This window comes from Pseudomonas sp. c313 (assembly GCF_055407145.1).
In genome coordinates, this window is sequence record NZ_JBUZRD010000004.1 from 225,848 (window position 1) to 445,184 (window position 219,337).

A 219,337-nucleotide genomic window follows, 5' to 3' on the forward strand; every position below is an offset into this window, starting at 1 on the left:
AGCGTGAGTAGACACTTTTCGAGGTTCCCACAATGAGTTTGACCGAAGCCCGTTTTCACGATCTGGTGGATGCCACCCAGCAAGCGCTGGAAGATATTTTCGACGAGAGTGGCCTGGACGTGGATCTGGAGAACTCGGCGGGTGTACTGACCGTCAAGTTCGAGAACGGTAGCCAGTTGATCTTCAGTCGTCAGGAGCCTCTGCGTCAGTTATGGCTGGCTGCGCGCTCCGGTGGCTTTCACTTTGACTACGATGAAGAGGAAAAGCGCTGGGCGCATGACACCAGCGATGAGCTGCTCAGCGAAATGCTCGCGCGCATCACCCTGGAACAAGCCGGCGTCGAGCTGGACTTCGACGAGATCTGATCGTGACACAGCCTGTTTCGGTACGCCCGCCCAAGCCGCTGTTCAGCAATGCCAGCCCGGCGGTGCCGTCACCTTGTATCAGTTTATGTCGGCTAGATGAGCAGAAAGTCTGCCTCGGCTGCTTCCGGCATGTGGAAGACATCCGTGAATGGCGCTCTGCTGACGATCAGCGCCGACGGGTAATCGTCGCCCAGGCCGAGCAGCGCAAGGCTGGCGCCTGACCCTCAGGTCAGCCTGTCTTGTTTATTTATTGTGCTGTGGTAGTGTCCGGATACACCTCAACTCATCGAGGTCCGTGAGAACCCCGCCTTTTCCTGGCGGGGTTTTGCTTTTTTGTGCAGAAAAAAGGAGTCTGCCTGAATCATGACCGCACCTTCCATCATCCTCACCCGTCTTGACGTGCAGCGTCTTGAGCAACTGATCGACCGCGTAGGCGAAGCCTCGCCGGGCGTCGAGGCCCTGCAACATGAGCTCGACCGCGCCGAAGAAGTGGTTGGCCACGATGAAGTGCCTGCCGGTGTTGTCACCATGAACTCCAGCGTGCATTGCCGTGAGCAAGGCAGTGGCAAGGACTATCACCTGACCCTGGTGTACCCCAAGGACGCGAATGCCGACGAAGGCAAAATCTCGATCCTGGCTCCGGTCGGCAGCGCCTTGCTGGGCTTGCAAGTCGGCCAGCACATCGATTGGCCTGCACCGGGCGGCAAGACCCTCAAGCTTGAATTGCTCAGTGTCGAAGTTCAGCCCAAAGACGGCGGCGCCTTTTCTCTCTAAACCTGGCCCAGTGCCTCGTTGAGCGCCTGTTCCAACTCGGCCTTGTAGCGCAGGTACAGATTGCTCGGGCTTTGAACATCACCGAGCAGGCCGGACAGGTCCAGATCGGTGATGTAGCAACGGTAACGCTCGGTCTCCCGGCGTTGCCCGACGATTTCCTGGGCGACCACTGCAAACAGTTGGTCGCCAAATTCCAGCTCGGAAAACTCCCGTTGATTGCAGTACAAGGTGATGCCGACCTGGCCGGGTGCGGCTTTGCCGATAATCGCCTGCACGTCGTAGAACGGCTTGTTGGTCGGATTTTGCGGCGCCGGACGAGGCTCGGCCCTGCGTGCGCGGCCGCTGCCCGAAGGTGATAGCTGATAATACAGCGTCTGCACCGCGCCCAGCGGTTGCTGGAGGTCCAGCGGTGACAGCGCGTCACGGCGATAGATGACCGATTGCAGGAACCGCTGCAAGGGCACCAACAGGCTTTGCTCGTCGTGAAACGGCAGGCGTTGCTGCCAGAGCGCGTTGAACTCGTCGAGCACGTACAGCTCGGCGAAGGTGTCGTTGATCCGGTAGAACACCTGGACACAGTCCGGCAGGCCCATGGGCAGCAGCAGCGCCAGGTCGTGGTCTTCCAAGGCCATGGCGTCCAGGTGCAGCGGGCTGTAGCTGGCCAACTCCTCGCTAAGGTAGTCGACCAGCGCCTGCTGGCTAGCCAGTGACACATGGTTGGCCTGGCCTGGCGCCAACTCCATCACGTGATAGTGCTGTTGTACCTGAATCAAGTAGCGATGGTTGAGCTGGCCGAGCAGCAGGTTTTGCGCGGTGTTGAAAATCTCTTCCACCCGCTGGGCAATGAATTGCGCGCGGTTGTGACAGAAACAGCGCACCCGCAGCCGCGGCAGATGATTGCGCGGCAGTTGGTTGAGGTAGTCGCGCAGGCAATCGAGTAGGGCGTGGGGGCCGTCGTAGCGGCTGACCATCACCTCGCTCCAGCTGTTGAGCGTGACCTGATCCAGGGTCAGCACCAGGTTTTCCCGCACTCCTGCGTAGCTCAGGGAGTCGGTACGCTCGGTGGTCATCAGGATATTCAGGTCGCGGTGATGCTTGAGCGGATCGACGCCGACATTGACCAGCAACAGCACTTCATCGGGTATCGCCGTACGCAGCAGCTGATCCTCATCAACGCTGACCAGAGGCAGGGTTATGGTCTGCTGCAGGCTGCCCAGCAGGTTGAATAGCTCGAACTCGGTCAGGTCGCTGGTGCCTGGATGTAGCGCCAGGCGGGTGCTGCTGTCGATCACCCCGTTGCGGTGGCACCAGGTGAGCATTTCCAGCAGGTCACGGCTGCGCTTGATTGGCGCAAAGTGTTCCCACTCCAGAGCTGTCAGGTTGCCGTTGTACAGGCCCCAATGGTGCAGGCCCGGCTCCTTGCGGTTGGGCGACTGCACCAGCGTCAGGGTGTCTTCGGCCAAGTCGGGGGCAATACCAGGGTTGATGAACTCGACCTTGCCGGCCTTGCGCTCGAAGGCGGCATACAGGCGCCGGCCGAGCACATTGAGGTCGCGCTTGTTGATCAGGCTGACGGTCTGTTCGGTGCGGGCGAACTGGGTCAGGAAGCGATAGCTGTAATTGAGTTCGTTGACCAGGGCCCGGCGTTCGGACGCAACCTGGCGGACTTTCCACTGGCTGCGGCTATCGAGCAAGGCCAGTTGCCGTTGATCCCAGCCCCATTCGTTGGCCAGCCGCTCCAGCAGCAATCGTTGCCAGCCAGAGGTACGCTGCCCACTGCTGAGTTTGCGATTGACCTTCAGGTACAGGCTGCGCCGCACCAGTTCCAGGCGCTCCGGTTCGTTGCGGCCCTGGAGGTATTCCTCGATGCGGCGATAGACCACGATGTACGGGTCCAGCTCATCCAGATCGACCTGGTTGGCGAACACCGCACGTTTGAAGCGAAGGCTCAGGCATTGCACCTTGGGGTGTTCGCTGGCGTAGACCTCGGTCAACAGCAGCTTGAGCACCGATTTGTAGGGTGACTCAATGCCCTTGAACAGCTGCCACAGGCCTGCACCGATAAACTCACCGGGCGGGATGTGCGCCAGGTGGCCGAGGTCGAGGGTTTCATCGGCGCGTATAAAGCGTTTTGAGATCAGCGCGTGAGTGAATTGGGCATAGCGGGTTTCTTCGTAGACCGGCACCAGCCACCAGATGGGCGTACGTCCGGCCAGCCAGATGGCGGTGCGGTAGAACTCGTCCAGCAACAGATAGTGCTGGGTCGTCCCGCAATCGTCGGAACTGAGCTGGGTGTCGCGCTCACCCTGGACAAAGCGGTTCGGTTCGATCAGGAAGAAGTGCGCTTCGGCGCCCATGGTCAAGGCCCAGGCTTCCAGCAACTGGCATTTCTTGCGCAGTTCGGTCAGCTCGCTCTCGCTTAAATCAGCGGCGTGGCAGACCCAAACGTCCATATCGCTTTGATCTGCCTGAGCCAGGGTGCCGAGGCTGCCCATCAGAAACAGACCATGAATAGGGCGCGGAGGGTTGCCGTGACGGGGCTTGTAGGAAAAAGAGCGGGTCAGGCGCTGGGCTTCGGCCAATGCCTGGTCGTCAGGTTCGAAGTTCGACAGCCCGGCCGGAGTGCTGCCCGAGACATAGCCGGGCAACAGCGGGTGATTGACGTGAAAAAACAGCGGTAGCAGGGTTAGTACGCTTTGCTGGCGCGGCGTCAAACCTTCCATGGCCCTGGTCATGCGCCCTTCATTGAGGGTCAGAAATCGTGTGCGCAACTGGGCCAGCACCTTGCGGTCGATGCCTTCGTCCAGGTTGGGGCGGATTTCGTGGGTGCGGGTCATGTCGAACTCGGTGGCTCGCAGGGCCCGGCGTGGGCAGCCGTATAGGAGTTTACAGACAGAAGCGTAGGAGGTTTAAGGGGAATTTGTTTTTGGCGTCAGAATTTTATCCCGGGCGCAGAAGTGCCCGCGGAATCCGTCAGGAGGGATTCCGTGGGCGATACGAGGTGTCAGGCTGCTTCTGTGGCGGTGGTCAGTATGGTCAGAAGGCTTTGGGCATGTTGAGCCGCGTCCCGGCCGAGGCTAGTCAGATAGCCGCCGTCTGGCTGGTCGATCAAGTCTTTTTCAAACAGTCGCCGGGCAGCAGCGATAGCAGCAGGTGCTGCAGTTTGATGAACTTTCAGACCTTCCTGGGAGCTGTCCAGGTTGAAGAGTGCAAGGATTTCCAGTTCGGCAACCAACTCAGGGGTATACGACATAAGGACTCCAGACTTTCTAGGAATTTTTAGGCGTTAGCAGTCCATAAGGTGAACGTACTTTGCCGAGCTGTCCAGTCAGAAGTCGTGAGGTCTTGATATGGGACAGGATTGTGGCCAGCAAGAGTTTGCTGGCCAGGAAAATGTTCTGCTTACTGCTTCTCTGGCGGCAACTCTGGCAGCGCGCGCAAGGCAGTTTCATACCATTCGGTATTGAAGGCGCGGTCTTCTTCGAGCAAGGCGTCGATTTCGATGGCGAGTACATGGGCCATCATTTGCAGGATATCTTCGCGCTCGTAGCCCACCAGGGTCAGCTTGTTGAACGTGGCTTTGGCGGCAGGCGGGTTGTCGCTTTCGATCTGGTTTTCGATCGCTTCAATTAAGGTGGTCTCGGCGAACTCTTCTTCGTCGTTGTCGATATCGGTTGGCTCGCTCATGGCAGGCTCCTGAAGGAAAGGGCGCCAGTCTACCCCCATTCAGGGAGGTGATGCTGCTGGTCAGATCAGACATGACGTTCTATAACCAACGCAGCCAACCCCCTGCATGGCCTGGAGGCTTTGTGATGCTCAAGCTTTACGGATTTTCGGTCAGCAACTACTACAACATGGTCAAACTGGCGCTCCTGGAAAAAGGATTACCCTTTGACGAGGTGCCTTTCTATGCCGGGCAAACCGTGCAAGCCCTTGAGGTAAGCCCGAGGGGCAAGGTGCCGGTACTGGGTGTCGAACAAGGGTTTATCAACGAAACCAGCGTCATCCTCGAATACATCGAACAGACCCAGGGTGGGCCTTCGCTGCTGCCCAGCGACCCGTTCCAGCGTGCCCAGGTGCTGGCGTTGTGCAGGGAAATCGAGTTGTACATCGAGCTGCCGGCTCGTGCCTGCTTTGCCGAAGCCTTCTTTGGCATGCCGGTAGCGGAGGCGATCAAGGAAAAATCCAAGGCAGAGTTGTTGCTGGGAATCGCCGCGTTGGGGCGGCACGCAAAGTTCGCGCCCTATGTGGCGGGCGATAGTTTCAGCATTGCGGATTTGTACTTCATGTACAGCGTGAACCTCGCCTGCGCGGTGGGCGAGAAGCTGTTTGGCCTGGACTTGTTGGCTGAGTTGCCCACGGCCAAGGCGTTGCTGGAGCGTTTGCACGCATTGCCCAATGCCCAGCGGGTGGCGGCGGACAGGGAAGCGGCGATGCCGGCTTTCATGGCGATGATTGCTGCCAAGAAGTAGCGGATCAGTCTGTTGAGTAACTTTGTGGTGAGTGGGCTGTTGTGGCGAGGGGACAAGCCCTCTCGCCACAACTAGCGCCTTGCCACAGTTTCGGGTTAGCGGCTGGCGAGCAATGCTTGACCGCGTACCACCGCTGCCTTCACCTGCGCCGGTGCAGTACCGCCGATATGGTTACGGGCATTCACCGAACCTTCCAGGGTCAATACCGCAAACACGTCCTGCTCGATCTGGTCACTGAACCGGCGCAGCTCTTCCAGGCTCATTTCCGCCAGGTCCTTGCTGTTTTCCACGCCGTATTTCACGGCATGGCCAACGATCTCGTGGCAGTCGCGAAACGGCAGGCCACGGCGTACCAGATAGTCCGCCAGGTCAGTGGCGGTGGAGAAACCGCGCAGCGCCGCTTCACGCATGATGGCGTGCTTGGGCTTGATCGCCGGGATCATGTCGGCAAAGGCCCGCAGAGAGTCGCGCAAGGTGTCGGCGGCGTCGAACAGCGGTTCCTTGTCTTCCTGGTTGTCCTTGTTGTAGGCCAACGGCTGGCCTTTCATCAGGGTCAGCAGGCCCATCAGCGCGCCGAATACACGGCCGCTCTTGCCACGCACCAGTTCCGGAACGTCAGGGTTTTTCTTTTGCGGCATGATCGAACTGCCGGTGCAGAAGCGATCCGGCAGGTCGATGAACTGAAATTGCGCGCTGGTCCACAGCACCAGTTCTTCGGAGAAACGCGACAGGTGCATCATCGCGATGCTGGCCGCGGCGCAGAATTCGATGGCGAAGTCACGGTCTGACACGCCGTCCAGGGAGTTGCCGCCGACGGCATCGAAACCCAGCAGTTGTGCAGTGTATTCGCGGTCGATCGGGTAGGTGGTGCCGGCCAGCGCGGCACTGCCCAGGGGCATGCGGTTGGCGCGCTTGCGGCAGTCCACCAGGCGCTCGTAATCGCGGCTGAGCATTTCGAACCAGGCCAGCAAGTGGTGACCGAATGTCACAGGCTGCGCGGTCTGCAAGTGGGTGAAGCCGGGCATGATGGTGTCGGACTCACGCTCGGCCTGCTCCAGCAGGCCTTTTTGCAGGCGGGTGATTTCAGCGAGAATCAGGTCGATCTCGTCCCGCAGCCACAGGCGAATATCGGTGGCCACCTGGTCGTTACGGCTGCGACCGGTGTGCAGTTTCTTGCCGGTCACACCGATGCGGTCGGTGAGGCGGGCCTCGATATTCATGTGCACGTCTTCTAGATCGACGCGCCAGTCAAAGGTGCCGGCTTCGATTTCACCACGGATGATGTTCAGGCCATCGATGATGCTGTCGCGCTCGGCGTCGGTCAGCACGCCGACCTTGGCCAGCATGGTGGCGTGGGCGATGGAACCCATGATGTCGTGGCGGTAGAGGCGCTGGTCGAACGTGACGGAGGCGGTGAAGCGCGCGACGAAGGCGTCGACGGGTTCACTGAAGCGGCCGCCCCAGGACTGGTTGGTCTTGTCGGTGCTCATGGATTCGCTCGTGATCTGCTGAAAGAGGGCATGAAGTGTTCCGCCGATAATAACAGGGTTGCTCTAGAGGCGTTGATACAGCGCGGCGGCATTTTTATTTGCGAGGAGGATGGCTAAGTGCCTTGCCCCCGGCCTCGTCCGGGAAGAGACTGGAGGCAGGATTGAATCAAGGGTTTAAAGCCGCCCGCACCTTGAGGTAAACAAAGGGTGTTTATTGAGACGATATTTGACGATTGAGCAATATCGTCTCTGCGAACGTCTACAGTTGGACTGTGAAGAAGCAAGTATTCGTATCCGTGGCGCTCAGGGCCCGGGGCGTCGCCTATGCGTTGATTTGATCCATCTTGCACCAATGACGGTCGGCGGGGTCGAAGTTCAAGCTATCCATAATGAGAGGGGGGTGTTCGTATTGTGTATCAGCAAACCCTACGACGATGCCCGAAGGCAGCAGGCTTTGGGCGCGATTGAACAGGACCGGGTAAATATTGGTGCCGCTCTTGGGGCACTTTTTGCCGCTCCCGCTAGTCTTAGCGTGGATCGCCGTGACGGAAGTCACCGCACCTGTCTACGCTATCCTTGTGCGAGACTCACGCAGGAATCCAGCGCAATATGAATGTCCTGATCGTTGATGACGAACCCCAAGCCCGCGAGCGACTGAGCCGTATGGTCAGTGAGATCGAGGGATACAGTGTCCTTGAGCCGAGCGCCTCCAACGGCGACGAAGCATTGGTCTTGATCGACAGCCTGAAACCGGATGTCGTCTTGCTTGATATCCGCATGCCGGGCCTTGATGGCCTGCAGGTTGCGGCCCGATTGAGCGAGCGCGAGTCAGCGCCCAATGTGGTGTTTTGTGCGGCCGAGGATGAGTTTCCCCTTGAGGCCCTACAAACCAGCGAGGTGAGTTTTCTGGCCAAGCCGGTGCGCGCCGAAGACCTGCTCAAAGCCTTGAAAAAGGCAGAGCGCCCCAATCGCGTCCAGCTCGCCGCCCTGACCCAGCCCGCAGCGCAAAGCGGCAACGGGCCACGCAGCCATATCAGTGCACGGACCCGCAAGGGCATAGAACTGATCCCCCTTGACCAGGTGGTCTACTTCATCGCCGATCATAAGTACGTGACCTTGCGTCACGAGGCCGGGGAAGTGCTGCTCGATGAGCCGCTCAAGGCCCTGGAAGACGAGTTTGGTGAGCGCTTCGTGCGTATCCACCGCAATGCGCTGGTAGCCCGCGAACGCATCGAGCGCCTGCAACGCACGCCGCTGGGACACTTTCAGTTATTTCTGAAGGGGCTTAACGGCGACGCCTTGATCGTCAGCCGGCGCCACGTCGCGGGTGTGCGCAAGATGATGCAGCAGCTTTAACCCGAGGGTTGCGGCGACCTTCACATCCTCTATCCCGGTGCGTTGAGGCCAGGGAGGCCCCGCTCCTGCTGATTCAAATCAAGGCGAATCTGCCTGAGCTGTTATTATCTGCCGTATCTATTCAGTACGGATTGATCCATGTCCTCTCGCGAAATCCGCATCGCCACCCGTAAAAGCGCCCTGGCCTTGTGGCAGGCCGAATACGTCAAAGCACGCCTTGAGCAGGCCCATCCCGACCTGAAGGTATCCCTGGTGCCCATGGTCAGTCGCGGCGACAAGCTGCTTGACTCGCCGCTGTCGAAAATCGGTGGCAAGGGGCTGTTCGTCAAGGAGCTGGAAACTGCTCTGCTGGAGAACGAGGCCGACATCGCCGTGCACTCGATGAAAGACGTGCCGATGGACTTCCCCGAAGGCCTGGGCCTGTTCTGCATCTGCGAGCGCGAAGATCCTCGCGACGCTTTTGTTTCCAATACCTACGCCTCCCTTGATGAATTGCCATTGGGCAGCATCGTCGGCACCTCTAGCCTGCGCCGCCAGGCCCAGTTGCTGACCCGCCGTCCAGACCTGCAAATCCGCTTCCTGCGTGGCAACGTCAACACCCGTCTGGCCAAGCTGGATGCTGGTGAATATGACGCAATCATCCTGGCCGCCGCCGGCCTGATTCGCTTGGGCTTCGAAGACCGCATCACCTCGGCCATCAGCGTTGAAGACAGCTTGCCAGCCGGCGGGCAGGGCGCCGTGGGCATTGAATGCCGCACGGCTGACAGCGAAATTCACGCGCTGCTCAAGCCCCTGGATCACCGCGATACCGAGATCCGGGTGACTGCAGAGCGTGCCCTGAACAAGCACCTTAACGGCGGCTGCCAAGTGCCGATTGCCTGCTACGCCGTTCTGGAAGGTGAAAACCTCTGGTTGCGAGGCCTGGTGGGTGATCCGAGTGGCGGCTTGCTGCTGACTGCCCAGATTCGTGGGCCGCAAAGTGAGGCTGCCAGCCTGGGGGTAAAAGTGGCCGAGGAACTGCTGGAAAAAGGTGCCGGCGCCATTCTGCAAGCAGTCTATGGCGAGGCCGGTCCGCAGTGACAGCTTGGCGTGTGCTGCTGACCCGGCCGGCAGATGAGTCTGTCGCCCTCGCTGCAACACTGTCCGAGCAGGGGATCTTCAGCAGCAGCTTGCCCTTGCTGGAAATCGAAGGCCTACCCACCACGGCCGAACAACAGACAGTTTTTCGCAACCTTGACCGCTATTGTGCGGTGATCGTTGTCAGCAAGCCGGCTGCACGGTTCGCACTGGGATTACTGGCCCAATACGGGCCACGGACACCGGCTCAACCCTGGTTCAGCGTCGGTGCTGCGACGGCGCAAGTATTGGCCGGCCATGGCCTGGACGTCAGCTACCCCGAGAGCGGCGATGACAGCGAGGCCTTGCTTGAATTGCCCAGGTTGCGCGAGGCTATTGCAGGGCCCGATCCGCGCGTGTTGATCCTGCGGGGCGAGGGTGGGCGCGAGCTACTGGCTGAGCGTTTACGTGACCAAGGTGCTAGTGTCGATTATCTGGAGTTGTATCGCCGTTTCCTTGCGGCTTACGACACTGGCGTGCTGACGCAACGCATCGGCGCGGAACGCTTGAACGGCCTGGTGGTCAGCAGTGGGCAGGGTTTTTTACATCTGCAAGCTCTGGCGGGCGCCGACTGGCCGCGCGTGGCACAGATGCCGTTGTTCGTGCCCAGCCCGCGCGTCGCCGAAATGGCCCGTGCCGCTGGTGCAGAAAAAGTTGTGGATTGTCGCGGTGCGAGTGCCGCGGCTTTGCTAGTGGCGCTACGGAGCCAACCCGTTCCCACTCTCTAAACGCAAAGGATGGATACGTGAGCGAAACAGCCTTGCCTAAAGATGAAGCTCAGCCCGCGCTTGATGCGCCTGTTGAGACCCCAGTCACTGCGCCCCGCCATGGTAACGGCCTGGCGATCCTGGCCTTGTTGCTCGGTGCCGCAGGCGTTGCGGCCGGTGGCTGGGGGATCTGGCAGGTCCGGGCCCTGCAAGCGAGCAGCCAGCAACAGCTGGGTCAGGTGCAAACCCTGGATGAACAATCCCAAGGCCTTAAGCAGAGCCAGCAGCAGTTGGCCGCACGCTTGGCGCAGTTGCCGGGAGCTGATGAGCTGGAAGATCGTCGCCGTCTGGTAGCGCAATTGCAGGGTGATCAACAGCGCTTGAGCCAGCGCCTGGAAACCGTGCTGGGCGCGAGCCGCAAGGACTGGCGCCTGGCCGAGGCCGAGCATCTGTTGCGCCTGGCCAGCCTGCGGCTGTCCGCCTTGCAAGATATCAACAGTGCCCAGGCGCTGGTCCAGGGCGCTGATGAAATCCTTCGAGAACAGAGCGATCCGGGCTCCTATGCTGCCCGTGAGCAGTTGGCCAAGAGCCTGGCGGCCCTGCGCAGCGTCGAGCAGCCGGATCGCACCGGGCTCTATCTGCAACTGGCGGCCCTGCGTGACCAAGTAGTGCAACTGGCCGCCACTTCTCCGGAATATCAGCTTCAGGACGCCCCCCAAGGACGCCCAACCACCGATGATGAAAACCGTTGGAGCCAATGGTGGGAGCAGATATCCCGCTATTTCCGTATCGACTTCAACCCTGATGACAACATTCGTCCACTGCTCGCCGGCCAAGGCCTGAACCAGGTTCGCCTGGCCCTTAGCCTGGCGCTGGAGCAGGCGCAATGGGCTGCCTTGAATGGCGAGCCGGCGGTCTACACCCGTTCGTTGGGCGAGGCCCGAAGCGTCTTGCAGGACAACTTCAATCAGAACAACCCGCAAAGCCAGGCAATGCTGGCACGCCTTGCCGAGCTTGAGCCCAAAGCTGTTTCGGTAGTGACGCCGGACTTGGCCGCGAGCCTGTCTGCGGTGCAGGCTTACCTTGAACGTCGTCATCTGTCTGCCGATGAAGCCAAGGCTTCCGCTGGCACGCCGGCGACCCAGGAGTAAAGCCGATGAAGCGTTTCTACGTGATCCTGGTGCTTGCGATTGCAGTTGCCCTGGCGCTGGCTGTGGGCATTTCGAAACACACCGGTTATGTGCTGATTACTTATCCCCACGTGCTGCATTACGAGTCCGGGCTGTGGTCGACGTTAGTGGCGGTGTTCGTCATCGGTTTGGCGATCTATTTGATCAGGGTGCTCCTGAGCCTGATGACCACCTCCGGTGGGGTGGTCAACCCGTGGTCGCGGCGTAACCGCAGTCGTCGGGTTCAGATCGCCATCGAGCAGGGGCAGATGGACTTGGCAGAAGGGCGCTGGGCCAGCGCCGAACGTCATTTGCAGCGTGCCGCCGAGGCCGAGCGCCAACCTCTGCTTTACTACCTCGGCGCCGCGCGGGCGGCCAATGAGCAGGGCCGCTACGAAGAGTCGGATGGCTTGCTGGAGCGTGCGCTTGAGCGTCAGCCCCAGGCCGAGCTGGCAGTGGCCTTGAGTCACGCGCAATTGCAGGTGGACCGTGGCGACACCGAAGCTGCCCTGGTGACTCTGCAGGCCATGCATGAACGCCATCCCCACAATGCTCAGGTGTTGCGTCAGTTGCAGCGGCTTTACCAGCAGCGTGGTGAATGGTCGTCGGTGATTCGGTTGTTGCCGCAGTTGCGCAAGGACAAGGTGTTGCCGTCGGCTGAACTGGCAGACCTGGAGCGTCGGGCATGGGGCGAGAACCTGACCCTGGCAGCCCAGCGTGAAGAACAAGGCGAGGCCAGTCTGCAATCCCTCGAACGTGCCTGGCAGCAGTTGACCTCGGCGCAGCGCCAGGAACCGCAACTGGTGCTGGCCTATGCCGAGCAACTGCGCCAGCTGGGCGCTGACGCAAAGGCCGAAGAGGTGCTGCGTGGGACGCTCAAGCGCGCCTATGACAGCCATCTGATCAGGCTTTATGGTTTGTTGCGCGGCGGTGATCCGGCGCGGCAATTGAAGTTTGCCGAAGGCTGGCTCAAGGACCATCCAGGAGATGCCAGCTTGTTACTGACCCTGGGTCGCCTGTGCTTGCAAAACAGCCTGTGGGGCAAGGCTCGGGACTATCTGGAAAGCAGTTTGCAGGTTCAGCGCAATCCCGAGGCCTGCGCCGAATTGGCACGGTTGTTAGCGCAGCTGGGCGACACCGAGCGCAGCAACCAATTATTTCAGGAAGGCCTGGGCCTGTTGGACAATCGCCTGCTGGCGTCACCGATACCGGTGCCCGCGCGGGTTTGAAGTAGGAAGTAGCGCAGGGTTGGCTCAGAACTGTCTGGTGACCAACCCTCAATACCGCCTGATAGGCGTGAATAAAACGGCTTCCAGGTAAATACCTACGCAGGCTTACGTTTAATCACCCTGATGTTGATGGGATATCCCTACGTTCTCGCGGAATCGTCTGCTCCAGCGCGTATTGAAAGGGGTAAGGCCTTTCCTCTACCGTAACTACCTATCTCTTGCGTTGCGGATAAACAATGTCTTTGGCCCCCTCACGCTCCTTGTTCTTCCTGGCGTTTTTGGCTAGTGCGCTGACCTTGGGCGCGTCCTTTTACCTGGAATACGGTGCTCTTTTGCGCCCTTGTTTCTTGTGCATGGTCCAACGAATTTCGCTGGCAGCTTTCACGCTGATCAACCTTGTGGCTGCGATTCATGGCCCCAAGCGCTCCGGCATCTATCTGTATTGGTTGGCGAGCATGGGGTGTGCATTGCTGGGTGCCATCACGGCGGTGCGTCAGGTGCTGTTGCAAAACACCCCTCCAGAGCAATTGCCCAACTGCTGGCCCAGCCTGCAATACATGATTGAAAGCCTGTCGCTCTGGCAGGCGCTGAAGCTGACATTCAAGGGCACCGTCGATTGCGTGGAAATCAACTGGACGCTGTTCGACTTGAGCATTGCGGAGTGGAGCCTGTTGTTCTTCGTCGCGATGCTGATTCTGGGCAGTACGCAGTTTTTCCGGTTGGTATTCAGTCTGCGTCTAAGGATGGCGCAGCACTGATTGAGCACCATAGGTCTGTAGGCGGGATTAAACACTTGTATGAACTTTCTCTCCTGCGTACCTTGAAGCCATAGTCTTGCGGGCATAATCTGGCCCGCACGCGTTATTGAAACAGTTTGTTCGATGCGGCTTTGTCCGGTTGCCGCTTTAATCTTGAAGTGTTGCGCGGGCAAAGGACGGCACCGCCCATAAGGGAAGAGAGATCATCATGCTGGAAAGTTGTCAGAATGCTCAGGAACGTTGGGGTGGTGTGCACAAACTGATCGATGGTTGGTTGAAGGCGCGTCACGAACTGGTTCGGGCCTATGATGCTCTCGGTGCCAAGCCCGAAGCGCTAGCTGAGAATCGCAAGCTTTTGCAGGAGTTTTGTGGTGTCTTGGTGGATTACGTGTCTGCTGGCCACTTCGGTGTTTATGAGCAGTTGACCAAGGAAGCAGAAGCTTTCGACGATCAGCGAGGTCTTGACTTGGCTGAGACGATTTACCCACGCATCGACGTCATCACCGAAAAGCTCCTGGCCTTCAACGACCTTTGCGACAAGGGCGAGTGCGTTGCGGCGAAATTCAAAGAGTTGGGCGGTCTGCTCCATGAGCGCTTTGAGCTGGAAGATTGCCTGATCGAGGTGCTGCACAACGCCCACAAGGAAGAGCCGGTAGCACAGGCTTGATAGGTCGCTGCAGGATCAAAAAACGGTGCGCATTGCGCACCGTTTTTCGTTGAGTTCAGGCACTTGTGCCGAGCAGCTCAATTTCGAATACCAGCGGCGTGTAGGGCGCGATCAACTCGCCTGCACCGTCAGTGCCATAGGCTTGTGCTGATGGGATCACCAGGCGCCATTTCGCCCCGACCGGCATCTGTTGCAACGCGTTGCGCCAGCCAGTGATCACACTGTCCAGGCGAAACCATTGGGGCTGTGCGCTCTGATCGAAGATCGTCCCATCGGGCAGCCGCCCCACATACTTCACTTGAACCCGATCGTTGGGCCCCGGTTTTTTTCCGGCGCCGGGGGTCAGTTCGGTTAGCAAGATTCCGTCTGCCAATTCGCGCACACCGGTTTTGGTTTTTTCCGTGGCTAAAAAACGCTGTTCGGCGTCGAGTGCTTTTTCGCTTTGCGGAACTTGCGCCTCTGCTGTGCTCTGGGCTTCATGCTGAGCCAGGATCTGTTCGATGCGCGCGTCATCCAGAGCCAGAGGCTTGCCTTGATAGGCCTGCTTGAGTCCGTCGATCAAGGCCTGGATTTGCAGGTTGGGGACTTCCTGGCGCAAGCGTTCACCCAGGCTGGCGCCTAGGCTGTAGGCGAGATCATGGCTGTCGTTAGACGGGGCTTGGTCATTTGCCTGGGCTGCGTAAATCGACAAACTCAACACTAAAAAAAGGTAACGCGACATGGGCGTTCTCCAGCCGAAAGTGCGTTGGATTATGCCAGTGTGAGTGCCCAAAAAGTGGAGCGGCTTTTTGTTATATCGATAAGAATTTTGACGCTGTGCAACGCAAGGCATTCGATACTGTCAACATGCCCTAGCGGCGGCAAGAGCAGAGAGCTAGTATGAGCCGCACCCACGTCAGCCAGGAGGTAAACCATGTCGGCCAAACAGAAGCCTGTAAATACCCCATTGCACTTGCTCCAACAGCTATCGAGCAGCCTGCTCGAACATTTGGAAAGTGCGTGTTCCCAAGCCTTGGCTGATGCTGAGAAGTTGCTCGCCAAGTTGGAAAAACAACGCGGCAAGGCTCAGGAAAAACTGCACAAATCCCGCACCAAACTGCAAGACGCCGCAACCGCCGGCAAAGCCAAGGCACAAGCCAAAGCCAAGGGCGCAGTCAAAGAACTTGAGGACTTGCTCGACGCCCTCAAAGGTCGTCAGTCCGAAACCCGCACCTACATTCTGCAACTCAAGCGCGATGCTCAAGAGAGCCTGAAATTGGCTCAGGGTATTGGTCGTGTGAAAGAAGCCGTTGGTAAGGTCTTGGGCTCCCGCGCACCGGCCAAACCGGCTGCGGCGAGCGCATCGAAAAAGCCTGCGAGCAAAGCAGTTGCTGCCAAGGCGCCTGTAAAAGCTGTAGCCAAGCCTGCGGTTAAAGCACCAGCTAAAGCTGCTGCGAAACCAGCCGCCAAGCCAGCTGCTAAAACCGCTGCTGCGAAACCAGCCGCCAAGACAGTTGCTAAAGCCGCTGCTGCGAAACCAGCCGCCAAGCCAGCTGCTAAAGCCGCTGCTGCAAAACCAGCTGCTAAAACTGCTGCTGCAAAACCGGCCGTCAAGCCAGTTGCTAAAACCGCTGCTGCGAAACCAGCCGCCAAGCCGGCTGCTAAAACCGCTGCTGCAAAACCGGCCGCCAAGCCAGCTGCTAAACCTGCTGCTGCAAAGCCGGCCGTCAAGCCAGCCGCCGCTAAACCTGCTGTAGCAAAACCAGCCGCTATCGCTGCCAAGCCAGCTACCCCGGCCGCACCGGCTGCCAGCGTCGCGCCGGCCAGCAGCACCCCTGCACCGGCAAGCACCACCCCAACCAGCGCTTCCTAAGTGCCGGTGATCGCGACGCGCAGCTGATGCAGCGCGTCGCGGTCAAGGTTGGCGGCTTCGGTCGCCAGTCCTTCAAGCCAGGTACCTTGATCGGTCGCCTCGCCCAATGGCCATATCTGCGCCAGGGTTTCCAGGCGCGACAGCAATTGCCGTTCGGCATCCAGCTCCAGGGCCTTGACCCGCTCCCGTAACACTCCCAACTCGGCATCCTGCTGCGCCATGGCGCGCCATTGCTTGCGCACGTGTCGTAGGGGTTCGACCACCTCGGCCTGCCAGGGATCTGCGATCTGTCGCAGCGCCTGCAAGCGCCGCTGTTCGAACGCCACGCCACGCTGATCCAGCCACAACCCACACAGTAACAGGCATACATCGGCCCCTTGACCCTGCAGGCGCAGGCAAGCGTCCTCGATACCCGGGCGGGCGTAGGTCAATAGGGCAAAGCTCCACAGGTCAGCGCACATATTCCCCCCAAGCCAGCGGTCAACGAAGCTGGTAGACTCCGCCGCCATTATGATCCGACTTCAAAGCCTAACATTACAGCGTGGCCCGCAACGTCTTCTTGAAGACGCCGAGCTGATCCTGCACGCCGGTCACAAAGCCGGCCTGATCGGTGCCAACGGCGCCGGCAAATCCACGTTGTTTGCCTTGTTGCTGGGCGAGATGACTCCCGATTCCGGGGATTGTCTGCTGCCGGCCGACTGGCGAATCGCCCATATGCGCCAGGAGATCGACACCCTGGACCGCATCGCGATCGACTACGTGCTCGATGGCGACCTGCGCCTGCGCCAGGTTCAACACGACCTGGCTGAGGCCGAGAAGTCCCAGGACGGCGCCGCACAGGCCCGCCTGCATGCCGAGTTGGACAGCGCCGATGGTTACACCGCCGACGCCCGCGCCCGCAAGATGCTGGCTGGCCTCGGATTCACCAACGAACAAATGGATCGCCCGGTCGCGGACTTCTCCGGTGGCTGGCGCATGCGCCTTAACCTGGCCCAAGCGCTGATGTGCCCCTCGGACTTGCTGCTGCTCGATGAACCGACCAACCACTTGGATCTTGATGCGATCCTGTGGCTGGAAGACTTTCTGAAAGCTTACACGGGCACCCTGTTGCTGATTTCCCACGACCGGGACTTCCTCGACGCCGTGGTCGACAACATTGCCCACATCGAACAGAAAAAAATCACCCTCTATCGCGGTGGTTACAGCGCGTTCGAGCGTGCCCGTGCCGAACGCCTGGCCCAACAGCAACAAGCCTACGAGAAGCAACAGGTGCAACGGGCGCACATGGAAAGCTACATCGCCCGGTTCAAGGCCCAGGCTACCAAGGCCCGTCAGGCCCAGAGCCGGATCAAGGCCCTGGAACGCATGGAAGAACTGTCGGCGGCCCACGTCGATTCACCGTTCGACTTTGTGTTCCGCGAGTCGCTGAAAATCTCCAGCCCCCTGCTCGACCTGTCCGATGCTCGCCTGGGCTACGGTGATAAAACCATCCTGGAGAAGGTCAAGCTGCAACTCGCGCCGGGCGCGCGGATCGGTTTGCTCGGCCCCAACGGTGCGGGCAAGTCCACGCTGATCAAAAACCTTTCCGGCGATCTGCAACCCCTGGCCGGTCGCCTGGTGCGTGGCGAGAACCTGGTGGTGGGCTACTTCGCCCAGCATCAGTTGGACTCTCTCGACTCCAAGGCCAGCCCGTTGTTGCACTTGCAGCGCCTGGCGCCTACCGAACGGGAGCAGGTCCTGCGCGACTTCCTCGGCGGGTTTGACTTCCGTGGCGCGCGCATCGACGAGCCGGTGCTGAATTTTTCCGGCGGCGAAAAAGCTCGTCTGGCCCTGGCGTTGATCGCCTGGGGTCGGCCGAACCTGTTGCTGCTCGATGAGCCGACTAACCACCTGGACCTGGAAATGCGCCTGGCGCTGACCATGGCTCTGCAGGAGTTCACCGGCGCCGTGCTGGTGGTGTCTCACGATCGGCACTTGCTCAAGAGCACCACCGATAATTTCCTGCTGGTGGCTGATGGCAAGGTTGAAGAGTTCGACGGAGACCTGGAAGACTACGCCCGCTGGCTGACGGACTATCGTCTACGCCACGCGCCGGCCAGCAACACTCCGATCAATCCCGACAAAACCGATAAGAAGGCCCAGCGCCAGGCCGCCGCCGCGCTGCGTCAGCAACTGGCACCCCACAAGCGCGAAGCCGACAAGCTGGAAGCCGAGTTGGGCAAGGTCCACGAGAAGCTGGCGAAGATCGAAACCAGTCTGGGTGACAGCGCCGTGTACGAACCTGCGCGCAAGGACGAGTTGCGCGACCTGCTGGCCGAGCAGGCCAAGCTCAAGGTGCGTGAAGCGCAATTGGAAGAAACCTGGATGGAATCCCTCGAACTGCTGGAAAGCCTGCAAGCAGAGCTGGAGGCGCTGTCCTGATGGAAGCGTTGCACCTACCGCTGCCGCCGCAATGGGTTGAGCCTATATGGGTCGGCGTGCAAATCCTGCTGATCCTGCTGGCCGGCTACCTTACCCAGCGTTTTGTCGCCAGGTGCCTGACCCGTCTGGGCGAGCATTATCCGTTCCCGCCGCAACTGTTGATGCCCCTGCGCGGCGGCCTGCGCTGGCTGATCATGGGCAGTGCGCTGATCTTTGTACTGGAGCGCCTCGGCGTTTCTGCCACGGTGCTGTGGACTGCGCTGTCGGGTTTTGTCGCCGTGGCAGCGGTAGCGTTCTTCGCCATATGGTCGGTGCTGTCCAACCTGCTCTGCGCCATTTTGATCTTCACCGTTGGGCCGTTTCGCCTCGGAGATGTGGTCGAGTTGGTGGACACCGTCGACAAGCCGGGCGTCAAAGGCCGAGTGGTGGCGATCAACCTGCTCTACACCACGCTGATTGAAGTGGAGGAGGCGGGGACCGGCAGCGTCATGGTGCAAGTGCCCAACAGCCTGTTCTTCCAGCGCTCGGTGCGCCGTTGGCGCGGCACTGATGTAACACCTTTGTAGGCGCGAGCGCTCCTACAGAAAAATCTGTAGCCATTGTTCGGGTGCCGGGGTTAGTTTAAGAAATATTCAGCAAACTCTCCCCGAGGTGTGTAATGGCGCTCGACACATGGCTGGCCTTTTTCCTGGCCAGTTGGATCATCAGTCTCTCTCCTGGCGCGGGCGCCATCGCCTCGATGTCCAGTGGCCTGCAATACGGTTTCCTGCGCGGCTACTGGAACGCCCTGGGCCTGCAACTGGGCCTGGCAATGCAGATTGCCGTGGTTGCCGGCGGCCTGGGCGCGATTCTCGCCACATCGTCCACTGCCTTCTACGCAATCAAATGGTTTGGCGTGGCCTACCTCGTATACCTGGCCATCAAGCAATGGCGCGCACTGCCGGCCGACCTGACCGATGACGCAGCGGTTCGCCCCATCGGCAAGCCGTTGGCGATGATGTTTCGTGGCTTCCTGGTAAATGCCAGCAACCCTAAGGCTCTGGTGTTCATGCTGGCGGTGCTGCCGCAGTTCGTGAACCCGCAGGCTCCGCTGCTGATTCAGTACCTGATCTTGGGCGCGACGATGATCTGCGTGGATATGATTGTAATGGCGGGCTACACGGGGCTGGCGTCGAAAGTGTTGCGGTTGTTGCGCACGCCCAAACAACAGAAACGTATGAACCGTACGTTTGCCGGGTTGTTTGTGGGCGCGGCGGGTTTCCTCGCCAGCCTGCATCGCACAACGGCCTGACGGAAGAAGCCGAATAAAAATGTGGGAGCTGGCTTGCCTGCGATGCAAACGCCTCGGTGTATCAGTTACACCGTGGTGACGCTATCGCAGGCAAGCCAGCTCCCACATTTGATTTGTGTATCAGCGCAGAATTTTCGGCGCTTCATCTCGTGGCAAGTTATTGCGCAATGCAGGCTGGCCAGGTTGCTCCTGATAGCCGCTACCCAGTTGCTCCTGCAACTGGCGCGCTACATCTTCCCCCAACGCCTTCGACACTTCGCGCACTACCCGTGGCCGGCTCAGGCTGACTTTTACGTCGCGACTGCTCACCAGCTTGGTGTCCTGTCCCTCGCCCATGGCGGTAAACGCCGAGGTGATCTCAAGGGTGCGGGTGTTGATCAGGCTGAAATCGGCCACCAGGGTCAGGCCCAGGATCGCCGAGTAGCTGTTGGTGTTGTCCAGGGCGTTGATGTCCTGGGTGAAGTCGATGTCCGACAAGGTGCCGAACAGCACGTAGTCGGCGCCCTTGAAGTTGCCCGCCTTGATGCGCTTGATCACGTCGTAGACGTCGCCCTTGGCATCAGCGGTATAGGGCGTGCCCTGCACCAACTGAAACTGCCGCGACTTGAGGATCTCGCCCTTGATGTCGCCCGTGAATTTACGCAACTCGGTCTGTTCGATGTAGCTGTTGCGGCTTTCGAACTCGCTGTAGCTCGACGAACCACTGGCGTTGTAGGCGCTGGCCTGGAAGTTGTTGTTGGCCGAGACCGCGTGGATGTACTCCTCCACTCGTGCCTCGTAGGCCAGGTCAGTGACTGCGATCTTGGGTGCGGCCGAGGCGCCAAAGGCGCACAGCAGGCCGATTATGCCGATCCATGCACGCATTGCTTAGCGCTCCGTGGTCTTGCGGATTTCTTTTTCGTCCATCCATTCGGCCAGGCCGCTTTCGACGTCGATCAGCTGCAGGCTGAACTTGTAGAACACGTCCTTGTAGTCAGCGCTGCGCTTGACGATGGAGCTGATGGAGCCTTCCAGCCGGTACTTGGCGGCGATCATGTTGCCGGTCTTGCTGACCGTGGCCTTCTTGTACAGGCCGCTCTGGTTTTGCAGCTTGAGCTGGTCGACCTGGCTTTGCATGTCGGTGTTGTCGCTGGCAAAACGCGCGGTGCCGGTCTTCATCAACTGGGTCTTGATTGAGGTGGTGATTTCGCGCGTGTCGATGTACTCGCTGGTCTTGTTCTTCACGTCGTACACCTGCACCACCGGGCGACCGTGGAGGATGCCGGACTGGGCCAGGGAGCGGGTCATGCTTTCGGCGATCATCTGCAGGTCGGTGGAACCGAACTCGTTGGTCACCAGTTCCACGGCCTTGGTGTCGCCGTAACTGATGTTTTTCCCGCCGATGACCGGCGAGGTGTTGGCGCAACCGCTGGCCAAAACGGCGACCACGGCGAGGAACGAAAAGCGTGCAAACATGGGGATGTCTCTCTGAAGCTTAATAGGGGGGTGGATCACGGCGTTTTTACTTCAAGGCGGAAGTCGGCAGCCTGGGGCAGGTTGGCGATAGCCGGCAGGAAGGTGGCCTGGTTGGCGTAGAGCGTCAGCACTTTCCAGGTCTCTTCATCGCCCACCGGGAAACCATCGGCACCTAACCAGGTGAAGCGGTAATACATCATCTGGTTGCTGCTGGTGATGTTGCTCAGTTGCACCTTGGCAGTCATGAAGCCGTTTTCCCGGGCGACGCGGATTGCGCCCACGGCGATGCCCTTGAACTTGCCCATCACCACGATTTTGCTTGCAGCGCTGCCCGGTTCCGGTGGCAGCGTGGCGCAGCCGGCGAGCAGGACCAGCGCCAGGGCGCCGAAAATGAAATGACGCATAGCGTGCTCCTTAAGGTTGTTTGAGGCTGGCGACAGCCTGGGAAGGGTTGCTCGGTACCACATGGGCCGCCAGACCGCTGGCGAACACCTGGTTGCCGACCACGCGCAAGGTGATCACTTGATAACGCTGGTCGGCTTTAACCGTCACCAGGCTGCCGCCCAGGGCATTGGGCAGGCTGACCTGATGCTCGCCGTGCTTGAGGCGCAGGCGCGTCACCAGGGTCAGGTCTGGCAGGGTGCGCCAGGTGCGGGTGTCGGCGCCTTCGGTGATCGCTGAGGCGATACCCAGCACCAGGCCGGCCATGGGGTTAACATCGTTGAGGTTTTTTTGCGTTATGCCTCGGGTAATTGCCCGCACGGTGGTGCGCAGGATGATTCCCGGCATGTCATCGCGCAGGGCACGACGGGACATGGCGGTGGTGCTGTTGAGGGCGGTGAGGTTCTGCTGCCGACCGTCGACGCCGATCTGGTTGAATGTCGCGGTGGAGGTGTCGGGCTTGATCACCGGGAACGACAGCGGAGTGATCACCAGATTGCCGTTGATGGGGATCGGCAGCGGCAGGCGAATCGAATCCCGGGCCGGCGCCAAACCGCTTTGCACGACGATCAGCACGTCGCTTTCATCGGCGCTGGAAGCTGATTTATCCAGATCCAGCAGCGCCTGTTCCAGCAACGGCGTATTGGGGCGCAGTTCAGCAGCCTTGCGATAGCCCGGCGCGGCCAGGTCTTTCTCGCCCAGAGCCTCGTAGACGAAGCCAGCCAGGTAATGACTGAAGGCGCTCTGGTAGCTGTTCTTCAAGCCGACCACTTCCGGTGCATTCAGGCTTTCCACCGGGTAGCCGCGCAGATCCTTGAATTGGGTGCTCACGCCCTGGCGTTCAGCCTCGTCTTCGCGCTTGAGGTATTCCTTATCCCGCAGATCCGCGATCACTGCTTCGCGTTCGTGGGTTTTCTTGATTTCGGTGCGGGCGCCGTCGAAGTCATTCACGGCCAGCAGGTTCAGCGCCATCTGCGTGGTCAGCATGACTTTCTCGTAGTCATAGCCTTCGTAGCGGCGGACTTTATCGTTGACCAGGAAGCTGCCGAACTGCGACAGGTAGCGCTCGGTGTCGAACTTCACCGACTCTTCCCATTTGTAGACCGCCAAATCCGCACCGCGCCAGGCTGTCTGGCTGCCGGTCAAGTCACCCTTGGCCCGAAGCAGCTCGCCTTTTTCAAAGTAGTAGAGAAGGTCCTTGTCTTCGCCGCTGTTGTTCTTCTCCAGCAACGTCAATGCGCCGTCGACATTACCGGTGGCCAACTGCTGATTGGTAGCCTGCAACTCCGAATCGTAACTGCGAAACATAGAACAGCCCGACAGCAAGATGACCGCGCTGAGCGCAAGCGAAGTAAAGAGGCGAGATACCATTGGAGTGCTGCTTCCCTGAGCGTAATCGGCCTAATGTGCTGGTCGGGCCGAATAACCAATCGCAGGAGAAGCCTCTATCCCACAAATCCCTCATAAAAGAGGAGCAAAAATGCCATTTCGCGATAACGAAGGCGCCGCATTATAGGCCCCGTCACTGGCAAAACAATGGCTTTTCAGTGCTATTGCTTAACGAAAATGCCACTACCTACATCGACCCAATGACGGGTTATTGCACCCGACAAATCACTAACGTCTTGAGTCAAACCTTCTAACACTCGACAATGTGTTACTTCTTATTTCCATTTGGTAATCATTCATGACTGCCCCTTCCCGTTTTCTCGCCTGGCTGCTCCTGCCTGCGTTGGTGTCGTGCAGCTTCAACCTGCTGGCTGCAACCGCAGAGGGTGCCACTCAGGCTCTGCATCTACTGGACTATATCGGCGCCGATTACCCGCCGACGGTGGAGGCGGGCAAGGTTATCGATGATTCTGAATACCGTGAACAGGTGGAATTCCTTGGCGTTTTGCAGGGGCTTGTCGCTGAACTACCGGACAAGCCCGAGCGCGCTGAACTGGTGAAAGGCGTTGATCAACTGGTTGCTGCCGTGAACGGGCATCAGGATGGTGAGGCGGTAGCCCATCAGGCTCGCCAATTGGGCGCGAAGCTGGCGGTGGCCTATGAAGTCAGCCAGGCCCCGGCCATCACTCCAGACCCGACGCGTGGCGCGCCGTTGTACGCCCAGCAGTGCTCGGTGTGCCACGGCGATGCAGGCGCCGGCGACGGTCCTGCGGGCGTTGGCATGACGCCGCCACCGGCCAACCTGCGCGATACCGCGAGGCTGGACCGTTTGAGTCTTTACGGGATCTACAACACCCTTGGTCTCGGGGTCGAAGGCACTGACATGCCGTCTTTCGCCGATCAACTGGACGACCGCCAGCGCTGGGACCTGGCCACCTACATCGCCGGCTTCACCGCCAACCCGGCTGCGGCGAAAAGCGAAAAATCCTTCAACCTTGCCGAGCTGGCTCGTCAGACCCCCAACGAAGTATTGGCCGCCGAAGGCCCGGACGCGGCTGGCACCTTCCGTGCGCAACGGGCGCAGCCGCCTCAGGTCAAGCGAGGCCCGGCGCAGTTGCTTGATTACACCGCGACCACCCTAGACAAGAGCCTTGCCGCCTTTCGCAACGGTGAACACGAACAGGCCTATGACCTGTCGGTGGCTGCCTACCTGGAAGGGTTCGAGCTGGTTGAAAGCTCTCTGGACAACGTCGCCGCCAACGTGCGCAAGGACACCGAAAAAGCCTTGATGGCCTATCGGCAGTCGTTGCAGGATGGGTTGCCGATCGAGCAAGTCCAGCAGCGCCTGGATGTGGCCAAGGGCAAGCTCACGGAATCTGCCGGCCTGTTGGGCAGCGATGGCTTGAGCTGGTCGTTGAGCTATATCTCCGGCTTGTTGATTCTGCTGCGTGAAGGGTTGGAAGCGATTCTGGTGCTGGCAGCGATCCTCGCGTTCCTGCGTAACACCGGCCAGCAATCGGCGGTGCGCAGCGTCAACGTTGGTTGGGGCCTGGCGCTGGTGGCTGGCTTGGCGACCTGGGCGTTGGCGGCGTATGTGATTGATGTCAGCGGCGCCCAGCGCGAGTTGCTGGAAGGCTGCACGGCGCTGTTTGCCAGCGTCATGGTGCTATGGCTTGGGGTGTGGATGCATGACCGGCGCCACGCGGCGGCCTGGCAGGACTACATCAAAAGCAGCCTGGTGGGCGGTGGCGGGCGTTTTGGCTTTGCGGTGCTGGCATTCTTCTCGGTCTACCGTGAGTTGTTTGAAGTGATTCTGTTCTATGAAACCCTGTGGCTGCAGGCAGGCCCCGCCGGGCACAACGCAGTACTGGCAGGCGGCGCCACGGCGCTGGTGCTGTTAATGGGCCTGGCATGGGTGATTTTGCGCGGTTCGGCAAAACTGCCGCTGGCGTTGTTTTTCGGCATCAACGCAGCTCTGCTGTGTGCACTGTCGGTGGTGTTCGCCGGGCATGGCGTCAAGGCGTTGCAGGAAGCCGGTGTCTTTGGCACGCGGCCGGTGGCGTTCTTTGACTTCGACTGGCTGGGCATCCACGCTGATGCCTATTCGTTGAGTGCCCAGGCGGTGGCAATTCTGGCGATTGTGGTGCTGTATGGCCGCAGTCGGCTGGCCGATAAGCGCCGGGCTACGGCCTGATCAAAAGGAAATACCCATGCGAGTCTGGATCGATGCCGACGCTTGCCCTCGGGCAGCCAAGGATCAGGTGGTGAAGTTCGCCCTCAAACGCCAGTTTGAAGTGGTGCTGGTGGCCGGACAGAGCCAGATCAAGCCGAGTTTTTCGTGCGTGAAGCTGATCGTCGTGCCCAGCGGCCCGGACGCCGCCGATGATTACCTGGTGGAACACGCGGTGCCTGGCGAACTGGTGATTTGCAGCGATGTGCCGTTGGCGGATCGCCTGGTGAAAAACGGCGTGACTGCTCTCGACCCCCGCGGCAAGGAGTTCAGCCCGCAGAACATGAGCGAGCGGCTGGCAGTGCGCAACCTGTTCACCGATCTGCGGGAGCAGGGTCAGATGGGCGGCGGTCCGCCGCCTCACGGTGAACGGGAGAAGCAAGCCTTCGCCAATGCCCTGGACCGGATCTTGATCCGGTTGATGCGCACCGATTAATCGTTCTCGTGGGTCAGCTCCAGCACGCGGTCCACCAGCTTATTAATCCCTGAGGCCACTTCACTGATGTTCTGCCCCAGCATGTAAGCCGGTGTGCTTACCAGTTTGCGGGCCTTGTCTTCGACAATCTCATCCACGGTACATTCCTGGTGAGTCGCACCCATCTTGTCCATGGCCGCCGCTGTGTCGGCGTCGTTGCCGATGGTGCAGATCACGCCAGGGCCGTAGATCTTCGCCGCCAAGGCCGGCGAGATGCAGATCAGCCCCACCGGCTTGCCCGCTTCAGCAAAGGCTTCAGCCAGTTCCAGCACCTGCGGATTGACGCTGCACCCGGCGCCTTCAATGGCGAAGTTCGACAGGTTTTTCGCCGCGCCAAAACCGCCGGGCACGATCAGCGCGTCAAACTCTTCGGCGCGGGCTTCGCGAATATCCTTCACCTGGCCCCGGGCAATGCGCGCCGACTCCACCAGCACGTTGCGTGATTCGGGCATTTCTTCGCCAGTCAGATGGTTGATCACATGCAACTGCGCAATATTGGGTGCAAAGCACTGCACCTGAGCGCCGCGTTGGTCCAGGCGCAGCAGGGTGATCACGCTTTCATGGATTTCAGCACCGTCGTACACGCCACAGCCGGAAAGGATCACTGCAATCTTTTTGCTCATGGGCATTTCTCCTGATTCATGGCGTTAAATGTCTACTAATTTGTCACTCGTTGCCAATGGGATCTCAAGCCGTTACACCTAATCTTGATGTAACAATAATTGACCGGACTTGCCCATGGACTTCGTTCCTTACGCGGTACCGTTTTTCATTGCGCTGATCGTGGTCGAGCTGCTGGCCGACCGTTGGCGCGGTGAGCGCAACTATCGGGTGGCGGACGCCATTAATAGTCTCAGCACCGGCGTGCTTTCCACCACCACGGGGTTGCTGACCAAAGGTGTGGGGCTGTTGACCTATGCGTTTGCCCTCAAGCACCTGGCAGTCATCGAACTCTCGGCCCAAAGCGTCTGGACGTGGGTATTCGCCTTTGTCTTCTATGACTTCTGTTACTACTGGCTGCATCGCTGCGGCCACGAGCGCAACATCCTCTGGGCCGCGCATTCGGTGCATCACCAGAGCGAGGATTACAACCTCACCACCGCCTTGCGCCAGACTAGCACCGGCTTTCTGCTGAGCTGGATATTCTACCTGCCGCTGACCGTGCTCGGCGTGCCGCTGGTGGTGTTTATCAGCGTAGCGTCCCTCAACCTGCTGTATCAATTCTGGGTCCACACCCGCCATGTGCCCAAGCTTGGCTGGTTCGAGTGGTTTTTCGTCACGCCGTCCAATCATCGGGCTCACCATGCGCAGAACGCTCTCTACATGGATCGCAACTACGGCGGTGTGTTCATTATTTGGGACCGGCTGTTTGGTTCCTTCCAGGAAGAAGACGAAAACGAGCCGGTCATCTTTGGCGTGACCACGCCGCTGGCCAGTTGGAACCCGCTGTGGGCTAACCTGCAGTTTTATGCACAGCTGTGGAGCGATGCCCGGCGCACCGAAAGTAGGTGGGATAAGCTACGCATCTGGTTTATGCGCACCGGTTGGCGCCCGGCGGACGTGAAGGCCAAGTACCCGCTGGCCAAGCCGGACCTGAGCCAGTTCCGCAAATTCGAGGTGCCGTTGGATGCGCGCCAGCAGGTTTATGTCGCCCTGCAATTCGCCGTTTATGTAGGATTTGGCAGCTATCTGATGAATTTTGGCGAAGCCATGCCGACTGCGGCCCTGGTATTGGGCTGGAGCGCGATGGCATTGGGGTTGTTTACGCTGGGCGTGGCTTTGGAGAATCGCCCATGGGCATTGAAGGCTGAGCTTGTGCGACTGGCGCTGAACGTGCCTTTGGTGTGGCTGGCGCCGCTGGTCGGGTTATGGCCGGCCAGTTCGCTGGGCTGGCTGGGGTTGCTCAGCTACAGCTTGCTTAGCGTCATCGGCCTCTACTGTTGCAGAGACCGGCTTACTCGACTGGCGTCTTAGGCGTGTTGGATGTTTGCGGTTCGCTCAACTGTTCTTCTGCCAGGCGCACCTTTTCGGCCGCGCAGGCTTCCCGGATCAGGCGGGCGTTCTTGATGCGGCGGCGGATCCACAGGCCCAGGCCCAGTACCAGCAAGGCGCCCAGTACCCACAGTTCGTATTTCTTGACGCTGCCCAGCATGCCTTCAAGTACCGCGCCGAAGTGGTAGGCCGCAGCGCCCAGCGCAGTCGCCCAGATCGCCGCACCGATGCCGTTAAGCAGCAGGTAACGTCCCGGCGGATAGCCCGACAGGCCGATGGCCACTGGCATGACAGTGCGCAGGCCGTAGACAAAACGGAAACTCAACACCCAAATGTCCGGATGCTTGCGGATATGCTCCAGCGCCTTGTCACCCAGCAGTTGCCAGCGCGGTTTGCGTGCCAGGAGTTTGCGGCCATGCTTGCGCCCCAGGAAATACCACAGCTGGTCGCCGGCGTAGCTGCCGCAAAAGGCAACGACCACCACCAGGTTGATATCCATGTATCCGCGGAACGCTAGGAAGCCTGCGAGCACCAAGATGGTTTCGCCTTCGAAGAACGTGCCTAGGAAGAGGGCAAAATAGCCGAAGTCATGCAGAAATTGTTGGAGCATTGTCTGGGTGCTAGCGAAATGAACGCGCAGCCTACGCCTTCGTGAACATTCATGAAAGTATCGAGATGTGTCACGAAGTGAACAATTCCTACAAAAGCTGCGAATGCGACTACAGGTCGCATGGCTAAGCACAACTGTCATTCCTTCGTCATAATGGCCGCCTATAACTGTCACGCTCGCCCGTCAACATGGGCTCAGGAGTCTGCCGTGAGCTTCACTCCCGCCAATCGCTTGTTCCCTGCCACGCGTCTGCGCCGCAACCGCCGTGATGATTTTTCCCGCCGTCTGGTTCGTGAAAACGTCCTGACGGTGGATGATCTGATCCTGCCGGTATTTGTGCTGGACGGTGAAAACCGTCGGGAAGCGGTGGCGTCGATGCCGGGTGTCGAGCGCTTGACCATTGATCTGTTGCTTGAAGAAGCGGTGCACTGGGTCGAGTTGGGAATTGTGGCGCTGGCGCTATTCCCGGTGACGCCATCCGAACTCAAGTCACTGGACGCCGCCGAAGCCTGGAACCCCGAAGGCATCGCCCAGCGCGCCACTCGTGCCCTGCGCGAGCGTTTCCCGGAGCTTGGGGTGATTACCGACGTGGCCCTGGACCCGTTCACCACACATGGGCAGGATGGCATCCTGGACGAAGGCGGTTATGTGCAGAACGACATCACCGTCGACGCACTGGTCAAGCAAGCGCTGTCCCATGCTGCGGCGGGCGCTCAGGTGGTTGCTCCATCGGACATGATGGACGGTCGAATCCAGGCGATCCGCGAAGCCCTGGAGCTGGCCGACCACGTCAACGTGCGGATCATGGCCTACTCGGCCAAGTACGCCAGCGCCTATTACGGCCCGTTCCGCGATGCGGTCGGCTCGGCGCTTAACCTAGGCAAGGCCAACAAGGCCTCGTACCAGATGGACCCAGCCAACAGCCACGAAGCCCTGCACGAAGTGGCGGCGGACTTGGCCGAAGGCGCCGATATGGTTATGGTCAAGCCTGGCATGGCGTACCTGGATATCCTTTACCGCGTCAAAGATGAATTCAAGGTGCCGACCTTTGTCTATCAGGTCAGCGGTGAGTACGCCATGCACATGGCCGCGATCCAGAATGGTTGGTTGAGTGAAGGGGTGATTCTTGAATCCTTGACTGCCTTTTAACGTGCGGGTGCTGATGGCATCCTGACTTACTTTGCCGTCCGTGCCGCCCAATTGCTTAGAGAGCAAAAATAGCCCTCACAGGAACACTCGATGAATACCGAAGGACTCACAGAAGTTGCCGTAAAAGACGCTCACCCGGTGGTCGAACAAGTTGCCGAAACCCCGTCGGTACAAGAGCCCGCGCCGCCTGCCGTGATCGCGGAACCGCCGGTGGTGGTGGCGCCTGCGATCGTGATTCCGAACCTGGATGACAGCAGCCTGTACATCCATCGCGAGCTGTCGCAACTGCAATTCAACATTCGCGTGCTGGAACAGGCGCTGGATGAGTCCTACCCGCTGCTGGAACGACTGAAGTTCCTGCTGATTTTCTCCAGCAACCTGGACGAGTTCTTCGAGATTCGTGTCGCTGGCCTCAAGAAACAGATCACCTTCGCCCGCGAACAGGCCGGTGCCGATGGCCTGCAACCGCACCAGGCCTTGGCCCGCATCAGCGAGTTGGTGCACGGTCATGTTGATCGTCAATACGCCATCCTCAACGACATCCTGTTGCCGGAACTGGAAAAACATCAGGTCCGCTTCATTCGTCGCCGCAACTGGACCGTCAAGCTCAAGACTTGGGTGCGTCGCTATTTCCGTGACGAGATCTCACCGATCATCACCCCGATCGGCCTGGACCCGACGCACCCGTTCCCGCTGCTGGTGAACAAGAGCCTGAACTTCATTGTTGAGCTGGAAGGTATCGACGCCTTCGGTCGCGATTCGGGCCTGGCGATCATTCCGGCCCCGCGTCTGTTGCCGCGCATCATCAAGGTACCCGAAGAGGTTGGGGGCGCTGGCGATAACTATGTATTCCTTTCGTCGATGATCCACGCTCACGCCGATGACCTGTTCCAGGGCATGAAGGTCAAGGGCTGCTACCAGTTCCGCCTGACCCGTAACGCTGACCTTGCGGTAGACACCGAAGACGTCGAAGACCTGGCCCGCGCCTTGCGCGGCGAATTGTTCTCCCGTCGCTACGGCGATGCAGTGCGCCTGGAAGTGGTGGACACCTGCCCCAAGCCCCTGTCCGACTATTTGCTCAAGCAGTTCAACCTCGCCGAGACCGAGTTGTATCAGGTCAACGGCCCGGTGAACCTGACGCGCCTGTTCAGCATCACCAGCCTGGACAGCCATCCGGAGCTGCAATACATCCCCTTTACCCCGCAGATCCCGAAACTGCTGCAAAACAGCGAGAACATTTTCAGCATGGTCAGCAAGCAAGACATCTTGCTGCTGCACCCCTTTGAGTCGTTCACCCCGGTGGTCGACTTGCTGCGCCAGGCTGCCAAGGACCCGCATGTGTTGGCGGTGCGCCAGACCCTGTATCGCAGCGGCGCCAACTCGGAAATCGTCGATGCGCTGGTGGACGCCGCGCGTAACGGCAAGGAAGTCACTGTGGTGATCGAATTGCGCGCGCGCTTCGATGAAGAATCCAACCTGCAACTGGCCAGCCGTCTGCAAGCGGCCGGTGCGGTGGTGATCTACGGCGTGGTCGGCTTCAAGACCCACGCCAAGATGATGCTGATCCTGCGCCGTGAAGCCGGCGAAATCGTGCGTTACGCCCACTTGGGCACCGGTAACTACCACGCCGGTAACGCCAAGCTCTACACCGACTACAGCCTGCTGACCTCCGACGATGCATTGTGCGAAGACGTCGGCAAACTGTTTAGCCAGTTGATCGGCATGGGCAAGACGTTGCGCATGAAGAAGCTGCTGCACGCGCCGTTCACCCTGAAAAAGGGCATGCTCGACATGATTGCCCGGGAAACCCAGTTCGCCCTCGACGGCAAGTCGGCACACATCATCGCCAAGTTCAACTCGCTGACGGATCCGAAGATCATCCGCGCGCTGTACAAGGCAAGCCAGTCTGGCGTGCGCATCGACTTGGTGGTGCGTGGCATGTGCTGCCTGCGGCCGGGCATCGCCGGGGTCTCCCATAACATCCATGTGCGTTCGATCATCGGCCGCTTCCTGGAGCACACGCGGGTGTTCTACTTTCTCAACGGTGGCGAGGAGCAGATGTTCCTCTCCAGTGCCGACTGGATGGAGCGCAACCTCGACAAACGTGTGGAGACTTGCTTCCCGGTGGAAGGCAAGAAGCTGATCATGCGGGTCAAGAAGGAACTGGAGAGTTATCTCACCGATAACACCCACAGCTGGAGCCTGCAGTCGGACGGTCGCTACGTGCGCAACACGCCAACCGGCAACCAGAACCCACGCAGTGCCCAGGCGACGTTGCTGGAGCGGTTGGGCAGCCCGGTGTTGAACGTTCGTTGAGACTCTTTTAAACCTGACAAAAAAACGGCCCTTTCGAGGGCCGTTTTTGATTGGGGCGGGTAACTTTCAATGTGGCGAGGGAGCAAGCCCCTCGCCACAGATCAACGCACGTTCAGGCTAAACCCAACTCGCGTCAGCCATTCCGCTTCCTGGGCGAAATCCGCCTGGGTCAGTTGGTTTTCGTTCAGCCAGTTTTTCGGGAACACCACATCGAGGCTGTCACCGTGCGCGCGCAGGGTGACCTGAGGCATTTCCTGGGTGCCACGAATGTGGTGGAACAAAATTGCAAACCGCAGCAGGGCGCACAGGCGAATCAGCTTGATGCCCTCGGCACCGAACTCGGCGAACTTGTCCTTGGGGATATTACGGCGATGGCCGCGTACCAGGAGCGCAAGCATTTGCTGGTCTTCCCGGGAGAAACCGGCCAGGTCCGAGTGTTCGATCAGGTAGGCGCCGTGCTTGTGGTAATGATAGTGGGCGATGTCCAGGCCCACTTCATGAACCTTGGCCGCCCAGCCCAGTAACTCACGCCAGACGCCGTCTGCCAGGTCCCAATCCTCGGCCACCTGGTCGAAGGCATGCAGCGCCTTGCGCTCGACTCGCTCCGCTTGTTTGAGGTCGACGTGGTAACGCTCCATCAGGGAGCCCAGGGTACGTTCACGGACGTCTTCGTGGTGATGGCGGCCCAGCAGGTCGTAGAGCACACCTTCGCGCAGGGCGCCATCACAGTGATCCATGCGTTGCAGTTCAAGGGCGTCGAAAATCGCTTCGAGGATCGCCAGGCCTGCGGGGAAAATCGCCCGGCGGTCAGGCTTGATGCCGTCGAAGTCGATTTTTTCGGCGTCGCCCAATTTGAAAATCTTGCGCTTGAGCCAGGCCAGGCCTTCGGCATTGACCTCGCCGGTGCCGTGGCCGCCGGCCTTCAGGGCCAGGCCAATGGCGCGGACGGTGCCGGATGAGCCGATGGCTTCATCCCAGGTCAGGCGATGCAGGGCATGCTCGATGCTCATGATCTCCAGCCGCGCCGCCGTATACGCCTGGGCATAGCGGGCCGGGGTGATCTTGCCGTCCTTGAAATAACGCTGGGTGTAGCTGACGCAACCCATCTGCAGGCTTTCGCGCAGCAAGGGTTCAAAGCGTTGGCCGATGATGAACTCGGTACTGCCGCCGCCGATGTCCGCCACCAGGCGCTTGCCAGGGGTGTCGGCCAGGGTGTGGGATACACCGAGGTAAATCAGGCGTGCTTCTTCACGACCGGAAATGACTTCTACCGGATGCCCCAGGATTTCTTCGGCGCGACGGATGAATTCGCCACGGTTACGGGCTTCCCTGAGGGCGTTGGTGCCGACAATTCGCACGGCGCCCTGAGGCATGCCGTTGATCAGTTGGGCAAAGCGTTTGAGGCAATCGAGCCCGCGCTGCATGGATTCTTCGTTGAGCTTGCGCTCTTCGTCGATCCCTGCAGCCAGTTGCACCTTTTCACCGAGCCGCTCAAGGATACGGATCTCGCCGTTCTGGGCCTTGGCCACGACCATGTGAAAGCTGTTGGAGCCCAGGTCGATGGCGGCGATCAGGGACAGATTCTTGGCTTGGGATTGCGGCATGGGTAGGGGATCTCGGTCGATAACCTCGCCATCGTGCCACGATCAAACGCTGACGCCAACGCGTAGTGCCTTGGGAATTTTGAGCTGGTCAGCCCGGCTGTTCCACCGAACCGATGAAGTTGGCCAGTTCAGCTGTCTGCGGGTTAGCAAACAGCACCCTCGGGTCGCCGACTTCGTGCACCTTGCCCTGGTGCATGAACACCAATTTGTCACCCACCTCCCGGGCAAAACGCATCTCGTGGGTGACCATGATCAGGGTCATGCCGTCCTTGGCCAGTTGGCGGACCACGCTGAGCACTTCGTTGACCAGCTCCGGGTCCAGCGCCGAGGTGATTTCGTCGCACAGCAACACCTTGGGCGACATTGCCAGCGCACGGGCGATGGCCACACGCTGTTGCTGGCCGCCGGACAGGCGATCGGGGAAAGCATCGAACTTCTCCCCCAACCCAACCCGTTCCAGCATCTGCCTCGCCAGCTGTGCGGCCTTGGCCTTGGGCACTTTCTGCACCACCTGCGGCGCGAGCATGACGTTTTCACCCACCGTCAGATGGGGGAACAGGTTGAACTGCTGGAATACCATGCCGACTTTCTGTCGCAGGCTGCGCAGGTCGGCACGGGCGGCGTCGAGGTATTCGCCATCGACCTCGATCACACCATCGTTGATCGACTCCAGGCCGTTGAGGGTGCGCAGCAAAGTGGATTTTCCCGAGCCGCTGCGGCCGATGATCGCGACCACCTGGCCTTCTTCGATCGTCAGGTCGATGCCCTTGAGCACATGGTGATCGCCGTAATACTTATGCAGGGCAGAAATTCTAAGCAGAGGCATGCAGTCTCCTTTCCAGGTAGCGCGCACTAAGGGACAAGGGGTAGCAGAGCAGGAAGTAACCCAGCGCCACCAGGCCATAGACCATGAAGGGTTCGAAGGTGGCATTGGCGAGCATGCCGCCGGTCTTGGTCAGTTCGGTGAAGCCGATGATCGAGGTCACGGCGGTGCCTTTGACCACCTGCACCGAGAAACCTACGGTGGGCGCCACGGCGATGCGCAGGGCTTGGGGCAGGATCACGTAGCGCAGTTGCTCATACGGGTTGAGGGCCAGGCTCGCCGACGCTTCCCATTGCCCGTGGACGATGGATTCGACGCAGCCACGCCAGATCTCCGCCAGGTAGGCGCTGGTAAACAGGGTCAAGGCAATCGCGGCCGCCAGCCAGGGTGAGATATCAATCCCCAGCAGGGCCACGCCGAAGAACACCAAAAACAGCTGCATCAACAGCGGCGTGCCCTGGAACAGTTCGATGTAAGTCCGCGCGACGTTGCGTGGGAACGCCTTGGTGCTGATGCGCATCGTCATCACCAGCAAACCGATCAGGCCGCCACCGATAAACGCTACCAGCGACAGCAGCAAGGTCCATTGCAGGCCGGTGAGCAGGTTGCGCACGATGTCCCAGAAGGAAAAATCACTCATCGACTGTTTCTCATCACATAGCGGCGGCCGATCCAATTGAGCAACTGACGGATCATCAACGCCATGCACAGGTAGACCAGGGTGGTCAGGGCATAGGTTTCAAAAGCGCGGAAGTTGCGCGACTGGATAAAGTTGGCGGCAAAGCTCAACTCCTCAGTGGCGATTTGTGAACAGACTGCCGAGCCGAGCATCACGATAATGATCTGGCTGCTCAGGGCGGGCCAGACCTTGCCCAGCGCCGGCAGCAGCACCACATGGCGGAACGCCTCGAAGCGGGTCATCGCCAGCGCCGCCGCGGCTTCCAGCTGTCCGCGAGGAATGGCCTGGATGCCGGCACGGATAATCTCCGTGGAGTAGGCCCCCAGGTTGATCACCATCGCCAGCACAGCCGCCTGCCATTCGGAAATCTGCAGGCCGAGGGAGGGCAAACCGAAGAAGATGAAAAACAACTGCACCAGGAACGGCGTGTTGCGGATCAACTCGACATACACCCCGAAGATCCAGCAAAACGGCTGGATCTTCCACGCCCTCACCACCGCCCCGACGATCCCCAGGGCCACGCCCAGCACCGCGCCGATGGCGGTCAGCTCAAGTGTGAACAGCGCACCGCGCAGCAACAGATCGGTATTGGCCAGGACTGGCACAAAGTCGAATTGATAGGCCATATCTAACCCTCTTCGCAGCGATTAGAGATCAGCTGGCAGCGGCTCTTTGAGCCACAGTTTTGCGTTCTTTTCCAGGCTGCCGTCGGCCTTGGCCGCGACCAGGATCTGGTTGACCTTGTCCAGCAGCGCTGGCTCGTTCTTGTTCACGCCCACGTAGACCGGCGAGTCCTTGAGCTTCACTTTCAGTGCCGGCACGCGCTTGGGATTGCGCGCGCTGATGGCCACCATGACCACGTTGCCGCTGGCGATCAGGTCCACCTGGCCTGCGAGGTAGGCGGCGATGGTTGAATTGTTGTCTTCAAAGCGCTTGATGGTGGCTTCTTTGGGCGCGACGGCGGTCAGCTCGATGTCTTCGATGGCGCCACGGGTCACGCTGATGGTTTTGCCCTTGAGGTCGTCCAGGGTGTTGATCGCAGCGTCAGGCGGACCGAAAACCGCCAGGTAGAACGGCGCATAAGCCTTGGAGAAGTCGATGACTTTTTCCCGCTCCGGATTCTTGCCCAGGCTGGAAATCACTAGGTCGACCTTGCCGGTGGTCAGGAACGGAATGCGATTGGTGCTGTTGACTGGGGTCAGTTCCAGCTTGACCTTGAGCTGGTCGGCCAACAGTTTTGCGGTGTCGATATCCAGGCCGCGAGGCTTCATGTCGGATCCTACCGAACCAAACGGCGGGAAGTCCTGAGGCACGGCGACCTTGAGGGTGCCACGGGCAACGATATCGTCCAGGCTGTCAGCCTGTGCGGGCGCCTGGCTCAGCATCAGGCTGGCAAACAGGGCAGTGAGCAGGACGCTGCAACGCTTGGTCATGGCAACTCTCCGAAAAGGGCGAAGGGGTTTTCTGGTTTCTGCCAGTGCACAGCCCATGCCATCACTGCCTGGATCGGCTGCAAGACCGGTATCTGTTGAGCTACGGCGGTCTTACTGGTCTGAACAGTTGCTGCGCTTTTTGCACCCTTTTCGAGCGTCGCCAAAAACCCGCGAGCCCCTTTAGGGCGTGGCTTGCCGGCTGGCGCGAATAGCTTTACAACTAGCCGATCAGTTGACTGGAAACTTGAGTTTTTATGAATTCCATCGCGCAGGCCGTACCGGAGGTGGCGTTGCAAGCCATCCGCAAACTGATCGCTGAAGAGGGTTTCGGGCCGGGCGATGTGCTGCCCTCCCAGCGCGACCTGGCGCTGCAATTGGGCGTGAGTCGCGCCTCGTTGCGCGAAGCCTTGTCTTCCCTCAGCGCCTTGGGCGTGGTCAGTGTGCAGCCAGGTAAAGGCGTGTTCGTACAAGCGCCCGAGGAAACCCCAGAGCTGGCCTGGCCTTTTGCTGCGCAGGCCACGCCGCTGGACATCTTTCAACTGCGCTACGCCCTGGAAGGGTTCGCGGCGGGGCTGGCGGCGGTGACGTTGACCACCGATGAGCTGGATATCCTGGAAGATAATGTCGAGGCGATGCGCAAGGAGCTCAAGGCCGGCGACTTTGAAGCGTCGGCCCGGCTGGACTTCGAATTCCACCAGCACATCCTTCAGGCCAGCGGCAATCAGGCAATGCTCAGCATTCTCAGTGCCAGTGCCGAGGTGTTTCTGGAGAGCCAGAAGCTACCGTTCATCCGGCCGGAGCGGGCCATGGAAACTTGGCAGGAGCACCGCAAGATTCTCCGGGCGCTGGCCCGGCGCGCTAGCGGGGTGGCGCAGAAAACCATGCAGGAACATGTACGCAATGCGGCGTTGCGTACAGGAATTGCCTTCACTACTCCCGTCGCGCCTTAAGTTGGGCTATACCCAAACTCATGCACCACCATAGCAAGAGTCAATCAGAGGCGGCTTCCTGAACGAGGGAAGGGCAGCTATGATGGGCAACGTTTTTTTTGCTTACAACCCGGAGACATCCATGAGCAACGATCTTATCAAGCACGTCACCGACGCGACCTTTGAGGCAGAAGTACTTCAGGCCCAAGGCCCGGTGCTGGTTGACTACTGGGCTGAATGGTGTGGTCCTTGCAAAATGATCGCTCCGGTCCTGGACGACATTGCTACCACTTACGCAGGCAAACTGACCATTGCCAAGCTGAACATCGACGACAACCAGGAAACCCCGGCCAAGCATGGCGTGCGTGGTATCCCGACGCTGATGCTGTTCAAGAACGGCAACGTCGAAGCCACCAAGGTCGGCGCACTGTCCAAGTCCCAGTTGCAAGCATTCCTCGACGCCAACATCTAAGCGTCGTAAAAAAGCCCCGCAAATTGCGGGGCTTTTTCGTAAGTCAGGGCTAGACGCTCTGAAACTCAGGTGGTACATTCGGCCCCGCACTGGTTTCTCCACTGCCCCCTGCAAGCCGTCGCCGACGCTCTTCTTTTCGATTAGTACGCGATTCTGTCGCCTTCTCTGCGGCGCGGCCTCATTAAGCCCAAAGCTTAATTCCCCCCCTCCATAAATGATTACGTCATTCCTATATGAATCTGACTGAACTCAAGCAAAAGCCGATTACCGAACTGCTCGAATTGGCCGAACAGATGGGCATAGAAAATATGGCCCGTTCGCGCAAGCAGGACGTGATTTTCTCCTTGTTGAAAAAGCACGCGAAAAGCGGCGAGGAAATCTCCGGTGATGGCGTGCTGGAGATCCTCCAGGACGGCTTCGGCTTCCTCCGCTCTGCAGACGCTTCCTATCTTGCCGGTCCAGACGATATCTACGTCTCGCCGAGCCAGATCCGTCGCTTCAACTTGCGCACCGGTGACACCATCGTTGGCAAGATCCGTCCTCCGAAGGAAGGCGAGCGTTATTTCGCCCTGCTCAAGGTCGACACGATCAACTACGATCGTCCCGAGAACGCGAAAAACAAGATTCTCTTCGAGAACTTGACGCCGCTGTTCCCGACCGTGCGCATGAAGATGGAAGCTGGCAACGGTTCCACCGAAGACTTGACCGGTCGTGTCATCGACCTGTGCGCCCCGATCGGCAAAGGCCAGCGTGGCCTGATCGTCGCGCCGCCGAAAGCTGGCAAGACCATCATGCTGCAGAACATCGCAGCGAACATCGCCCGTAACAATCCTGAAGTTCACCTGATCGTATTGTTGATCGATGAGCGTCCGGAAGAAGTGACCGAAATGCAGCGCACCGTGCGCGGCGAAGTGGTTGCCTCGACGTTCGATGAGCCGCCAACCCGCCACGTGCAGGTTGCCGAAATGGTGATCGAGAAGGCCAAGCGCCTGGTCGAGCACAAGAAGGACGTGGTGATTCTGCTCGACTCCATCACCCGTCTGGCCCGTGCCTATAACACCGTGATCCCGAGCTCCGGCAAGGTCCTCACCGGTGGTGTCGATGCCCACGCCCTGGAGAAACCGAAACGTTTCTTCGGCGCCGCACGGAACATCGAAGAAGGCGGTTCGCTGACCATCATCGCCACCGCGCTGGTTGAAACCGGCTCGAAGATGGATGAAGTGATCTACGAAGAATTCAAAGGTACCGGCAACATGGAATTGCCTTTGGATCGCAAGATCGCTGAAAAGCGCGTCTTCCCGGCCATCAACATCAACCGCTCCGGCACCCGCCGCGAAGAGTTGCTGACTGCCGACGACGAACTGCAACGCATGTGGATTCTGCGCAAGCTGCTGCACCCGATGGACGAAGTAGCCGCCATCGAGTTCCTGATCGACAAGTTGAAACAAACCAAGACCAACGACGAGTTCTTCTTGTCGATGAAGCGCAAGTAACGCGACTTTTCAGGTCGAAAAAAGATGGCGCCCTACGGGGCGCCATTTTTTTTGTGTCGAGAGTGGGAGGTTTAGGCGCTATGCATGTCTGTTAAGAAACAAAAAAGGCGAGCACGTCTACGCTCACCCCATTCGAATCTGACTGACAATAAGAATTTATGACCACACTTGCTTACCGAAGGGATATCGACGGCCTGCGCGCAATAGCTGTAATCGCTGTAGTGTTATTCCATTTTGGCGTTCCAGGTTTCACCGGCGGCTTTATTGGCGTCGACGTGTTCTTTGTGATTTCTGGCTATTTGATCACTTCCATCATCTGGCGCGAGCGCCAATCCAATCGTTTCAGTTTCGTGGATTTCTGGGCCCGTCGTGCCCGGCGCATCCTGCCTGCGCTGTTCGTGATGATGATCGCGGCGCTGCTGATGGGCTGGTTTCTGCTGGCGCCCAAGGACTATGAAGAGCTGGGGCGTTCGGTGCGCTATCAGGTGCTGTTCACCTCCAACCTGCTGTTTATGCGTCAGGACGGCTATTTTGACGTGGCGTCCGACCTCAAACCCTTGCTGCACACCTGGTCGCTGGCGGTGGAGGAGCAGTTCTACATCCTGTTCCCGCTATTACTGGCGCTGCTGTCTCGTTACTTGAAACACTGGCGCACGGCGTTGTTCGCGGTGTTACTGGTGTCGTTCGGGCTCAGTGTCTGGGCCGTGGCTTATCACCCGGAAAAAGCCTTTTTCCTGCTGCCGATGCGTGGCTGGGAACTCCTTGCCGGTGCCATGCTGGCGGTACAGCCCAAGCGCGACTGGCGCGCATCACCGGCCCTGGCTCAAGGCGTCAGCCTGGTGTCCATGGTGCTGATCCTGCTGGCGGTGTTCTGTTTTGATCCCCGCACGCCATTTCCAGGTGTGGCGGCGTTACTGCCGGTGCTGGGCGTGGTCGGGCTGATATGGGCCAACGGACATCAGCAAACGCTGATCGGACGGCTGCTGGGCACGCGAGTGCTGGTGGGGTTGGGTCTGATTTCCTATTCCTGGTACCTGTGGCATTGGCCAGTGTTTGTTTTTGCCAGTTATGCCAGCGTCGATGGTCTGGGGCCGTTCGAGCTAGCTGGGCTGATTCTGCTGACCCTGGGGCTGGGTTACCTGTCCTGGCGGCTGGTGGAAAGCCCGTTCCGGGAACAGCGTTTGTTGGCGGGACGCAAGGCGATATTGGCTGCCGCGGGCGTCGGTATTCTTTGTATCGGCCTGGCCGGGCAAGCGTTGCGCTGGACCGATGGCTTGCCCTGGCGGCTGTCCGAGGAGGCGTTGCGTTATGCCCAGGCCAAAGAGTGGAGCCCGGAACTGTTGGCGTGCCTGGCCGAGAAGGACACCCCTGATGACCGGCTTTTCTGCCATTTCGGCCCCAGGAGTCGCTCGGTTTCCGCCCTGGTCTGGGGCGACAGCCATGCCACGGCGTTGATCCCGGCCCTTGAGGATGGGGCGCAGAAACACGATATCAGCCTGGTTCAGGCTAGTTTTGCCGGCTGCGTGCCCCTTTCAGGCCTGGAAAATATTCCCCGTTGTGCGCATTTCAACCAGCGCGTGCAAGCGGTCCTGGTCCAGCAAACCTTCAGCGATGTGATGCTGGTGGCCCGTTGGAGCCTATACGTTTATGGGCAGGCGTCTGGTGACAAAGAGCATGCGCTCAAGGACCCGGCCACCGGCCACTACGTGCAGGCTATTGCCGAACAGCGTTTCGCCGAGGGCATGCGTGAGCGCGTCGCCGGGTTGCGCGCCGCAGGGCATCGGGTCTGGCTGGTCAAGGAAGTGCCGCTGCAGGAGTTTAGCGTGCCGTACCGTCTGAGCCGTCTGGCGATGCTCCATCGGTCGGTGGAAGGCCAAGGATTGCCGCTGGCTCATCACTTGCAGCGCCAGGGGTTCATCAACCAGTTGTTCGATCAGATGGCCGCCGCCGACCCAGGCGTCGTAGCGTTGGACCCTGCGTCCCGGTTGTGTGCTATCGACAGCCTGTGCCGGGTCGAACTCAATGGCCAGGCGCTGTATACCGACGACAACCACATTTCCGAGGTGGGCGCGCGTTACATTGAGGGTTTCCTGGAGCCGTTGTTCAGTTCGCTGCAATCGCGAGGGCTGACGGCCAATTAAGCGTGCGCGGCGCTCAATTACACCGCGATAAGCTGCCAGCCGCCCTCAGAGCAGGTAGGATGTACGCCTATTTTACGGGTGGCATGGTTAATGAAATTCAAGGATCTTCGGGATTTCGTGCAGCAACTTGAGCAGCGCGGAGAGTTGAAACGTATCCAGGTGCCGATTTCCCCGGTCCTGGAAATGACTGAGATTTGCGACCGCACCTTGCGTAACAAGGGCCCGGCGTTGCTGTTCGAAAAACCGGTGGGCTTTGATATTCCGGTGCTCGGCAACCTGTTCGGGACCCCCGAGCGAGTGGCCTTTGGCATGGGCGCCGAAGCGGTCAGCGAGCTGCGTGAGATTGGCAAGTTGCTGGCCTTCCTCAAGGAGCCCGAGCCACCCAAGGGCCTGAAAGACGCCTGGTCGAAGCTGCCGATCTTCCGCAAGATCATTGCCATGGCCCCCAAGGTGGTCAAGGATGCGGTATGCCAGGAAGTCGTCATCGAAGGCGATGACGTCGACCTTGGCATGCTTCCGGTGCAAACCTGCTGGCCCGGCGACGTTGGCCCGCTGATCACCTGGGGCCTGACCGTCACCAAGGGCCCGAACAAGGACCGCCAGAACCTCGGCATTTACCGTCAGCAAGTGATCGGCCGCAACAAGGTCATCATGCGTTGGCTGAGTCACCGAGGTGGTGCGCTGGATTATCGCGAGTGGTGCGAGAAGCATCCCGGCAAACCGTTCCCGGTCGCCGTGGCTCTGGGCGCAGACCCGGCGACCATCCTTGGCGCGGTGACACCGGTGCCCGACAGTCTGTCCGAATACGCCTTCGCCGGACTGCTGCGCGGTAATCGCACCGAGCTGGTGAAGTGCCGTGGCAACGACCTGCAAGTGCCGGCCACTGCCGAAATCATCCTCGAAGGCGTGATACATCCCGGCGAAATGGCTGCTGAAGGTCCGTATGGCGACCACACCGGCTACTACAACGAAGTCGACAGCTTCCCGGTGTTCACCGTCGAGCGCATCACCCACCGGATCAAACCGATCTACCACAGCACCTACACGGGCCGTCCGCCGGATGAGCCGGCGATTCTCGGCGTGGCGCTGAACGAAGTGTTCGTGCCTATCCTGCAGAAGCAGTTTCCGGAAATCACCGACTTCTACCTGCCGCCCGAAGGTTGCTCGTACCGCATGGCCATCGTGACCATGAAGAAGTCGTATCCGGGCCACGCCAAGCGGGTAATGCTCGGTGTCTGGTCGTTTTTGCGACAGTTCATGTACACCAAGTTCGTTATTGTGACCGACGACGACATCAACGCCCGGGACTGGAATGACGTGATCTGGGCCATTACCACGCGCATGGACCCCAAGCGCGACACGGTGATGATCGACAACACGCCAATCGACTACCTCGACTTCGCCTCGCCGGTATCAGGCCTGGGATCAAAAATGGGCCTGGATGCCACCCATAAATGGCCGGGTGAAACCACCCGCGAGTGGGGCCGGGTGATCGTCAAGGACGAGGCGGTGACTGCTCGTATCGATGCGCTCTGGAAAGAATTAGGAATAGATTGATGCGTGTAACCCTGCAGCCTTCTGGTGCGGTACTTGAGCTTGTGCCCGGTGAGCGGATTCTCGATGGCGCGCGGCGCCTGGGCTACGATTGCCCCCAGGCCTGTCGCAACGGCGTGTGCCACGTGTGCGCGGCACTGCTGGTCGAGGGCCGCGTGCAGCAGGCCGGCGAGGTGCGTGACCATGGCGAATTCTATACCTGCATTGCCGAGCCGCTGGAAGATTGCATCGTTCTATGGGATGGCGTGTTGGCGCCGGGAGAGTTGCCCGTGCGCAAGCTGTCGTGCCAACTGAGCGAGTGCGTGGACATCGGCGGTGATGTCTGGCGCGTCCGCTTGCGGGCGCCGGCCGGCAAGTCGGTGCGTTATCACGCCGGGCAGTACTTGATGATTGAGCGGGAAAACGGCGAGAAGTCGGCATTTTCACTGGCCTCGGCCCCCCACGGTGGACGTGAGCTTGAGCTGCATGTGCTGGTCCGCGAAGACAGTGCCCGTAGCCTGATCGAGCAGTTGCAACGCAACCAGATGGCGCGGGTCGAATTGCCGTTTGGTGATACTCACCTGGCGGAATTGCCCGACGGGCCGCTGGTGTTGATCGCCGCCGGTACCGGCATGGCGCAGATGCACAGCCTGATCGAACATTGCCGGGCCAGCGGTTTCAAACACCCGGTGCACCTGTATTGGGGCGTGCGTCGTCCCGACGACTTTTATCAGATCGAGCATTGGGAGCATTGGGAGCAATGGAAGCAACTGCCCAACCTGTTCTTGCACAAAGTGGTCAGCGACCTCTGCGGGTGGGAAGGGCGCTGCGGGATGTTGCATGAAGCGGTGTGCGAAGACATCAGCGAGCTCAAGTCCGTGCATGTCTACGCCAGCGGTTCCCCAGCGATGATCTATGCCACGCTGGATGCGTTGGTGACGGCCGGCATGGATGCGCACCAGATGCGTGCCGATGTGTTTGCCTATGCCCCAAGGTCCTAACCTCAAAAACTGCCGGGTATCCTGTGGCGAGCGGGCTTGTTGTGGAAAGCCCGCTCGCCACAGCAATCAAAACCGCAGCCCCGTTGTCACCATCGCCGCATTAAACCCCAGCAACACAAATTCCCCGGCCACAGGCCCATAGTGAACGCCCACTGACGGAATGATCACCGGCGCCACGCCAAAACGGTTCAGCGGGATCTTGTCGCGATACTTGCCGCGATAGCCCTGGATCACCCCGCCGGTCAGCTTCAGGTACACCGGATAGTCGGTCATGTCATAGCGCTTGCCGGCATAGGCGTAGTAGGACCGTTGGCTGAACGAGTTGCGAAACGTCGCCCCGCCATACACCAGCCCCGAAGCTTCATTGCGCTCCAGGCCAATCAGGTCCTGGTTGTTGTTGTGCTCGGGGTCCGGGGCAAAGTGCCGGGTGTAGACGCTGGTCTGGGCGTACCAGAAGCCTTTGTCATCCTCGGTCGGTGGTGTTTCGACCGCCAGGGCAGTGGTGGCCTGTGCAATAAGCAGCAGGCCGCAAAGTCGGTATTTCATGGTGCGACCTCGATAGTCGATTGAGTGACGGCTAAGTGGGTCGTGACGTACGCCTATTTTGAAGGCTCGGGGTGCACAAAGGCTGAACGGATGCTGAAAGTACCGGGATTGAGTCGCTGAATCCTGACGGCCGAGTTCTACACCTTCGGTGGCGACAACGTCACCGACAAATACCCGGAAAAGCTCAATGCCTACGCGAGTAGCGGTGGTAACTTGGCCTATAGCACTTTTTCGCCGTACGGTTACAGCGGCGCGTTCTATTACGGTAAAGTTGCATACAATTGGTAATTAAGAAGGGAGACCTAAGCGATTCGCCATGACCGCCATTGAATCTGATCTTTTGCAATTGGCTTACCCTCCGCGGCTCGATCTTGGGCCGCAACTCACTCACGAACAGTTGATGAGCTCGATGCAGGCCACCATGGGCCGGCACAAGGGGGGGCCGGTCTGGCTATTCGCGTATGGCTCGCTGATCTGGCGGCCTGAATGCTCAGCCGTAGAGCGGGTGCGGGGACGGGTGCATGGTTATCATCGCGGCTTGTACCTGTGGTCCCACGAGCATCGGGGCACGCCGGAGTTACCGGGGCTGGTGTTTGGCCTGGACCGTGGCGGCTCCTGCAGCGGGTTTGCCTACCGCTTGCCGGAAGAGCAACTAGAAGCGTCGCTCTACGCCCTGTGGCGCCGCGAGATGCCGTTTCCATCCTACCGCCCGCACTGGCTCAACTGCCGTCTTGCCGATGGCAGCCAGGTGCAGGCGTTGGGATTTGTCCTGGAACGGCACCTGCCCAGCTACGCCGGCAACTTGCCGGACAGCGTGCTGAACCAGGTATTTGAAAGCGCTTGCGGGCGTTATGGCACTACGCGCGATTATGTCGAGCAGACCGTCAACGCCCTGCGTAGCCACGCCATGCCAGATAAAAACCTGGAGGCGCGGCTCAAGCGTTGTTCGAAGGATTGCTCCGTCGACTAGCGCGCGTTGCTGACGTTATTGGTGTGCCACAAGGTGGGGATCAGGAAGGCAATCGCCAACAGACACGCACCGATCAGCAACACAAAACCGCCATCCCAGCCGAAGTGGTCAACGGTGTAGCCCATGGCCGCACTGGCTGCCACGGAACCGCCCAGGTAACCGAACAGGCCGGTAAAGCCTGCCGCCGTACCAGCGGCTTTCTTCGGTACCAATTCCAGCGCCTGCAGGCCGATCAGCATCACCGGGCCGTAGATCAGGAAACCGATGGAGAACAGCGCGATCATGTCGACCATCGGGTTGCCTGGTGGGTTGAGCCAATAAACAAGGGTCGCGACCGTCACCAATGCCATAAACACAATGCCGGTCAGGCCACGGTTGCCACGGAAGATCTTGTCTGACATCCAGCCGCACAACAGCGTGCCTGGAATCCCTGCCCACTCGTAGAGGAAATAGGCCCAGGACGTTTTATCGACGTCGAAGTGCTTGGCTTCTTTCAAATAAGTTGGCGCCCAGTCCAGTACGCCATAGCGCAGCAGATAGACGAAGACGTTGGCGAAGGCGATGTACCAGAGCATTTTGTTGCGCAGCACGTACTTGACGAAGATTTCCTTGGCGCTGAATTCCTCTTCGTGGCTGGCGTCATAGCCTTCCGGGTAATCGTTTTTGTACTGCTCGATCGGCGGCAGGCCTACCGATTGCGGGGTGTCGCGCATGGTGATGAAGGCAAAGGCCGCCACCAGCAAAGCCACGGTGGCCGGGACGTAGAATGCCGCGTGCCAGTCGTTGAACAAGGCCATGCCCAGCAGGAACAGCGGGCCGATCAGGCCGCCGCCGACGTTATGCGCCACGTTCCACACAGACACCACGCCGCCGCGTTCCTTCTGCGACCACCAGTGCACCATGGTCCGCCCACTTGGCGGCCAACCCATGCCCTGGGCCCAGCCGTTAATGAACAGCAAAATGAACATCATGGTGACGCTGGACGTCGCCCAAGGTGCGAAACCGAAAATGAACATCACCCCGGCGGAAACCAGCAGGCCGAAGGGCAGGAAGTAACGTGGGTTGGAGCGGTCGGAAACCAGGCCCATGAGGAACTTGGACAAGCCGTAGGAAATTGCAATCGCCGACATCGCCAGGCCTAACTGGCCGCGGGTGTAACCCTCGTCGATCAGATACGGCATGGCCAGGGAGAAGTTTTTGCGCAGCAGGTAGTACCCGGCGTAACCGACGAAAATACCGGCGAAGATCTGCCAGCGCAGGCGTCGGTAGGTGCTGTCTATTTTTTCTTCAGGCAAGGGTGCCAGGTGTGCGGCAGGTCGAAAGAAAGCAAACATTCAAGAGCTCCAAGTTTCTTGTTTTGACTGCGGATGCGAATGTTACAGTTTCGTTACCGAAAATAGCATCGCCTCTTATCTGGGAGCACAGGAATTGGGAGCTATTGCATGTTCTTTTACGAACATGTCGCTAATAGATAAGTGAGGGGCGTAATAGGTAGGAGCGAGCTTGCTCGCGAAAAACGTTAACGATGACACGTTCGGCCTGGATGAACGCGACGCTCTCGGGTTTTTCGCGAGCAGGAACTAGGCGTCCCTCGCTCCTACAGAAAGGCAGGGTTAGCGGACTTGAACCACGACTTTGCCCACCGCCTTGCGCTGGCCGAGGTCATTGATCGCCTGGGCGGCGTTGTCGAGCGGATACACCTGCGACACCAACGGCTTCAACTTGCCCTCGGCATACCAGCCAAACAACTGCGCAAAGTTCGCCGCATTATCCTGGGGCTGGCGCTGGGCAAACGAACCCCAGAACACCCCGACCACTGCCGCGCCCTTGAGCAGTGCCAGGTTCACCGGCAGCTCGGGGATGCGCCCGCTGGCAAAACCCACCACCAGCAGCCGGCCGTTCCAGGCGATGGCGCGGATGGCCTGGTCAAACAGATCGCCACCCACCGGGTCGTAGATCACATCGGCGCCGTTGCCGTCGGTCAGGCGTTTGATTTCATCCTTGAGGCTGGTTTCGCTGTAGTTGATTAACTCATCAGCGCCGGCCGCCTTGGCCACCGCGAGCTTTTGCGCACTGCTGGCGGCAGCGATCACCCGGGCGCCCATGGCCTTGCCGATTTCCACAGCAGCCAGACCAACGCCGCCAGACGCGCCCAGTACCAACAGGGTTTCCCCTGCTTGCAGGTTGGCGCGCTGTTTCAAGGCATGCATCGAAGTGCCGTAGGTCATGCTAAAGGCGGCGGCGGTGTTGAAGTCCATGCTCGGCGGGATTGGCAGCACGTTGTAGCCCGGTACCGCGACCTGTTCGGCAAAGCTGCCCCAGCCGGTCAAGGCCATGACCCGGTCGCCGACTTTCAGGTGGCTGACCTTTTCCCCGACTTCGCTGACCACGCCCGCCGCTTCACCACCCGGCGAAAACGGGAAGGGCGGCTTGAACTGATATTTGCCTTCGATGATCAAGGTGTCCGGGAAATTCACCCCGGCGGCGTGCACATCCAGCAGGATTTCGTTCTTCTTGATTGCCGGGCTTTCGACGTCTTCCAGCACCAGGGTTTCGGCGGGGCCGAAGGCTTTGCACAGCACGGCTTTCATCGGACTCTTCCTTTTGGCGTATTGGCCGATAAGTGTAGGTGGGTAAGTCGAGGGGTCAACGAGCATACCTTGGCCTGATAAGTCGCCATAAGCTTGTGCTCAGCCTTGCTAGCGTTATGCTACTGAGCAACCGAATTGAGGAATGAACTGTGAAAGCGTGGACCCTGTTGATGCTGGCCCTGACGTTGCCGATGGCAGCCCATGCCGAAGAAGCCAAGGAAGGCGAAGCGCCGAAGGTCAGCTATATCAGCCTGACGCCGCCCTTCGTTGGCAACTATGGCCTGGACGGCACTGCGAAGCTCAAGGTGTACAAGGCTGACATCGCCCTGCGTGTGACCGGGCCGGAGGCTGCCGCGGCGGTCAAAGCCAACGATCCGTTGATTCGTAATCAGTTGGTGGCCCTGTTCACCCAGCAAACCGCCGAGGCCATGGGCAGCGTCGAGGGGAAGGAAAAACTGCGTCAGGAAGCCTTGAAGCAGACCCAGCAAGTGATGAACGACGAGACCGGTAAACCGATGGTTGATGATTTGTTGTTCAACAACCTGATCATCCAGTAATCGCACCCTATTGCTGTGTGCGGCGGGCCCTTTGTGGCAAGCCCGCTCGCCACAGAAATCGGCAATACCTTAAGAGGCAAGGCTCTTTCTGAACCGCGCCAACGCCACCGCAAAAAACAGCAAGCCAATCCCCGCCAGCGCCAGCAAGTCTGGCCACACCACGCTCACACCCGCATCCCTGAACAGGATCGCCGCACTCAGGCTGACAAAGTGCGTCGACGGCGAGCCCTGCATCACCCATTGCAACCATTGCGGCATGCTGTCCAGCGGTGTGCTGCCGCCTGACAGCAACAGCATCGGAATGATCACCGGGATCGCCAGCAAGCCGAACTGTGGCGTCGAGCGGGCGAGGGTGGCGAGGAAGATTCCCAGGGCAGTACTGGCAAACAGATACAGTGCCGTGACCAGCAGAAACAACGTCAGGGATCCTGCCAGCGGTACCCCGAGCAAGCCCTTGACCACCACTTCCAGCGACAGCCAGGTACAGAGCACCACCACCAGCATGTTGCTCCAGATTTTCGCCAGCATGATTTCCAGCGCCGTCAGCGGTAGCACCAGCAAGTGGTCGAGGGTGCCGTGTTCGCGCTCGCGCAGCAATGCGGTGCCGGTCAGCACAATGGCGAGGATGGTGATGTTGTTGACGATCTGGATCACCGCCAGGAACCAGCCGCCTTCCAGGTTGGTATTGAACAACGCCCGCGTGGTGAGTAACGCCGGCGCCTTGTTGGCCGCATCGGCCTGACCGCTATAGGTGAGCAGTTCGCGCTGGAAAATCCGCCCGATGTACCCGGCGCCCATAAAGGCCTGGCTCATGGCTGTGGCGTCGACATTGACCTGCACACTCGGCTGGCGCCCGGCCAACAGGTCGGCCTGGAAATTTGCCGGCACGTTGATCACGAAGGTGTACTGGCCGCTGTCCATGACCTTGTCCAGCTGGTCATAGGGCAACGGCACCGCGGGCTGGAACTCTGGCGGTTGCAAGGCTTCGGCCAACTGGCGGGACAAGTGACTGTGGTCTTCATCCACCAGGGCAACGCTGGCGTTATGTACGCCGATGACCGAACCGGCCGCGGGCATATAGATCGCCACCGTGAAGGCGTAGAACAAAAACAACAGCAACACGCTGTCGTGGCGCAGGCTGGTCAGTTCTTTAATGCCCAGGCGCAGGATATGAGCGAGCTTGTGCATCAGGCCTCCTGCTTCTTGAGCATGATCAGGCTAAGTCCGGTAAACCCCAGGAAAAACCCGAACAGCGCCAGGCACTGCGGCCACAGCTGGCGCAGGTCCAGGGCCTTGGTGAAGGTGCCGACGGCAATATCGAGAAAGTAACCGGCCGGGAACAGCATGCCCATCAGCGCGGCCGCGCCTTCCAGGGACGAGCGCGGCACGATCAACCCGGAAAACTGAATGGTCGGCAGACTGGTGATAATCATGGTACCGAGGATCGCGGCGATCTGGGTGCGGGTGAACGCCGAAATCAACAGGCCCATGCTGGTGGTCGCCAGCACGTAAAGCAGGCCGCCGAAGGCCAGGGTCACGCCACTGCCCTTGAATGGCACGCCGAACAGCCAGCGGTTCATCGCCACCAGCAAAGCCAGGTTGATCAGGCTGACGGCCAGGTACGGCGCCTGTTTACCCAGCAGGAACTCCAGGCGGGTCAGCGGCGTGGCATAGAAGTTGGTGATGGAGCCCAACTCCTTTTCACGTACGATTCCGAGGGCGGTGAGCATCGCCGGGATAAACGCCAGGATCAGCGCCATGACGCCGGGGCCGATGGCGTTTACGCTGACCACGTCTTGATTGTAGCGAAAGCGGGTTTCCAGTTTGGCGGCGGCGCGGTTGTTCAGTGGTGGGCTGTGGAGTTCGGCCAGTTGCTGGAGATTGGCCTGATGTACTGCTTCCACGTAGTTGCGGCTGGTCTCGGCCCGAAACGGCATGCCGCCGTCGAGCCAGGCGGCAACCGCCGGTTGGCGCCCGGCGTACAGGTCGCGGCCGAAACCGGGTGGGATTTCCAGGGCCAGCTTGATTTCCGAGCGTTGCAGGCGCTTGTGCAGCTCGTTCGAGTCCTGGATCGGCGGTTGTTCGGCGAAGTAGCGCGAACTGCGAAAGGCTTCCAGGTAGGCGCGGCTTTGTGGAGTTTGGTCCTGGTCGTAGACGGCGAAGGCGAGCTTTTCCACATCGAGGGAAATGCCGTAGCCAAAGATCACCATCATGAAAATCGCCCCGAGCAGGGCGAAGGCCATGCGCACTTTGTCGCGCAATAACTCCTTGCCTTCGCGGCTGGCGACAGCCAACAGGCGGGCCACGCTGAAGCCGCGTTTGCTGCTGGGCACCGTAGCGGGTGTTTCAGCAGTGGCGGTCTCGACGGTTGTCGGCGCGTCAGGCGCACCCTGGGCTTGTTCCAGGCAAGTAACAAACGCCGCTTCCAGGGTCTCGCCGTGGAATTGCTGTTGCAGTGCATCGGGCGTATCGCAAGCCAGCACCTTGCCAGCGTGCATCAGCGAGATGCGGTCGCAGCGCTGAGCTTCGTTCATGAAGTGGGTGGACAGAAAGATCGTCACCCCTTGCTCGCGGGACAACTCCACCAACAGCCGCCAGAAATCATCCCGCGCCGCCGGGTCGACGCCGGAAGTCGGTTCGTCGAGGATCAGCACTTCCGGACGATGCAGCACCGCCACCGCCAATGACAGGCGCTGACGCAAGCCCAATGGCAACTCGCCGGAAGGCTGCTCGGCAACGCCGCCCAGGTCAAAGCGCTGGATCAACTCGTCGATGCGCTGCTCGCTGTCAGCCTTGGGCAGGTCGAACAGTTGCGCATGCAGCACCAGGTTCTGCCGCACGCTGAGTTCGCCGTACAGCGAGAAGCTCTGTGACATAAAGCCCACGCGCTTGCGGGTGGCCAGGTCCTTGGCGTTCACCGGGTTGCCCAGCAAGGTGGCGCTGCCTTCACTGGCCGGCATCAGCCCGGTGAGGACTTTCATGGTAGTGGTCTTGCCGCAGCCGTTGGAGCCGAGGAAGCCGAAGATTTCGCCCCGGCCGATAGCGAAGCTGACCTTGTCCACCGCCGTGAAGTCGCCGAAACGCAGGGTCAAGTCATGGGCTTCGATGGCGATGTCAGTGTTGTCGCTCGCCCTGGGTGGAATTACCAACGGTTGGTTGTTGTGGGCGCTGTCGCCCTGGAAGTGGGTAAAGGCTTCATCCAGTTTGCCGCTGGGGGTGATGGCCGCCAGTTCGCTGCTCAGGCCATCGGCGATCAATTTGCCGCGGTCGAGCATCAGGCAATGTTCGAACTGCTCGGCCTCTTCCATATAAGCGGTGGCCACCAGCAGGGTCAGTTGCGGCCGCTCGCTGCGTACGTTTTCTACCAGCTCCCAGAAGCGCCGGCGGGAGAGCGGGTCTACGCCAGTGGTGGGTTCGTCGAGGATCAACAGGTCCGGGTCGTGGATCAGCGCGCAGCACAGGCCGAGCTTCTGTTTCATCCCGCCGGAGAGCTTGCCCGCTGGGCGCTCGGCGAAACGAGCCAGGTCGGTGGCCAGCAGCAGGTTGTGCATGCGCTGGTCGCAATCAGCTTTCGACAGGCCGAACAGGGTCGCGAAGAAACGGATGTTTTCGCTGATGGACAGCTCGGGGTAAAGGTTGCCGCCCAGGCCTTGGGGCATGAAGGCGATGCGCGGGTACAGGCTGTTGCGGTGGCGGCGGTCTTCGATGGAGCCGCCGAGCACCTCAAGTTGACCGTCCTGGAGCTTTTTAACCCCGGCGATCAATCCCAGGAGGCTCGACTTGCCGGCACCATCCGGGCCGATCAGCCCGCAACGGGTGCCGGCCGGCAAGCTGAAGGCTATGTCGATCAAGGCCTGTTGCTTGCCGTAGCGATGGTTGATGCCTGTGGCGTGCAGCGCCGGACCGGTCATTGCAGGTTAGCCGGCCAGTCCAGTTCGGCGGTGCGCACGTAGCCGGCACCGGGCATGCCGGGCTTGGCTTGCGGCACGGCGCTGGGTTGGGTCAGGCGTAACTTTACCCGGAACACCAGTTTCTGGCGCTCGTCTCGGGTTTCAACTTCTTTGGGGGTGAACTGGGATTTGGCGGCGACGAAGCTGATTTTTGCCGGCAGCGGTTGTTGTGGCAGGGCGTCGAGGACGATCCGCGCTTCGCTGCCTACGGTCAGGCGACCGGTAACGGAGGCGGGCAAATAGAGGTTCATGTATTGGTCGTTGGGATCGATCAGCAACAACACCCGGCCACCGGCGCCGAGCACTTCACCGGGCTCGGCCAGGCGCAACTGGATGATGCCGTCGATGGGCGCCCGCAGGCTGCTGTCTTCGATTTCACTGGTAAGCTGTTCGACGCTGGCCTGGGCGGCGCCGATGGCGGCCTTGACTGCGTTGACCTGAGCGCGGGCAGCAAGCACGGCGGCGTTACCGGTGTTCTGGCGGGCCTGTTGCTGGTCGATCAGTTGGCCGCTGGCGAAGCCGCGCTTGTACAGTTCCTGGGTGCGCTTGAGTTCCTGGTTGGCCAGCAGCTGTTCGCTCTGGCGCAGTTGCACGTTGGCCTCGGCTGCCGCGAAGTTTTCCTTGGCTCGCAGCACTTCAGCCTCGGCCTGGGCACGCTGGGCTTCCAGGGTGCGGGTGTCGATGCGCGCCAGCAGTTGGCCCTTGAGCACCTTGTCGCCTTCATCGACCCGCACCTCGGCCAGGCGCCCGGGGATTTTGGTGGCGATCTGCACTTCGGTGGATTCGAGCCGGCCGTTGCCCATGCTCAAGCCTTCGGGCAGGCGGTCCTGGGTGGACTTCCAGTAACCGAAGCCGCCAGCGGCCACCAGCAGAAGTATCAGGAGCGTGGCGAAAAGATGGGAGCTGCGATGGGTCGTCGACATGGGTGCATCCTGCGGCGTTAGCGTCCTAGTTTGACAGATACTGCCCTAGGGCCCTTGATACCGGTCAAATGAAGCGCAAGCCTAACCCGGTTGACGCGCAGATGCATGCGCCGGTGGCGTGACCGCAGGGTTCTGCTATCTAGCGCAAGCCCAGCACGGCGGCCCATTGGTCGGCGGTTACCGGCATCACCGACAGTCGGCTGCCTTTTTGCACCAGGGGCAATTCGGTAAGGGCGCTCTGTTGTTTCAAATACCCCAGGCCCAGCACCTTGGGGAAAGTCTCGACATGGGCGACGTTGATCGCGCTCCACGGATTCTTTTCGGACGTAGCCTTGGCATCGAAATAATGACTCTCGGGCTCCAGCGCGGTCGGGTCGGGATAGGCCGCCTCGATGATTTTTCCTATCCCGGCAATCCCCGGCTCCGGGCAGCTGGAGTGGTAGAAGAAAAACTCATCGCCCACCGCCATGGCCCGCAGGAAGTTGCGCGCCTGGTAATTGCGCACGCCATCCCAACGGGCTTTACCGAGTTTCCCCAGGTCCTTGATGGACAGCTCGTCGGGCTCGGATTTCATCAGCCAATAGGCCATGTTTTTGCTCCTTTTGGGGTATTGGGCAAGTTGTTCGGCAATTGCATGACAAACCGACGGTCGGTTGACGTCAAGGTTTGCGTGTTGGATCACGTTAACGCAGAATGCCGGGATTTTAAGCTTGACGCAGCCAGAACGGACTACTTATGGAACGTTGCTGTCATCGTGTGTGATATGCCTGAAGGGGGGCAATCGATGAAACGCAAACCGGATTTACTATGGATTTTGGTTATTTTGTTCGGTCTGGGCGTCGTGACCACTGGCTACGCGCAAAGCCTGTGGACGAACAAGACCGAAGCACCGATTGAACTTGCACAACAGACGCCACAACTCTTCAAGCGTTGAAGCTACTTCGGCGCCGCTGACTCCAGTTGCGTCCTCTCTGCGACATACCATTGCCTATCGGTGACCGTGCCTTCAAGCGGCACATCCCAACTCGCCTGCGCCAGTCGTTCGACTTTCTGACATTCATGGGCCAGGCCCAATAGCGTCGGCTTGCACCAGGTCGTTCGCCGCACCAAGTAGGCAAGACTGCGGTCATAAAAGCCGCCGCCCATGCCAAGGCGTCCACCCACATCATCGAAACCCACCAGCGGTAACAGCACCAGATCCAGGGCCCAGACCTTGCGCTGGCGGCCAACGTTGACCCGTGGTTCAAGAATGCGAAAACGGTTAGGCGACAGCTTTTCCCCCGGGCGCACCCGTTGAAACACCATCTTGGTTCGCGGCCACGCACTGAGTACCGGCAGGTAGGTAGCCTTGCCCCGGCGCTGAGCGGCGCGCAGCAGCAGGCGCGGATCGATTTCACCGTCCATCGGTAGATATAAAGAGATATGTTTGGCCCGGCGAAACAGCGGGTGCTGTGCCAGTTGCCGATACAGGCCGTGGGCGGCCTGGCGTTGCTCGCTCGGCGTCAGGGCGCGACGGGCTTTGCGCAGCATGCGTCGAAGTTGCGGGCGGGAAAGCGGCGCAGGTTCGGTCATGGGATTCTGCTTTTTTTGGGTCATAAAACAATGCCAGTCACAAGACTGGCATTGGATTTGGGAATCAGGCTCCCCGACAGAACCGCTGTCGACTAAGCCCTTGAACCCGAAAGTTCAAGGTGGAAGAAGCAGTAGGCTTTAAGGCTTTCCGTCTAGCGGACATGCACACCAGCCAAACGTGCAACTTCCAGGGTAGTGCGAATCGGCTCCGGGACATCGCCGACTGGCAAGCACGCCAGGGAGTGGGGCAAGTATACCCGAAACAGACACTGCAATCAGCCCTTGGGTTGCTCCAGGTCGGTAGAAAGCACCAGATCAACGCGCTCCAGCAGGTCGCGTACCTGCTCGCGCGTCGAGCCGCCGGCCTGCACGTCAGGGCGTTCCTGCTTATGCAGCAAATCGTGGGTGATATTCAACGCGGCCATCACGGCGATGCGATCGGCGCCAATCACTTTGCCGCTGCTGCGGATTTCACGCATCTTGCCATCCAGGTAGCGAGCAGCGCTCACCAGGTTGCTGCGTTCTTCCTGGGGGCAGCTGATCGAATATTCTTTATCGAGAATCTGCACGGTGACGCTATTGCTTGAACTCATGAGTCTTGCTCCAGGGCCTTCAGGCGCGAAATCATCGACTCGACCTTACGCCGGGCGATTTCGTTTTTTTCAATGAGGTGAGCGCGCTCCTCGCGCCAGGTCTTTTCCTGAGCTAATAGGAGTCCATTCTGGCTCTTTAGTTGCTCGACCCGGTTAATTAGCAATTCGAGTCTGGCCATCAGCGCTTGCAGGTCGGTGTCTTCCATTGGGTTCCACTGGATTTGTCTGATGAATGGCAACTGCTGGATAAACGATCTGACGCCCTCGATAGTCTTGGTACGTCTGCCGATGCTAGGATACAGCGCTTCATTCTAGACATTGCGCCGCTTGGCGCCTAGCTCACCATGCCTATTCAGAATTCCCCGTACGACGCTTTTTCCAAACTGCTGAGCATCAGCGGTCATCCTTGCTCGCCTGCCGAGCTTCACGGCGTGCTGCTGGGTCGCAGTTGCACCGGTGTCGGGTTTGATGCCGACAACTGGTTGGCTGACGTTGCCGAGCTGCTTGAAACCGAGCCGCAAGAGAACGTTCGCAACGCTCTGATCGGCTTGCAAGAGATGGTCAAGGGCGAGCTGACCGGCGACGACGTGACTGTCGTCCTGCTGTTGCCAACCGATGATGCGCCGCTCGCTGACCGTGCCGCGGCACTGGGCCAATGGTGCCAGGGCTTCCTCCATGGTTTTGGGGTGAACGCCGCCGGCCTGGAGTTGAGCACCGACGCCAAGGAAGTGCTGCAAGATCTCGCCGCCATCTCCCAGGTGCAAGAAGCCCTGGAAGAATCCGAAGACGGCGAAAGCGACTATATGGAAGTGATGGAATACTTGCGTGTCGCGCCGCTGCTGCTGTTCACCGAGACCAAGAAACCGGATGAGCCGGCAGCAATCAAGCCTTCGCTGCACTAAGAAAGGAAGCCCTCCTGCCCATGATTCATATCCCCAAAGCGGAATACACCCGGCGCCGCAAGGCGCTCATGGCGCAGATGGAACCCAACAGCATCGCGATCCTGCCTGCCGCCGCCGTGGCGATCCGCAATCGCGATGTCGAACACGTCTATCGCCAGGACAGCGACTTCCAGTACCTGAGTGGCTTCCCCGAGCCTGAAGCGGTGATCGTGTTGATGCCCGGTCGCCAGCATGGCGAGTACGTGCTGTTCTGCCGCGAACGCAATGCCGAGCGCGAATTGTGGGACGGCCTGCGTGCCGGCACCGAAGGCGCAATCCGTGAGTTTGGTGCCGATGATGCTTTTCCCATCACCGATATCGACGACATCCTCCCTGGCCTGATCGAAGGCCGCGACCGGGTGTATTCGGCCATGGGCAGCCACGCCGAATTCGACCGGCACCTGATGGAGTGGATCAATGTGATTCGCTCCAAGGCGCACCTGGGCGCCCAGCCACCGAACGAATTTGTTGCCCTGGATCATTTGCTCCACGACATGCGTCTGTATAAAACCGCCGCGGAAGTGAAGGTGATGCGTGAGGCGGCGCGGATTTCCTGCGCGGCCCATGTACGGGCGATGCAGGCCTGCCGTGTCGGGCTGCATGAATTCAGCCTGGAAGCGGAGCTTGATTACGAATTTCGCAAGGGCGGGGCAAAGATGCCGGCCTATGGCTCCATCGTCGCGTCAGGACGCAACAGTTGCATCCTGCATTACCAGCAGAATGACGCGGTGCTCAGGGACGGCGACCTGGTGCTGATCGACGCCGGTTGCGAGATCGACTGCTACGCCAGCGACATCACGCGTACCTGGCCGGTCAACGGTAAGTTTTCTGCTGAGCAGAAAGCGATTTACGAAATAGTACTGGCGTCCCAGGAAGCCGCGTTTGCTCAGATCGCGCCGAACAAGCACTGGAACCAGGCCCACGAAGCGACGGTTCGCGTCATCACCGCCGGGCTGGTGAAGTTGGGCTTGTTGCAGGGCGATGTGGACGAGTTGATCGCCAGCGAAGCCTACAAGGCTTTTTACATGCACCGCGCCGGCCACTGGCTGGGGATGGATGTGCACGACGTCGGCGAGTACAAGGTCGGCGGTGAGTGGCGGGTGCTGGAAGTCGGCATGGCCCTGACCGTGGAGCCGGGGATTTATATCTCGTCGGACAACCAGAACGTGGCGAAGAAATGGCGTGGCATTGGCGTACGTATCGAGGACGACGTGGTGGTGACCAAGCAAGGTTGTGAAATTCTGACCGGTGGCGTGCCCAGGACGGTCGCCGAGATCGAAGCCCTGATGGCGGATGCACGATGAGTCGGGTCAATCTGGCAATCATTGGTGGCGGCCTGGTGGGCGCCAGCCTGGCGTTGGCGCTGCAGGCCGGGGCCAAGGCGCGCGGCTGGAAGATCGTGCTGATCGAGCCCTTTGCCCCCGGCGACAGTTTCCAGCCGAGCTACGATGCCCGCTCTTCGGCACTGTCCTTCGGTGCGCGGCAGATTTATCAGCGCCTGGGCGTGTGGCAGGAGATCTCCCGCCGCGCCGAGCCAATCAAGCAGATTCATGTGTCGGACCGTGGACGTTTCTCTACCGCGCGCTTGTCGGCCATGGAAGAGGGCGTTCCGGCTCTCGGCTACGTGGTGGAAAACGCCTGGCTCGGCCAATGCCTGTGGCAAGGCCTGGACAAGGACGTAATCAGTTGGCGCTGCCCGGCCGAAGTCACCCGCATGGAGCCGCTGGCCGACGGCTATCGCCTGACGCTGAACGATGAAACCGTCCTCGAATGTGACCTCGCGGTACTGGCTGATGGTGGCCGTTCCGGGCTGCGGGAGCAGTTAGGCATCGGCGTTAAACAACGCCCGTACAACCAGAGCGCGTTGATTGCCAACATCACCCCGAGTGAAGTCCATAACGGCGAGGCGTTCGAACGTTTCACCGATGACGGCCCGATGGCCTTGCTGCCGCTGCCGGACAACCGTTGCGCGCTGGTCTGGACCCGTGTCGGCATGGACGCCCAGCGTCTTGCCAATCTCGACGAACGTAGTTTTCTCAGTGAGTTACAAGGCGTGTTCGGCTATCGCCTTGGCACCCTGAAACAGGTGGGCGCTCGGCATTTGTATCCGTTGACCCTGGTGGAAGCCGAGGAGCAGGTGCGCTCCCATCTGGCGATACTGGGTAACGCCGCCCATAGCCTGCACCCGATTGCGGGGCAGGGTTTCAACTTGTCCCTGCGCGATGCCTACGCCCTGGCCGAGGCCTTGTTGGCCGGGCCGGCGGTGCCGGGTGACCTGGCGACCTTGCAGGGGTACCGCGAACGCCAGCGCATGGATCAGAAATTGACCGTGGGTTTCTCCGATCAGGTCACCCGCCTGTTTGGCAGTGCCCAGCCGTTGGTCGCGTTGGGCCGCAACATGGGCTTGCTCGGTCTGGACTTGTTGCCACCGGCCAAGCGCTGGTTCGCCCGTCAGGCCATGGGCCTGGGCACCCGTCCCGATGCGTAGGTGGCTGATCGAGCGCCTGGGCAAGGCGCGGCTGTTGCGCTGGATCATGACCCTGTACCCGCCGTACCTCGGCGCCGGGGTTCGCGTGCAGCACATCAGCAGCGACTTTCGTCAGGTCAAGGTGCGCATGGGCCTGGGCTGGTACAACCGTAATTACGTAGGCACGCAGTTTGGCGGCAGCCTGTACTCGATGGTCGACCCGTTTTTCATGCTGATGCTGATGGAGAACCTGGGCCGTGACTACATCGTATGGGACAAGGCTGCGGCCATCGACTTTATCTCGCCGGGTAAAGGCCCGGTGTTTGCCGAGTTTTCCATCGACGAAGCCTTGCTGGATGAGATTCGCCGACAGACCGATAGCGGCGACAAGTATTTGCCGCACCTCAAGGTCCTGATTCATGACGGCTCCGGCACCCTGGTGGCGCGGGTCGACAAAACCCTTTACGTGCGGCGCAAGCCGCCAGCGAGACAGGCTTAAAGCATGGACATGCGCGCAGATGTGCTGATTGTCGGGGCCGGAATGGTCGGAAGCGCCCTGGCGCTGGCGTTGCAGGGCAGTGGCCTGCAAGTGCTGCTGCTCGATGGCAGCCCGCTGAGCGTCAAGCCCTTCGACGTGGATGCGCCGTTCGAACCGCGGGTGAGCGCCTTGTCGGCTGCCAGCCAGCGGATTCTGGAGCGACTCGGCGTCTGGGACGGCATCGTTGAGCGCCGCGCGAGCCCTTATGGCGAGATGCAGGTGTGGGACGGCAGTGGCACTGGGCAGATCCACTTTTCGGCGGCCAGCGTGCATGCCGAGGTGCTCGGGCATATCGTCGAAAACCGCGTGGTCCAGGACGCCTTGCTCGACCGCCTGCACGACTGCGACCTGGGCCTGCTGGCCAATGCGCGGCTGGAGCAGATGCGCCGTTCCGGCGACGACTGGCTGCTGACCCTGGCCGATGGCCGCACCTTGCGCGCGCCGCTGGTGATCGCCGCTGACGGCGCCAATTCGGCGGTGCGGCGTCTGACCGGTACCGCGACACGTGAATGGGATTACTTGCATAACGCCATCGTCACCAGCGTGCGCAGCAGCCTGCCGCATCAGCGTACCGCCTGGCAGCGCTTTACCGACCATGGCCCGCTGGCGTTCCTGCCGCTGGTACGGGACGGCCAGGAAGATTGGTGTTCGATCGTCTGGTCGACCACGCCGAGCGAGTCCGAACGCCTGATGGCGCTGGATGATGAAAGCTTCTGTCGTGAGCTGGAGCGTGCCTTTGAAGGCCGTCTTGGCACCGTGGTAAGCGCCGACCCGCGACTGTGCGTGCCGCTGCGTCAACGCCATGCCAAGCGCTATGTGGCCGAAGGCCTGGCGCTGATCGGCGATGCGGCTCATGTCATTCACCCGCTGGCGGGGCAGGGTGTGAACCTGGGTTTCCTGGATGCAGCCGTGTTGGCCGAGGTGTTGTTGCAGGCATCGGAGCGCGGCGAGCGGCTGGCGGATGTGAAAGTGCTCAGCCGTTATGAGCGCCGGCGCATGCCCCATAATCTGGCGCTGATGGCGGCAATGGAAGGCTTTGAGCGGTTGTTCCAGGCCGATCAACTACCGTTGCGCTGGTTGCGCAATGCCGGCTTGAAAGTGGTGGACCAGATGCCTGAGGCCAAGGCGGTGTTTGTGCGTCAGGCGTTGGGGTTGACCGGGGATTTACCGGAACTGGCCAAGGCGTGAAGGAGAGGGTGCGGCTGATGGCCTCACCCGAAATTCCGGTTGCGCAACATCTCGTAACTCCTTCGCCAAGTGTTCAGTTGAGAAGCTAAATGTGAGTCCTTATCATTTACGCTCATTTCGCTACGAGAGACCGCACTCATGTTGGTACCCAAGCGCCTCCTGACTGCCCTGGCACTCACCCTAATTGGCAGCACCACCGTCCAGGCGGCTGACGAGGTGGTGGTCTACTCCTCGCGTATCGACGAACTGATCAAGCCAGTCTTCGATGCCTACACCAAAAAAACCGGCGTGCAGATCAAGTTCATCACTGACAAGGAAGCGCCGCTGATGCAGCGCATCAAGGCCGAAGGCGAAAACGCCACCGCCGACCTGTTGCTCACCGTCGACGCCGGCAACCTCTGGCAAGCCGAGCAAATGGGCATCCTGCAACCGCTCACCTCCAAGGTGATCGACGCCAACATCCCGCTGCAATACCGCTCATCGACCCATGCCTGGACTGGCTTGAGCCTGCGGGCGCGGACCATCGCCTATTCCACCGATCGCGTAAAACCGGGCGACTTGACCACTTACGAAGCCCTCGCCGACAAGCAATGGGAAGGCCGCCTGTGCCTGCGCACGTCGAAAAAGGTCTACAACCAGTCGCTGACCGCCACCCTGATCGAAACCCACGGCGCGGCCAAGACTGAAGAAATCGTCAAGGGCTGGGTCAACAACCTGTCCACCGACGTGTTCTCCGATGACATCGCGGTACTGGAAGCCATCAACGCCGGCCAGTGTGATGTCGGCATCGTCAACACCTACTACTTCGGCCGCTTGCACAAGCAGAAGCCGAGCCTGGCGGTGAAACTGTTCTGGCCGAACCAGGGCGACCGTGGTGTGCACGTCAACCTGTCGGGTATTGGCCTGACCAAGCACGCGCCTCACCCGGAAGCGGCCAAGGCGCTGGTGGAGTGGATGACTACACCTGAGGCCCAGAGAATTTTTGCAGACGTGAACCAGGAGTTCCCGGCCAACCCGGCTGTGCCGCCGTCGGCCGAAGTGGCCGCCTGGGGCAAGTTTGTCGCCGACACCCTGCCGGTTGAAGTGGCTGGCAAGCGCCAGGCCGAAGCCATTCGCCTGATGGATCGCGCTGGTTGGAACTAAGCCAAACGCTATACTGCGCCCCGCATTTGCGGGGCGTTTTGCTTAACGGGCTTTGCTTTGTGTAGGAGCGAGCTTGCTCGCGAAAAGCCTGAGAGCGCCGCATTCTTCCAGGTAAGTCCGATTTGTCGTTGACGTTTTTCGCGTGCAAGCTCGCTCCTACAGTAGAGCAACGGCGTGTTCTGCAAAGCGCACATATTCCTACCTTGATCGAGAGTTTTCCTTGGCCCACCCCGCTCAACGCCGCTGGTACCTGCCGGTCTTCACCGTCGCCGCCCTGGTGCTGTTGCCGCTGAGCGTCCTGTTGCTGTCGTGGCAAAGCATCGACCAGCAAATCTGGTCCCATTTATGGGAAACCCAGATGACGCGCCTGCTGGGTAACACCCTGACCCTGGTGCTGGGCGTGGGCGTGGGCGTTACGGTGCTGGGTGTCAGCCTGGCCTGGCTGACCAGCCTCTGCGAGTTCCCTGGCCGCCGCTGGCTGGACTGGGCGCTGATGCTGCCGTTTGCCATTCCCGCCTATGTTCTGGCATTTGTCTTCGTCGGCCTGCTGGACTTCTCCGGCCCCGTGCAAACCCTGCTGCGCGAATGGTTCGGCAGCGGCCTGCGCCTGCCGAGGGTGCGCTCCACCAGTGGCGTCATCATCGTGCTGGTGCTGGTGTTCTACCCCTACGTCTACCTGCTGGCGCGCACCGCATTCCTGGCCCAGGGCAAGGGCCTGATGGAAGCGGCGCGGGTGCTGGGGCAATCGCCGTGGCAGGCGTTCTGGCGCGTGGCCTTGCCCATGGCCCGGCCTGCCATCGGGGCTGGTGTGGCGCTGGCGCTGATGGAAACCCTGGCGGATTTCGGCGCGGTCTCGGTGTTCAACTTCGACACCTTCACTACCGCCATCTACAAGACGTGGTACGGTTTTTTCAGCCTTTCCAGCGCCGCGCAACTGGCAAGCCTGTTGCTGCTGGTGGTGATGCTGGTGCTGTACGGCGAGCGTCGTGCCCGGGGTTCCAGCCGGCCGAGCAATGAACGGCCGCGTGGCAAGGCGCTCTATCACCTGCGCGGGTTCAAGGCGGCAGCGGCCAGCGGCTGGTGCGGATTGGTTTTCGCCTGCGCTTTCGTCATCCCCATGGTGCAGCTGGTGGCCTGGTTCTGGCAGCGCGGCCGGTTCGACCTCGACGAGCGTTACGCCGGGCTGATCGTCCATACCTTGTACCTGGGCGCCATGGCGGCGTTGATCACCGTTAGCGTGGCGTTGGTGCTGGCGTTTGCCCATCGCTTGGCGCCGACCCGGGCTATTCGTTCGGGTATCAGCCTGGCCAACCTCGGTTACGCCTTGCCGGGTTCGGTGCTGGCGGTGTCGATTATGTTGGCATTCAGTTACCTGGACCGTGAACTGGTGATCCCGGTGTCGGACTGGCTGGGTGGTGCGGGTAAGCCGTTGCTGCTGGGCAGCCTGTCGGCATTGCTGTTGGCTTATCTGGTGCGGTTCATGGCGGTGGCCTACGGGCCGCTGGAAAACAGCCTGGCGCGAATCCGGCCCTCGCTGCCTGAAGCCGCCCGCAGTTTGGGGGTAAGTGGTCCGCGACTGTTTTGCAAAGTGTATCTGCCGTTATTGCTGCCGGGGACCTTGAGCGCGGCGCTGCTGGTGTTTGTCGATGTGCTCAAGGAGATGCCTGCGACCCTGCTGATGCGCCCGTTCGGTTGGGACACGTTGGCGGTACGAATCTTCGAAATGACCAGTGAAGGCGAGTGGGCGCGCGCGTCTCTGCCAGCGTTGACCCTGGTGCTGGTGGGCCTATTACCGGTCATCGGATTGATCCGGCGTTCAGCGCGACGAATCGGTTAGGTGTCAGTCCTACGGCTTGAGGCTACAATGCGCGGCATTCGGTGCGGTCCATCTTTTAGATCGGGTGACTGAACGTGGCTGCAGGCCTTGTATTGCAAGGTGTGTGGCCCGAACGGCAACCGTCCGCACCTTCGCCACGCCCGGAAGGAGAAACCCATGGGACAGCGTACGCCTCTGTATGACCTGCATCTCGCCCTTGGCGCGAAAATGGTCGATTTTGGCGGTTGGGATATGCCTCTGCATTACGGCTCGCAGGTCGAAGAGCACCATCAGGTGCGACGTGACTGCGGAGTATTTGATGTTTCCCACATGACCGTGATCGACGTCACCGGCCTTCAGGCCACGCAATGGCTCAAGTATTTATTGGCCAATGATGTTGATCGTTTGCATGGCTGCGGCCGTGCCTTGTACAGCGCCATGCTCAACGAGCAAGGCGGCGTGGTGGACGACATGATTGTCTACCGCACTGAAGCCGGCTATCGGCTAGTGGTCAACGCTGCCACCCACGACCAGGACATCGCCTGGATGCAGGCTCATTTGGGCAGCTACCAGGTGCAACTGCACGAGCGCGCGGACTTGGCCATGCTCGCCATTCAGGGCCCCCATGCTCGGCACAAAATCGCCGAACTGGTGACACAGTCCCGTGGCGTCCTGATTCACCAGCTCAAACCTTTTGAAGGTCAGGCCGACGGCGACTGGTTTATTGCGCGTACCGGTTATACCGGCGAAGATGGCCTGGAAATTATCCTGCCTGCCGATCAGGCCCCGGCGTTTTTCAACGACCTGGTAGGTGCGGGTATCTCGCCCATCGGCCTCGGCGCCCGTGACACCCTGCGCCTTGAGGCCGGGATGAACCTCTACGGACAGGATATTCACCTGAATGTATCGCCGCTTGCCGCCAATATGGCCTGGAGCATCGCCTGGGAACCTGCCGGCCGCGACTTCATCGGCCGCGCTGCGCTGGAAGCCGAGCGGGCTGGCGGTGTGAAGTTCAAGCTGGTGGGCCTGGTGCTGGAAGAGCGCGGGGTTTTACGTGCTCATCAGGTGGTCCGTATCGCCAATGTTGGCGAAGGAGAGATCACCAGTGGTAGTTTCTCTCCTACGCTAAGCAAATCCATTGCCCTGGCGCGTGTACCGATGGCGACCGCTGACCGTGCCGAAGTGGAAATTCGCGGTAAGTGGTACCCGGTCCGGGTGGTCAAACCGACCTTTGTGCGCCATGGTAAAACATTGATTTAAATTTTCTGGCGGGCCAATGGCCGCTGACATTTCTTCTTGAGGACACAGATTATGAGCGATATCCCTGCCGACCTGCGTTTTGCCGAAAGTCACGAATGGGCCCGACTGGAAGCTGACGGCACCGTAACCGTCGGAATCTCCGACCATGCCCAGGAAGCTCTGGGGGATGTGGTGTTCGTCGAGTTGGCTGAAGTGGGCAAGGTGTTTGGCAAGGGCGATCAGGCTGGCGTAGTTGAGTCGGTAAAAGCGGCCTCGGACATCTATGCACCGATTGCCGGTGAAGTGATTGCAGTCAACGAAGACTTGGGTGGCAGCCCCGAGTCGCTGAACACCGACCCGTACGGCGCCTGGATCTTCAAGCTCAAGCCAGGCAATGCCGCTGAACTGGACAAACTGCTGGATGCTGCCGGCTACAAGGCTGCCATCGGCGAATAAGCCCGAGAGCTGCAACGGCGCAAATCAGTGCGGGGGCTGGCAAGCCAGCTCCTGCATTTGATTGGGGGGGCTAAAAATCGTTATTTAGCTTGCCTTCAACACTGCTTTGACCGCCGCCACCGAACGCTCTACATCCGCTTTCGTCATCGCCGTAAACATCGGCAACGAAATAATCAAACGCCCGACTTTTTCCGCCACCGGGAACATGCCTTCCTTGAATCCTTGTGCCCGATACAGGCTCAGCAGGTGGATCGGCGGGTAGTGATAGCCAATGCCGACGCCGTGGGCCTGCATCTGCTCCATGAACGTGGCGCGTGCCGGCAGGCCGTCCTGGCGCTCCGGTAGCACCAGCTGGAACAGGTGCCAGTTGCTGTTCTCGAAGTCTGCCGGCGGCAGTTGCGCGCCGTACTCCTCTTCAAAATCACTGCCAAAACATTCGAAATAGTGCTGGGCCAGTGCTTGGCGATGGGCGGTGATGTTCTCTATATGGGCAAACTGACCCAGGCCGATGGCCGCCGCAATATCGGTCATGTTGAACTTGCCGCCCAGCACATCCACGTCCAGGCCGTCGAAGCCGCTGCGGGTAACGCCTTGCAGGCGATATTTCTCTGCCAGTCGGGCTTCTTCTGCGTTGTTCAACACCAGGCAGCCGCCTTCGGAGGACGTAATGTTTTTGTTCGCCTGGAAGCTGAACGACACAAAATCTCCGGTGGCACCAATACGCTGGCCATCCCAGCTGGAGCCCAGTGCCTGCGCGGCATCTTCGACGATGCGCAGGCCGTACTTATTGGCCAGCGTGTAGAGCATTGGCATGTCCAGCGGTAGGCCCGCCAGGTACACCGGAATGATTGCCTTGGTGCGCGGCGTGATGGCCGCTTCCACCTGGGCCAGGTCGATGTTGCGGGTGACCGGGTCGATATCGGCAAACACCGGTGTGGCGCCCACTTCAAGAATCACGTTGGCCGTGGCCACCCAGGAGATCGGCGTGGTGATGACTTCATCCCCAGGCCCAACGCCAGCGATGCGTAAGGCAATCTCCATCGTGCAGGTGCCTGAGTTGAAGGTGCGTACCGGCCGGCCGCCAAAATATTCCGATAACTGCGCCTCGAACGCCTGCACCTTGGGCCCGCTGGTGATCCAGCCAGAGCGCAACACATCACCAACCGCCGAGATGGTGGCTTCATCAATGGTGGGCTTTGAAAACGGCAGGAAGGGCAACTGGCTCATGACGTGGCAGGTATCCGTTTAAGAGAGGCAATGGGTAAGAACATATCAACATGGTTACATGCAGAGACTGAATATAGCCTGTCATCTGTGAACGAATTGTCACCCTCCAGGCAAAAAAAAGCCGCTTCAAAAGCGGCTTTTTCATGAGGCGGTTTTACTCGGAAGCGATGGCGTTTTTCGCCAGGATAGCGTTGGCCAGCTCCATGTCCGTGGCTTTCAGGCCAGGGTTGTCAGCGCGGACCTTCTGCATTGCGGCTTCCAGGTACGGGCCACGGATGCCGCCGTCGCTGGCGACGAAACTGCCGGCGTCGTCCTGGGCTGCGACCACGAGCTTGTGGTCCTTGAAGGTCAGGTACGTCGAGCCGGTTGTGGCGCCCGAGGAGATGACATTACGCCAGAAGCTGTCGGCCATGGCTGAACCGACAGGAAGGGATAGCACGGCGAGGGTTGCGACAGCATATTTGAGACGCATGATGGGTGACTCCAACTGGGTTATCTAAATCGTTGGATTATAGATAGCCCAGCCTAGTTCCCTGGCTGACTAAACAGTTTCAACCCGCAGAACCACGCCATCCTGGCCAATCACTCGGACTTGAGCCCCCACCGGCGCATCTTCACCGGTGGCCATCCACACGCCATCGCCGACTTTGATCTTGCCCCGGCCGTCGATAATCGCTTGATGCACCACGAAGGTGCGACCGATCAGCTCCGAACCACGCATGTTCAGCCCCGGTTGGTCACTGACCTTGGCGCTGCTGCGTTGGCGTTTCCACCAATACACCGCCGTCAATATGGACAGCACGGCAAACAGCAGCAGCTGCAGTTCCAGCCCAAGCCCTGGGATCAGGAACTTGAGCACGCCGACGGCCGCCGCCGCGATACCCATCCACAACAGATAGCCACCGGCACCGAACACCTCAAGGATCAATAGCACGGTGCCCAGTGCCAGCCAGTCCCAAAAAGACAGGTTCTGCAAGAATTCCCACATGGCGTGTGCCTCAGGCTTTCTTGTTGTCGAAGGTGGCTTTGACGATCTCGCCGATGCCGCCCACCGCACCGATCACCTGGCTGGCTTCCAGAGGCATCAGGATCACTTTACTGTTGTTGGCCGAGGCCAGCTTGCCGAGGGCTTCGATGTACTTCTGTGCAACAAAATAATTGATGGCTTGCACGTTACCGGTGGCAATTGCCTCCGACACCACTTTGGTGGCGCGGGCTTCTGCCTCGGCCTGACGCTCACGGGCTTCGGATTCCAGGAATGCGGCCTGGCGACCACCCTCGGCTTCAAGAATCTGTGCCTGCTTCTTGCCTTCAGCCGTCAAGATCGCCGCCGCCCGCAGGCCTTCGGCTTCAAGGATCTGGGCACGCTTGATCCGCTCGGCCTTCATCTGGCCGGACATGGCGGCCATCAGGTCGGCAGGCGGGCTGATGTCCTTGATTTCGATCCGGGTGATCTTGATGCCCCACGGCGCGGTCGCTTCGTCGACGGTGCGCAACAGTTTTTCGTTGATACCGTCACGCTGGCTGAGCATCGCGTCCAGTTCCATGGAACCGAGCACGGTACGGATGTTGGTTTGCAGCAGGTTGCGGATGGCGTGTTCGAGGTTGTTCACCTCGTAGGCCGCCTGGGCGGTGTTGACCACCTGGAAGAAGCACACAGCATCGATCTGTACCGTGGCGTTGTCGGCGGTGATGACTTCCTGGGGCGGAATATCCAGCACGCTTTCCATTACGTTGATCTTGCGACCGATGCGGTCCATGACCGGAATGATGATGTTCAGGCCGGGTGTGAGCGTGTTGGTGTAGCGCCCGAAGCGTTCGACCGTCCACTGATAGCCCTGTGGCACGACCTTGAAACCCATGAAGAGGATGGCGATAGCCAAGCCTACAAAAAGAAGCAATACGGTACCGATCTGCATAACGAGTCCCTGTCTGGATGGTGGCGGTAAAGCGAGGTTTGGTTGATTGTAACGGGCTTGTCAGAGATAAGAACGGTTTACTCGGTGAACAATCAAGGGATTGCATCACTCGTGGTGACGTGGCGGACCTTAAGGGCAAACCGTGCCCCCTCTACGGCGTGCTTTCATGATCTTTGGCCCCGCCCCGTTGGTCATTTTGTTAAATAAGTGTGCTGATGTTACTGGCATCTTTGGCGGCGTAATCTTTATCGCACTTCGTTCTGGGGCGTTACCCGCAACACTTCTTCAAGGGTTGTGAGCCCTTCGGCCACCTTGAGCGCGCCCGATAACCGCAGGCTGTGCATACCGTCCTTGAGCGCCTCGCGCCGCAGGGCCTGCACATCGGTGTCCGGACTGATCAGTGCCTTGACGTCATCGCTCATCCGCATGATTTCGTAAACGCCCGCCCGCCCGCGATAACCGCTTTCCCGGCATTCCGGACAGCCGACGGCCTGATAAACCTGCTCTGGGTGCGGGACCGGCCAAGGCTGGGTCAGGCTTTGCCAATCCTCTTGCGTCAGGGCGGTGGCCTGTTTGCTGTGCGGGCACAGCAGGCGCACCAGACGCTGAGCCATGACACCCAGCAAGGTTGCCTTGATCAAATAATGAGCAATTCCCAGTTCCAGCAGGCGACTGATGGCGCTCGGCGCGTCGTTGGTGTGCAGCGTCGACAGCACCAGGTGCCCGGTCAGCGCGGCCTGGATCGCCATTTCGGCGGTTTCCAGGTCGCGGATCTCACCGATCATGATGATGTCCGGGTCCTGGCGCATCAGCGCGCGTATGCCACTGGCGAAGGTCAGGTCGATGTTGTGCTGGACCTGCATCTGGTTGAAGGCCGGCTCTACCATCTCGATCGGGTCCTCCACGGTGCACAGGTTGACCTCGCGGGTCGCCAGCTGTTTGAGGGTGGTGTACAGCGTACTGGTCTTGCCCGAGCCGGTGGGACCGGTGACCAGAATGATGCCGTTGGTCTGGCCGGTCATACTTTTCCAGCGTTGCAGGTCGTTACTTAAGAGCCCCAGTTGGTGGAAGTCCTTGAGCAGCACCAGGGGATCGAAAATCCGCATGACCAGCTTTTCGCCAAAGGCTGTGGGCAAGGTCGAGAGGCGCAGTTCCATTTCTGTTCCGGTCGGACTTTTGGTCTTCACACGGCCGTCCTGGGGTTTGCGCTTTTCCGCCACGTTCATCCGCCCGAGGCTTTTCAGGCGGCTGACCACGGCCGTCGTCACCTGGGATGGGAATTGATAGACATCGTGCAGCAGCCCGTCGATGCGAAAGCGCACGTGGCCCTGATCGCGACAGGGTTCGACATGAATATCGCTGGCGCGCTGATCAAAGGCGTATTGCAGCAGCCAATCGACGATGTTGACGATGTGCGCATCGTTGGCGTCGGGCTCCTGGTCACTGGCGCCGAGGTTGAGCAACTGTTCGGGATTGAACGCGCTGAGCGTTTTTTGATCAGCGCCGCTGACGGACTTGGCCAGCCTGAAAAACTCCACGCTACAGCGCTGGATGGTCTGGGGATTGGCCAGCACGCGTTTGATCGAGCGTTTCAGTACATGGGCCAGACCTATTTCCCAACTGCACAGATAAGGCTCGGCGCTGGCGACCGTCACGCTTTGGGAGTCGAGGGCGATGGCGAGGATTTTATGCCGCTGGGCAAAGGCGTAGGACATCAGTGGCACCACCGTCGCCACGTCAATCTTCAACGGGTCGATGCGCAGGTAGGGTTGGCCAAGGTGACAGGCGAGCCATTGCGTCAGGGTTTCCAGGGACAGCGACTGGCCAGGGTGGGCGGGATTGGCGAGCTGCCGGCTGGCGAGAAACTCCAGGGGATGTAGTCCGTTGTTCGTCTCGTTCGACAACAGCTTGGCCATGTCTTCGCTGATCAGTCCTTGTGTGATCAACGCGGGTAGCAGCTCATCAAGCGTCAGCCTGCGATCCTGAGGGGTTGGCGCAACGGGCATGGTGAATTTCCTGGACGATATCGAGAGGTGCCACAAGGCTAGTTGCGCCTTGGACCTTGTCGTCCAGCAGGGTATTGCAGGCTTTTACTGAGCCACCGCCTGTACCGCCTGTACCGCTTGTAGCCGCGTGGATTCAAGCGGTTGCAGCTCCAGCGAACAGACGCTGATCAGGTTACGAAGTTTTTCACCGATCACCTGGGCCCGATGCCAGCTCAAACCGTCCATGACCACGTCGATGGTCAACAGGTCATCGTCGCGCATCACACTCACCTGCTGCGGCACCAGAAACTGCAGGGCGAAGTAGTTGAGCACCCGGCACAACACGTCGGGTTCCGCCTCGGCGAGGATTTGATAGTGGGCCCGGCAATGGCTGTTGTTGACTGCCCAGGCATCGACGCGGGTGGCTGGGCGAGTAGCTTCGACTGAGTGCATGGCAATTCTCCGGATTCGACTGGAGAAATTTTTACATTCGGCAGCGGGTATTTCTTATCTATGTTTGGACATATTGGCTTATAAATGAATAAATCAATTCGTAGGTATGACGCTGACGGGTATTTTTATGCACAGTGAGTTGGACATATACGACCGCCGGATTCTGGCGCTGCTACAGGAAGACGCTTCGCTTTCCAGCGCGCAGATTGCCGAACAGGTCGGCCTCTCGCAGTCGCCGTGCTGGCGGCGGATTCAGCGGCTCAAGGAGGAAGGGGTGATCCGTGGACAGGTGACCTTGCTCGACCGCAAGAAAATCGGCCTGAACACGCAAATTTTCGCCGAGGTCAAACTCAATGCGCACGGGCGCTCCAACTTCACCGAATTCACCGAGGCGATTCGCGGTTTCCCGGAAGTTCTGGAGTGTTATGTGCTGATGGGGGCGGTGGATTTTCTGCTGCGGATCGTCACGTCGGACATCGAGGCGTATGAGCGGTTTTTCTTCGAAAAACTGTCGATGGTGCCGGGGATTCAGGAGGTCAATTCGATTGTGGCCCTGTCGGAGATCAAATCAACGACGAGCTTACCGGTGTTGCGCTAGGTGGCCCTTGTGGCGAGCGGGGCAAGCCCACTCGCCACAGATTTTTCACAGGCGCAGTAAAGTCTTCCACGCCCGATTCTGATACACCGCAATCGCTTGGTGCATCCGCGCATCCAACGATTCATCGGTGATCGGCTGATTGGCCAGGTGCGCCAATTTATTCAGCTCACCGTACAAGCGATCCATTTCCGGGATTTCCAGTACCTGACGCGCATGGTGCAACCAGGCCAGGATGCGTTCGATGCGTGGCAGTTGCTCTGCCAAGTCTTCCGGCTGTTGCTGGTAGCGCTGCAGTTGCAGGGCGACGGCTTCGTCGGCCAGCAGGCGCGGTAGCCAGTTGGCGACTTGTGCCGCGCCCTGACGGTTGCCGCGTACGTTGCGATCAGTAGCCCAGGTACGGGCCAGCAGCCAGCGGGAAGTGTTCAGTGAGAACAGGCCCCAGCGCACGTCTTCCAATTCATCGGCGAACTGTTCCGGCGCAGCTTTGCGCACGTCTTCATCTTCGTCGCCGGCCTGGACCAACGGGCGCCAGTCTTCCAGCAAGGCGTCCAGCGCACTGCGCAGTTCACTGGTGGATTGGCGTGGCGCGGCTTGGCCGAGGCTGCCGATCAAGGCGCGCAGTTCGCCGAGGTTTTCCACCCAGTCTTGCAACAGGCGCCAGTGACCGTTGAAACGATACTGCTCGGCCAGGCGCTGGCTGCTGCCCAGCAAATGCCACATCACGGCGGCGAAAGCGTCGTCCAGCGGCGTTTCGGCGTGCAGCACCGGCGCTGGCAGGCTCAGGGAATAGCTGTTGGCGTCGAACAGGCGATAACCACGCTCGGCCTTGCTGATATCGCAGGGCATCAGCGCCAGGGTCGCCGCCAATTCCGCAGCCAGTTCCAGCAGCGCGGCGGGTTCGCCTTCGCGCAGTTCCAGTTCCAGTTCGCAGATTTCTTCTTTCTGTTTGCCGGCAATCACGTGGCCCAGGTCCAGGGCGGCTTCGATTACCACCTTGGCCTTGCCACGGCCCCAGGCAATTTCGGCGCGTTCGCGGACGAAATCGGTGGTGAAGATCGGCTTGAGGGTCTTCTTGTCCAGATCGGCCAGTTGCTCGGGCCAGCATTCGCCGTCGAGCTTCTTCACGTCGAGCTTGGCTTTGGCCAGTTTCCAGTCGTATTCGTTACGTTCCGACAAGCCGGCGACGCTCTGGCCACGGGTCTTGAGGGTCTGGATCACTTCGTCGCCATCCTTGCGCAGGCGCAGCGCCACCTTGGCCTGGGCCAGGTCACGCTCAGGCGTGTCGAAGTACTGGTTCATCAGCTCACGGCGTTCCCAGCCACTTTTGTTGCGTTTTTTCAGTAACGGGTGCTCACGCAGCGCGGCGAGGGTTTCGCGGCTGACGCGGAGCTTGATTTCGGTTTCTTTCTGCATGGCCGGAAAATCCAGGATCGGGAGCGCAGCCGGGGAAATGTGTGGCTGCCAAAGTCGTGCAGTGTACAGGACTGAGCCCGGCAACGTGCCGCAACGGTTTATTCCTCGGCGCAGATAGCTCTATGATGGGTTTCATCTGTGTAAGTTGAGAGACAGCGCATGCCTTTACCACCCATGAAAGATCAATTTGCCGCGCTGATTGCCGCACCTTCGGTCAGTTGTACCCAGGCGTCTCTCGATCAAACTAACCGGCCGGTGATCGACTTGCTGGCGACCTGGCTCGGCGACCTGGGTTTTGCCTGCGACATCCAGCAGGTCAGCCCCGGCAAATTTAACCTGCTGGCCAGCTTCGGTACCGGACCTGGTGGCCTGGTACTGGCGGGGCACAGCGATACGGTGCCTTACGACGGCGCGCTGTGGCAGACCGATCCGCTCAAGCTGACGGAAGTGGACGGTCGCTGGGTAGGCTTGGGCAGCTGCGACATGAAGGGTTTTTTCGCCCTGGTGATCGAAGCCGTGCAACCGCTGTTGGATCAACCGTTCAAGCAACCGCTGCTGATTCTCGCCACCTGTGATGAAGAAAGTTCCATGGCCGGTGCCCGGGCGTTGGCTGAGGCGGGGCGCCCGCTGGGCCGCGCGGCGGTGATTGGCGAGCCGACGGGCCTCAAGCCAATCCGCCTGCACAAGGGTGTGATGATGGAGCGCATTGATATTCTCGGACGCAGCGGCCATTCGTCGGACCCAAGCCTGGGCCACAGCGCCCTGGAAGCCATGCACGATGCCATCGGCGAACTGCGCGGCCTGCGCCTGGCCTGGCAGCGTGAATACCGCAACCCGCAGTTCAGCGTGCCGCAACCGACCATGAACTTTGGCTGCATTCATGGCGGCGACAACCCCAACCGCATCTGCGGCCAGTGCTCCCTGGAGTTTGATCTGCGGCCCTTGCCGGGCATGGACCCGCAAGTCTTGCGCGCCGCCATCCGACAGAAACTGGAACCCTTGGCCGAGCGCCATCAGGTGAAGATCGACTATGCGCCGCTGTTCCCCGAAGTGCCGCCGTTCGAGCAGGCTGAGGACGCTGAATTGGTGCGCGTTGCAGAGCGACTGACCGGCCATCGTGCCGAAGCAGTAGCGTTCGGCACCGAAGCGCCTTATCTTCAGCGCCTTGGTTGCGAAACCATTGTGCTTGGCCCTGGCGACATCGCCTGCGCCCACCAGCCGGGCGAGTACCTCGAAATGTCACGCTTGACGCCTACAGTGCGTCTATTGCGGGAACTGATTGAACATTACTGCCTGAAACCTGCATAAATTAACCACTGACCATCCCGTACATAAAGGAGAGTGAGCGTGTCGCCAAGCCTGTTCCGACGATAAGCAACAGCCCGCTGTGTGTTTTCACGATTCATCCTTTTTCGGCTGCTTTTTATTACAGGCCCAGGTTTTATGCCCGAATACGTCAATTGGCTTCGTCATGCTTCGCCCTACATCAACGCCCACCGCGACTGCACTTTTGTGGTCATGCTGCCGGGCGATGGTGTGGACCATCCGAACTTCGGCAACATCGTTCATGACCTGGTACTGCTCCACAGCCTTGGCGTGCGACTGGTGCTGGTTCACGGTTCGCGCCCGCAAATCGAAACCCGCCTCATCGCTCGTGGCTTGACCCCGCATTACCACGAAGGCTTGCGCATCACCGATGCTACGACCCTGGAGTGTGTGATCGACGCGGTTGGCCACTTGCGCATCGCCATCGAAGCACGCCTGTCCATGGACATGGCCTCTTCGCCGATGCAGGGCTCGCGCCTGCGGGTGGCCAGTGGCAACCTGGTGACAGCGCGTCCCATCGGCGTGCTGAATGGCATCGATTACCAGCACACCGGCGAAGTGCGCCGGGTCGACCGCAAGGGCATCAACCGCCTGCTGGACGAGCGTTCCATCGTGCTGTTGTCGCCGTTGGGCTACTCGCCTACCGGGGAAATTTTCAATCTGGCCTGCGAAGACGTCGCCACCCGTGCGGCCATCGACCTGGGTGCTGACAAATTGCTGCTGTTTGGCGCCGACTTGGGCCTGATCGATGAAAACGGTTGCCTGGTGCGTGAACTGCGGCCGCAACAAGTGCCCGCGCACTTGCAGCGCCTGGGCAGCGACTACCAGGGCGAATTGCTGGATGCCGCCGCCCAGGCGTGTAGTGGCGGAGTTGGGCGCAGCCATATCGTCAGCTACGTCGAAGACGGCGCCTTGCTCACCGAACTGTTTACCCGTGACGGCGGCGGTACGCTGGTGGCCCAGGAGCAGTTCGAACTGGTGCGCGAGGCGGCGATTGAAGACGTCGGCGGCTTGCTGGACCTGATCAGCCCACTGGAAGAGCAGGGGATTCTGGTGCGTCGCTCGCGCGAAGTGCTGGAGCGGGAGATCGAGCAGTTCAGCGTGGTCGAGCGGGAAGGCATGATCATCGCCTGTGCGGCGCTGTATCAAATCGCCGAGTCGGATGCCGGCGAGCTGGCGTGCCTGGCGGTCAACCCGGAGTACCGTCATGGTGGTCGGGGTGATGAACTGCTGGAACGCATCGAGACCCGCGCCCGGGCCCAGGGGTTGAAGACGCTATTCGTGCTGACGACCCGCACCGCCCACTGGTTCCGCGAGCGGGGCTTTGTGCCCAGCAGCGTAGATCGCCTGCCGTCGGCGCGGGCTTCGCTGTACAACTTCCAGCGTAATTCGAAGATCTTCGAAAAAACGCTGTAACCCCCTTTCTTGCTAGGAGCGAGCACGCTCGCTCCATTTGGCTTTTCTTTAATCGCTGACAAACTCCCCCGTCACAAACGCCGAATAATCCGGCAGCACCGTCTCCACCTTTCCTTGTTCCTTGAGAAACTTCGCCGTTTCCCCAAGCGCCTTGGCCGTTCCGCCATTAAGCAAGGCGTCGGTTTGCTGCGCCCTGGCATCGGGGAACGTCGAGCCGGTCAGCAACTCAGGGATGTCAGCAGCATTGGCACTGGTTGCAGGTTCACCACTTTGACTTTCGAGGTGTCCAGCCCCCAATGCTTCAAGGCGCCAAGCAGGCTGTAATGGGAGGTTGAGACGAACGGCGTGGCAATGGTTTTGCCGATCAGGTCCTGGGGTGTGTCAATGCCGCTGCCGTTACGCACGACTAAAGCTTCAGAACTATTGATCTGGGCCGATACGATGAACGCCACGATGGGTAGATTGCGCGAAGTGGCTGCTGCCAATGGGCTTGAGCCGAGGTTGCCGATCTGCACATCGCCGGAGGCAATCGCGGTGATTACGTCCGGGCCGCTGTTGAGGCGACGCCAGTCGATCTTTTCGCCGATGGCTTTTTCGTACAAGCCGTCTGCCTGGGGCACTTTGCTGGGGTCGATGCCGGTTTGATAACCAATGGTGAGGTTGGCCGCCTGCACGCTAAAAGAAAGCGCTAGCGATACAAAAACTGTAACAAATTGACGAGAGGATGTGCGTTTGGCCATGATGGCGTCGCCTTTTTGATCGTGAGTGACGTATGCAACTGTACGTTCACACTAAGCGATCTAAAAAATGGCCAACAAATACCCTTTAGGAATTAGCTTATGGAGCGGTGCCCCCGTTGTCGGGTCTATCGCCCCATGGAAAATCTTATTCCTGAATCGTATGAAAAAGGATGAAATAATTCTTTTTGGGTGTATGAAAAACTCATTACCCTGCAGGGACCAAATAACTGCGGTTAGACCAAGGTCGTAGACACGCAAGGTTACGTTGACTTGTCAGTCACGATCTGGCGCTAATCGCGCATCTGTGGATCAAGGGCGTCAGACCCGAGACCAAGAACTACAAAAATTAGAAATGAGAGGAGCGGTACATGAAGAAGTACACATTGGCGATCGCCGTCGCGGCTGGGGTTCTGGCTCAACAAGCAGGCGCCGCAGGTTTCGTTGAGGACAGCAAGGCATCCGTCAGTTCCCGGACCCTTTATTTTGATAACGACCAGCGTGAAGGCGGGTCGGACCAGCGCGAAACGGCTACAGGCTTGAAGTTCAACTACCAGTCTGGTTTCACTCAAGGCACCGTTGGCTTTGGTATTGATGCTCAGGCGTTGGTCGGTCTTCACCTTGACGGTGGCCGGGGCCATCACCCAGATAGCAACTCCTTCGTTCCAAGCGACACTGACGGCTCTGCCGTGAGTAGCTGGAGTAGCGCGAGTGCCAACGTTAAGGCCCGCTTCTCCAAGACCGAAGCTCACCTGGGTGGCGCTCTGGCGCCAAACCTGCCGATTCTGATTGCAAGCGACGGTCGTCTGCTGCCACAGACCTTTGAAGGCGGCACTGTCACCTCCAAAGAAATCGACAATGTGACCTTCAACGCCGGTCAACTTGAGCACGCCACCGGGCGTGCTTCGACCAACAGCACGGGCCTGTCTATCGCCGGCGCTAGTCAGGAAAGCAACCAGTTCCGCTTTGGCGGTGCTGATTGGAAAGTCACCAAAGACCTGACATTGCAGTACTACTACGCCAACCTGGAAGACTTCTATAAGCAGCACTTCCTGGGTCTGGTCCACGTCTACCCGATCACCGAGGGTCAGTCGTTCAAAACCGATCTGCGCTACTTTGACAGCAGCTCCGACGGCAAGAATGGCCAGGCTGGCTACCAGTTCAACAACAACGGTGGTTACGCGAAGGATACTGGCGAGGTTAATAACAAAACCTGGAGCGCCATGTTCACCTACTCCCTGGGTGGCAGTGCGTTCATGGTCGGGCATCAGCGTGTCAATGATGACGGTGGTTTCGTCTGGTTGAACCAGGGCGGCGTTGTCGACGGCAATGGTCGTAACGAAGGTGCCGGTGGTTCCAGCTTCTACCTCTTCACCGATAGCATGATCAACTCTTTCGTGCGTGCGGGTGAAAACACCACCTTCGGTCAGTACTCCTATGACTTCGCTGCATTGGGCGTTCCAGGTTTGAAAACCTCGATTGCTTACCTGTATGGCGACAACATCAAAGCCAAGAACGGTGGCAGTGACCAGTCTGAGTGGGAGCGCGATATGCGCATCGACTACACCATTCAGCAGGGCGCACTGAAAGGCTTTGGCACCACGCTGCGTCACGGTGCCTATCGCGGCAGCGGTACCGGCATTCAGGACCAGGATCAGACTCGTCTGATCTTTAACTACACTTACAGCTTCCTGTAAGCCAAGTTAAGAAAAAAACCTCGCGATAAACGCGAGGTTTTTTTTTGCTCGTTTTGCACAAGTCGGGCTCAACCCCCGCAAGCCCTTCCTGAACCCTCTTTTTTACAGCGTCTCAAGGCCTTCTCGAACCTTGGGTGCATGTTGGTCTGCGCCTTTGTCGCGGTCCAGTGAACAGATTTTTAATATTCCTTTATCGTCTAGATAAATCGATATTTATTCTTTTTAAATAACCCCTAACGCAGGCACAGTGGGCTCCATAAGCACTCATCAGGAGCCACACCATGAGCCTCAGACTGGGCGATATCGCCCCCGACTTCGAACAGGATTCCAGTGCCGGCAAGATCCGCTTTCACGAGTGGTTGGGCGATAGCTGGGGCGTGCTCTTTCCCCACCCGGCGGACTTCACCCCGGTATGCACCACCGAGTTGGGTTTCACCGCCAAGCTCAAGGACGAATTTGCCCAGCGCGGTGTCAAGGCCATTGCCCTGTCGGTAGACCCGGTGGATTCGCACCACAAGTGGATCGAAGACATCAACGAAACCCAGAACACCGTCGTCAACTTCCCGATCCTGGCCGACCCCGACCGCAAGGTCTCTGACCTGTATGACCTGATCCACCCGAACGCCAACGACACCCTCACTGTGCGTTCATTGTTCGTGATCGACCCGAACAAAAAGATTCGCCTGACCATCACCTACCCGGCCAGCACCGGCCGTAACTTCCACGAAATCCTGCGGGTTATTGACTCGTTGCAGCTGACCGACAACTACAAAGTCGCCACCCCGGCCAACTGGCAGGACGGTGATGAAGTGGTGATCGTGCCTTCGCTCAAGGATGAGGAAGAGATCAAGAAACGCTTTCCGAAGGGCTATCGCGCGGTAAAGCCGTACCTGCGACTGACACCTCAACCCAACCGTTGAGATCAGCCGAATCAATTGGATCAACTGTAGGAGCGAGCTTGCTCGCGAAGAACGTCAACGATAACGCAGCGTGTCGGGTTGCCCGCGGTGCCTGTGCGTTCTTCGCGAGCAAGCTCGCTCCTACAGGAAAGCAGGGGTTTTCAGGCCGTTTTTACGGCCTTTTTTTCGTTTGGCGATTGAATATCCTCATATTCATTTAAAGAATAAACAAATGAAAAAATGAGATTTATAGATATATGAATCTGCTGATAAGGTCTGTCCCATCTTGGCGCCATCGCCACACAGCGAACCGCCGACACTTGCTCAAGGAATTCTCTAGATGCTGGTCGTAACACTTGGTGGCAGTCCCAGCCCGCGCTCCCGCTCTGGGGTCTTGCTGGATCATTCCCGGCGCTGGTTGCAGCAGCAAGGCGTGGAAGTGGTGAGTTATCAGGTACGGGACTTCCCGGCCGAAGACTTGCTGCATGCGCGTTTCGACAGCCCCAAGGTTATCGACCTGCTGGCGCAAGTGGCAAACGCGGATGGCCTGGTGATCGCCACGCCGGTGTACAAGGCTTCGTTTTCGGGCGCGTTGAAAACCATTCTTGATCTGCTGCCCGAGCGCGCCCTGGCCCACAAAGTGGTATTGCCGATGGCTACCGGCGGCAGCATCGCCCACATGCTCGCGGTGGACTACGCCTTGAAGCCGGTGCTGTCAGCCCTGAAAGCCCAGGAATTGCTCCACGGGATCTTCGCCGAAGACAGCCAGATCGCGTACGGCGAAGGCAGTGCCCAGGCGCAATTGGTGCCGATTCTCGAAAAACGCTTGAGCGAGGCCCTGGATCAGTTCTACAGCGCCATGGCCCGCCGCCCCAAGCCCCTTGACCCACATGTGTTGAATGAACGTTTGTTGAGTGCTCGCTGGAGTATCTGAGCTTCACCCTGATCTAGAAACCCTCACCTTACTCAGCCGCCAACGGCCAAGCAGGTGCCGCCAAAATCCTAATCGCATAATTGGAGAGAGCGCCATGCGCACTGTCATCTTGCGTCGTGGTCTGGTCGCACTGTTTGCTGCGGCTGTGTCCTTCGGCGCCATTGTTCAAGCTCAAGCGGCCGAAACCTTGCGTATCGGCTATCAAAAATACGGCACTCTGGTAGTACTCAAGGCCAAGGGCTCGCTGGAAAAGCGCCTGGCTGAGCAGGGCGTGCAGGTGCAATGGACGGAGTTTCCCGGCGGCCCGCAGCTTCTGGAAGGGCTAAACGTCGGTTCCATCGATTTCGGCGTCACCGGTGAAACCCCACCGGTGTTCGCCCAGGCCGCCGGTGCCGATCTGCTCTACGTCGCCTACGAACCGCCGGCCCCCACCAGTGAAGCGATCCTGGTGCCCAAGGACTCACCGATCAAATCGGTGCAGGACCTCAAGGGCAAGAAAATCGTGCTCAACAAAGGCTCCAATGTGCACTACCTGCTGGTGCGTGCCCTGGAAGATGCTGGCCTGAAATACACCGACGTGCAGACCGTATTCCTGCCGCCCGCCGACGCCCGCGCCGCATTCGAGCGTGGCAGCGTCGACGCCTGGGTGATCTGGGACCCATATCAGGCCGCCGCCGAGAAACAACTGCAAGCCCGCACCCTGCGTGACGGCTCCGGCATCGCCGACAACCATCAGTTCTACCTGGCGACCCAGCCTTACGCCGAAAAACACCCTGAAGTGATCAAGGCGTTGGTGGAAGAAGTGCGCGCCGTGGGCGAGTGGTCCAAGGCCAACCCTGAAGAAGTCACCACTCAAGTCGCGCCGCTGCTCGGCCTGCCCGCCGACATCACCCTGACCTCAGTGAAACGCCAGGGCTACGGCGCGCTGTTCCTGACGCCGGAAGTGGTCGCCGCCCAACAGAAAATCGCCGACACCTTCTACCAACTCAAACTGATCCCGAAACACTTGAGCATCAAGGACGTGATCTGGACGCCGCCTGCGACCGTTGCCAAAGCGCCGTAATCCGACTTCTTCAGGAGACAACTCCATGGGCCTCAATATTTTTTGGTTCCTGCCTACCCACGGCGTTGCCAACGATATCCTCCCCAAAGCTGCGTCCCAGAGCTGAGGCGCTGCCATGAATATTGAAAAGTTAGGCCATCGACTGGCGCCCTGGGCACTACCGATTTTGTTGCTGGCGGTGTGGCAGTTGTCGGTCTCGGCAGGCTGGTTATCGACACGCATCCTGCCGGCCCCTAGCGCGGTGATCGAAGCGGGTATCAACCTGGTACGCAGCGGCGAAATCTGGACGCACCTGGCCATCAGTGGTTGGCGTGCGGGCCTTGGTTTTATCATCGGTGGCGGTATCGGTCTGGCCCTGGGCTTTATCACCGGCCTGTCGACGTGGGGTGAACGCCTGCTGGACAGCTCGGTGCAGATGATCCGCAACGTGCCGCACCTGGCGCTGATCCCACTGGTGATCCTGTGGTTCGGCATTGATGAGACGGCAAAGATTTTCCTGGTCGCCCTCGGCACGTTGTTCCCGATCTACCTCAACACTTACCACGGCATTCGCAACGTCGACCCGGCGCTGGTGGAGATGGCCCGCAGTTATGGCCTGTCTGGTTTCAGTCTGTTTCGCCAGGTGATTCTGCCGGGTGCCTTGCCTTCGATTTTGGTGGGCGTGCGTTTTGCCCTGGGCTTTATGTGGCTGACCTTGATCGTCGCAGAAACCATTTCCGCCAGTTCCGGTATTGGTTACCTGGCAATGAATGCCCGCGAGTTCCTGCAAACCGACGTCGTGGTGCTGGCGATTGTGCTGTACGCCGTGCTCGGCAAGCTCGCCGACCTGGCAGCTCGTGGCCTGGAGCGTGTCTGGTTGCGCTGGCACCCGGCTTATCAAGTGGCCAAGGGAGGTGCAGCATGACCGCTCAACAACCTCCACGCCTGCTGCGCGGTATTCCGTTGGCAGTGCGCAAGCTACGTAAATCCTTTGGCGCGCGGGAAGTACTGCGTGAGATTGATCTGCACATTCCGGCAGGCCAATTCGTCGCAGTGGTCGGCCGTAGTGGTTGCGGTAAAAGCACCTTGCTACGCCTGCTTGCCGGTCTGGATAAAGCCAGCAGCGGTGAATTGCTGGCAGGTTCTGCGCCGCTGAGCGAAGCCATTGAAGACACGCGGTTGATGTTCCAGGAAGCGCGTCTGCTGCCGTGGAAAAAAGTCATCGACAACGTGGGCCTTGGGCTCAAGGGCAACTGGCGCGCCAAGGCATTGGAAGCGTTGGAAGCCGTCGGCCTGGCCGAACGTGCCGATGAATGGCCGGCGGCCTTGTCCGGTGGCCAGAAGCAGCGCGTCGCCCTCGCTCGTGCCTTGATTCATCAGCCGCGCTTGCTGCTGCTCGATGAGCCGCTGGGTGCGTTGGATGCCCTGACCCGGATCGAGATGCAGCAACTGATCGAGAACCTTTGGCAGAAGCACGGTTTTACTGTGTTGCTGGTGACCCACGACGTCAGCGAAGCCGTGGCCATTGCCGACCGGGTGATCCTGATTGAAGACGGCGAAATCGGCCTCGACCTGCTCGTCGACCTGCCACGCCCACGGGCCCGTGGTTCGCACCGCCTGGCAGCACTGGAAGCCGAAGTGCTCAACCGGGTGCTGTTACTACCTGGTACTGCGCCGGAACCCGAACCTGTTGCACCGCTGCCTACGCAATTGCGTTGGGCGCAATAACTCACTTGCCCCATGAAGGAAGAACAACATGACTATTAAAGCCATTAACGTGCGTAACCAGTTCAAAGGCACCATCAAGGAAATCGTCGAAGGCGACGTACTGTCGGAAATCGACGTGCAGACCGCTTCGGGCATCGTTACTTCGGTGATCACTACTCGCTCGGTAAAAGAGCTGGAGTTGGTGATTGGCAGTGAAGTGATTGCGTTCGTTAAGTCCACCGAGGTGTCGATCGCCAAGTTGTGATCGATGGGCGACAGACGACCCCGGACGGCATGAGCCCTTCGGGGTTTTCAGCGTTTTGGGGAGGGATCTGAAGCGAGTTTCCAACCGTTGGTTGGGGCGAAATAACCCATGGCATGGCTGAACAGATCGTCGGCTAACGGTTCCACGCTGGCCGGCAGTAGCCGCTGGCCGATCTGCGCGGGCAGGGTGGAGTAGTCGATGTGCCAGGGCATGGCGCCAGCACGATGTTGGCCGAAGGACAGTTCACAGGCCAGCAGTGCTTGCGGATTCTCACTGTTGATACGTTCACGCAAGTGGCCGTTGGGTGTCAGTGGTGCAGGCCGGTCGGCGGCGAACAAAAAATAGTCGCCCGCGAGCACCAGGCACGCGCTGCGGGTCGGGTTGTCGTTGGCTTGTAGCCATTGGCTGCGACACAGACCTTTAGAGTCGGCAAGCCGCTCCCAGATTTCGTAATAATCATCGTCCAGGGCGGTTTCGATCAGGCGGTCGCGGGTTTCAAAATGCATCCGGCCGATATCGGCCTCATCGCTGGCGGGCTGAAAGTCGATGTGTCGATGCCACTGGCAGATATCGCCGTCGACCTGGGTCACGCCGGCAAAGCCTTTTTGTTCGCACAGGGCCAGGTGGTCGGCATGACTGATGGAGTGAGCAGGCGTGTCTGTCGGGATGCGCAGGTCGGCGAACAGGCGCGGTGTTTGCAGCCAGTACACCGAGGTGTGTTGATCGATTTCGCCGTTCTGATAGCTGATCAGGCGTCGTTTCCACACGCCCAGATAGTGTTCAGGGACTTGCTGCATAAACCCATCCTGGAATTTCAGTGGCTGCGCTTGGGCAGGTAGGGCGGCAGGTAAAGCCCTAAGTACGCATCAAATACGCGCATCCCTTCCTCGGCCATACGCAGCGTAATGTGGTCATTTTGTTGCACCGAGCGGGCGTAGACCCGGTCGCTCAGTTCCATGGCCAGGGCGAACACGTCGACGTCTGTGGGCAGGGCCGGCAGTTGGAAGTGCTGGTCGAACACGGTGAGCATCAAGCCCCCCAACTCCAGATCATGCTGACGGTCAGCCTGGGTCACTTCGGTCAGCCCGTGCTGGGCGAGAATCAACTGGCGGGCAGCGGCATCCTTGCTGTAGATGCTCAGCATGCGCAGTTCCACCAGGCGTGACAGATCGCGCCAATGGTTGAGTTTTTCATGATCGATAGGCGCTTGCAGGGCGGCGCGGAAGGCGGCGTGAACATCGGCCGTCAGCGCTTCCAGCAGCGCCGGGACGCTGGCGAAGAAGTGGTAGACCGACGACGGCGGAATCTGCGCCCGTTCGGCCACGCTGTAGATCGACAAACTGGCCACGCCTTCGGCGGCCAGCAAGGTGCGGGCGGCGTCGAGGATCGCGTCGATCCGGGCCTGGCTGCGGGCGCGGGGTTTGCGAGGGGCTGCGGGGCGGGTCATGGAAGTCTCCTACAGGGCAGTGGGCATTGTACGCAGAGCCTGAAGATGATCCATACCTGTGGCGAGTGGGCTTTTGTGGCGAGCACTTCGAAAAGCCGATAAAAAAACGCCGCAAGCCAAAAGCCTGCGGCGTTCCTTTTACTGTCGCAACCGCTTACACGGTATGCAGGTACCAGTTGTACTCAAGGTCGGAGATGGAGTGTTCAAACTCTTCCAGCTCACTTTCCTTACAGGCGACGAAGATATCGATGTATTTCGGATCGATGTACTTGGCCATCACTTCACTGTCGTCCAGCTCGCGCAATGCATCGCGCAGGTTGTTCGGCAGGCTTTGCTCGTTCTGCTCGTAACTGTTGCCTTCCACCGGAGCACCCGGTTCGATCTTGTTGGTCAGACCGTGGTGCACGCCCGCCAGGACCGAAGCCATCAGCAGGTACGGGTTGGCATCGGCGCCAGCCACGCGGTGTTCCAGGCGGACCGCGTCGGCGGAACCGGTGGGTACGCGTACCGCAACAGTGCGGTTATCCAGCCCCCAGCACGGCGCGTTCGGCACGTAGAACTGTGCGCCGAAACGACGGTAGGAGTTGACGTTGGGGCACAGGAACGCCATTTGGGCGGGTAGGGTCTCCAGCACACCGCCGATCGCATGTCGCAGTGCGGCGTTCTGCTCGGGATCCTCGCAGGCAAAGATGTTCTTGCCTTCCTTGTCCAGGATCGAAATGTGTACGTGCAAACCGTTGCCTGCCTGGCCTGGGTAAGGCTTGGCCATGAAGGTGGTATCCATCTCATGGTCGTAGGCGATGTTCTTGATCAAACGCTTGAGCAGTACCGCGTAGTCGCAGGCCTTGATCGGGTCGGCAACGTGGTGCAGGTTCACTTCGAACTGCGCCGGGGCACTTTCCTTGACGATGGCGTCGGCAGGGATGCCTTGCTCTTTTGCACCTTCCAGAATGTCCTGGAGGCAGTCGACGTATTCGTCGAGGTCGTCGATCAGGTAGACCTGTGTCGAGTGCGGGCGTTTGCCGGAGATCGGCGAGCGGGGCGGTTGTGGCCGGCCATTCACGTTCTCCTGGTCGATCAGGTAGAACTCCAGCTCGAATGCGGCGCAGATGGTCAGACCGAGGTCATCAAACTTGCTCACAACTTGGCGGAGCACTTCGCGAGGATCGGCGAAGAAAGGTTCACCTTCGATTTCGTGCATGGTCATCAGCAGTTGCGCGGTTGGGCGCTTTTGCCAGGGTTCATTGCACAGGGTGTCAGGGATTGGATAACAGATTCGGTCAGCATCACCGATGTCCAGACCCAGGCCGGTGCTTTCCACCGTCGAGCCATTGATATCCAGGGCAAATAGAGAGGCCGGCAAATTGATGCCTTTCTCGTAAACCTTGTGGAGGCTGGTGCGTTCGATGCGCTTGCCGCGCACCACACCATTCATATCCGCAATTAGAAGGTCTACGTACAGAACCTCAGGATGATCCTTAAGGAACGCGTTCGCTTCGTTAAGCTGAACGGCACGCGGGGGTACCGACATGATGCAACACCTTTGTTGTTAAAAATATCAATCATTGAAATCTTCGGGTTTCAGTCAACCCGAACGGCATGCCGAAGTCAAGCGAGGCCTTTTTTGCCCTAAAAAAGCGCCCTGAGGGCATTTTCGAGGCTTTTTGGGGCGATTTTTTGTATTTGGGTCTCTTGGAACCAGCACGTTTGAGCGGGCCGTGTTGTATTTTTTACGGGGGTGTTGTGTAAAAAAATGAACAAGGCTAAGCTCGATTCAAACCCATAACAGCAATAATACCGGGGTGCTTCATGTCTCGCCTGCCGTTAATCGGCGTCACCGCCTGTTCCAAACAGGTCGGTCTGCATGCTTATCACATCAGTGGCGACAAATACGTCCGTGCAGTGGCCACCGCTGCCAAGGGCTTGCCATTGATTATTCCGTCTCTGGCGGATTTGCTCGACCCGGCCAATATTCTTGACGGTCTGGACGGCATTCTCTTTACCGGCTCACCCTCCAATATCGAACCTTTTTATTACGACGGTCCGGCCAGCGCGCCCGGGACTGCTCATGACCCTGCACGGGACCAAACCACCTTGCCGTTGATTCGCGCCGCGATTGTTGCAGGCGTTCCGGTGCTGGGGATTTGCCGTGGCTTCCAGGAAATGAACGTGGCGTTTGGCGGCAGCCTGCACCAGAAGGTTCATGAGGTGCCGGGCATGATGGATCATCGCGAAGACGACACCCAGCCGCTGGACGTCCAGTACGGCCCGGCTCACCCGGTGACGATCTCTGCAGGTGGTGTATTGGCAAGCCTGGGTTTGCCAGAAACGATCCAGGTCAACTCGATTCACGGGCAGGGCGTTGATCGTCTGGCGCCTGGGCTACACGTTGAAGCAACAGCCCCCGATGGCTTGGTCGAAGCCTTTTCGGTGACAGACGGCAAGGCTTTTGCTTTGGGAGTGCAATGGCACCCCGAATGGCAGGTAAGCTCTAACCCGCACTATCTCGCGATCTTCCAGGCATTTGGCAATGCCTGTCGAAAGCGGGCAACACAACGCGACGCGGATGATGCGTCAACCAACGCCTGACCTTTAATGGATGTCAGGAAACTCAGCCCAGAGGCATTTATGAGTAACAACCTCGACCAGCTCACCGATTGGTTGAAAGACCATAAGATCACAGAAGTCGAATGCATGATTGGCGACCTCACCGGTATCACCCGGGGCAAGATCTCGCCGACCAACAAGTTCATCGCCGAAAAAGGCATGCGCCTGCCCGAGAGCGTCCTGTTACAGACCGTGACCGGCGACTATGTCGAAGACGACATCTATTACGAACTGCTCGACCCGGCCGACATTGACATGATCTGCCGCCCGGACGAGAACGCGGTATTCCTTGTGCCTTGGGCCATAGAGCCCACGGCCCAGGTGATCCACGACACCTACGATAAGCAAGGCAACCCTATTGAGTTGTCGCCGCGCAACGTGCTCAAGAAAGTCCTCAAGCTCTACGCCGACAAAGGCTGGCAGCCCATCGTGGCGCCGGAGATGGAGTTCTACCTAACCAAGCGCTGCGAAGACCCGGACTTTCCGCTGCAACCGCCGATTGGCCGCTCTGGCCGCCCGGAAACCGGTCGTCAGTCCTTCTCTATAGAAGCGGCCAACGAATTCGACCCGTTGTTCGAAGACGTCTACGACTGGTGCGAACTGCAGGAGCTGGACCTCGACACCCTGATCCACGAGGACGGCACGGCACAGATGGAAATCAACTTCCGTCACGGCGATGCCCTGTCTTTGGCCGACCAGATCCTGGTGTTCAAGCGCACCATGCGTGAGGCCGCGCTCAAGCACAACGTGGCCGCTACGTTCATGGCCAAGCCGATGACCGGCGAGCCCGGCAGCGCCATGCACCTGCACCAGAGCATCATCGACATTGCCACCGGCAAAAACGTCTTCTCCAACGAAGACGGGTCCAAGAGCGAGCTGTTCCTTTACCACATTGGCGGCCTGCAAAAATTCATCCCCGAGCTGTTGCCGCTGTTTGCGCCCAACGTCAACTCGTTCCGCCGTTTCCTGCCGGACACCTCGGCACCGGTTAACGTGGAGTGGGGCGAAGAAAACCGCACCGTCGGCCTGCGGGTGCCGGATGCCGGCCCACAGAACCGTCGGGTGGAAAACCGCCTGCCGGGCGCCGATGCCAACCCGTACCTGGCGATTGCCGCCAGCTTGTTGTGCGGCTACATCGGTATGGTCGAAGGCATCAGCCCAAGTGCACCGGTGGTCGGTCGTGGTTACGAGCGTCGCAACCTGCGCCTGCCGTTGACCATCGAGGACGCCCTGGAGCGGATGGAAAACAGCAAGACCATCGAGAAATACCTGGGTCAAAAATTCATCACAGGCTATGTCGCGGTCAAGCGGGCCGAGCATGAAAACTTCAAGCGCGTGATCAGTTCGTGGGAGCGGGAATTCCTGCTCTTTGCCGTCTGATGCGCCGGGTGCGGCCGTCACACGCCGCACCTCCACCTGCTATTTTTGGAGATTGGTATGACCAGCAACAACCCGCAAACCCGTGAATGGCAAGCCTTGAGCCGCGATCACCACCTGGCGCCGTTCAGCGACTTCAAACAGTTGAAAGAGAAAGGCCCGCGAATCATCACCAAAGCCCATGGTGTCTATCTGTGGGACAGCGAAGGTAACAAGATCCTCGACGGCATGGCCGGCCTGTGGTGCGTGGCCATCGGTTATGGCCGCGATGAACTGGCTGACGCCGCCGCCAAGCAGATGAAAGAGCTGCCGTACTACAACCTGTTCTTCCAGACCGCCCACCCGCCGGTACTGGAATTGGCCAAGGCCATCTCTGACGTTGCCCCTCAAGGCATGAACCACGTGTTCTTCACCGGCTCCGGCTCCGAAGGCAACGACACCATGCTGCGCATGGTTCGTCACTACTGGGCGATCAAGGGCCAGGCGAACAAGAAAGTCATCATCAGCCGCAAGAACGGCTACCACGGTTCCACCGTTGCCGGCGCGAGCCTGGGCGGCATGACCTACATGCACGAACAGGGCGACTTGCCGATCCCGGGCATCGTCCACATCGCCCAGCCGTACTGGTTCGGCGAAGGCGGCGACATGAGCCCCGAAGAGTTCGGCATCTGGGCCGCCAACCAACTGGAAGAGAAGATTCTGGAACTGGGCGTGGACAACGTCGGTGCCTTTATTGCCGAGCCGATCCAGGGCGCCGGTGGCGTGATCATTCCGCCCGACAGCTACTGGCCGCGCATCAAGGAAATCCTCGCCAAGTACGACATCCTGTTTGTCGCCGATGAGGTGATCTGTGGTTTCGGCCGTACCGGTGAGTGGTTCGGTAGCGATTTCTACAACCTCAAGCCGGACATGATGACCATCGCCAAGGGCCTGACCTCGGGTTATATCCCCATGGGCGGTCTAATCGTGCGCGACGAAGTGGTTGCCGTGCTCAATGAAGGTGGCGACTTCAACCACGGTTTCACCTACTCAGGTCATCCGGTGGCCGCCGCAGTGGCCCTGGAAAACATCCGCATCCTGCGCGATGAAAAAATTGTCGAGCGTGTCCACAACGAAACGGCACCCTATTTGCAACAACGCCTACGAGAGCTGAGTGATCATCCCCTGGTGGGCGAAGTCCGCGGTGTCGGCCTGTTGGGTGCCATTGAGCTGGTGCAGGACAAAGCGACGCGCAAGCGTTACGAAGGTAAAGGCGTTGGTATGATCTGCCGCACCTTCTGTTTTGAGAATGGCCTGATCATGCGCGCTGTCGGCGACACCATGATCATTTCGCCGCCGCTGGTGATCAGCAAGGCCGAGATTGACGAGTTGGTGACCAAGGCGCGCAAGTGCCTGGACCTGACTTTGGCGGCATTGCAGGGCTAAGTGCTAGGCTCAGTACGGAGTGGCCTTTGGCCGCTCCGTTATAAATGTAGGGCTTTGGTTGAAAGCCGGCCCTTGAACTTGCCAGACTGTCGCCCTGTTTTGTTGCCCTTCGAGGGGCCACTCAACACTTTGCAGCTGTTTATAGATAAAGAATGTGGCCCAAAAAGAAAAATTGGAGCATGACCGAATGAAGGCATTAGGATTGAAGAACGCTGGCAAGACCCTCCTGGCCTTGTCCCTGATGGGCGTGATGGTGGGCGCGGCCCAGGCAGACGACAAAGTGCTGCACGTCTACAACTGGTCTGACTACATCGCACCGGACACCGTGAAGAAGTTCGAAGCGGAGTCGGGCATCAAGGTGGTCTACGACGTATTCGACAGCAACGAAACCCTGGAAGCCAAGCTGCTGGCGGGCAAATCCGGGTATGACATCGTCGTACCTTCCAACAACTTCCTGGCCAAGCAGATAAAGGCCGGTGTTTACCAGAAGCTGGACAGGTCCAAGCTGCCAAACTGGAAAAACCTCAATCCTGAATTGCTCAAGGCCGTCTCAGTAAGCGACCCGGGCAACGAACACGCGTTCCCTTACATGTGGGGCTCGATCGGTATTGGCTTCAACGCCGATAAGGTCAAGGCCGCACTGGGTGCCGACGCACCGACCAATTCCTGGGATTTGCTGTTCAAGCCGGAAAATGCGGCCAAGCTGAAATCCTGCGGTATCAGCTTCCTCGACTCGCCAACCGAAATGTTGCCGATTGCCCTGCATTACCTCGGTTACCCGACCGACAGCCAGGACAAGAAACAACTGGCCGAAGCCGAAGCACTGTTCCTGAAGATCCGTCCTTCGGTCGGTTACTTCCACTCCTCCAAGTACATCTCGGACCTGGCCAACGGCAACATCTGTGTGGCAGTCGGTTACTCGGGTGATATCTACCAGGCCAAGGCCCGTGCCGCCGAAGCGGGTGACAAGGTCAAAGTCAGCTACAACATTCCCAAGGAAGGTGCTGGCAGCTTCTTCGACATGGTCGCCATCCCTAAAGATGCCGAAAACGTCGACGGCGCCTACAAGTTCATGACCTTCCTGATGAAGCCAGAAATTATGGCCGAGATCACCGACGCGGTACGTTTCCCCAACGGTAACGCGGCGGCGACGCCACTGGTCGACAAGGAAATCACCAGCGACCCAGGTGTTTATCCGCCAGCGGACGTCATGGCCAAGCTGTATGCAATTGCTGACTTGCCGGCCGCCACTCAGCGTTTGCTGACTCGCAGCTGGACCAAGATCAAATCGGGCAAATAAGCCGGTTTGATCAGGTCTTCGTTAACCGCCGCGGTGCGCGCGGTGGTTAACGAAACAATTAAATGACAGAAAGTTTTGCCGGATCGGTTTATCGAGGGTAAGTTGCGCGCCGGTTTTGTTGCCGCGCAGTGTTGCTGCCATGCAGCTCGGGCAACTTGGCCCAACTAGTTGAGAGGACCTCCACTTGCCAATTTCTTTATTTCGCAAAGCCTTGCTGGTCGGTGCGGGCGTCACGTTGGCAGTCAGCGTGCAGGCCGCTTCAACCGTGCATGTTTATAACTGGTCGGACTATATCGGTCCCGACACCCTGACCAACTTTGAAAAGGCCACCGGCATCAAGCCCGTCTACGACGTGTTCGACTCCAACGAAACCCTGGAAGGCAAGTTGCTGGCCGGTCGTACCGGCTATGACGTGGTAGTGCCGTCCAACCACTTCCTCGGCAAGCAAATCAAGGCCGGCGCATTCCAGAAGCTAGACAAGTCCCAACTGAGCAACTACGCCAACCTGGACCCGGCGCTGCTCAAGCGGCTGGAAAAGAACGATCCAGGCAACCAGTACGCAGTGCCCTACCTGTGGGGCACCAATGGCATCGGTTACAACGTCGAGAAAGTCAAAGCGGCGCTGGGCGTCGACAAGATCGATTCCTGGGCGGTGCTGTTCGAGCCGGAAAACATCAAGAAGCTCTCCAAGTGCGGCGTGGCGTTCCTTGATTCGGCCGATGAAATGTTGCCGGCTGTGCTCAATTACATGGGCCTGGACCCTAACAGCCAGAACCCCGAAGACTATAAAAAGGCTGAAGCCAAGCTGATGGCGGTGCGTCCGTACGTCACTTACTTCAACTCCTCCAAGTACGTTTCCGATCTGGCCAATGGCGAGATCTGTGTCGCCGCCGGCTTCTCCGGCGACGTCTTCCAGGCCAAGGCTCGTGCGGCCGAAGCGGGCAAGGGCGTGAACATCGCCTACGTCATCCCGAAAGAAGGCGGCAACCTCTGGTTCGACGTGCTGGCGATCCCCAAGGACTCCACCAACGTCAAGGAAGCCCTCGCTTTCATCAACTATTTGCTGAAACCTGAAGTGATCGCTCAGGTCAGTGATTACGTCGGTTACGCCAACCCTAACCCAGGGGCGGACATACTGATGGAGCAATCGATACGCACCGACGAAGCGGTTTACCCACCGCAGGCGGTTCTCGACCGGACCTTTGTCAACGGCGAGCTACCCCCGAAGGTGCAACGTTTAATGACCCGCAGCTGGACCAAGGTCAAGTCGGGCAAGTAAGGCTCAAACTATCCAAGATTTGCCCGTATTGGGCGAACTGCAAATTTTGTTGGGAGTTTCGTAAATGGCAGTTGCCTCCGGCGCCTATAAGAAAGCCCTCGAGGGCGACCAGACACCGAAAAAGGTGTTGGTCAAAATCGACCGGGTCACGAAGAAATTCGACGAGACGATTGCCGTGGACGATGTGTCCCTGGAAATCAAAAAAGGCGAGATCTTCGCCTTGCTCGGCGGTTCGGGTTCAGGCAAGTCCACCCTGCTGCGCATGCTTGCAGGTTTCGAGCGCCCGACCGAGGGCCGGATTTTCCTCGACGGTGTGGACATCACCGACATGCCGCCCTACGAGCGGCCGATCAACATGATGTTCCAGTCCTACGCCTTGTTCCCGCACATGACGGTGGCGCAGAACATCGCTTTCGGCCTGCAACAGGACAAGATCCCCAGGGCCGAGGTGGATGCCCGCGTCGCGGAAATGCTCAAGCTGGTACAGATGAGCCAGTTCGCCAAGCGCAAACCGCACCAACTGTCTGGCGGCCAGCGTCAGCGCGTGGCCCTGGCCCGCTCCCTGGCCAAGCGGCCGAAGTTGCTGTTGCTCGATGAGCCGATGGGCGCCCTGGACAAGAAGCTGCGTTCGCAAATGCAACTGGAGCTGGTGGAAATCATCGAGCGCGTGGGTGTGACCTGCGTGATGGTGACCCACGACCAGGAAGAGGCCATGACCATGGCCGAGCGCATTGCGATCATGCACCTGGGCTGGATCGCGCAGATCGGCAGCCCCATCGACATCTACGAGACGCCAACCAGCCGCCTGGTGTGCGAGTTCATCGGCAACGTCAATATCTTCGAAACCCAGGTTGTGGACGACGCCGAAGGCCACGCGCTGCTCAAGTGCCCTGACCTGGACCGCGACATCTACGTCGGCTACGGCATCGCCACCTCGCTAGAAGACAAGTCGGTGACCTACGCCATCCGCCCGGAAAAGCTGCTGGTGACCTCCGAAATGCCGACCTGCGAGCACAACTGGTCCAGCGGCAAGGTCCACGATATCGCCTACCTGGGCGGGCACTCGGTGTTTTACGTTGAGCTGCCCAGCGGCAAACTGGTGCAGTCCTTCGTCGCCAACGCTGAACGCCGTGGCGCACGGCCGACCTGGGGTGACCAGGTCTACGTGTGGTGGGAAGACGACAGCGGCGTGGTACTTCGTTCATGAATATGAAGAAATTCAAGCGCCAGTTGCAACGAATAACCCCCGGTGGCCGGCATTTGGTGATCGGGATACCTTTCCTCTGGCTGTTCCTGTTCTTCATGCTGCCGTTCTTCATTGTCCTGAAGATCAGTTTTGCCGAAGCCGACGTAGCGATCCCGCCGTACACCGAGATCTACACCTTCGTTGAACAGAAGCTGCAGTTGGTGCTCAACCTGGCCAACTACGCGATGCTGAGCGACGACGAGTTGTACATCGCAGCCTACCTTGGCTCGCTGAAGATGGCGTTTTTCAGCACAGTGTTGTGTCTGCTGATCGGTTATCCGATGGCCTATGCCATCGCCAGCGCCCGCAAGGAAATGCAGACCGTGCTGGTGCTGCTGATCATGATGCCGACCTGGACGGCGATCCTGATCCGCGTCTATGCGTGGATGGGCATCCTCAGCAACAACGGCTTGCTCAATGGCTTCCTGATGTCCATCGGCCTGATCAACGAGCCGTTCCAGATACTCAATACCAACATCGCGGTGTATATCGGCGTGGTCTACTCCTACCTGCCGTTCATGATCCTGCCGCTCTACGCCAACTTGGTCAAACATGACCAAAGTCTGCTGGAAGCCGCGTCGGACCTGGGGTCGAGTACCTTCAACAGTTTCTGGAAAATCACCGTGCCGCTGTCCAAGAACGGCATCATCGCCGGCTGCATGCTGGTGTTTATCCCGGTGGTGGGCGAGTTCGTGATCCCTGAACTGCTGGGCGGTCCGGAAACCCTGATGATCGGTAAAGTGTTGTGGCAAGAATTCTTCAACAACCGTGACTGGCCGGTGGCTTCTGCCCTGGCGGTGGTGATGCTGGCGATCCTGATCGTGCCGATCATCCTGTTCAACCGCAGCCAAGCCAAAGAGATGGAGGGCAAGATATGAAGCGCTTCAGTTTCTCCAGCTTTATGCTGGTCGTCGGGCTGCTGTTCATCTACCTGCCGATGCTGATCCTGGTGATCTATTCGTTCAACGAATCGAAACTGGTGACGGTGTGGGGCGGCTGGTCGATCAAGTGGTATGTCGGCCTGCTGGATAACACCCAATTGATGGGCTCGGTAGCGCGTTCCCTGGAAATCGCCTGCTACACGGCGGTGGCGGCAGTGGCGTTGGGCACGTTGGCGGCATTTGTGCTGACGCGCATCAGCCAGTTCAAGGGCCGTACGCTGTTCGGCGGCCTGGTGACGGCGCCTCTGGTGATGCCAGAAGTGATCACCGGTCTGTCGCTGTTGCTGCTGTTTGTAGCCATGGCGCAGATGATCGGCTGGCCCCAGGAACGTGGCATCGTCACCATCTGGATCGCTCACACCACGTTCTGTTCGGCGTATGTGGCGGTGGTGGTGTCGGCGCGCTTGCGTGAGCTGGACCTGTCGATCGAAGAAGCGGCGATGGACCTGGGCGCACGGCCGTGGAAGGTGTTCTTCCTGATCACCATCCCGATGATCGCGCCGTCGTTGGCGGCGGGTGGGATGATGTCCTTCGCGCTGTCCCTGGATGACCTGGTATTGGCCAGCTTTGTCTCGGGGCCGGGTTCCACCACGTTGCCGATGGAAGTGTTCTCGGCGGTGCGTCTGGGGGTTAAACCCGAGATCAATGCCGTGGCCAGTCTGATCCTGTTGGCGGTGTCGCTGGTGACCTTCCTGGTGTGGTTCTTCAGCCGCCGTGCCGAAGAGCGCCGCAAGAAGGCGATCCAGCAGGCGATTGAAGAAGCGGCAGCGGACGGTTGGAAGCAGCCAGATGCGCGTCGGGCGCCTGCGCCGGTTTAATCAGGTCTACCTGAAGAAACTGGATCAAAATGTGGGAGCTGGCTTGCCTGCGATGAGGCTCTGTCAGTCGACTGATTGGTTGACTGATACACCGCCATTGCAGGCAAGCCCCCTCGCCACAAGCCCAGCACATGCGCAGCGTGTTCAATCGCAGGCTTGGAGTGACGCCGCAACAATTCAGGCTGAATTTCGCGGCGCCAGTTTGAGCGCTATTGCGCGGCTCTGGCCGGCAACAGTTTGAGCGTACTTCGGGTATTGGCCGTCACTTCCTCATCATTGAAGTGCGCCTGCTCATACCCACCCTCGATATACGTTTCTGCCTGGTCGGCGTAGTGCTTGTCGAACGGCACGCCGCTTTGCCCTACCGGGTTGATGGTCAGGGCGTGCGCGGCGTCGGCGAAGTCGATCAGGCGCCGGGTTGACGGCCCATAAGTCACCGGCCAGGGCGCCGGCCCGATGGCGGCAGACAGGTTATTTGGCACTTCGTGGGTGCCGGGGGCCGCGAAGGGGCCGACATTGACGATCTGGTCCAACGGCTTCTGCGAGCCCAGCGGATGGCCATGAGTCAGGGTATGCGCCTTGCCCCACTGCCACTGCGCCGGGTTATCGCCGAAGGTGGCCTTGAGGTGCTTCAGGCTGGCTTGCCAGGCGATCCGGACGGTGTCGGCGCGGGTTTCCTTGAGTGGGGTGGTGCGGTTGTCCCACCACGGCGAGTCGGTGGCAGCGGCGAGGCGCGGCAGGGCGGAGTCGATGACTCGGGTCGAGAGCAGGGTCTGGAACATGGCGTCGCCCAGCTCGTCACGCATCGCGGCATCAGCAAGATCAAACAGCAACTGGTTGAACAGCGTGGCGCTGGTGGAGTCGAGCGGGTAATCACCTTTCCACGCGGCCAGTTGCTCCACCAGTTTCAACTCTGCCGGGTCCTTGACCACATCACGCAGTACTGGCAACAGCGGCGCCAGCAGCCTTGGCCCGTAGGCGGTGGTGGTGCCGAGCTGCAAGGCCTGGCTGTTTTCCAGATCCCATTTCACGCGGTTGTCGCTCAATTGCGCGTTCAACTGTTGGCCGCGATCCGCCAGGTTGTAATAGCCAGGGATCTCCATGCCGGTGGGCGACACGGGCTGCGCGTTGGCGGAGACCACGTAGCCACGCGCCGGGTTTTCTTCCTGGGGGTTGGCGCTGAACGGGTAGAAGCCGAGCTTGTCGGCCTGGGTGGTGCTGCCATCGAGGATAAAGCCGGGCTTGGCGTCGGCCGGGCGGATTGGCAACTGCGCCGCCGCCCACCAGCCGATATCGCCCTTGGCGTTAGCCCAGACGATATTCAGTCCCGGTGCGTGGACCTTGGCCACGGCGCTGCGAGCCTTGGCCAGGGTGTTGGCACGATTGAGCTGGTAGAAGCCGTCGAGGATCGGATTCTCGGTTTCGAGGAACGCCCACCACATGGCGATCGGCGTCTTGCCAGCGTTTGCGCCGAGCACGTCATTGATGATCGGGCCGTGGGGCGATTGACGCAGGGTCAGCGTCACCGGGGCCTGGCCCTTGACGGCGATCTGCTGCTCGCTGCTGGTCATGTCGACCCACTGGTCGTGGTAGCGGACCTGATTGGCGTTGTCCGGGTTGACCTGCTCGGCGATCAGGTCCAGATCATCGTTCTGGAACATGGTCAGGCTCCAGCCGAAATCCTTGTTGTGCCCCAGGAACGCTACCGGCACCAGCGCGTTGTGATAACCGTAGAGTTCAAAGCCCGGCGCCGACAACTGCGCCTCGTACCACACCGACGGCACCGAGAAGCGGATATGCGGGTCGCCAGCCAGCAACGGCTTGCCGCTCTTGGTGCGTGCGCCGCTGATGGCCCAGGCGTTGCTGCCCTCGAACTGCGGCAGGCCGTTATCGGCCAAAGCCTGCTCGCTCAGGCGGGCGATGGCGCCAAGGTCTTTCCAGTCGCCGGCGGCCAGGCCAAGATCGCCCCTGGGTTTCCAATCAAGGTCGAAAGCCTTCAGGTAGTCGCTGCCGAGTTGATCGCGTACGTAAGTCAGCAAGGGCTCGGTACGAAAGGCGGCGGCAAAGCTGTAGGCCAGGTAGCCGGCGATGCTGATGGTGTCTTCGGCGGTAAACGGGCGCTTGGGAATACCCAGTACGTCGAACTCCATGGGTTTGGCGTGGCTGTCCTGATACTGGTTGACACCGTCCAGGTAGGCTTGCAGGGCTTTCCAGTGGGGCGACTGGCGGTCCATCTGCGCTGCATAAGTGGTGGCGCGGTCACGGATACGCAGGCTGCGAAACAGTTTGTCGGTGTCCAGCAACTTGGGGCCGAGCACTTCGGCCAGTTCGCCACGGGCCAGGCGGCGCATGATTTCCATCTGGAACAGCCGGTCCTGGGCATGCACATAGCCAAGGGCGCGGTACAGGTCGGCTTCGTTCTCGGCGCGTATATGGGGTACGCCACGGTCGTCATAGCGAACAGTGACCGAGCCTTGCAGGTTGGCCATCTCTACCGTGCCCTGGCGGGTCGGCTGCTTGCTGTAGACGTACCAGCCGGCGCCGAGGGCGATCAGCACCAGTAGGGCTGCGAGGACCGACAACACGCGCTTCATGGAAATTCCTTAGTGAGAATGGGACAGCAGACTACAAACCTTCCGGCCAGGAACAATAGCAGCCCACCGCCAGAGTGTGGGTCGCGTTCACGTCGCGTCCACCCTTGAGTGCCTGCAGGATAGGTTCGATAAAGCTGTTGCTGGAATTACAGGTCAGCCCTTCGCTGTAAGGCCCGAAATAGGCCAGCTTGCCCGTGCGATCCCAAATCCCCACGGCGGGGCTGGCGGGCACGTGTTCGGCGCCGGGCAGGGCCGTGAGGACTTTCATTGCGCCGAGGGTCGTGGGCAACTGGCCGTGGCTGCCGGCTTTTTGCAGGGCGTAGAACTCCACGCCCTGGGGTGCGTATTGCTCGATCAATTCGCTGAGGTGCTGTTGATTGCCGACGTTGCACGGGCACGCTGGGTCCCAGAAATGCACCAGGCGAATCGGGCCTGGCCCGGCGAGGTCGTCGGGCAGCTTGAGCATGTCCCCGGAAAACACCGCCGTGTGTTCGCTGAAGGCCCGCAGGTAGCGATCCTGGAACCAGTCATACGCCGCCCACAACACCACTGCGCAGATCAGTACGATCAGGCTGGCGAACAGGGTCGTGCGGTAAGGCTTTCGCATTCAGATCAATCCTCGAAGGACGCGTAGCTTGCCATGCTTGCCCTGACAGATGAATATCGCAGCTCGATAAAACCTGTGCAGCGCACCAAGCCTCTAGTCTGGAACCTCTTATGCCCGTGACCTTTGACCCCGATCACCTTCGCGAAAGCTTGCGGCCGTTGGTGGATGCGCAGCCGCTCTCAGCCGAGGCCCGGGTCTATCAGCGCTTCTATGGTCTGGACCTGGCGGCCCGCAAGGAGCCGGTTGTCAGCCGCCTGGGGCGTTTTGAGGTCGACGGGTTCGAGGTGGTCAGCCAGGTCTGGTGGCCACGGCAACCTGTGGCAACGATGTTCCTGTTTCACGGTTTCTACGATCACATGGGGCTGTACCGCAACGTGGTGGACTGGGGCCTGGACCAGGGTTTCGTGGTGATCGCCTGCGACCTGCCGGGCCACGGGCTGTCCAGCGGCGAGCGGGCCAGCATCGACGACTTCGCGGTGTACCAGAACGTGGTGCAGGTGCTGTTCGAGCAGGCCAAGGCGTTGCAACTGCCTCAGCCGTGGCACCTGTTCGGGCAAAGCACCGGCGGGGCGATTGTAGTGGACCACCTGCTCAACCACGGCGTCGACAGCCCGGCACAAGGCAAGACGTTCCTGTTGTCACCGCTGGTCCGGCCTCGGGCCTGGGGTTGGTCGCAGCTCAGCTATTACTTGCTCAAGCCGTTCGTCAAAGGCATTGCCCGACGCTTCAGCGATAACACCAACGACCCTGCGTTCAGGCCGTTCCTGGAAGCGGACCCGTTGCAGCCGCGGCAATTGCCCACCGCCTGGGTGGGCGCGCTGGCACGCTGGATCAAGCGTATCGAAGCCGCACCGCGCAGCAGTCGGCGGCCGCTGATTGTGCAGGGGGAAGACGATATGACGGTGGATTGGCAGCACAACTTGCAAGTGTTGCAGGGGAAGTTTGATCAGCCTGAGATTCTGATGTTGCCGCGCGGCAGGCATCATTTGGCCAATGAGATTCCGCAGATTCGCCAAGAGTATTTCAAGTTCCTCACCGACCACCTGAGCTGACCGAAATCTACAGGTGGGAGCGGGCTTGCCCGCTCCACATTTATTACGGTGCGAGGCTCGATGTACTTTGGCCGACGGCCAGGCCGGCGCGGATCGCGGCCAAGGCCGCTTGATAGTAAGCCTTGCCTTCCGGCGACTCGGCAAACGTAGCGAATTCTTCCAATTCCGGGTCGGACAAATCGCGATAGACGTACAACAGCGTGTTGTTCAAGTCATTGCCAATCTGCTGCATCAAACGCTCGCGCTGGCCGTTCAACATGCCTTGGGCCTGACCGCCGCCCAGTAGGCCGGGAATCATCTGGCTCAAGCTGTCGGCCGCCACACCGGCAATCGCCAGGCTGACCTCGGCGCCGGCTTCTCGGGCGGGCAGCGCCTGGGCCAGGTGGCCGATGATCAGGCTACGGGTGGCATCGGCCTGGATTTGCGGCAGGCCCTGGGCGTTTTTCGCCAACTGATCCCGACGGGTCGCGAGCAATTCGGCGGCGACGATCTTGCTGCCCAAGGGCGACTGGAAGAAGGCCAGTGCAGGTTTTGGGTCCACCAGATTTTTGCGCAACTGCGCCTCGGCCCGCTGATCCATGGCCTTGGGGTTGAAGCGCTTATTGCTGTTGTCCACCAGCGCTTGATATACGGCGGGCGGCAAGCTGTTGCGATAGCGTTGCTGGGCGGCACTCAAGGCGTCATTAAAATGCGCGCGTTGTTCTGGCCAGCCGGCGACCGTGTACAACTGGTCATGGCTGTCTGCCCAAGCGGGTAAAACGCAGAACATCAGCAAGGAAAAAAACAAATGACGCATATGGACTCCTGTCAGTCGGCCACTATTGTCCGTGTCGGGCGTAGGATTTGTCGAGAAGTCCTATCAGTCACCTGACTAAAGTGTATTCAGACGCTCAGCGGCGCTGTCGGATTCACAGGCGTATGGATACTATGCGCGCCATGCAAATACCCTCTGATCACCCGCTGTTGTTACGCATCGTCGACGACCTGGCTGTGAAGGGCTGGTCGCAGCAGAACATCTTCCTGCCAGAGGCTCTGACCCTGGAACTGGCGGCTGAGTGCCATAAACGTGCCGCTGAAGGTGAATTGGCACCAGCGGCCGTTGGGCGCGGGCCGTTTCAGGAGATTCGCGAGGGTATTCGCGGTGATCACATTCAATGGCTGGAAGCCGGCCAGGTCGCTGCCTGCGACAATTACCTCGACCTGATGGACAGCCTGCGGGTGGCGATGAATCGAGGCCTGTTCCTCGGTCTGGAAGATTTTGAAAGCCATTTCGCCCTGTACCCGCCGGGAGCGTTTTACCTCAGGCATATTGACCGCTTTCGCGACGACGACCGGCGTATGGTCTCTGCGGTGATCTACTTGAACAATGCCTGGCTGCCTGAGCATGGTGGCCAGTTGCGCATGTACCTTGACGAGGGTGTGGAGCACGATGTGGTGCCCACCGGCGGTTGCCTGGTGGTGTTCCTGTCGGGTGAAGTGCCCCATGAAGTCCTGCCCGCCACTCGCGAGCGCCTGTCCTTGACGGGCTGGTTTCGCCGGCGGGGCAACGAGCCGTTTTAATCATGGAAAAAATCTTGATCAGCCGCTGCCTGCTCGGGCATCGCGTGCGATACGACGGCGGGGCCAGCGGGTCTTTTGATCAACTGGCCGCTTGGCAGGCCGAAGGCCGCGTGGTTGCAGTGTGCCCAGAAGTAGCCGGTGGCTTGCCGACGCCACGTCCGTCTGCCGAGATTCCGGGCGGGCAGGGCGTTGATGTCTGGGAAGGCCGCGCTAAGGTGCTGACGGCTGAAGGTGAAGACTTCAGCGAAGCGTTCCTCGACGGCGCGCGTCAGGCGTTGGCGTTGGTGCAGCGCTACGGTATTCGTATTGCGGTGCTCAAGGCCAATAGCCCGTCATGCGGTAATCTGCTGACCTATGACGGCACCTTCAGCGGCGTGAAGGTGAGCGGCGAAGGAGTGACAGCGGCGTTGCTCAAGCGCCATGGGGTGTTGGTGTTCAGTGAGCTGGAGCTGCCCGAGGCGGCACAGGCGCTGGCGCACCTCTCAAATCCGCACTGATCTAATGTGGGCTCGACAGCTCCCACATTGATCGAGTTTAGTCAGCCCTCGCCACCGGCTTGCTCGCATCCATCCCGAACCATTTCTCTGACAACGCCGTCAGCCGGCCATCCGCCTTGATTCGTTGCAGCGCCTTGTCCAGGCTCGACTTGAACGCCGGGTTGCCCTTCTGGAAGGGAATCGCCAGGCTCAAGGTCGGGCCGACGGTTGCACCTTCCTTAACCGGTAACTGACTGTCGCGAATCGCGTAGGGAATCAGCAGCCGATCACTGATGGCCGCATCGATCTGCTGGTCGGCCACGTCCTTGATCGGTTGTTTGGCGTCGGCGTAGCTGCGCAGGTCGACACCTTCTGCGGTGCGCGCCTGCTCCACAAACTGACTGCCTTGGGCCACGCCCAGCGCCTTGCCCTTGAGCGCGTCAAGGCTGCCCAATGGGCGGTTTTCCTGCTTGCGCACAATCAACTGGGCACTGGAATAACTATAGGGTTCGCTGAAATCGAAACGATCCTGCAGTTCAGGAGTCACAGCGATATGGTTGATCGCCACGTCGTACTTGCCGCTTTCCACACCGGGCAGCATGTCCGTGGCATCGGTGGTGATAAAGGAGGCGCGTACGTCCATCTCTTTGGCCAGCAACTCACCCAGTTCCACTTCAAAGCCGGTGAGCTTGTCGCCTTCCTTGAAGTTGAAGGGCGGTGTGTTGGCCTCCAGGGCAATGCGCAATTCACCGCGATCAAACACATCATCGAACATTTCGGCATGAGCCAGGGGGCTCATCAGGGGTAGCAAAAGTAACAGGCCAGGCAAAAAATGCATGGTCACTCCTAAAGAATTCGAATGTGCGAGGCGTCGTTCAGACTCGCTTTGCTATGGTGTTGAGTGCCTTGGACAACGATTTGTCGCTAAGTTGTCATAACCCTACAGATTTCACAAAAAAACTGGAGAAGTTAATGAAAGCCTTTTTGTCCCGTGCAACCCTGGCCAGCCTATTGCTGGGTGCTTCGATGCTGGCGACTGCCGCAGACGGTATCCCCCGCAGCGAACCACCGGCTGATGCCAAAGTCTTCATCGTCTCGCCCAAAGACGGCGCCACTGTCGATAAGACCTTCACCGTCAAGTTCGGCATGGGAGGCCTGAAACTGGCCCCAGCCACCGACCAGACCCCAGGCACCGGTCACCACCACCTGCTGGTCGACCAGAAAGCACTGCCTGACGCCAGCGTGCCGATTCCGGCTACCGACACCGTGATCCACTACGGCAAGGCCCAGACGGAAACCGAACTGACCCTCACTCCAGGTAAGCACACCTTGCAACTGGTGGCCGGCGACAAGCTGCACATGCAATTCAACCCGACTGTAGCGTCTAAAGTCATTACGGTTAACGTTAAGTAAGATTTGTTCAGACAAAAAAAGGGAGACCCGAGGGTCTCCCTTTTTCGTGGGCGCTTGAAACCTAGAACAACACGCGGCTACGAATCGTGCCGTTGATGTGCTGCAGCTTCTCTTGCGCCAGGTCCGAGTACTCGGCGTCGACGTCGATGACGACGTAGCCGACTTTCTCGTTGGTCTGCAGGAACTGACCGGAAATGTTGATGCCGTTTTCCGCGAAGACCTTGTTGATCTCGCTCATCACACCCGGAATGTTCTTGTGGATGTGCAGCAGGCGGTGCTTGCCAGGGTGAGCCGGCAGCGCCACTTCCGGGAAGTTGACCGAGGACACCGACGTACCGTTGTCGCTGTACTTGACCAGCTTCTCCGCCACTTCCAGGCCGATGTTGGCCTGGGCTTCAGCGGTGGAACCGCCGATGTGTGGGGTCAGGATCACATTGTCCAGGCCACGCAGCGGGCTTTCGAAGATGTCGTCGTTGGAGCGAGGCTCTACCGGGAACACGTCGATGGCGGCGCCGATCAGGTGCTTGTCCTTGATCGCGTCGGCCAGTGCGTCCAGTTCGACCACGGTGCCGCGAGCAGCGTTGATCAAGATTCCGCCCTTCTTGATGGCGCGGATTTCTTTCTCGCCCATCATCCACTGGGTTTCAGCGGTTTCCGGAACGTGCAGGGTGACGATGTCCGACATGCCCAGCAGCTCAGTCAGGCTGGAGACCTGAGTGGCGTTGCCCAGCGGCAATTTGGTCAGGGTGTCGTAGAAGTACACCTGCATGCCCAGGCCTTCGGCCAGGACCGACAATTGCGTGCCGATCGAGCCGTAACCGACGATACCCAACTTCTTGCCACGGATTTCGAAGGAGTTGGCCGCGCTTTTGATCCAGCCGCCACGGTGGCAGGAAGCGTTCTTCTCAGGGATACCGCGCAGCAGCAGGATGGCCTCGGCCAGCACCAGTTCAGCAACGGAACGGGTGTTGGAGTACGGTGCGTTGAACACCGCGATGCCGCGCTCGCGCGCAGCGTTGAGGTCGACCTGGTTGGTGCCGATGCAGAAACACCCTACAGCCACAAGCTTCTTGGCATGGTCGAAGATTTCTTCGGTCAACTGGGTGCGGGAGCGGATGCCGATAAAGTGCGCGTCGGCGATCTTTTCCTTGAGCTGGGATTCCGGCAGAGAACTGGTGATGTACTCAATGCTGGTGTACCCGGAGGCCTTCAGGACGTCGACGGCCGATGGGTGGACGCCTTCCAGAAGAAGGAACTTGATCTTGCTCTTATCGAGAGAAGTCTTGCTCATCTGCGTAAACCTGTATCCCGGAGAAAATTGGCAGGGAGTCGAGCAGCGCAAGCTGACCCGGACGGCAGGAAAGCCGTCACCGCAGAACGCCCTTGGGCACTATCCTGCGGGGGCGGTATGCTAGCATACGTGCCCCGCTAAACACCCATTCCTGCGACGTGAAGCGTTCTCAGGATGACCATGAATTGTTCGAGAGTTCTGTCGATGACCCATCCTGCCCTGATTGATGAGCTAAAGACCCTGGTTGAGCCTGGCAAGGTCCTGACCGATGCCGACTCCCTGAATGCTTACGGCAAGGATTGGACCAAGCATTTCGCCCCGGCCCCTACCGCCATTGTCTTCCCGAAGACCACTGAACAGGTGCAGGCCATTGTTCGCTGGGCCAATGCACACAAGGTCGCGCTGGTGCCGTCCGGTGGTCGCACAGGACTTTCGGCCGCAGCGGTAGCCGCCAATGGCGAAGTGGTGGTGTCGTTCGACTATATGAACCAGATCCTCGACGTGAACCTCACCGATCGCACCGCCGTGTGCCAACCGGGCGTGGTCACCAAGCAGTTGCAGAACACCGCCGAAGAAAAAGGCCTGTACTACCCGGTGGACTTCGCGTCGTCCGGTTCCAGCCAGATTGGCGGCAATATCGGCACCAATGCCGGCGGGATCAAGGTGATTCGCTACGGCATGACCCGCAACTGGGTCGCGGGCATGAAAGTGGTCACCGGCAAGGGCGACCTGCTGGAGCTGAACAAAGACCTGATCAAGAACGCTACCGGCTACGACATGCGCCAGCTGTTTATCGGCGCCGAGGGCACCCTGGGCTTTGTGGTTGAAGCGACCATGCGCCTGGACCGGGCGCCGAAAAACCTCACTGCCATGGTTCTCGGTACCGCCGATTTCGACTCGATCATGCCCGTGTTGCACGCCTTCCAGAGCAAGCTGGACTTGACCGCCTTCGAATTCTTCTCCGACAAAGCCCTGGCCAAGGTCCTTGCCCGTGGCGACGTGCTGGCGCCGTTCGAATCCGATTGCCCGTTCTACGCGTTGCTGGAATTTGAAGCGACCACTGAAGAAGTGGCCAACGATGCCCTGGAAACCTTCGAGCACTGCGTCGAACAGGGCTGGGTACTGGACGGCGTGATGAGCCAGAGCGAAACCCAACTGCATAACCTGTGGAAGCTGCGCGAGTACATCTCCGAGACCATTTCTCACTGGACGCCGTACAAGAACGACATCTCGGTCACCGTATCGAAAGTCCCGGCTTTCCTGAAGGAAATCGACGCGATCGTCGGCGAGCACTACCCAGACTTCGAAATCGTCTGGTTCGGCCACATCGGCGACGGCAACCTGCACTTGAACATCCTCAAGCCGGAAAACCTGAGCAAGGATGAGTTCTTCGCCAAGTGCGCCACCGTCAACAAGTGGGTATTCGAAACCGTCGAGAAGTACAACGGTTCGATCTCCGCCGAACACGGCGTTGGGATGACCAAACGCGATTATCTGAGCTACACCCGTTCGCCAGTAGAAATCGAATACATGAAGGCAGTGAAGGCAGTATTCGACCCGAATGGGATCATGAACCCAGGCAAGATCTTCGCTGTTTAACCGTCACGAACCAGGAGTGGGTCAATGAGCTATCAGCACAAGTACGTCGACGGGACCAATATCCACTTTCCCCTGGGGAAAGTGGTGTGTATCGGGCGCAACTACGCCGAACACGCCAAGGAACTGGATAACCCGGTACCCACCGAGCCCCTGCTGTTTATCAAGCCGGGCAGTTGCGTTGTGGCGCTGGAAGGCGGTTTTACCATCCCTGCCGAGCGTGGTTCGGTGCACTACGAAGCGGAAATTGCGGTACTGATCGGCAAACCCTTGTCGACCAAGCCCAGCCGTGAAGAAGTGCTGGACGCCATCTCTGGCTTCGCTCCGGCCCTGGATCTGACCCTGCGCGACAAACAGGCAGAGCTGAAAGCCAAGGGGCTGCCGTGGGAAATCGCCAAGTCCTTCGACGGCGCCGCGGTGATTGCACCGTTTGTAGTGGGCAGCAGTTTTGCGGACATCGCCGACATCGGCATTCGCCTGACCATCAATGGTGAGGTGCGCCAGGATGGTAATAGCGCCAGCATGCTCAATCCGATAATCCCAATGATCCAGCACATGGCTGGCTGCTTTTCGCTGCAGGCGGGTGATGTAATCCTCACCGGTACGCCTGCCGGCGTGGGGCCGTTGAATGCCGGTGATGAACTGGTGCTGGAATTGCCAGGCATCAGTCGCTTCGAAAGCAGCGTTCGCTAAACACTTGTGGCGAGCGGGCTTGCCCGCTCGCCACGACAAGCCCGCTCCCAGGTTGCCCAGCGTTGGCTTATTGCATTTTTTTCACACCTCATCTGGATAATCCCTAGCCTGCGGTACGCGGGCCTGTCGATCCTGTGCTATCACCTATAGCTGACTTTCTGGAAAGTTCTCAATGGCCGTGCCTCTTCCGTCGGTAAACCCCTCTCGCCTTTCCCGCTTCGCCATGCGCTGGTATTCCTGGCTGTTCCTGGCCGGGGCGATCATCTATGGCGTCTCCTGGGCGATGCACTGGGACGACCGTGGCGTGTTATGGGTGCTGGAGCGCTTCGAAAGCCCGGTAGAACGCCAGGAAAGCGTCTGGCTTCCGGACTATCACGCGGTGATCGACGCCAAGCTACTGCCGGGGATGGAAAAGGACGAAGCTTCGGACCTGGCCTACAACCCGCAAACCAAAACGCTGTTCTCGGTCATGGGCAAGAACCCGTTCCTGGTCGAGCTGAGCCTGCAAGGCGATGTGCTGCGCAAGATGCCGCTGCTTGGCTGGAACAACCCGGAAGGTGTGACCGTGATGGAGAACGGCGTGCTGGCCATTGTCGATGAGCGCATGCACACCCTGACCCTGGTCAAGGTCGATGCAGACACCCGCCAACTGACCTTCGCCGACTTCCCGACCTATGACCTTGGCCCGTCCAAGGACCAGAACAAAGCGTTCGAAGCCATCACCTGGGACAAACGCAACCAGCAGCTCGTACTGGGTGAGGAACGCCCACCGGCCTTGTTCACCTGGAAAAGCGACGGCAGCCAGGCCCTGGTTGGCGACAAACAGAAGCATCCCAGCACCGAATTGGACATACGCAACCTTTCGGCCCTGAGCATCGACCCGCGCACCGGCCATATGTTGGCGCTGTCGGCCGATTCCCACCTGCTGCTGGAGTTGGATGAAACAGGCGAGCAAGTCAGCTTCATGACCTTGCTCGGCGGCTTCAACGGCTTGAAGAACACCATTCCCCGTGCTGAAGGTGTGACCGTGGACGAGAACGGCACCCTGTACATGGTCAGTGAGCCAAATCTGTTCTATCGTTTCGAGAAGCAGAAATAGCAGACTGATTACGTCGGACTCTTCTCTGTCAGCGGCATTCACCAGACTGTCAGGTGCGTTTAAGCTTAAATTCAGGCGGCCGTGATATTCATTCGCCAGTTTTTACTTTGAGCCCGCTCCCATGCGTCGACTTGCCCGCCCCAAGCCCGCTTTTTTTATCCTGTTGCTGATCGCCCTCGTTGCCGTGGGGGTGCTCGCTCAGCAGTTCCGCTTGTTTGAACGTGCCTGGTTCAACTGGCAGTCCTGGCGCCAGCCTGCCGACGAGCGCTCCATTGGCCTGGCGGGCTACCAGGTCGCTGTGGAGGCCCAGGTCATCGACGGCCTGGACGATGACGTCTCGGCGCTGACCTACGATCCGGTGCGCAACAGTCTGTTCACTGTCACCAATAAAAACGCCGAACTGATCGAGCTGTCCCTGGGCGGCAAGATTGTGCGGCGTATTCATTTGGTGGGCTTTGGCGATGCCGAGGCGGTGGAATTTATCAGCGAGAACACCTACGTCATCAGCGACGAATACCAGCAACGGTTGATCAAGGTTCACCTGGAGGACGACACCCAGTTTCTCGATGCCGCCGATGCCGAACAAATGACCTTGGGTTTGCACCTGGGTAGCAACAAGGGCTTTGAAGGCCTGGCCTACGACTCGGTGGGCAAACGGCTGTTTGTCGCCAAGGAAAAGGATCCGATGCTGATCTACGAAGTGCACGGCTTTCCCCATTTCAAGCCAGAAAAAACCTACTCGGTACACGTCATCAACAACCCCAAGCGCGATGCAGGGCTGTTTGTGCGCGACCTGTCCAGCCTGCAATACGATGAGCGCAGCGGCCATTTGCTGGCGCTGTCCGATGAGTCGTTTCTGGTGCTGGAGCTGGATATCGACGGTCGTCCCTTGAGCAGTTTGTCGCTGCTCAAGGGACGCCATGGTTTGAAAAAACGTGTACCCCAAGCCGAAGGGATTGCCATGGACGACCACGGCACGCTCTATATGGTCAGTGAGCCGAACCTGTTCTATGTGTTCAAGAAACCGGCACCCTGAACCCAACGAACCCGCCTCGCCCCTGCAGGGGCCACCTCAATCAAAACATCCATTGCACGCCCAATGAGTAGCCGGTCTGGCTGCCCTCAGCGTGGCCCAGGCGGCCATTTACTTCGGCGTACACCCCAAGCTGCGGAGTGATTGCCAGTTGGCTGCCGACTTGCGCCCGGCCAAAGGTCTTGTCCACTGAACCGAGCTTGGCTGTACGTGCCTGGCCATCGGCGCGGGCGATCAAGTCAAGATCGTCCAGTCGACCATCCGCCAGCTCCTTGACCCAGGCGATATCGCCATAAGGCATCAGGCTCAAGCCATAGGGCAGGGCAACGGCGCCACGCACGCGCCAGCCAAGGCTGGCTTCCAGGGAATCGAAGGACTGTTCCTGATACTCAAGGGCAGTTCGCAGGTTCTGCTTCTCGTGGAATTTATCGATGCGGTAGTGGCTGTAGTCCAGCCCGGCAAACGGCCCACTCTTGATGGCGCCGAAGTCGAAGTCGTAGCCGCCGAGCACCCGCGCGCCCAGGGACAAGGCATCGGTTTCGCCGGTCAGGTGCTGATTGAGTAGCACTGGCCCGCCATTGGCCTGGATCACCAGGTTGCGCTGGGAATCGAAGCTGCTGTGGCCGACGCTCAGGTCGCCCGCCAGCCAGGTCGGGCCGCCATCGTTCAGCAGGGCGTAGACCGCTGCTTGCCACGTGTCGCTTTCCAGTTTGCCACGATGTTCCAGCTTGTCGCGCCCGTTGAGGTAGCTGAGGCTGGCGCCGATATTCAGATTTGAACTCAACTGGTAGTCACCCAAGGCGTGCAGCCCCAAGTGCCGGGCTTCGGGGTTGGGCGCAGTGTCGAAACCGCTGTCCGGGTTGTACTCGCCGTCGACGCCAATCTCGCCATCGAAGCTGCCCTCCTCGCGGCTGGCCGATTGCAGTGTCAGCCAGCGGCGATCATGCAGACGCACCATGGACTGGTGCTGGCGTTGCAGATTGTCCTGCATATTGCGCGCAACCGCGCCGCCCGACGCGGTGGATGCCATCAAGTCGGCGTTGGTCAACTCCAGTACCAGGCGGCTGAGCAGGCGTGAATAGTCTCGCAAGCGCTGGTCGATGCGCTCCTGGCCGAAGGCGTTGGTCAGCACGGCCTTGTTGTCTTCGTTGGGATCGTGCCAGGTCGAGCCACCGGGGATCGCCGGGTTGTCGGTCTGGGTGTAGCCGTCCAGGTCCCCCAGCTCCCAGTTGGTGGCTTCGATATAGAGGATCGGGATATTCAGCCCTTCAAAGGCTTCCCCGTCGCTGCAACAGCCAGTGCCAGCGGGGTATTGCGGGTCGAGGCCGGGGTTGGTGAACAGATTGATGTTCAACTCCTTGGCGATCTGTAAGGTGTGTTCGCGCAGGGAAGCCAGGGCCGGGTTGGCGGTACTGTTCTGGCCGGCGTGGGCATACATCATGTCGCCGGTTATCAGGCTGTCGAGGTTGATCATCGCCAACATGTTGGCCCGTTGGCTGGCGCTCAGCGAGTCGACGAACGCCTTGGAGCCGCGCAAACCTTCTTCCTCGGCGCCAAAGCCGACGATTTGCAGGCCGTTTTCCAGCTGCAGGCCGCCAAGGTTCTTCGCCACTTCCGTCAGCACGCTGGCGCCGGAGCCGTTATCGTCCAGGCCTTGCAAGGTTGGGCGGCCGAAATAGGTGTCGAAGTGTGCGCCGATCACCACGTACTGCGGTTTTGTGCCGGCGGCATAAGCGACCACGTTTTGCGAGGCGCGGCTGCCACCGTTCCAGGAGAAATCCTGACGGCTGATGTTGTAGGCGCTGCCCATCTGGCTCTGCATCCAGTCGGCCGCCCCGGCGAAATTGGCCGTGCCGCGGTAACGACCGGGGTAGTCGTTGATCAGCTTTTCCAGGGTGGTGTTGGCGTGTTGGCCGTAATCGTAGGCCAGTGTGTGGGTCGACAGCAGGGCGCTGGCAACGCTGATAGCGAGTGCTAGAGGCTTGATCACAAGGTCTTCCTTGAAGGGGTGAGGGAGTTGCTCGGCGGGACCAATTGCACAATGCGCGCCTCATTCCATGGGGCAGTCGCGAATTGGCGCGTTGTTGGAAGTGGGGGCCGCCTGGCTATAAGTTGTAACGGATTTGATACCAGATATGGCTGAGGATGCCGTGATCTGGCGCACAAGTTGGGGCAGGCGGGGGGAGGGTTGCTGCGAAAAGTAGCGTTTTTGTTACATGTCCATCGGATGAAGCGCGGTCAAAAATGTGGGAGCGGGCTTGCTCGCGATAGCGGTGGATCAGTCAATCAAGATATCGACTGACACTCTGCCATCGCGAGCAAGCCCGCTCCCACATGGGTTCTGCGTGTACTTAGGCCTTGAGGGTCTTCACGCCTTCGGCAGTACCCAGCAGCAACACATCCGCAGGACGCGCTGCAAACAAGCCATTGGTGACCACGCCAACGATGGCATTGATCTGACGCTCCAGCTCCACCGGGTTGGTGATCTGCATATTGAACACGTCGATGATGATGTTGCCGTTATCCGTCAGCACACCTTCACGGTACACCGGGTCGCCGCCCAGCTTCACCAGCTCGCGGGCCACGTGGCTGCGGGCCATGGGGATCACTTCCACTGGCAGCGGGAACGCGCCGAGCACCGGTACCAGCTTGCTGGCGTCGGCGATGCAAATGAAGGTCTTGGCCACGGCTGCGACGATCTTCTCGCGGGTCAGGGCTGCGCCGCCGCCTTTGATCAGGTTCAGGTGTTCGTCGCTTTCATCGGCGCCGTCCACGTAGAACTCCAGGTCGCTGACGGTGTTGAGCTCGTACACCGGAATTCCGTGGCCCTTGAGGCGTGCGGCGGTCGCTTCGGAGCTGGCGACGGCGCCGTCGAACGCGCCCTTGTGCAGGGCCAACGCATCGATAAAGCAGTTGGCAGTGGAGCCGGTGCCGACACCGACGATGCTTTTATCGTCGAGCTTGGGAAGGATTAAATCGACGGCGGCCTGGGCCACTGCCTGTTTGAGTTGATCCTGGGTCATGCGGGCTCCGGAACGGGCGGGGAGTAAAGAGGGACGCGAGTATAACCCAACAAAACCTTTGTATTCGTGTGGTCGCCCGGCCAAACGCTGGGTTAGACTCCTTGGCCCTGCCCAAACCGCCCAGTGATGCTTTCCGATGCTCGAACAGTACGTCAAGAAGATCCTCACCTCGCGCGTTTATGACGTTGCCGTAGAAACCCCATTGCAGACCGCCCGCCAGCTCTCCGAGCGCCTGGGTAACAAGGTCTGGCTCAAGCGTGAAGACTTGCAGCCGGTGTTTTCCTTCAAGATTCGCGGCGCTTACAACAAGCTCACGCAACTGACGGCTGAAGAGCGCGCCCGCGGCGTTGTCACCGCGTCTGCCGGCAACCATGCCCAGGGCCTGGCCCTGGCGGCCAAGGTGCTGGGGGTCAAGGCCACTATCGTGATGCCCAAGACCACTCCGGAGATCAAGGTTGAAGGCGTGCGCTCCCGTGGCGGCAAAGTGGTGCTGCACGGTGATTCCTTTCCGGAAGCGTTGGCGTACTCGCTGAAACTGGTCGACGAAAAAGGCTTTGTCTACATTCACCCTTACGATGATCCGCACACCATTGCCGGGCAGGGCACCGTGGCGATGGAGATTTTGCGCCAGCATCCAGGGCCGTTGGACGCGATTTTTGTACCGGTGGGCGGTGGTGGCCTGATCGCTGGCATCGCGGCCTACGTGAAATACCTGCGCCCGGAAATCAAGATCATCGGCGTCGAGCCTGACGACTCCAACTGCCTGCAAGCCGCCATGGCGGCGGGCGAGCGTGTGGTACTGCCGACCGTGGGCATCTTCGCCGACGGCGTTGCGGTGGCGCAGATCGGCCAGCACACCTTCGATATCTGCAAAGACTATGTGGACGAAGTGATCACCGTCAGCACCGATGAAATCTGCGCGGCGATCAAGGACATCTACGACGACACCCGCTCCATCACCGAGCCCGCCGGCGCCCTGGGCGTGGCAGGGATCAAGAAGTATGTCGAGACCCGTGGCGTCACTGGTCAGACCTTTGTCGCCATTGATTCCGGGGCCAACGTCAACTTCGATCGCTTGCGCCATGTGGCCGAGCGTGCCGAGTTGGGTGAAGGTCGCGAAGCCATTATTGCCGTGACCATCCCCGAGAAACCGGGCAGCTTCAAAGCCTTCTGCGAAGCCGTGGGCAAGCGCCAGATCACAGAATTCAACTACCGCTACCATTCCGGCAGCGAAGCGCACATTTTCGTCGGCGTGCAGACCCACCCGGAAAACGACCCGCGCAGCGCCCTGATCTCCAGCCTGACCAGCCAGGGTTTCCCGGTGCTGGACCTGACGGAAAACGAACTGGCCAAGCTGCATATCCGTCATATGGTCGGCGGCCATGCGGCGAAGGTCAGCGATGAAGTGGTGTTTCGCTTCGAATTCCCGGAGCGTCCGGGGGCGTTGTTCAACTTTCTTAACAAGTTGGGCGGGCGCTGGAACATCTCGATGTTCCACTATCGCAACCACGGCGCGGCCGATGGGCGTGTGGTCGCCGGCTTACAAGTGCCGGCGAGCGAGCGTCACCTGGTGCAGGCGGCGCTGGAAGCCATCGGATACCCGTATTGGGATGAAAGTGATAACCCGGCCTACCAACTGTTCCTCGGTTGAACGACTACGCTGATTGGGCGGCCTTTAAGGAATTGAGAACATGGAAACGCTGACTACCCTCAAAGTTATCCACATAGCAGCCACCGTATTGCTGCTACTCAGTGGTCTCGGGCTGGCCGTGCTGGCCTGGCGCAAACGCAGCGCAGGGCCTGCCTATACCGTGCAACGGCCGTGGGTGTTCGTCTGGTTGTTGATGGGGATTTGCCTGGTCAGCATGCCGTTCACCGGCTGGTGGTTGGCGCATCTGATCGGCTGGCCGCTGGGGCAGACCTGGATCCTGGGTTCCAGCGTGATCTACACCGTGGCGGCGTTGAGCTGGTTCTGGTTAGTGGCGCGGCTTAATCGACTGCGACTGGGCGGGACAGGCAGCCTGAGTTTCACCTTGGCGCTGGCAGTTGTCAGTCTGGTGGGGTTCGTGGCGATTGCCGGGTTGATGGGCGCCAAGCCTGTCTGACACTGTAGGAGCGAGCTTGCTCGCGAAAAACCTGAGGACGCAGCGGGGAATCAGATTCCCCGCGTTTTCGTTAACGTTCTTCGCGAGCAAGCTCGCTCCTACAGTGGGTTCTCAGCTACGCAGGGTGATGACGGGCCAGCCGCGTTTCTTGGCTTCGGCCAGCAAACTTGGGTCTGGGTCCACCGCCACTGGGTGTGTCACCTGCTCCAGCAACGGCAAGTCATTCATCGAATCACTGTAGAAATAGCTGTCTTCCAGGCTGTACCCGGTCTCTTCCAGCCACCGATTCAAGCGCGTCACCTTGCCCTCGCGAAAGCACGGGATATCGGTACTGCGCCCGGTATAGCGGCCATCCGCCATCTCGCATTCCGTCGCGATCAGCGTCTCAACGCCCAAGCGTGCGGCAATCGGCGCGGTGACAAAACGGTTGGTGGCGGTAATGATTACCAACTTATCGCCAGCAGCGTGGTGTTTGGCCAGTAATTCAACGGCAAGGGGCAACATGATCGGCTCGATGCAGTCGCGCATATAATCGCGGTGCCATTCGTCCAGTTGGGCCATCTCGGTGCGGCCGAGAATTTCCAGGCAGAAGTTGAGGTAGGCGGCGTTGTCGAGCTTGCCGGCCAGGTAATCCTGGTAGAAATCGTCGTTACGGGCCTTATAGGCGACGGCATCGAGGATGCCCCGTTCACATAGGTAATCACCCCAGGCGTGGTCACTGTCGCCGCCCAAAAGCGTGTTGTCCAAGTCGAATAAAGCCAGGCGCATTGCGGTTACTCGCTGAAAAGTCTGTAAAAAGGCGTCCAGAATACGGTCTTTTCACAAGAGTGCACATAAGGTAAGCAGCCTCGTTGCCGCTGGATCAACCTTTGTGGAACAATGCGGCGACATGCGTTTGCGAGGTTGTTGCCGTGATCGACCCCGATGGTTTCCGTCCTAATGTCGGGATTATTCTTACGAATGATTCCGGACAGGTGCTATGGGCTCGCCGTATCAACCAAGATGCCTGGCAGTTTCCTCAAGGCGGAATCAACCCCGACGAAACCCCTGAAGACGCCTTGTACCGTGAGTTGAACGAAGAAGTAGGCCTTGAGCGAGAAGATGTGCAAATACTCGCCTGTACCCGGGGCTGGTTGCGCTATCGTTTGCCGCAACGTCTGGTCAGGACTCACAGCCAACCGCTGTGCATCGGCCAGAAGCAGAAATGGTTTCTCCTGCGCCTGGTCTCCAACGAGCAGCGGGTGCGGATGGATTTGACCGGTAAACCGGAGTTCGATGGCTGGCGCTGGGTCAGTTATTGGTATCCGTTGGGCCAGGTGGTGACATTCAAGCGCGAGGTTTATCGTCGCGCTCTCAAAGAGCTTGCCCCGCGCCTTTTAGCGCGCGACTGACGACGGAGTTCGACCCCGAGCCATGCTCAATACGCTGCGCAAGATCGTCCAGGAAGTTAACTCCGCCAAGGATCTCAAGGCGGCGTTGGGGATTATTGTGTTGCGCGTCAAGGAAGCCATGGGCAGCCAGGTCTGCTCGGTTTACCTGCTGGACCCCGAGACCAACCGTTTTGTCCTGATGGCCACCGAGGGCTTGAACAAGCGCTCTATCGGCAAGGTCAGCATGGCGCCCAATGAAGGTCTGGTGGGCCTGGTGGGGACGCGTGAAGAACCCCTGAACCTCGAACATGCCGCCGATCACCCGCGCTATCGCTACTTTGCCGAAACTGGCGAAGAGCGTTACGCCTCGTTCCTCGGTGCACCGATCATTCACCACCGCCGCGTTGTTGGCGTGTTGGTCATTCAGCAGAAAGAGCGCCGCCAGTTCGACGAAGGTGAAGAAGCCTTCCTCGTGACCATGAGCGCGCAATTGGCCGGGGTTATTGCCCACGCCGAGGCCACCGGTTCGATCCGCGGCCTGGGCCGTCAGGGCAAAGGCATCCAGGAAGCGAAGTTCGTCGGCGTGCCCGGTTCGCCAGGCGCTGCTATTGGCACCGCCGTGGTCATGTTGCCACCGGCCGACCTCGACGTGGTACCGGACAAGACGGTTACCGATATCGAGGCCGAGATCGGCCTGTTCAAGACCGCCCTCGAAGGCGTGCGCAATGACATGCGCACCCTGTCGACCAAGCTGGCTACCCAACTGCGCCCCGAAGAGCGGGCACTGTTCGATGTTTACCTGATGATGCTCGACGACGCGTCCCTGGGCAGCGAAGTCAAGGACGTGATCAAGACTGGCCAGTGGGCCCAGGGCGCACTGCGCCAGGTGGTCACCGATCACGTCAACCGTTTCGAATTGATGGACGACGCCTATCTGCGCGAGCGAGCCTCGGACGTGAAGGACCTAGGTCGCCGTCTGTTGGCTTACCTGCAGGAAGAACGTTCCACGACGCTGGTCTACCCCGACAACACCATTCTCATCAGTGAAGAACTGACCGCCACCATGCTCGGCGAAGTGCCGGAGGGCAAGCTGGTGGGCCTGGTTTCGGTATTGGGTTCGGGCAACTCCCACGTGGCGATTCTGGCACGGGCCATGGGCATCCCCACGGTGATGGGCCTGGTGGACCTGCCGTATTCCAAGGTCGACGGCATTCAGATGATCGTCGACGGCTACCACGGCGAGGTCTACACCAACCCCAGCGAAGTGCTGCGCAAGCAATACGCCGAAGTGGTGGAAGAAGAACGCCAGTTGTCCCAGGGGCTCGATGCCCTGCGGGAACTGCCGTGCATAACCCTCGACGGCCACCGCATGCCGCTGCTGGTTAACACCGGCTTGCTGGCGGACGTAGCCCGAGCGCAACAGCGTGGCGCTGAAGGGGTCGGTTTGTACCGCACCGAAGTGCCGTTCATGATCAATCAACGGTTCCCCAGCGAAAAGGAGCAGTTGGCGATTTATCGCGAGCAACTTTCCGCCTTCCATCCGTTGCCAGTGACCATGCGCAGCCTGGACATTGGCGGCGACAAGTCACTGTCGTATTTCCCGATCAAAGAAGACAACCCCTTCCTCGGCTGGCGCGGCATTCGCGTCACCCTCGACCATCCTGAAATCTTCCTCGTCCAGACCCGCGCCATGCTCAAGGCCAGCGAAGGTCTGAACAACCTGCGCATCCTGCTGCCCATGATCTCTGGCACCCACGAGTTGGAAGAAGCGCTGCACCTGATCCATCGGGCCTGGGGCGAAGTACGCGACGAAGGCACCGACGTGCCTATGCCGCCCATTGGCGTGATGATCGAAATTCCGGCGGCGGTGTACCAGGCCAAGGAACTGGCGCGGCAGGTGGACTTCCTTTCGGTGGGCTCCAACGACCTGACCCAGTACCTGCTGGCGGTGGACCGCAACAACCCACGGGTGGCCGATCTTTACGATTACCTGCACCCGGCAGTGCTGCAAGCCTTGCAGAACGTGGTGCGCGACGCCCATGCCGAAGGCAAGCCGGTGAGTATTTGCGGTGAAATGGCCGGCGATCCGGCGGCGGCAGTGTTGTTGATGGCGATGGGCTTTGACAGCCTTTCGATGAACGCCACCAACCTGCCGAAGGTGAAATGGATGCTGCGTCAGATCAACCTGAGCAAGGCCAAGGAGCTACTGGCAGAGTTGATGACCATCGACAACCCGCAAGTTATCCACAGCTCGCTGCAGCTGGCGCTGAAGAACCTTGGGTTGGCGCGGATGATCAATCCGGCTTCGGCGAAGACCCTCTAAACCTGGCAGCGAGTGGTTTTTTTGTGGCGAGCGGGTAAGCCCGCTCGCCACAAAAGCCTGCCTAAAGCCTCAGCTCGACTTCTCCCAGTTGCCCACCATAGGGCCCGAAGCTGCGCTCGACGATGTGCCGCGTCCCATCGGCATTCACAATCAGCGCCGTACTCGCTCGCGTCCCATAACTGGGGCTGGCAATAAACACACTCGACAACAAATACTCAGTCGCCAATCCCACGCCGGTATCCGGCAAGTCGGCGAAAGACGCTGTGTGCGGGTCGCTCAAAATTCCCAGCAAGGCTTCCGGCTGCGGGTCGTCCAGCACCTCTGTCAGCGCCGCCTTGGCCTTGAGCAACTTGGGCCACGGCGTATCCAGCCCTGCATTGGATAACCCATAAACCCCCGCCGCCAACTGAGTGGACGCCGAATCATTGGCGTTGTAATGCCACAGCTCATCCCGCGTTCCGATCAACAGGTTAAACCCGGCATATTCAATCGACCTACCGTTAACGTCGGCCAAATAATCGTCAACAGGCAGCGAACCACTGAGAAAACGCGACACCAGCTCCCCCCGGGACTTGCGCGCCGGTGGCTGGTGCGGATCGCGAATATTGGTCAGCGCCGCAAAGCGCCCATCCGCGCCAACCCCCAGCCATGTGCCCCCCGCTTCCTGATCACGCCCCGCGTAAACCTGCGGTGCATCGAGCCACTGGGCCAACGGCAGGCTGGGTCGGGCATAGAACTCATCACGGTTGGCCGCGACGATCAGCGGCTGGACATGGCCCGGCCGCCAGGCAAAAACAATCAGGCACATAAGGCGATCCCTTTGTGTTTTTCCCACTGTACCCATAGCTATCCATCGCATCCAGTTCCGCCTTGCGCCCCGCATCCGTTAACATGCCGGTCTGATTTTGAGGGTGCCTATGGAATTTCTGCTGTATTTGCTGCTGGGCGCCTGTGCAGGCGTGCTCGCTGGGCTGTTTGGCGTGGGCGGCGGGATTATTATTGTTCCGGTGCTAGTGTTCAGTTTCACTTTGCAGGGTTTTGATCCGCAGGTATTGACTCACCTGGCGGTAGGAACGTCGCTGGCGAGCATTATTTTCACTTCAGTCAATGCCGTGCGTGAGCACCATCGGCTTGGCGCGGTGCGTTGGCCGATTTTTGTGTGGATGACCGTCGGTATTTTGATCGGCGCAGGTTTTGGCGCGTTGACGGCTGAAGCCATCTCGGGGCCTCACTTGCAGAAGATCATCGGCGTATTCGCGCTGATCGTCGCTGTGCAACTGGCCCTGGAGGTCAAGCCCAAGGCCAGCCGAACGGTTCCGGGCAAGGTCGGGCTGACCCTGGCGGGCACGGTGATCGGCTGGGCTTCAGCGATTTTCGGCATTGGCGGCGGCTCGCTGACCGTGCCGTTCCTGACCTGGCGCAGCGTGCCGATGCGCCAGGCTGTGGCTACCTCATCGGCCTGCGGCTTGCCGATTGCCCTGGCCAGTGCATTAAGTTTCATGATTTTGGGCTGGCACGATCCGCTGTTGCCCGCTCATAGTCTCGGGTTCGTGTATTTGCCAGCGCTGCTGGGTATCGCCCTGACCAGTATGCTAGCCGCCCGTTTCGGCGCGCGCCTGGCTCACCGATTGTCGCCGCGCTTGCTCAAGCGGCTGTTTGCCGGCCTGTTGTTTTGTGTCGGTTTAAGTTTTCTGCTGTAACGAAGCTTATTTTATGTAACGCAGGCTTAATCGCGTCCCGGCATGGTCCGTGCGCAATAACGAATGATTTAACGAGGAGTCGCAATGCTGCCTTACCCGCATATCGACCCGGTGGCCCTGGCCATTGGTCCGCTGAAAATCCACTGGTACGGGTTGATGTACCTGATTGGCATCGGCGGTGCATGGCTGCTGGCTTCCCGGCGTCTGAACCGTTTCGACCCGACCTGGACCAAGGAGAAGCTCTCCGACATGGTGTTCTGGATGTCGATGGGCGTGATCGTCGGCGGGCGCCTGGGGTATGTGCTGTTCTACGACCTGAGTGCCTACATCGCCAACCCGACGCTGATTTTCGAAGTGTGGAAAGGCGGTATGGCGTTCCACGGCGGTTTTATCGGTGTGATGGTCGCGGCCTGGTGGTTCGGCCGACGCAACGGCAAATCGTTCTTCCAACTGATGGATTTTATTGCACCGATGGTGCCGATTGGCCTGGGCGCCGGGCGTATCGGCAACTTCATCAACGCCGAATTGTGGGGCAAGCCGACCGATGTGCCGTGGGCCATGGTGTTCCCGGCGTTCAGCGACCCTTCGCAACTGCCGCGCCATCCGTCGCAGCTGTACCAGTTCGCCCTGGAAGGCGTGGCGCTGTTCCTGATCCTCTATATTTACTCTCGCAAACCGCGGCCTACCATGGCGGTATCGGGGATGTTCGCGCTGTTCTACGGGATTTTCCGCTTTATCGTCGAGTTCGTGCGGGTACCGGATGCGCAACTGGGCTACCTGGCGTTTGGTTGGGTGACCATGGGGCAGGTTCTCAGCATCCCGATGATCCTCGCCGGCCTGGGTCTGCTGTGGTGGGCTTACAATCGCCCGCAACCGATCAAGAACACCGCGCTTTAAATTCGAACGCCGAGGCCTGAGGGCTTCGGCTTCAACGATGCAGGTAATGACATGAAGCAATATCTCGATCTGGTGTCCCACGTCATCAAGAACGGCACCAAGCAGGCCAACCGTACCGGCGTGAATACCATCAGCTTTCCCGGTGCGATGCTGCGCTTTGACCTGCAGGAAGGTTTTCCGGCGATCACCACCCGAAAAATGGCCTTCAAATCGGCGATTGGCGAGATGGTCGGCTTCCTGCGTGGGGTGAACAACGCTGCTGAATTCCGCGCCCTGGGTTGCAAGGTCTGGGACCAGAACGCCAACGAAAACGCCCAATGGCTGGCCAACCCGTTCCGCCAGGGGGATGACGACCTTGGCGAGATCTACGGCGTGCAATGGCGCAAATGGCCGGCGTACAAGCAGATTCCGGTCAGCAACCAGGCTGCCATCGAGCAGACCCTAAGCCAGGGTTACCGCCAAATCGCCGAAGGCGAGGAAGACGGTCAGGCCTATGTGGTGCTGTACAAGGCCATTGACCAGATTCGCCAGTGCGTCGACACCATCATCAAGGACCCGGGCAGCCGGCGTATCCTGTTCCATGGTTGGAACTGCGCCCAGCTCGATGAAATGGCCTTGCCGCCGTGCCACCTGCTGTACCAGTTCCATCCCAACGTTGAGACCAGGGAAATATCCTTGACGCTCTATATTCGCTCCAACGATTTAGGCCTGGGCACGCCGTTCAACCTCACCGAGGGCGCCGCGCTGCTGAGCCTGATCGGCCGTCTGACGGGTTACACGCCGCGCTGGTTCACCTATTTCATCGGTGACGCCCACGTCTACGAAAACCATCTGGACATGCTCAACGAACAGCTCAAGCGCGAGCCGTTCGCGGCGCCCAAGCTGGTGATCAGTGACCGTGTGCCGGAGTTTGCCAAGACGGGTGTGTACCAGCCGGAGTGGCTGGAGCAGATCGAACCGAGCGATTTCTCGCTGGAAGGTTACGAGCACCATGCGCCGATGACAGCGCCGATGGCGGTCTGACACTAGAGCCGACTTGTTGTGGCGAGCGGGCAAGCCCGCTCGCCACAGGGGCGATTTTAGTGGCCGTGGCTCCTGCCCACATGGGAATGCTCCGCCTCACTCGCCGCCACACCTCCGCTGACCTCCAGTCGCTTCAAAATCCCACATTGATCAATATCCGGCCCTTCGCCACAACGCTGGCGCAGGTCGAGTAACTGTCCCTGTAACGCCAACAACCCATCGATCCGCGCCTTGACGTGGTGGATGTGCTCGTCGATCAGCGCATTGACGTTTTCGCACTGGTCCTGCGGGCTATCTCGCAAACCCAGCAGGCTGCGAATTTCTTCAAGGGTCATGTCCAGACTGCGGCAGTTGCGGATAAAGGTCAGCCGCTCGGTGTGGGCCTGGGTGTACAAGCGGTAATTGCCCTCGCTGCGCGCGGGCGGCGGCAGCAGGCCTTCCTTCTCGTAATAACGGATGGTTTCCACCTGACAATCCGTCAGTTTTGCCAATTCACCGATCTTCATCGCAGCAATCTCCAAAAGGGTGCTTGACCCTATAGTGGCTACAGGGTCTTTACTTGGCAACAGGCACCTTTCCGGACCCGACCAATGAGCGACTCTATCCACACCCCGCACAAGCATGATCATGATCATGACCATGACCATGACCACGGCGAAAAGCTTCAGCCTGTACAAAAGCATGATCATGGCAGCTCTTGCTGCTCCGGCGCCGCGGCACCGTCCCTGGTGCAATTGAGCGAAGCGCCCACCGCAGGCTCCAGGCTGAGCACCTTCCGCATCGAAGCCATGGACTGCCCCACCGAGCAGACGCTGATCCAGAACAAACTGGGCAAGCTCGCTGGCGTGCAACAACTGGAATTCAACCTGATCAACCGCGTCCTCGGTGTGACCCATGACTTGCCGACAACGGCACCGATCATCGAGGCCATCAAGTCTCTGGGGATGCAGGCCGATCCGATCGAGGAAGGTATCGCCGCCGCCGCGCCTCCGGCCAAGAAACACTGGTGGCCATTGGCGCTGTCCGGCCTCGGTGCCTTGGGCGCCGAAGTGCTGCACTTCACCAACGCCGCACCGACTTGGGTGATTGCCTTGGTGGCGCTGGTGTCGATCCTCAGCGGCGGCCTCACCACCTATAAAAAGGGCTGGATAGCCCTGAAAAACCTCAACCTGAACATCAACGCCCTGATGAGCATCGCCGTGACTGGCGCGGTCCTCATCGGCCAGTGGCCGGAAGCGGCCATGGTGATGTTCCTGTTCACTGTGGCCGAGTTGATCGAGGCCAAGTCCCTGGACCGCGCGCGCAACGCCATCAGCGGCTTGATGCAGATGACTCCGGAGCAGGCCACGGTTCGTCAGGCTGACGGAAGCTGGATTGAAAAAGACGTTAAAACCATCGAACTGGACGCTATCGTACGGGTTCGTCCCGGCGAGCGCATTGGCCTGGACGGCGAGGTGGTGTCCGGCCAGTCGACCATCGACCAGGCGCCCATCACCGGTGAAAGCCTGCCCATCGAGAAAACCGTCGGCGACAAGGTTTTCGCCGGCACTATCAACCAGGCCGGTTCCCTGGAATACAAAGTCACCGCGGCAGCCAACAACTCCACCCTGGCGCGGATCATTCACGCCGTGGAGCAGGCTCAGGGGGCGCGGGCGCCGACCCAGCGCTTTGTCGATAGCTTTTCCAAAATCTACACCCCGGTAGTGTTCCTCTTTGCCTTGGGTGTGGCCGTGATTCCACCGCTGTTCATGGGCGGCATCTGGTTCGACTGGATCTACCGCGCGCTGGTGTTGCTGGTAGTGGCTTGCCCGTGTGCGCTGGTGATTTCCACCCCGGTGACCATCGTCAGCGGCCTGGCTGCAGCCGCCCGCAAAGGCATCCTGATCAAGGGTGGTGTGTACCTGGAGGGCGGTTACAAACTCGACTACCTGGCCCTGGACAAGACCGGCACCATCACCCACGGCAAGCCGGTGCAAACCGATTACCTGGCGCTGTTCCCCAACCTTGAAGACAGTGCGCCGGCACTGGCGGCGAGCCTTGCTGGTCGTTCCGATCACCCGGTGTCCCTGGCCATCGCCAACGCGGCTGTGGATAAAAAACTGCCCGTGCATGCTGTGGATAACTTCGAAGCCCTGACCGGTCGTGGTGTACGCGGCGAAATCAACGGGGAAATCTACTATCTGGGCAACCACCGTCTGGTGGAAGAACTGGGCCTGTGTTCACCGGCCCTGGAAGAAAAACTCTTCGCCCTGGAAAAACAGGGCAAGTCCGTGGTCCTGCTGCTGGACAAATCCGGCCCGCTGGCACTGTTCGCTGTGGCCGATACCGTCAAGGACAGCAGCCGCGAAGCGATCCAGCAGTTACACGACCTGGGTATCAAAACCCTGATGCTCACCGGCGACAATACCCATACCGCCCAGGCGATTGCCGCTCAGGTCGGCATCGATCAGGCCCAGGGCGACCTGTTGCCCACCGACAAACTGCAAGCGATTGAAGCCCTCTACGGCAAGGGCTATCGGGTCGGCATGGTTGGCGACGGTATAAACGACGCCCCGGCGCTGGCCCGTGCCGAGATCGGTTTTGCCATGGCCGCCGCCGGTACCGACACCGCCATCGAGACCGCCGACGTGGCGCTGATGGACGATGACCTGCGCAAGATTCCGGCATTCATACGGTTGTCGCGGCAAACGTCGAGTATCCTCAAGCAGAACATCGCCCTGGCGCTGGTGGTCAAGGTGATCTTCCTCGCGGTGACCTTCCTCGGAATGGCCACCATGTGGATGGCGGTGTTCGCCGACATGGGCGTGAGCCTGCTGGTGGTGTTCAATGGTCTGCGCTTGTTGCGCAAATAGTCGATGTGAGGGTGGTGTGCTGAGTGCTGAGCTGAAGGCGTTTTATATGGTCGCCCGCCTGGGTAGCATTACCCAGGCGGCGAAAAAGCTAGGCCTGAGCCAGCCCACGGTGACCACCCAGGTTCGCCATCTGGAAAGCCAGTATTCGGTTGAGCTGTTCTATCGGGGCGGGCGCCGCCTGACGGTCAGTGACGAAGGTGCGCGGCTGCTACCGATGGTCAAGGCGTTGTTGCAGCAGGAAAGCGATATCGAGTTTTTCCTGCGCAACAGCGGCCAGGTCCAGGGCACGTTGAGAATTGCCGCGACCGCTCCGTACTACATCCTCGGTTTGGTAAAAACCTTTCGCGAAAGGCTGCCCCAGGTGGAAGTCTCGGTGGAGATCGGCAACTCCCAGCAGGTGCTGGAAGCGCTGGAAGACTACCGGGTGGATGTCGCCGCGTCGTCGCAATTGCTGGAAGACCCGCGCCTGATTCGTCGGGTATTGGGCACCGATCCGCTGGTGTTGGCGGTACATCGCAATCATCCTCTGGCGGTGCTGGACCCTGTGCCGTTGAGCGCCCTGGCCGGGCACACCTTATTGATGCGCGAAGCAGGTTCCACCACTCGGCGGCTGACCGAAGAAATGTTGCAGGGCACGGGGGTGAGTTACGGCCCGCTGCTGGAGATTGGCAGCCGGGAGTCGATTCGCGAGGCGGTGCTGCGCAATATTGGCATCAGCATCATTGCTCGCCAGGAAGTGCCCCATGATCCGCAATTGCGGGTGCTGACCATCGAGAATGCGCCGCAGATTGCCGAATACCTGTACTGCCTCAAGGAGCGAAAGGGTGCGCGGTTGCCGGCGGCTTTTCTGGGGTTGGCGCAGGAAATGTCGCCAGCGGGCTGACTACCTTGTGTGGCGATCGGGCAAGCCCGCTCGCCACACAAGGTATGCTCGCCACAAATAATTGTTCAGCCCTACCCAAATCTACCAATACCACTATCGCTCACTTTTGCCTTCCTGCCACACGAGCTACGCATTTGCTCCCTAGGATGGCCTTCATCAGTTTGATGAGGTGCCTCCATGAACACAGCCATGACCAACCCCGGCGCGCCGATGAAGGTGCGCGGTATCCAGAAGCGTTTCGGCGCCTTTACCGCTCTGGACAACGTGTCCCTGGATGTCGCCGCCGGTGAACTGGTGTGCCTGCTCGGCCCATCCGGCTGCGGCAAGACCACCTTGTTGCGTTGTATCGCAGGGCTGGAGCGCCAGGACAGTGGCGAGTTGTACCTGGGTGAGCGCGACGTTTCCCTGCTGGCCCCTCAGGCGCGGGACTACGGCATTCTGTTCCAGTCCTACGCGTTGTTTCCCAACCTCACTGTCGAAGCGAACATCGGCTACGGCCTGGCCGGCAGCGGCCGCGATGAAGTACGCAAGCGCGTCGGGCAGATGCTGGAACTGGTGGGCCTGCTGGGCAGCGAAAAAAAATACCCCGGCCAACTCTCCGGCGGCCAACAACAACGCGTGGCCCTGGCCCGTGCCCTGGCGCCCGCACCGTCGCTGTTGTTGCTTGATGAGCCGATGTCCGCCCTCGACGCCCGCGTGCGCGAGCATCTGTGTACCGAACTGCGCCAATTGCAACAGCGCCTAGGCATCACCACCCTGATGGTCACCCACAATCAGGACGAGGCCATGCTGATGGCCGACCGCATCGCCGTGATGAACAACGGCAAGGTCGAGCAATACGCCACTCCCCAGGAAATTTACGATCGCCCGGCCACGCCTTTCGTCGCCGAATTTGTCGGCCAAGGCAACTGGCTGCCGTTCAGCCGCAACAGCGCCAGCCATGCCCAGGTCGGCGGGATGAATGTGCGCCTGGCCGAAAACTCTGGCAAAGCGGCATCAGGTCGTTTGTTCTGCCGCCCCGAAGCCATCAGCGTCAACCCGCCAGTGCATGAGGAAAACCTGTTCCCGGCCAAGGTCCGCGAGATCACCTTCCTCGGTAACCGCTGCCGCATGAGCTTTGAACTGGACCAATTGCCTGGCCATCCGCTGCTCGCCGAATTGGCCCCGGAAGCCATGCCGCGCCTCGGCGCCCAGGACATCTGGGTCGCGCTGCCGCCACGCAGCCTGCAGGTGTTTGCCTGAGATGGCCGCCGACATGACCCTGCCGATACCCGGCAACGTGGCTCGTCAGGCTTCCCGTGCCGAACGCGGCGACCGCATTTTCGTACTGGGCGGCAAGCTGCTGCTGTTGCTCCTGCTGGGCGTGGCGGTGTTGCTACCGCTGCTGGCGATCTTCTGGCGTGGTTTCAGCGCTGAGGATGGGCAGGGCGGTGGCCTGGTGGCTGCGCGCGAGTTGCTCACCAGTGACAATTTCCACTGGCTGCTGGGCAATAGCCTGAAGGTTTCCCTCAGTGTCTCGGCCATCGTCGTACCGCTGGCCTACCTGTTTGCCTACGCGCTGCAACGCACACTGATCCCCGGCAAGGTCATCTGGCGCGGCATGTCATTACTGCCGCTAATGGCGCCTTCGATGCTGCCGGGTATCGCACTGGTCTATCTGTTCGGCAACCAGGGAATGTTGCGCGGGTTGCTGTCGGACAACATCTACGGCTTCTGGGGCATTGTCATTGGTGAAGTGATCTACACCTTTCCCCATGCGCTGATGATCCTATTGTCGGCGCTGTCCCTGGCGGATGCGCGGCTGTTCGACGCGGCGTCGAGTATGGGTGCAAGCCCCGCCCGGGCTTTTCGCAGCATCACTTGGCCGGCAACGCGCCAGGCGGTATTCGCGGCGTTCTGCCTGGTGTTCACCCTGACCATCACCGACTTCGGCGTTCCTGTGGTGGTGGGCGGCGACTATCAAGTGCTGGCGTTGGAAGCTTACAAAGCGGTGGTCGGCCAACAACAATTTGGCCGTGGCGCCTTGATCGGCATGGTACTGCTGCTGCCGGCGCTGTTCAGCTTTGGCGTCGATGCCTGGCTGCGCCGTCGTCATGGTGACTCCATGAGCGGTCGCGCCCAGGTCTTTCAACCTGCGCCATCGCGGCTGCGGGACGGCTGTTACCTGGCCATCGTCCTGCTGATCTGTGCGGTGTTGCTGCTGGTGTTCGGCATGGCGGTCTATTCATCGCTGGTGAAGTTCTGGCCCTATAACCTGTCGCTGTCGCTGAACCATTACCAGTTCAACGACACGGCGGGCGGCGGCTGGCTGGCCTATCGCAACAGTTTGACCATGGCCCTGTGCACGGCATTGATTGGCAGCGTGCTGATCTTCACCGGCGCCTACCTGATGGAAAAGACCCACGGCCAACGCGGCCTGAACCTGGCATTGCGCATGCTCAGTTTCGTACCGATGGCGGTACCGGGCCTGGTGCTGGGCCTGGGCTACGTGTTCTTTTTCAACCTCCCCGGCAACCCGCTGCATGTGTTCTACGGGACCATGACCCTGCTGGTGGTGTGCACCATTGCTCACTATTTGACCACCGCACAAATGACCGCCACCACGGCCCTGCGCCAACTGGACGCGGAATTTGAAGCCGCCGCGTTGTCCCTCAAGGCGCCGCTTTACCGCCACTACCTACGGGTCACCGTGCCGATTTGCCTGCCGGCGTTACTGGACATCGTGCGCTACCTGTTCGTCTCGGCGATGACCACTGTCTCGGCGGCGATCTTCCTCTACAGCCCCGACACCATCCTCGCGGCGGTGGCGGTTCTGAACATGGACGACGCCGGCAATGTTGGCGGTGCGGCGGCCATGTCCACGCTCATTCTGTTCACCTCGGCGGGCGTATCGCTGCTGCTGGCGTGGGCCTCACGCGGTTTGTTGCGCCGCTCCCAGGCCTGGCGCCAAACCGCGCCTGGTCAATAAATAAATCCGTCCCCATTAAAAAGGAACTGCACCATGTTCAAGCCCCTGGCGTTAGCCGCTGCTGTGCTCACTGCGTTCAGTCTGAATGCCTTCGCTGCGAAAACCGAGTTGACCGTCTACACGGCCCTCGAAGCCGAGCAGTTGAAGACCTACAAAAAAGCCTTCGAAGCCGCCAACCCAGATATTGAAATCAAATGGGTGCGCGACTCCACCGGGATCATCACCGCCAAGCTGCTGGCTGAAAAAGTCCGCCCGCAGGCTGACGTAGTCTGGGGCTTGGCCGCGTCCAGCCTGGCCATTCTTGATCAACAAGGCATGTTGCAAAGCTACGCCCCGAAAGAGCTGGGCAAGATCGGCGCGAACTACCGTGACGCCGCCAACCCTCCGGCCTGGGTCGGCATGGACGTGTGGGCCGCGACTATCTGTTTCAACACTGTCGAAGCTGAAAAGCAGGGCCTGACCAAGCCGATCAGCTGGCAAGACCTGACCAAGCCCGAGTACAAGGGCAAGATTGTCATGCCCAACCCGGCGTCGTCCGGCACGGGCTTCCTGGATGTCAGCGCCTGGCTGCAGACTTTCGGCGAGAAGCAGGGTTGGCAGTACATGGACGACCTGCACCAGAACATCGGCCAGTATGTTCACTCCGGTTCCAAACCGTGCAAGCTGGCGGCTTCCGGTGAGTTCCCGATCGGGATTTCCTTCGAATACCCAGCCGTTCAGTTGAAACGCCAAGGCGCGCCGCTGGACATCGTGCTGCCCAAAGAGGGCCTGGGTTGGGACATCGAAGCCACCGCCGTAATCAAGGGCACCGCTCATGAGGACGCGGCGAAGAAGCTCGCCGACTTCTCTGCCAGCACTGCCGCGATGGACCTGTATAAAGAGAACTTCGCCGTTCTCGCCCAGCCGGGTATTGCCAAGCCGCAGACCGAATTGCCGGCTGACTATGAGCAGCGGCTGATCAAGAACGACTTCGCCTGGGCTTCGAAAAACCGCGACAACATCCTGACCGAGTGGCGCAAGCGCTATGACGGCAAGTCGGAAAAACAATAACTACCACCGTTACTGTAGGAGCGAGCTTGCTCGCGAAAAACCTGAGAGCGACGCGTGCATTCAGGATGCCGCGTCATCGTTAACGTTCTTCGCGAGCAAGCTCGCTCCTACAAGGGGCAGCGAAATTCATGACACATCACAGCGATCTATTGATCATCGGCGCCGGCATCCTCGGCCTTTCCCATGCCTACGCCGCCGCCAAGCGTGGCTTGCGGGTCCAGGTGTTCGAGCGCAGCGCCACGCCGTTGGGCGCCTCGGTGCGCAACTTCGGCCAGGCCCTGGTCACCGGCCAGCCGCCAGGCCCGATGCTCGACCTGGCACGGCAAAGCCGTGACATCTGGGGCCAATGGGCGCAGTTGGCCGGCATTCAGCTCAAGCGCAACGGCTCCTACTTGTTTGCCCGCACCGAAGCGGAAGAACATTTGCTGGAAGCTTTTTGCGCCGGCCGCGCCCGGGAGCATGGCTACCGCGTTGAGCTGCTACAGGGCGCTGCGATGAATGATCTGTACGGCGGCCAGTTCCGCCATCACCGCGCTGCGCTCCTTGGCCAGGACGATCAGCAACTGTATTCGCGCGAAGCTATCCCGGCGTTGATCAACTACCTGAGTCGCGAACTCAAGGTGGAGTTTCACTTTTCCACGCTGGTACGCGACGTCGAGCCCGGTCAGGTGCATACCACCGCCGGGACTTTTCGCGGTGAGCAGATCATCGTCTGCTCCGGTCATGACTACCAAACCCTGCTGGCCGAGCACATTGCCGAACTCAATCCGCAAACCTGCCGCCTGCAAATGCTGCGGGCCAAGCCTCAGGTAGATTTGAATCTGCAGCACGCACTGCTGACCGGCCTGAGCTGCGTGCATTACGGTGCCTTCGCTGACCTGCCGGAAGCGGCGGCGGTACAGGCACAAATCCTTCGTGACACGCCACACCTGCACGAAAACGGCATCCATCTGCTGATCAGCCCGACGCCTTATGGTGAACTGATCATCGGCGATTCCCACCATTACGGTAGCGATCCCTCACCATTCAACGCCGAACAGGTGGATAACTGGATGATCGAACTGGCCGAGCACACGCTAGGCTGCGAGATTCAGGTGCTGGAACGCTGGCAGGGCGTTTATGGTTCCCGCGGGCCGGGGCCGTTTTCGTTCTTGCGGGTGGCGCCGGGTGTGAGTGCGGCGTTGATGCACACCGGCGTGGGCATGAGCGTGGGGCCGGCGATGGCCGAGGGCAATATCACCGATCTGTGGGGAGGAGCTGAATGAAGGTTGAACACGCCATTGCCGAAGTCTTCGGCCTTTACGAGCAACATGGCTCAGCCGATTACATCGGCGAACCGGTGTCGCAGATCGAGCACATGTCCCAGGCCGCGCAACTGGCCATGGCCGAAGGTTTCGATGATGAGGTGGTGTTGGCGGCGTTTTTCCATGACATCGGCCATCTTTGCGGCCAGGGCGGCGAGAATATGGGCGGTTATGGCGTGGTCAGCCATGAGCGGCTGGGGGCTGATTATTTGCGGCGGGCCGGTTTCAGCGAGCGGATGGCGAAACTGGTGGAGTACCACGTCCAGGCCAAGCGCTACCTGACGTTCAGCCAGCCGGATTACTACGCGCGTCTGAGTGAAGCCAGTCGCCGCACACTGGGTTATCAGGGTGGCGTCATGACGGCAGATGAAGCGCGGGCGTTTGAGCAGGACCCGTTATGCGCCGTGAGTCTGCGTATGCGCCACTGGGATGAGCAGGCCAAGGAAATGCATGTGCCGGTGCTGGACCTGGGCCTCTTGAAGGCCAAGGCCCAGCGCTTGTTGGTTGCTTAGGTTTCGTCCAGACGCAGGGCCAGTGCTTCGATCTGCTCCTGGCGCTCGGCCTGGCTCAGTTTGGCGTGAGGGTTGAGGGACGACCATTGCGGATGGGCCCGGGCCTTGTTCAGCGCTTCAGGTAGCTTGCCTTCGCGCCAGGTCTTGTCCTGGGGGGTATCGACCTTGATGCTGTGCATGGCCGCATGGCCTCGCAGATTCAAGGCCTTGAGCAGTTGCCGCTGGCGCAGGGCCAACAGGCGTAACACGCTGTCATCGACGGTCAGTTCCCGCTGGCCCTTGATCTTGCCCAGCAGGCGGCTGCCATAACTGCGGGCGGTTTGCAGCGCGCCACCGGCGATGGCCCCGGCCAGGGCGGCAGCGCCAAGGGTCAGGCCGCCGACCAATAAATCCACACCCGCACCCGCCGCCGCGCCGGCCGCGATACCGCCGCCAACCCGCACACCCAGTTGCTTGAGCGTTTCCGGATTGAACAGGTCGTCGCCCCAGCGGCCATCCAGCAGCGGTAAATCACTGGCGGCGGCATCTTGTGGGCGAAAGCCGAACAGCTTGAGCAGGGCTTCTACACAACGTTGTTCACGCTGGCGTACGGTTTTGCGCAGTTCGCTGATGGCTTGCTGTTCGATATCGGCCTCGCTGACCACGCTACGCCGGCAGGCGGCGCAGTCGATCAGCAGCTCGGCGATCAGCCGGGCGGCGCTTTGCTGACGGGCCTGGCGCTGGGCCTCTTGATCAATAATCAGCCGCTCCAGTTGTGGCCGGGAATGCTCCAGCAACAGGGCCAGGCTTTCATACAGCCGCCGCTCGCCGTCCTCTGGTGGTGCCACGCTGTCGAAGCGCACCAGTGCATGCAGGCCGAGGCGGGCCAGGGCTTCGCGCCAGTCTGGCTCGCGGTGTTCAGCGCTGCTGACAAAATTGAGCACCGGCAACAACGGTTTGCCGCAGCTGGCCAGCACTTGCAGTTCGTCGCGGTACTTGGCCAGCACCGGTTCGCGGGCGTCGATTACGTAGAGCCCGGCGTCGCAGGCCAGCAACTGGCGCAGGACCTTGGCTTCCTGCTCGAAACGCTGCCGGGCTTCGCTGCCTTCCAGAAAGCGCGCCAGCCTGGCCGGGCCGTCGAGGCGTTCGCCGGGGCGGTCCAGACGTTCGAGGTAGTCGAGCAGGGCGATGGCATCTTCCAGTCCGGGGGTGTCGTACAGCTCCAGCAGGGCTTCGCCGTTCACCGACAGACGCGCGCCTTCGACATGGCGGGTGGTGCTCGGGCGATGGGAGACTTCACCAAAGCCCACATCCCGAGTCAGGGTGCGCAGAAGCGAGGTCTTGCCGACATTGGTGTGGCCGACCACGGCAAGTTTCAGCGGTTTAGTCATGACCTGTCTCCAGCCAATTGAGCGGCGCGCAGTCGGCGAATGGCAATTGCAACTGCTGCAAGGCTGTATGCCAATCGCCAAGGCGTTCAGCATCCAGGGCCTGGCCCGGCGGCGCTTGCAGCAGCCAGACACGGGTGGCCGTGGCGCTGCGGGCCAGTTCGGCGATCAGCGCCAGACTGCCGCGATCTGGCGAACGGCGCGGGTCGCAGGCGATGGCCAGGCGCGCGGGCGGGAAACGGGTCAATTGCTCCAGCAGCTTGTGCCGCGATTCGCGGCTGTCGAGGATGCCGGCGTCCTTGACGTTGGCGGGCAGTTTCGGTGGCCAAGGGCGTTGATCATCAAGCTCGATGGCCACCAGTAGGGCGCCGTCGCTTTCCAGGGTGCTGACGCCACCGGTCACGTGATGCAGCTGTTCGGGCGCGGCGTCGTTGACCCCAAGGCGCTCGCTGCTGGGCATCAAGCGCTCACGCAGTTGGCTGTAGCCAGGAAGGTTGAGGTCGAGGCGCAAGGCGGTGCGCCCGCGTTTCCAGCGCCACAGGCACAACAATGCGAGGATCAGTCGGGGCAGGATGCCGTAGATCAGCAGTACGCCGACCAGCCAGGCGGCCCAGGCTTGGCGGGCGCTTTCGATGTTCAGTGCCGAATCGCCGCTGGCGCGGATCATCTCGACGGTGGGCACGCTGAAACCCAGCAGTGCGGGCAGGGCGCCGAGGGTTTGGGTCACGCTGACAAAGGTATCGGCCCGCAGAATGGTGGTTTCCCAGACAAAACCGTAACGTCGGGTCGCCATCAATGTCAGCAGGATCACCAGCGCACTGAACAGGGCCAGCAGCCACAGACCATTGACCAGCACGCCCACCGCCCAGCGATTGAGTTTCTTACGCTGCAACAGGAGCAACAGTGCCGGCGCCAGTTGCGCGGCCTTGGCGTCACGGGCGAGTTTTTCGCTGAGCCACAACCACAGGCGCCCGAGGCTGGCACCATGCTCGCCGGCAAACAACAGGCCCAGGGCCCAGCTCAAGAGCAGGATCAGGTTCAAGCCCAGCAGGCTGCCCAGGGCCCAGAACACATTGACCGGCGCCAGGCCGTTGCCCAGCGCGGCGAATGCCAGGCCGGCGCCGCTGATGATGGCGATCACGGCCAATACCATCAGCGCCAGCCGCGCGCCTTGCAGCCAATGGTGCAGGGCGGCGATCAGGCCATCACGTTCGGCCAGCCACAGGGCGCGGTTTTGAATGCGCGTCGGCAAGTCGCCGCCAGTGCTGCGGGCCAGGCGGTTGGCTTCCTGGTCTTCCAAAGGGCCCGCGTGTTCTTCACGCAGGCGCACGGTTTCTGTCAGCCAGAGTTGGTGCAGGGGAGTCAGAGCAGTCACGCGCCGTCCTGTTGTGCAAGTGAGGTTGGAGCATAACCGCTGTGGCGTGGGTTGGGGTATGCCGCTCGTTTGTCGGTGTGTGCCTCTGGTATTCTCGCCAGCATGAAAAAAACTCTCCCTTTAAGCCTGATTGCAGCCATCGGTGAAAACCGTGTGATCGGCGTCGACAACAGCATGCCCTGGCACTTGCCGGGGGATTTCAAGTATTTCAAGGCCACCACGCTGGGCAAGCCGATCATCATGGGGCGCAAGACCTGGGATTCCCTCGGTCGGCCGTTGCCGGGTCGCTTGAATATCGTGGTCAGCCGTCAGACCGATCTGGTGCTTGAAGGTGCGCAAGTTTATCCGTCCCTCGATGCGGCGGTGGCGCGAGCTGAAGAGTGGGCTTTGGCGCAGGGCGTTGATGAGCTGATGCTGATCGGCGGCGCGCAGCTTTATGCGCAGGGCCTTGCGCAGGCGGATCGCCTGTATCTGACGCGAGTGGCGTTGAGCCCTGAAGGGGATGCGTGGTTTCCCGAGTTTGACTTGAACCAGTGGAAACTGGTGTCGAATGTCGAGAATCCGGCCGAAGGCGATAAGCCAGCGTTCAACTTTGAGGTTTGGGAAAAGATCTGACGATAGATCGTTCCCACGCGCGCGGGAACGATCTCGACAGGTTAAGGGTTCATTCTAAGCCTGCGCCAACTCGGCATGCTTATCGGCATTGAGCAGCTCTTTATCGGTCTGCTGCATGATCTGGCTGGTAATTGCCCCCGCTGTCATCGAACCATTGACGTTCAACGCCGTACGGCCCATGTCGATCAATGGCTCAACCGAAATCAGCAACGCCACCAGTGACACCGGCAAGCCCATGGCTGGTAGCACGATCAGCGCGGCAAATGTCGCACCGCCACCCACGCCGGCCACGCCCGCCGAACTCAAGGTCACAATCGCCACCAGCGTGGCAATCCACAGCGGGTCCAGCGGGTTGATGCCCACGGTCGGCGCCACCATTACCGCCAACATGGCCGGGTACAGGCCGGCGCAACCGTTCTGGCCGATGGTCGCACCAAACGAGGCAGCAAAACTGGCGATGGATTGCGGGATGCCCAGGCGCCGGGTCTGCGCTTCAATGCTCAGCGGGATGCTTGCGGCGCTGGAGCGGCTGGTGAAGGCAAAGGTCAGCACCGGCCAAACCTTGCGGAAAAACCGCAGCGGGTTGATCCCGGACAGAGACAGCAGCAGGCCGTGGACCACAAACATCAGCCCCAGGGCCAGGTAGGACACCGCCACGAAACTGCCCAACTTGACGATGTCTTGCAGGTTGGAGTTGGCGACCACCTTAGTCATCAGCGCCAGTACGCCGTAAGGGGTCAGCTTCATCACCAGGCGCACCAGGCGCATCACCCAGGCTTGCAGGGTGTCGATGGCGTTGATTACTTTCTGACCTTTTGCCACGTCATCCTTGAGCAATTGCAGCGCGGCAACCCCCAGGAATGCAGCGAAAATCACCACGCTGATAATCGACGTCGGCTTGGCCCGCGCCAGGTCGGCAAACGGGTTTTGCGGGATAAACGACAGCAGCAGTTGCGGCACATTCAGGTCGGCGACCTTGCCGGCGTAGTCGCTCTGGATCACTTGCAGGCGGGCCATTTCCTGGGTGCCGGCCACCAGGCCTTCGGCGGTGAGGCCGAAGAGGTTGGTCAGGCCGATACCGATCAGCGCCGCGATAGCCGTGGTGAACAGCAGCGTGCCGATGGTCAGGAAGCTGATCTTGCCCAGGGCTGTGGCGTTGTGCAGCCGCGCCACGGCGCTGAGGATCGAGGCGAACACCAGCGGGATCACGATCATCTGCAGCAACTGCACATAACCATTGCCTACCAGGTCAAACCAGCCGATCGACGCCTTGAGCACCGGGTGACCGGCACCATAAATGGTGTGCAGGATTACACCGAAAACCACGCCGAGCACCAAGGCGAGCAAGACCTTTCTGGCCAGGCTCCAGTGGGTGCGACGGGTTTGTGCCAGGCCCAGCAACAGGGCGAGAAACACCAGTAAATTGAGAATCAGGGGCAGATTCATTGAAGCTCCATGTAAAGGGCAGCCAATCGCGTGAGCCTGCGATTGCGAACCGGCGATCCTAACAGCTTGATATTTATTGATTTAATACCGAGATGGAATGGTGACTGTCGTTTTTGGAATAAGGGATTGGCGCTCAGGAGTATGCCCGTGGCGAGATCAGGACGCAGTCGGTCGTGCCCGTGGTGGGAAGTGTCACAGGGATTTGTTAGCGTCGATGTCTTTTACTCAGGGAGAAAACGCACATGAAGCTCGCGCCAAGATTATTTGCCGCCGCACTTTGCCTGGGGCTCGCCAGCCAGGCGTTTGCCGCCACCGAGTTGAAGCACTGGCCTGCACCTGCCGCCAAGCAACTGAACGAAATGATCGCCGCCAACGCCAATAAGGGTAACTTCGCGGTGTTCGACATGGACAACACCAGTTACCGCTACGACCTCGAAGAGTCCTTGCTGCCGTTCATGGAAAACAAGGGCCTGATCACCCGCGACACTCTCGATCCTTCACTGAAGCTGATGCCGTTCAAGGACACCGCCGACCACAAGGAAAGCCTGTTCAGTTACTACTATCGCCTTTGCGAAGTCGACGACATGGTCTGCTATCCGTGGGTCGCCCAGGTTTTTTCCGGTTTCACCCTCAAGGAGCTCAAGGGCTACGTCGATGAGTTGATGGCTTCCGGCAAGCCGGTCCCGGCTACCTACTACGAGGGTGACGTGGTGAAGAACATGGAGGTCCAGCCGCCGAAAATCTTTACCGGCCAGGCTGAACTGTTCAACAAATTGATGGAAAACGGCATCGAGGTCTACGTGATGACCGCCGCCTCCGAAGAGCTGGTGCGCATGGTCGCCGCCGACCCGAAGTACGGCTACAACGTCAAGCCGCAGAACGTCATCGGCGTCACCACTTTGCTCAAGGATCGCAAGACCGGCGAGCTGACCACCGCCCGTAAGCAAATCACCGCTGGCAAGTATGACGAAAAGGCCAACCTGGGCCTGGAACTGACTCCCTACCTGTGGACCCCGGCGACCTGGATGGCCGGTAAACACGCGGCGATCCTGACCTATATCGACGAATGGAAAAAACCGGTGCTGGTAGGCGGCGACACCCCAACCAGTGACGGCTACATGCTGTTCCACGATGTTGACGTGGCTAAGGGCGGCATCCACCTGTGGGTCAACCGCAAGGACAAATACATGACCCAGCTCAACGGCATGATGGCCAAGCACGCTGCGGCCCAGGCCAAGGAAGGCTTGCCGGTCACGGCGGACAAGAATTGGGTGATCGTCAAGCCGGATGAGATTCAATAGCCCCAACTGTTGTGGAGAGCGGATAAACCCGCTCGCCACAGAAGGTCAACCGCACAGTAGAACCCAGTATTTTCGGGTTAACCCAGACAAAAAAATGCCCCGCACTTGGCGGGGCATTTTTATGGTCGACGGTTTTTATGGGTAGGGCAGGCTTACAGCCCGTCCAACATCGCCTTGTTACGCACGGCACCCTTGTCGGCACTGGTAGCCAGCAGGGCGTAAGCCTTCAGCGCGGTGGTGACTTTGCGCGGACGCTTCTCCACTGGCTTCCAGCCTTTCTTGTCCTGCTCGACCCGGCGTGCCGCCAGTTCTTCATCGCTGATCAACAGGTTGATCGAGCGGTTCGGAATGTCGATCAGCACCTTGTCGCCGTCTTGCACCAGGCCAATCGCGCCACCGGCAGCGGCTTCCGGGGAAGCGTGGCCGATGGACAGGCCGGAAGTCCCGCCGGAGAAACGACCATCGGTCAGCAAGGCGCAGGCTTTGCCCAGGCCCTTGGACTTCAGGTACGAGGTCGGATAGAGCATTTCCTGCATGCCCGGGCCGCCTTTCGGGCCTTCGTAACGGATGATCACGATGTCGCCAGCCTTCACTTCGTCAGCGAGGATGCCGCGCACAGAGCTGTCCTGGCTTTCGTAGATCTTGGCGCGACCTTCGAACACATGGATCGACTCATCCACGCCGGCGGTTTTTACCACGCAGCCATCGAGGGCGATGTTGCCGTACAGCACGGCCAGGCCGCCTTCCTGGGAGTAGGCGTGTTCGACGCTGCGGATGCAGCCGTTTTCACGGTCGTCGTCCAGGGTTTCCCAACGGGTCGACTGGCTGAATGCGGTCTGGGTCGGGATGCCGGCCGGGCCTGCCTTGAAGAAGGTGTGCACGGCCTCATCGTCAGTCTGGGTGATGTCCCATTTGGCGATACCCTCGGCGAGGGACTTGCTGTGTACGGTCGGCAGGTCGGTGTGCAGCAGGCCGCCACGGGCCAGGGAGCCGAGGATCGAGAAGATCCCACCGGCGCGGTGCACGTCTTCCATGTGGTACTTCTGGATGTTCGGCGCGACTTTGCACAATTGCGGCACATGGCGCGAGAGACGGTCGATGTCGCGCAGGTCGAAGTCGATCTCGGCTTCTTGGGCGGCGGCCAGCAAGTGCAGGATGGTGTTGGTGGAACCGCCCATGGCGATATCCAGGGTCATGGCGTTTTCGAACGCCTTGAAGTTGGCGATGTTGCGCGGCAACACCGACTCATCGTTGTCGGTGTAGTAACGCTTGCACAGCTCGACGATGGTGCGCCCGGCCTGCAGGAACAGCTGCTCGCGGTCGCTGTGGGTGGCCAGTGTCGAACCGTTGCCCGGCAAGGCAAGGCCCAGGGCTTCCACCAGGCAGTTCATCGAGTTGGCGGTGAACATGCCGGAGCACGAACCACAGGTTGGGCAGGCGCTACGCTCGTATTCCGCAACCTTCTCGTCAGAAGCACTGGAATCGGCGGCGATGACCATGGCATCTACCAGGTCCAGGCCGTGGCTGGCGAGTTTGGTCTTGCCGGCTTCCATCGGACCGCCGGAGACGAAAATCACCGGAATGTTCAGGCGCAGGGCGGCCATCAGCATGCCAGGGGTGATTTTGTCGCAGTTGGAAATGCACACGATGGCGTCGGCGCAGTGGGCGTTGACCATGTATTCCACGGAGTCGGCGATGATTTCGCGGCTCGGCAGGGAATACAGCATGCCGTCATGGCCCATGGCGATGCCGTCGTCCACGGCGATGGTGTTGAATTCTTTCGCTACGCCGCCAGCGCGTTCGATCTCACGGGCCACCAGTTGCCCCAGGTCCTTGAGGTGGACGTGGCCTGGTACGAACTGGGTGAACGAGTTGGAAATGGCGATGATCGGCTTTTTGAAGTCGTCATCTTTCATCCCCGTGGCGCGCCACAGTGCGCGGGCGCCGGCCATGTTGCGGCCGTGGGTGGATGTTTTCGAGCGGTAATCTGGCATGGAGCACTCCGGGCGGCTAATCAGGTACTAAGGGGAGTGAGCTTCTATTGACGTCTGGAGCACATCAGAAATGGCCGTGTGTCCGGAAGTTGCCTCAAACGTTACGGGATCGCCGTGCGCATTGGCCTTGAGCTCATAAACCCGCCGGGGGATGACTGGCGATGAATAGGCCGATTCTACACCGCTGGCGGCTGGAGGGAATGGCGAGAAGCGTGGAGGTAGCGCTTACGAGACGTGTGGGTGCGTAAAATACAATAACTGTAGGAGCGAGCTTGCTCGCGAAAAACGTCAACGATAACGCAGGGCTATCAGATAGCCAGCGGTGCCTTTGCGTTTTTCGCGAGCAAGCTCGCTCCTACATGAGGTGTGCATTTCAGAGCCACATTGCGTCCCACAGCGAGTATTCGCCGATATGGTCGACTAGCCCGGCTCGCAATGGATTGCCGACGATGTACCGAGCCATCGCTTTCAGATCCTCTTCGCGACGCAGCGCCCGGTCGAAATAACCTTTTTGCCACAGCGTCTCGTGCAGACCTCTCGCCTTATTGATGGCTCGTGCGCTTCGCGACTTGGTGGCTTGCATCAGCTTCGGCAAGTCACCGCTATGCAGCTCAACCAGCCAGTGGAAGTGATCAGGCATGACCACCCACGCCACGGAGGTGGCCTTGCCGTCTTCCTCAGCTCTTCTGAATTCGTTCACCACCAGTCGACCCATGCGCCAATCCTTGAAGGCTGGTTGTCGTTGATGGGTAACGGCAGTTAACAAGTAGAAACGCCCAGGTTCCGAGTAGCGACCGGTGCGTAAATGATGTGCATGTGGTGCGTTGGACATTCCTTCGTCCTCTTCCGTGATGGGAAGAGAAACGGTAGGCGTGGGGCGGGAGGTTGTCGTTTCGACAGTGGGTCAGGATGTGTCTCGCTTCCTGTAGGAGCGAGCTTGCTCGCGAAGAACGTCAACGATAACGCAGCGCTATCAGGTAGTCCGCGGTGCCTATGCGTTTTTCGTCGGAACGCCGCCCGGAGCAAGCTCGCTCCTACAGTGGAAAGCACTCAACGTCCTACCCTGGCATTCGTCAGCAAGCCCCAAAGACTGAAGACGATGAAGCTGACCGCAATGGTCATCAGCAAGTGGATACCGGCTTGCGTCAGGGCGGCGCTGCTGACGGCGGCGGTGATGAACATGATGCTATTACCGGCTGATGCGGCTGTACCTGCGCGGCTGGAGAACAGCAACATTGCCGCAGAAATCGCGGCGGGCCGAACCAGGGTGACAGCCAGGGCGCTTATCAGCATCGGTATCAGCAGGGTGATGGTGGTTATCGCTTCATAACTGATGATCAACGCCAACAACGCTCCTGCGACACCCAGTAAACCGAGCCCGATATTGATTTGCCGGGACAGGGAGATGTGTTTCTGCAAAAACGAAGCAGCAACGCCGCCGAGTAAATAGGCTACGCCGTACACCATCAACACCAATGCGTACTGGTACTCGGACAGCTTCAACGCATCCATGAAAATCAGCGGTGTCACGCTGATCAACGCGAAATAACAGGCAAACACCAGCGCGGCGATCCACCAGTAACGAATGAAATCTCGATTGCCAATGATGGATTTCAGTGTGTGGATTATTGATATGGGTGTTCTTTGCGGGCTGGCTGCCTTGGAAGGCAGTATCAGTTGGGCATGGATAAACATGCCGAGCGCCATTAACGAAAACCCATAAAAGCTGCCCTGCCAATCGAACGTGGTTTGCAGCCAAGACCCCAACAGCGGCGACAGTGCAACAAAGGAGCCGCTCAAGGTCATGTAATAAATTCGCACCCGGGCTCGGTCCTGTTCCTCGAACAGGTCCTCAACCAATGCATGACCCAGTACAAAGAAACCACAGCCTATCGCCTGGAGGGCGCGAAAGAGCAGGAAGCTCAGGTAGTCCACCGCCAGTGCGCAACCGATCGCGCCAAGTGTAGAAACAACGATGCAACCCAGAAGGACTTCCTTGCGCCCCCACTTATCTGAGAGCGGGCCGGTTATTAACTGAGAAATCGCAAAAACCAGCGTGAACAAGCTGATGGACAGGGCGATTTCTGCCGTTGAAGTATTGAACTTCGTGGCCAAGGCTGGAAAAGAAGGCAGGAGAATATTGATCGGAAAAAAGCTGATCAGTGAAATACAGGTGATGAGTATGAGTCGAGAGAGCTGTTGGCGTTTTACGTCGACCCTGAGCGGGGGCGAGCAGGAGGACTCAGACATTGTTGTTATTTTTCGGAGGAAAACCAGAAACCGATACTAGTCTGCGAAACGGGGAATTCAATCAAAACTATTGTGGGAGGCTTCCCGTAGTGACGTGGGTTGCCATTCCATTGTAGGAGCGAGCTTGCTCCAGGCGGCGTTCCGACGAAGAACGTCAACGATAACGCAGGGCTACCAGGTAGCCCGCGTCGTCTATGCGTTTTTCGTCGGAACGCCGCCTGGAGCAAGCTCGCTCCTACAGGGGGCTGGCGGTTTCAGGCTTAGCTATTGGGCAACAACCGGCAAGTAATGCTCTTGATGTACCGAGTCTCGGCAATCGCCGGGTGCACCGGATGATCCGGGCCCTGGCTGCCACGTTCCAGCATCTGGATATTGCGATCCAGGTGACGGGCGCTGGTCAGCAGGATGTTCTGCAGGTCATCTTCTGGCAAATGCATGGAGCACGAGGCGCTGATCAGGATGCCGTCCTTGCTGAGCAGGCGCATGGCTTGCTCGTTGAGACGGCGGTAGGCGCCTTCGCCGTTTTTCATGTCTTTCTTGCGTTTGATGAAGGCAGGAGGATCGGCGACGATCACGTCGAAGCGTTCTTCGCTGGCTTTCAGTTCTTTCAGGGCTTCGAAGACGTCGCCTTCGACGCAGGTCATCTTCTCGGCAACACCGTTCAGCGCTGCGTTGCGCTCGACGCCGTCGAGGGCGAAGGCCGAAGAGTCAACGCAGAAGACTTCACTGGCACCGAACGCGGCGGCTTGCACGCCCCAGCCGCCGATGTAGCTGTACAGGTCCAGGACGCGTTTGCCTTTGGCGTAAGGGGCCAGGCGGGCGCGGTTCATGCGGTGGTCGTAGAACCAGCCGGTTTTCTGGCCTTGGATGACCGGCGCTTCGAACTTCACGCCGTTTTCTTCTAGGGCAACCCATTCCGGCACCAGGCCGAATACGGTTTCGACGTAGCGGTTGAGGCCTTCGGCGTCGCGGGCGGCGGAGTCGTTCTTGAACAGGATACCGCTGGGCTTGAGCACTTGGGTCAGCGCGGCGATCACGTCGTCTTTATGGGCGTCCATGGTCGCCGAGGCGATCTGTACCACCAGGATGTCGCCGAAACGGTCGACCACCAGACCCGGCAGCAAGTCGGAATCGCCGTACACCAGACGGTAGAACGGCTTGTCGAACAGGCGATCGCGCAGGGACAGGGCGACGTTTATGCGGTGGACCAGCAGGGATTTGTCCAGGGGCAACTTGACGTCGCGGGACAACAGGCGGGCGCAGATCAGGTTGTTCGGGCTCATGGCCACGATGCCCAACGGCTTGCCGCCGGCCGCTTCCAGAATCGCCTGGTCGCCTGCCTTGAAGCCATGAAGTGGGGTGGCGGCCACGTCGATTTCGTTGCTGTAGACCCACAGGTGGCCGTTGCGCAAACGACGATCGGCGTTGGCTTTGAGACGCAGGCTTGGCAGGGACATGACGTCGCTCCGGAAAAAAGAGCGGGAGTATACCCTGTTGTGTAGCAATTGATCGCGCCGCCGGATGTGCGGGAAGGTGTCGACCCATCCTTTATAAGGGTTAGAATCGCCGCCTAGCCCAGAGTATGAACTTATGTCCCAAGAGCTTTCCGCCGAACAGATCCAGCAGGCCCTGCAAGGCATCAGCGTGCCGCCTCAACCGCAAATCATGGTGGATTTGCAGATGGAGCAGTACATGCCCGACCCGGACCTGGAAGTGATTGCCCGGCTGATCGCCCAGGACCCGGGCCTTTCCGGCTCGTTGCTGAAGATCGTCAACTCGCCGTATTACGGCCTGAGTAACAAGATTGCTTCGATCCAACGGGCGGTAAACCTGCTGGGCAGCCGCTCGATCATCAACCTGATCAACGCCCAGTCGATCAAGGGCGAGATGAGCGACGACACCATCGTCACCCTCAACCGGTTCTGGGACACCGCCCAGGACGTCGCCATGACGTGCCTGACCCTGGCCAAGCGCACTGGCTCCCAGGCTGTGGACGAAGCCTATGCCCTGGGGCTGTTTCACGATTGTGGCGTACCGCTGATGCTCAAGCGCTTCCCTGATTACATGGCGGTGCTGGAAGAGTCCTACGCCTGCGCTGGCCCGGAGTGCCGCGTGGTCGATACCGAAAATAGGGCGTTCAACACCAATCATGCGGTAGTCGGCTATTACACGGCCAAATCCTGGCGCTTGCCGGAGCACGTGACCAACGCCATCGCCAACCACCACAACGCCCTGGCGATTTTCAGCGACGAATCTGCGCGCAACAGCCCGCTGAAAAACCTGCTGGCGATCCTGAAAATGGCCGAGCATATTTGCGCCTCTTACCGGGTGCTGGGCAATCAGGTGGATGACCACGAATGGAACAGCATCGGCCATCTGGTGCTCGATTACGTCGGTTTGTCGGATTACGACTTCGAGAGCCTGAAGTTGTCGATTCGCGAGCTGGGTACGCACTGATCTTTTATTCACGGCCCCTTCATACCAGAGGTAAACATGCCCGAGTTACCCGAAGTCGAAACCACCCGGCGCGGTATTGCGCCACACCTGGAAGGCCAGCGGGTCAGCCGCGTGGTGGTGCGTGACCGGCGCTTGCGCTGGCCGATCCCCGAAGACCTGGATGTGCGGCTTTCCGGGCAACGCATCGTGCTGGTGGAGCGGCGGGCCAAGTACCTGTTGATCAATGCCGAAGTGGGCACCTTGATCAGCCACTTGGGTATGTCGGGCAATCTGCGGCTGGTGGAGGTCGGCCTGCCGGCGGCCAAGCATGAGCATGTGGACATCGAGCTGGAGTCGGGCCTGGCCCTGCGTTACACCGACCCTCGACGTTTCGGTGCGATGCTCTGGAGCCTGGACCCGCTCAACCATGAACTGCTGGTTCGCCTGGGGCCGGAGCCGTTGACCGACCTGTTTGATGGCGAGCGCCTGTTCCAGATGTCCCGTGGGCGATCCATAGCGGTGAAGCCGTTCATCATGGACAACGCGGTGGTGGTGGGGGTGGGCAATATCTACGCGACTGAAGCGTTGTTCGCTGCCGGGATCGACCCGCGCCGTGCGGCCGGAGGCATTTCCCGTGGGCGCTATTTGAAGCTGGCGATTGAGATCAAGCGCATTCTCGCCGCCGCCATCGAGCGCGGCGGCACTACACTGCGGGACTTTATCGGCGGCGACGGGCAGCCGGGGTATTTCCAGCAGCAATTGTTCGTCTATGGCCGTGGCGGGGCGGGCTGCAAAGTCTGCGGGACCGAGTTGCGCGAAGTGAAGCTGGGGCAGCGGGCGAGCGTGTTTTGCCCCAGGTGCCAGAGCTGATTGAAGGGGAAGCACTTGGGCCGAGCTAATCCTTAAGCCTTCCCGGTAATCACCAGATACTTCTCCATCAACTGCTCTTGCGTCTCTGGATGAGCCTCATCCAGCGGAATGCAATCCACCGGGCAAACCTGCTGGCACTGGGGTTCGTCGTAGTGGCCGACGCATTGTGTGCACAGGTTCGGGTCGATCACATAGATCTCTTCGCCTTGGGAAATGGCGGCGTTCGGGCACTCGGGTTCGCAAACGTCGCAGTTGATGCAATCGTCGGTGATGATCAGGGACATGGGGACTCCTGCCAGGGCACATGGCCAAGGCATCTGAAAACTAATGCGCGCAATTGTGCCGCATTGGCGCCCGCAGTGCGAGCTGTGGCGAGCGGGTTTACCCGCGTTGGGCTGCGAAGCGGCCCCAAAAATGGGACTGCTGCGCAGTCCGGCGCGGGTAACCCCGCTCGCCACAATTATTTTATTTCTTGAAGCGTAGGGTCAGCGCATCGGCTACCGCAGGGTGGACAAACTTGGTGATGTCACCGCCCAGCGCGGCGATTTCCCGGACCAGGGTCGAGGAAATGAACGAATAACGCTCCGACGGCGTAAGAAACAGGCTTTCCACATCCGGCGCCAATTGACGGTTCATGTTGGCCAGCTGAAATTCATATTCGAAGTCCGACACCGCTCGCAGGCCGCGCAGGAATACATTGGCGTTCTGTTCCTTGGCGAAATGCGCCAGCAGCGTGGCGAAGCCGACGACTTCGACGTTGGGCAGATGCTTGGTGACCTCACGGGCCAGCTCCACGCGCTGTTCCAGGGGAAACAGCGGGTTTTTCTTGGGGCTGGCGGCGACCGCGATGATCACGTGGTCGAACAAGCGCGAGGCGCGTTCGACCAGATCACCATGGCCCTTGGTAATAGGGTCGAAGGTACCTGGGTACAACACTCGGTTCATCGCGTCGTCCTGGCGGAGTCCGTTGGGGAACCGGATGGTATCGCAGCCATCCCGGTCGGCCAAGTCAACTTATTCAGAAGAAAGCACTATAGACACCGCGAATAGTCTGCTTTTTCAGGCTGTTTTCAGACGTTCTGCCAGTGCTGTTGCCAGTTGCGCCGTCAGCCCATACACCGAAAGCTGTGGGTTGGCGCCGATGCTGGTGGGGAATAAAGAGCCATCGTGGATCGACAGATTGCGCAACTGATGATGGCGGCCGAGGCTGTCGGCTACGGCGTTTTTCGGCTCGTCGCCCATGGCGCAACCGCCCATCACGTGGGCACTGCCCAGCCGTGTGCGGTGCAATTCCAGGTTCAGGCCATCGATCATGCTGCGCGCTTGGGCCAGGGTGTTCACGTAGCGCGCATCATTGTGCAGCGGCATCACCGACTTGGCACCGCCGGCAAACTGGATCTCGGCCATGCTGTGGAAGGCGCGGCGCAAGCCGTCCCAGGCGTAGGGCGAGACTTGATAGTCGAGCACTGGCGTGCCGTCGCCGCGTAGTTCGACACTGCCGCCTTGGCTGTCGGGGTGAAATCCGTCCCGCAGTAGCGCGAGCATGGCGTGGGTATTGGGTAGCTGGCCCATGTTCAGGGCGTTTTGCGTGCCATAACCACCGAACAAGGTGCTGGCCAAACCGGGGTGCAGCGGAGGCACTTCAAGCTTGTAGGACATTTTGCCGGAGGTGCCGTCCTGCCATTGGAAATGGTCGGAGTAGATTGACTGCGGCGCGCCATAGAACGGGTTGATCACCTCGTCGAACAGCCCAGCGGAAAAATTCACCAGGTGCAGGAAGGTCCGCTTGCCCAGCCGCGAATGGGGATCGGGCGCATCCGAACGCAGCAGCAGCGCCGGGCTATTGATGCCGCCGCCCGCCAGCACGTAATGCTTGGCCTTCACCGTAATTTTTCGGCCTGTGGGCGCCACGCAGCGTGAGTCCATCGCCACGCATTCCAGGCTGGTGATGGTGTCGCCGCTGAACTTCAGGCGTTCGGCGCGGGCCAGGTACAGCAGCTCGCCGCCTTGCTCCAACGTCGACGGGATGGTGGTCACCAGCATTGATTGCTTGGCGTTGACCGGGCAGCCCATGCCGCAATAACCCAGGTTGAAACAGCCGCGCACGTTGCGCGGGATTACATGCCAACTGTAGCCGAGCTTTTCACAGCCTTTGCGGATCACATCGTTGTTGGCGTTGGGTGGGATAGCCCAGGGCGCGATGCCCAGGCGCTGTTCCATTTTCTCGAACCAGGGCGCCATTTCGGCGCTGCTGTGGCCCTTGATCGCGTATTCGCTGGCCCAGTGGGCGAGCGTCGGGTCGGGCGTGCGGAAACTGGAGGTCCAGTTGATTAACGTGGTGCCGCCCACTGCGCGGCCCTGGAGGATGGTGATGGCACCGTCCTTGCTCATCCGGCCGATGCCTTCCTGGTACAGGCTGGCGTAGGCCTCGTCCTCAAGCATCTTGAAGTCGCTGCTGGTCTTGAGCGGGCCTTCCTCGATCAACAGCACCTTGTAGCCGGCGGCGCTGAGGATTTCGGCAGTGGTGCCACCGCCTGCGCCGCTGCCGATGATCGCGACATCGGCTTCCAGGGTCAGGTCCTGGTCGAGGGCGGCGCCGTTATGGGTTTTCCAGCCGCGGGCCATGCCGTCTCGGAACAGATCAGGTACGGGCATCAGTGTCTTCTCTTGTTTTTATAGGGATGCAGATCAGATCCTGGGCGGGCCGGGATACCCGCAATGGGCCCAGGATTGGGCTCGGAAATACCAGGCCATGATCACCAGCTTGAGCAGCGAGCCCTGGCCCATGCGCAGCAGGTTCAGGTAGCTGTTCTCCCAGCGGTGCAGGAAGTTGCGGATTTGCTCGCTGCTGGCGTTTTCCCAACTGCCCCACACGCCGGTCAATGGCCCGCGGGTGATGGCCATGCCCAGCACGTCAAATAACTGCTGGGTCAGCTTGAACATCTCCGGTGACAGGTGTTGCAAGCTGTAATCGAGTTTTTTCAGCGTGTCTTCAATTCCAGCTGCCACTTCCTGGGCGCTGGCCACGCCTTCCAGCAGCACTGGAATCACCGCCCGTAAAAACGGTAGGTCACTGCTGCGCAACATGGCAAAGCCGCTGGCCGGGGTGCTGCTGGAGCAACCGCTAAGGCTGGCGCCTGCGCCTGCGGTTGCCAGGAACGCACTGGCACACAGGCCTACTTTCAGGACTCCGCGCCGCGACATCCCAGGTGTTTCAATCAGGCTAGGGTTCATTCTTATTGTTATCCCGGTGATGGGTTTGTTAGCGGACAAACAGCTTCTGGATCAATTTCTGGATTGATTTGCCATAGGGCGGATAAATCAATTTCGCCGCATTCAGGCGTTGCTTCACCAACACTCCCTTGGCTTTGCTGAACGTTAGGAAACCTTCGTGGCCGTGGTAATGGCCCATGCCCGAGGGGCCGATGCCGCCAAAAGGCATATCGTCCTGGGCCACATGCAACAGGGTGTCGTTCAGGCACACGCCGCCGGAGTGGGTTTCATGGAGCACGCGATTTTGTTCGGCCTTGTTGTAGCCGAAGTAATACAGAGCCAGTGGGCGAGGGCGCTGGTTGATGTAGGCAAAGGCTTGATCGAGGCCGCGATACGGGACGATGGGCAGCACTGGGCCGAAAATTTCGTCCTGCATCACCGTCATCTCGTCGCTGACATTCAGCAGCAGGCTGTGGGCCATGCGCCGCCCCTGTCCCTGGTCATACAGCGGGATCAGAGTCGCGCCCTTGTCGGTAGCGTCCTTGACGTAACCGTTGAGCCGGGCCAATTGCCGTTCGTTGATGATCGCTGTGTAGTCCGGGTTGTCGGCGAGGGTCGGATAAAACCCGCGAACTGCCTTGCTGTAGGCCTCGACGAAACCGTCGACACGGTCTTCCGGCACCAGTACGTAGTCCGGCGCCACGCAGGTTTGCCCGGCATTCAACGTCTTGCCGAAGGCGATCCGCTCGGCGGCGTCCTTGAGCGGTACCTCTGCTGAAACGATTGCCGGCGACTTGCCACCCAGCTCCAGCGTGACAGGCGTCAGGTGCTCGGCCGCCGCACGCATTACATGCTTACCGATGCTGGTGGCGCCAGTGAACAGCAGGTGATCGAAACGCAGCTTGGAAAACGCGATGCCCACTTCGGCTTCGCCGAGCACCACGCAGACCAGGTCTTCGGGAAAGATTTTCGCCAACAGGGCCTTGAGCAACTGCCCGGTAGCGGGGGTGGATTCACTGAGCTTGAGCATCACCCGATTACCGGCCGCCAGAGCGCCGACAAGCGGGCCGATGGCCAGGTACAACGGGTAGTTCCAGGGCACGATAATCCCGACCACGCCCAACGGTTGATAAATAACCTTGGCCGAGGCGGGCTGGAAGGCAATGCCTACAGCGCGACGGGACGGTTTCATCCAGCCCTTGAGGTGTTTGCTGGCGTAATGAATGCCGTGCAGGCTGGGCATCAACTCGGCGAACAGGGTCTCGTCGGCGCTGCGATGGCTGAAATCACTGCTGATGGCGTCGATCAGCGCCTGGCGTTCATCGCTGAGCAGATCTCGCAAGGCTTTGAGCCATTGCTGGCGTTGTGCGGCCGGCGGCATGGGGTTGGCGGCGTAGGCCCGGCGCTGGATGTCGAACAGCCCCTGTAGCTGATCCAGCGCTTGGGAATCTTGCAGGTAGGCAACGTTGGCAGACATGGCAGTTCCCGACTTTTTATTGGAATGAATGAGTTTTTAGAGTTATTGCTCTAAGTTGTCAAATGACATTGCAGTAACACTTGGATTTATCCTGACAAGGATAGGTCGTAAGATGCCCGCACCCCTGGTAATCGAAGCTGATCCCCCATGGCACCACGAGTAAAGACCAGCGAGCGCATCGTGCAAACCAGCCTGGAACTGTTCAACCAGCAAGGCGAGCGCAGTGTCAGCACCAACCATATCGCCGCCCACATGGAGATTTCTCCGGGTAACCTGTACTACCACTTCCCCAATAAGCAGGCGATTATCGCCGTGCTGTTTCGCGAGTACGAAGCTCTGGTCGACAGTTTCCTGCGCCCACCTCAAGGCCGTGCCGTGACCGTCGAAGACAAGCGTTTCTACCTGCAAGCGGTGCTGGCCGGCATGTGGCGCTACCGCTTTTTGCACCGCGACCTGGAACATCTGCTGGAAAGCGATCCGGAACTGGCCACCGGCTACCGGCGTTTTTCTCAACGTTGCCTGATTCAGGGCAGCGCTATCTACAAGGGTTTTGTCGACGCCGGCATCCTGAACATGAACCCGGTGCAGACGGAGGCCCTGACCCTCAATGCCTGGATCATCCTTACCTCCTGGGTGCGTTTTTTGTGCACCACCAACGAAAACTCAGCGCACCTGAGCGCCGAGGCGATCAAGCGCGGGGTGTATCAGGTGCTGGTGCTGGAAGCCGGGTTTGTCACGCCGCAGGCTTTTGATGCGGTGGACGCACTGTTCAAGGAGTTTTACGTGCCGCTGAGCCAGGCACTGGAAGACGTGAAGTAGAACCTTTCTGACCTATTCATGGGAGTTCGCTATGCCGCTTGCCCAACTGATCAGCCCCCAGCAACTGGCCGAACGCCAGAAGACCGGTGCACTGGTGATCCTGGATTGCCGCTTTGCCCTGGAAGACCCGGATTACGGTCTTTGCAGCTATGCCGAAGGGCATATCGAAGGCGCCAGCTTTGCTGACCTGGAACGAGACTTCAGCGGGCCGGTGACCAAGGGCGTGACCGGGCGCCATCCGCTGCCGGCGCCAGACAAGTTGGTCGGGCAGTTACGGGCTTGGGGCGTTAATGGTGACAGCGATGTGGTGCTGTACGACGACGGCCCCGGTGCATTTGCCGCCCGTGGCTGGTGGTTGCTGGCCTGGCTGGGCAAGCGCGATGGCGTATTTATCCTCGATGGCGGATTGAAAGCCTGGCATGCCACCGGTTTACCGCTGAGCCTGGATGCACCGGTGATTGAAGTCGGGACGTTTACGGGTGCGCCTGACAATCGCTTGCTGCTGGACGCCGAACACCTGCAAAAGCGTCTTGGCGAGCCGGGCCTGACCTTGATCGACGCCCGCGCCCAGCCGCGTTTTCGCGGTGATGTGGAACCCCTTGATCCGGTAGCCGGGCACATTCCCGGTGCGCAATGTGCCGCGTTCAACGAAAACCAGGGCAGCGATGGCCGCTTTCTGCCGGTCGATCAACTCAAGCAGCGCTTTGCTGACAAGCTTGATGGGCGCTCTGCGGATGAACTGGTGGCGTATTGCGGCTCCGGGGTGACGGCCTGCCACAACCTGTTCGCCCTGAGCCTGGCGGGTTATCCGTTGGGCAAGCTGTATGCCGGGTCGTGGAGTGAGTGGATTACCGATCCGAAGCGGATTGTTGCGACGGGCGACTGAGCAACCAGGCCGGAATCCGCCGCTCCAGGTAGTACCCCGGCCGCTTCAGCGTGCCATCGACAAACCCCACATGGCCGCCCTTGGCCAGCAGCTCGAACTCGGTGCAAGCCGACAGTTCGCTGGCCTCGGGAAGGCTGTGGGCGAATACGAAGGGATCGTCGGCGGCCTGGATAATCAGGGTCGGCGTGCGGATCGCGCCCAGGAAATACCGGCTGGAGGCCCGACGGTAATAATCCTCGGCGCTCAGGTAACCATGCAGTGGCGCAGTGACCCGGCCATCGAAGTCCCAGAAGGTACGCATTTTTTCCAGTGAGCCGAGGGCGGCGATGGCTTTCAGTCCTTCTTCACGGCCATCCTGGAGAAACTGGCGCTCCTTGACGCGGATGTAAGCCAGCATCTCGCGCATGAAATGCTTTTGGTACACACGAGAGAATCCCAGGCCAATGCGGTCTGCGCACTGATCCAGGCGAAATGGCACCGATACCGCCGCTGCGCCTTGCAGGCCGGAGTCTTCGCCGGTTTCTCCCAAATGCTTGAGCAGCACGTTGCCGCCCAGGGAATAGCCCACTGCATACAACGGTGCTAACGGGCGCTTGCTTCGCAGGTGCGTAATGGCGGCGGCCAAATCTTCGCTGGCACCGGAATGGTAACTGCGGGCCAATAGATTGGGCTCGCCGGAACAGCCGCGCCAATTCAGCGCCACGCTAGCCCACCCTTGGAACGCCAGGGCTTTTTGCAGGCCAGCCACGTAGGGCGAGTTGGAGGAGCCGGTCAGCCCGTGCAGTACCAACACCAACGGCGCGTGCGGATCGTGCGGGCCGTGCCAGTCGAGGTCGAGAAAATCGCCGTCTTCTAGCCACAGCCGTTCACGCTGACGTTCGATATGAGTGGTAGGGCGCCACAGCGGCCCCCACAACGTTTGCAGGTGCGGGTTGCCGAGACCGAAGGCTGGAGTGAAACGGTCGGGGGAAGGGGTCATGCAAGTCTCTATGCCGAGCGGGCTTGTTGTGGTGAGGGGCAAGCCCCCTCGCCACACAAGAGGGCGCACCGTGCGTATTAAACGCTCTCAGACGTACGTTGCCACAACGCGTAATACACCCGCCCGGACCTTTGTTCCCGGTGCAGGCGCCAGCTGCCGGGCAGGCCGAGGGTAGACGGCGCGGTTTCGCTTTCGGTGTAGATCCAGGCGTTCTCGGCCAGCCACTGACGCTCTTCCAGCAGCGCGCAAACGGTTGGCAGCAGGTTCTGGTTGAACGGCGGGTCGAGGAACACCACGTCGAACTCACGAGCTTCCTGGGTTTCCAGGTAGCGCAGGGCATCGGCGGTCTGCACTTGCCCGGTGGTGCAGCGCAAGGTGCCCAGATGCTCCTTGAGGCTGGCGACCGCTACGTTGCTGGCGTCCAGCGCTTGGCCCAGGGCGGCGCCACGGGACAGAGACTCCAGGAACAGCGCGCCGCTGCCGGCAAACGGATCCAGCACCTTGGCGCCTGCAATATACGGCGCGAGCCAGTTGAACAGGGTTTCGCGCACGCGATCCGGCGTCGGGCGCAGGCCCACTACGTCGGGGAAGCTCAGCTTGCGGCTGCCCCACTCTCCGCCGATGATGCGCAGTTGGCCCACACCGTTGTGGACGTTGTGGACAGGTTTTTTGGGACGGGATGGACTAGCCATTAATGCTCCGGAACCCCGAGCGGTTGCTCGGCAGGTTTATCAGTGGGGGGCGGTAGTGGCTTTTGCGCGGTGGTCGGGCCGGCGGTGACGATGACCATTTTGTCGCTGCTCAGGTGTTTATTCAGCGCGGCTTTGACTTGTTCTACCGTCAGGGCCTGGGACTGCTTCATGAAGTCTTCCAGGTAGTTGAGCGGCAGATTATAGAACCCCATGGCACCCAATTGCCCGACGATATCAGCGTTACTGGCGGTGGACAGCGGGAAGCTGCCGGCCAGTTCACGCTTGGCGTCGTCCAGTTCCTTTTGCGTCGGGCCGGTCTTGAGGTAATCGGCGAGGACTTCCTCGACCAGTCGCAAGGTGCCGCCGCTCATTTCGGCGCGGGTTTGCAGGTTGATCATGAACGGACCACGCACCTGCATCGGCGAGAAACCAGAGTAAACGCCGTAGGTCAGGCCGCGTTTCTCGCGCACTTCACTCATCAAGCGGGTGCCGAAGCCACCACCACCGAGGATCTGGTTGCCCAGGGACAAGGCGGCGTAATCCGGGTCGGCGCGGTCGATGCCCAATTGGGCGAACAGCAAATGTGTCTGCTTGGAGGGGAACTCAATGTGGCTGAGACCCGCCTTGGGGTCGACCGGTTGAGCGATTTTCGCCAGCGCCGGGCCCTTTGGCAGCGATGCGGACACCTTGGCGGCCATCGCTTCGGCGTCGGCACGGGACAAGTCGCCCACCACTGCAATCACCGCGTTGCCGGCGGCGTAGGCCTTGGCATGGAACTCACGCAGTTGTGCGAGGGTGATGGCAGGAACGCTCTGGGCGTTGCCTTCGCTCGGGTGCGCGTAGGGATGATCGCCATACAGGCGCTTGAACAGCTCGATACTCGCCAGTTTGGCGGGGTTCTGTTTCTGGTATTCGAAGCCGGCCAGCAACTGGTTTTTGATCCGTGCCAGGGAATCAGCAGGGAAGGTTGGTTTACCGATCACGTCATCAAACAGCGTCAACGCGGCATCCCGTTTGTCGGCAGTACTTAGGCTGCGTAACGAAACCAGGGCCATGTCGCGGTAGGCGCCATTGCTGAAATCAGCGCCCAGGCCTTCAAAACCAGCGGCAATCTGGCCGACGTCCTTGCCCGGCACGCCTTCATTGAGCATGGCGTTGGTCAGCAGGGCCAGGCCTGGTGCATTGCCGTCCTGGCTGCTGCCGGCGGCGAACAGAATACGAATGTCGAACATCGGCAGTTCATGGGCTTCGACGAACAGCACCTTGGCGCCTTCGGCGGTATTCCAGGTCTGTACGTTGAGCTGGCGGTTGGTCGGGTTCTTGCCGTCCAGTTCCGCCAGGGATTGCAGGGTATTGGCAGCCTTGGCCTTTTCCAGCGCCTCACTGGCGACGGATTCGTCCGGGCGGCCGAAATACACCGCAACAGCGGCAACCAGGGTGACAACGATCAGGCCGGGAATAACCAAGCGGCTATTTTTGCGGTCACTCATGAGCGGTCTCCTCGGGCAAAACATGGGCGACGCTGAGACGTTCGCGGGTGAAATAGGTGCGTGCGGCTTTCTGGATGTCGTCGACGGTCACGCTTTGCAGCTCGGCAAGCTCGGTGTCCATGAGCTTCCAGGACAGGCCGACGGTTTCCAGGGAGCCAATGGCCGTGGCCTGGCTGGTGATGGAGTCGCGCTCATAGACCACGCCAGCAATCACTTGGGCGCGGATACGCTCCAGCTCCTCAGCGGTCGGCGGTTTGGCTTTCAGCTCATCCAGCAGGCGCCAGAGGCCGGCTTCGGCCTGGGCAACGGTCTTGTTCTTCTGCTGGTTCGGCGTGGCGCTGAGGGTGAACAGGCTGTCGCCGCGCGTGTAGGCGTCGTAGTTGGTCGAGGCGCCGGACACCAGTTCTTCGCCGCGCTCCAACTGTGTTGGGATGCGCGCGCTGTAGCCGCCGTCGAGCAACGCCGAGATCAGGCGCAGGGCGTTGACCGAGCGTTTGTCTTCGGCGGTGGCGATGCTTGGTACGTTGAACCCGAGGATCACGCTCGGCAGTTGGGTCTGCACATGCATGGTCAACAGGCGCTCGCCAGGCTCGGACAGTTCCAGAGGGATTTTCGCCGGTGGCACGTCGCGTTTGGGAATTGGGCCGAAATAGCGTTGCGCCAGGATTTTAACTTCATCCGGGGTCACGTCGCCGACCACCACCAGGGTGGCGTTGTTCGGCACGTACCAGGATTGGTACCAGTGGCGCAGCTCTTCGACCTTCATGCGATCCAGGTCAGCCATCCAGCCGATGGTTGGCGTGTGGTAGCCGCTGGCCGGGTAGGCCATGGCCTTGAAGCGCTCGTAGGCCTTGGACATCGGGTTGTCGTCGGTGCGCAGGCGGCGCTCCTCCTTGATCACCTCGATTTCGCGGCTGAACTCGTCAGCCGGCAGGCGCAGGGTGGCCATGCGGTCGGCTTCCAGCTCGAAGGCGACGCCCAGGCGGTCACGGGCCAGGACCTGGTAATAAGCGGTGTAATCATCGCTGGTGAAGGCGTTTTCTTCGGCGCCGAGGTCGCGCAGGATCAACGACGCTTCACCGGGGCCGGTCTTGGAGCTGCCCTTGAACATCATGTGTTCCAGGGCGTGGGACAAACCGGTCTGGCCCGGGGTTTCATAGCTGGAGCCGACCTTGTACCAAACCTGCGAAACCACCACTGGCGCACGATGGTCTTCGCGCACGACGACCTTGAGGCCGTTGTCCAGGGTGAATTCATGGGTGGGTTGTGGGTCGGCAGCCAAGGCTGAAAGGGGCAGACAAACTGTGCTGAGCAGCAGGCCTGCGGCGCGGCGGGCTAGAGCATTCATTCGTTTTTAAACCTGTTGGGCTGCCCGCTTGGTCTTAGCGTCGGCGGGCGAGGAGATGCTAGGATACTGATCCGTTTTACTGGCGGCCACGGCTATAAGGCGCGAGGCATCCAAATTGTTTCGGATTCAGTCGTAGGAATGATGGCGTTAGCGGTGGTTTTCCTCGACGATCTTTGTTTTTTCGCCGATTTTATTGCTTCAGACCTATATTGAATCGATTTGTTGAGGCCGTGTTTACGCCTTACAAAATGTTGCGCATGAACAAGCTGGCTAAAAAACAGTCTGTTACGCATCGAATATTATTTACCGAAGCGCCACCTTGGCGCGTCGCTACCTTGAGATAGCCGTCCTCCATGTTTGGTTCCAACGACGACAAGAAGACCCCAGCTGCGGCTGGCGAGAAAAAAGGCCTGTTCGGATGGCTGCGCAAAAAGCCGCAGGAAACCGTCGTCGAACAGCCGCAAGTTCAGCCTGAGCCGATCCCTGAGCCGGTAGAGGCCGAGCCGATTGCCGAAACGCTGGTGCCGGTGGTGTTGCCCATGGCTGAGCCGGTATTGCAGCCGGTTGTTGAAGCCGTGCCGAAACCTGAGCTAGAGCCAGAGCACAAACCCTGGCTGGTCTTGCCGGTGGCGGAAGAGCCCGTAGCCTTGGTCGAAGACGAGCAGGCTGAACATGTGGTGCCGCCGATTCCGGCGTTGGAGCCCGTGCAGGTTGTGATTGAAGAGGTGCCGGTCGTTGAAGTGCCTGCCCTTGTTGTCGCCGAGCCTGCCCCTGTGCCAGTCGTCGCCCCAGTTGTGGTCGCGGCGTCAGCTGTCATCGAGCCCGCCGCCGATCCGGAGCCAGTCGCTGTCACCGAAGCCAGTAAAACCGGCTTCTTCGCCCGTCTGAAACAAGGCCTGAGCAAAACCAGCGCGAGCATTGGCGAAGGCATGGCCAGCCTGTTCCTGGGCAAGAAAATCATTGATGACGAACTGCTCGAAGACATCGAAACCCGCCTGCTGACCGCCGACGTGGGCGTCGAAGCCACCGCCGTGATCATCCAGAGCCTGACCCAGAAGGTCGCGCGCAAGCAACTGACCGACGCGGATGCGCTCTACAAGTCGTTGCAGGCCGAGTTGACCGCTATGCTCAAGCCGGTGGAACAACCACTGGTCATCACCCCGAACAAGCCGTTCGTGATCCTAGTGGTGGGCGTCAATGGCGCCGGCAAGACCACTACCATCGGCAAACTGGCGAAGAAGCTGCAACTGGAAGGCAAGAAAGTCATGCTCGCCGCTGGTGACACCTTCCGCGCCGCCGCCGTGGAGCAACTACAGGTCTGGGGCGAGCGCAACAAGATCCCGGTGATCGCCCAGCACACCGGTGCCGATTCGGCTTCGGTGATTTTCGATGCCGTGCAGGCTGCCAAGGCCCGCAACATTGATGTGCTGATCGCTGATACCGCCGGTCGCCTGCACACCAAAGATAATCTAATGGAAGAGTTGAAGAAGGTGCGCCGGGTCATGGGCAAGCTGGACGCTGACGCTCCCCATGAGGTTTTGCTGGTGCTTGACGCTGGTACTGGCCAGAACGCCATCAGCCAGGCCAAACAATTCCATCAGACGGTCCAGCTGACTGGCCTGGCATTGACTAAGCTCGACGGCACGGCCAAGGGCGGCGTGATTTTCGCCCTGGCTAAACAATTCGGGCTGCCCATTCGTTATATCGGTGTCGGTGAAGGCATCGATGATCTGCGAACTTTTGAAGCCGAACCCTTTGTCCAGGCACTGTTTGCCGAGCGGGAGAGTTCATGATTCGTTTCGAACAAGTCGGTAAACGCTACGCTAACGGGCATGTCGGCTTGCATGAGTTGAGTTTTAGAGTGCGTCGCGGCGAATTCTTGTTCGTCACCGGTCATTCCGGTGCTGGCAAAAGTACTTTGTTGCGGTTGCTGCTGGCCATGGAGCGCCCAACCACTGGCAAGCTGCTGCTGGCGGGCCAGGACCTGGCGACCATCAGTAACTCGCAGATCCCGTTCTTGCGCCGTCAGATTGGCGTGGTGTTCCAGAATCACCAGTTGCTGTTTGATCGCACGGTATTCAACAACATTGCCTTGCCGTTACAGATTCTCGGGCTGTCCAAGGCGGAAATCGTCAAGCGTGTGGATTCGGCCCTGGAGCGTGTGGCGCTGTCGGACAAGACCGATCTTTATCCCGGCGACCTGTCTACCGGCCAGCAGCAGCGCGTCGGCATCGCCCGTGCCATCGTCCATCGCCCGGCCTTGCTGCTGGCGGATGAGCCCACTGGTAACCTCGACCCGCGTCTGGCAGCAGAAATCATGGGTGTTTTTGAAGACATCAACCGCCTGGGCACCAGTGTACTGATCGCCAGTCACGACCTGGCGCTGATCGCCCGTATGCGCCATCGCATGCTGACCCTGCAACGCGGCCGCTTGATCGGTGACGGGGAGGCTGGCGTATGAGTGCTACACGCAGCCCTAAGGTTTCCGAACGTGTCGCGCCGAAACCGGCCGACCCGCAACCGCAGAAGAAAAAGAAACACGACGAGGACGACGGCCCGGACTTCAGCACCTTGCTGCAAGCCTGGATCGAAAACCACCGCGCCAGCCTGCTGGACAGCCTGCGTCGTCTGGGCAAACAGCCTGTGGGTAGTTTTTTTACCTGCCTGGTGATGGCCGTGGCCTTGAGTCTGCCGATGGGTTTGTCGCTGCTGCTTAATAATGTCGAGCGCCTCGGCGGTTCCTGGCAGCGGGCGGCGCAGATTTCCCTGTACTTGCAATTGGACGCCAGTCCCGCTGAAGGCGAGGCTCTGCGCGAGCAGATCAAGAACATGCCGGGTGTGGCTGATGCCGAGTACATCAGCCGCGATCAGGCTCTGGAAGAGTTCCAGCAGCAAACCGGTTTGGGTGAGGCACTGAAAGAATTGCCGCAAAATCCGCTGCCGGGCGTGGTGTTGGTGACGCCCAATGAAGTCGACAAGCCGACCCTTGAAGCCTTGCGACAAAAACTGTCCGAGCTGCCCAAGGTGCAACAGGCGCAGCTTGATCTCGTCTGGGTCGAGCGCTTGGCGGCAATTCTCAAGCTGGGTGACCGGTTTGTCTTCGGTTTGACGGTACTTTTGGTTTCTGCATTACTTTTGGTGATAGGTAATACCATTCGTCTTCATATTGAAAACCGTCGCACAGAGATAGAAGTGATTAAACTGGTCGGCGGCACGGACAGCTATGTGCGTCGTCCATTTCTGTATATGGGCGCGTTGTATGGCTTCGGTGCCGGGATTCTGTCCTGGGGCGTCCTCGCGTTTGGCCTGGATTGGCTGGACGATGCGGTGGTTGGCCTGGCCGGTTTGTACGGCAGCGATTTTGCGCTGGCCGGCGTGCCGGCAGCCGATGGTCTGTCGCTCTTGCTTGGCGCGGTATTGTTGGGGTATATCGGTGCTTGGATTGCGGTTGCACGGCATTTACGTGAGCTGGCACCGAAGTAGTTAATGTCAGATTAACGTGGTTTTGTTTGTATTGACCGTATCAGCGGTTTAGGGAACTTGTCCTACGGTTCCCGGTCAATTTTCGCAGTGCTGAACTGCACGAGTTATGTGAGTCGGAGGTTTTTTCGTATGACCACTTCTTTGCAACCTGCTTATGCCTTGGTCCCGGGTGCGAACCTGGAAGCCTATGTGCACACGGTCAACAGCATTCCATTGCTGACGCCCGAGCAGGAGCGTGAACTGGCCGAGAGTCTCTACTATGAGCAGGATTTGGGGGCGGCTCGGCAGATGGTGCTCGCCCACCTGCGTTTTGTTGTACATATCGCCCGTAGCTATAGCGGCTACGGCCTGGCCCAGGCTGACCTGATCCAGGAAGGCAACGTCGGCCTGATGAAGGCGGTAAAGCGCTTCAACCCGGAGATGGGTGTGCGTTTGGTGTCGTTCGCCGTGCACTGGATCAAGGCAGAAATTCACGAATTTATCCTGCGTAACTGGCGGATCGTGAAAGTCGCGACCACCAAGGCCCAGCGCAAACTGTTCTTCAATCTGCGCAGCCAGAAGAAACGCCTGGCGTGGCTGAACAACGAGGAAGTCCATCGCGTGGCGGAAAGCCTCGGTGTGGAGCCTCGGGAAGTGCGCGAGATGGAAAGTCGCTTGACCGGCCATGACATGGCCTTTGACCCGGCCGCGGAAGCGGACGACGACAGCGCCTTCCAATCGCCGGCCAACTACCTGGAAGACCACCGGTACGACCCGGCGCGTCAACTGGAAGATGCCGACTGGAGCGATAACTCCAACCACAACCTGCACGAAGCACTGGAAGTGCTGGACGACCGCAGCCGCGACATCCTCTACCAGCGCTGGCTGGCAGAAGAAAAAGCCACGCTGCACGACTTGGCGCAGAAGTACAACGTGTCGGCCGAGCGGATTCGTCAGCTTGAGAAAAGCGCGATGAATAAGCTGAAACTGTCGATCGCCGCTTAAAACGCTGCGAAAGGCATAAAAAAATGCCCCGATCGAAAGATCGGGGCATTTTTGTTGGTGCTGGAAAAAATCAGTCGGCCCATGGCGCCTTACGCGAATTGCTCAGTTCATTCAGGTAACTGTCGCCACCCAACTGACTCATCTGTTGGCGAATCCAGGCGGCCCGTCGGGCTACATAAGCGGTCGGATGACTGGCGCTCCAAACCCGTGGGTTAGGCAGCACCGCCGCCAGATAGCTGGCCTGCTGACGGCTCAGGGACTTCGCGCTCACGCCAAAGTGATGCCGTGCCGCCGCCTCCGCGCCAAATACCCCTTCATCCCACTCCACGCTGTTGAGGTACACCTCAAGAATTCGCTGCTTGGGCCAAAGAATCTCGATCAGCCCGGTAAACCAGGCCTCCAGCCCCTTGCGCAGCCAACTGCGCCCGGCCCACAGGAACAAGTTCTTCGACACTTGCTGGCTCAAGGTGCTGGCACCGCGAAGCGAACCTCCGCGCTCGTTATGCAGCAAAGCGGCCTGGATCGCACCAAAATCAAAGCCCCAATGCTGGGGAAAGCGCTGATCCTCGCCAGCCATCACCGCTACTTTCAGATCGTCGGAGATTTCATTCCACGGCACCCAACTGCGCTGCAGGTCAATGGGTTCACCGTCGAACCAGGACTCGACCTTGCGCTCGACCATCAACGCGGTTCCCGGAGGCGGTACCACGCGAAACAGCAGCACCAGTAAAACGCTGCCGATGGCAAACCATTTCACGGCTTTGAGGAAACGACTGAAGAGGAGACGCAGCATAGAGATGGCTTGGCCGAACCGTTTGAGCGGGCCATTATACAGACCCTGTCCAATGAGTCTGACTGGAGTTCCTCATGCTGCGTGGCTTTCTGTTACTGGCGGCCTTTTTTGGTTTCACCGGTGTCGCCCTTGGTGCGTTTGCCGCCCACGGCCTGAAAAACCGCCTGAGCGCCGACTATCTGGCGATTTTCCACACCGGCGTGACCTACCAACTGGTACATGCCCTGGCACTGTTCGGCGTGGCCCTGCTGGCCGCGCACATTCCCGGTCGGCTGGTCACCTGGGCGGGCATGTCGTTTGTCGTCGGCATCCTGCTGTTCTCCGGCAGCCTGTACCTGCTGACGCTGACCGGTATCAGCAAACTTGGGATCATTACGCCGTTCGGCGGCTTGGCGTTCCTGATTGGTTGGCTGTGTCTTGGCCTGGCTGCCTGGCGCTTGCAACTCTCGGCTTAAAGCTTGCCGCTTGCAGCTGACGAAGGGCCTTGGGTCGGCAAGGCCGATCGGGCTAGAATGCTGGCCCCTAAAAACGATGGCGGCCTGCGGCATGCGCATTCAGTTGAACGGCGAATCCTTTGAACTGCCCGACGGTGAAACCGTTGCGGCCCTGCTGACCCGTCTGGACTTGACCGGACGCCGCGTCGCAGTGGAGCTCAATCAGGATATCGTCCTGCGTAGCCAGCACGCCGAGACCGTGCTCACCGAGGGTGACCAGGTCGAAGTGGTCCACGCTATCGGCGGCGGCTAGCCGTTCGCCCGGCGCGTAAGCGCGCCAACCCGCATTCTGCAGAACCTCACCCCAACAGAGGATTTCCCATGAGCATCGTTCGTAGCGACAAGCCCTTCGTCCTGGCCGGTCGTACCTACCAGTCGCGTTTGCTGGTAGGCACCGGCAAGTATCGCGACATGGAAGAAACCCGCTTGGCCATCGAAGCTTCGGGCGCCGAGATTGTCACGGTTGCCGTGCGCCGCACCAATATCGGCCAGAACCCGGGCGAACCGAACCTGTTGGATATCCTGCCGCCGGATCGCTACACCATCCTGCCGAACACCGCCGGTTGCTACGACGCCATCGAGGCCGTGCGCACTTGCCGCCTGGCCCGTGAACTGCTCGACGGCCACAACCTGGTGAAGCTGGAGGTCCTGGCCGACCAGAAAACCCTGTTTCCCAATGTAATCGAAACCCTCAAGGCCGCTGAAACCCTGGTCAAGGAAGGCTTCGACGTGATGGTCTACACCAGCGATGACCCGATCATCGCCCGTCAACTGGCGGAAATTGGCTGTATCGCCGTGATGCCGCTGGCTGGCCTGATCGGCACTGGCCTGGGGATTTGCAACCCTTACAACCTGCAGATCATCCTCGAAGAAGCCAAGATTCCTGTGCTGGTGGACGCCGGGGTCGGTACCGCCTCCGACGCCACCATCGCCATGGAGCTGGGCTGCGAAGCGGTGCTGATGAATTCGGCCATCGCCAACGCGCAGCAACCGATCATGATGGCGCAAGCCATGAAACACGCCATTGTCGCCGGCCGCCTGGCGTACCTCGCCGGGCGTATGCCGAAAAAACTTTACGCCAGCGCCTCCTCGCCGCTGGATGGTCTGATCAAGTAAGAGCCATTGATGACTGAATCAAACGAAACGCCGAACCCTGTGGAAGAAGGCGAAGAGCGCCAGCACCGCCGCATCAAGAGCTTTGTGATGCGCGCTGGGCGCATGACTGAAGGCCAGCAAAAGGGCCTGGAGCAGGGCACACCGCTGTTCGTCCTGCCCCTGGCCGACGCGCCGGTGGACTTCGACCAAGTGTTTGGCCGTTCGGCCCCACGCTCCCTGGAAATCGGCTTCGGCATGGGCCACTCCCTGCTGGAAATGGCCGCGGCCTCGCCGGAACAGGACTTTATCGGTGTCGAAGTGCACCGTCCGGGTGTCGGCGCGCTGCTCAACGGCGTGCTCACCCTGGGCCTGACCAACCTGCGGGTCTACGACTGCGACGCCATTGAAGTGCTCAACCGTTGCATCGCTGACAATAGCCTCGATCGCCTGATGCTGTTTTTTCCCGACCCATGGCACAAGAGCCGTCACCACAAGCGCCGCATCGTCCAGGCTTCCTTCGCGGAGCTGGTACGCAGCAAGCTCAAGGTCGGCGGCATCCTGCACATGGCCACCGACTGGGAACCGTACACCGAGTACATGCTGGAAGTCATGGACGTCGCCCCCGGCTACCGCAACCTGGCCGAAGACGGCAAATGCGTCCCGCGTCCGACCGAACGGCCGATCACCAAGTTCGAGCGTCGCGGCGAGCGACTGGGGCATGGGGTTTGGGATATGAAGTTCGAGAAGCTGTCTTAATCAGCTAGAAAGCTGAAAGGCAATCAACTGTAGGAGCGAGCTTGCTCGCGAAAATCGTCAACGATAACGCAACGTATCTGGTAGTCCGCGTTGTCTGTTCGTTTTTCGCGAGCAAGCTCGCTCCTACAGTTGTGCGTTGGGTTGTTTTTGAGGTCAGCGCCGATCCGCTACAACCCCAATCAACACCAGCACCACCAACAACACTGGCGCCAGGCTGTAGTTGTTGAACTGGCTCAGCCCCCGAACAATCCACGGCGTGGCGTAGATCAACGCGGCGCCACTGCCGATCATGCACACCAGAGCCATCAGCGGTACGCGCAACGCGCCGGCGATGCTACCCATGCGGGCGTCGACCCAGCCCTTGATGTCGGCGCCGAACACCACCAGCAGGCAGCCGACGAGGGCCAGGGAGATTTCCGACAGGTTGCTGCGGCTCCAGCGGGATACGGTGGCGAGCAGGTCGAGTACCAAATCCATTCGATTTCCTTAGAGCTATCAGCTCAAAAACTTCTGCAGCAGGTCATTGAGAAAGAGTTGCCCGCGGTCGGTGGCCGCCAGGCGTGACGGTTCGACCTGCAATAAGCCACTTTGTTCTGCCTCTCGGCGGGCTTCACTGAGGCTGGCCAGGTCCAGGCCGGTGCGCTCGGTGTAGAGCCTGGCTTCGACGCCGTCGGTGAGGCGCAGGGCGTTCATCAGGAACTCGAACGGCAACTCATCATTGGTCAGTTCTTTCGAGCCGGCCTGGAAGTTTTTTGTCGGGTTGAGGTAGTCCTTGGGCAGGCGGGTTTTCCAGGTGCGCACGATGCGCCCGTCTGGATGGCTGAGCTTGCCGTGGGCGCCGGCGCCGATGCCGATAAAGTCGCCGAAACTCCAGTAATTGAGGTTGTGCCGCGCCGGCCGGCCCGTCTGGGCGTAGGCCGAGACTTCATATTGGGCGTAACCGTGTTCGGCCAGCAGGGCTTGGCCTGCCTCCTGGATATCCCACAAGGTGTCGTCTTCCGGCAGTGTCGGCGGCTGGTTCCAGAACACTGTGTTGGGTTCCAGGGTCAGTTGATACCACGACAGGTGTGTGGGTTTGAGGGCGATGGCCTGGCGCAGGTCGTCCAGGGCGTCATCCAGGGACTGATCGGGCAAGCCGTGCATCAGGTCCAGGTTGAAGTTGTCGAACCCTGCCCGACGCGCCATACCGGCGGCACGTATGGCTTCGTCACCATTGTGGATTCGGCCCAGGGCCTTGAGCTTTTCCTGCTGGAAGCTCTGGATGCCAATGGACAGTCGATTGATTCCCAGCTTGCGATAAGCCACGAACTTCTCTTGCTCGAAGGTTCCGGGATTGGCTTCCAGGGTAATCTCGATGTCGCAGGCAAACGGGATACGTTGTTCCACGCCCTTGAGCAGCCGGCCCAGCGCGGCTGCGCTGAACAGGCTGGGGGTGCCGCCGCCGAAGAAGATCGAACTCAGTTCGCGACCGTAAACGGCGTGCAGGTCCTGATCAAGGTCAGCCAGCAAGGCATCGACGTACTCTTCTTCCGGCAACACGGGGCTGGCGGTGTGGGAGTTGAAGTCGCAATAGGGACATTTACGCACGCACCACGGGATGTGGATGTACAGCGCCAGGGGCGGCAGGTGAGGCAGGGCCGCCCGAGGTGTTTGCGCGCCACCGAGGATCAGTGGCTGCGCAGAGGTATTCTGGATCATTTCAGGCCCAGACGCTGGCGCAGCAAATCCATTGCACGGGCGCGGTGGCTGATCTGGTTCTTGTCTGCCGGGCTCAGCTCGGCGCTTGAGCAATCGCGCTCTGGTACCCAGAACAGCGGGTCATAACCAAAACCGTGGGCACCGCTGGCCGCATGCAGGATGCGCCCGTGCCACAGGCCTTCGCAGAGGATCGGCAACGGGTCGTCAGCGTGACGCACCAAGGCCAGCACACAGACGAACTGTGCGCCGCGCTCGGCGTCGGGCACGTCCTTGAGTACGTCCAGCAGCTTGGCGTTGTTCGCCGCATCGCCTTGGCCATCGGCATAACGGGCTGAATAAATGCCCGGCGCACCGCCAAGAAAGTCCACCGCCAGCCCCGAATCGTCCGCCAGGGCCGGTAGGCCCGAGATGCGCGAAGCATTGCGGGCCTTGAGGATGGCGTTCTCGACGAATGACAGGCCGGTCTCTTCCGGTTCGACGGTGCTGAACTCGCCAATCGAGCGCAGTTGCACCGACTCGCCGAGCATGGCCTGGAGTTCTTTGAGTTTGCCGGCGTTATGGCTGGCCAGTACGAGTTGCGTGAGGTTCATTATTCAGCCGGAAACAGTTCTTGGTTGAAACTGAAACCGTGGGCTTTGCCGCCGGTTTCAACGTTGATGGTGAAAACCCGTATTTCTTGCTGCGGCACCGGGTATTGGGCGAGGTAATAAATCGCCCCCTTTTCAGTAATCTGCTTGAAGCTCAGAGGCACGCTCTTGCCGCTCAACTCTTTGATCGTACCGCTGACCTGCGCGGTTAACGGAGTGCCGCCCTTGATCACAGAAACGTTGATCACGCCCTGCTGCTTGCTGCGCACCAGCTCAACCGCCTGGGCCACATCGGGTTGCAAAAAGGTGGAATTGAAGGTGCTGTAGTGAACGGTGATATCACCAAACACTTCCTTGCGCTCACCCTTGATAACGTCGGCGGCCATGGCCGTGACGCTTAGGCACGCGGTGAGTAGAAAAACAGCCAGGCGACTCATGATCGTCCTCCTTAAATAGGGTTGTTAGATGGCAATCTGATGGTCTGTCAGGCCCGGACTGCTGACCCGGTAAATCCCGATCTCACCCAACAGATTAGGCCATAGCTTACTGGCCCACCCGTGGCGGTGCTGTTGGTCGACAGCAAGGCGGTTGATGACTTTGGCTTCGCGCTCACTGCACAGCGCTTCGAAATCCTCGAAGGTGCAGAAGTGGATGTTCGGCGTGTTGTACCAAGTGTACGGCAGGAAATCCGACACTGGCATCCGGCCCTTGCTGGCCAGGTACCAGCGGCAGCGCCAGTGGCCGAAATTGGGGAAGGTGATGATGCACTGGCGGCCTACCCGCAACATTTCGTCGAGAATCCGGTCCGGGTAGTGCACGGCTTGCAGGGCCTGGGTCATGACCACGATATCGAAACTGTTGCTGGCGAAGTTGCCCAGCCCCTTGTCCAGATCCTGCTCGATGACGTTGATGCCCTTGGCCACGCACTGGGCAATGTTGTCCGGGTCGTTTTCCAGGCCATAGCCGGTGACTTGCTTGTTGTCCCGCAGCCAGCTCAGCAGTTCGCCATCGCCGCAACCCAGGTCGAGTACGCGGCTGCCGGCGGGGATCCAGTCTTGGATGATTTCCAGGTCGGCTCTCATGGCGTTCTCACAGTTTTATGCGGTTCATGTAGTGGGTGAACGCTTGCAGGTAGCGCGGGATCGGGATCAGGAAGGCGTCGTGGCCCTGCGGCGCGTCGATCTCCAGGTAACAGACGTCTTTCTTCGCGGCCATCAGTGCATTCACCAACTCCCGCGAGCGGGCCGGGGAGAAGCGCCAGTCGGTGGTGAACGACATTACGCAGAACTTGGATGTGGCATTGGCGAAGGTTTTCGCCAGGTCATCGTCGAAGTTCGCCGCCGGATCGAAGTAGTCCAGAGCCTTGGTCATCAGCAGGTAGGTGTTGGCGTCGAAACGCCCGGAAAACTCTTCGCCCTGATAGCGCAGGTAACTTTCGACCTGGAACTCGACGCTGTGGAAGTCGTAGTTGAGCTTCTCGCTCTTCAAGCCGCGGCCGAATTTCTCGCCCATGGAGTCATCCGACAGGTAAGTGATGTGTCCCACCATCCGCGCCAGCATCAGCCCGCGCTTGGGAATCACGCCAGCTTCCTGGAACGAACCGCCGTGGAACTCGGGGTCGGTGAGGATCGCCTGGCGTGCCACTTCGTTGAAGGCGATGTTCTGCGCCGACAACTTGGGCGCCGAGGCAATGGCCAGGCAATGGCGCACCCGATCCGGATAAGTGATGGTCCATTGCAGGGCTTGCATGCCGCCCAGGCTGCCGCCGATCACCGCTGCCCATTGGCCGATGCCCAGCAGATCAGCGAGGCGCGCCTGGCTGTGAACCCAATCTTCCACGGTCAGCACCGGGAAGTCGGCGCCGAACGGTCGGCCAGTCTCCGGATTGAGGCTGCTGGGGCCGGTTGAGCCGTTGCAACCGCCGAGGTTGTTCAGGCTGACCACGAAGAACTTGTTGGTGTCGATAGGCTTGCCAGGGCCGATGCAGCTGTCCCACCAGCCTGGCTTGCGCTCGTCGACGTTGTGGAAACCGGCTGCGTGATGGTGGCCGGACAGGGCGTGGCAGATCAGCACGGCGTTGCTGGCCGTGGCGTTCAGTTCGCCATAGGTTTCGTAGATCAGGTCGTAGGCTGGCAGCGAACGGCCGCAGGCCAGGGCCAGCGGTTCGCTGAAGTGCGCCACTTGTGGCACGACCAGTCCAACAGAATCGGGGGGAAAGGCAGTTGGCATCGACCCTGCTCTCGTTTAAATGAGGAGTAAGTCTAAAGAGCGGGGACCCCAGCGGCAAGTGATCAGGCCGGTCGCACCAACCCCGGCAAGTCCGGCAGCTTTTTAGGCGCCTTCAGCCGAACCCGTTTCTGCCGGTTCAACTCGCCACTGATCAGGCTGACCTGGCTTTTTGGGATACCGAACGCCTTGCCCAGAAACGCCATCAGATAGGCATTAGCCTTGCCCTCCACTGGCGGGGCGGTGAGGCGGATCTTCAGGCGTTCGCCGTGCAGGCCCGCGAACTCATTGCTGCGGGCTGCAGGTTGCAGGTGACAATCCAGAATCAGATCGTCACCGTCCCAGCGGAAATAGCTCATCAGATCAGCAGGCGCAGAATGTCTGGCATTTGGGTCATGGCCGCCAGATTGTTGATTACCAGCATATCCAGCAGTTTAAGCGCCATGAAGGCGAGGATCGGCGAAATATCCAGGCCACCCAGGTTCGGTATGATCTTGCGGAACGGCGCCAGGGCAGGCTCACAGATCTGGTTGACCAGTTCGGCGCCAGGGTTATGGCTGCCCGGAGCGACCCAGGACAGGATCACACTGATGATCAGGGCAAAGAAGAAGATCTTCAGGAACAGCGCGGTCACACCGATCAGGGACCAGGCCACCAACTGCAGGAAATTGCCGGTAGTGCCGTAGGTCAGCAGCAACGTCAGGGCCATCAGCGCCAACTGCACCAGGATCGCCAGCACCAGCGAGGACATGTCTAGGCCGAACAGGCTCGGGATCACTCGGCGCAATGGCTTGAGCAGCGGCTGCGTAGCCTTCACGGCGAATTGGCAGAGTGGGTTGTAGAAGTTTGCCCGTACCAGTTGCAGGACAAAACGCAACAGCACGATCAGCAAGTACAGACTGCCGAGGGTTTGCAGCACGTAGACGGCTGCGGTGTTCAAACCAATCATGTTGGCTCCTTATTGACCTAGTTGTTCGGCCATCTCGGCCGAGCGGTGCGCGGCGGCGCCCAATGCTTTTTCCACCAGGGCTTCAAAGCCCCCGGCCTGGAACGATTCGATAGCGGCTTGTGTGGTACCACCCGGCGAGGTCACGCGACGGCGCAGTTCGGCGGCATCGACATCACTCGCCACCGCCATGTGCGCGGCGCCCAGCGCGGTTTGAAGGGTCAGTTGCTCGGCAGTTTTCCGAGGCAGGCCAAGCTTCACGCCGGCGGTGGTCATCGCTTCAATCAGCAGGAAGAAGTACGCAGGACCACTGCCGGATACGGCGGTGACGGCGTCCAGTTGTTGCTCTTGTTCCAGCCACAGGGCAATGCCGACAGCCGACAACAGCTCTTGCGCCTGATCACGTTGTGCCGCGCTAACTTCGCTGGTGGCATACAACCCGCTCACACCCTGACGCAGCAGCGCCGGGGTATTGGGCATGCAGCGCACAATCGGCTGGGCCCCGAGCCAGTTGTTCATGCTGGCACAAGTGATGCCGGCGGCGATGGAGACCACCAGTTGATGGGGTTTGAGGCTCGGGCGCAGGCTTTCGCATACGGCTTTCATGGCCTGTGGCTTGACCGCCAACACGATCACGTCGACGCCTTGAATGGCCTCGGCGTTGTCGGCGAAGACTTCGATGCCGTGTTCAGCACTGACGCGGGCGCGGGTCTCGGTACCAGGGTCGCTGGCGCGAATCCGGTCCGCTTCCAGGCCCTTGGCCCGCAGGCCGCCGATCAGGCTGGCCGCCATGTTACCGGCGCCGACAAAGGCAATACGCGTGTTGCTCATGACAGGTCCTTACTCAGATGGAAGACAGCCATTTCACGGCTGGCCGTAGTCGCGGGCGCCAAACAGGGCGGTACCGATCCGCACCCAGGTGGCGCCTTGGGCGATGGCCGACTCAAGGTCGTGGCTCATGCCCATGGAAAGTGTGTCCAGTGGCAGGTTCAGGCTTGCTTGCAGATCGCGTACAGCTGAGAACGCGGCGTCCTGGGCTACCCGATCTTCAGACGGCTCGGGAATCGCCATCAAACCGCGCAGCTTCAGACGGGGCAGGGCGCTTATCGCTTCGGCCAGTGCCGGCAAATCTGCGGGTGTACAGCCGGATTTAGTGTCTTCGCCACTGACGTTGACCTGAATGCAAATATTCAGCGGCGGCAGGTTGGCCGGACGTTGCTCGGACAGGCGTTGTGCGATTTTCAGGCGGTCCACGGAATGCACCCAAGCGAAATTCTCGGCGATCGCACGAGTCTTGTTCGATTGAATGGGGCCAATGAAGTGCCAACTCAAGGGTAGGTCGGTTAATTCCAGTTGTTTACCGAGCGCTTCCTGCAGATAGTTCTCGCCAAAGTCGCACATCCCGGCGGCATAGGCTTCGCGCACGGCTTGCGCGGGTTTGGTCTTGCTGACGGCCAGCAGGTGGATGCTGTGTTCGTCGCGCTGTACGGCCTGGGCCGCCGCGCGGATCCGGTCACTAACCAGGCCGATGTTGTCTGCTATCGTCGACATTCAAGATGCGCCCGTGGATATGGAGTCCGCGGCATTCTACTGGAAATGGAAAGCCCTATGGATATCACTCAATTGCTGGCTGCAAGCGTCAGCCAAGGCGCGTCCGACCTGCATCTGTCGGCCGGGCTGGCGCCGATGGTGCGGGTCGATGGCGAGGTTCGTGCGCTCGACTGGCCGGTGCTGAGCTCTACGCAAGTTGTGGATCTGCTCAGCCCTTTACTCAACAAACACCAGCAAAAGGATTTCGAAATATCTCTTGAAACGGATTTTGCCTTCGAGTTGCCCGACGTGGCGCGCTTTCGGGTGAATGTCTTTCAGCAGCATCGGGGCGTTGGGGCGGTGTTTCGCGCTATTCCGTCAAAGGTCCAGAGCCTGGAAAGCCTGGGGTTGGGCGAGGTGTTTCGGCGGATCGCTGATCTACCCCGGGGGCTGGTATTGGTAACCGGCCCTACCGGCTCCGGGAAATCCACTACCCTGGCGGCGATGATCGATTACCTCAACAACCACCGTCATCAACACATCCTTACCCTTGAAGACCCCATCGAATTTGTCCACCAGCCGAAAAACGCCCTGATCAACCAGCGGCAGATGCATCGCGATACCCATAGCTTTTCGACAGCCTTGCGCTCGGCACTGCGCGAAGACCCTGACGTCATCCTGGTGGGCGAGATGCGCGACCTGGAAACCATCCGCCTGGCGCTGACCGCGGCGGAAACCGGGCACTTGGTGTTCGGCACCCTACACACCTCGTCGGCGGCGAAAACCGTGGACCGGGTGGTGGATGTGTTTCCGGGCGGGGAAAAGGCCATGGTCCGCTCAATGCTCTCGGAGTCATTGCAGGCGGTGGTGTCACAAGTGTTGATCAAGAAGATCGGCGGCGGACGGGTGGCGGCCCATGAAATTATGCTCGGCACACCAGCGATCCGTAACCTGATCCGCGAGGACAAGGTGGCGCAGCTGTATTCGGCGATTCAGACGGGTGGGGCGTTGGGAATGAAGACGTTGGACATGAGCTTGAAGGCGTTGGTCAGCCAGGGTCTGATCAGTCGCGAGGATGCGCGGGAGAAAGCGAGGGTACCTGGGGAACTGTAGGAGCGAGCTTGCTCCTACAGTAAGCCGATCAGCGCTGCACAATCCGCAGATTGTTCTGTTCTTTAGGCAGCACGCGCTTGGCAATCACGTAGTTCTTGTCCCAGAACGGTTTTTTCAGCGTGTCGATGCTGACCGACTTGCCACGGCGTGGTGCGTGGATGAAGCGGTCGTTGCCCAGGTAGATGGCAACATGATTGACCTGGCGGCTCTTGAGTTTGAAGAACAGCAGGTCGCCCGGTTTCAGGTCCTTGCGATCAACCTTTTGCCCGTGGCCGTTGGCCATGGCATTGGAGGTGCGCGGCAAATCAACCGCGGCAACATCATTAAATGCATATTTCACCAAGCCGCTGCAGTCGAACCCTTTACTTGGGCTGCTGCCGCCCCAACGATAAGGAGTGCCGAGCACGTTGACGGCGCGGCTCAAGACGGTACTGCTTTGCTTGGTATTGACCGCTATCAGGCCGGGTGTTGCTTTACCGTGGGCCTTGCTCAGTTGAGTCGGGCGCTTGACAGTCAGCTTTACCGATTTGGCGGAGCTGGTAGTGGCATGAACTTTAGGGGTGAAACCGTTAACGTTCGGAAGTCGTTGCTCACGATTGGTGGCGTGGGCGGCCAGTGGCATTAATAGGCAAATGGTTAGCCATGTCTTGAAAAATGGTCGCATTAGGCAAGGCTCTATATGGGTTTGCGCGCAACTTTATAACAGCTTTTTGTGTCGTTCTCAGGCCGTCTGTCGACTGAACCTTGGGGTCAAACTCAGGAAAACCGCGACGAACTGCCGCAATTGTCCTACACAAGTCAGGTGGTACAGGGCTTTGAGGGAAGCGACGATACCATTTGCCATACGTCGGGTGTCTGTAAAAAAGTCACAAAGAAACCAGAAATATTTATCTATCGAGACAAAAGAGGTCATTTATGAACACCTATCGACAGGATGTTTCGCAGCAAGACACCCACAGCAAGGTGATCGGTTACCTGCTCTGGATTTTGGGCTTTACGGGTGCTCACCGCTTCTATTACGGCAAACCAGTGACCGGCACGATCTGGTTTTTCACCTTGGGCCTGTTGGGGATTGGCTGGTTGATTGACCTGTTCCTGATTCCGGCCATGGATCGGGAAGCGGACCTGCGTTTCACCGCTGGTCCCATTGAATATAATGTCGCCTGGATTTTGCTGACGTTCCTTGGGGTGTTTGGTTTGCACAGGATGTATCAGGGCAAATGGCTTACCGGTCTCCTTTATCTGCTGACCGGTGGTTTGTTCCTGATTGGCGTGCTGTATGACTTCTGGACGCTGAATACGCAGATTTCGATTCGCAATGCCGAGCGGCTTGGCGGTCGATAACAGCTACGGCGGTTTCTGTCTTCAAAGTGTGTAGATACTTATGGTGCGATAGCAGTGTGTCAGTCCACATTTCGGGTATCTGACACTCCGCTATCGCGCTCCCACATTGACCGAGTAGGTCATCAAGCCTGGTAGCTGATCCGCCCATCCATGAAGGTGTATCGCACATTCGCCGGCAAACTGTGACCGATGAACGGGCAGTTTTCGCCTTTGGACAGCCAGTGCTCCCCGGCAACCGTGGAGCTGGCCGGATCAAACAGCACCAGATCCGCCGCCGAACCCACTTCCAGCTTACCCGCCGGCAGGCGCAACGCTTGCGCAGGGCCTGAGCTCAAGCGCGCCAACAGCGTTGGCAAGTCCAGCAAGCCATCTTCCACCAACGTCATCGCCAACGGCAGCAGCAATTCAACACTGCTGATTCCAGGCTCTGTCGCGCCGAACGGCGCCATCTTGGCATCCCGCTCGTGAGGCTGGTGATGGCTAGAAATCGCCGAAATCACCCCGGATTTTACCGCCGCCCGCAAACCATCACGATCAGCACGAGTGCGCAGTGGCGGCTGCACGTGGTACAGGCTGGAAAAGTCGATCAGTGCTTCATCCGTCAAAATCAGCTGATACAGCGCCACATCCGCCGTCACCGGCAAACCGCGAGCTTGTGCCTGAGCGATCAGTGCCACGCCCCGTGCACTGGTCAACTGGCTGAAGTGCGCCCGCACGCCGCTTTGTTCCACCAGCAGCAGGTCCCGGGCCAAGGCCACGGTTTCTGCGGTTTCCGGGATGCCCGCCAGGCCGAGGAAGCTGGCGGTGGGGCCTTCGTGGGCCAGGCCGCCTTCGGCCAGGTCGCGGTCTTGGGAGTGGAAAATCACCGTCAGGTCGAAGGTGGCTGCATATTCCAGGGCGCGGCACAGGGTGCGGGTGCTGCGAAAACTCTCCAGGCCATTGCCGAAGGCCACGCAACCGGCGTCGCGCAGGGCGATCAGCTCGGCCAGCCGTTCGCCGTCCAGGCCTTTGCTCAGGGCGCCGATGGGGAAGACCTTGCAGTTGCCGGCTTCGCGGGCGCGGTCGAGGATCAGTTCGGTCACGGCCGAGGTGTCCAGCACCGGCTTGGTGTGCGGCGGGCAGCACAGGCTGGTGACGCCACCGGCGGCGGCTGCGCGGGTTTCACTGGCGATGCTGCCTTTGCGGCTGTAACCCGGTTCGCGCAGGGCGACACTCAGATCCACCAGCCCAGGCGCGGCGACCAAGCCTTTGGCGTCGATGGTCTTGACGGCGCTGAAGCCGCTGGGTGCGGCGCCGATGGCAATGATCTTGCCGGCTTCCAGGTGCAAATCGCTGACTTGATCCAGGCCACTGGCGGGATCGATGACGCGGGCGCCGAGGATGCTGATCTTCACTGGGCGTTCTCCTGCTCGAATTGACGTTGTGCGGTTTGCCCGCTCATGGCCATGGACAATACCGCCATACGTACGGCGATGCCGTAGGTGACCTGGTTGAGAATCACCGACTGCGGCCCGTCGGCCACTGCCGACTCAATCTCCACACCACGGTTGATCGGGCCAGGGTGCATGACAATGGCATCCGGTTTGGCGCCGGCCAGGCGCGCGGTGGTCAGGCCGAACAGGCGGTAGAACTCACCTTCGCTGGGCAGCAGGCCGCCGGACATGCGTTCGCGTTGCAGGCGCAGCATGATCACCACATCGACGTCTTTCAGGCCTTCGACCATGTCGGTGTAGACCTTAACGCCATATTGCTCGATGCCAATGGGCAGCAGGGTTTTTGGCGCGATCACCCGGATATCCGGGCAGCCAAGGGTTTTCAGGGCCAGCATGTTCGAGCGCGCTACCCGCGAGTGCAGGATGTCGCCGACGATGGCCACCGAGAGATTTTCGAAGCCACCCTTGTGTCGACGGATGGTCAGCATGTCGAGCATACCCTGGGTTGGGTGGGCGTGACGGCCATCGCCGCCGTTGATGATCGCCACCTGCGGGCATACGTGTTCGGCGATGAAGTGCGCCGCGCCCGAGTCACCGTGCCGCACGACGAACATGTCGGCGGCCATGGCTTCGAGGTTGCGCAGGGTGTCGAGCAGGGTTTCGCCCTTGCTTGCCGACGATGTGGAGATGTTCAACGTGATGACATCTGCCGACAAGCGCTGGGCCGCCAGTTCAAAGGTGGTGCGGGTGCGGGTGGAATTCTCGAAGAACACGTTGCATAGGGTCTTGCCCCGCAGCAGCGGGACCTTTTTCACCGCCCGGCCGCCGACTTCAAGGAACGAGTCGGCGGTGTCGAGGATTTCGGTGAGCAGTTTGCGGGGCAAACCGTCGAGGGACAAAAAGTGGCGCAGCTGGCCCTGAGCATTGAGCTGCAGCGGGCGCTTGGTATCTGGAGGCGTCATCGCGGGGACTCTTTACAAGGAGGGTTAAAGGGCAAGCTCTTGCAGTTCGAGTTTGAGCGGCGCAGGGCCGGACAATTTTACCCGTTGCTGAGCGCCCAGCGACAAGGTGGCGCCGACCACGTCCGGGCTGATGGGCAACTCGCCAGCGTCTAGGTCCAGCAGGCAGACCAGGGTCACGCTGGCCGGGCGGCCGTAGTCGAACAGTTCGTTGAGGGCGGCGCGGATGGTGCGGCCGCTCATCAGCACATCATCGATCAGCACCAAGTGCTGGCCTTCGATCTCGAAGGGCAGGGCCGAAGGGCGCACTTGCGGGTGCAGGCCGTTCTGGCTGAAGTCGTCGCGATAGAAGGACACGTCCAGGGTGCCAAGGGGCGAGTCGTTGCCCAACTCTTCCAGCAACGCCTGGGCCACCCAGATGCCGCCGGTGCGAATGCCGATAAAGCGCGGCTCGCGGATGGCGCGGTGTTCCAAGTGTGCCGTAAGGCTTGACGCCATTTGGCGGATAAGTTCGGCGGGATTGGGCAGGCTCATGGTGGCTCCTTCAAGGCCTTGCACGGCAGGGTGTCGGCAAGGTGCGGGCTCAAATGTAAGAAGACGCGGCAAGCCGCGTCAGTCAGGATTCAAATAAAGCGGTATTTTCGTCCAGCCAGCCTTGCAGCAGCAGGGCGGCCGCAATGGCGTCTACCGGGTTGTCACGGTAGCTGCCTTTTTGCCCGCCACGGGCCAGGCGTTCGCCCTTGGCTTCGAAGGTGGTCAGGCGTTCGTCGTGGGTATAGAAGGGCAGGTTGTAGCGACCATTGAGGCGCCGGGCGAATTTTTCGGCCCGCAGGCACATGTCGCTCGAGGTGCCGTCCATGTTCAGCGGCAAGCCCACCACCACGGCGTCGGGTTTCCATTCCTTGATCAGGGCTTCGACCTGGTTCCAGTCAGGTATGCCGTTTTGGGCTTTCAAGGTGCACAGTTCGCGGGCCTGGCCGGTGATCACCTGGCCGACGGCGACGCCGATCTGTTTGGTGCCGTAGTCAAAACCGAGGATAAGACGCAGGGCCATCAGGCGTGCCCCGCCTGGCTGGTCAATAGGCTGAGATTGACGCCCAACCTTGCCGCCGCGGCTTCAAGGCGCAGTTCGCTGGCGGTATTGAACAGAATGTCAGCATCGAACGGGCAGGTCAGCCAGGCGTTGTTGGCCAGTTCGTCTTCCAGTTGTCCTGCGTCCCAGCCGGCATAACCCAGGGTAATCAGGCTCTGCTGTGGCCCGACGCCATCGGCGATGGCGAACAGCACGTCCTGGGAGGTGGACAGGGACAGCCCGTCGAGATCCACAGTGGCCTGGAATTTGGGCCCCGTAGGGTGCAGCACGAATCCCCGGTCAGTCTGCACCGGCCCGCCGATGTAGATCGGCACGCCCTGGCTGTTGGTCGGCGGCTCGATGTCTGGGCGCAACTGCTCAAGGATGTCGGCCAGGCTCAGGTGCTGTGGGCGATTGACCACCAGCCCCATGGCACCATTGGCCGTGTGCTCGACGATATAGGTCAAGGTCTGCGCAAAGTTCGGGTCGGCCATATGGGGCATGGCGATCAGGAATTGGTGCTTGAGGTAGGTCGGGCTGACATTTTTCATGTTCGCTAGTGTGGCGTTGGAGGGGCGAACTGACAAGCTGAGGATGTGCAGGAAATCAGCATGGCAGTCAATTGCTGGACAACCGATCCCCCTTGGCAAAGCGCCAGGTGCGGATGATTTCCAGTCGATCAATGTCCGCGAGGTCCCCGGTAAAGGGGGCAAACGGTGCTGCCAGACGGACAATCCGCTGCGCCGCCTGGTCCAGCATCGGCTGGCCGGACGACTCCAGCACCAGCACTTCATATAAAGAGCCGTCGCGATTGATCGACACCAGCAGGCGTAAATTGCCGTAAATCTGCTGGCGCCTGGCTTCGTCCGGATAGTTCAGGTTGCCGATGCGCTCGACCTTCTTGCGCCATTCGTCCTTATACCAGGCGCCTTTGTCGCGCATGGTCGAGGCGGCGTTCAGGCGATAAATACGTGGGCGCTTGGCGTACAACTGCTGCTCGGCGGCCAATTCTGCTTCCAGGCTGGAGATTTCGCTGGAGAGTTGGGAGCTGTCGAAGGTTGGCGCTGGTTTGCTGGGAGCCGGCTCGGTCTTCACCGTTTCGCGCTGGGTCACGGCTTTTTGCGGTTTAGGTGCGACGGTGGCAACGGCGGCCTTCGGCGCGGCCTGCTTGACCTCAGGCTTGGGGGCCGGCGGTGGAGTGACCTTATTGACCTTGTTGTCCTGGAACGGCGCGACTTTGGTGGTCTTGGGCACCGCCTTCTTGTCCAGGGTGCCGCTGCCTTGCTGATTGTCCTGGGCGAGGAAGTCAGCCTTTTCCGGCTTCTTTTCGCTTTTGAAGGTGGCGAGGGTGATTTCCAGGGTTTTGCTGATCTGCTTGGGTTCGGCGAAGGTGAAGCCCAGGCCGAGGATCAGAGCCAAATGAATCAACGCCGCCAGAAAAAGGGTAAATCCGAGCCGATCAGCCGGGCGCACGCCGCTGTGGGAGAGTTCGGGGGGCAGTTCGGACGGGAGCGTCATAACAGGAAAACCAACATCGCGCATTTCACAGGTGGGGCATGATAACGCAATGTCGGTTTGTGTCTGGCTGTTCTATGTCACTTAGCTTTTAGCTTTTGGTCGATAGCCGCCATCAGCATTTCACCGATATTAGTGCCAAAGGCATTGTCGATTTCACGAATGCAGGTCGGGCTGGTGACGTTGATTTCCGTGAGGTTCTCGCCAATCACGTCAAGGCCAACAAACAGCAGGCCTTTTTCGCGCAGGGTCGGGCCGACTTGGGCGGCAATCCAGCGATCCTTGTCCGTCAACGGACGGGCCTCACCGCGACCGCCGGCGGCCAGGTTGCCACGGGTCTCACCCGCTGCCGGAATCCGCGCCAGGCAATAGTCCACCGGCTCGCCGTCGATCATCAGGATGCGCTTGTCGCCGTCCTTGATCGCTGGGATATAGGCCTGGGCCATGATTTGCTGGCTGCCCAGCGCCGTCAGGGTTTCCAGGATCACTGACAGGTTCGGGTCGCCGGCACGATGCCGGAAGATCGAGGTGCCGCCCATACCGTCCAGGGGTTTAAGGATCACATCACCGTGCTTGGCGGCAAACTCACGCAGTACATCGGCGCGGCGGCTGACTACGGTGGGCGGCGTGCACTGCGGGAACAGCGTGGAGAACAGCTTTTCGTTGCAGTCGCGCAGGCTCTGGGGCTTGTTGACGATCAGCACACCGGCACGCTCTGCCTGCTCCAGCAGGTAGGTGGAGTAGACGAACTCCATGTCGAAGGGCGGGTCCTTGCGCATCAGGATCACGTCCAGGTCGCTCAGGGGGCTGTCAATTTCGGCGCCCAGTTCGAACCACTTCTCAGGGTTGGCAAACACCTGCAGCGGGCGCATCCGTGCCCGAGCTTCCCCTTCGGCCTGATAAAGATCACGCTGTTCCATATAGAACAGGGTCCAGCCGCGGGCCTGGGCGGCCAGCAGCATGGCCAGCGAGCTATCCTTTTTATAGGAGATGCTGGCGATAGGGTCCATGACAATGCCGACGCGAACGCTCATGGGGGATTTCCTCTAGCAAATAAGGGCGCATAAAAGTGGCGTCAGAGTGGCGCTGTGGGTGTTGTGGGTCAAGGAAAAACCACCTTGCCGGTCGGCTGATAGATTGCCTCACCAGTCTGTGCTAAAAAGGCTGCCATGGCGTGTTGGCCCTTGAACCGCAAGGGTTTTGGCGCTCGTCCCTTGCAACATCAGGCAGTGCACACCGAAACCGATTCGCTGTGGCGAGGGTAGAGCAGATATGGAACAGCATTCCAGCGCCTTGAAAGTGATGGTGATCGACGATTCGAAGACGATTCGCCGCACCGCTGAAACACTGTTGAAGAACGTAGGGTGCGAAGTCATCACGGCCATCGACGGTTTCGATGCCTTGGCCAAGATCGTTGATCATCACCCGCACATTATCTTTGTCGACATCATGATGCCGCGCCTGGATGGCTATCAGACCTGCGCTCTGGTCAAGAATCACCCGTCGTTCAAGGCGATACCGGTGATCATGCTGTCTTCCAAGGACGGTCTGTTCGACAAGGCCAAGGGACGCATCGTCGGCTCTGATCAGTTTTTGACCAAGCCTTTCAGCAAGGAAGAACTGCTGAGCGCGATCAAGGCGTATGTGCCGGGTTTCGCTGCAGTAGAACAAGCACATTGACGCAGGCCCATATGGGCTTGCATCGACCAATGTAGTGGGGAAAACCATGGCACGTATTCTGATCGTCGACGATTCGCCGACTGAAATGTACAAACTGACCGGCATGCTGGAAAAGCACGGTCACGAGGTCCTCAAGGCCGTAAACGGTGGTGATGGCGTAGCGCTTGCCCGCCAGGAAAAGCCAGACGCGGTGCTGATGGATATCGTCATGCCGGGTCTCAACGGCTTCCAGGCGACGCGCCAGTTGACCAAGGACCCGGAAACCGGCCATATCCCGGTGATCATCATTACCACCAAGGATCAGGAAACCGACAAGGTTTGGGGCACGCGCCAAGGCGCCAAGGATTACCTGACCAAACCGGTGGATGAAGAGACCCTGATCGCCACCCTGAACAAGGTGTTGATCGGCTGACGGCACGCTCCCATGACCGAGTCGCAAACCGCCTTTGAACTGCTGCTGGACATCGACCGCCGCTGCCGCCTGTTGGCCGCCGACCTGCCGTCCCAGGAAACCCGGCTGCACAGCTGGAGCGGGATCGGTTTTCGGCTGGGTGATCACTGGTACGTGGCGCCCATGGGCGAAGTCGCCGAAGTGCTGCACGAGCCGCGCTGCACCTTGATGCCGGGGGTCAAGCCTTGGGTCAAGGGCGTGGCCAACCTGCGCGGGCGCCTGTTGCCGGTCATTGACCTGTGCGGGTTCTTCGGTCACGGGTTGTCTGCGCGGCGCAAACAGAGGCGAGTATTGGTGATCGAGCACGAAGATATCTTTGTTGGCCTGCTGGTAGATGAAGTGGTCGGCCTGCAGCATTTTGCCCAGGACCTGCTGGAACGCGCCGAGCTGTCGATGGATGAAGCGGCCAGCGCGCCGTTTATCCAAGGCCAGTTCAGCAGCGACCAGCTGTGGCAGGTCTTCAGCCCTTTCGCCCTGGCCCAGGCACCAGGCTTCATGGATGTCTCCGCATGACCACCGTCACTCCCGCCAAACCCCAGGAAGCCTCCCGTAGCCGTTCGCAGATCATTGTGCTGTTTATCGCCCTGATCATTTTCATCATGTTGCTGTTCGCCAACTTTGCCTACCTCAATACCCAGTCCACCTACGACAAGCAGTACATCGGCCATGCCGGCGAGTTGCGGGTGCTGTCCCAGCGTATCGGTAAGAACGCCACCGAAGCCGCGGCCGGCAAGGGTGCCGCGTTCAAGCTGCTGAGCGAGGCGCGCAACGATTTTGCCCAGCGCTGGGGTTACCTCAAAAAGGGCGACCCGGCCACCGGCTTGCCTGCTGCACCCAGTGCCGTACGCGGCGAGATGCGTGCGGTGCAGCATGACTGGGAAGCGCTGCTGAAGAACACCGACGCGATCCTGGCCAGCGAACAGACGGTGCTGTCCTTGCATCAGGTGGCCGCGACCCTGGCTGAAACCGTGCCGCAATTGCAGCTGGAGTCGGAAAAGGTCGTGGAGATTCTCCTGCAACGCGGCGCGCCAGCCAGCCAGGTGGCCGTGGCCCAGCGGCAATCGTTGCTGGCCGAGCGAATCCTGGGAGCGGTCAACACCGTGCTCGCCGGCGATGAAACCGCCGTCAAGGCCGCCGATGCCTTTGGCCGCGATGCCAACCGTTTTGGCCTGGTACTCAACGGCATGCTCCAGGGCAACGCCGGCCTGAAGATCACCGAAGTGCAAGACCCCGACGCCCGTGCTCGCCTGGCAGAAATTGCGGAACTGTTCGAATTCGTCTCAGGCTCCGTGGATGAAATTCTCGAAACCTCGCCGCAACTGTTCCAGGTACGCGCCTCGGCGAGCAATATTTTCAGCCTGTCGCAAACCCTGCTCGATGAAGCCTCGCACCTGGCTACCGGTTTTGAAAACCTGGCGGCCGGTCGCACCTTCGACACCATAGGCGGCTACGTGCTGGGTTTGCTGGCGCTGGCCTCGATCATCCTGATCGGCTTGGTGATGGTGCGCGAGACCAATCGCCAACTGCGCGAAACCGCTGAAAAGAACGAGCGCAACCAGAACGCGATCATGCGCTTGCTGGACGAAATCGAAGACCTGGCCGACGGCGACCTCACCGTCACTGCCTCGGTGACCGAAGACTTTACCGGCACCATCGCTGACTCCATCAACTATTCCGTAGACCAACTGCGCGACCTGGTGGCGACTATCAACCTCACCGCCGGCCAAGTCGCCGGCGCGGTGCAGGACACCCAGGCCACCGCCATGCACCTGGCCCAAGCCTCGGAGCACCAGGCCCAGCAGATCGCCGAAGCTTCCACGGCGATCAATCAGATGGCCCAATCCATTGATCAAGTATCGGCCAACGCCGCCGAATCCTCGGCTGTGGCAGAGCGCTCGGTGGAAATCGCCAACAAGGGCAACGAGGTGGTGCACAACACCATCCATGGCATGGACAACATCCGCGAACAGATCCAGGACACCGCCAAGCGCATTAAGCGCCTGGGGGAATCGTCCCAGGAAATTGGCGACATCGTCAGCCTGATCGACGACATCGCCGAGCAGACCAATATCCTCGCCCTCAACGCCGCGATCCAGGCCAGCATGGCCGGTGATGCCGGGCGCGGTTTCGCGGTGGTGGCAGACGAAGTACAGCGTCTGGCGGAGCGTTCTTCGGCCGCTACCCGGCAGATCGAAACCCTGGTGCGGGCGATTCAGACCGACACCAACGAAGCGGTTATTTCCATGGAGCAAACCACCACCGAAGTGGTGCGCGGCGCCCGGTTGGCCCAGGACGCCGGGGTAGCGCTGGAAGAGATCGAAGGCGTGTCGAAAACCCTCGCCGCGCTGATCCAGAGCATCTCCAATGCGGCGCAACAGCAGACCTCGTCGGCGGGGCAGATATCCCTGACCATGAACGTGATCCAGCAGATCACCAGCCAGACCTCGTCGGGCTCTACGGCCACGGCCGAAAGCATCGGCAACCTGGCGAAAATGGCCAGTCAATTGCGGCGCTCGGTGTCGGGGTTCACCTTGCCGCCGGCTCGGCAGGTGGATGTGGATTGATGTCAGCGACACTGCAATTCATGAATTCTGACGGGAGTCGTTATGGTTGACCGGCACGACTACGTAGCCCTCGAATGGGTCAAGGGCGAAATTGCCGAAACCCTGAAGCAGGCCCGTTCGGCGCTGGACGCCTTTGTCGACGATTCGAGCCGCGAGGCGATTTCGGGCTGCCTTGAGTGCATTCACCAGGTCCATGGCAGTTTGCTGATGGTCGAATTCTACGGCGCGGCCCTGCTCGCCGAAGAAATGGAGCACCTGGCGCTGGCGCTGCAAGCTGAACGCGTCAGCCAGCGCGACGAAGGCATTCGCCTGCTGCAACAGGCCCTGGGGCAATTACCGCTGTATCTGGATCGAGTGCACAGCGCTCGTCGCGACCTGCCGCTGGTGGTGTTGCCGCTGCTCAATGATCTGCGCAGCGTGCGCGGCGAAAGCCTGTTGTCGGAAACCAGCCTGTTCAGCCCGCAACTGCTGGTGATTGCGCCGCTGCCCGATGATGCCCTGGCCCAGCGCACGCCAGAGGACTTTCCCGAGCTGCTGCGCCAGTGGCGGCAAATGCTGCAACAGGCCTTGGCGGGTTTGCTGCGCGAAGACCACGGCCCCAGCAACCTGGAAGACATGGCGCGGGTCTTCGCCCGGCTCGAAGCCCTGTGCCACGGCGCGCCGTTGCTGCCCTTGTGGCAAGTGACCTCGGCGCTGGCTGAAGGCATGCTCACCGGCGTCATCGCCAACAGTCCGGCCCTGCGCAGCCTGCTCAAGGCCTGCGACAAGGAACTCAAGCGCCTGCTGGCCCAGGGCATCGCCGGGATCAACACGGCGGCACCCGATGAGTTGCTCAAGAGCTTGCTGTTCTACATCGCCAAAGTCACCCGTCCGACGCCGCGCATGCAAAGCCTGAAAGAACGCTACGGCCTGGACGAAGCACTGCCCGACAGTGCCGTGGTGGACGCCGAGCGCGCGCGCCTGGCGGGACCCGATCGCGATGCCATGGGCTCGGTGCTCGGCGCCCTGTGCGAAGAGCTGGTACGGGTCAAGGAACGTCTGGATTTGTTCGTGCGCAGCGACCGCCAACACACCTCCAATCTCGACAGCCTGCTGTCGCCCCTGCGGCAGATTGCCGACACCCTGGCGGTGCTGGGCTTCGGTCAGCCGCGCAAAGTGATCATCGACCAACTGGCTGTGGTGCAAGGCCTGGCCCAGGGGCAGCGTGAGCCTAACGATGCGGTGTTAATGGATGTCGCCGGTGCCTTGCTCTACGTCGAAGCAACATTGGCCGGCATGGTTGGCACCGTCGAACCGGAAAGGCGCGAAGAAAGCCGCCTGCCGACCACCGACCTGACCCAGATCCACCAGCTTGTCATCAAGGAGTCGTGCCAGTGCCTGAAGCAGGCCAAGGAGCTGATTGTTGACTGTCTCGAAGCCGGTTGGGACAAGCAGCGCCTGGAGTCCCTGCCAGAGCTGCTGACCCAGGTGCGCGGCGCCCTGGCGATGATCCCGCTGCCCCGCGCAGCGAGCTTGATGCGCGGCGGTAATGATTACGCCCAAGAGCAATTGATGGTCAACGAAAGCGCGCCTTCAGAGGCGCAGCTCGACCATTTTGCCAATGTGCTCACCAGCCTGGAGTACTACCTGGAGCGAATGCTCCAGGACCATGACGCCCCCGGCGAGCGGGTGCTTGAAGTTGCCGCCCAGGGTCTGATGGCGCTTGGCTATGCACCGACCGAGACCCAACTGCCGTGGCGCCAGGAACTGCCCGCGCCCAACGATCCGCCGCAGGCGCAGTCCTTGGCCGAGGTACTGGCCAACCCAACTTCGCGCCTTAACCCGCCGGCGCTGCAGGGTCCCGGCAGCTTGCTGCCACCGCCTGCCGGGGAAGAACCGGTGGATGATGAGTTGCGCGAGGTCTTTCTCGAAGAAACGGGGGAAGTGCTTGAGGTGCTACATCGCTATGTGCCAAATGGTACGGCGAGCCTGGAAGACAAGGCCGTCTTGAGCGAAATGCGCCGCGCCTTCCACACCTTGAAAGGCAGTGGTCGCATGGTCCGTGCGCTGGTGTTGGCGGAGTTGGCCTGGGCGGTGGAAAACCTGCTCAATCGCGTGCTCGAACGCAGTGTCGCGCCGGGACCGCAGGTGCAGGCGGTCCTCAATGACGTGGTGGCACTGCTGCCGGAGTTGATCGCCGATTTCGCCGTCGATGCCCAGCGCCAAAGGGACGATGTCGACCACCTGGCGGCCCGTGCCCATGCGCTGGCCAGTGGTGTCGAGCTGCCGGCCGCGGTGCAAGAAGATGCGACGGCCTTCGATCCGCAGTTGCTGGAAATCTTCCGCAATGAAGCCCAGAGCCACCTGGACAGCCTCAACCATTTTTTGCACCAGGCCACCGAACATGTGCCGCTGCAAGTCAGTGACGAACTGCAACGGGCGTTGCATACGCTAAAGGGCAGCGCCCATATGGCTGGCGTGTTGCCCATCGCCGAACTGGCGCGGCCACTGGATCACCTGACTCGCGAGTACAAGGCCCACCGCCTGGCGCTGGACCTGGATGAAATCGAATTGCTGCTGGAAGCCGAAACCTTGTTCCAGCGTGGCTTACGCCAGTTGGAGGGTGATCCGCTGACACCGATCAACGGCGCCGCTTCCTTGATCGAGCGCACGCAAAATCGCCTCGACAGCCAACTGGAAGCGCTGCTCAACGCCCCCAGCACCGGCCTACGGGGCAAGCGCGATCCACACCTGATCGCCAACTTCCTGGCCCAGGGCATGGACATCCTGCTGGACGCGGAAAACCTCCTGCGTCGCTGGCAGCAACATCCCGGCGAGCGTCAGGAACTCAGTGCGCTGCTGGACGAATTGACGACGTTGGGGGAGGGCGCGCACCTGGCCGACCTGCACCCGATGGACCAGTTGTGCGAAGCCTTGCTCGACCTGTATGGCGCGGTTGAAGAGAGCAGCCTGGCGGTCAGCGAGCGATTTTTCCATGAGGCTGAGCAGGCCCACGAAGCGCTGCTCAATATGCTTGACCAACTGGCCGCCGGCCAGGAAGTCAGCCCTGCGTCGGCACGGGTGCGAGCCTTGCGCGAGTTGCTGGATGAAGGCCTCGATCCATCCGCCACCGGGCTGATCAAGAGCGACGGCAGCCGCGCCCTGAGTATTTCTGAACTCGGCGCCGCGACGGCGCAGTTGGGGCAAGACTCGGCGGTGGACGACGAAATCGTCGAGATCTTCCTTGAGGAAGCGGTGGATATCCTCGACAGCGCCGGGCAGTCCCTCAAGCGTTGGCTGCTGGACCCCGATAGCATGGCGCCGCTTTCGTCCTTGCAACGAGATATGTACACCCTCAAGGGCGGCGCGCGCATGGCCGACATCGGCCCCGTGGGTGACCTGGCTCTGGAGCTGGAAAACCTTTACGAAGGGCTGGTGGATCGTCGTTACAGCTACTCTGGCGATCTGGCTCAGGTGCTGATGGCCAGCCACGAGCGACTGGCGCTGCTGTTGGAGCAATTGCAACACCAGCAACCGCTGAGTGATTCCAGCGCCCTGATCAGCAATTTGCATGAGCTTCGTCAGAACACCGGGCTTGTGCCGCCGCCTGTGGCGCCCGAGGTCGAGTCGGCTGGCAGTGATCCCGAGTTGCTGGAGATCTTCCTCGAAGAAGCCGCCGACATCCTCGACAGCTCCGGCGCCGCGTTGCTGCGCTGGCAGGCTGATCCACACAATCGCCAGGAAGTGGAAACCCTGCTGCGCGATCTGCACACCCTCAAGGGTGGCGCGCGCATGGTCGAGATCGGGCCCATTGGCGACCTGGCCCACGAGCTGGAGTTTCTCTACGAAGGCTTGTCGGCAGGGTTGCTGGCGCCGTCCGCGGAACTGTTCGCGCTGCTGCAAGGTTGTCACGACCGCCTGGCGCAGATGGTTGAAGCGGTGACGGCGGGCATGCCGGTGGGCTCGGTGGATCAGCTGATCGAGCGGATCAGAAGCCTGGTGCGTCCAGCCGAAGATCAGGTGGTGCCTGTGACGCTGCCAGCAATCAAGGCCGAGGCCGTACCGGTCAATGAGCCGGCCGCCGACATGGTGAAAATCTCCGCCGAGTTGCTGGACGACCTGGTCAACCTGGCCGGCGAAACCTCGATCTTTCGCGGGCGTATCGAGCAGCAAGTCAACGATGCACGCAGTGCCCTTCACGAGGTGGAAACCACCATCGAGCGCATGCGCGACCAGCTGCGAAGGCTGGATACCGAAACCCAGGGGCGGATTCTCAGCCGCCAGCAGGCCGAAGCCGAGCGCTTGGGTTATGAAGAATTCGATCCGCTGGAAATGGACCGTCATTCCCAGTTGCAACAATTATCCCGCGCCTTGTTCGAATCGGCTTCCGACCTGCTGGACCTCAAGGAAACCCTCGACCAGCGCAATCAGGATGCACAGAACCTGTTGCAGCAACAGGCGCGGATCAATACCGAATTGCAGGAAGGCCTGATGCGCACGCGCATGGTGCCATTCGAGCGCATGCTGCCAAGGCTCAAGCGTATCGTGCGGCAAGTGGCCGGCGAGCTGGGCAAAGACGTTGAGTTTATCGTCGGCAATGCCGAAGGTGAGATGGACCGCAACGTGCTGGAGCGCATGGTCGCACCCCTGGAGCACATGCTGCGCAACGCCGTCGACCATGGCCTGGAGTCCCGTGATGCGAGGCTGTTGGCGGGCAAACCGGAAAAAGGCCGGGTTACCCTGGACCTGACCCATGAAGGCGGCGACATCGTCTTCGACATGCGCGACGACGGCGCCGGGGTGCCCCTGGAGGCAGTGCGGCGCAAGGCGATCAAGCGCGGTTTGCTCGACCCTGCGCTGGAGATCAGCGACCGCGATGTCTTGCAGTTCATTCTGCAACCGGGGTTCTCCACTGCGGAAAAAATCACCCAGATTTCCGGGCGTGGCGTCGGCATGGACGTGGTGCACGAAGAAGTGCGTCAGCTCGGCGGCTCCATGGTCATCGATTCCACGCCGGGGCAGGGCGTGCATTTTCGCATTCGCTTGCCGTTCACCGTGTCCGTCAACCGGGCGTTGATGGTGCAGTGCGCGGACGATCAATATGCAATCCCGCTCAACACCATCGAAGGCCTGGTGCGGGTGTTGCCCAATGAGCTGGAAGGTCATTACCAGCTCGACCCGCCTGTCTATGAATACGCCGGGCAGCGTTACGAGTTGTACTACCTGGGCGAGTTGCTGCACACCGTCGCCCGGCCGAAACTGCTGGGCCAGAGCCTGCCGCTGCCGGTGCTGCTGGTGCAATGCAACGAGCGGCGCATCGCCGTGCAGGTGGACGCCATGGCCGGCACCCGGGAGATTGTGGTCAAGGGCCTGGGCCCACAATTTGCCGGGGTCAAGGGCTTGTCCGGTGCGACTATTCTCGGCGATGGCCGGGTGGTGCTGATCATCGACCTGCTGGCGCACATTCGAGCGCTGCAACCGGCGCAGCCATCCCTGAGGACGGACAGTCAATTGGCGGTCAACGAACCCCAGCAAAAACGCCCTCTGTTGGTGCTGGTGGTGGACGACTCGGTCACCGTGCGCAAAGTCACCAGCCGCCTGCTGGAGCGTAACGGCATGAATGTACTCACCGCCAAGGACGGCATCGACGCCATTGCCCTGCTGGAAGAGCACACTCCGGACCTGATGCTGCTGGACATCGAAATGCCGCGCATGGATGGCTTCGAAGTGGCCCTCCAGGTACGTAACGACCCACGGCTAAAAGACCTGCCGATCATCATGATCACCTCCCGCACCGGGCAGAAACACCGCGATCGCGCCATGGCCATCGGCGTCAACGACTACCTCGGCAAGCCTTACCAAGAGTCGGTGTTGCTGGAAAGCATCGCCTACTGGAGCCCCAATCATGCTTGACCACCGCGCCAGCCAACTCACCGGGTTGCTGCTGCCTTTAGCCGACCGCCATTTGCTGCTGCCCAATGTTGCGGTTGCCGAGCTGATCGATTTCCAGCGTGGTGAGCCGGCCAGCGATGCGCCGCCGTGGTATTTGCGCCAGGTTACGTGGCGGGATCGGCAGTTGCCGTTGATCAGCTTTGAGGCGGCTTGCGGTAGCGCCAGTGTCGTGGGGGAGCGAGCGCGGATCGTGGTGCTCAATACCTTGGGCGGGCGGCCGACGTTGAAGTTTATTGCGCTGGTGATTCAGGGGATTCCGCGCTCTTACAAACTCGACAGCCAGTTGAGCTATGTCGATGTACCGCTGTGTTCGCTGGAGCTAGCAGCGGTGCAGGTGGGGGAGCATGTGGCAAAGGTGCCGGATTTGATGGGGTTGGAAGCGTTGTTGGTGGAGTCCGGATTAGCCTGAGCTGCACATTTTTCATGGGCAATTAATTACCCCTGTGGCGAGGGAGCTTGCTCCCTCGCCACAATGTTGATCGCTGTCTTCGGGGTTTTCCTGCAACTTCTCGCGCTAAGCCATCCAACGGGCGTTTTTTGTGTTCACTGCTTTATGGCGGCTGCGCGCAGAAGTGAGCTGGAAGGTTCACCGCACGGGGTGCTGCTGGCGATTCAACAGATGAGTGAGCTTGGGCAGTTGCTGGTGGACCAGGCACTGGAACAAGTTGCTCCATCTTTTGCACACTAAAACTTGATCAGTCCCAAAAAGGGACCTATCGTTCCCTTTTTGGGACTCTTTGGTCGCTGCCATGCAAACCTTGCCACTCAGCACTGTGCTCTTCACCGTGACCCAGCAAAAAGTCCTGGGTTTGCTCTTTGGCAAGCCCGACCAGAGCTTCTTCACCAACGAAATCGCCCGCTGGGCCCAAGTGGGCAAGGGCAGCCTAACCCGCGAGCTGGAGCGTTTGCAGTTGGCGGGCATCTTGAGCGTCACGCGCCAGGGCAACCAGACCCATTACCAAGCCAATCCGCAGTGCCCCATCTATTCGGAACTGTTGGCCATTGTGCGCAAAACCTTGAGCCTGGACGAGCCACTGCGCAATGCATTGGCTCCGTTTGCGGCGCAGTTGAAGTGGGCCTTTATCTACGGGTCCATTGCCAAGGGCGAGGCGCACTCATCCAGTGACATAGATCTGATGCTGATCGGTGAAAGCCTCAACTACAGTGAAGTCATGGAGCAGCTCATGCCGTTGGAAGAGCAACTGGGCCGCACCATCAACCCTACGCTTTACGCCCCGCAAGACTGGATCGGCAAATGGAATGCCGGGAACAGTTTCGTGCTGCGGGTGGCGGAGCAGGACAAGATCAACCTCATTGGGGAAAACCCCGTGGAGTCCAAGGATGGACAGCAACGCAAACCTGGAGAATCTGCAACGTAGTGGTGGCTTGAAGGCTGAGCCGCCGGACCGCAAGGAGTGTGATGGCTTGATGCGCTCGGCCTGGGACCGGTTGAAGGACGCGAGCACTGCGCAATTGTCTTTCGCCAGCCGTTTCGATCTGGCTTACAACGCCGCCCATGCCATCGCCCTCACAGCTCTGCGCTTGCAAGGCTATCGCTCGGACAAGCGCTATCTGGTCTTTCAATGCCTGATCCATACCACGGGAGCCAGCAAGGTCCAAGTGAGGCTGTTTGCGTTATGCCACGAGCGTCGCAACTTGGCGGAGTATGAAGGGTACATGGATGAGGATGAGGGGCTGCTAGGACAACTGGTCGAGAACGCGGTGTCTCTGTTGGGCGATGTCGAAAAGGGGCTGGTTTGCCAGACCTGGGACTGATCAACACCACATTTGATTTTCTTTGAATTCGAGCCCCGCGTTTACTGTAGAACCGTTACTCCAGCCGTAACAATCCACCGCCGAGCTTGATTGATACCTCCCTGATTCACTCCTAAGGTACATCTCACGACACAACCCCCGTGGAGTGACCATGACAACAACAATAACCCCCGGCTCGCGCTGGACGCGGCGGCGCGATGAGAAGCAGCGGCGGCTGGCGCTGGTAAAGTCTTTCGCCGACGGCGCCGTCCTCCCCAGTGAGCGAATCATCGAAGCCCTGGAAGCCCTGATCCTCCCCGGCGACCGCGTAGTCCTGGAAGGCAACAACCAGAAGCAGGCCGATTTTCTCTCTCGCTCCCTGGCCAAGACCGACCCGGCCAAGCTCCACGATTTGCACATGATCATGCCCAGTGTCGGCCGCTCCGAGCACCTGGATCTGTTTGAAAAGGGCATCGCCCGCAAGCTGGACTTCTCCTTTGCCGGCACCCAATCCCTGCGCATCAGCCAGTTGCTGGAAGACGGCCTGCTGGAAATCGGTGCGATTCACACCTACATCGAGCTCTATGCACGGCTGGTGGTGGATCTGATTCCCAACGTGGTCCTTTGCGCCGGCTTTATGGCCGACCGCGCCGGCAATATCTACACCGGGCCCAGTACCGAAGACACCCCGGCGCTGATCGAACCGGCGGCCTTCAGCGATGGCATTGTCATCGTCCAGGTCAACCAGTTGGTGGATGACGTCAGCGACTTGCCCCGTGTCGACATTCCGGCAAGTTGGGTCGACTTCGTGGTGGTGGCCGACAAACCTTTCTACATCGAACCGCTGTTCACCCGCGACCCACGGCACATCAAGCCGGTGCATGTGTTGATGGCGATGATGGCGATCCGTGGCATCTATGAGAAACACAACGTCCAGTCCCTGAACCACGGCATTGGTTTCAACACCGCCGCCATCGAGTTGATCCTGCCGACCTACGGTGAATCCCTGGGCCTGAAGGGCAAGATCTGCCGCAACTGGACCCTCAACCCGCACCCAACCCTGATCCCCGCTATCGAAAGCGGCTGGGTGAAAAGCGTGCATTGCTTCGGCACCGAACTGGGCATGGAAAACTACATCGCCGCCCGCCCGGATGTGTTTTTCACCGGCCGAGATGGCTCGATGCGTTCCAACCGGATGTTCTGCCAATTGGCCGGCCAATACGCGGTGGACCTGTTTATCGGTGCCACATTGCAAGTGGATGGCGACGGCCATTCATCTACCGTGACCCGTGGTCGCCTCGCCGGTTTTGGTGGGGCGCCGAACATGGGCCATGACCCGCGCGGTCGCCGCCACGGCACCCCAGCCTGGCTCGACATGCGCCACGATGATGCCCCCGAAGCCTTGCTCGAACGCGGCAAGAAGTTGGTGGTGCAAATGGTCGAGACCTTCCAGGAAGGCGGCAAACCGACCTTCGTCGAAACGCTGGACGCGGTGGAAGTGGCGCGCAAAAGCGGCATGCCCCTGGCGCCGATCATGATCTACGGCGACGACGTCACCCACCTGCTCACCGAAGAAGGCATCGCCTACCTGTACAAAGCCCGCTCCCTGGAAGAGCGCCAGGCGATGATCGCCGCCGTCGCGGGGGTGACTGCCATCGGTATGCGCCACAACCCCAAGGACACTGCGCGCATGCGCCGCGAAGGCCTGATTGCGCTGCCCGAAGACCTTGGTATCCGCCGCACCGACGCCACCCGCGAGTTGCTCGCGGCGAAAAGCGTGGCCGATTTGGTGGAGTGGTCCGGTGGTTTGTACAACCCACCCGCCAAGTTCAGGAGCTGGTAAATGAACGCACTCAAATTGCATAAGCTGACATTGGCTGAACACTTGGCCGACCTGGCCGTAGATGCGTTGATCGATGAGGCCGACCTGTCGCCCAAACCGGCCCTGGTGGACCGCCGTGGCAATGGCGCCCACAGTGATTTGCACCTGGGCCTGATGCACGTCTCGGCGTTGTCCCTGTGGCCGGCGTTCAAGGCAATGGCTGAAGCGGCCATCGAGTTCGGCGAGGTCGGTTTACCCCTGCGCGAAGCCCTTGGGTGTATTGGTCGCGAAGGTGAACAGTCGATGCTCACCACCACGGGCGGGGTGAACACGCATCGCGGGGCGATCTGGGCGTTGGGGTTGTTGGTGGCCGCTGCCGCGCTGGAACCTGAATCCAGCCAAGCCAGCGAGCTGACCTTGCGCGCCGCCCGCCTGGCTTTGCTCAACGACCGCCATGCGCCCCAGTCGCTGAGCCACGGCGCCCTGGTCGCCCAACGCTACGGCGCTCGCGGTGCCCGTGAAGAAGCGCAACTGGGCTTCCCATCGCTCCTGCAACGCGGCCTGCCGCAACTGCAAAAAAGCCGCCTGCAACAGCACGGCGAACAGAACGCCCGCCTCGACGCGTTGCTGGCGATCATGACCGACCTGGCCGACACCTGCGTGCTCTACCGCGCCGGCACCGAAGGTTTAAACGCCATGCAGCAAGGCGCCCAAGCCGTGCTGGATGCCGGTGGTAGCGCGAGCCTTGCAGGGCGTCGCCGCCTGCATGAACTGGATCAACAACTGCTCGCCTTGAATGCCTCCCCAGGCGGCGCCGCCGACCTGTTGGCTGCCTGCCTGTTTATCGACCGCATCGAGTCTTGCGACGGAGCGTTTTGATGGAAACCTTGTCCTTTGAATTCCCCGCCGGGCAGCCCGCCAAAGGTCGTGCGCTGGTGGGTTGCGTCGGCTCCGGTGACCTAGAAGTGCTGCTGGAACCGGGCACGGCGGGTACCCTGACGATCCAGGTGCAAACCTCGGTCAATGGCGCCGAACAACGCTGGCAGCATCTGTTCGAGCGGATCTTCCAGGAACAGACGCCACCGGCCCTGAACATTGATATCCACGACTTCGGCGCCACCCCCGGCGTGGTGCGCTTGCGCCTGGAGCAAGGCTTCGAGGAGATCGGTCATGAATGACTTGCTCAATAAACACAGCTTCGTCGAACTCGGCGCCCGGCAGCGGGCCAAGGCCTTGCTCGACCAGGGCAGTTTTCGTGAACTGATCGACCCGTTCCAGCGGGTGATGTCGCCGTGGCTGGCTCGCCAGGGCGTTGTCCCGCAAGCCGACGACGGCGTGGTGATTGCCAAGGGCAGCATCGGTGGTTTGCCGGTGGTGATCGCCGCTATCGAAGGCAATTTCCAGGGCGGCAGCCTCGGTGAAGTGGGCGGGGCGAAAATCGCCGGGGCCCTGGAACTGGCCGCTGAAGACAACCGCAATGGCATTCCCACTCGCGCCGTGTTGCTGCTGGAAACCGGTGGCGTGCGTTTGCAGGAAGCCAACCTGGGGCTGGCGGCGATTGCCGATATCCACGCCGCGATTGTCGACCTGCGCCAGTACCAGCCGGTGATCGGTGTGGTGGCGGGCAGCGTTGGCTGCTTTGGTGGCATGTCCATTGCCGCAGGCTTGTGCAGTTATCTGGTGGTCACCCGCGAAGCACGGCTGGGTCTGAACGGCCCGCAAGTGATCGAACAGGAAGCTGGCCTTGAGGAATACGACTCCCGCGACCGGCCCTTTATCTGGAGCCTGACCGGTGGCGAACAGCGCTTTGCCAGCGGCCTGGCCGACCGCTATGTAGCGGACGATGTGGCGCAGATTCAACAGCAAATCACTGAGTTGTTGCAGCAAGGTTTGCCCAGTATTCAACGCAGCCGCCAGGCCGATCACTACCTTAAACGCCTCGCGCGCCTGGACGCCGAACCGCAAATCGACCCGGCAACGGTTCGCGACCTGTATCGGGGAGAACGGTCATGAGAGGTTTGCAGTGGTTCAATGCATTGAGCACCGGCGCCATTCCTGTAAACGGTTTGCCGAATTCGCTGAAAGTCGCCGATGGCGCGCTCGGTGATCAACAGGTGCGCTTCATCGCTGTCGTCACCGACCCGCAAAACCGCTTCCCCCGTACGCGCAATGGTGAAGTCGGTTTGCTGGAAGGCTGGGGCTTGGCCAAGGCCATCGATGAAGCTATCAACACGGGCGACAAGCGCCCGCTGATCGCCATCGTCGACGTGCCTAGCCAGGCCTACGGTCGCCGCGAAGAAGCCCTGGGCATCCATCAAGCCCTGGCCGCTGCCGCTGACAGTTACGCTCGCGCTCGGTTGGCCGGGCATCCGGTGATTGCGCTGCTGGTGGGCAAGGCCATGTCCGGCGCGTTTCTCGCCCATGGTTACCAGGCCAACCGCTTGATCGCCCTGCGCGATCCCGGTGTGATGGTTCACGCTATGGGCAAGGCTTCGGCGGCGCGGGTAACCCTGCGCAGCGTCGAGGAGTTGGAAGCCTTGGCCGCCAGCGTTCCGCCCATGGCCTATGACATCGACAGCTTTGCCAGCCTCGGTTTGCTGTGGGAGACCTTGTCGGTCAGCCAGATCGAGCAGCCGACGGCGGACGATCTGGCTCGGGTGAGCGACTGCCTGGTGCAGGCGATCAAGGACGTGCAGGCCGGCGGTCGTGACTTGAGCGGTCGCCTGGGCGCCAGCAATCGAGCCGCTTCCGCCCATGTTCGCCAGCTGTTGCGTGAGCAGTGGTGAAGGGTGTGCTGCCCCATGACTTGCTCTGGGGGATGACGCCAGAGCACTTTGCTGGCGATGCGCCGTCGTGGGTGTTGGATGCGCTGAGCGCTGGGCACCCCGTGGTGGTGCGCCGTGCCATGACCGCTGTAGGTCAGGTGTCGGTGGGCGTGCGCGGGCCGTTGCGAGAACAGCGTTATGGCGCGGTCATGCCGGTGGCTGCTATTCAGCGCCGGACAAGTCCGGAGCAATTGCGCAGCGTGCATTCGCCACGTGACTTGCCGGCGTTACAGGCGCTCGATCAACTGCGGCCATTGCTGGAACAGTTCGGGCTGGATTGGGGCGTCAGCGGCAGTGCCGGTTTCGAGCTGGCCAGCGGCGTTGAAGCGCTGCATGCACGCAGTGATCTGGACCTGATTCTGCGCACGCCGCAACCCTTGGAGCGCAATGCCGCCCGTGAACTATTGGCGTTACTGGATACCGCTGTGTGCCCGGTAGACCTGCAGCTGCAAGCCCCGCAAGGAGCGGTCGCCTTGCGTGAGTGGGCCGGTCCGTCGCGGCGCGTGTTGTTGAAAAGCGCCAGCGGTGCGCATCTGGTCCTTGATCCCTGGCAGGCAGTGGCATGAGCAGCCTTTTGGTGTTCCCGGGGCAGGGCGCCCAGCGTCCGGGCATGCTCGAGCATTTGCCCGCAGTGGTGTTGCAGGAGGCGAGCGACGCCTTGGGCGAAGAGGTGCGCAATCTCGATTCGGCCCAGGCGCTGTCTTCGACCCGTGCGGTCCAGCTATGCCTGTTGATCGCAGGCGTTGCCAGTGCGCGGATGCTTGAGCAAACACCGGACTACGTCGCAGGCCTGTCCATCGGCGCCTACCCGGCAGCGGTGATTGCGGGCTCCCTGGCGTTTAGCGACGCGTTGAAACTGGTCAGCCTGCGCGGTGAGTTGATGCAACAGGCTTATCCACAGGGCTATGGAATGACCGCGGTCATCGGCCTGCAATTGCCCGCCGTCGAAGCACTCCTCGTTCAAGTCCACAGCCCACAAACACCGGTCTACCTGGCCAATATCAACGCCGACAATCAAGCCGTGATCGCCGGCAGCGATGATGCAATGAAGGCAGTCGCGGCACTGGTACGAGGCACGGGTGTCGCCAGGCGCCTGGCCGTCAGCGTGCCGTCCCATTGCCCGCTGCTGGAAAAACCGGCCCACGCCCTGGCCGAGGCATTTGCCAGCGTTACGTTGAAAGCCCCAACCAGCACTTATCTGAGCAGCACCCGCGCCCGGCCGATCCGCGATATCGAACACCTGCGCGACGACCTGGCCTTCAACATGTGCCGCATCGTCGACTGGCGCGGCACCGTGCAAAGCGCCTACGAACGCGGCGTACGCCTGCAGATTGAGTTGCCCCCGGGCGCGGTGCTCAGCGGCCTGGCGCGGCGAGTGTTTGAGCAAGGCACGGTGATCGCCTTCGAAGGTGCTCGCCTGGACACCTTGCAGGCCCTGTTGCGAGAGGAGGGCCGCCGCCACCGATAAAGCAGCACCCGAGGCTTTCGAAGCACAAAAACAACAATTTCGATGAAGCACTTTGAGGACAACCAGCATGATTATTTACGGTGTGGCGTTTTTGGCGCTGTGTACCCTGGCGGGCCTGTTTGTCGGCGATCTGCTGGGGAAATGGATGGGCATCCCGGCCAACGTCGGCGGGGTGGGGATTGCCATGTTGCTGTTGATCGGCCTGGGCAGCTACCTGGGCAAGCGCGGCTTGTTTACCGGCAAGTCGGAACAGGGCGTGAGCTTCTGGGCGGCGATTTATATCCCGATTGTGGTGGCCATGGCTGCCCAGCAAAACGTCTACGGCGCCATCAGTGGCGGCCCCATGGCCATTCTTGCCGGAACCGCTGCCGTGGTCGTGGCCTTTGCCCTGGTACCGGTGCTGGTGCGCATCGGAAACCGTGAGCCGAGTGCGGTTGTCCCCACCAAAGAAGCCGGGTGATTGCCATGTATGAATCCATGATGAAAGTGATCACCGGCTACGGCCTGATCAGCGGTTTTGCGGTGATTGGCCTGACGATGTGGGTCTCCTACTGGATCTCCGACACCTTCACCAAGGGCCGTCTGCATGGCTCGGCCATCGCCATTTTGCTGGGGTTGGTCCTGTCCTATGTCGGCGGTGCCTTTACCGGTGGCTCAAAAGGCGTGGTGGATATCCCGTTGCTGTCGGGCATCGGCCTGCTGGGCGGGGCGATGCTGCGGGACTTTGCCATCGTCGCCACCGCGTTTGGCGTCAGTGTTGATGAACTCAAGCGGGCAGGGTACGTCGGTGTGTTGGCGCTGTTTGTCGGCGTTGGCTCATCGTTTATCGCTGGGGTGGGGGTGGCCATGGCGTTTGGGTACACCGATGCAGTAAGCTTGACCACCATCGGTGCTGGCGCCGTGACCTATATCGTTGGGCCGGTGACCGGTGCGGCGATTGGTGCCAGTTCCGAGGTTATGGCGTTGTCCATTGCCGCCGGGTTGATCAAGGCCATTCTGGTGATGGTGATGACGCCGTTCGTAGCTCCCCTGATTGGCCTTAACAGTCCGCGCAGCGCGGTGATCTTCGGCGGGCTGATGGGCACCTCCAGCGGTGTGGCCGGCGGGTTGGCGGCGACCGATCCGAAGCTGGTGCCTTACGGTTGCCTGACGGCGGCTTTTTATACAGCCCTGGGGTGTTTGCTGGGGCCGTCGTTGCTGTTTCTGATCATGCGCGGGTTGGTGGGCTAAAGCCCTGACTGCTGTGGTATGAGCACGACTTGTTGTGGCGAGCCCGCTCGCCACAACGGCCCGTGGGGTGTCAGGCCTGCCGATTGGCATACATCCGACACTCTGCCAATAGCGCGAGCAAGTTCGGGTCGCGTTCCTTGGCCTTCAAGAACATCACGCCGATGCGCTGTTGTAACCGATAGCGCGGCTGCAACGGAATCAGCTTCACCCGATTCTCATACACCGCCGCAATTCTCCCCGGCAGTAGCGCATACCCCACCCCTGAACTGACCATGCTCAGCAGCGTGAAGATGTCGTTGACCTGCATCGCCACCTTGGGCTCGAAGCCAGCCTGCTTGAACACCCGATTGCCATCCTGGTGAGTGGCGAAGCCTTGGGTCAGGGTGATGAAGGTGGCGTCGCGCACATCGGCCAGGTCGACTTCCTGTTCGCGGTCCAAGGGCGAATCGGCAGGCGTGGCGAGGAATATGTCATCGGAAAACAGCGCGATTTGCTCACAGTCCGAGTCGCAGGCGTTGTCATCCAGGGAGATCAGGATCGCGTCCACTTCCATGTTCTTGAGCTTGTACAGCAGGTCGAAATTGGAGCCCAGGATCAGGTCGATGTTCAGCTCGCTGCGGCGGATTTTCAGGCCCATGATCAGCTGTGGCACGGTCTTCACCGTCAGGGAATACAGGGAACCCAGTTTGAAACGCTCGGCGGAGAACCCGGCGGCTTCACGGGTCAGGCGTACGCTGTCGACCACGTCCTGGATCAGCTTTTGTGCGCGCTCCTCCAGCACATAGGCGCTTTCCAGCGGTGTGAGGTTGCGGCCTTCGTGCTTGAACAGCGGGCAGCGCAGGGCGTTTTCCAGGGAGTGGATCGCCCGGTGCACGCTGACGTTGCTGGTCTGCAACTCGGCTGCCGCCCGGGCCAGGTTGCCGGTACGCATGAACGCCAGGAAGATTTCCAGTTTTTTGAGGGTGAATTCTTCGTCGATCAGCATGGCCGTGACTCTTGTTCGAATGCGCTCGATTGTGCCCCTAAAACCTGCGCGCTCCCAGGCATGTAGCGCATCTTGAGTCGCGGACATCAGAACGGCCTTGCACTATCCCTCGCCAGGCATGAGCCTTGTTGGCAACACAGGCTATTGGAGGTCAGTGACACATGTATCACGGGGAACGATTTAACGCCTGGAGCCATTTGCTTGGGGCGGTCGCGGCCTTTGTCGGCGCGGTGTGGCTGTTGGTGGTTGCAAGTCTCGATGGCAGCCCCTGGAAGATTGTCAGCGTGGCGATTTATGGTTTCACGCTGTTGGTGCTGTACAGCGCGTCAACGGTTTATCACAGCGTGCGTGGGCGCAAAAAAGAGATCATGCAGAAGGTCGATCACTTTTCGATCTACCTGCTGATCGCCGGCAGCTACACGCCGTTTTGCCTGGTGACCCTGCGCGGGCCGTGGGGCTGGACGCTGTTCGGGATTGTCTGGGGACTGGCGGTGATTGGCATCCTGCAAGAGATCAAACCACGCTCGGAGGCGCGGATTCTGTCGATCGTGATCTATGCGGTGATGGGCTGGATTGTGCTGGTGGCAGTCAAACCGCTGATTGCGGCGTTGGGTACGGCGGGGTTTATCTGGCTGGCGTCGGGCGGGGTGTTGTACACCGTGGGTATTATTTTCTTTGCCCTGGAGCACCGTCTGCGGCACTCCCATGGGATCTGGCATTTGTTCGTGATTGGCGGGAGTTTGTTGCATTTCGTGGCAATCATGCGCTATGTACTGTGACGCTCCTACAGGCGGTCGAGTTGTTCCTGGGCCCGGCTGCTGAAAATCTCCAGTAGGCTCGCCAGCATATGTGGCGGCGGTTCATCGGCGCGAGTCAGGGCATACAAGGTGATCGGCAGCGGCGGTGCCAGCGGACGGATGCAGGTGGTGGACGTTGACGCACCCAGGGCCGTAAACGGATCAATCACCGCCAGCCCTGCACCGGACTCGACCATGGCCCTGGCCAGGGAGTAGGTCTGCACTGCGATGCTCACGCGCGGTGGCGGGTCGACGGCTTCCAGGTAGCTGTCGAGTTTCGCCGACAACGGGTCGGCGCTGGACAGGCCAATCAACGGCGCATCGGCCAACGCCATCAGCGGCAAGGGTTTCCCATGTTCTGCCTCGGGCCAGTAACCTCGCGGTGCCAGGGCGACCAGCACGCCATGGGCCAACGCCTGGGCCTTCAATCCTGGGTGATCGGGGGACTTGAGCGTCAGCGCCACATCCATCTCGCGCATCAACAGGTTCTGCACCAGCTCGCGGCTGTGGGCGCTGGACAGTTCGCAGGCGATGTCCGGGTAGCGCTGAGTCCACTCGCGAATGGCCGGTGGCAGCAGCGATAACGCCAAGGCCGGTGTGGCGCCGATGCGCAGGCTTTGACCCGGTTCGCGGCGCAGGTTCTGCGCCAGGCGCCGCACGCCTTGCAGGCTTTCGGTGACCTTGTCGACTTCCCGCTCAAGGGCTAGCGCCTCGGGCGTGGGCAGCAGTTTGCCGCGGATGCGCAAAAACAGCGGGAAGCCCAGCTGCAACTCGGCGTGCTGCAACACCTTGCTCACCGCCGGTTGCGAGACGTGCAGCAACTGCGCGGCGGCGCTGACGGAGCCGGTCTGGCGGATCGCCTGGAAGATTTCGATATGACGCAAGCGCATGGAAAGTCCATAACCTTTGTTTATGGGTGCCCCATCTTTATTCATTGTCCGGCGTCTGTCACCTGGCCCTAACCTTCAGCTCTGACAATCAACGGCTAAGGACTGATATGGCTCAGCAGGTTTGCATCATCGGCGGAGGGGTCATCGGCCTGGCGAGCGCTTACGCCCTGGTGCGCGCCGGCATGGACGTGACGGTGGTCGAGGCGCGGGAAACCCTGGGCAGCGAAACCAGCTTTGCCAACGGCGGCCAACTGTCCTATCGCTATGTCGCACCGCTGGCCGATAAAGGGGTACCGCTGCAAGCCATCGGCTGGATGCTGCGTGGTGACTCGCCATTGAAGCTGCGCCCGCGCCTGGACCCAGCGCAATGGCGCTGGATGGCGTCCTTTCTCGGCGCATGTCGTGCCTCGGTCAACAAGCGCAATGCCGGGCATTTGTTACGCCTGGCGTCTTTGAGTCAGGGCACCTTGCAGCAGTGGCGTGACGAAGACGGCCTGGACGGCTTCGGCTGGCGGCGCAACGGCAAGCTGGTGACGTTTCGTAGCCACAATACGTTTGAGCATGCGCGGGGCAAAGTGACCGATTGCCTGCAACAACAAGTGTTGTCGGCGGCTGATTGTGCGCGGCTGGAGCCGACCCTGGGCGCTGGGGATTTTGTTGGCGGGATCTACACGCCCAACGAAGAAGTGGCGGACTGTCATGGCTTCTGCCAGCAACTGGCAGCGCGGCTTCAAGCTTCGGGGCGTTGCACGTTCATGCTGGGCCGTAAAGTCACCGGCATTCGTCACGCGGATGGCGCCGTGCAGGCGATCGAGATGGGCGTCGAGGTGCTGGCGGTCGAACACCTAGTGCTGGCGGCGGGTCATCGCAGCCCCGAGCTGGCTTTGCCTGGTGTGTCGTTGCCGCTGTATCCACTCAAGGGCTACAGCCTGAGCGTGCCGATTGGCGAACAGCATCAAGCGCCGAATATCAGCATCACCGATTACGACCGCAAAATCGTCTACGCCCGTATCGGCGAGCAACTGCGGGTGGCGGCGATGGTGGATATCGTAGGCTTTGACACCCGTATTGAGCCCAAGCGTCTGGCGCTGATCAAGCGCCAGGCCTGTGAAACGTTCCCGCTGGCCGGTGATTACGCACAGGCCATCGAATGGGCCGGTATGCGTCCGGCCACGCCCAGCGGCGTGCCGCTGATCGGCCCCAGTGTCTATCGCAACCTGTGGCTTAACCTCGGCCATGGTGCCCTGGGGTTTACCCTGGCCTGTGGCAGCGGCCAATTGCTCGCCGAATTGATCGGCCAACACACGACTTCCATTGATATGCAGGGCCTCGCTCCCCGCGCCGCCTGAGGATGCACCGATGAGCATCACCCGAATCAACAGCAACAGCCGTCTGTCCGGCGCCGTGACCTTCCAGGACCTGGTGTTTTTGTCCGGCCAGGTGCCCGGCGAGGGCCGGGATGTGACGACGCAAACTCAGGAAGTCCTGGCCAAGATAGATGCGCTGCTGCGCGACGCTGGCAGCGATAAGGATCATCTACTCAACGCAACCATTTATCTGAAGAATATCCAGGACGGTTTTGCGCCGATGAATGACGTCTGGTCAGCCTGGCTGTCGCCCGGCCAGGCGCCAACCCGCACCACCCTGCAAGCGGAACTGGCACGTCCTGATGTGCTGGTAGAGATCAGCGTCATCGCTGCTCGCCGCCCTTAACGATCTGCATAACAAGAAAACCAACGGAGAATAACAATGCAAAAAATCACGTTGATCGGCTGCACCCTGGGGCTGTTGCTTGGGGCTCAGGCCCACGCCACTGAAGCACCCTTGCAAGGCACGTTGAGCAAGATCGCCAACGCCAAGAGCATCACCCTGGGTTATCGCGATGCCTCGGTGCCGTTTTCCTACGTCGGTGATCACACCGGTAAACCCATGGGCTACTCGGTGGATCTGGCGAGCAAGATTGTCGAGCGCATTCAACAGAAAACCGGCGTGCCGAAACTCAATGTTAAGTACAACCTGGTGACGTCCCAGACCCGCATCGCGCTGGTGCAGAACGGCACGGTGGACCTGGAGTGTGGCTCTACCGGCGTGACCGCCGAGCGGCAAAAGCAGGTGGCGTTTTCCTACGGTTTTATCTACGTGAAGGGTCAGTTGCTGACCTCCAGGGACAGCGGCATCAACAGCTTCGCTGACCTCAAAGGCAAGAACGTAGTGACCACCGCAGGAACCACCAACGAGCGCTTTATCAAGAGCTACAACGCCGACCACAAGCTGAACATATCGGTGATCAGCGCCAAGGACCACGGCGAAGCGTTCCAGATGCTGCAGTCGGGCCGGGCAGTGGCGTTCTACATGGACGACGCCTTGCTCTACGGTGAGCGCGCCAAGGCCAAGGACCCCCATAAGTGGGTAGTGGTGGGTGAGGAGCAGTCGCGGGAAATCTACAGCTGCATGGTGCGCAAGGACGATCCGCAGCTTCTCGCGGTGGTCAACGAGACGTTGGCGGGCCTGTACAGCTCGGGGGAGATCAACGGGATTTACCAGCGCTGGTTTGAGCAGCCGATCCCGCCCAAGGGCTTGAACCTGGAGTTTCCGATGACCAGCGAATTGAAGGCGATTATTGCCAAGCCGGTGAGTGACCCGGTTGAGTGATGAAGTGGTAGCCCGATCAAAATGTGGGAGCAGGCAAGCCAGCTTCCACATGTGATTGGGTTTTCATGGGATGAGTTGCGTTGGTTTAGAAATCGCCCCACAGCTGCTGGGCCACCGCCAGCGCCACGACTGGCGCTGTTTCGGTGCGCAGCACTCGCGGCCCCAGTCGCGCCGAGTGGAATCCGGCATTCTGCGCGCTATTCACTTCCCCATCGGTCAAACCGCCCTCTGGCCCGATCAGAAACGCCAGGCTTGCAGGCTTGGCATGGCTGACCAACGGTTCGGCCACCGGGTGCAAGACCAGTTTCAAATCCGCCTCGGTCTGCTTCAGCCAATCCGCCAGCAACAGCGGTGGATGAATCACTGGCACCCGCGAACGACCGCACTGCTCGCACGCACTGCTCGCCACTTGGCGCCAGTGCTGAAGGCGCTTGTCGGCCCGTTCGTCCTTGAGGCGTACTTCGCAGCGGTCGCTGAAAATCGGGGTGATTTCGTTGACCCCCAGCTCAGTGGCTTTCTGGATCGCCCAGTCCATCCGCTCGCCACGGGACAAGCCCTGGCCGAGGTGGATCTGTAACGGTGATTCGAGCTGCCCGGCGAAGGCTTCGGTCAGTTGCACCACCACGCGTTTTTTACCGACTTCCAGCAACGTGCCGCGAAACTCCTGACCGGAGCCGTCGAACAACTGCACGGGATCGCTTTCGTTCATGCGCAACACGCGGCTGATGTAATGCGCCTGGGCTTCGGGCAACTCGTGGTCGCCAATGCTCAGGGGGGCGTCGATAAAAAAGCGGGACAGTCTCATTTCTGTTCTCTGGAAATAGTGTGCAGGGCAGACGTGGAGCGTGGGAACGATCAACAAGGGGGCGGGCAATCAGCCTGGATCACGAAACCCTGGGTGAAAGTCCTTGGGCACTGCCACGCTGACTTTACTGTTGGTGGCGATATCAATGCCTTCACTGGCCACTTCTGCGAGGAAGTCGATCTGCTCCGGGGTAATCACATAAGGCGGCAGGAAATACACCACGCTGCCTAACGGGCGCAGCAACGCGCCGCGCTCAAGAGCATGTTCGAAGACCTTGAGCCCACGGCGTTCCTGCCACGGGTAGGCAGTCTTGGTGGCCTTGTCCTGGACCATCTCGATGGCCAGGACCATGCCGGTCTGGCGCACTTCCGAGACGTGGGGATGATCCACCAGGTGCGCGGTGGCCGTGGTCATGCGCTGGGCCAGGGCCTTGTTGTTCTCGATGACGTTGTCTTCTTCGAAAATATCCAGGGTCGCCAGCGCCGCCGCACACGCCAGGGGATTGCCGGTGTAGCTGTGGGAATGCAGGAAGGCACGCAGGGTCGGGTAGTCGTCGTAGAAGGCGCTGTAGACATCCTCTGTAGTGACCACGGCCGCCAGCGGCAAATAGCCGCCGGTCAGGGCCTTGGACAGGCAGAGGAAGTCCGGGCGGATGCCAGCCTGTTCACAGGCGAACATAGTGCCGGTGCGTCCGAAGCCAACGGCAATTTCGTCGTGGATCAGGTGCACGCCGTAGCGGTCGCAAGCATCGCGCAGCAACTGGAGGTACACCGGGTGGTACATGCGCATGCCACCGGCGCCCTGGATCAGCGGTTCGACGATCACGGCGGCGACGCTGTCATGGTTCTCGGCCAGGGTTTGTTCCATGGCCAGGAACATGTTGCGTGAGTGTTCTTCCCAGCTCATGCCTTCGGGGCGCAGGTAGCAGTCCGGGCTCGGCACCTTGATGGTGTCCAGCAGCAGGGCCTTGTAGGTTTCGGTGAACAGCGGCACATCGCCCACCGACATCGCCGCGATGGTTTCACCGTGGTAACTGTTGGTCAGGGTGACGAAGCGCTTCTTGGCAGGCTGGCCACGGTTGAGCCAGTAGTGAAAGCTCATCTTCAGCGCGACTTCTATGCACGACGAACCATTGTCGGCGTAGAAGCAACGGGTCAGGCCTTCGGGCGTCATCTTCACCAGGCGCTCGGACAGCTCGATCACCGGCTGGTGGCTGAAACCGGCGAGGATCACATGCTCCAGCTGATCCACCTGATCCTTGATGCGCTGGTTGATGCGTGGGTTGGCGTGGCCGAACACGTTGACCCACCAGGAACTGACGGCGTCCAGGTAGCGCTTGCCTTCGAAGTCTTCCAGCCACACGCCTTCACCGCGCTTGATGGGAATCAGCGGCAGTTGCTGATGGTCTTTCATCTGGGTGCAGGGATGCCACAGCACCGCAAGATCGCGTTGCATCCACTGGTTATTCAATCCCATCTTCAGTCTCCTCGAAGCGGCTCGCGACGTGCGCGGGCGAAACAATCGCGCAAGCCTATGCAATGCCGGGCAGTGTCACAACCCATTGCGTGCTTTGAAAATCGAATTGGTACCTGTAGCAGGACGGTCTGTCACGTTTCCTCTGAATAGTCCTTAATCCCCGGTTAATTTATTGCTTCTACGCTTAACATCATATTTCTCGATATTTCAAAGCGAAATTTTCCGCTTTAATTCGATAGGTAAAACGCTAGTCTTGGGCGCAGCTCTTACGGGATTTGGGTAATGCAACTACGAAATTCAGCGGCCCGCTACGGCTGGGTCAGCATTGTTATCCACTGGGGCGTGGCCTTGGTGGTGTTCGGTCTGTTCGCTCTTGGGCTGTGGATGGTCGGTCTTGACTACTACAGCATGTGGCGCAAAGACGCGCCGGACCTGCACAAGAGCATCGGCATCACGTTGTTCGCCATCATGCTGTTGCGGGTGATGTGGCTCTTTATCAGCCCACCGCCGCCGTCACTGGCCAGCTACAGCCGCTTGACCCGCTTGGGTGCCAAGTTTGGTCATGCCTTCCTTTATCTCGGGCTGTTTGCCGTGATGATTGCCGGTTACCTGATTTCCACCGCAGACGGTGTCGGGATCCCGGTGTTTGGCCTGTTTGAAATTCCTGCGCTGGTTTCCGGTCTACCGGACCAGGCAGACGTAGCCGGCTTGGTGCATTTTTACCTGGCCTGGGTACTGGTTGTGTTCGCTGGCCTGCATGGTGTGGCTGCACTGAAACACCACTTTATTGATCGTGATGCGACCCTGGTTCGTATGCTGGGGCGCAGAGCCTGATGTTCAACCTCGACTCACAAGGAATATAAAGCATGTTGAAAAAGACTCTCGCTGCTCTGGCAATCGGTTCTGCTTTGCTGTCTGCCGGTCAGGTAATGGCGGCTGATTATGTGGTCGACAAGGAAGGCCAGCACGCCTTCGTCGATTTCAAGATCAGCCACTTGGGCTACAGCTATATCACCGGTACCTTCAAGGATATCGATGGAAAGTTCAGCTTCGACGCTGCGAAGCCTGAAGACAGCAAGATCGAATTTAATGTTCGCACTGCCAGCCTGTTCACCAACCACGCTGAACGTGACAAGCACATCGCCAGTGCTGACTTCCTGAACGTTGGCAAGTTCGCCGACGCCAAGTTCGTCTCCACCAGCGTCAAGTCCACCGGCAAAAATGCTGATGGTAAAGAAACGGCTGATGTCTCCGGCGACCTGACTTTGCTGGGTGTGACCAAGCCGATCGTGGTCAAGGCTACTTTCCTGGGTGAAGGCAAGGACCCATGGGGCGGATACCGTGCTGGCTTCGAAGGTACCACCAGCATCAAGCGCTCTGATTTCGGCAAGCAGAAGGATCTGGGCCCGTCCTCCGACGCGGTCGAGTTGTACATCACGTTTGAAGGTGTCAAAGCGAAGTAACTTTCGCTGCGTCAACCCTAAGCGCCGACCTCAGGGTCGGCGTTTTGCTGTCTGTCAGTTGTAGGCCTATAGGCCGCCCTGATACTGCACGACCTGTTCTTTGAGCCACTTAAGCAGTGATGATATTTGCGCCGAACGTTTGCTGTCGGTGGGCCAGACCAGAAAGTAGCGTGATGAATGCACGGGTTCGATATCCGTCAGTTTGACCAACTCCCCGCGCTCTATCAGGGAATGGGCAATCGAACGTCGGGTCAGCGCAATGCCGTATCCCAGCCTGACGGCCTCAAGCAGTAACGTGGAGTCGGTGAACTCTAGTGTGGCGGGAGGGCGTTGACCCTCGATTCCAGCCGCGCTGAGCCAGACTGGCCAGCTTTCACTGGCATGTAGCAGCGGCTGTTCCAGTACAGCCTGCGGGGTGATTGGCAGCGCGCCGCCGTTGAAGTTTGCAGCGGCGACCACCAGCAATGAGTCCGCCATCAGGGGTTCGCAATGCACGTTGGGCCATTGGCCGTGGCCGAAGCGGATTGCGCAATCTACCAGCCCCTGCTCAAAACTGACGAACTCCATGGTCAAGGTTCGCCTGCGCCTGTTCGATAACATCATGGTGGACTACTTGAACCTGATGAAAGTGGACGGTCGCTGGACTATTTTTGCCAAGCTTTTTCATAAGGTTGGTACGGCTGTCGATTAATAAGAAAAATGCCAGATACAAAAACGCCCCGAACCAGTCGGGGCGTTTTTTTACAGCTGAAAACTCAGCGGTTGCGGGTCAGCAGCGCTGGTTTTTCACCACGAGGACGGCCTGGCAGTTGATCCAACTGCTCAGGTGTCAGGGAGCGGTCGCTTTTCGACTCCTTGTGGATGATCTTCGGCGCAGGGCCGCCACGCGGGTTTTGCACAGCCGGTTCCGACGACTGTGGCTGCTCGTCACGAGCTGGCCGGCGGTTGCGTGGCGCCTCTTCGCGACGGGCCTGGCCGTCACGGGGAGCACCGTTGCGTGGGCCGTTGCGCTTGGCAGGCGGGGTGCCAGTGGTTGCGCCGTTGCTGCTGCGCGGAGCGCTTTGGCGACCCTGCGGCTGGCCGGTGCGTGGAGCACCAGTTCCTGCGCCTGCACCCTGTGCCGGAGCACCTGGACGACGACCACGGCCCTGGGCTGGTTTGGCCTGGGGCACGTAGTCAGCGCGGTTACCGAAATTATCCACGTCGTCGTCGAGGAACTCGTCCGGGGCGCGGTCAGCGGCAGCACGTGGTGGCTGGCTCGGCTGGCGCTGTTCGCGGGCCGGGGTGCCTTCACGAGGCTTCTGCTCGCGGGCCGGGCGTTCGCCACGGCTGCTGGCTGCAGGTTTCTCCTTGGCGCCCTTGTCCTTGCCCTTGTCCTTGCGACCACCGCCGCCACCGCCACCGTTCGGGCCATCGCCCTTCGGACCGCGTGGGTTGTTGCGTGGGTTGCGTACGTCCGGACGCTCGCGCACTTCCGGCTTCTCGGCTTCCACTGCGCTGGCATCGAAGCCCATCAGGTTGCCGTCGGCAATTTTCTGCTTGGTCATGCGTTCGATGCTTTTGAGCAGCTTTTCTTCGTCCGGAGCGACCAGGGAAATGGCCTCGCCCGAACGACCGGCACGGCCGGTACGGCCGATACGGTGCACATAGTCTTCATCGACGTTTGGCAGCTCGAAGTTGACCACGTGGGGCAACTGATCGATGTCCAGGCCGCGCGCGGCGATGTCGGTGGCCACCAGAATGCGCACTTCACCGGCCTTGAAGTCGGCCAGGGCTTTGGTCCGTGCGTTCTGGCTCTTGTTGCCGTGGATGGCGACGGAGGTGAGGCCGTGCTTGTCCAGGTACTCGGCCAGGCGGTTGGCGCCGTGCTTGGTGCGGGTGAACACCAGGACCTGTTCCCAGGCGCCGGCGGTGATCAAGTGGGCCAGCAGCGCACGCTTGTGGCTTGCGGCCAGGCGGAACACCCGTTGCTCGATACGCTCGACGGTGGTGTTCGGCGGCGTGACTTCGATGCGCTCGGGGTTGTGCAGCAGCTTGCCGGCCAAGGACGTGATGTCATTGGAGAAGGTCGCCGAGAACAGCAGGTTCTGGCGTTTGGCTGGCAGGCGGGCGAGGACTTTCTTCACGTCATGGACAAAGCCCATGTCGAGCATGCGGTCGGCTTCGTCCAGCACGAGGATTTCCACGTGGGACAGGTCGACGCTGCCTTGGCCGCACAGGTCGAGCAAGCGACCTGGGCAGGCAACCAGTACGTCGACACCACGGGCCATGGCCTGAACCTGTGGGTTCATGCCGACGCCGCCGAAGATGCAGGCGCTGACGAACTTCAAGTCGCGGGCATAGAGCTTGAAGCTCTCGTGCACCTGGGCTGCGAGTTCGCGGGTAGGGGTCAGGACCAATACGCGCGGTTGGCGCGGGCCGTGACGCTGGGATTTGTCCGGGTGACCATTGGGGAACAGCCGTTCCAGAATCGGAAGGGCGAAGCCGCCGGTTTTACCAGTACCTGTCTGTGCCGCAACCATTAGGTCGCGACCTTGCAACACGGCGGGAATGGCCCGCTGTTGCACCGGAGTAGGCTCGGTATAGCCCGCTGCCTCGATGGCACGGACTAAAGCCTCGGAGAGACCGAGGGAAGCAAAGGACATGAGTAATCCTGTTTTAGTTAGGGCTTGGCCCAGAGGGATAGTCTTGCCTGGCGCGAATGGCGTTTAGATGAACGCAATCCCGTCCGGTCCTGCTGGGGCTGGCAGGCACTTCGACGGCTCGCGCGGGCTGCAAAGCTGCGCAGTAGCTGCATCGGGGTGTCTTTTATAGACCCAAGCGTCCGGGCGTAAGCCTGGCGGAAAGGCCGCAGTATAACAGAGCAATCAGTGTGCGCTGCTTTCCTGCTGCTCAACGGTTTTGTCCGGGGGTGGCGCTGGAAGCGGCAATGAGGTCGTTTCAGCGCTGGCGCCTGCGTATTTGGCGCTCAAGGCCGCGTAGGCAGGCTCTTGTTTGAAGCGCTTGAGCTCGGCGCCGAAGCGCTGGACCAGCAGGTCCATCCCCGCGCCACGGCGCACGGCGAGAAATTGCTGTTGGCTGCTGATCACGTTCGGCGCCTGGGTGATCTGGTCTTCAAGGCCCAACTCCTTGAGTGCATGCTGGCCGACTCGGCGATCGGTGATCAGCAAGTCGATCCGTCCACGGGCCAATTTGCCGAAATTGGCTTCATGGCTGGGGGCCGGTTCGCGGTTGAAGAGGGTGGATTCGCTGAATTCAGCGCCGTAAAGGTAGCCCGGCGAAGTGCCGATGGTCAGGCCGCGCAGGTCATCAAGGGTCTGGAACGGGTGAGGGCGCTCGTTGGCATAGAACATTACGAACTCCACCCGGGACAGCGGTTCACTGGGGTACAGCAGCACATTGTCCCGTTCGGTGCTGTGGAAAATGTCCAGCGCGCCGTCGGCCTGGCCCTGGTCGAGCATGGCCAGGCAGCGCTTCCAGGGCAGGAACTGCCATTGCACATCAATCCCCAGGCGCTGGAAGACAATCACCGTGGTCTCGTAGTCGAGGCCGCGCATGCTGCCGTTTTCCTCGTACACATAGGGCGCCCAGGGTTCGGTGACAATACGCAGTTTCTCGCCTCGGGCGGTCAGGCTCAGGCAAGTGAGAAGAACAGCGGTCAACAACTGGAAAATGGCTGGCATACCTGAGGTTACGACTGTCTCCGCTTAAATAGAAGCTCTGGAACAGGGATCTGCGGGCGCTGATACTGAATTTTTATTTTGGCGAAGACTTCATCAGGTGTTCGTAAATGGCTTCGCGGCGCTCGCCGAGGATCAGGCGCACAAAGGGGTTGGCGAACCAGTGCTCCAGAAGGCTGGCATCAATAGGGCGGCCTTGGCGTTCTTCCTGGTTCTGCCGCGCCTTCTCCCACCAAACCGGGCCACAGGCCTGGTCGAATTCGTTGGGGTGTTCGTAGCAGCCGTAGAGGATTTCCCGGATGAACTGCTGCTGATGCTTGGGTAGCACCAGGGTGATCAGCTTGTACATCAAACGCTGCAGACGCGGTGGGCGCGGCAGGTGAGCGGAGACCTGGCGCGTATCGTCCAGGGCGCTGGCGATGCTGAATACCGCTTCCTGATGGTAAGTCTCGGAGCCAAATACCAGGTAAACCAGTTGTGGGCGCGGAGTCGGGGCGGCTGTATTCATGGACTGCAGGTTTCTGTGGACATTTAAAACGGCAAAGGCCCTCGTATTAAGAGGGCCTGGGCACTTTGAAACGAACCTTAGCGAGGTAGCTTGAGGTTGTTCCAGACGGCCAGGCTTGGTTCGGCCTGGTTCAGGGTATAGAAGTGCAACCCTGGCGCGCCACCTTGCAACAAACGTTCACACATTTCGCTGATGACCTGCTCGCCGAACGCCTGGATGCTTTTGACGTCATCGCCATAGGATTCCAGTTGTTTGCGAATGAAGCGGGGGATTTCCGCGCCGCAGGCGTCAGAGAACCGCGCCAGTTTGCTGTAGTTGGTGATTGGCATGATGCCCGGCACGATTGGAATGTTCACACCCAACGCCCGTACACGCTCGACGAAGTAGAAATAGCTGTCGGCGTTGAAGAAGTACTGGGTGATCGCACTGTCGGCACCGGCATTGGCCTTGCGCACGAAGTTGCGTAGATCGTCTTCGAAGTTGCGCGCCTGGGGGTGCATTTCCGGGTAAGCAGCCACTTCGATGTGGAAGTGGTCACCGGTCTCTTCGCGGATGAAACTCACCAGGTCATTGGCGTAGCGCAGCTCGCCGCTGGCCATGCCCATGCCGGACGGCAAGTCGCCGCGCAGGGCGACGATGCGCTTGATGCCCGCACTTTTGTATTGTGTCAGCAGGCTCTGCAGGTCGGCCTTGCTGTCGCCAACGCAGGACAAATGCGGGGCGGCCGGTACTTTGACTTCGCTTTCCAGCTGCAGCACGGTGTTGATCGTGCGGTCACGGGTGGAGCCGCCGGCACCGTAGGTGCAGGAGAAGAAATCGGGGTTATAGCTGGCCAACTGACGGGCAGTGGCGAGCAGTTTTTCATGCCCAGCATCGGTCTTGGTGGGGAAGAACTCGAAGCTGTAGCGACGGTCTTGGGACATGGTAATACCCTTGGGAACTCGAAAACCGACTGTGCATCCATCTGTACTGTAGGAGCGAGCTTGCTCGCGAAGAACCGCAACGATAACGCGTGTAAACAGGATATGCGCGGTGCCTTTGGGTTTTTCGCGAGCAAGCTCGCTCCTACAGGTAGAGCAGGTGGCGCCGGTTACTTAGTAGCGATATGCGTGCGGCTTGAACGGACCTTCAACGGTCACGCCGATATAGTCGGCCTGGGTCTTGGTCAGTTGAGTCACCACGCCGCCGAAGCCGCGGACCATTTCCAGGGCCACTTCTTCGTCGAGTTTCTTCGGCAGTACTTCCACGGTCAAGCGCTCGGCCTTCTGGGCAGGCGACAGGTCGGCGTACTTCTGGCCGAACAGGAGGATTTGCGCCAGTACCTGGTTGGCGAAAGAACCGTCCATGATGCGGCTTGGGTGGCCGGTGGCGTTGCCCAGGTTCACCAGACGGCCTTCGGCCAGCAGGATCAGGTAGTCGTCGTTCTGTGGGTCGAAGCTAGCTGCGCCGGTGCGGTGAACCTTGTGCACCTGCGGCTTCACTTCTTCCCATGCCCAGTTCTTGCGCATGAAAGCGGTGTCGATCTCGTTGTCGAAGTGACCGATGTTGCAGACCACGGCACGCTTCTTCAGGGCCTTGAGCATGTTCGAGTCGCAAACATTGACGTTGCCGGTGGTGGTAACGATCAGGTCGATCTTGCCCAGCAGAGCTTTATCGATGCTTGCTTCGGTACCGGTGTTGATGCCGTCGATGAACGGCGAAACCAGCTCGAAACCGTCCATGCAGGCTTGCATGGCGCAGATCGGGTCAACTTCGGAAACCTTGACGATCATGCCTTCCTGGCGCAGGGACTGGGACGAACCCTTGCCCACGTCACCGTAGCCGATAACCAGCGCTTGCTTGCCGGACAGCAGGTGGTCAGTGCCGCGCTTGATCGCGTCGTTCAGGCTGTGACGGCAGCCGTACTTGTTGTCGTTCTTGCTCTTGGTCACCGAGTCGTTGACGTTGATGGCCGGGATTTTCAGTTCGCCCTTGGCCAGCATGTCCAGCAGGCGGTGTACGCCGGTGGTGGTTTCTTCGGTCACGCCGTGGACGCGGTCGAGGATGGCCGGGTATTTCTTGTGCAGCAACTCGGTCAGGTCGCCGCCGTCATCGAGGATCATGTTGGCATCCCATGGCGCGCCATCCTTAAGGATGGTTTGCTCCAGGCACCACTCGTACTCTACTTCAGTCTCGCCTTTCCAGGCGAAAACCGGAATGCCGGCAGCGGCGATAGCGGCAGCGGCCTGATCCTGAGTCGAGAAAATGTTGCAGGACGACCAGCGTACTTCGGCGCCCAGGGCAACCAGGGTTTCGATCAGCACGGCAGTCTGGATGGTCATGTGGATGCAGCCGAGAATCTTCGCGCCCTTGAGCGGTTGCTCAGCGGCGTACTTGCGGCGCAGACCCATCAGGGCTGGCATTTCGGATTCGGCGATAAAGGTTTCGCGACGGCCCCAGGCGGCGAGGGACATGTCGGCGACTTTGTAGTCGTTAAAATCTGCAGGCGTGATTACAGCGCTCATGAAGAGCCTCCATTCGTAGTGTGCGAATGGGCGCCGTTGTGCGTTTAGTATCAGGCCAGGGTAACCAGGCCAGACAACGCCCCATCCGAGCCTGACAGGTCGAGCCTGCTGCAGCGCCCCTCGGACAGGTGGCGGGAGAACGGTATCAACTGAAGATGACCGTTTTGAAACGGTGGGGATTATAGCGGGCTGCGGCTGACTTCCCAAGCCTTTCTGTCGGCAGCATGAAGATCGCTCATGGGGTTGATAGGCAATGGTTCATAGAGCTTGCTGCGCTGCTCTGCCATGATGTTGCCCATCATTTGGCAAGACGCTTTGGAGTGACCATGAACTTTCACACCCGCAAATGGGTAAAACCCGAAGACCTCAACCCCAACGGCACCCTGTTCGGTGGCAGCCTGCTGCGCTGGATCGACGAAGAAGCTGCCATCTACGCGATTGTCCAGTTGGGCAACCAGCGGGTGGTGACCAAGTACATCTCCGAAATCAACTTTGTCAGCGCCTCGCGCCAGGGCGACATCATCGAACTGGGCATCACGGCCACCGCGTTTGGCCGCACCTCCATCACCCTGACCTGTGAAGTGCGTAACAAGATCACGCGCAAGAGCATCCTGACGGTGGAAAAGATGGTCTTCGTCAACCTGGGTGAAGACGGTTTGCCGGCCCCCCATGGTCGTACCGAAATCAAGTACGTGAAGGATCAGTTTCAGGATGACGGCATCAGCGAATAACTCAGCGCGGGTTTGATTTTTAATCAAATCATTCCGGATGGATATGTCCCAGGCGCTCTCGTCACTCAGGACTGCATCCTGTAGAGAGAGTCCGCGTATGAAACTGCTCGAATCTGTGCCACGCCACGCTATTGTGGCGCCGATCATCACAAGCCCCCTGGCTTCTGCGGCGCAATCCGAAGGTGTGGCTGCGCCCGTGGAAGAGGGCGCGGGCGAACGCAAGATGATCCTATGGCGAGCCCCCGATGGCCGGATCAAGGTGGAGTTATCGCCGCCCCCGGCCTGGCGCCTGCCGGTCAAGTTATCCAGCCACTGAACAGCCCTGAATCCAGCGTGTCGTAGTTACAGGCACCCCTTGAATTGAGGAGCACTATGGCCACGCAAAAAGACGGCAAGACCCCCAACCTGTCGCAGGAAGAACAACAGGACGTGGACAAGAACCAACCGCCTCGTGCGGCGGTTTTGCATGAAATCATCCGTACCCAGGGCGATCAGGAGCTGGAGCGTACCGTTGCCGCACTTTGGTGGTCAGCATTGGCTGCGGGCCTGACCATGGGCCTCTCGCTGATGGCCATGGGCTTGCTCAACTCGCGCCTGCCGGACGGTGAAGGGTTCAAGGTCATTGCCAGCTTCGGCTACTGCGCGGGGTTTCTGGCGGTCATTCTGGCGCGCCAGCAATTGTTTACCGAAAACACCCTGACCGCCGTGCTGCCGGTGATGAGCAAGCCGACCCTGGCCAACGCCGGGCGGCTGCTGCGTTTATGGACGGTGGTGCTGGTGGGCAACTTGTGCGGCACCTTGCTGGTGGCGTACGTGATGTTGCATCTGCCGATCTTCGATGCCAAGACTGACCTGGCTTTCCTCGATATCGGGCGCAAGGTCATGGAGAACGACAGCAGCCAGATGTTTGCCAAGGGCATCGTCTCTGGCTGGATGATCGCCACCATGGTGTGGATGATTCCGTCGATGGAAAGCGCCAAGATCTGGATCATCATTCTGATCACTTACCTGATGTCCCTGGGGGACTTCACCCACATCGTCGTTGGCTCGGCGGAAGTGTCTTACCTGGTGTTTGCCGGTGAGTTGCCGTGGAAGGATTTCTGGCTGGTGTTTGCCGGGCCGACCCTGGCCGGCAACATCATCGGCGGCAGCTTTATCTTTGCCTTGATCAGCCATGCGCAGATTCGCAGTGAAAGCAGTTTACCTAAGTAATAGACAGATACCGCATGGCCAACTCATGCAGCGTGGGCGATTTTGTCTGTGCCGCGACGTTGCAGGTAGATGAAGAAAAGTCCCGTGAGCACCGTCAAGCGACTGACCAGCGCACCGGTCCATGGCAAGTCCGAGAGATTCGCGCCGCTGGCCACTACCAGCCCGCCGATCCCATTGCCCAGGTTGAAGGCGCTCTGGTTCAGGGTTGAGCCGAGGTTCGGCGCTTCGTGTGCCTGGTCGATGATCAGCAGTTGCAGGATCGGGCACAGAGCGAAGGCGAACACGCCGCAGAGCAGCAAGGTGATTGCCGCCGGAATGAGCGAATGGCTGGTCTGGGTAAACGCTGCCAACACCAGCACCACCGCCAGGGCCATGCCCACCAGTGAGGGCAGCAAGCGGCTGTCGGCCAGCCGTCCGCCGAGCATGCTGTCAGCGGTCAGGCCGACACCGAACAGCAGCAACATCAGGGTGATGCCCAGCAGCGTGGCCTTGCGTGGCATATTGGCGGTGGCGATGGCCAGGATCGGCGCGCCGAACACCACGCCCATGATGACAAACTCGGTGGTGCCGATGCCAAAAGCGGCAACAGCCAGTGCAAGCAAGGCGAGTGGCATGCAAGAGTTCTCCGACGGTGGTCGAGACGCTCGGATCAGGCATACGCATGCCGGTGCCCTGATCGAGGAAGATCGGACAGCAGCAGAAATTTATTGGTATAGGTCTGGGCGCAACTGAGTGCGGCGTGAGCAGCTTTAGTATAAACAGCTGCTGACATATGGCGAATCAATTCTAGTTATTCTGACAAGGAGCGGCCCGTGGTTGCGACGGCCCTGGTACTGGTGGCGGCGCTGTTGCATGCGACGTGGAACACCCTGATCAAATTCAGCGGCGAGCGCCTGTTGGTGATCGCCTGTATGGACAGCGTTGCCCTGCTGTTTGTGGCACTGGCAGTGGGATTTGTGTCATTTCCGCCTCTTGAGATCTGGCCATGGATCATCGCCTCGGCGCTGTTTGAATTGCTCTACCGCTATTTGCTGATTCAGGCTTATCGCGTCGGCGACCTGGGGCTGGTGTATCCGTTGATGCGTGGTCTGTCGCCTCTGGTGGTGCTGGCGCTGACCCTGGTGTTTGCCGGGGAAGTGCTCAGCACCCAGCAGATCCTCGGCATCCTGCTGATTCCGTTCGGCATGCTCTGCCTGCTTTGGCAGGGCGGTGGCGGGGATCGGTTGCCTTGGTCGATGCTGCCGGTGGTGGCGCTGATCGGCCTGTGCATTGGCTGCTATACCTTTCTCGACGGCCAGGCCTTGCGCCGTTGGCCGCATCCGTTGGATTACCTGGTGTGGCTGACCCTGATCAGCGCCTGGCCTTTTCCGTTGCTGGCGCTGGTGCGCAAGCGGGCGGCGTTCGGTCTGTTCTGGCGTACCCAGTGGCGGCTTGGGCTGAGCGTCGGAGTGTGTGTGTTATTGAGCTACGCTCTGGTGCTTTGGGCCATGCAGTTGGGCTCGATTGCCGAGGCCGCCGCGCTGCGGGAAGTCAGTGTGATCCTGGTGGTGTTGTTCGGCATGCGTTACCTGAAAGAACCTTTCGGCCGGCCACGGCTCATAGCTTGTGGGTTGGTTCTGATCGGCATGTTCGTGATGAAACTCTAAATAAAACGCTAACAAAGGAATGAGTTATGACAGTCGCTTTCTGGTGTGTGTTGATCGCTATCGCTCTGCCTTACCTGTGTATTGGTGTGGCCAAGTTCAGCGGTGGCAAGTTCGGGCCCCGGCAGAACCACGATCCTCGGGCCTTCCTGGAAACCCTGGAGGGTTTTGCCAAGCGCGCCCACAGCGCGCAGCTCAACAGCTTTGAAGTGACCCCGGCGTTTGCTGCTGCGGTGATCATTGCCCACCTGGCCGGCAACGCGGAACTGGTGACCATCAATGTGCTGGCGGTGCTGTTTATCACCAGCCGGTTGCTCTACATCATTTGCTACCTGGCGGATTGGGCAATGCTGCGTTCGCTGGTGTGGTTTGTGGGGGTAGGGTTGATTGCGAGCTTCTTTTTTGTATCGATATAAGGCTTGCCTGTGGGTCGGCTCTATGTGGCGAGCGGGCAAGCCCGCTCGCCACAATGATCGCTAGGTCCCTGCCGGCGCATCCGGCACGTTTGGCAGCACCGCGCCTTTGGGCCACAGCATCCAGATCTGCCCCTGCTGTTTCATATTGCCCGCCAACTCACCCGCCGCATCGCCGGTACCCCAGAACAGGTCGGCCCGCACTTCACCGGTAATCGCGCCGCCAGTGTCCTGGGCAGCCACCGGGCGTACGATCGGCGCGCCATCGGGGCGTGTCGTCGACAGCCACAACAGGCTGCCCAACGGAATTACCTTGCGATCCACTGCCACGCTGTAGCCGGCGGTCAACGGCACATTAAGAGAACCGCGCGGGCCTTCGTTACTGTCGGGGCGAGTGCTGAAAAAAACATAGCTGGGGTTGCTCGCCAGTAGTTCCGAAATCCGCTCGGGATGGGCCTTGGCCCAAGTGCTGATAGCGCCCATGGTCACGTCTTCTTTCTTCAGTTCGCCTTGTTCCACCAGCCAGCGGCCGATGGGGCGATACGGGAAGCCGTTTTGATCAGCATAACCCACGCGCAGTTGACGTCCGTCGGCCAGTTGGATGCGGCCCGAACCCTGGATTTGCAGGAATTGCAGGTCCATCGGGTTGGTTAGCCAGGCGATGGGCTCGGCAGTAGAGCCTTGTTGATTGATGGCGCTGGCGTCGTCATAAGGCTTGAGCACGCGACCTTCCAGGCGACCGCGCAGGCGTTTGCCCTTGAGTTCCGGGTAGATGCTTTCCAGGTTGACGATGATCAGGTCGTCCGGCACACCGAACACCGGCACATGAGCCGTTTTGGTTTCGGTGAGGCTGCCTGGATAAACCGGTTCGTAGTAGCCGGTGATCAAGCCGTGGGGTGTGTTGTCCGCCGAGCGCAAGCCATAGACGTCGAGGTGTTCTTTAAGAAATCCGCGAATGGCGACGGCAGTTGCCGGAACGCTGACGGCCGAGGCGCAGGTCGCGCCCCATATCGGATCGCTCTTGAGGCGTTGGCAAGCGCTGCGCCAGGATTCGAATCCTGCCTGCAAATCGCTATCCGAAACCGTCGGCAAGGCTTCCCAGGTGGCACTGACATAGGTGGCAATTGCGTGGGGTTTTTCTGGCTCCTGCTTGCTGGCGTTGCAGCCGGCGAGCAGCGCAATCATCGGTAAAGTCCACGCGAGGCGGCGGCTCCAGGGTTTCAACGTAACATTCATGCAAGCAATTCCTGAGGCGATTGCCCGAGCCTGTTGGCGCTCAAGCAATCCGTATTATTAATAGGGCTATTGGTCTTTGCGGGCGGGGCGAGGATACTGGCCGCCGTTTCCCGTGACCCTGAGCCACCATGATTCTTAAAAAACTGACCGTTGTATTACTGGCCTGCCTGACACTGTCTGCGTGCGGCGGCGTTGATCCGAATTCGCCGCTGGGCCAGCGCAAGGCCATTTTCAAGCAGATGCTCAAGACCGGCGAAGACCTGGGTGGCATGCTGCGTGGGCGCATACCGTTTGACGGCGCGAAATTCGCCGAGGGTGCGGTCAAGCTCGACAGTCTGTCCCATGAGCCTTGGAAGCATTTCCCAACCGTGCGCGAAGAAGACCACACCAGCGCCAAGGATGATGTCTGGCAAAAGCAGGCCCGTTTTCAGGAGATGGCCAGAAACCTTGAAGCGGCCACCGGTGATTTGGTGATCGCCAGCCAGGTGCAGCCTTACAAGGCCAGCAACCTGGGGCCTGCGGTGCAGAAAGTCGAAGATGCCTGTAGCGCCTGCCATAAACAGTTTCGTGATCATTGAGCCTGCCTGGGCAAGGGGGCGGTAAGCGCCTTACTTGTCCAATTCGTCCAAGGCTTCCTGCAACTCTTTGCGTGATTCGGCGAGTTTGTCTTTGCGCTTGTTGATCCTCTCGGAATCACCTTTCTTCATGGCCTTGTCGAGGTCGGCCTGGCGGCGGCTGACTTCGTGCTTGGCGTCGAGCACCTTGTTTTCCCGCTCCTTTTTCAGGGAGGCGTCGGTGCAATGGGCGGTGACTTCGCTCAGGGCTTTTTCCAGGCCTGCTTGCTGCTCGCTGTTGCCGTGGGCCTTGGCCTGTTCGATCTGGGCGCTGATGGCCTGACGCTTGGCGGCGCAGCCGGTGAGTTCCTGTGCTTCTTCGGCCGCCAGCAACGGGGTGGTCATGAAGCTTGCGACGGTCAAAAGGGCGAGCGGTGCAAGAAATTTCATAAGGGCTCCAGGGTAAACAAGGTTGCAATCTGGTGGGCAGGATGAGTTCTGCTGGCACCGGTTAATACTGCAGGGGCCGGGCTAAAAACCGTCTATCCCGGCAGCGCGTAATGTTTCACTCATAGCCAGGACGTGCGGATCGCGAAAAAAAGCGCTCAATTGCGCCGCGCGTCCCGGGCCGATTCCAGCTTCAGCCTGCCAGGCTTGAGTGTTTCTGGTGGC

Annotated in this window: 218 protein-coding genes, 1 other RNA gene, 6 pseudogenes and 1 riboswitch (1 of these 226 only partly in view); of the genes and pseudogenes, 125 read left to right on the forward strand and 100 right to left on the reverse strand. The window is 60.0% G+C overall.

The annotated features are described in order from the left end of the window. Window positions 1–32 precede the first annotated feature (32 nt). The 3 genes from cyaY (at window position 33) to rnk (ending at window position 1,139) form a co-directional block, all read left to right on the forward strand. Window positions 33–365: an iron donor protein CyaY gene (cyaY, locus tag ACZRKZ_RS14605; protein ID WP_463967652.1), complete on the forward strand. Its 333-nt coding sequence runs from the start codon at window positions 33–35 to the stop codon at window positions 363–365. A gap of 2 nt (window positions 366–367) precedes the next feature. Then, entirely contained in the window at window positions 368–586 is a 219-nt protein-coding gene (locus ACZRKZ_RS14610) for a DUF1289 domain-containing protein (protein ID WP_149412344.1), read from the forward strand. A 142-nt stretch (window positions 587–728) separates the two neighbouring features. Beyond that, window positions 729–1,139 carry a nucleoside diphosphate kinase regulator gene (gene rnk / locus ACZRKZ_RS14615; RefSeq protein ID WP_178114369.1) on the forward strand — a complete coding sequence of 137 codons (411 nt, stop codon included), beginning with the start codon at window positions 729–731 and terminating at the stop codon, window positions 1,137–1,139. Here the strand turns inward: rnk and ACZRKZ_RS14620 are convergent. From ACZRKZ_RS14620 to ACZRKZ_RS14630, 3 genes are all read right to left on the reverse strand, one after another. Continuing rightward, on the reverse strand, window positions 1,136–3,976 hold the full coding sequence (locus ACZRKZ_RS14620) for a class I adenylate cyclase (protein WP_463981914.1): 2,841 nt from the start codon (window positions 3,974–3,976) through the stop codon (window positions 1,136–1,138). The two genes, rnk and ACZRKZ_RS14620, sit on opposite strands and share 4 nt — an antisense overlap. 167 nt (window positions 3,977–4,143) lie before the next feature. Then, window positions 4,144–4,392 carry a TIGR02647 family protein gene (locus ACZRKZ_RS14625; RefSeq protein ID WP_133100804.1) on the reverse strand — a complete coding sequence of 83 codons (249 nt, stop codon included), beginning with the start codon at window positions 4,390–4,392 and terminating at the stop codon, window positions 4,144–4,146. Window positions 4,393–4,541: 149 nt separating this feature from the next. Then, on the reverse strand, window positions 4,542–4,826 hold the full coding sequence (locus ACZRKZ_RS14630; RefSeq protein ID WP_003208814.1) for a hypothetical protein: 285 nt from the start codon (window positions 4,824–4,826) through the stop codon (window positions 4,542–4,544). Between the two features lie 125 nt (window positions 4,827–4,951). Between ACZRKZ_RS14630 and ACZRKZ_RS14635 the strand changes: the two genes are divergently transcribed. Then, window positions 4,952–5,611, forward strand: a complete 660-nt coding sequence (locus tag ACZRKZ_RS14635; protein ID WP_463981915.1) for a glutathione S-transferase family protein — start codon at window positions 4,952–4,954, stop codon at window positions 5,609–5,611. A gap of 95 nt (window positions 5,612–5,706) precedes the next feature. On the opposite strand, the gene argH is transcribed toward ACZRKZ_RS14635, so the two are convergent. Continuing rightward, window positions 5,707–7,101, reverse strand: coding sequence for an argininosuccinate lyase (gene argH / locus ACZRKZ_RS14640; RefSeq protein WP_149412341.1), 1,395 nt, complete (start codon window positions 7,099–7,101; stop codon window positions 5,707–5,709). A gap of 609 nt (window positions 7,102–7,710) precedes the next feature. Here argH and ACZRKZ_RS14645 point away from each other — a divergent pair. Both ACZRKZ_RS14645 and hemC read left to right on the forward strand, forming a co-directional pair. Then, window positions 7,711–8,457, forward strand: coding sequence for a LytR/AlgR family response regulator transcription factor (locus tag ACZRKZ_RS14645; protein WP_149412340.1), 747 nt, complete (start codon window positions 7,711–7,713; stop codon window positions 8,455–8,457). A 138-nt stretch (window positions 8,458–8,595) separates the two neighbouring features. Beyond that, entirely contained in the window at window positions 8,596–9,537 is a 942-nt protein-coding gene (gene hemC / locus ACZRKZ_RS14650) for a hydroxymethylbilane synthase (RefSeq protein WP_463981916.1), read from the forward strand. Here the strand turns inward: hemC and ACZRKZ_RS14655 are convergent. After that, window positions 9,482–9,613: pseudogene (locus ACZRKZ_RS14655) on the reverse strand (hypothetical protein); the annotation flags it as partial. The gene hemC and the pseudogene ACZRKZ_RS14655 overlap by 56 nt on opposite strands. Between ACZRKZ_RS14655 and ACZRKZ_RS14660 the strand changes: the two are divergent. The 5 genes from ACZRKZ_RS14660 (at window position 9,549) to rsd (ending at window position 14,103) form a co-directional block, all read left to right on the forward strand. Then, window positions 9,549–10,301, forward strand: coding sequence for a uroporphyrinogen-III synthase (locus tag ACZRKZ_RS14660; protein WP_463982088.1), 753 nt, complete (start codon window positions 9,549–9,551; stop codon window positions 10,299–10,301). The pseudogene ACZRKZ_RS14655 and the gene ACZRKZ_RS14660 sit on opposite strands and share 65 nt — an antisense overlap. Window positions 10,302–10,318: 17 nt before the next feature. Next, a complete protein-coding gene (locus ACZRKZ_RS14665) occupies window positions 10,319–11,431 on the forward strand; it encodes a uroporphyrinogen-III C-methyltransferase (protein WP_463981917.1) in 1,113 nt (370 codons plus the stop codon). Between the two features lie 5 nt (window positions 11,432–11,436). Continuing rightward, window positions 11,437–12,678 carry a heme biosynthesis HemY N-terminal domain-containing protein gene (locus ACZRKZ_RS14670; RefSeq protein WP_463967658.1) on the forward strand — a complete coding sequence of 414 codons (1,242 nt, stop codon included), beginning with the start codon at window positions 11,437–11,439 and terminating at the stop codon, window positions 12,676–12,678. 236 nt (window positions 12,679–12,914) lie between these two features. Next, the gene (locus tag ACZRKZ_RS14675; protein WP_463981918.1) at window positions 12,915–13,436 is read left to right on the forward strand and encodes a disulfide bond formation protein B; all 522 of its coding nucleotides are present in this window, start codon (window positions 12,915–12,917) and stop codon (window positions 13,434–13,436) included. Window positions 13,437–13,644: 208 nt separating this feature from the next. Continuing rightward, on the forward strand, window positions 13,645–14,103 hold the full coding sequence (rsd, locus tag ACZRKZ_RS14680; protein WP_133100813.1) for a sigma D regulator: 459 nt from the start codon (window positions 13,645–13,647) through the stop codon (window positions 14,101–14,103). Between the two features lie 55 nt (window positions 14,104–14,158). Here the strand turns inward: rsd and ACZRKZ_RS14685 are convergent, their stop codons facing one another. Beyond that, the gene (locus ACZRKZ_RS14685) at window positions 14,159–14,824 is read right to left on the reverse strand and encodes an FKBP-type peptidyl-prolyl cis-trans isomerase (RefSeq protein ID WP_463981919.1); all 666 of its coding nucleotides are present in this window, start codon (window positions 14,822–14,824) and stop codon (window positions 14,159–14,161) included. A gap of 192 nt (window positions 14,825–15,016) precedes the next feature. Between ACZRKZ_RS14685 and ACZRKZ_RS14690 the strand changes: the two genes are divergently transcribed. Then, a complete protein-coding gene (locus ACZRKZ_RS14690) occupies window positions 15,017–15,955 on the forward strand; it encodes an AlgP family protein (RefSeq protein ID WP_463981920.1) in 939 nt (312 codons plus the stop codon). Here ACZRKZ_RS14690 and ACZRKZ_RS14695 read toward each other — a convergent pair. Further along, a complete protein-coding gene (locus ACZRKZ_RS14695; protein ID WP_463981921.1) occupies window positions 15,952–16,416 on the reverse strand; it encodes a TIGR02444 family protein in 465 nt (154 codons plus the stop codon). The genes ACZRKZ_RS14690 and ACZRKZ_RS14695 overlap by 4 nt on opposite strands. Before the next feature lie 49 nt (window positions 16,417–16,465). On the opposite strand from ACZRKZ_RS14695, the gene ACZRKZ_RS14700 reads away from it, so the two are divergent. The 3 genes from ACZRKZ_RS14700 to ACZRKZ_RS14710 all read left to right on the forward strand — a co-directional run bounded on the left by ACZRKZ_RS14700 (window position 16,466) and on the right by ACZRKZ_RS14710 (window position 19,667). After that, the gene (locus ACZRKZ_RS14700) at window positions 16,466–18,376 is read left to right on the forward strand and encodes an ATP-binding cassette domain-containing protein (RefSeq protein ID WP_463967663.1); all 1,911 of its coding nucleotides are present in this window, start codon (window positions 16,466–16,468) and stop codon (window positions 18,374–18,376) included. Continuing rightward, entirely contained in the window at window positions 18,376–18,942 is a 567-nt protein-coding gene (locus ACZRKZ_RS14705; RefSeq protein WP_463967664.1) for a mechanosensitive ion channel domain-containing protein, read from the forward strand. The genes ACZRKZ_RS14700 and ACZRKZ_RS14705 overlap by 1 nt, the downstream gene beginning before the upstream one ends. Before the next feature lie 92 nt (window positions 18,943–19,034). After that, window positions 19,035–19,667: a LysE family transporter gene (locus ACZRKZ_RS14710; protein WP_463967665.1), complete on the forward strand. Its 633-nt coding sequence runs from the start codon at window positions 19,035–19,037 to the stop codon at window positions 19,665–19,667. A 120-nt stretch (window positions 19,668–19,787) separates the two neighbouring features. Here ACZRKZ_RS14710 and ACZRKZ_RS14715 read toward each other — a convergent pair whose 3' ends face one another. The 4 genes from ACZRKZ_RS14715 to ACZRKZ_RS14730 are packed head-to-tail and all read right to left on the reverse strand — an operon-like array spanning window position 19,788 to window position 22,934. Beyond that, on the reverse strand, window positions 19,788–20,531 hold the full coding sequence (locus tag ACZRKZ_RS14715; protein ID WP_463981922.1) for a penicillin-binding protein activator LpoB: 744 nt from the start codon (window positions 20,529–20,531) through the stop codon (window positions 19,788–19,790). Between the two features lie 3 nt (window positions 20,532–20,534). Continuing rightward, a complete protein-coding gene (gene lpoB, locus ACZRKZ_RS14720) occupies window positions 20,535–21,122 on the reverse strand; it encodes a penicillin-binding protein activator LpoB (protein WP_133100821.1) in 588 nt (195 codons plus the stop codon). A 35-nt stretch (window positions 21,123–21,157) separates the two neighbouring features. Further along, a complete protein-coding gene (locus tag ACZRKZ_RS14725) occupies window positions 21,158–21,526 on the reverse strand; it encodes a YcfL family putative periplasmic lipoprotein (protein ID WP_463981923.1) in 369 nt (122 codons plus the stop codon). 10 nt (window positions 21,527–21,536) lie between these two features. Continuing rightward, window positions 21,537–22,934 carry a COG3014 family protein gene (locus ACZRKZ_RS14730; RefSeq protein ID WP_463981924.1) on the reverse strand — a complete coding sequence of 466 codons (1,398 nt, stop codon included), beginning with the start codon at window positions 22,932–22,934 and terminating at the stop codon, window positions 21,537–21,539. Between the two features lie 316 nt (window positions 22,935–23,250). Here ACZRKZ_RS14730 and ACZRKZ_RS14735 point away from each other — a divergent pair, with 316 nt between their 5' ends. Further along, window positions 23,251–25,146 (forward strand): FTR1 family protein, encoded by a 1,896-nt coding sequence (locus tag ACZRKZ_RS14735; protein WP_463967669.1) that lies wholly within the window; start codon window positions 23,251–23,253, stop codon window positions 25,144–25,146. Window positions 25,147–25,162: 16 nt separating this feature from the next. Beyond that, a complete protein-coding gene (locus ACZRKZ_RS14740; RefSeq protein WP_133100825.1) occupies window positions 25,163–25,618 on the forward strand; it encodes a YaiI/YqxD family protein in 456 nt (151 codons plus the stop codon). Here the strand turns inward: ACZRKZ_RS14740 and elbB are convergent. Further along, window positions 25,615–26,280 carry an isoprenoid biosynthesis glyoxalase ElbB gene (elbB, locus tag ACZRKZ_RS14745; protein WP_149412323.1) on the reverse strand — a complete coding sequence of 222 codons (666 nt, stop codon included), beginning with the start codon at window positions 26,278–26,280 and terminating at the stop codon, window positions 25,615–25,617. The two genes, ACZRKZ_RS14740 and elbB, sit on opposite strands and share 4 nt — an antisense overlap. A gap of 115 nt (window positions 26,281–26,395) precedes the next feature. Between elbB and ACZRKZ_RS14750 the strand changes: the two genes are divergently transcribed. Beyond that, complete coding sequence (locus tag ACZRKZ_RS14750) at window positions 26,396–27,631, forward strand: sterol desaturase family protein (RefSeq protein ID WP_463981925.1); 1,236 nt, start codon at window positions 26,396–26,398, stop codon at window positions 27,629–27,631. On the opposite strand, the gene ACZRKZ_RS14755 is transcribed toward ACZRKZ_RS14750, so the two are convergent. Then, on the reverse strand, window positions 27,612–28,259 hold the full coding sequence (locus tag ACZRKZ_RS14755) for a VTT domain-containing protein (protein WP_133100828.1): 648 nt from the start codon (window positions 28,257–28,259) through the stop codon (window positions 27,612–27,614). The genes ACZRKZ_RS14750 and ACZRKZ_RS14755 overlap by 20 nt on opposite strands. A gap of 207 nt (window positions 28,260–28,466) precedes the next feature. On the opposite strand from ACZRKZ_RS14755, the pseudogene hemB reads away from it, so the two are divergent. Both hemB and ppk1 read left to right on the forward strand, forming a co-directional pair. Next, a pseudogene (hemB, locus tag ACZRKZ_RS14760) lies at window positions 28,467–29,480 on the forward strand (porphobilinogen synthase). A gap of 18 nt (window positions 29,481–29,498) precedes the next feature. After that, window positions 29,499–31,724 (forward strand): polyphosphate kinase 1, encoded by a 2,226-nt coding sequence (ppk1, locus tag ACZRKZ_RS14765; RefSeq protein ID WP_463981926.1) that lies wholly within the window; start codon window positions 29,499–29,501, stop codon window positions 31,722–31,724. 101 nt (window positions 31,725–31,825) lie between these two features. Here the strand turns inward: ppk1 and ppx are convergent, their stop codons facing one another. The 5 genes from ppx to ACZRKZ_RS14790 form a co-directional block, all read right to left on the reverse strand. Beyond that, window positions 31,826–33,328, reverse strand: a complete 1,503-nt coding sequence (gene ppx, locus ACZRKZ_RS14770; protein WP_463967674.1) for an exopolyphosphatase — start codon at window positions 33,326–33,328, stop codon at window positions 31,826–31,828. An 88-nt stretch (window positions 33,329–33,416) separates the two neighbouring features. Next, a complete protein-coding gene (locus ACZRKZ_RS14775) occupies window positions 33,417–34,154 on the reverse strand; it encodes an amino acid ABC transporter ATP-binding protein (protein WP_463967675.1) in 738 nt (245 codons plus the stop codon). Continuing rightward, window positions 34,141–34,791: an amino acid ABC transporter permease gene (locus ACZRKZ_RS14780; RefSeq protein ID WP_133100833.1), complete on the reverse strand. Its 651-nt coding sequence runs from the start codon at window positions 34,789–34,791 to the stop codon at window positions 34,141–34,143. The genes ACZRKZ_RS14775 and ACZRKZ_RS14780 overlap by 14 nt, the downstream gene beginning before the upstream one ends. Continuing rightward, window positions 34,788–35,456, reverse strand: a complete 669-nt coding sequence (locus ACZRKZ_RS14785; protein ID WP_463981927.1) for an amino acid ABC transporter permease — start codon at window positions 35,454–35,456, stop codon at window positions 34,788–34,790. The genes ACZRKZ_RS14780 and ACZRKZ_RS14785 overlap by 4 nt, the downstream gene beginning before the upstream one ends. A gap of 21 nt (window positions 35,457–35,477) precedes the next feature. Beyond that, entirely contained in the window at window positions 35,478–36,263 is a 786-nt protein-coding gene (locus ACZRKZ_RS14790) for a transporter substrate-binding domain-containing protein (RefSeq protein WP_463981928.1), read from the reverse strand. A 254-nt stretch (window positions 36,264–36,517) separates the two neighbouring features. On the opposite strand from ACZRKZ_RS14790, the gene ACZRKZ_RS14795 reads away from it, so the two are divergent. The 6 genes from ACZRKZ_RS14795 (at window position 36,518) to ACZRKZ_RS14820 (ending at window position 43,832) form a co-directional block, all read left to right on the forward strand. Further along, window positions 36,518–37,213: a FadR/GntR family transcriptional regulator gene (locus ACZRKZ_RS14795; protein WP_463981929.1), complete on the forward strand. Its 696-nt coding sequence runs from the start codon at window positions 36,518–36,520 to the stop codon at window positions 37,211–37,213. Between the two features lie 121 nt (window positions 37,214–37,334). After that, complete coding sequence (gene trxA, locus ACZRKZ_RS14800) at window positions 37,335–37,664, forward strand: thioredoxin TrxA (protein WP_133100837.1); 330 nt, start codon at window positions 37,335–37,337, stop codon at window positions 37,662–37,664. 233 nt (window positions 37,665–37,897) lie between these two features. Then, complete coding sequence (rho, locus tag ACZRKZ_RS14805) at window positions 37,898–39,157, forward strand: transcription termination factor Rho (protein ID WP_133100838.1); 1,260 nt, start codon at window positions 37,898–37,900, stop codon at window positions 39,155–39,157. 158 nt (window positions 39,158–39,315) lie between these two features. Then, the gene (locus ACZRKZ_RS14810) at window positions 39,316–41,298 is read left to right on the forward strand and encodes an acyltransferase family protein (RefSeq protein WP_463981930.1); all 1,983 of its coding nucleotides are present in this window, start codon (window positions 39,316–39,318) and stop codon (window positions 41,296–41,298) included. 90 nt (window positions 41,299–41,388) lie between these two features. Next, window positions 41,389–42,855 carry a 4-hydroxy-3-polyprenylbenzoate decarboxylase gene (ubiD, locus tag ACZRKZ_RS14815; protein ID WP_133100840.1) on the forward strand — a complete coding sequence of 489 codons (1,467 nt, stop codon included), beginning with the start codon at window positions 41,389–41,391 and terminating at the stop codon, window positions 42,853–42,855. Further along, entirely contained in the window at window positions 42,855–43,832 is a 978-nt protein-coding gene (locus ACZRKZ_RS14820) for a CDP-6-deoxy-delta-3,4-glucoseen reductase (protein WP_463981931.1), read from the forward strand. Before ubiD ends, ACZRKZ_RS14820 begins: the two co-directional genes overlap by 1 nt. 66 nt (window positions 43,833–43,898) lie before the next feature. On the opposite strand, the gene ACZRKZ_RS14825 is transcribed toward ACZRKZ_RS14820, so the two are convergent. Next, the gene (locus ACZRKZ_RS14825; protein WP_463981932.1) at window positions 43,899–44,378 is read right to left on the reverse strand and encodes a sn-glycerol-3-phosphate transporter; all 480 of its coding nucleotides are present in this window, start codon (window positions 44,376–44,378) and stop codon (window positions 43,899–43,901) included. A 316-nt stretch (window positions 44,379–44,694) separates the two neighbouring features. Between ACZRKZ_RS14825 and ACZRKZ_RS14830 the strand changes: the two genes are divergently transcribed. Next, window positions 44,695–45,348 carry a gamma-glutamylcyclotransferase gene (locus tag ACZRKZ_RS14830; RefSeq protein WP_463981933.1) on the forward strand — a complete coding sequence of 218 codons (654 nt, stop codon included), beginning with the start codon at window positions 44,695–44,697 and terminating at the stop codon, window positions 45,346–45,348. Here ACZRKZ_RS14830 and glpT read toward each other — a convergent pair. Together glpT and ACZRKZ_RS14840 are read right to left on the reverse strand one after the other, a co-directional pair. Next, window positions 45,345–46,682, reverse strand: a complete 1,338-nt coding sequence (gene glpT / locus ACZRKZ_RS14835) for a glycerol-3-phosphate transporter (protein WP_463981934.1) — start codon at window positions 46,680–46,682, stop codon at window positions 45,345–45,347. The two genes, ACZRKZ_RS14830 and glpT, sit on opposite strands and share 4 nt — an antisense overlap. Window positions 46,683–46,961: 279 nt before the next feature. Then, entirely contained in the window at window positions 46,962–47,939 is a 978-nt protein-coding gene (locus tag ACZRKZ_RS14840; protein ID WP_149412307.1) for an NADPH:quinone oxidoreductase family protein, read from the reverse strand. Between the two features lie 149 nt (window positions 47,940–48,088). On the opposite strand from ACZRKZ_RS14840, the gene ACZRKZ_RS14845 reads away from it, so the two are divergent. After that, entirely contained in the window at window positions 48,089–48,496 is a 408-nt protein-coding gene (locus ACZRKZ_RS14845) for a flagellar basal body-associated protein FliL (RefSeq protein ID WP_463981935.1), read from the forward strand. A 69-nt stretch (window positions 48,497–48,565) separates the two neighbouring features. On the opposite strand, the gene ACZRKZ_RS14850 is transcribed toward ACZRKZ_RS14845, so the two are convergent. The 4 genes from ACZRKZ_RS14850 to ACZRKZ_RS14865 form a co-directional block, all read right to left on the reverse strand. Then, complete coding sequence (locus tag ACZRKZ_RS14850) at window positions 48,566–49,684, reverse strand: ABC transporter permease (RefSeq protein ID WP_463981936.1); 1,119 nt, start codon at window positions 49,682–49,684, stop codon at window positions 48,566–48,568. Then, window positions 49,684–52,407, reverse strand: a complete 2,724-nt coding sequence (gene rbbA / locus ACZRKZ_RS14855) for a ribosome-associated ATPase/putative transporter RbbA (RefSeq protein WP_463981937.1) — start codon at window positions 52,405–52,407, stop codon at window positions 49,684–49,686. The genes ACZRKZ_RS14850 and rbbA overlap by 1 nt, the downstream gene beginning before the upstream one ends. Further along, complete coding sequence (locus ACZRKZ_RS14860; RefSeq protein WP_463967686.1) at window positions 52,404–53,369, reverse strand: HlyD family secretion protein; 966 nt, start codon at window positions 53,367–53,369, stop codon at window positions 52,404–52,406. The genes rbbA and ACZRKZ_RS14860 overlap by 4 nt, the downstream gene beginning before the upstream one ends. Window positions 53,370–53,508: 139 nt before the next feature. Next, window positions 53,509–53,958, reverse strand: a complete 450-nt coding sequence (locus ACZRKZ_RS14865; protein WP_463981938.1) for an EVE domain-containing protein — start codon at window positions 53,956–53,958, stop codon at window positions 53,509–53,511. 195 nt (window positions 53,959–54,153) lie between these two features. Between ACZRKZ_RS14865 and ACZRKZ_RS14870 the strand changes: the two genes are divergently transcribed. Then, window positions 54,154–54,303, forward strand: coding sequence for a hypothetical protein (locus tag ACZRKZ_RS14870; RefSeq protein ID WP_178114368.1), 150 nt, complete (start codon window positions 54,154–54,156; stop codon window positions 54,301–54,303). Window positions 54,304–54,305: 2 nt separating this feature from the next. Here the strand turns inward: ACZRKZ_RS14870 and ACZRKZ_RS14875 are convergent, their stop codons facing one another. The 4 genes from ACZRKZ_RS14875 to ACZRKZ_RS14890 form a co-directional block, all read right to left on the reverse strand. Beyond that, window positions 54,306–54,941 (reverse strand): 5-formyltetrahydrofolate cyclo-ligase, encoded by a 636-nt coding sequence (locus tag ACZRKZ_RS14875; RefSeq protein ID WP_463981939.1) that lies wholly within the window; start codon window positions 54,939–54,941, stop codon window positions 54,306–54,308. A 66-nt stretch (window positions 54,942–55,007) separates the two neighbouring features. Beyond that, a non-coding RNA gene (gene ssrS / locus ACZRKZ_RS14880) (6S RNA) lies at window positions 55,008–55,186 on the reverse strand. 30 nt (window positions 55,187–55,216) lie between these two features. Further along, complete coding sequence (locus tag ACZRKZ_RS14885; RefSeq protein ID WP_463981940.1) at window positions 55,217–55,534, reverse strand: cell division protein ZapA; 318 nt, start codon at window positions 55,532–55,534, stop codon at window positions 55,217–55,219. Continuing rightward, window positions 55,531–55,740 (reverse strand): TIGR02449 family protein, encoded by a 210-nt coding sequence (locus tag ACZRKZ_RS14890; protein ID WP_003213954.1) that lies wholly within the window; start codon window positions 55,738–55,740, stop codon window positions 55,531–55,533. Before ACZRKZ_RS14890 ends, ACZRKZ_RS14885 begins: the two co-directional genes overlap by 4 nt. Window positions 55,741–55,878: 138 nt before the next feature. On the opposite strand from ACZRKZ_RS14890, the gene ACZRKZ_RS14895 reads away from it, so the two are divergent. From ACZRKZ_RS14895 to gcvH, 9 genes are all read left to right on the forward strand, one after another. After that, window positions 55,879–56,436: a YecA/YgfB family protein gene (locus ACZRKZ_RS14895; protein ID WP_463967688.1), complete on the forward strand. Its 558-nt coding sequence runs from the start codon at window positions 55,879–55,881 to the stop codon at window positions 56,434–56,436. A 20-nt stretch (window positions 56,437–56,456) separates the two neighbouring features. Beyond that, window positions 56,457–57,779 (forward strand): Xaa-Pro aminopeptidase, encoded by a 1,323-nt coding sequence (pepP, locus tag ACZRKZ_RS14900; protein WP_463981941.1) that lies wholly within the window; start codon window positions 56,457–56,459, stop codon window positions 57,777–57,779. After that, window positions 57,776–58,963 (forward strand): 2-octaprenyl-6-methoxyphenyl hydroxylase, encoded by a 1,188-nt coding sequence (gene ubiH, locus ACZRKZ_RS14905; RefSeq protein WP_463981942.1) that lies wholly within the window; start codon window positions 57,776–57,778, stop codon window positions 58,961–58,963. Before pepP ends, ubiH begins: the two co-directional genes overlap by 4 nt. Then, complete coding sequence (locus tag ACZRKZ_RS14910) at window positions 58,956–59,441, forward strand: DUF4442 domain-containing protein (protein ID WP_463981943.1); 486 nt, start codon at window positions 58,956–58,958, stop codon at window positions 59,439–59,441. The genes ubiH and ACZRKZ_RS14910 overlap by 8 nt, the downstream gene beginning before the upstream one ends. A 9-nt stretch (window positions 59,442–59,450) precedes the next feature. After that, window positions 59,451–60,668, forward strand: a complete 1,218-nt coding sequence (locus ACZRKZ_RS14915) for a 2-octaprenyl-3-methyl-6-methoxy-1,4-benzoquinol hydroxylase (protein ID WP_463982089.1) — start codon at window positions 59,451–59,453, stop codon at window positions 60,666–60,668. Window positions 60,669–60,806: 138 nt separating this feature from the next. Continuing rightward, window positions 60,807–61,811 carry an extracellular solute-binding protein gene (locus ACZRKZ_RS14920; protein ID WP_463967692.1) on the forward strand — a complete coding sequence of 335 codons (1,005 nt, stop codon included), beginning with the start codon at window positions 60,807–60,809 and terminating at the stop codon, window positions 61,809–61,811. A 220-nt stretch (window positions 61,812–62,031) separates the two neighbouring features. Continuing rightward, window positions 62,032–63,648: an ABC transporter permease gene (locus tag ACZRKZ_RS14925; protein ID WP_463981944.1), complete on the forward strand. Its 1,617-nt coding sequence runs from the start codon at window positions 62,032–62,034 to the stop codon at window positions 63,646–63,648. 156 nt (window positions 63,649–63,804) lie between these two features. Further along, a complete protein-coding gene (gcvT, locus tag ACZRKZ_RS14930; protein WP_463967693.1) occupies window positions 63,805–64,887 on the forward strand; it encodes a glycine cleavage system aminomethyltransferase GcvT in 1,083 nt (360 codons plus the stop codon). 51 nt (window positions 64,888–64,938) lie between these two features. Beyond that, a complete protein-coding gene (gcvH, locus tag ACZRKZ_RS14935) occupies window positions 64,939–65,322 on the forward strand; it encodes a glycine cleavage system protein GcvH (protein WP_463981945.1) in 384 nt (127 codons plus the stop codon). Window positions 65,323–65,406: 84 nt separating this feature from the next. Here the strand turns inward: gcvH and ACZRKZ_RS14940 are convergent, their stop codons facing one another. The 6 genes from ACZRKZ_RS14940 to ACZRKZ_RS14965 form a co-directional block, all read right to left on the reverse strand. Beyond that, window positions 65,407–66,549, reverse strand: coding sequence for a DegT/DnrJ/EryC1/StrS family aminotransferase (locus tag ACZRKZ_RS14940; protein ID WP_463981946.1), 1,143 nt, complete (start codon window positions 66,547–66,549; stop codon window positions 65,407–65,409). A 154-nt stretch (window positions 66,550–66,703) separates the two neighbouring features. Further along, window positions 66,704–67,021, reverse strand: coding sequence for a DUF2388 domain-containing protein (locus ACZRKZ_RS14945; protein ID WP_041161049.1), 318 nt, complete (start codon window positions 67,019–67,021; stop codon window positions 66,704–66,706). Between the two features lie 69 nt (window positions 67,022–67,090). Continuing rightward, window positions 67,091–67,537, reverse strand: coding sequence for an NfeD family protein (locus ACZRKZ_RS14950; protein WP_463981947.1), 447 nt, complete (start codon window positions 67,535–67,537; stop codon window positions 67,091–67,093). Between the two features lie 10 nt (window positions 67,538–67,547). Next, the gene (locus tag ACZRKZ_RS14955) at window positions 67,548–68,468 is read right to left on the reverse strand and encodes an SPFH domain-containing protein (RefSeq protein ID WP_463967697.1); all 921 of its coding nucleotides are present in this window, start codon (window positions 68,466–68,468) and stop codon (window positions 67,548–67,550) included. 245 nt (window positions 68,469–68,713) lie between these two features. Beyond that, entirely contained in the window at window positions 68,714–70,474 is a 1,761-nt protein-coding gene (gene tfpB / locus ACZRKZ_RS14960) for a type IV pilus assembly ATPase TfpB (protein WP_463981948.1), read from the reverse strand. Window positions 70,475–70,558: 84 nt separating this feature from the next. Then, on the reverse strand, window positions 70,559–70,906 hold the full coding sequence (locus ACZRKZ_RS14965; RefSeq protein ID WP_463981949.1) for a hypothetical protein: 348 nt from the start codon (window positions 70,904–70,906) through the stop codon (window positions 70,559–70,561). A gap of 127 nt (window positions 70,907–71,033) precedes the next feature. Between ACZRKZ_RS14965 and ACZRKZ_RS14970 the strand changes: the two genes are divergently transcribed. Next, window positions 71,034–71,504 carry an Lrp/AsnC family transcriptional regulator gene (locus ACZRKZ_RS14970; RefSeq protein ID WP_133100867.1) on the forward strand — a complete coding sequence of 157 codons (471 nt, stop codon included), beginning with the start codon at window positions 71,034–71,036 and terminating at the stop codon, window positions 71,502–71,504. A gap of 45 nt (window positions 71,505–71,549) precedes the next feature. Here ACZRKZ_RS14970 and ACZRKZ_RS14975 read toward each other — a convergent pair whose 3' ends face one another. Next, the gene (locus ACZRKZ_RS14975) at window positions 71,550–72,917 is read right to left on the reverse strand and encodes a CYTH domain-containing protein (protein WP_463981950.1); all 1,368 of its coding nucleotides are present in this window, start codon (window positions 72,915–72,917) and stop codon (window positions 71,550–71,552) included. Window positions 72,918–73,076: 159 nt separating this feature from the next. On the opposite strand from ACZRKZ_RS14975, the gene argE reads away from it, so the two are divergent. Both argE and argA read left to right on the forward strand, forming a co-directional pair. Then, complete coding sequence (argE, locus tag ACZRKZ_RS14980) at window positions 73,077–74,225, forward strand: acetylornithine deacetylase (RefSeq protein WP_463967700.1); 1,149 nt, start codon at window positions 73,077–73,079, stop codon at window positions 74,223–74,225. A 135-nt stretch (window positions 74,226–74,360) separates the two neighbouring features. Then, entirely contained in the window at window positions 74,361–75,659 is a 1,299-nt protein-coding gene (argA, locus tag ACZRKZ_RS14985) for an amino-acid N-acetyltransferase (protein ID WP_149412283.1), read from the forward strand. Window positions 75,660–75,707: 48 nt separating this feature from the next. Here argA and ACZRKZ_RS14990 read toward each other — a convergent pair. Next, a pseudogene (locus ACZRKZ_RS14990) lies at window positions 75,708–76,399 on the reverse strand (taurine ABC transporter substrate-binding protein). A gap of 368 nt (window positions 76,400–76,767) precedes the next feature. Here ACZRKZ_RS14990 and ACZRKZ_RS14995 point away from each other — a divergent pair. From ACZRKZ_RS14995 to ACZRKZ_RS15025, 7 genes are all read left to right on the forward strand, one after another. Beyond that, window positions 76,768–78,093, forward strand: a complete 1,326-nt coding sequence (locus ACZRKZ_RS14995) for an OprD family outer membrane porin (RefSeq protein WP_463967702.1) — start codon at window positions 76,768–76,770, stop codon at window positions 78,091–78,093. 281 nt (window positions 78,094–78,374) lie between these two features. Next, complete coding sequence (locus ACZRKZ_RS15000) at window positions 78,375–79,013, forward strand: peroxiredoxin (RefSeq protein ID WP_463981951.1); 639 nt, start codon at window positions 78,375–78,377, stop codon at window positions 79,011–79,013. Window positions 79,014–79,332: 319 nt separating this feature from the next. Continuing rightward, window positions 79,333–79,926 (forward strand): NADPH-dependent FMN reductase, encoded by a 594-nt coding sequence (gene ssuE / locus ACZRKZ_RS15005; protein WP_463967704.1) that lies wholly within the window; start codon window positions 79,333–79,335, stop codon window positions 79,924–79,926. Window positions 79,927–80,020: 94 nt separating this feature from the next. Continuing rightward, window positions 80,021–80,989, forward strand: a complete 969-nt coding sequence (locus tag ACZRKZ_RS15010) for a sulfonate ABC transporter substrate-binding protein (RefSeq protein WP_463967705.1) — start codon at window positions 80,021–80,023, stop codon at window positions 80,987–80,989. A 115-nt stretch (window positions 80,990–81,104) separates the two neighbouring features. Then, window positions 81,105–81,893 (forward strand): aliphatic sulfonate ABC transporter permease SsuC, encoded by a 789-nt coding sequence (gene ssuC, locus ACZRKZ_RS15015; protein ID WP_463967706.1) that lies wholly within the window; start codon window positions 81,105–81,107, stop codon window positions 81,891–81,893. Further along, window positions 81,890–82,696, forward strand: coding sequence for an aliphatic sulfonates ABC transporter ATP-binding protein (gene ssuB / locus ACZRKZ_RS15020; RefSeq protein ID WP_463981952.1), 807 nt, complete (start codon window positions 81,890–81,892; stop codon window positions 82,694–82,696). Before ssuC ends, ssuB begins: the two co-directional genes overlap by 4 nt. A gap of 28 nt (window positions 82,697–82,724) precedes the next feature. After that, on the forward strand, window positions 82,725–82,940 hold the full coding sequence (locus tag ACZRKZ_RS15025) for a TOBE domain-containing protein (protein ID WP_003213899.1): 216 nt from the start codon (window positions 82,725–82,727) through the stop codon (window positions 82,938–82,940). Window positions 82,941–82,987: 47 nt separating this feature from the next. Here ACZRKZ_RS15025 and ACZRKZ_RS15030 read toward each other — a convergent pair whose 3' ends face one another. From ACZRKZ_RS15030 to ACZRKZ_RS15040, 3 genes are all read right to left on the reverse strand, one after another. After that, complete coding sequence (locus tag ACZRKZ_RS15030; protein ID WP_463981953.1) at window positions 82,988–83,737, reverse strand: hypothetical protein; 750 nt, start codon at window positions 83,735–83,737, stop codon at window positions 82,988–82,990. A gap of 17 nt (window positions 83,738–83,754) precedes the next feature. Continuing rightward, complete coding sequence (locus tag ACZRKZ_RS15035) at window positions 83,755–84,387, reverse strand: TetR/AcrR family transcriptional regulator (protein ID WP_463967709.1); 633 nt, start codon at window positions 84,385–84,387, stop codon at window positions 83,755–83,757. A 154-nt stretch (window positions 84,388–84,541) separates the two neighbouring features. Then, window positions 84,542–85,918, reverse strand: coding sequence for a glutamine synthetase family protein (locus tag ACZRKZ_RS15040; RefSeq protein WP_133100880.1), 1,377 nt, complete (start codon window positions 85,916–85,918; stop codon window positions 84,542–84,544). A gap of 278 nt (window positions 85,919–86,196) precedes the next feature. Between ACZRKZ_RS15040 and ACZRKZ_RS15045 the strand changes: the two genes are divergently transcribed. From ACZRKZ_RS15045 to ACZRKZ_RS15080, 8 genes are all read left to right on the forward strand, one after another. Then, window positions 86,197–86,976: a gamma-glutamyl-gamma-aminobutyrate hydrolase family protein gene (locus ACZRKZ_RS15045; RefSeq protein ID WP_463967710.1), complete on the forward strand. Its 780-nt coding sequence runs from the start codon at window positions 86,197–86,199 to the stop codon at window positions 86,974–86,976. A 39-nt stretch (window positions 86,977–87,015) separates the two neighbouring features. Next, window positions 87,016–88,374: a glutamine synthetase family protein gene (locus ACZRKZ_RS15050; protein ID WP_463967711.1), complete on the forward strand. Its 1,359-nt coding sequence runs from the start codon at window positions 87,016–87,018 to the stop codon at window positions 88,372–88,374. Between the two features lie 57 nt (window positions 88,375–88,431). Then, complete coding sequence (locus tag ACZRKZ_RS15055; RefSeq protein ID WP_463981954.1) at window positions 88,432–89,796, forward strand: aspartate aminotransferase family protein; 1,365 nt, start codon at window positions 88,432–88,434, stop codon at window positions 89,794–89,796. Between the two features lie 187 nt (window positions 89,797–89,983). Next, window positions 89,984–91,096 carry a polyamine ABC transporter substrate-binding protein gene (locus ACZRKZ_RS15060; protein ID WP_463967713.1) on the forward strand — a complete coding sequence of 371 codons (1,113 nt, stop codon included), beginning with the start codon at window positions 89,984–89,986 and terminating at the stop codon, window positions 91,094–91,096. Between the two features lie 184 nt (window positions 91,097–91,280). Then, window positions 91,281–92,375: a polyamine ABC transporter substrate-binding protein gene (locus ACZRKZ_RS15065; RefSeq protein WP_463981955.1), complete on the forward strand. Its 1,095-nt coding sequence runs from the start codon at window positions 91,281–91,283 to the stop codon at window positions 92,373–92,375. Window positions 92,376–92,439: 64 nt separating this feature from the next. Next, complete coding sequence (locus ACZRKZ_RS15070) at window positions 92,440–93,582, forward strand: ABC transporter ATP-binding protein (RefSeq protein WP_149412270.1); 1,143 nt, start codon at window positions 92,440–92,442, stop codon at window positions 93,580–93,582. Continuing rightward, a complete protein-coding gene (locus ACZRKZ_RS15075; protein ID WP_463981956.1) occupies window positions 93,579–94,499 on the forward strand; it encodes an ABC transporter permease subunit in 921 nt (306 codons plus the stop codon). Before ACZRKZ_RS15070 ends, ACZRKZ_RS15075 begins: the two co-directional genes overlap by 4 nt. Then, the gene (locus ACZRKZ_RS15080) at window positions 94,496–95,380 is read left to right on the forward strand and encodes an ABC transporter permease subunit (protein WP_133100887.1); all 885 of its coding nucleotides are present in this window, start codon (window positions 94,496–94,498) and stop codon (window positions 95,378–95,380) included. The genes ACZRKZ_RS15075 and ACZRKZ_RS15080 overlap by 4 nt, the downstream gene beginning before the upstream one ends. Window positions 95,381–95,589: 209 nt before the next feature. Here the strand turns inward: ACZRKZ_RS15080 and ACZRKZ_RS15085 are convergent, their stop codons facing one another. After that, on the reverse strand, window positions 95,590–97,974 hold the full coding sequence (locus ACZRKZ_RS15085) for a penicillin acylase family protein (RefSeq protein ID WP_463981957.1): 2,385 nt from the start codon (window positions 97,972–97,974) through the stop codon (window positions 95,590–95,592). 31 nt (window positions 97,975–98,005) lie between these two features. Further along, window positions 98,006–98,581 (reverse strand): DUF6436 domain-containing protein, encoded by a 576-nt coding sequence (locus tag ACZRKZ_RS15090; RefSeq protein ID WP_463981958.1) that lies wholly within the window; start codon window positions 98,579–98,581, stop codon window positions 98,006–98,008. A 110-nt stretch (window positions 98,582–98,691) separates the two neighbouring features. Here ACZRKZ_RS15090 and bipL point away from each other — a divergent pair, with 110 nt between their 5' ends. Next, window positions 98,692–99,633 carry a phospholipase BipL gene (gene bipL / locus ACZRKZ_RS15095; protein ID WP_463981959.1) on the forward strand — a complete coding sequence of 314 codons (942 nt, stop codon included), beginning with the start codon at window positions 98,692–98,694 and terminating at the stop codon, window positions 99,631–99,633. Window positions 99,634–99,676: 43 nt separating this feature from the next. Here the strand turns inward: bipL and ACZRKZ_RS15100 are convergent, their stop codons facing one another. Beyond that, window positions 99,677–100,429 (reverse strand): DUF2059 domain-containing protein, encoded by a 753-nt coding sequence (locus tag ACZRKZ_RS15100; RefSeq protein ID WP_463981960.1) that lies wholly within the window; start codon window positions 100,427–100,429, stop codon window positions 99,677–99,679. A 131-nt stretch (window positions 100,430–100,560) separates the two neighbouring features. Between ACZRKZ_RS15100 and ACZRKZ_RS15105 the strand changes: the two genes are divergently transcribed. Both ACZRKZ_RS15105 and ACZRKZ_RS15110 read left to right on the forward strand, forming a co-directional pair. Further along, complete coding sequence (locus ACZRKZ_RS15105) at window positions 100,561–101,193, forward strand: 2OG-Fe(II) oxygenase (RefSeq protein ID WP_463967927.1); 633 nt, start codon at window positions 100,561–100,563, stop codon at window positions 101,191–101,193. A 2-nt stretch (window positions 101,194–101,195) separates the two neighbouring features. Next, window positions 101,196–101,690 carry a 2-thiouracil desulfurase family protein gene (locus ACZRKZ_RS15110; RefSeq protein ID WP_463981961.1) on the forward strand — a complete coding sequence of 165 codons (495 nt, stop codon included), beginning with the start codon at window positions 101,196–101,198 and terminating at the stop codon, window positions 101,688–101,690. A 37-nt stretch (window positions 101,691–101,727) separates the two neighbouring features. Here the strand turns inward: ACZRKZ_RS15110 and ACZRKZ_RS15115 are convergent, their stop codons facing one another. After that, window positions 101,728–102,507, reverse strand: coding sequence for a transporter substrate-binding domain-containing protein (locus ACZRKZ_RS15115; protein ID WP_463981962.1), 780 nt, complete (start codon window positions 102,505–102,507; stop codon window positions 101,728–101,730). Between the two features lie 134 nt (window positions 102,508–102,641). Here ACZRKZ_RS15115 and ACZRKZ_RS15120 point away from each other — a divergent pair, with 134 nt between their 5' ends. After that, complete coding sequence (locus ACZRKZ_RS15120; RefSeq protein ID WP_133100896.1) at window positions 102,642–103,082, forward strand: DUF4399 domain-containing protein; 441 nt, start codon at window positions 102,642–102,644, stop codon at window positions 103,080–103,082. A gap of 61 nt (window positions 103,083–103,143) precedes the next feature. Here ACZRKZ_RS15120 and serA read toward each other — a convergent pair whose 3' ends face one another. Continuing rightward, window positions 103,144–104,373: a phosphoglycerate dehydrogenase gene (serA, locus tag ACZRKZ_RS15125; RefSeq protein ID WP_463967722.1), complete on the reverse strand. Its 1,230-nt coding sequence runs from the start codon at window positions 104,371–104,373 to the stop codon at window positions 103,144–103,146. Between the two features lie 204 nt (window positions 104,374–104,577). Here serA and ACZRKZ_RS15130 point away from each other — a divergent pair, with 204 nt between their 5' ends. From ACZRKZ_RS15130 to ACZRKZ_RS15145, 4 genes are all read left to right on the forward strand, one after another. Further along, window positions 104,578–105,972, forward strand: a complete 1,395-nt coding sequence (locus ACZRKZ_RS15130; protein WP_463981963.1) for an FAD-binding oxidoreductase — start codon at window positions 104,578–104,580, stop codon at window positions 105,970–105,972. A 24-nt stretch (window positions 105,973–105,996) separates the two neighbouring features. Beyond that, complete coding sequence (locus ACZRKZ_RS15135; protein ID WP_463967724.1) at window positions 105,997–106,662, forward strand: fumarylacetoacetate hydrolase family protein; 666 nt, start codon at window positions 105,997–105,999, stop codon at window positions 106,660–106,662. A 172-nt stretch (window positions 106,663–106,834) separates the two neighbouring features. Further along, the gene (locus tag ACZRKZ_RS15140; RefSeq protein ID WP_463981964.1) at window positions 106,835–107,761 is read left to right on the forward strand and encodes an SdiA-regulated domain-containing protein; all 927 of its coding nucleotides are present in this window, start codon (window positions 106,835–106,837) and stop codon (window positions 107,759–107,761) included. A 121-nt stretch (window positions 107,762–107,882) separates the two neighbouring features. Continuing rightward, window positions 107,883–108,797, forward strand: coding sequence for an SdiA-regulated domain-containing protein (locus ACZRKZ_RS15145; protein WP_463981965.1), 915 nt, complete (start codon window positions 107,883–107,885; stop codon window positions 108,795–108,797). A gap of 40 nt (window positions 108,798–108,837) precedes the next feature. On the opposite strand, the gene ACZRKZ_RS15150 is transcribed toward ACZRKZ_RS15145, so the two are convergent. Both ACZRKZ_RS15150 and rpiA read right to left on the reverse strand, forming a co-directional pair. Then, complete coding sequence (locus ACZRKZ_RS15150) at window positions 108,838–110,784, reverse strand: autotransporter domain-containing protein (protein ID WP_463981966.1); 1,947 nt, start codon at window positions 110,782–110,784, stop codon at window positions 108,838–108,840. A 361-nt stretch (window positions 110,785–111,145) separates the two neighbouring features. Continuing rightward, window positions 111,146–111,817, reverse strand: coding sequence for a ribose-5-phosphate isomerase RpiA (gene rpiA, locus ACZRKZ_RS15155; protein ID WP_463967728.1), 672 nt, complete (start codon window positions 111,815–111,817; stop codon window positions 111,146–111,148). A gap of 136 nt (window positions 111,818–111,953) precedes the next feature. Here rpiA and ilvA point away from each other — a divergent pair, with 136 nt between their 5' ends. Continuing rightward, a complete protein-coding gene (gene ilvA / locus ACZRKZ_RS15160) occupies window positions 111,954–113,468 on the forward strand; it encodes a threonine ammonia-lyase, biosynthetic (protein WP_463967729.1) in 1,515 nt (504 codons plus the stop codon). A gap of 40 nt (window positions 113,469–113,508) precedes the next feature. Further along, window positions 113,509–113,922, forward strand: coding sequence for a DUF2269 family protein (locus ACZRKZ_RS15165; protein ID WP_463981967.1), 414 nt, complete (start codon window positions 113,509–113,511; stop codon window positions 113,920–113,922). Here the strand turns inward: ACZRKZ_RS15165 and ACZRKZ_RS15170 are convergent. Beyond that, a pseudogene (locus tag ACZRKZ_RS15170) lies at window positions 113,923–114,012 on the reverse strand (outer membrane lipoprotein carrier protein LolA); the annotation flags it as partial. It lies immediately after the preceding gene. Window positions 114,013–114,033: 21 nt separating this feature from the next. After that, window positions 114,034–114,690, reverse strand: a complete 657-nt coding sequence (locus ACZRKZ_RS15175; protein WP_463967731.1) for a histidinol-phosphatase — start codon at window positions 114,688–114,690, stop codon at window positions 114,034–114,036. A gap of 143 nt (window positions 114,691–114,833) precedes the next feature. Between ACZRKZ_RS15175 and ACZRKZ_RS15180 the strand changes: the two genes are divergently transcribed. Continuing rightward, window positions 114,834–115,313, forward strand: a complete 480-nt coding sequence (locus ACZRKZ_RS15180; protein ID WP_133100907.1) for an RNA pyrophosphohydrolase — start codon at window positions 114,834–114,836, stop codon at window positions 115,311–115,313. Between the two features lie 22 nt (window positions 115,314–115,335). Beyond that, on the forward strand, window positions 115,336–117,615 hold the full coding sequence (gene ptsP / locus ACZRKZ_RS15185; protein ID WP_463967732.1) for a phosphoenolpyruvate--protein phosphotransferase: 2,280 nt from the start codon (window positions 115,336–115,338) through the stop codon (window positions 117,613–117,615). Between the two features lie 61 nt (window positions 117,616–117,676). Here the strand turns inward: ptsP and ACZRKZ_RS15190 are convergent, their stop codons facing one another. Continuing rightward, a complete protein-coding gene (locus ACZRKZ_RS15190; protein ID WP_463981968.1) occupies window positions 117,677–118,423 on the reverse strand; it encodes an NRDE family protein in 747 nt (248 codons plus the stop codon). Between the two features lie 109 nt (window positions 118,424–118,532). On the opposite strand from ACZRKZ_RS15190, the gene ACZRKZ_RS15195 reads away from it, so the two are divergent. From ACZRKZ_RS15195 to ACZRKZ_RS15205, 3 genes are all read left to right on the forward strand, one after another. Next, window positions 118,533–119,315, forward strand: a complete 783-nt coding sequence (locus tag ACZRKZ_RS15195) for a sulfite exporter TauE/SafE family protein (RefSeq protein ID WP_463967734.1) — start codon at window positions 118,533–118,535, stop codon at window positions 119,313–119,315. Between the two features lie 84 nt (window positions 119,316–119,399). Next, entirely contained in the window at window positions 119,400–120,212 is an 813-nt protein-coding gene (gene lgt / locus ACZRKZ_RS15200; RefSeq protein WP_463981969.1) for a prolipoprotein diacylglyceryl transferase, read from the forward strand. A 51-nt stretch (window positions 120,213–120,263) separates the two neighbouring features. Beyond that, window positions 120,264–121,235, forward strand: coding sequence for a thymidylate synthase (locus tag ACZRKZ_RS15205; RefSeq protein WP_463967735.1), 972 nt, complete (start codon window positions 120,264–120,266; stop codon window positions 121,233–121,235). Window positions 121,236–121,291: 56 nt separating this feature from the next. On the opposite strand, the gene cadR is transcribed toward ACZRKZ_RS15205, so the two are convergent. Then, window positions 121,292–121,741 carry a Cd(II)/Pb(II)-responsive transcriptional regulator gene (cadR, locus tag ACZRKZ_RS15210; protein ID WP_463981970.1) on the reverse strand — a complete coding sequence of 150 codons (450 nt, stop codon included), beginning with the start codon at window positions 121,739–121,741 and terminating at the stop codon, window positions 121,292–121,294. Between the two features lie 84 nt (window positions 121,742–121,825). Here cadR and ACZRKZ_RS15215 point away from each other — a divergent pair, with 84 nt between their 5' ends. From ACZRKZ_RS15215 to ACZRKZ_RS15245, 7 genes are all read left to right on the forward strand, one after another. Then, entirely contained in the window at window positions 121,826–124,087 is a 2,262-nt protein-coding gene (locus tag ACZRKZ_RS15215) for a heavy metal translocating P-type ATPase (protein ID WP_463981971.1), read from the forward strand. Window positions 124,088–124,103: 16 nt separating this feature from the next. Continuing rightward, window positions 124,104–124,970, forward strand: coding sequence for a LysR family transcriptional regulator (locus tag ACZRKZ_RS15220; RefSeq protein ID WP_463981972.1), 867 nt, complete (start codon window positions 124,104–124,106; stop codon window positions 124,968–124,970). 177 nt (window positions 124,971–125,147) lie between these two features. After that, window positions 125,148–126,212: a putative 2-aminoethylphosphonate ABC transporter ATP-binding protein gene (locus ACZRKZ_RS15225; protein WP_463967739.1), complete on the forward strand. Its 1,065-nt coding sequence runs from the start codon at window positions 125,148–125,150 to the stop codon at window positions 126,210–126,212. A gap of 1 nt (window position 126,213) precedes the next feature. Then, window positions 126,214–127,938, forward strand: a complete 1,725-nt coding sequence (locus tag ACZRKZ_RS15230; protein WP_463981973.1) for a putative 2-aminoethylphosphonate ABC transporter permease subunit — start codon at window positions 126,214–126,216, stop codon at window positions 127,936–127,938. A 33-nt stretch (window positions 127,939–127,971) separates the two neighbouring features. Further along, complete coding sequence (locus ACZRKZ_RS15235; RefSeq protein WP_463981974.1) at window positions 127,972–128,988, forward strand: putative 2-aminoethylphosphonate ABC transporter substrate-binding protein; 1,017 nt, start codon at window positions 127,972–127,974, stop codon at window positions 128,986–128,988. Window positions 128,989–129,116: 128 nt separating this feature from the next. Beyond that, complete coding sequence (locus tag ACZRKZ_RS15240; RefSeq protein WP_463981975.1) at window positions 129,117–130,253, forward strand: TIGR03364 family FAD-dependent oxidoreductase; 1,137 nt, start codon at window positions 129,117–129,119, stop codon at window positions 130,251–130,253. Then, the gene (locus ACZRKZ_RS15245) at window positions 130,250–130,804 is read left to right on the forward strand and encodes a phosphonate degradation HD-domain oxygenase (protein ID WP_463981976.1); all 555 of its coding nucleotides are present in this window, start codon (window positions 130,250–130,252) and stop codon (window positions 130,802–130,804) included. Before ACZRKZ_RS15240 ends, ACZRKZ_RS15245 begins: the two co-directional genes overlap by 4 nt. On the opposite strand, the gene ACZRKZ_RS15250 is transcribed toward ACZRKZ_RS15245, so the two are convergent. Together ACZRKZ_RS15250 and ACZRKZ_RS15255 are read right to left on the reverse strand one after the other, a co-directional pair. Continuing rightward, a complete protein-coding gene (locus ACZRKZ_RS15250; protein WP_463981977.1) occupies window positions 130,801–132,174 on the reverse strand; it encodes a GTPase/DUF3482 domain-containing protein in 1,374 nt (457 codons plus the stop codon). The two genes, ACZRKZ_RS15245 and ACZRKZ_RS15250, sit on opposite strands and share 4 nt — an antisense overlap. Further along, window positions 132,167–133,546: a DUF2868 domain-containing protein gene (locus ACZRKZ_RS15255; protein WP_463981978.1), complete on the reverse strand. Its 1,380-nt coding sequence runs from the start codon at window positions 133,544–133,546 to the stop codon at window positions 132,167–132,169. Before ACZRKZ_RS15255 ends, ACZRKZ_RS15250 begins: the two co-directional genes overlap by 8 nt. Window positions 133,547–133,648: 102 nt before the next feature. On the opposite strand from ACZRKZ_RS15255, the gene ACZRKZ_RS15260 reads away from it, so the two are divergent. Continuing rightward, window positions 133,649–134,161, forward strand: coding sequence for a dihydrofolate reductase (locus ACZRKZ_RS15260; protein ID WP_463967746.1), 513 nt, complete (start codon window positions 133,649–133,651; stop codon window positions 134,159–134,161). A 54-nt stretch (window positions 134,162–134,215) separates the two neighbouring features. On the opposite strand, the gene ACZRKZ_RS15265 is transcribed toward ACZRKZ_RS15260, so the two are convergent. Then, complete coding sequence (locus ACZRKZ_RS15265) at window positions 134,216–135,607, reverse strand: L-cystine transporter (RefSeq protein ID WP_463981979.1); 1,392 nt, start codon at window positions 135,605–135,607, stop codon at window positions 134,216–134,218. A gap of 242 nt (window positions 135,608–135,849) precedes the next feature. Between ACZRKZ_RS15265 and ACZRKZ_RS15270 the strand changes: the two genes are divergently transcribed. Beyond that, window positions 135,850–136,908: an HAD family hydrolase gene (locus ACZRKZ_RS15270; protein ID WP_149412236.1), complete on the forward strand. Its 1,059-nt coding sequence runs from the start codon at window positions 135,850–135,852 to the stop codon at window positions 136,906–136,908. 152 nt (window positions 136,909–137,060) lie between these two features. On the opposite strand, the gene ilvD is transcribed toward ACZRKZ_RS15270, so the two are convergent. The 4 genes from ilvD to ACZRKZ_RS15290 all read right to left on the reverse strand — a co-directional run bounded on the left by ilvD (window position 137,061) and on the right by ACZRKZ_RS15290 (window position 142,609). Then, complete coding sequence (ilvD, locus tag ACZRKZ_RS15275) at window positions 137,061–138,902, reverse strand: dihydroxy-acid dehydratase (protein ID WP_133102471.1); 1,842 nt, start codon at window positions 138,900–138,902, stop codon at window positions 137,061–137,063. A gap of 373 nt (window positions 138,903–139,275) precedes the next feature. Further along, window positions 139,276–139,734 (reverse strand): REP-associated tyrosine transposase, encoded by a 459-nt coding sequence (locus ACZRKZ_RS15280; RefSeq protein ID WP_133102470.1) that lies wholly within the window; start codon window positions 139,732–139,734, stop codon window positions 139,276–139,278. Between the two features lie 218 nt (window positions 139,735–139,952). Continuing rightward, a complete protein-coding gene (locus tag ACZRKZ_RS15285; RefSeq protein WP_463981980.1) occupies window positions 139,953–141,152 on the reverse strand; it encodes an MFS transporter in 1,200 nt (399 codons plus the stop codon). A gap of 260 nt (window positions 141,153–141,412) precedes the next feature. Then, a complete protein-coding gene (locus ACZRKZ_RS15290; protein WP_463981981.1) occupies window positions 141,413–142,609 on the reverse strand; it encodes a class I SAM-dependent rRNA methyltransferase in 1,197 nt (398 codons plus the stop codon). Between the two features lie 187 nt (window positions 142,610–142,796). Here ACZRKZ_RS15290 and ACZRKZ_RS15295 point away from each other — a divergent pair, with 187 nt between their 5' ends. Both ACZRKZ_RS15295 and mutM read left to right on the forward strand, forming a co-directional pair. Further along, the gene (locus ACZRKZ_RS15295; RefSeq protein WP_463967928.1) at window positions 142,797–143,609 is read left to right on the forward strand and encodes an HDOD domain-containing protein; all 813 of its coding nucleotides are present in this window, start codon (window positions 142,797–142,799) and stop codon (window positions 143,607–143,609) included. Window positions 143,610–143,645: 36 nt separating this feature from the next. Next, window positions 143,646–144,458, forward strand: coding sequence for a bifunctional DNA-formamidopyrimidine glycosylase/DNA-(apurinic or apyrimidinic site) lyase (gene mutM / locus ACZRKZ_RS15300; protein WP_463981982.1), 813 nt, complete (start codon window positions 143,646–143,648; stop codon window positions 144,456–144,458). Window positions 144,459–144,490: 32 nt separating this feature from the next. On the opposite strand, the gene ACZRKZ_RS15305 is transcribed toward mutM, so the two are convergent. The 5 genes from ACZRKZ_RS15305 to ACZRKZ_RS15325 all read right to left on the reverse strand — a co-directional run bounded on the left by ACZRKZ_RS15305 (window position 144,491) and on the right by ACZRKZ_RS15325 (window position 149,148). Continuing rightward, a complete protein-coding gene (locus tag ACZRKZ_RS15305; protein WP_133102465.1) occupies window positions 144,491–144,742 on the reverse strand; it encodes a YfhL family 4Fe-4S dicluster ferredoxin in 252 nt (83 codons plus the stop codon). A gap of 181 nt (window positions 144,743–144,923) precedes the next feature. After that, entirely contained in the window at window positions 144,924–145,403 is a 480-nt protein-coding gene (coaD, locus tag ACZRKZ_RS15310; protein ID WP_049711086.1) for a pantetheine-phosphate adenylyltransferase, read from the reverse strand. Between the two features lie 114 nt (window positions 145,404–145,517). Next, complete coding sequence (locus ACZRKZ_RS15315; protein ID WP_463981983.1) at window positions 145,518–147,113, reverse strand: GMC family oxidoreductase; 1,596 nt, start codon at window positions 147,111–147,113, stop codon at window positions 145,518–145,520. Window positions 147,114–147,146: 33 nt separating this feature from the next. Next, window positions 147,147–147,692 (reverse strand): twin-arginine translocation pathway signal protein, encoded by a 546-nt coding sequence (locus tag ACZRKZ_RS15320; RefSeq protein ID WP_463981984.1) that lies wholly within the window; start codon window positions 147,690–147,692, stop codon window positions 147,147–147,149. A gap of 28 nt (window positions 147,693–147,720) precedes the next feature. Next, the gene (locus tag ACZRKZ_RS15325; protein WP_463981985.1) at window positions 147,721–149,148 is read right to left on the reverse strand and encodes a coniferyl aldehyde dehydrogenase; all 1,428 of its coding nucleotides are present in this window, start codon (window positions 149,146–149,148) and stop codon (window positions 147,721–147,723) included. 147 nt (window positions 149,149–149,295) lie between these two features. Here ACZRKZ_RS15325 and ACZRKZ_RS15330 point away from each other — a divergent pair, with 147 nt between their 5' ends. Continuing rightward, complete coding sequence (locus tag ACZRKZ_RS15330; protein ID WP_463967753.1) at window positions 149,296–149,967, forward strand: TetR/AcrR family transcriptional regulator; 672 nt, start codon at window positions 149,296–149,298, stop codon at window positions 149,965–149,967. A 31-nt stretch (window positions 149,968–149,998) separates the two neighbouring features. Beyond that, window positions 149,999–150,853, forward strand: a complete 855-nt coding sequence (locus ACZRKZ_RS15335) for a sulfurtransferase (RefSeq protein WP_463981986.1) — start codon at window positions 149,999–150,001, stop codon at window positions 150,851–150,853. On the opposite strand, the gene ACZRKZ_RS15340 is transcribed toward ACZRKZ_RS15335, so the two are convergent. The 4 genes from ACZRKZ_RS15340 to ACZRKZ_RS15355 form a co-directional block, all read right to left on the reverse strand. Next, window positions 150,816–151,832, reverse strand: a complete 1,017-nt coding sequence (locus tag ACZRKZ_RS15340; protein ID WP_463981987.1) for a hydrolase — start codon at window positions 151,830–151,832, stop codon at window positions 150,816–150,818. The two genes, ACZRKZ_RS15335 and ACZRKZ_RS15340, sit on opposite strands and share 38 nt — an antisense overlap. Window positions 151,833–151,909: 77 nt before the next feature. Continuing rightward, complete coding sequence (rsmD, locus tag ACZRKZ_RS15345) at window positions 151,910–152,524, reverse strand: 16S rRNA (guanine(966)-N(2))-methyltransferase RsmD (protein WP_463967756.1); 615 nt, start codon at window positions 152,522–152,524, stop codon at window positions 151,910–151,912. Continuing rightward, window positions 152,524–154,014, reverse strand: a complete 1,491-nt coding sequence (locus ACZRKZ_RS15350) for a M16 family metallopeptidase (protein WP_463981988.1) — start codon at window positions 154,012–154,014, stop codon at window positions 152,524–152,526. The genes rsmD and ACZRKZ_RS15350 overlap by 1 nt, the downstream gene beginning before the upstream one ends. After that, window positions 154,007–155,362 (reverse strand): M16 family metallopeptidase, encoded by a 1,356-nt coding sequence (locus ACZRKZ_RS15355; RefSeq protein ID WP_463981989.1) that lies wholly within the window; start codon window positions 155,360–155,362, stop codon window positions 154,007–154,009. Before ACZRKZ_RS15355 ends, ACZRKZ_RS15350 begins: the two co-directional genes overlap by 8 nt. A gap of 353 nt (window positions 155,363–155,715) precedes the next feature. Here ACZRKZ_RS15355 and ftsY point away from each other — a divergent pair, with 353 nt between their 5' ends. The 4 genes from ftsY (at window position 155,716) to rpoH (ending at window position 159,829) form a co-directional block, all read left to right on the forward strand. Further along, window positions 155,716–157,155, forward strand: coding sequence for a signal recognition particle-docking protein FtsY (ftsY, locus tag ACZRKZ_RS15360; protein ID WP_463981990.1), 1,440 nt, complete (start codon window positions 155,716–155,718; stop codon window positions 157,153–157,155). Continuing rightward, complete coding sequence (gene ftsE, locus ACZRKZ_RS15365) at window positions 157,152–157,823, forward strand: cell division ATP-binding protein FtsE (RefSeq protein WP_149412221.1); 672 nt, start codon at window positions 157,152–157,154, stop codon at window positions 157,821–157,823. Before ftsY ends, ftsE begins: the two co-directional genes overlap by 4 nt. After that, on the forward strand, window positions 157,820–158,845 hold the full coding sequence (gene ftsX / locus ACZRKZ_RS15370; RefSeq protein WP_463967760.1) for a permease-like cell division protein FtsX: 1,026 nt from the start codon (window positions 157,820–157,822) through the stop codon (window positions 158,843–158,845). The genes ftsE and ftsX overlap by 4 nt, the downstream gene beginning before the upstream one ends. 129 nt (window positions 158,846–158,974) lie before the next feature. After that, window positions 158,975–159,829: an RNA polymerase sigma factor RpoH gene (gene rpoH / locus ACZRKZ_RS15375; RefSeq protein WP_003176698.1), complete on the forward strand. Its 855-nt coding sequence runs from the start codon at window positions 158,975–158,977 to the stop codon at window positions 159,827–159,829. 70 nt (window positions 159,830–159,899) lie between these two features. Here rpoH and mtgA read toward each other — a convergent pair whose 3' ends face one another. Then, window positions 159,900–160,622: a monofunctional biosynthetic peptidoglycan transglycosylase gene (gene mtgA, locus ACZRKZ_RS15380; protein WP_463981991.1), complete on the reverse strand. Its 723-nt coding sequence runs from the start codon at window positions 160,620–160,622 to the stop codon at window positions 159,900–159,902. Window positions 160,623–160,696: 74 nt separating this feature from the next. On the opposite strand from mtgA, the gene ACZRKZ_RS15385 reads away from it, so the two are divergent. The 4 genes from ACZRKZ_RS15385 (at window position 160,697) to trmB (ending at window position 162,967) form a co-directional block, all read left to right on the forward strand. Beyond that, the gene (locus tag ACZRKZ_RS15385) at window positions 160,697–161,077 is read left to right on the forward strand and encodes a DUF423 domain-containing protein (protein WP_463981992.1); all 381 of its coding nucleotides are present in this window, start codon (window positions 160,697–160,699) and stop codon (window positions 161,075–161,077) included. Between the two features lie 91 nt (window positions 161,078–161,168). Next, on the forward strand, window positions 161,169–161,369 hold the full coding sequence (thiS, locus tag ACZRKZ_RS15390) for a sulfur carrier protein ThiS (protein WP_463981993.1): 201 nt from the start codon (window positions 161,169–161,171) through the stop codon (window positions 161,367–161,369). A gap of 68 nt (window positions 161,370–161,437) precedes the next feature. Beyond that, entirely contained in the window at window positions 161,438–162,232 is a 795-nt protein-coding gene (locus ACZRKZ_RS15395; RefSeq protein WP_133102448.1) for a thiazole synthase, read from the forward strand. Window positions 162,233–162,241: 9 nt separating this feature from the next. Beyond that, window positions 162,242–162,967, forward strand: coding sequence for a tRNA (guanosine(46)-N7)-methyltransferase TrmB (gene trmB / locus ACZRKZ_RS15400; RefSeq protein ID WP_463967764.1), 726 nt, complete (start codon window positions 162,242–162,244; stop codon window positions 162,965–162,967). A gap of 153 nt (window positions 162,968–163,120) precedes the next feature. Here the strand turns inward: trmB and ACZRKZ_RS15405 are convergent, their stop codons facing one another. The 10 genes from ACZRKZ_RS15405 to ACZRKZ_RS15450 all read right to left on the reverse strand — a co-directional run bounded on the left by ACZRKZ_RS15405 (window position 163,121) and on the right by ACZRKZ_RS15450 (window position 169,975). After that, window positions 163,121–163,444 (reverse strand): DUF3392 domain-containing protein, encoded by a 324-nt coding sequence (locus ACZRKZ_RS15405; protein WP_133102446.1) that lies wholly within the window; start codon window positions 163,442–163,444, stop codon window positions 163,121–163,123. A gap of 18 nt (window positions 163,445–163,462) precedes the next feature. Then, window positions 163,463–164,665 carry a radical SAM family heme chaperone HemW gene (gene hemW, locus ACZRKZ_RS15410; protein WP_463967765.1) on the reverse strand — a complete coding sequence of 401 codons (1,203 nt, stop codon included), beginning with the start codon at window positions 164,663–164,665 and terminating at the stop codon, window positions 163,463–163,465. Next, complete coding sequence (rdgB, locus tag ACZRKZ_RS15415; RefSeq protein WP_463967929.1) at window positions 164,662–165,258, reverse strand: RdgB/HAM1 family non-canonical purine NTP pyrophosphatase; 597 nt, start codon at window positions 165,256–165,258, stop codon at window positions 164,662–164,664. Before rdgB ends, hemW begins: the two co-directional genes overlap by 4 nt. Next, complete coding sequence (locus ACZRKZ_RS15420) at window positions 165,255–165,689, reverse strand: DUF4426 domain-containing protein (RefSeq protein ID WP_350614202.1); 435 nt, start codon at window positions 165,687–165,689, stop codon at window positions 165,255–165,257. The genes rdgB and ACZRKZ_RS15420 overlap by 4 nt, the downstream gene beginning before the upstream one ends. 24 nt (window positions 165,690–165,713) lie before the next feature. Continuing rightward, window positions 165,714–166,334 carry a methionine biosynthesis protein MetW gene (gene metW / locus ACZRKZ_RS15425; RefSeq protein ID WP_133102442.1) on the reverse strand — a complete coding sequence of 207 codons (621 nt, stop codon included), beginning with the start codon at window positions 166,332–166,334 and terminating at the stop codon, window positions 165,714–165,716. Between the two features lie 7 nt (window positions 166,335–166,341). After that, entirely contained in the window at window positions 166,342–167,481 is a 1,140-nt protein-coding gene (gene metX, locus ACZRKZ_RS15430) for a homoserine O-succinyltransferase MetX (protein WP_463981994.1), read from the reverse strand. A 62-nt stretch (window positions 167,482–167,543) separates the two neighbouring features. Next, a complete protein-coding gene (locus ACZRKZ_RS15435; protein WP_133102440.1) occupies window positions 167,544–167,837 on the reverse strand; it encodes a DUF167 domain-containing protein in 294 nt (97 codons plus the stop codon). Then, on the reverse strand, window positions 167,837–168,427 hold the full coding sequence (locus ACZRKZ_RS15440; RefSeq protein ID WP_463981995.1) for a YggT family protein: 591 nt from the start codon (window positions 168,425–168,427) through the stop codon (window positions 167,837–167,839). Before ACZRKZ_RS15440 ends, ACZRKZ_RS15435 begins: the two co-directional genes overlap by 1 nt. Window positions 168,428–168,436: 9 nt before the next feature. Next, entirely contained in the window at window positions 168,437–169,255 is an 819-nt protein-coding gene (proC, locus tag ACZRKZ_RS15445; RefSeq protein ID WP_463981996.1) for a pyrroline-5-carboxylate reductase, read from the reverse strand. Window positions 169,256–169,288: 33 nt separating this feature from the next. Next, window positions 169,289–169,975 carry a YggS family pyridoxal phosphate-dependent enzyme gene (locus ACZRKZ_RS15450; RefSeq protein ID WP_463981997.1) on the reverse strand — a complete coding sequence of 229 codons (687 nt, stop codon included), beginning with the start codon at window positions 169,973–169,975 and terminating at the stop codon, window positions 169,289–169,291. A 57-nt stretch (window positions 169,976–170,032) separates the two neighbouring features. Between ACZRKZ_RS15450 and ACZRKZ_RS15455 the strand changes: the two genes are divergently transcribed. Then, a complete protein-coding gene (locus ACZRKZ_RS15455) occupies window positions 170,033–171,067 on the forward strand; it encodes a type IV pilus twitching motility protein PilT (protein ID WP_463967768.1) in 1,035 nt (344 codons plus the stop codon). A gap of 28 nt (window positions 171,068–171,095) precedes the next feature. On the opposite strand, the gene ACZRKZ_RS15460 is transcribed toward ACZRKZ_RS15455, so the two are convergent. Next, a complete protein-coding gene (locus tag ACZRKZ_RS15460; protein ID WP_149412207.1) occupies window positions 171,096–171,731 on the reverse strand; it encodes a C40 family peptidase in 636 nt (211 codons plus the stop codon). A gap of 251 nt (window positions 171,732–171,982) precedes the next feature. Between ACZRKZ_RS15460 and ACZRKZ_RS15465 the strand changes: the two genes are divergently transcribed. After that, complete coding sequence (locus tag ACZRKZ_RS15465) at window positions 171,983–172,411, forward strand: NINE protein (RefSeq protein WP_133102434.1); 429 nt, start codon at window positions 171,983–171,985, stop codon at window positions 172,409–172,411. Window positions 172,412–172,533: 122 nt separating this feature from the next. Here ACZRKZ_RS15465 and ACZRKZ_RS15470 read toward each other — a convergent pair whose 3' ends face one another. The 7 genes from ACZRKZ_RS15470 to gshB form a co-directional block, all read right to left on the reverse strand. After that, window positions 172,534–173,805, reverse strand: coding sequence for a dihydroorotase (locus tag ACZRKZ_RS15470; RefSeq protein WP_463967769.1), 1,272 nt, complete (start codon window positions 173,803–173,805; stop codon window positions 172,534–172,536). Then, complete coding sequence (locus tag ACZRKZ_RS15475) at window positions 173,802–174,806, reverse strand: aspartate carbamoyltransferase catalytic subunit (RefSeq protein ID WP_463967770.1); 1,005 nt, start codon at window positions 174,804–174,806, stop codon at window positions 173,802–173,804. The genes ACZRKZ_RS15470 and ACZRKZ_RS15475 overlap by 4 nt, the downstream gene beginning before the upstream one ends. Window positions 174,807–174,830: 24 nt before the next feature. Continuing rightward, window positions 174,831–175,337: a bifunctional pyr operon transcriptional regulator/uracil phosphoribosyltransferase PyrR gene (gene pyrR / locus ACZRKZ_RS15480; protein ID WP_463981998.1), complete on the reverse strand. Its 507-nt coding sequence runs from the start codon at window positions 175,335–175,337 to the stop codon at window positions 174,831–174,833. A gap of 82 nt (window positions 175,338–175,419) precedes the next feature. After that, window positions 175,420–175,857: a Holliday junction resolvase RuvX gene (gene ruvX / locus ACZRKZ_RS15485; RefSeq protein ID WP_463981999.1), complete on the reverse strand. Its 438-nt coding sequence runs from the start codon at window positions 175,855–175,857 to the stop codon at window positions 175,420–175,422. Next, window positions 175,857–176,426: a YqgE/AlgH family protein gene (locus ACZRKZ_RS15490; RefSeq protein WP_463982000.1), complete on the reverse strand. Its 570-nt coding sequence runs from the start codon at window positions 176,424–176,426 to the stop codon at window positions 175,857–175,859. Before ACZRKZ_RS15490 ends, ruvX begins: the two co-directional genes overlap by 1 nt. Before the next feature lie 67 nt (window positions 176,427–176,493). Next, entirely contained in the window at window positions 176,494–177,393 is a 900-nt protein-coding gene (locus tag ACZRKZ_RS15495; protein WP_463967773.1) for an energy transducer TonB, read from the reverse strand. 77 nt (window positions 177,394–177,470) lie between these two features. Continuing rightward, a complete protein-coding gene (gene gshB, locus ACZRKZ_RS15500) occupies window positions 177,471–178,424 on the reverse strand; it encodes a glutathione synthase (RefSeq protein WP_463982001.1) in 954 nt (317 codons plus the stop codon). A 238-nt stretch (window positions 178,425–178,662) separates the two neighbouring features. Between gshB and pilG the strand changes: the two genes are divergently transcribed. The 18 genes from pilG (at window position 178,663) to madM (ending at window position 197,116) form a co-directional block, all read left to right on the forward strand. Beyond that, the gene (gene pilG, locus ACZRKZ_RS15505) at window positions 178,663–179,070 is read left to right on the forward strand and encodes a twitching motility response regulator PilG (protein WP_133102426.1); all 408 of its coding nucleotides are present in this window, start codon (window positions 178,663–178,665) and stop codon (window positions 179,068–179,070) included. 46 nt (window positions 179,071–179,116) lie between these two features. Next, entirely contained in the window at window positions 179,117–179,482 is a 366-nt protein-coding gene (gene pilH, locus ACZRKZ_RS15510; RefSeq protein ID WP_463967775.1) for a twitching motility response regulator PilH, read from the forward strand. Window positions 179,483–179,494: 12 nt separating this feature from the next. Continuing rightward, complete coding sequence (locus tag ACZRKZ_RS15515) at window positions 179,495–180,034, forward strand: chemotaxis protein CheW (RefSeq protein ID WP_463967776.1); 540 nt, start codon at window positions 179,495–179,497, stop codon at window positions 180,032–180,034. Beyond that, window positions 180,031–182,085, forward strand: coding sequence for a methyl-accepting chemotaxis protein (locus ACZRKZ_RS15520; protein ID WP_463967777.1), 2,055 nt, complete (start codon window positions 180,031–180,033; stop codon window positions 182,083–182,085). Before ACZRKZ_RS15515 ends, ACZRKZ_RS15520 begins: the two co-directional genes overlap by 4 nt. A gap of 42 nt (window positions 182,086–182,127) precedes the next feature. Continuing rightward, window positions 182,128–187,977, forward strand: a complete 5,850-nt coding sequence (locus tag ACZRKZ_RS15525; RefSeq protein ID WP_463982002.1) for an Hpt domain-containing protein — start codon at window positions 182,128–182,130, stop codon at window positions 187,975–187,977. Further along, window positions 187,970–188,425: a chemotaxis protein CheW gene (locus ACZRKZ_RS15530; protein WP_133102421.1), complete on the forward strand. Its 456-nt coding sequence runs from the start codon at window positions 187,970–187,972 to the stop codon at window positions 188,423–188,425. Before ACZRKZ_RS15525 ends, ACZRKZ_RS15530 begins: the two co-directional genes overlap by 8 nt. 63 nt (window positions 188,426–188,488) lie before the next feature. After that, window positions 188,489–188,704, forward strand: a complete 216-nt coding sequence (locus ACZRKZ_RS15535) for a DUF6124 family protein (RefSeq protein ID WP_463982003.1) — start codon at window positions 188,489–188,491, stop codon at window positions 188,702–188,704. Between the two features lie 61 nt (window positions 188,705–188,765). Next, the gene (locus ACZRKZ_RS15540; RefSeq protein WP_463982004.1) at window positions 188,766–189,395 is read left to right on the forward strand and encodes a nucleotidyltransferase domain-containing protein; all 630 of its coding nucleotides are present in this window, start codon (window positions 188,766–188,768) and stop codon (window positions 189,393–189,395) included. Continuing rightward, complete coding sequence (locus ACZRKZ_RS15545) at window positions 189,358–189,792, forward strand: hypothetical protein (protein ID WP_463982005.1); 435 nt, start codon at window positions 189,358–189,360, stop codon at window positions 189,790–189,792. The genes ACZRKZ_RS15540 and ACZRKZ_RS15545 overlap by 38 nt, the downstream gene beginning before the upstream one ends. A gap of 151 nt (window positions 189,793–189,943) precedes the next feature. Further along, window positions 189,944–191,614 carry a malonate decarboxylase subunit alpha gene (gene mdcA / locus ACZRKZ_RS15550; RefSeq protein WP_463982006.1) on the forward strand — a complete coding sequence of 557 codons (1,671 nt, stop codon included), beginning with the start codon at window positions 189,944–189,946 and terminating at the stop codon, window positions 191,612–191,614. Next, window positions 191,615–192,472, forward strand: coding sequence for a triphosphoribosyl-dephospho-CoA synthase (locus tag ACZRKZ_RS15555; RefSeq protein ID WP_463982007.1), 858 nt, complete (start codon window positions 191,615–191,617; stop codon window positions 192,470–192,472). Then, a complete protein-coding gene (locus ACZRKZ_RS15560; protein ID WP_463982008.1) occupies window positions 192,472–192,771 on the forward strand; it encodes a malonate decarboxylase subunit delta in 300 nt (99 codons plus the stop codon). Before ACZRKZ_RS15555 ends, ACZRKZ_RS15560 begins: the two co-directional genes overlap by 1 nt. After that, entirely contained in the window at window positions 192,764–193,606 is an 843-nt protein-coding gene (locus tag ACZRKZ_RS15565) for a biotin-independent malonate decarboxylase subunit beta (protein ID WP_463982009.1), read from the forward strand. The genes ACZRKZ_RS15560 and ACZRKZ_RS15565 overlap by 8 nt, the downstream gene beginning before the upstream one ends. Further along, window positions 193,603–194,379, forward strand: a complete 777-nt coding sequence (gene mdcE, locus ACZRKZ_RS15570) for a biotin-independent malonate decarboxylase subunit gamma (RefSeq protein ID WP_463982010.1) — start codon at window positions 193,603–193,605, stop codon at window positions 194,377–194,379. Before ACZRKZ_RS15565 ends, mdcE begins: the two co-directional genes overlap by 4 nt. 5 nt (window positions 194,380–194,384) lie before the next feature. Next, window positions 194,385–194,984: a malonate decarboxylase holo-ACP synthase gene (locus ACZRKZ_RS15575; RefSeq protein WP_463967930.1), complete on the forward strand. Its 600-nt coding sequence runs from the start codon at window positions 194,385–194,387 to the stop codon at window positions 194,982–194,984. Beyond that, the gene (gene mdcH / locus ACZRKZ_RS15580) at window positions 194,981–195,886 is read left to right on the forward strand and encodes a malonate decarboxylase subunit epsilon (protein WP_463982011.1); all 906 of its coding nucleotides are present in this window, start codon (window positions 194,981–194,983) and stop codon (window positions 195,884–195,886) included. Before ACZRKZ_RS15575 ends, mdcH begins: the two co-directional genes overlap by 4 nt. Before the next feature lie 67 nt (window positions 195,887–195,953). Then, entirely contained in the window at window positions 195,954–196,346 is a 393-nt protein-coding gene (gene madL, locus ACZRKZ_RS15585) for a malonate transporter subunit MadL (protein WP_463982012.1), read from the forward strand. Between the two features lie 5 nt (window positions 196,347–196,351). After that, complete coding sequence (gene madM, locus ACZRKZ_RS15590; RefSeq protein ID WP_133102413.1) at window positions 196,352–197,116, forward strand: malonate transporter subunit MadM; 765 nt, start codon at window positions 196,352–196,354, stop codon at window positions 197,114–197,116. A 70-nt stretch (window positions 197,117–197,186) separates the two neighbouring features. On the opposite strand, the gene ACZRKZ_RS15595 is transcribed toward madM, so the two are convergent. Further along, window positions 197,187–198,101, reverse strand: a complete 915-nt coding sequence (locus tag ACZRKZ_RS15595; protein ID WP_463982013.1) for a LysR family transcriptional regulator — start codon at window positions 198,099–198,101, stop codon at window positions 197,187–197,189. 161 nt (window positions 198,102–198,262) lie between these two features. Between ACZRKZ_RS15595 and trhA the strand changes: the two genes are divergently transcribed. Continuing rightward, entirely contained in the window at window positions 198,263–198,880 is a 618-nt protein-coding gene (gene trhA, locus ACZRKZ_RS15600) for a PAQR family membrane homeostasis protein TrhA (protein WP_463982014.1), read from the forward strand. Between the two features lie 5 nt (window positions 198,881–198,885). Here trhA and ACZRKZ_RS15605 read toward each other — a convergent pair whose 3' ends face one another. Next, window positions 198,886–199,788: a LysR family transcriptional regulator gene (locus ACZRKZ_RS15605; protein ID WP_463982015.1), complete on the reverse strand. Its 903-nt coding sequence runs from the start codon at window positions 199,786–199,788 to the stop codon at window positions 198,886–198,888. 62 nt (window positions 199,789–199,850) lie between these two features. On the opposite strand from ACZRKZ_RS15605, the gene ACZRKZ_RS15610 reads away from it, so the two are divergent. From ACZRKZ_RS15610 to ACZRKZ_RS15620, 3 genes are read left to right on the forward strand one after another with little or no spacing between them, the layout of a single operon-like run. After that, on the forward strand, window positions 199,851–201,137 hold the full coding sequence (locus tag ACZRKZ_RS15610; RefSeq protein ID WP_463982090.1) for a D-amino acid dehydrogenase: 1,287 nt from the start codon (window positions 199,851–199,853) through the stop codon (window positions 201,135–201,137). A gap of 10 nt (window positions 201,138–201,147) precedes the next feature. After that, window positions 201,148–201,501, forward strand: a complete 354-nt coding sequence (locus tag ACZRKZ_RS15615; RefSeq protein WP_463982016.1) for a RidA family protein — start codon at window positions 201,148–201,150, stop codon at window positions 201,499–201,501. A gap of 36 nt (window positions 201,502–201,537) precedes the next feature. Beyond that, on the forward strand, window positions 201,538–202,440 hold the full coding sequence (locus tag ACZRKZ_RS15620) for a transporter substrate-binding domain-containing protein (protein WP_463982017.1): 903 nt from the start codon (window positions 201,538–201,540) through the stop codon (window positions 202,438–202,440). 85 nt (window positions 202,441–202,525) lie between these two features. Here ACZRKZ_RS15620 and ACZRKZ_RS15625 read toward each other — a convergent pair whose 3' ends face one another. After that, window positions 202,526–203,245 carry a 16S rRNA (uracil(1498)-N(3))-methyltransferase gene (locus tag ACZRKZ_RS15625; protein WP_463967790.1) on the reverse strand — a complete coding sequence of 240 codons (720 nt, stop codon included), beginning with the start codon at window positions 203,243–203,245 and terminating at the stop codon, window positions 202,526–202,528. Between the two features lie 69 nt (window positions 203,246–203,314). Beyond that, window positions 203,315–204,721 carry an adenosylmethionine--8-amino-7-oxononanoate transaminase gene (locus tag ACZRKZ_RS15630; RefSeq protein ID WP_149414424.1) on the reverse strand — a complete coding sequence of 469 codons (1,407 nt, stop codon included), beginning with the start codon at window positions 204,719–204,721 and terminating at the stop codon, window positions 203,315–203,317. A 282-nt stretch (window positions 204,722–205,003) separates the two neighbouring features. Here ACZRKZ_RS15630 and ACZRKZ_RS15635 point away from each other — a divergent pair, with 282 nt between their 5' ends. Next, entirely contained in the window at window positions 205,004–205,555 is a 552-nt protein-coding gene (locus tag ACZRKZ_RS15635; RefSeq protein WP_463967791.1) for a cytochrome b, read from the forward strand. A 32-nt stretch (window positions 205,556–205,587) separates the two neighbouring features. After that, window positions 205,588–206,184 (forward strand): YceI family protein, encoded by a 597-nt coding sequence (locus tag ACZRKZ_RS15640; protein ID WP_463982018.1) that lies wholly within the window; start codon window positions 205,588–205,590, stop codon window positions 206,182–206,184. Window positions 206,185–206,250: 66 nt separating this feature from the next. Here the strand turns inward: ACZRKZ_RS15640 and ACZRKZ_RS15645 are convergent, their stop codons facing one another. Beyond that, window positions 206,251–206,751 (reverse strand): LysR substrate-binding domain-containing protein, encoded by a 501-nt coding sequence (locus ACZRKZ_RS15645; RefSeq protein WP_463982019.1) that lies wholly within the window; start codon window positions 206,749–206,751, stop codon window positions 206,251–206,253. On the opposite strand from ACZRKZ_RS15645, the gene ACZRKZ_RS15650 reads away from it, so the two are divergent. Further along, entirely contained in the window at window positions 206,750–206,875 is a 126-nt protein-coding gene (locus tag ACZRKZ_RS15650) for a nuclear transport factor 2 family protein (protein WP_463982020.1), read from the forward strand. The genes ACZRKZ_RS15645 and ACZRKZ_RS15650 overlap by 2 nt on opposite strands. A 64-nt stretch (window positions 206,876–206,939) precedes the next feature. On the opposite strand, the gene ACZRKZ_RS15655 is transcribed toward ACZRKZ_RS15650, so the two are convergent. The 5 genes and pseudogenes from ACZRKZ_RS15655 to ACZRKZ_RS15675 form a co-directional block, all read right to left on the reverse strand. Next, window positions 206,940–208,829 carry a DEAD/DEAH box helicase gene (locus tag ACZRKZ_RS15655; RefSeq protein WP_463967793.1) on the reverse strand — a complete coding sequence of 630 codons (1,890 nt, stop codon included), beginning with the start codon at window positions 208,827–208,829 and terminating at the stop codon, window positions 206,940–206,942. 222 nt (window positions 208,830–209,051) lie between these two features. Further along, window positions 209,052–209,867 (reverse strand): substrate-binding periplasmic protein, encoded by an 816-nt coding sequence (locus ACZRKZ_RS15660; RefSeq protein ID WP_463982021.1) that lies wholly within the window; start codon window positions 209,865–209,867, stop codon window positions 209,052–209,054. Window positions 209,868–209,940: 73 nt separating this feature from the next. After that, window positions 209,941–210,282: pseudogene (locus tag ACZRKZ_RS15665) on the reverse strand (hypothetical protein); the annotation flags it as partial. Between the two features lie 167 nt (window positions 210,283–210,449). Then, the gene (metF, locus tag ACZRKZ_RS15670) at window positions 210,450–211,295 is read right to left on the reverse strand and encodes a methylenetetrahydrofolate reductase [NAD(P)H] (RefSeq protein WP_463967795.1); all 846 of its coding nucleotides are present in this window, start codon (window positions 211,293–211,295) and stop codon (window positions 210,450–210,452) included. 171 nt (window positions 211,296–211,466) lie between these two features. Next, a complete protein-coding gene (locus ACZRKZ_RS15675) occupies window positions 211,467–212,876 on the reverse strand; it encodes an adenosylhomocysteinase (RefSeq protein WP_463967796.1) in 1,410 nt (469 codons plus the stop codon). A 21-nt stretch (window positions 212,877–212,897) separates the two neighbouring features. Beyond that, window positions 212,898–213,004, reverse strand: a riboswitch (S-adenosyl-L-homocysteine riboswitch). A 198-nt stretch (window positions 213,005–213,202) separates the two neighbouring features. Here ACZRKZ_RS15675 and ACZRKZ_RS15680 point away from each other — a divergent pair. The 3 genes from ACZRKZ_RS15680 to ACZRKZ_RS15690 all read left to right on the forward strand — a co-directional run bounded on the left by ACZRKZ_RS15680 (window position 213,203) and on the right by ACZRKZ_RS15690 (window position 214,819). Then, window positions 213,203–213,607, forward strand: a complete 405-nt coding sequence (locus tag ACZRKZ_RS15680; RefSeq protein ID WP_149414432.1) for an acyl-CoA thioesterase — start codon at window positions 213,203–213,205, stop codon at window positions 213,605–213,607. 97 nt (window positions 213,608–213,704) lie between these two features. Next, the gene (locus tag ACZRKZ_RS15685) at window positions 213,705–213,923 is read left to right on the forward strand and encodes a hypothetical protein (protein WP_463982022.1); all 219 of its coding nucleotides are present in this window, start codon (window positions 213,705–213,707) and stop codon (window positions 213,921–213,923) included. A 56-nt stretch (window positions 213,924–213,979) separates the two neighbouring features. Then, complete coding sequence (locus ACZRKZ_RS15690; RefSeq protein WP_133102398.1) at window positions 213,980–214,819, forward strand: formate/nitrite transporter family protein; 840 nt, start codon at window positions 213,980–213,982, stop codon at window positions 214,817–214,819. Between the two features lie 23 nt (window positions 214,820–214,842). Here the strand turns inward: ACZRKZ_RS15690 and ACZRKZ_RS15695 are convergent. Continuing rightward, a pseudogene (locus ACZRKZ_RS15695) lies at window positions 214,843–215,421 on the reverse strand (MFS transporter); the annotation flags it as partial. A gap of 210 nt (window positions 215,422–215,631) precedes the next feature. Between ACZRKZ_RS15695 and ACZRKZ_RS15700 the strand changes: the two are divergent. After that, window positions 215,632–216,465: an EamA family transporter gene (locus ACZRKZ_RS15700; RefSeq protein ID WP_463982023.1), complete on the forward strand. Its 834-nt coding sequence runs from the start codon at window positions 215,632–215,634 to the stop codon at window positions 216,463–216,465. Window positions 216,466–216,491: 26 nt separating this feature from the next. Further along, window positions 216,492–216,878 carry an MAPEG family protein gene (locus ACZRKZ_RS15705; protein ID WP_149414435.1) on the forward strand — a complete coding sequence of 129 codons (387 nt, stop codon included), beginning with the start codon at window positions 216,492–216,494 and terminating at the stop codon, window positions 216,876–216,878. Window positions 216,879–216,938: 60 nt separating this feature from the next. On the opposite strand, the gene mltA is transcribed toward ACZRKZ_RS15705, so the two are convergent. Then, window positions 216,939–218,111: a murein transglycosylase A gene (mltA, locus tag ACZRKZ_RS15710; protein ID WP_463982024.1), complete on the reverse strand. Its 1,173-nt coding sequence runs from the start codon at window positions 218,109–218,111 to the stop codon at window positions 216,939–216,941. Window positions 218,112–218,239: 128 nt separating this feature from the next. On the opposite strand from mltA, the gene ACZRKZ_RS15715 reads away from it, so the two are divergent. Then, window positions 218,240–218,689 (forward strand): c-type cytochrome, encoded by a 450-nt coding sequence (locus ACZRKZ_RS15715; RefSeq protein ID WP_463967798.1) that lies wholly within the window; start codon window positions 218,240–218,242, stop codon window positions 218,687–218,689. Window positions 218,690–218,719: 30 nt separating this feature from the next. Here ACZRKZ_RS15715 and ACZRKZ_RS15720 read toward each other — a convergent pair whose 3' ends face one another. Together ACZRKZ_RS15720 and ligB are read right to left on the reverse strand one after the other, a co-directional pair. Further along, the gene (locus tag ACZRKZ_RS15720; protein WP_463967799.1) at window positions 218,720–219,115 is read right to left on the reverse strand and encodes a DUF1090 domain-containing protein; all 396 of its coding nucleotides are present in this window, start codon (window positions 219,113–219,115) and stop codon (window positions 218,720–218,722) included. Window positions 219,116–219,196: 81 nt separating this feature from the next. Continuing rightward, window positions 219,197–219,337 carry the end of an NAD-dependent DNA ligase LigB gene (gene ligB, locus ACZRKZ_RS15725; RefSeq protein ID WP_463982091.1) on the reverse strand. The gene runs 1,536 nt beyond the window's last position, so only the last 141 of its 1,677 coding nucleotides appear in the window; its start codon lies off the right edge, out of view; the stop codon is at window positions 219,197–219,199.

What these genes read in the sequence shown, in the direction of transcription:
- cyaY (WP_463967652.1), top strand. Translation starts at nt 33, where the DNA reads ATGAGTTTGACCGAAGCCCGTTTTCACGATCTGGTGGATGCCACCCAG.
- rnk (WP_178114369.1), top strand. Translation starts at nt 729, where the DNA reads ATGACCGCACCTTCCATCATCCTCACCCGTCTTGACGTGCAGCGTCTT.
- ACZRKZ_RS14620 (WP_463981914.1), bottom strand. Translation starts at nt 3,976, where the DNA reads ATGACCCGCACCCACGAAATCCGCCCCAACCTGGACGAAGGCATCGAC.
- ACZRKZ_RS14625 (WP_133100804.1), bottom strand. Translation starts at nt 4,392, where the DNA reads ATGTCGTATACCCCTGAGTTGGTTGCCGAACTGGAAATCCTTGCACTC.
- ACZRKZ_RS14630 (WP_003208814.1), bottom strand. Translation starts at nt 4,826, where the DNA reads ATGAGCGAGCCAACCGATATCGACAACGACGAAGAAGAGTTCGCCGAG.
- ACZRKZ_RS14635 (WP_463981915.1), top strand. Translation starts at nt 4,952, where the DNA reads ATGCTCAAGCTTTACGGATTTTCGGTCAGCAACTACTACAACATGGTC.
- argH (WP_149412341.1), bottom strand. Translation starts at nt 7,101, where the DNA reads ATGAGCACCGACAAGACCAACCAGTCCTGGGGCGGCCGCTTCAGTGAA.
- ACZRKZ_RS14645 (WP_149412340.1), top strand. Translation starts at nt 7,711, where the DNA reads ATGAATGTCCTGATCGTTGATGACGAACCCCAAGCCCGCGAGCGACTG.
- hemC (WP_463981916.1), top strand. Translation starts at nt 8,596, where the DNA reads ATGTCCTCTCGCGAAATCCGCATCGCCACCCGTAAAAGCGCCCTGGCC.
- ACZRKZ_RS14670 (WP_463967658.1), top strand. Translation starts at nt 11,437, where the DNA reads ATGAAGCGTTTCTACGTGATCCTGGTGCTTGCGATTGCAGTTGCCCTG.
- ACZRKZ_RS14675 (WP_463981918.1), top strand. Translation starts at nt 12,915, where the DNA reads ATGTCTTTGGCCCCCTCACGCTCCTTGTTCTTCCTGGCGTTTTTGGCT.
- rsd (WP_133100813.1), top strand. Translation starts at nt 13,645, where the DNA reads ATGCTGGAAAGTTGTCAGAATGCTCAGGAACGTTGGGGTGGTGTGCAC.
- ACZRKZ_RS14685 (WP_463981919.1), bottom strand. Translation starts at nt 14,824, where the DNA reads ATGTCGCGTTACCTTTTTTTAGTGTTGAGTTTGTCGATTTACGCAGCC.
- ACZRKZ_RS14690 (WP_463981920.1), top strand. Translation starts at nt 15,017, where the DNA reads ATGTCGGCCAAACAGAAGCCTGTAAATACCCCATTGCACTTGCTCCAA.
- ACZRKZ_RS14695 (WP_463981921.1), bottom strand. Translation starts at nt 16,416, where the DNA reads ATGTGCGCTGACCTGTGGAGCTTTGCCCTATTGACCTACGCCCGCCCG.
- ACZRKZ_RS14700 (WP_463967663.1), top strand. Translation starts at nt 16,466, where the DNA reads ATGATCCGACTTCAAAGCCTAACATTACAGCGTGGCCCGCAACGTCTT.
- ACZRKZ_RS14705 (WP_463967664.1), top strand. Translation starts at nt 18,376, where the DNA reads ATGGAAGCGTTGCACCTACCGCTGCCGCCGCAATGGGTTGAGCCTATA.
- ACZRKZ_RS14710 (WP_463967665.1), top strand. Translation starts at nt 19,035, where the DNA reads ATGGCGCTCGACACATGGCTGGCCTTTTTCCTGGCCAGTTGGATCATC.
- ACZRKZ_RS14715 (WP_463981922.1), bottom strand. Translation starts at nt 20,531, where the DNA reads ATGCGTGCATGGATCGGCATAATCGGCCTGCTGTGCGCCTTTGGCGCC.
- lpoB (WP_133100821.1), bottom strand. Translation starts at nt 21,122, where the DNA reads ATGTTTGCACGCTTTTCGTTCCTCGCCGTGGTCGCCGTTTTGGCCAGC.
- ACZRKZ_RS14725 (WP_463981923.1), bottom strand. Translation starts at nt 21,526, where the DNA reads ATGCGTCATTTCATTTTCGGCGCCCTGGCGCTGGTCCTGCTCGCCGGC.
- ACZRKZ_RS14730 (WP_463981924.1), bottom strand. Translation starts at nt 22,934, where the DNA reads ATGGTATCTCGCCTCTTTACTTCGCTTGCGCTCAGCGCGGTCATCTTG.
- ACZRKZ_RS14735 (WP_463967669.1), top strand. Translation starts at nt 23,251, where the DNA reads ATGACTGCCCCTTCCCGTTTTCTCGCCTGGCTGCTCCTGCCTGCGTTG.
- ACZRKZ_RS14740 (WP_133100825.1), top strand. Translation starts at nt 25,163, where the DNA reads ATGCGAGTCTGGATCGATGCCGACGCTTGCCCTCGGGCAGCCAAGGAT.
- elbB (WP_149412323.1), bottom strand. Translation starts at nt 26,280, where the DNA reads ATGAGCAAAAAGATTGCAGTGATCCTTTCCGGCTGTGGCGTGTACGAC.
- ACZRKZ_RS14750 (WP_463981925.1), top strand. Translation starts at nt 26,396, where the DNA reads ATGGACTTCGTTCCTTACGCGGTACCGTTTTTCATTGCGCTGATCGTG.
- ACZRKZ_RS14755 (WP_133100828.1), bottom strand. Translation starts at nt 28,259, where the DNA reads ATGCTCCAACAATTTCTGCATGACTTCGGCTATTTTGCCCTCTTCCTA.
- ppk1 (WP_463981926.1), top strand. Translation starts at nt 29,499, where the DNA reads ATGAATACCGAAGGACTCACAGAAGTTGCCGTAAAAGACGCTCACCCG.
- ppx (WP_463967674.1), bottom strand. Translation starts at nt 33,328, where the DNA reads ATGCCGCAATCCCAAGCCAAGAATCTGTCCCTGATCGCCGCCATCGAC.
- ACZRKZ_RS14775 (WP_463967675.1), bottom strand. Translation starts at nt 34,154, where the DNA reads ATGCCTCTGCTTAGAATTTCTGCCCTGCATAAGTATTACGGCGATCAC.
- ACZRKZ_RS14780 (WP_133100833.1), bottom strand. Translation starts at nt 34,791, where the DNA reads ATGAGTGATTTTTCCTTCTGGGACATCGTGCGCAACCTGCTCACCGGC.
- ACZRKZ_RS14785 (WP_463981927.1), bottom strand. Translation starts at nt 35,456, where the DNA reads ATGGCCTATCAATTCGACTTTGTGCCAGTCCTGGCCAATACCGATCTG.
- ACZRKZ_RS14790 (WP_463981928.1), bottom strand. Translation starts at nt 36,263, where the DNA reads ATGACCAAGCGTTGCAGCGTCCTGCTCACTGCCCTGTTTGCCAGCCTG.
- ACZRKZ_RS14795 (WP_463981929.1), top strand. Translation starts at nt 36,518, where the DNA reads ATGAATTCCATCGCGCAGGCCGTACCGGAGGTGGCGTTGCAAGCCATC.
- trxA (WP_133100837.1), top strand. Translation starts at nt 37,335, where the DNA reads ATGAGCAACGATCTTATCAAGCACGTCACCGACGCGACCTTTGAGGCA.
- rho (WP_133100838.1), top strand. Translation starts at nt 37,898, where the DNA reads ATGAATCTGACTGAACTCAAGCAAAAGCCGATTACCGAACTGCTCGAA.
- ACZRKZ_RS14810 (WP_463981930.1), top strand. Translation starts at nt 39,316, where the DNA reads ATGACCACACTTGCTTACCGAAGGGATATCGACGGCCTGCGCGCAATA.
- ubiD (WP_133100840.1), top strand. Translation starts at nt 41,389, where the DNA reads ATGAAATTCAAGGATCTTCGGGATTTCGTGCAGCAACTTGAGCAGCGC.
- ACZRKZ_RS14820 (WP_463981931.1), top strand. Translation starts at nt 42,855, where the DNA reads ATGCGTGTAACCCTGCAGCCTTCTGGTGCGGTACTTGAGCTTGTGCCC.
- ACZRKZ_RS14825 (WP_463981932.1), bottom strand. Translation starts at nt 44,378, where the DNA reads ATGAAATACCGACTTTGCGGCCTGCTGCTTATTGCACAGGCCACCACT.
- ACZRKZ_RS14830 (WP_463981933.1), top strand. Translation starts at nt 44,695, where the DNA reads ATGACCGCCATTGAATCTGATCTTTTGCAATTGGCTTACCCTCCGCGG.
- glpT (WP_463981934.1), bottom strand. Translation starts at nt 46,682, where the DNA reads ATGTTTGCTTTCTTTCGACCTGCCGCACACCTGGCACCCTTGCCTGAA.
- ACZRKZ_RS14840 (WP_149412307.1), bottom strand. Translation starts at nt 47,939, where the DNA reads ATGAAAGCCGTGCTGTGCAAAGCCTTCGGCCCCGCCGAAACCCTGGTG.
- ACZRKZ_RS14850 (WP_463981936.1), bottom strand. Translation starts at nt 49,684, where the DNA reads ATGCACAAGCTCGCTCATATCCTGCGCCTGGGCATTAAAGAACTGACC.
- rbbA (WP_463981937.1), bottom strand. Translation starts at nt 52,407, where the DNA reads ATGACCGGTCCGGCGCTGCACGCCACAGGCATCAACCATCGCTACGGC.
- ACZRKZ_RS14860 (WP_463967686.1), bottom strand. Translation starts at nt 53,369, where the DNA reads ATGTCGACGACCCATCGCAGCTCCCATCTTTTCGCCACGCTCCTGATA.
- ACZRKZ_RS14865 (WP_463981938.1), bottom strand. Translation starts at nt 53,958, where the DNA reads ATGGCCTATTGGCTGATGAAATCCGAGCCCGACGAGCTGTCCATCAAG.
- ACZRKZ_RS14870 (WP_178114368.1), top strand. Translation starts at nt 54,154, where the DNA reads ATGAAACGCAAACCGGATTTACTATGGATTTTGGTTATTTTGTTCGGT.
- ACZRKZ_RS14875 (WP_463981939.1), bottom strand. Translation starts at nt 54,941, where the DNA reads ATGACCGAACCTGCGCCGCTTTCCCGCCCGCAACTTCGACGCATGCTG.
- ACZRKZ_RS14885 (WP_463981940.1), bottom strand. Translation starts at nt 55,534, where the DNA reads ATGAGTTCAAGCAATAGCGTCACCGTGCAGATTCTCGATAAAGAATAT.
- ACZRKZ_RS14890 (WP_003213954.1), bottom strand. Translation starts at nt 55,740, where the DNA reads ATGGAAGACACCGACCTGCAAGCGCTGATGGCCAGACTCGAATTGCTA.
- ACZRKZ_RS14895 (WP_463967688.1), top strand. Translation starts at nt 55,879, where the DNA reads ATGCCTATTCAGAATTCCCCGTACGACGCTTTTTCCAAACTGCTGAGC.
- pepP (WP_463981941.1), top strand. Translation starts at nt 56,457, where the DNA reads ATGATTCATATCCCCAAAGCGGAATACACCCGGCGCCGCAAGGCGCTC.
- ubiH (WP_463981942.1), top strand. Translation starts at nt 57,776, where the DNA reads ATGAGTCGGGTCAATCTGGCAATCATTGGTGGCGGCCTGGTGGGCGCC.
- ACZRKZ_RS14910 (WP_463981943.1), top strand. Translation starts at nt 58,956, where the DNA reads ATGCGTAGGTGGCTGATCGAGCGCCTGGGCAAGGCGCGGCTGTTGCGC.
- ACZRKZ_RS14915 (WP_463982089.1), top strand. Translation starts at nt 59,451, where the DNA reads ATGCGCGCAGATGTGCTGATTGTCGGGGCCGGAATGGTCGGAAGCGCC.
- ACZRKZ_RS14920 (WP_463967692.1), top strand. Translation starts at nt 60,807, where the DNA reads ATGTTGGTACCCAAGCGCCTCCTGACTGCCCTGGCACTCACCCTAATT.
- gcvT (WP_463967693.1), top strand. Translation starts at nt 63,805, where the DNA reads ATGGGACAGCGTACGCCTCTGTATGACCTGCATCTCGCCCTTGGCGCG.
- gcvH (WP_463981945.1), top strand. Translation starts at nt 64,939, where the DNA reads ATGAGCGATATCCCTGCCGACCTGCGTTTTGCCGAAAGTCACGAATGG.
- ACZRKZ_RS14940 (WP_463981946.1), bottom strand. Translation starts at nt 66,549, where the DNA reads ATGAGCCAGTTGCCCTTCCTGCCGTTTTCAAAGCCCACCATTGATGAA.
- ACZRKZ_RS14945 (WP_041161049.1), bottom strand. Translation starts at nt 67,021, where the DNA reads ATGCGTCTCAAATATGCTGTCGCAACCCTCGCCGTGCTATCCCTTCCT.
- ACZRKZ_RS14950 (WP_463981947.1), bottom strand. Translation starts at nt 67,537, where the DNA reads ATGTGGGAATTCTTGCAGAACCTGTCTTTTTGGGACTGGCTGGCACTG.
- ACZRKZ_RS14955 (WP_463967697.1), bottom strand. Translation starts at nt 68,468, where the DNA reads ATGCAGATCGGTACCGTATTGCTTCTTTTTGTAGGCTTGGCTATCGCC.
- tfpB (WP_463981948.1), bottom strand. Translation starts at nt 70,474, where the DNA reads ATGCCCGTTGCGCCAACCCCTCAGGATCGCAGGCTGACGCTTGATGAG.
- ACZRKZ_RS14965 (WP_463981949.1), bottom strand. Translation starts at nt 70,906, where the DNA reads ATGCACTCAGTCGAAGCTACTCGCCCAGCCACCCGCGTCGATGCCTGG.
- ACZRKZ_RS14970 (WP_133100867.1), top strand. Translation starts at nt 71,034, where the DNA reads ATGCACAGTGAGTTGGACATATACGACCGCCGGATTCTGGCGCTGCTA.
- ACZRKZ_RS14975 (WP_463981950.1), bottom strand. Translation starts at nt 72,917, where the DNA reads ATGCAGAAAGAAACCGAAATCAAGCTCCGCGTCAGCCGCGAAACCCTC.
- argE (WP_463967700.1), top strand. Translation starts at nt 73,077, where the DNA reads ATGCCTTTACCACCCATGAAAGATCAATTTGCCGCGCTGATTGCCGCA.
- argA (WP_149412283.1), top strand. Translation starts at nt 74,361, where the DNA reads ATGCCCGAATACGTCAATTGGCTTCGTCATGCTTCGCCCTACATCAAC.
- ACZRKZ_RS14995 (WP_463967702.1), top strand. Translation starts at nt 76,768, where the DNA reads ATGAAGAAGTACACATTGGCGATCGCCGTCGCGGCTGGGGTTCTGGCT.
- ACZRKZ_RS15000 (WP_463981951.1), top strand. Translation starts at nt 78,375, where the DNA reads ATGAGCCTCAGACTGGGCGATATCGCCCCCGACTTCGAACAGGATTCC.
- ssuE (WP_463967704.1), top strand. Translation starts at nt 79,333, where the DNA reads ATGCTGGTCGTAACACTTGGTGGCAGTCCCAGCCCGCGCTCCCGCTCT.
- ACZRKZ_RS15010 (WP_463967705.1), top strand. Translation starts at nt 80,021, where the DNA reads ATGCGCACTGTCATCTTGCGTCGTGGTCTGGTCGCACTGTTTGCTGCG.
- ssuC (WP_463967706.1), top strand. Translation starts at nt 81,105, where the DNA reads ATGAATATTGAAAAGTTAGGCCATCGACTGGCGCCCTGGGCACTACCG.
- ssuB (WP_463981952.1), top strand. Translation starts at nt 81,890, where the DNA reads ATGACCGCTCAACAACCTCCACGCCTGCTGCGCGGTATTCCGTTGGCA.
- ACZRKZ_RS15025 (WP_003213899.1), top strand. Translation starts at nt 82,725, where the DNA reads ATGACTATTAAAGCCATTAACGTGCGTAACCAGTTCAAAGGCACCATC.
- ACZRKZ_RS15030 (WP_463981953.1), bottom strand. Translation starts at nt 83,737, where the DNA reads ATGCAGCAAGTCCCTGAACACTATCTGGGCGTGTGGAAACGACGCCTG.
- ACZRKZ_RS15035 (WP_463967709.1), bottom strand. Translation starts at nt 84,387, where the DNA reads ATGACCCGCCCCGCAGCCCCTCGCAAACCCCGCGCCCGCAGCCAGGCC.
- ACZRKZ_RS15040 (WP_133100880.1), bottom strand. Translation starts at nt 85,918, where the DNA reads ATGTCGGTACCCCCGCGTGCCGTTCAGCTTAACGAAGCGAACGCGTTC.
- ACZRKZ_RS15045 (WP_463967710.1), top strand. Translation starts at nt 86,197, where the DNA reads ATGTCTCGCCTGCCGTTAATCGGCGTCACCGCCTGTTCCAAACAGGTC.
- ACZRKZ_RS15050 (WP_463967711.1), top strand. Translation starts at nt 87,016, where the DNA reads ATGAGTAACAACCTCGACCAGCTCACCGATTGGTTGAAAGACCATAAG.
- ACZRKZ_RS15055 (WP_463981954.1), top strand. Translation starts at nt 88,432, where the DNA reads ATGACCAGCAACAACCCGCAAACCCGTGAATGGCAAGCCTTGAGCCGC.
- ACZRKZ_RS15060 (WP_463967713.1), top strand. Translation starts at nt 89,984, where the DNA reads ATGAAGGCATTAGGATTGAAGAACGCTGGCAAGACCCTCCTGGCCTTG.
- ACZRKZ_RS15070 (WP_149412270.1), top strand. Translation starts at nt 92,440, where the DNA reads ATGGCAGTTGCCTCCGGCGCCTATAAGAAAGCCCTCGAGGGCGACCAG.
- ACZRKZ_RS15075 (WP_463981956.1), top strand. Translation starts at nt 93,579, where the DNA reads ATGAATATGAAGAAATTCAAGCGCCAGTTGCAACGAATAACCCCCGGT.
- ACZRKZ_RS15080 (WP_133100887.1), top strand. Translation starts at nt 94,496, where the DNA reads ATGAAGCGCTTCAGTTTCTCCAGCTTTATGCTGGTCGTCGGGCTGCTG.
- ACZRKZ_RS15085 (WP_463981957.1), bottom strand. Translation starts at nt 97,974, where the DNA reads ATGAAGCGCGTGTTGTCGGTCCTCGCAGCCCTACTGGTGCTGATCGCC.
- ACZRKZ_RS15090 (WP_463981958.1), bottom strand. Translation starts at nt 98,581, where the DNA reads ATGCGAAAGCCTTACCGCACGACCCTGTTCGCCAGCCTGATCGTACTG.
- bipL (WP_463981959.1), top strand. Translation starts at nt 98,692, where the DNA reads ATGCCCGTGACCTTTGACCCCGATCACCTTCGCGAAAGCTTGCGGCCG.
- ACZRKZ_RS15100 (WP_463981960.1), bottom strand. Translation starts at nt 100,429, where the DNA reads ATGCGTCATTTGTTTTTTTCCTTGCTGATGTTCTGCGTTTTACCCGCT.
- ACZRKZ_RS15105 (WP_463967927.1), top strand. Translation starts at nt 100,561, where the DNA reads ATGCGCGCCATGCAAATACCCTCTGATCACCCGCTGTTGTTACGCATC.
- ACZRKZ_RS15110 (WP_463981961.1), top strand. Translation starts at nt 101,196, where the DNA reads ATGGAAAAAATCTTGATCAGCCGCTGCCTGCTCGGGCATCGCGTGCGA.
- ACZRKZ_RS15115 (WP_463981962.1), bottom strand. Translation starts at nt 102,507, where the DNA reads ATGCATTTTTTGCCTGGCCTGTTACTTTTGCTACCCCTGATGAGCCCC.
- ACZRKZ_RS15120 (WP_133100896.1), top strand. Translation starts at nt 102,642, where the DNA reads ATGAAAGCCTTTTTGTCCCGTGCAACCCTGGCCAGCCTATTGCTGGGT.
- serA (WP_463967722.1), bottom strand. Translation starts at nt 104,373, where the DNA reads ATGAGCAAGACTTCTCTCGATAAGAGCAAGATCAAGTTCCTTCTTCTG.
- ACZRKZ_RS15130 (WP_463981963.1), top strand. Translation starts at nt 104,578, where the DNA reads ATGACCCATCCTGCCCTGATTGATGAGCTAAAGACCCTGGTTGAGCCT.
- ACZRKZ_RS15135 (WP_463967724.1), top strand. Translation starts at nt 105,997, where the DNA reads ATGAGCTATCAGCACAAGTACGTCGACGGGACCAATATCCACTTTCCC.
- ACZRKZ_RS15140 (WP_463981964.1), top strand. Translation starts at nt 106,835, where the DNA reads ATGGCCGTGCCTCTTCCGTCGGTAAACCCCTCTCGCCTTTCCCGCTTC.
- ACZRKZ_RS15145 (WP_463981965.1), top strand. Translation starts at nt 107,883, where the DNA reads ATGCGTCGACTTGCCCGCCCCAAGCCCGCTTTTTTTATCCTGTTGCTG.
- rpiA (WP_463967728.1), bottom strand. Translation starts at nt 111,817, where the DNA reads ATGACCCAGGATCAACTCAAACAGGCAGTGGCCCAGGCCGCCGTCGAT.
- ilvA (WP_463967729.1), top strand. Translation starts at nt 111,954, where the DNA reads ATGCTCGAACAGTACGTCAAGAAGATCCTCACCTCGCGCGTTTATGAC.
- ACZRKZ_RS15165 (WP_463981967.1), top strand. Translation starts at nt 113,509, where the DNA reads ATGGAAACGCTGACTACCCTCAAAGTTATCCACATAGCAGCCACCGTA.
- ACZRKZ_RS15175 (WP_463967731.1), bottom strand. Translation starts at nt 114,690, where the DNA reads ATGCGCCTGGCTTTATTCGACTTGGACAACACGCTTTTGGGCGGCGAC.
- ptsP (WP_463967732.1), top strand. Translation starts at nt 115,336, where the DNA reads ATGCTCAATACGCTGCGCAAGATCGTCCAGGAAGTTAACTCCGCCAAG.
- ACZRKZ_RS15190 (WP_463981968.1), bottom strand. Translation starts at nt 118,423, where the DNA reads ATGTGCCTGATTGTTTTTGCCTGGCGGCCGGGCCATGTCCAGCCGCTG.
- ACZRKZ_RS15195 (WP_463967734.1), top strand. Translation starts at nt 118,533, where the DNA reads ATGGAATTTCTGCTGTATTTGCTGCTGGGCGCCTGTGCAGGCGTGCTC.
- lgt (WP_463981969.1), top strand. Translation starts at nt 119,400, where the DNA reads ATGCTGCCTTACCCGCATATCGACCCGGTGGCCCTGGCCATTGGTCCG.
- ACZRKZ_RS15205 (WP_463967735.1), top strand. Translation starts at nt 120,264, where the DNA reads ATGAAGCAATATCTCGATCTGGTGTCCCACGTCATCAAGAACGGCACC.
- cadR (WP_463981970.1), bottom strand. Translation starts at nt 121,741, where the DNA reads ATGAAGATCGGTGAATTGGCAAAACTGACGGATTGTCAGGTGGAAACC.
- ACZRKZ_RS15215 (WP_463981971.1), top strand. Translation starts at nt 121,826, where the DNA reads ATGAGCGACTCTATCCACACCCCGCACAAGCATGATCATGATCATGAC.
- ACZRKZ_RS15225 (WP_463967739.1), top strand. Translation starts at nt 125,148, where the DNA reads ATGAACACAGCCATGACCAACCCCGGCGCGCCGATGAAGGTGCGCGGT.
- ACZRKZ_RS15230 (WP_463981973.1), top strand. Translation starts at nt 126,214, where the DNA reads ATGGCCGCCGACATGACCCTGCCGATACCCGGCAACGTGGCTCGTCAG.
- ACZRKZ_RS15235 (WP_463981974.1), top strand. Translation starts at nt 127,972, where the DNA reads ATGTTCAAGCCCCTGGCGTTAGCCGCTGCTGTGCTCACTGCGTTCAGT.
- ACZRKZ_RS15240 (WP_463981975.1), top strand. Translation starts at nt 129,117, where the DNA reads ATGACACATCACAGCGATCTATTGATCATCGGCGCCGGCATCCTCGGC.
- ACZRKZ_RS15245 (WP_463981976.1), top strand. Translation starts at nt 130,250, where the DNA reads ATGAAGGTTGAACACGCCATTGCCGAAGTCTTCGGCCTTTACGAGCAA.
- ACZRKZ_RS15250 (WP_463981977.1), bottom strand. Translation starts at nt 132,174, where the DNA reads ATGACTAAACCGCTGAAACTTGCCGTGGTCGGCCACACCAATGTCGGC.
- ACZRKZ_RS15260 (WP_463967746.1), top strand. Translation starts at nt 133,649, where the DNA reads ATGAAAAAAACTCTCCCTTTAAGCCTGATTGCAGCCATCGGTGAAAAC.
- ACZRKZ_RS15265 (WP_463981979.1), bottom strand. Translation starts at nt 135,607, where the DNA reads ATGAATCTGCCCCTGATTCTCAATTTACTGGTGTTTCTCGCCCTGTTG.
- ACZRKZ_RS15270 (WP_149412236.1), top strand. Translation starts at nt 135,850, where the DNA reads ATGAAGCTCGCGCCAAGATTATTTGCCGCCGCACTTTGCCTGGGGCTC.
- ilvD (WP_133102471.1), bottom strand. Translation starts at nt 138,902, where the DNA reads ATGCCAGATTACCGCTCGAAAACATCCACCCACGGCCGCAACATGGCC.
- ACZRKZ_RS15280 (WP_133102470.1), bottom strand. Translation starts at nt 139,734, where the DNA reads ATGTCCAACGCACCACATGCACATCATTTACGCACCGGTCGCTACTCG.
- ACZRKZ_RS15285 (WP_463981980.1), bottom strand. Translation starts at nt 141,152, where the DNA reads ATGTCTGAGTCCTCCTGCTCGCCCCCGCTCAGGGTCGACGTAAAACGC.
- ACZRKZ_RS15290 (WP_463981981.1), bottom strand. Translation starts at nt 142,609, where the DNA reads ATGTCCCTGCCAAGCCTGCGTCTCAAAGCCAACGCCGATCGTCGTTTG.
- mutM (WP_463981982.1), top strand. Translation starts at nt 143,646, where the DNA reads ATGCCCGAGTTACCCGAAGTCGAAACCACCCGGCGCGGTATTGCGCCA.
- ACZRKZ_RS15305 (WP_133102465.1), bottom strand. Translation starts at nt 144,742, where the DNA reads ATGTCCCTGATCATCACCGACGATTGCATCAACTGCGACGTTTGCGAA.
- coaD (WP_049711086.1), bottom strand. Translation starts at nt 145,403, where the DNA reads ATGAACCGAGTGTTGTACCCAGGTACCTTCGACCCTATTACCAAGGGC.
- ACZRKZ_RS15315 (WP_463981983.1), bottom strand. Translation starts at nt 147,113, where the DNA reads ATGCCCGTACCTGATCTGTTCCGAGACGGCATGGCCCGCGGCTGGAAA.
- ACZRKZ_RS15320 (WP_463981984.1), bottom strand. Translation starts at nt 147,692, where the DNA reads ATGAACCCTAGCCTGATTGAAACACCTGGGATGTCGCGGCGCGGAGTC.
- ACZRKZ_RS15325 (WP_463981985.1), bottom strand. Translation starts at nt 149,148, where the DNA reads ATGTCTGCCAACGTTGCCTACCTGCAAGATTCCCAAGCGCTGGATCAG.
- ACZRKZ_RS15330 (WP_463967753.1), top strand. Translation starts at nt 149,296, where the DNA reads ATGGCACCACGAGTAAAGACCAGCGAGCGCATCGTGCAAACCAGCCTG.
- ACZRKZ_RS15335 (WP_463981986.1), top strand. Translation starts at nt 149,999, where the DNA reads ATGCCGCTTGCCCAACTGATCAGCCCCCAGCAACTGGCCGAACGCCAG.
- ACZRKZ_RS15340 (WP_463981987.1), bottom strand. Translation starts at nt 151,832, where the DNA reads ATGACCCCTTCCCCCGACCGTTTCACTCCAGCCTTCGGTCTCGGCAAC.
- rsmD (WP_463967756.1), bottom strand. Translation starts at nt 152,524, where the DNA reads ATGGCTAGTCCATCCCGTCCCAAAAAACCTGTCCACAACGTCCACAAC.
- ACZRKZ_RS15350 (WP_463981988.1), bottom strand. Translation starts at nt 154,014, where the DNA reads ATGAGTGACCGCAAAAATAGCCGCTTGGTTATTCCCGGCCTGATCGTT.
- ACZRKZ_RS15355 (WP_463981989.1), bottom strand. Translation starts at nt 155,362, where the DNA reads ATGAATGCTCTAGCCCGCCGCGCCGCAGGCCTGCTGCTCAGCACAGTT.
- ftsY (WP_463981990.1), top strand. Translation starts at nt 155,716, where the DNA reads ATGTTTGGTTCCAACGACGACAAGAAGACCCCAGCTGCGGCTGGCGAG.
- ftsE (WP_149412221.1), top strand. Translation starts at nt 157,152, where the DNA reads ATGATTCGTTTCGAACAAGTCGGTAAACGCTACGCTAACGGGCATGTC.
- ftsX (WP_463967760.1), top strand. Translation starts at nt 157,820, where the DNA reads ATGAGTGCTACACGCAGCCCTAAGGTTTCCGAACGTGTCGCGCCGAAA.
- rpoH (WP_003176698.1), top strand. Translation starts at nt 158,975, where the DNA reads ATGACCACTTCTTTGCAACCTGCTTATGCCTTGGTCCCGGGTGCGAAC.
- mtgA (WP_463981991.1), bottom strand. Translation starts at nt 160,622, where the DNA reads ATGCTGCGTCTCCTCTTCAGTCGTTTCCTCAAAGCCGTGAAATGGTTT.
- ACZRKZ_RS15385 (WP_463981992.1), top strand. Translation starts at nt 160,697, where the DNA reads ATGCTGCGTGGCTTTCTGTTACTGGCGGCCTTTTTTGGTTTCACCGGT.
- thiS (WP_463981993.1), top strand. Translation starts at nt 161,169, where the DNA reads ATGCGCATTCAGTTGAACGGCGAATCCTTTGAACTGCCCGACGGTGAA.
- ACZRKZ_RS15395 (WP_133102448.1), top strand. Translation starts at nt 161,438, where the DNA reads ATGAGCATCGTTCGTAGCGACAAGCCCTTCGTCCTGGCCGGTCGTACC.
- trmB (WP_463967764.1), top strand. Translation starts at nt 162,242, where the DNA reads ATGACTGAATCAAACGAAACGCCGAACCCTGTGGAAGAAGGCGAAGAG.
- ACZRKZ_RS15405 (WP_133102446.1), bottom strand. Translation starts at nt 163,444, where the DNA reads ATGGATTTGGTACTCGACCTGCTCGCCACCGTATCCCGCTGGAGCCGC.
- hemW (WP_463967765.1), bottom strand. Translation starts at nt 164,665, where the DNA reads ATGATCCAGAATACCTCTGCGCAGCCACTGATCCTCGGTGGCGCGCAA.
- ACZRKZ_RS15420 (WP_350614202.1), bottom strand. Translation starts at nt 165,689, where the DNA reads ATGAGTCGCCTGGCTGTTTTTCTACTCACCGCGTGCCTAAGCGTCACG.
- metW (WP_133102442.1), bottom strand. Translation starts at nt 166,334, where the DNA reads ATGAGAGCCGACCTGGAAATCATCCAAGACTGGATCCCCGCCGGCAGC.
- metX (WP_463981994.1), bottom strand. Translation starts at nt 167,481, where the DNA reads ATGCCAACTGCCTTTCCCCCCGATTCTGTTGGACTGGTCGTGCCACAA.
- ACZRKZ_RS15435 (WP_133102440.1), bottom strand. Translation starts at nt 167,837, where the DNA reads ATGAGCTATTTCCGCTGGGACGGTGACGATCTGATTCTGGATTGTCAC.
- ACZRKZ_RS15440 (WP_463981995.1), bottom strand. Translation starts at nt 168,427, where the DNA reads ATGATTGGTTTGAACACCGCAGCCGTCTACGTGCTGCAAACCCTCGGC.
- proC (WP_463981996.1), bottom strand. Translation starts at nt 169,255, where the DNA reads ATGAGCAACACGCGTATTGCCTTTGTCGGCGCCGGTAACATGGCGGCC.
- ACZRKZ_RS15450 (WP_463981997.1), bottom strand. Translation starts at nt 169,975, where the DNA reads ATGTCGACGATAGCAGACAACATCGGCCTGGTTAGTGACCGGATCCGC.
- ACZRKZ_RS15455 (WP_463967768.1), top strand. Translation starts at nt 170,033, where the DNA reads ATGGATATCACTCAATTGCTGGCTGCAAGCGTCAGCCAAGGCGCGTCC.
- ACZRKZ_RS15460 (WP_149412207.1), bottom strand. Translation starts at nt 171,731, where the DNA reads ATGCGACCATTTTTCAAGACATGGCTAACCATTTGCCTATTAATGCCA.
- ACZRKZ_RS15465 (WP_133102434.1), top strand. Translation starts at nt 171,983, where the DNA reads ATGAACACCTATCGACAGGATGTTTCGCAGCAAGACACCCACAGCAAG.
- ACZRKZ_RS15475 (WP_463967770.1), bottom strand. Translation starts at nt 174,806, where the DNA reads ATGACGCCTCCAGATACCAAGCGCCCGCTGCAGCTCAATGCTCAGGGC.
- pyrR (WP_463981998.1), bottom strand. Translation starts at nt 175,337, where the DNA reads ATGAGCCTGCCCAATCCCGCCGAACTTATCCGCCAAATGGCGTCAAGC.
- ruvX (WP_463981999.1), bottom strand. Translation starts at nt 175,857, where the DNA reads ATGGCCCTGCGTCTTATCCTCGGTTTTGACTACGGCACCAAACAGATC.
- ACZRKZ_RS15490 (WP_463982000.1), bottom strand. Translation starts at nt 176,426, where the DNA reads ATGAAAAATGTCAGCCCGACCTACCTCAAGCACCAATTCCTGATCGCC.
- ACZRKZ_RS15495 (WP_463967773.1), bottom strand. Translation starts at nt 177,393, where the DNA reads ATGACGCTCCCGTCCGAACTGCCCCCCGAACTCTCCCACAGCGGCGTG.
- gshB (WP_463982001.1), bottom strand. Translation starts at nt 178,424, where the DNA reads ATGAGCGTTCGCGTCGGCATTGTCATGGACCCTATCGCCAGCATCTCC.
- pilG (WP_133102426.1), top strand. Translation starts at nt 178,663, where the DNA reads ATGGAACAGCATTCCAGCGCCTTGAAAGTGATGGTGATCGACGATTCG.
- pilH (WP_463967775.1), top strand. Translation starts at nt 179,117, where the DNA reads ATGGCACGTATTCTGATCGTCGACGATTCGCCGACTGAAATGTACAAA.
- ACZRKZ_RS15515 (WP_463967776.1), top strand. Translation starts at nt 179,495, where the DNA reads ATGACCGAGTCGCAAACCGCCTTTGAACTGCTGCTGGACATCGACCGC.
- ACZRKZ_RS15520 (WP_463967777.1), top strand. Translation starts at nt 180,031, where the DNA reads ATGACCACCGTCACTCCCGCCAAACCCCAGGAAGCCTCCCGTAGCCGT.
- ACZRKZ_RS15525 (WP_463982002.1), top strand. Translation starts at nt 182,128, where the DNA reads ATGGTTGACCGGCACGACTACGTAGCCCTCGAATGGGTCAAGGGCGAA.
- ACZRKZ_RS15530 (WP_133102421.1), top strand. Translation starts at nt 187,970, where the DNA reads ATGCTTGACCACCGCGCCAGCCAACTCACCGGGTTGCTGCTGCCTTTA.
- ACZRKZ_RS15535 (WP_463982003.1), top strand. Translation starts at nt 188,489, where the DNA reads ATGTTGATCGCTGTCTTCGGGGTTTTCCTGCAACTTCTCGCGCTAAGC.
- ACZRKZ_RS15540 (WP_463982004.1), top strand. Translation starts at nt 188,766, where the DNA reads ATGCAAACCTTGCCACTCAGCACTGTGCTCTTCACCGTGACCCAGCAA.
- ACZRKZ_RS15545 (WP_463982005.1), top strand. Translation starts at nt 189,358, where the DNA reads ATGGACAGCAACGCAAACCTGGAGAATCTGCAACGTAGTGGTGGCTTG.
- mdcA (WP_463982006.1), top strand. Translation starts at nt 189,944, where the DNA reads ATGACAACAACAATAACCCCCGGCTCGCGCTGGACGCGGCGGCGCGAT.
- ACZRKZ_RS15555 (WP_463982007.1), top strand. Translation starts at nt 191,615, where the DNA reads ATGAACGCACTCAAATTGCATAAGCTGACATTGGCTGAACACTTGGCC.
- ACZRKZ_RS15560 (WP_463982008.1), top strand. Translation starts at nt 192,472, where the DNA reads ATGGAAACCTTGTCCTTTGAATTCCCCGCCGGGCAGCCCGCCAAAGGT.
- ACZRKZ_RS15565 (WP_463982009.1), top strand. Translation starts at nt 192,764, where the DNA reads ATGAATGACTTGCTCAATAAACACAGCTTCGTCGAACTCGGCGCCCGG.
- mdcE (WP_463982010.1), top strand. Translation starts at nt 193,603, where the DNA reads ATGAGAGGTTTGCAGTGGTTCAATGCATTGAGCACCGGCGCCATTCCT.
- mdcH (WP_463982011.1), top strand. Translation starts at nt 194,981, where the DNA reads ATGAGCAGCCTTTTGGTGTTCCCGGGGCAGGGCGCCCAGCGTCCGGGC.
- madL (WP_463982012.1), top strand. Translation starts at nt 195,954, where the DNA reads ATGATTATTTACGGTGTGGCGTTTTTGGCGCTGTGTACCCTGGCGGGC.
- madM (WP_133102413.1), top strand. Translation starts at nt 196,352, where the DNA reads ATGTATGAATCCATGATGAAAGTGATCACCGGCTACGGCCTGATCAGC.
- ACZRKZ_RS15595 (WP_463982013.1), bottom strand. Translation starts at nt 198,101, where the DNA reads ATGCTGATCGACGAAGAATTCACCCTCAAAAAACTGGAAATCTTCCTG.
- trhA (WP_463982014.1), top strand. Translation starts at nt 198,263, where the DNA reads ATGTATCACGGGGAACGATTTAACGCCTGGAGCCATTTGCTTGGGGCG.
- ACZRKZ_RS15605 (WP_463982015.1), bottom strand. Translation starts at nt 199,788, where the DNA reads ATGCGCTTGCGTCATATCGAAATCTTCCAGGCGATCCGCCAGACCGGC.
- ACZRKZ_RS15615 (WP_463982016.1), top strand. Translation starts at nt 201,148, where the DNA reads ATGAGCATCACCCGAATCAACAGCAACAGCCGTCTGTCCGGCGCCGTG.
- ACZRKZ_RS15620 (WP_463982017.1), top strand. Translation starts at nt 201,538, where the DNA reads ATGCAAAAAATCACGTTGATCGGCTGCACCCTGGGGCTGTTGCTTGGG.
- ACZRKZ_RS15625 (WP_463967790.1), bottom strand. Translation starts at nt 203,245, where the DNA reads ATGAGACTGTCCCGCTTTTTTATCGACGCCCCCCTGAGCATTGGCGAC.
- ACZRKZ_RS15630 (WP_149414424.1), bottom strand. Translation starts at nt 204,721, where the DNA reads ATGGGATTGAATAACCAGTGGATGCAACGCGATCTTGCGGTGCTGTGG.
- ACZRKZ_RS15635 (WP_463967791.1), top strand. Translation starts at nt 205,004, where the DNA reads ATGCAACTACGAAATTCAGCGGCCCGCTACGGCTGGGTCAGCATTGTT.
- ACZRKZ_RS15640 (WP_463982018.1), top strand. Translation starts at nt 205,588, where the DNA reads ATGTTGAAAAAGACTCTCGCTGCTCTGGCAATCGGTTCTGCTTTGCTG.
- ACZRKZ_RS15650 (WP_463982020.1), top strand. Translation starts at nt 206,750, where the DNA reads ATGGTCAAGGTTCGCCTGCGCCTGTTCGATAACATCATGGTGGACTAC.
- ACZRKZ_RS15645 (WP_463982019.1), bottom strand. Translation starts at nt 206,751, where the DNA reads ATGGAGTTCGTCAGTTTTGAGCAGGGGCTGGTAGATTGCGCAATCCGC.
- ACZRKZ_RS15655 (WP_463967793.1), bottom strand. Translation starts at nt 208,829, where the DNA reads ATGTCCTTTGCTTCCCTCGGTCTCTCCGAGGCTTTAGTCCGTGCCATC.
- ACZRKZ_RS15660 (WP_463982021.1), bottom strand. Translation starts at nt 209,867, where the DNA reads ATGCCAGCCATTTTCCAGTTGTTGACCGCTGTTCTTCTCACTTGCCTG.
- metF (WP_463967795.1), bottom strand. Translation starts at nt 211,295, where the DNA reads ATGTCCCAAGACCGTCGCTACAGCTTCGAGTTCTTCCCCACCAAGACC.
- ACZRKZ_RS15675 (WP_463967796.1), bottom strand. Translation starts at nt 212,876, where the DNA reads ATGAGCGCTGTAATCACGCCTGCAGATTTTAACGACTACAAAGTCGCC.
- ACZRKZ_RS15680 (WP_149414432.1), top strand. Translation starts at nt 213,203, where the DNA reads ATGAACTTTCACACCCGCAAATGGGTAAAACCCGAAGACCTCAACCCC.
- ACZRKZ_RS15685 (WP_463982022.1), top strand. Translation starts at nt 213,705, where the DNA reads ATGAAACTGCTCGAATCTGTGCCACGCCACGCTATTGTGGCGCCGATC.
- ACZRKZ_RS15690 (WP_133102398.1), top strand. Translation starts at nt 213,980, where the DNA reads ATGGCCACGCAAAAAGACGGCAAGACCCCCAACCTGTCGCAGGAAGAA.
- ACZRKZ_RS15705 (WP_149414435.1), top strand. Translation starts at nt 216,492, where the DNA reads ATGACAGTCGCTTTCTGGTGTGTGTTGATCGCTATCGCTCTGCCTTAC.
- mltA (WP_463982024.1), bottom strand. Translation starts at nt 218,111, where the DNA reads ATGAATGTTACGTTGAAACCCTGGAGCCGCCGCCTCGCGTGGACTTTA.
- ACZRKZ_RS15715 (WP_463967798.1), top strand. Translation starts at nt 218,240, where the DNA reads ATGATTCTTAAAAAACTGACCGTTGTATTACTGGCCTGCCTGACACTG.
- ACZRKZ_RS15720 (WP_463967799.1), bottom strand. Translation starts at nt 219,115, where the DNA reads ATGAAATTTCTTGCACCGCTCGCCCTTTTGACCGTCGCAAGCTTCATG.